This window comes from Comamonas sp. Tr-654 (assembly GCF_011752915.1).
Lineage (GTDB): Bacteria > Pseudomonadota > Gammaproteobacteria > Burkholderiales > Burkholderiaceae_C > Comamonas.
Genome location: NZ_VWWQ01000002.1, coordinates 453,598 through 684,283 on the forward strand (window position 1 = coordinate 453,598; position 230,686 = coordinate 684,283).

Genomic DNA, 230,686 nt, shown 5'->3' on the forward strand with positions numbered 1-230,686 from the left:
CCTGATCGGTGCGGCGCGCATGGCAGACATGATGTTCACGGGCCGTGTGTACAAGGCCGAAGAAGGCGAGCGTATCGGTCTGTCGCAATATCTGGTGCCTGAAGGACATGCGCTGGACAAGGCTGTGGAGCTGGCGCTGCGCATTGCCGAAAACGCTCCCATGACCAATTACGCGCTCATGCATGCGCTGCCCCGGATTGCCGAGCAGCCCGCCGATCAGGGGCTGATGACCGAAGCTCTGATGGCTGCCGTGGCACAGAGCGCGCCAGAAGCCAAGTTCCGTTTGCAGGAATTTCTGTCCGGTCGGGCCGCCAAGGTCAGCAAGGACTGAAGGCAAGCTCAAAAAACAACGCTGTGGAGACAAAGACAATGCAGGAGACAGACACAGCCATGCAGGCCCTGGGTCAGGTGGCAGAGGGGGGCAGGCCTCGCTACCGCGAACTGGAGTTCGGCGTGCGCAGCATCCGGGTCAGGGAAGAGGGCGACGGCACTTTCTACGTGCGCTCCGACCAGGAACTGGCAGGGCATGCAGCGCGCATGACGGACAGGTTGGTGCACTGGGCGCGGACCACGCCGCAGCAGACCTTCATCGCACAGCGGCAGCGATTGGCAGACGGCAGCACAGGAGACTGGCAACGCATCAGCTATGCCCAGACACTGGCCACGGCGCGTAGCATTGCGCAGTCCTTGCTGGACAGAAAGCTCTCGGCAGAGCGCCCTGTCATCATCCTCAGCGAAAACGACCTGGACCATGCCATGCTGGCCATGGGCTGCCTGTATGCGGGCGTGCCCTATTGCTCTGTGTCCACGGCCTACTCCCTGGTCAGCACTGATTACGCCAAGCTGCGCCATGTGGTCGATACGCTCACGCCCGGCCTGATCTTTGCTGCCGATGCGGCGCGCTATGGCAAGGCGGTACGCGCCGTGCTGCCCGAGGGCTGTGAGGTGGTGTACCGCAAGCCCGCCGTAGAGGCCCAGAGCTGCACCTTGTTTGCCGACCTGCTGGCGACCGAGCCCACAGCTGACGTGGATGCAGCCATGCAGGCCACCGGGCCCGACACCATCACCAAGTTCCTGTTCACCTCGGGATCGACCAAGCTGCCCAAGGCCGTGATCAACACCCACGGAATGTGGTGCGCCAACCAGCAGCAGATTGCCCAGACCATGCCCGATATGGTCGAAGGCCCGCCCGTGCTGGTGGACTGGCTGCCCTGGAACCACACTTTTGGCGGCAACAAGAATATCGGTCTCGCGCTCTACCACGGCGGCACGGTCTACATCGACGAAGGCAAGCCGACGGCGACGGGCATTGCCGAGACGCTGCGCAATCTGCGCGAGCTCTCTCCCACCGTTTACTTCAATGTACCCACGGGCTTTGAATGCATTGCCAGCGCCATGGAGAGCGATGCGCAGCTGCGCAGCAGCCTGCTCAAGCGCGTCAAGCTGTTCTTCTATGCCGGAGCCTCTCTGGCGCAGCCCGTCTGGGATAGCCTGCACCGCACGCAGGAGGCCGAGTGCGGCGAGCGCATCGTGATGGGAACGGGCCTGGGCATGACCGAGTCCTCGCCATCGGCCCTGTTCATCAACCGTCCCGACGTGCGCTCCGGAGACCTGGGCGTACCGGTGCCGGGTCTGGAGCTCAAGCTGGCGCCTGTGGACGGCAAGCTGGAGGTCCGCTATCGCGGGCCGAACGTCACGCCCGGCTACTGGCGTGCACCCGAAGCCACGGCAGAGGCGTTTGACGAGGACGGATTCTTCCGCACCGGCGACGCCGTGCAGTGGCGCGACCCGCAGGATAGAGACCAGGGTCTGCGCTTCGATGGCCGCATCGCCGAAGACTTCAAGCTGGCCACGGGCACATTCGTCAACGTGGGGCCGCTGCGCGCGAGGATCATTCACGCAGGCGCGCCCTATATCCAGGACGTGGTGCTGACCGGCCTGGATCGCAAGGAGGTCGGTGCCATCGTTTTCGGAACCCCGGCCTGTGCGGCCTTGAGCGGCCTGGAAGCGGGAGCGACGCTGGAGCAGATCATGCATAGCGAGCCGGTGCAGCAGCATCTGCAGACGGTTCTGAACCAGCTGGCGCAGACGGCCACCGGCAGCGCCACCCGCATTGCGCGTGCAGTGGCGGCAACCAAGCCGCCATCGCTGGATCTGGGCGAAGTCACGGACAAGGGCTCCATCAACCAGCGTGCCGTGCTCCAGCACCGTGCCGACGTGGTGAGCGGCCTGTATGACGAAACGCTGGCCCTGATCCTGAAGCCGAATCTCTGAGCCCATACCGGCTTGAGCCCGATAACAGAAAGCGCAAGCAGCTTTTGAAAGGATAGTGATATGCAAGTTCAGGATCAGATTGCCATCGTGACCGGGGGAGCCTCGGGCCTGGGTGAAGCCACGGCGCGTGCGCTGGCTGCCGCAGGGGCCAGGGTTGCCGTGCTGGATCGTCAGATCGACAAGGCCAAGACAGTGGCTGCCGAGATCGGCGGTCTGGCGCTGGAGTGCGATATCTGCGATGCGGCCAGCGTCACGGCTGCGCTGGATACGGTTCGCGAGCAATGGGGTGGCGATGCGCGCATTCTCATGAATGTGGCCGGCATCGGGACGGCCAAGCGCGTGATTGGCCGCGATGGCGAGCCCGCACCACTGGAAGACTTTGAGCGCGTGATTCGCGTCAACCTCATCGGCAGCTACAACATGACGCGGCTGTTTGCCGCACGCTGCGCCAAGCTGGCGGCGCTGGAGGATGGCGCGCGTGGCGTGATTCTCTATACCGCCTCGGTGGCGGCCTTTGACGGCCAGGTGGGGCAGCAGGCCTACAGCGCATCCAAGGGGGGACTGGTCGGCATGACGCTGCCCATGGCGCGTGATCTGGCCCAGCACGGCATTCGCGTCTGTACCGTGGCGCCAGGCCTGTTTGCCACGCCGTTGATGAAGGAGCTGCCCGAGCCCGTGCAGCAGTCGCTGGCGGCGTCCATTCCCTTTCCTTCGCGTCTGGGCAAGCCTTCGGAGTTTGCCGATCTGGCCGTGCATATCGTGCACAACGATCACCTCAATGGCGAGGTGATTCGCCTGGATGGTGCGCTGCGCATGGCTCCGCGGTAAGTGTTACCCCCTGAGGCACTTTGCGCCTTCCCCCAAGGGGGACGACACCATCGCTGCGGGGCTGCCCTTGCTCGATGTCTCTGGCTTGGAGAGTGCCAGAGCCAGCTCAGTGCCAAAGATTGAGACGTGTATTGATTCCACAGGACCGAAGAGTCCGTATTTCAAGCAGGAGACAAGTCATGCAAGGTCGTCGCAATTTCGTCAAAGGTCTGGGCGCTGGCGCAGCGCTGGCTGCATTCGGCGGCATCGCCAGCCGCAGCGCCTATGCCCAGGGCAGCGGCCCGCTGGAGCAGGTGCGCATTCTGTACGGTTTTCCCGCAGGCAGCGCTGGTGACTCGGTGGCCCGCCGTGTGGCCGAAAAAATGGGCGGCAGCAGCTACACCAGAAATATGGGCGTGGTGGAAAACAAGCCCGGTGCCGGTGGCCGCATCGCGCTGGAGAATCTGCGCAACTCCGTGAGCGATGGCTCGGTGATTGCGCTGTCCCAGGTCTCGGCTTTCTCCATCTACCCGCATATCTACAGCAAGCTGACCTATCAAGCCAAGGATTTCGAGCCGATCTCCATCGGAGCCATCATGCACCACGGTCTGGCGGTCGGCCCCGCCGTGCCGGCCGAGGTCAAGACGCTCAAGGATTTTCTGGCCTGGTGCAAGAACAATCCCGACAAGGCCAGCTTCGGCAGCCCCGGTGCCGGCAGTCAGCCGCATCTGCTGGGGGCTCTGCTCAGCCTGCGCTCGGGCGTCAAGCTTAGCCATGCGCCTTATCGTGGCATGGCTCCCGGCGTCTCGGACGTCGTGGGCGGCCAGATCGCAGCCATCATGGGCACTTGCGGCGACTATCTGAGCTATTACAAGGCCGGCAAGCTGCGCGTGCTGGCCACCAGCGGGCCGCAGCGCAATCCCTATCTGCCCAATGTACCCACGTTTGCCGAGCAGGGGTTTGCCGATCTGACGGCTGAAGAGTGGTTTGGCTTCTATGCCAATGCCAAGACGCCCGCCGATGTGCGTGCACGCGCCCATGCGGCCATCACGACAGCGCTCAAGAGCGATGCGCTCAAGGAAAGCCTGGGCGTGGTGGGCCTGATTGCCACCAGCTCCACGCCCGAGGAAATGGCCCGTTCGCAGCAGGCCGAGTTCGAGCGCTGGGGCCCCCTGGTCAAACAGATCGGTTTCACGGGGGACTCCTGATGGCCCCCAGTATCGAATAGCATTCGAGTCGAGATTTTTCAGACAGGCTCAAGCCTGCGCATAGTGATCGAACAATAGAGGAGACAAACATGCAAGATCGTCGCAATTTCGTCAAAGGCCTGGGCGCTGGCGCAGCGCTGGCCGCATTCGGGGGCATCGCCAGCCGCAGCGCCTATGCCCAGGGCAGCGGGCCACTGGAGCAGGTGCGCATTCTGTACGGCTTTCCCGCAGGCAGCGCCGGAGACTCAGTAGCGCGTCGCGTGGCCGAAAAAATTGGGGGCACCAGCTATTCCAAGAACATGGGCGTGGTGGAAAACAAGCCCGGTGCCGGTGGCCGCATCGCGCTGGAAAATCTGCGCAACTCCGTGGGCGATGGCTCGGTCATCGTGCTGTCCCAGGTCTCGGCCTTCTCCATCTACCCGCATATCTACAGCAAGCTGACCTATCAGGCCAAGGATTTCGAGCCGATTTCCATCGGTGCCATCATGCACCACGGTCTGGCGGTCGGCCCCGCCGTGCCGGCCGAGGTCAAGACGCTCAAGGACTTCCTGGCCTGGTGCAAGAACAACCCCGACAAGGCCAGCTTCGGCAGCCCCGGTGCGGGCACCCAGCCGCATCTGATCGGCTCCCTGCTCAGCCTGCGTTCGGGCATCAAGCTCAGCCATGTGCCCTATCGCGGCACAGCGCCTGCCGTGTCCGATCTGGCCGGTGGCCAGATTGCTGCCGTGATGGGCCCCAGCGGCGACTTCCTGAGTTACTACAAGGCCGGCAAGCTGCGCGTGCTGGCCACCAGCGGGCCGCAGCGCAATCCCTATCTGCCCAATGTGCCCACGTTTGCCGAGCAGGGGTTTGCCGATCTGACGGCTGAAGAGTGGTTTGGCTTCTATGCCAATGCCAAGACGCCCGCCGATGTGCGTGCACGCGCCCATACGGCCATCACGGCTGCGCTCAAGAGCGAGGCTCTCAAGGAAAGCGTGGGTGTGGTCGGTCTGATTGCCACCAGCTCCACGCCCGAGGAGATGGCTCGTTCGCAGCAGGCGGAGTTCGAGCGCTGGGGCCCCCTGGTCAAGCAGATCGGCTTTACGGCTGATACCTGATCACCCCCTGAGCCGCTTTGCGGCTTCCCCCTCTCTCGCTGCGCGGTAGGGGGACGATGCCCTTACTGCGGGGCGGCCCTTGCTTGGCATCCATGGCTTGAGCCGCGCTTCGGCATGAATGGGCAGCCTTTAGAGATTTTTATTTGCTGCTTGGCAGCCGGTTTTGTATGTCCTATTTGCCTGCCAGTCCCGATAACGCGTTTCTTCTTTTTGATGTGCTCAAGGCCGATGAGCAGTTGCAGCGCTTGCCGGCGCATGCCGCCACGGATCAGGCGCTGATGCATCAGGTACTGGAGGAGGCCGGCAAATGGGTGGGCGAGGTGGTGGCACCGCTGTCGCGCGAAGGTGATGAGGTCGGCGTGCAGTTTGCAGCGGGCAAGGTCACCACGCCGCCTGGATTTGCCCAGGCCTATCAGGACTTCTGGCAGGCGGGTTGGCCTGCGCTGGCCTGTGCCGAGGAGGACGGCGGCCAGGGGCTGCCCTGGGTGCTGGAAGGTGTGCTGTATGAATGGCTGAGCGCCGCCAACCATGGGTGGACCATGGCTCCGGGCTTGCTGCATGGCGCTTATGAGTGCCTCAAGCACCATGGCAGTGAGGCCTTGAAGAGTGCCTATCTGCCGAAGGTGGCCAGCGGCGAATGGCTGGCAACCATGTGCCTGACGGAGGCCCATGCGGGCAGCGATCTGGGACAGGTTCGCACCCAGGCTGTGTCGGCTGGCGCGTCGGAACTGGGCGAGCGCTTCGAGATCAGTGGCAGCAAGATTTTCATCTCTGGCGGTGAGCATGACCTGAGCGCGAACATCGTGCATCTGGTGCTGGCGCGCCTGCCCGGAGCTCCGTCAGGACCCAAGGGGCTGTCGCTGTTTCTTGTACCCAAGCTGCTGCCTGGCGGTGAGCGCAATGGCATGGTCTGCGAGCGCATCGAGGAGAAGATGGGCCTGCATGGCAGCCCCACCTGCGTGATGCGCTTTGAGGCAGCTCAGGGGTGGCTGATCGGTCAGCCCGGCGCGGGTCTGAACGCCATGTTCGTCATGATGAATGCCGCGCGTCTGCATGTGGCACTGCAGGGCATAGGCCTGCTGGACGCGGCATGGCAGAAGGCCTATGCCTATGCACTGGAGCGCCGCCAGATGCGTGCTCCAGGGGCGGTGCCTGCCTCGCGTGGCGCTGGCGATGCAGCAGATTTGATCATCGAGCACCCGGCCATTCGCCGTACGCTCGATCTGCAGCGTGCCTGGGTGGATGGCGGACGCGTGCTGGCCTACCAGACCGGTATTTATCTCGATGTGGCGAGACATGCCGAAAGTGCCCGTGAGCGCGAGCAGGCCCAGCAGTGGTGCAGCCTGATCACGCCCATACTCAAGTCCGCCTGTACCCAGCAGGCTTTCGAGGGAGCCAGCGCCTGTCTGCAGGTATTCGGCGGTCACGGCTACATCCGCGAGTGGGGCATAGAGCAGATCGTGCGCGATTCGCGCGTGGCCATGATCTACGAGGGCACCAACGAGATTCAGGCCATCGACCTGCTGGTGCGCAAGGTCTTGCCCGATGGCGGCCAGGCCATGGGGCAATGGCTGCTGGGCCTGCGCAAAAGCCTGGATGCAGGCCGGGCGCTGGATGCAGAGGTGCTGCGGTGCCTGGCCCAGCTGCGCTACTTCACCACGGTGCTAGCGCAGGCTTGCAAGGAAGATGACACCCTGGCCTGGCGCGTGGCTGATGACTATCTGCGCAGTGTGGCTGTGGTGTTGCTGGGCTGGGCCTGGGCACGTATCGCGACCACCGAGGGTAGCGACGGCGAGCGCTGGCAAGGTCCATGCAAGCAGGTGCAGCAGCGCATCCTGCCCGAGATGGACTGGCGTCTGGGTCTGATGAAGGCGCAGTGGGCGCAGGCTTCCGTCGTACACGGCAACCAGCTGTTCAGCCCTGCTCACTGACCAAAATGGCTGCAAGATGCAGGCAAGACCGGCACAATTGCAGTCTTTCATCGCGCTCCTGGATTGCTCTTTTGCCTTCGAAGTTGACATCCCCAATGCTCGCTCACAAGACCGCCGAACCAGACTCCAAGCCTGTGCGCCCTGCGCGTAGTTCTCGCTCCAGAGAAGCCGAGGCGGCCGGTTCGAGCCCGGAGAATGAGTCCAGCAGCGCTGGCGAGGTCTTTGCGGTCGATCAGGTCGATGCCAGCTTTCTGGAGTCGCTGCTGGGCTACAACGCCAGGCGTGCCTCGCTGTCGCTAGTGGGCGTCTTCATGCGCTGCATGGAGCGTTTTGACCTCAAGATCGTCGAGTTCTCGGTGCTGTCTCTGGTGGGCAGCAATCCGGGCATCACCTCGCGCCAGCTCTGCCAGCAACTGGCCGTGCTGCCGCCCAATATGGTGGGCATGATCGATGCGCTGGGCAAACGCGGTTTTCTGGAACGGCGTCCACATCCGCGTGACGGGCGCGCAACAGGGCTGTATCTGACCGCCGCAGGGGGCGAACTGGTGGACACCGCCGAGCCTGAACTCAAGAGCAGCGAGGCCCGCTCCATCGCGCATCTGAGTGCGACCGAGCAGGCGCAGCTCATGGAGTTGTTGCAAAAGCTGTACCGCTGATCCCGTGGCATGGCGCAGATCCTGCGCCCGGCGCGATAATGTGCGGCATCATGCAGATTCGCTTTACCAAGATGCAAGGCGCGGGCAACGACTTTGTCGTGCTCGACGAGACCCAGGCTCGTCTGGGCCTGAGTGCCGCCCAGTACCGCTACCTGGCCAACCGTCACTTTGGCGTAGGAGCCGACCAGATACTGACCGTGCGCCCGGCGCCCTCGGAGGGCGTGGACTTTGAATATGTCATCCACAACGCTGATGGGGGTGAGGTCGAGCAATGCGGTAACGGCGCGCGCTGCTTTGCGCGCTATGTGCATGACAAGGGCCTGACCGACAAGAGCGTGATCCGCGTGCAGACGCTCTCAGGCGTCATTGCTCCCGAAATCCATGGCAATGGCCGCGTCACGGTCGATATGGGTGCTCCTCAGCTGGACCCGGCCAAAGTGCCTTTCTTAACTGAAGGGCTGCAGGCCGAAACTCTGGGTTCGGCGCAAAAATGGCCGCTGACGCTTGATACGCCTGTGCAGCCAGCTACAGTCTGGATAGCGCCTGTCTCCATGGGCAACCCGCACGCGGTGCAACTGGTGGACGACGTGAATGCCGCTGCGGTAGAGGTCCACGGACCGTTGATTGAGAGCCATGCCCGTTTTCCTCAGCGCGTGAACGCGGGCTTCATGGAGATCGTCAACCGCGGCGAAGTCAATTTGCGTGTCTATGAACGCGGTGCCGGCGAGACCCTGGCCTGCGGCACAGGGGCCTGCGCCGCCGTGGTGGCAGGCATCGGCTGGGGTCTGCTGGACCAGCGCGTGGATGTGCATACCCGAGGCGGTCTGCTGACCATTGAATGGGCCGGCGCAGCGCAGGATCGCGTGCGCATGACAGGCCCCGCCGAATTTGTTTTTGAAGGCCAGATCGACATACCTGATACCTTATGAACAGCTTGACCGACACCGCCATGACTGAAGAGTCGATTGCCGACTATCTCCAGGAAAATCCCGACTTCTTCGAGCGCAACGCCGAAATGCTGACGAGCGTGCGCTTGATCAGCGGCCACGGCCCGCGTGCCGTCAGCCTGCAGGAGCGTCAGGCAGAGATGCTGCGCGAAAAGATCAAGGGTCTGGAGCATCGCATCATGGACATGGTGCGCCATGGCAGCGAAAACGCCTCCATCGCCAACAAGATTCATCAATGGACCCATGCCCTGGTCAAGGTGCAGGACCTGCGCGAGCTGCCCCATGCGCTCACTGCCAGTCTGCAGCACACCTTCGATGTGCCCCAGGTAGCGCTGCGTCTGTGGAATGTGGCGGGTGCGCACAGCGGCACCGTCTACACCATGGGAGTGAGCGATGATGCCAAGGCCTTTGCCTCGTCGCTGACGATGCCGTTCTGCGGTCCCAATATGGGCTTCGAGCCTGTGACCTGGCTGCCCAATCCGAATGCGGTGCAGTCGGTGGCGCTGCTGACTCTACATGATGGCGCCATGGACAGCACCTCCAATGCCTTCGGCATGCTGGTGCTGGGCTCGCCCGACCCGCTGCGCTTCGACGCCACCATGGGGCTGGAGTTTCTCTCGCGCATCTCCGAGCTGGCCAGTGCCTCGCTCTCGCGCATGCGTGCTCCGACGCTGACGCTGGCGCACGGCTGACGCAGCAAAAGGTTGCAGACATTGATGCCAGAGCGCGAGCAGCTCTCTTTTGAGGAGCAGTACGCGCAGCTGCCGGAAGTTGTCCACAGCTATCTGGAGCATGTGCGGGTGCAAAAGCGTCTGGCCGACCGCACGCATACGCTGTATGCGCTGGACCTGATCAAGCTGCAGAGCTTTGCGCAGGCGGCAGACCAGGAACTCTTGACGCTGCAGCCGGCGCATATCCGCCGCTTTGCTGCGCAAATGCACAGCGCCGGCCGCAGCGCACGCGGCATTGCTCTGATTCTTTCGGGCTGGCGCAGCTTTTTCCGCTGGGCGGCCCAGCGGGAGCTGGTGCCGTTCAATCCAGTTGAGGGAGTGCGTGGCCCCAAGGCTGCCAAGCCACTGCCCAAGGCGCTGGCCGTGGACGACGCCGTGCAACTGGCCAGCTTTCAGAACTCCGATGCCGACCCGTGGATAGAGGCGCGCGACGTTGCCATGACCGAGCTGCTCTACAGCAGCGGCCTGCGTGTGGCCGAGCTGGTGGGGCTGGATCTGCGGCCGGACCAACAAAGCCTGCAGCAAGGCAGAGGCTGGATCGACCTGGAGGCGGGTGATGCCCATGTGCAGGGCAAGGGCAGCAAGCGCCGCATCGTGCCCGTGGGGCGCATGGCGATCGAGGCCTTGCAGCGCTGGCTGGCGCTGCGCAGCAGCGCGCTGACCGGGGAGGCACAGTTCAAGGCGCAGGATGAGGCGGCCTTGTTCATCGGTCGCCGCGGCGAGCGGCTCGGCAGCCATTCGGTCTGGTCACGGCTCAAGCAGCGCGGCCAGCGGGCGGGGCTGGCCTCGGGCGTGCATCCGCATGTGCTGCGTCATTCCTTTGCCAGTCATATGCTGCAGTCCAGTGGCGATCTGCGTGCCGTGCAGGAGTTGCTCGGGCATGCCAGCATCGCCACAACCCAGATCTACACACGCCTGGATTTTCAGCACCTGGCCCAGGCCTATGAAAAAGCCCACCCGCGTGCCCAGCGCAGCAGCGCAGCCGAGAAGCCCGGAGGGCGACGCAAGCCCGAGGACAAGGAAGAGGACTGAGAATTCATTTTTGATAGCTTTAAGCGCTTACTGGGTAAGCGTTTGAGGTGTATTTTTAATGAAATATATGCAGCCCCTGCTGACCGTGCGCGCTTGAAAGCGCCGCTACACTCCCCAGCTGTTATCACCGGGGCGCGCATAGGGATGCGTCGCCCAGGTGTTTTTTGGACAGCCGCATGTGGCGGCTGGCCGCAGCAAGAGGTTTCAACGCATGGCTCTCATTCCAGTCACCATCCTCACGGGCTTTCTGGGCTCGGGCAAGACCACGCTGCTCAAGCGCGTGCTGCACGAATCCCACGGCATGAAGATCGCCGTGATCGAGAACGAATTCGGCGAGGAGAACATCGACACCGATATTCTCAGGACCGAGTCGAAAGAACAGATTCTGCAGATGAGCAACGGCTGCATCTGCTGCACCATCCGTGAAGATCTGCGCGAGGCCTTGCAGCTGCTGGCTGCCAAGCGCCGCAAGGGACAGGTCGACTTCGACCGCATCGTGATCGAGACCACCGGCCTGGCCGATCCCGGTCCTGTGGCCCAGACCTTCTTCATGGATGATGAGATCGCCGAGACCTATCTGATCGACTCCATCATCACTCTGGTCGATGCCAAGCATTCCAACCAGCAGCTCGACGACCGCCAGGAAGCGCGTCGCCAAGTGGGTTTTGCCGATCAGATGTTCCTGTCCAAGACCGATCTGGTGACGGAAGCGGAAAAAGAGGCTCTGATCCATCGCCTCAAGCACATGAACCCGCGCGCGCCCATTCGCGCCGTACATTTTGGCGATGTGCCCCTGAGCGAAGTGTTCGACCTGCGTGGCTTCAACCTGAACGCCAAGCTGGACATCGACCCCGACTTTCTCAAGGAAGACGATCACGAGCACGCTCATCACGACCACAGCGCCTGCGACCATGACCATGGCCAATGTGAGCACGATCACGACCATGGACACCAGCATGACGAGCATTGCGGGCACGACCACCATGACCACGAACATGGCGAGCACTGCAATCACCCGCACCACCATCACCACGACGATGATGTGAAGAGCTTCGTCTACCGCGCCGATCGCGCGTTCGACCCCGCCAAGCTGGAAGACTTCCTGGGAGCCATCGTCAATATCTACGGCCCCAAGATGCTGCGCTACAAGGGCGTGCTTGACATGAAGGGCACCAGCCGCAAGGTCATCTTCCAGGGCGTGCACCAGCTCATGGGCAGCGATCTGGGCCCGGAGTGGGAAGCCGACGAAAAGCGTGTAAGCAAAATGGTCTTCATCGGTATCGATCTGCCCCAGGACATCCTCCGCCAGGGACTGGACCAATGTCTGGTGTAAACCCTGAGTTTGCCTGCCGTTTTGGCGAAAGCTAACGGTTTGCTGACAATCACTGACGGCCTGCCAAGCAGGCCGTTTTTTTTGTCTGTTATTTCTCGCAAACTGCTCGAAACAGGCGCAGGCTTTGTTGCAAATTGTGGGGTATGTGCAACGGAGACGGGCAGGGGGGAGTTGCGTGGCTACAATGCCGCCCCTAAAGAGGGTGTTGGAGCAATCCGGCCCGGCAAGGGCTCTGTACTGTAAGGAGACAGGACGTGACCGCTGTGAAAAGTAAACCGCCCAAGGCCGCAGTCAAGACTGCGGCAGCGGCTGTGCACGCCCGCAGCGTCGAGACCTCTTTGGTGGACGCCGCGTTGGACAACCCGGTGCTGGCACCTGCAGCAACGGAAAACTCTTCCAAATCGTCCAGATCCAAGCGTTCTGCATCGCCTCCTGCGCGGCAGCCTGAAACAGATGTTCCGCCCGTGGCCGCTTCGGCAGCCAAGGCAGCGGCAACCATGAGAGATACGAAAGCAATGACCAACACAAAGCAAGCTGTGCCCAAGAAAGACCCCAAGCTGGCCAACGCCTGGAAGACCAAGTCGGTAGAGGAGCTGACCGATGCTGAAGTGCTGGCCATGTCCGATGACGATTACATGAACGATGCACAGCTGGCGTACTTCCGTCGCAAGCTGGTCGCGCTCAAGAACGACATGCATGTGAATGCCGGTGAAACCGCAGAAAACCTGCGTGAAGACACTGTGGTCGTACCCGATCCCGCCGATCGCGCGACCATTGAGGAAGAGCATGCTCTCGAGCTGCGCACCCGCGACCGCGAGCGCAAGCTGCTCAAGAAGATCGATCAGTCCATCGCTCGCATTGATGCCGGCGACTACGGCTACTGCGATGAAACTGGCGAGCCCATCGGCGTCGGTCGACTGCTGGCGCGTCCCACGGCTACACTGTCGCTGGAAGCCCAGCAGCGCCGTGAGCTCAAGCAGAAGATGTACGGCGATTGATCTGCGTCAGGTGTTGGTGGGGCAGCAGGCAGCAAACTAGAGGACCATGGTGAAAGAAGAAAACAAATCGGGAGGGCTGCTGTCCAAGGTGGCGCGTTTTGTGCGTCACCCGACCGTGAACTGGTCCGATTTGGAGAATCTCAACCAGGACAGCGAAGAAAGCCAGTACAGCAAGCAGGCGCTCAAGGAAATGCTGGAGCGCAAGCGCCAGAACGACTTTGTGCGCAAGCGCGAGTTTGAGCAGCTGCGCAAGCTGCGTCAGGCCCAGTTGTCCAAGGCGGCGCTGAGCGCCAGGGTACCCCTCGATACACCAACGCCAATGGCTGCGTCCTCTTTTTTGCATACCGCCCAAAGCTCCGTGCCCGGCGAGCGCGCGGAGACCATCAAGAAGATCGACGAGATCGAAGCGCAGATGGCCCAGCAATGGTGGCGCGGCAAGCAGGCTGCTGATGCCGCGACCATGCCGCTGCAGCTACCCGAGGCGGGGAACACCATGCCTTCGGTGTTCAAGACCCAGCCGCCTTCGATCAGCACCCTGCCTTTGCTGCAGGATGTGTTGCCCAGCGACCTCAAGCTGCCGCCGTCGAGCGGGCAGGGCCTTCCGGCGGGCATGCCTGGCCTGCGTGGCGAGACGGATTTTTCCCCGGGGTTTGCGACGACCGAGGTTTCAGCCCCGACCGATATCAATATGGTGCCGCCATCCTTTGCGCGCTTCGAGCATGACGCCGCGCTGGAGGATGCCGCGATTGTGTTTGCCAGTGGTGATAACGCTGCGGCAGAGGCCTGTCTCAAGGCCTTGATTGCCGAGCGCGCCCAGGATACGCCGGCGCAGCTGCAGGTCTGGCTGGCCTTGCTGGACATGTACCGTGCGGCCGGCATGCAGGCCCGGTTCGAAGACGCGGCCATGGACTTCGTGGCGCGCTTCGGTCGCTCCGCTCCGCAGTGGTTTGTGATGCCGCAGCAGGCGGGCCGCCTCAGCGAAACCCTGTCGGATACCGCAGCAGCGTCGACCGGCCTGCGCTGGCAGGCGCCGGTGCAGCTGGACGAATCCGGCTTCAAGGCCTTGCTGGCCAACAAGGCGCGCAGTGTCGGCGGTGCAGTCATGGACTGGAGCGCTCTGGAAGGCTTTGGCTCCGGCGTCCAGAAACCGTTGCTGGATGCGGCGCAGCGCTGGGCCGGCGAAAAAGGATCTCTGGTTTTTGCCGGTCACGAGAGATTGCTGGCGGTGCTCAGCAAGCACACCCCGTCTGGCGACCGCTCTGTCGATCAGGACTGGTGGTATTTGCGTCTGGCCATGCAGCGCCTGATGCATCTGCAGGACGAATTTGAGCTGACGGCGCTCGACTACTGTGTGACCTACGAGTTGTCGCCTCCCTCCTGGGAAGATCCGCTATGCACGTATGCGAACGAAGGGCAGGCGCAGAACCAGCGCGCCCAGGACAGCCGGCTTCTGGGGCCGGATACGCTTCAGCCCGGCATGCTGTGGAAAGAGCACAAGCCACGTTTTGCGCTGCAAGGCGTGATCGACGGCGACGCATTGCCCTGGCTGGCCGAAGTGCAGGAGAAGGCCAAGCTTGGCGAAGCCATCGCGATTGACTGTACGCGTCTGGTGCGCATGGATTTTGCGGCCGCCGGCTCGGTGCTGAACTGGTCGGCTCAGATGCAGGAGCTGGGTCATGTGCTGCAGTTCAGTCAGCTGCATCAGCTGCTGGCGGTGTTCTTCAATGTTGTGGGCATTCAGGAACACGCCCAGGTACTTCCAAGGCGGGATTAATCCCCTCGAGCCGCTTTGCAGCGTGCCCCGCAATTTCTTTTCCTGACGCTCTTGAGGTTGCCGCAGGCAGCCCCCATCTACAGCAGATGGAACAGTTTCACGGCACCACCATTTTGAGCGTGCGCCGCCAGACTCCCGAGGGCGTGCAAGTCGCCATCGGCGGTGATGGTCAGGTCACATTGGGCAATATCGTTATCAAGGGCACGGCGCGCAAGGTGCGCAAGCTCTATCACGGCAAGGTGCTGGCGGGTTTTGCGGGGGCCACCGCAGATGCCTTCACGCTGTTCGAGCGCTTCGAGGCCAAGCTGGAAAAACACCAGGGCAATCTGACCCGTGCCGCGATCGAGCTGACCAAGGAGTGGCGTACCGACCGTGTGCTGCGCAAGCTCGAAGCCATGCTGGCAGTGGCCGATGCAACGACCTCCCTCATCATCACCGGCAATGGCGACGTTCTGGAGCCCGAACAGGGCATCGTGGCCATCGGCTCCGGCGGCGCCTATGCGCATTCTGCCGCCAAGGCCTTGCTGAACAATACCGAGCTGTCGGCTGAGGATGTGGTTCGCAAATCCCTGGCGATTGCCGGCGAGCTGTGCATCTACACCAATATGAATCACACGATCGAGACGCTGTAAGCACCTCGACTATCCGAATTGATAGCTGCTGGCGCTTTATGGATGGGCGCTAGAGGCATATTTGATTGAGAATTCACATGTCTTCTGCCATGACTCCCCAGGAGATCGTCTCCGAGCTGGACAAGCACATCGTCGGCCAGCATGGTGCCAAGCGTGCGGTGTCGATTGCCTTGCGCAATCGCTGGCGCCGCCAGCAGGTGCCCGAGGGCCTGCGCCAGGAAATCACGCCCAAGAACATTCTGATGATCGGCCCCACGGGCGTGGGCAAGACGGAGATCGCACGCCGCCTGGCAAAGCTTGCCGATGCGCCCTTCATCAAGGTCGAGGCGACCAAGTTCACCGAAGTGGGCTATGTGGGCAAGGATGTGGACGCGATCATCCGCGATCTGGCCGAGGTTGCTGTCAAGCAGACGCGCGAGTCGGACATGAAGAAGATGCGTGCTCGCGCCGAAGATGCCGCCGAGGAGCGCATTCTCGATGTACTGATCCCCCAGGCCCGCACCGGCGAAGTACCGGCCGACAACACGGCGCGCCAGGTTTTCCGCAAGAAGCTGCGCGAAGGTCAGCTTGACGACAAGGAAATCGAGATCGACATCGCCGAGCAGATGCCTCAGGTGCAGATCATGGGCCCCCAGGGCATGGAGGAGATGGCCGAGCAGCTGCGCGGCATGTTCAGCCACATGGGCCAGGAAAAGCGCAAGACGCGCAAGCTCAAGATCGCCGAGGCCTTGAAGCTGCTGACCGATGAGGAAGCGGCCAAGATGGTCAACGAGGAAGACGTCAAGACCCGCGCCATCGCCAATGCCGAGCAAAACGGCATTGTCTTCATCGATGAAATCGACAAGGTGGCGACGCGCCAGGAAACCAGCGGCTCCGACGTCTCGCGCCAGGGCGTGCAGCGCGATCTGCTGCCCCTGGTCGAGGGCACCAGCGTCTCGACCAAGTACGGGGTGGTCAAGACCGATCACATTCTGTTCATCGCTTCGGGCGCTTTCCATCTGTCCAAGCCCAGCGACCTGATTCCCGAGCTGCAGGGGCGCTTTCCCATTCGCGTGGAACTGGAATCTCTGTCGGTTCAGGACTTCGAGGCGATTCTCATGCAGACTCACGCCTCCCTGGTCAAGCAATACCAGGCGCTGCTGGCGACCGAAGGCGTGACCCTGGAGTTCAAGCCCGAGGGCATCACGCGTCTGGCGACGATTGCCTTTGACGTCAACGAGAGTACCGAGAACATCGGTGCGCGGCGCCTGTCCACCGTGATGGAGCGTCTGCTTGACGAAGTCAGCTTCGATGCGGCCAAGCTTTCGGGTCAGACCGTGGTCATTGATGCCGCCTATGTCGATCAGCGCCTGCAGGTGCTGAGCAAGGATGAGGATCTGTCGCGCTTCATTCTTTGAGGAACGCAGCGCTTGAAACCAGCTGCCCGCCTGTGCGGGCAGTTTGCATTTGTAGGAGAAGGTCGAGACTTCGATCAGTTCTTTCCATTGAATTGAATGGTTGCAATTGACGTCACCTAATGAGAGTCCACTTGCATTGACTTTGCTAAGTGCTTGTAAAGGAAAGGTATTTTCGAAATAAGGCTTTTCTTTTTCTCTCTAAGTGCTTGATTTCATTGCAAATAATTGTTCCTTCGGGTTTGGAATCACCTGAAATTGCTGCTACAGTGCAAAAAAGTGCAATTAAGTGGTGAAAGCTGCCCTCGCGCCCCATTTTTGGGAGTGAGTGGCTCCAGATGACCGGAGTAACCAGCCGTGTTTCAAGGGGCGTCTTCGCTGAATCTCGATGGAAAGGGGCGGCTTTCAGTGCCGACCCGGCATCGTGACGCCCTTTTGTCCTTGGCTGAGGGGCAGGTCACTTTCACCAAGCATCCCGATGGCTGTCTGTTGCTTTTTCCGCGCCCCGAGTGGCTGCAGTTTCGCGAGCGTGTCGCGCAACTGCCCATTACGGCTCAGTGGTGGAAGCGGATTTTTCTGGGCAATGCCATGGATGCGGAGATGGATGCGACCGGTCGGCTGCTGATTTCGCCCGAGTTGCGTGAGGCCACAGGTCTGACCAAAGAGGTCTTGATGCTGGGCATGGGGGCGCATTTCGAGGTCTGGGACAAGGCCACTTACGAAATGCGCGAAGCGGAAGCGCGCCAGCAACCGATGCCGGCGGCTTTCCAGGATTTTGTTTTGTAGGAAGTGCTTGTGAATCAGCCGTTGCAACATATCACCGTCTTGCTGGACGAGGCCGTGGACGCCCTGCTGGGTGGTGCCGCTGAGCCGCCTGCCGGCCAGTGGGTCGATGCGACGTTCGGTCGGGGCGGTCATTCCCGGCTCATTTTGCGAAGGCTGGGGCCGGACGGGCGTCTGATTGCGTTCGACAAAGACCCGGACGCAATTGCTGAGGCGGCGCGCATCACCGATGCGCGTTTTTCGATTCGGCATGAAGGATTTCGTCATCTAAGCGAACTGCCAGAAGGCAGTGTGCAAGGGGTGTTGATGGACCTAGGCGTGAGCTCGCCCCAGATCGACAACCCGGACCGGGGCTTCAGCTTCCGCTTTGATGGCCCCCTCGACATGCGCATGGACACCACGCGTGGTCAAAGCGTTGCCGAGTGGCTTGAAGACGCAGAAGTGCAGCAGATTGCGGAGGTGATACGTGACTACGGCGAAGAACGGTTTGCTGGCCCCATTGCAAAGGCGATTGTTGCTAGGCGCGAGAGCCAGGGCCCATTACGCACCACTGCCGAGCTGGCCCAACTCGTGGCTGGCGCGGTCAAGACCCGCGAGGCTGGGCAGAACCCGGCAACACGGACCTTCCAGGCTCTTCGGATTTTCATCAATGCCGAACTTCAGGAGCTTGAGCAAGCGCTAGAGGCCAGTCTGCGCGTGCTGGCGCCAGGCGGCCGCCTGGCCGTGATCAGCTTCCACTCGCTGGAAGATCGCATCGTCAAGCAGTTCATTGCCAAGCATTCCAAGGAGGTCTACGACCGCCGCGCGCCGTTTGCTCCCCCTACACCGATGCGGCTGAAGGCGCTGGAGCGCATCAAGCCCAGTGCTGCCGAGGTGGATGCCAATCCGCGCTCGCGCTCTGCGGTGATGCGCGTCGCCGAGCGCACCGAGGTGCCTGCATGATGCATCGCCATGCCGTCACGAGCATGGCTGCGGGAGGGCTGCCATGCTGCGCATAAACCTGCTGCTGCTGCTGGCGGTCATGACCAGCGCCATTTTTCTGGTGCATACCCAGTATGAGTCGCGTCGCCTGTTCACCGAGCTGGACCGCGCCGAGGCAGAGGCGCGTCGTCTGGCGACCGACCAGCTGCGCCTGCAAGTGGAAAAGCGTGCTCAGGCCACGCCTCAGCGCATAGAGACCATGGCGCGCGAAAAGCTGCAGATGAAGCCCGCCTCGCCCGCGATCACCCAGTATGTGCAGGAATCTGCAGCGGGAGCGGCGCGATGACACGCAGCGTGCTCTACACCACCAGTCCACTGCTGGCCTCCAAGACGCCGCTGTGGCGCAGCAAGTTCATCGTGGCTGCGCTGGCGCTGGGTTTTGTGGGTCTGGGCGCGCGTGCAGCCTATGTGCAGGTGTTCGGCAACGACTTCTTCAAGCGCCAGGGTCTGGTGCGCTTTGCGCGTACGCTGGAGCTGCCGGCCAACCGTGGCCGTTTGCTGGACCGCAATGGCCTGATCCTTGCCTCAAGCGTGCCGGCGGCCAGCATCTGGGCCATTCCGGAAGACGTGGATCTGAAGGATCCCGACGTGCAGCAAAAGCTCAAGGAAGTGGCGCGTCTCATGGACATGCCGCTGCGCTCCCTGATGGAGAAGCTGGATGTCGAGGACAAGACCTTTGTCTGGGTCAAGCGTCAGCTGGACTGGGACGTGGGCCAGAAGATCGTGGCGCTCAATATCAAGGGCATCTACAACCGCAAGGAATACAAGCGCCAGTATCCCGAAGGCGAGTCGGCGGCGCATATCGTGGGCTTCACCAATGTGGAAGACCATGGTCAGGAAGGCATGGAGCTGGCCTTTGACAAGGAACTGGCGGGGCGGCCCGGTTCGCGTCGCGTGATCAAGGACCGCCTGGGCCGTGTGGTCGAAGGCGTGGGCGAGGAAGTGCCGCCCCAGGACGGTCAGGACATTCAGCTGTCCATCGACAGCAAGGTTCAGTACTACGCCTACCAGAAGCTCAAGCAGCAGGTGGAGTCGCAAAAGGCCAAGGCCGGCAGCGTGGTGGTGATGGATGCGCACACCGGCGAGCTGCTGGCCCTGGCGAACTATCCCAGCTATGACCCCGGTCACCGCAAGAACCTGACGGGCGAGCAGCTGCGCAATCGCGCGCTGACCGACACCTTCGAGCCTGGCTCGACCATGAAGCCCATCACCATTGCCACGGCACTGGAGCTCAAGCGCGTCAAGCCGTCCACCATCATCGATACCTCACCCGGCCGTTATACGGTGACGGGCTCCACCATCACCGACACGCACAACTACGGCGCGCTGACGGTGGAGGGCGTGATTCAGAAGTCCAGCAACGTGGGGGCAACCAAGGTCGCGCAAAGGCTGTCGCCCCAGGAGATGTGGGAGTACTTCAGCGCTCTGGGCTTTGGTCAGAAGCCGCAGATTCAGTTCCCGGGCGCAGTCTCGGGTCGTCTGCGTGCCTGGAAGACCTGGAAGCCCATCGAGCAGGCCACCATGTCCTATGGCTATGGCCTGTCGGCCTCGCTGTTCCAGATGGCGCGCTCCTACACCGTGTTCTCCAACGAGGGCAACGTCATTCCCTCGACGATTCTGAAAACGACCGAGCCACCCGTGGGCGTGCGCGTGATCTCCAAGGAAAACGCCGAGGCGGTGCTGCACATGCTGCGCATGGCTGCAGGCCCTGGCGGTACCGGCCAGAAGGCCCAGGCCGAGGGCTACACCATTGGCGGCAAATCGGGCACTGCCCGCAAGCAGGTGGGCAAGAGCTATGCCGCGGGCAAGTACCGCGCCTGGTTCACGGGCATCGCCCCCATCGACAAGCCGCGCATCATCGTGGCCGTGATGGTGGACGAGCCTACGGCCGGTTCCTACTACGGCGGCACCGTGGCCGGTCCCGTGTTTGCGGATGTGGTCCAGCAGACATTGCGTTTCATGGGCGTTCAGCCCGACAAGGAAGTCAAGCCTCAGATCGTGGCTGCACCCGCTGAGGAGCCTGTGCTATGAGCACCCCCATTCAACTTCTGAACAATGCAGCCGAGGCCGTCGCCTGGCTGCGCAGCCGCGTACAGGGTGAGCTGCAGACCGATAGCCGCAAGGTCAAGGCCGGCGATGCCTTTGTCGCCTGGCCCGGTGCTGCCACCGATGGTCGGGCCTATGTGGGCCAGGCCCTGGCCCAGGGCGCTGCTGCCGTGCTGGTGGAGGCCGATGGCCTGCAGGCCTTTGATCTGAGCGGCGACCGCATTGCCGCGCTCAAGGGGCTGAAAGCCGCGACCGGCCTGATTGCCGACCAATGGTTTGCGCATCCCAGTGGCGAGCTCGACGTGCTGGCCGTGACCGGTACCAATGGCAAGACCACCACCGCCTGGTGGCTGGCGCATGCGCTCTCGAAAGTGACGTTGAACAGGCGCACCGGTTGCGCGTTGGTCGGCACCCTGGGTGTGGGCGTGCCGCCTGCACTGGAGTCGACGGGCATGACCACGCCGGATCCGGTGCTGCTGCAGCGCGTGTTCCGCAGCTACGCCGACCAGGGTCTCGCAGCCTGCGCCATCGAGGCTTCGTCTATCGGCATCGTCGAGCACCGTCTGGACGGCAGCAAGATTCGCGTGGCGCTGTTCACCAATTTCACGCAGGACCACCTGGACTACCACGGCAGCATGGATGCCTACTGGCAGGCCAAGGCCCAGCTGTTCGACTGGCCCGGCCTGCCGGCGGCCGTGGTCAATATCGATGACGCACATGGCGCCAGACTCTGGGCCAGGCTGCAAGGTCGCGAAATGGATGTGTGGAGTGTCTCCATCCAGGGGCCGGCGCGCCTGCAGGCCAAGGACATCGGTCTGGGCGACGAGGGCCTGAGCTTTACCGTGCTGGAAGCCGGTCACAGCCTGCGCATGAATACGCGTCTGGTCGGTCAGTACAACGTCTCCAACCTGCTCGGGGTGCTGGCCGCGCTGCGTTGCCTGGGCCTGACGTTGGAAGAGGCTGTGGCTGCCTGCGCCCATCTGGAACCGGTGCCCGGTCGCATGGAGCAGATCGTCAAGCCCGGCCAGCCTCTGGTGGCCGTTGACTATGCCCATACGCCCGATGCGCTGGAGAAGGCCTTGCGCGCCCTGCAGCCTGCCGCCCGGCAGCGCCAGGGCAAGCTGTGGTGCGTGTTCGGCTGCGGCGGCGACAGGGACAACAGCAAGCGCCCGTTGATGGGACAGGCCGCCCAGGCAAGTGCCGACGGCGTTTTCGTCACCAGCGACAACCCGCGCAGTGAAGTGCCCGAAAGCATCATCGACCAGATTCTGGCCGGCATGCAGGCGGGCGAGACATTGCATGTTCAGGCCGACCGCGCGGCGGCCATTGCCCAAGCCATTGCCCATGCCGATGCGCGCGATGTGGTGCTGATTGCCGGCAAGGGACATGAGGACTATCAGGAGACGAAGGGCGTGCGCCATCCGTTCTCCGACATGGCTGAGGCGCACAAGGCGCTCGCAGCCCGCGAAGGAAAGATTCGGTCATGATGACCCTGGCAAAAGCGCTGGAGCTGATCCAGACGCATATTCCCCAAGCCCGCCTGGTCGGCAACGGCCAGCTAGAGCTGGCTCGCGTGCACACCGATACGCGCACGCTGCAGGACGGGGACTTGTTCGTGGCACTGAAGGGCGAGCGTTTTGACGCCCATGATTTTCTGTCCCAGGCGCAGGCCGCAGGCGCCGTGGCTGCCGTTGCCAGCCACGGACTGGAAGCCGCAGGCATGGCCGGCATCGAAGTGCCGGACACCCTGCTGGCGCTGGGTGCGCTGGCGCGGGCCTGGCGTGCGCAGTTCGATCTGCCGCTGATTGCCGTGACCGGCAGCAATGGCAAGACCACGGTCACGCAGATGATTGCCTCCATCCTGCGCGCGCACGTGGGCGGGCAAGGCGAGGCAGCGCTGGCCACGCGCGGCAATTTCAACAACTCCATCGGCATGCCGCTGAACCTGCTGCGCATGACGGGTGCGCATCGCATTGCGGTGCTGGAGATGGGCATGAACCACCCGGGCGAGATCGCCGAGCTGGCCGCCATCGGCCAGCCCACGGTGGCCCTGGTCAACAATGCCCAGCGCGAACACCAGGAGTTCATGGGTACGGTGGAAGCCGTGGCGCGTGAGAACGGCTCGGTGCTGGGCTTTCTGCCCCGTGACGGCGTGGCCATCTTCCCCGCTGGCGATACGTACACGCCGCTGTGGACGGAGCTGGCCGCCGGCCGCCCCTGCCTGATGTTTGGCGAGGCCGCGGCTGGCGCCCAGGTTTTTGCCAGCGATGTGGTCTGGGCCGACGGCGCCTGGAGCTTTGCACTGAACACGCCGCAAGGCGTGGCCGCCGTGCAGTTGCATATTGCCGGCCGCCACAACGTGCGCAACGCGTTGGCTGCGGCTGCCTGTGCCCATGCCGCCGGCGTGTCTCTGGCGGCTATTGCGCAGGGACTGTCCTGCTTCGAGCCCGTGACCGGTCGCTCGCGCGCGCTGGCCGTGCAGATCAATGGCCAAGGCGTCACGGTGGTTGACGATACCTATAACGCCAACCCCGACTCGGTTGCCGCCGCCATTGCGGTGCTCGCCGAGTTGCCTGCGCCGCAGTTGCTGGTGCTGGGCGATATGGGCGAGGTCGGCGACAACGGCCCGCAGTTCCATGCCGAAGCCGGTGCGCTGGCCAGGCAGTCCGGGATTGCCCAGGTCTTTGCTCTGGGCGAGCAAAGCGCGTTTGCGGCCTCTGCCTTTGGCAGTGGTGCTAGGCATTTTGAGAGCATGGCCGCCCTTCAGCAGGCGGTGTGCGCAGTTTTACCCAAGGTAGGTAGCGTTTTGGTCAAGGGTTCGCGGTTCATGAAGATGGAGCAAGTGGTGCAGAGCGTTGAAGCCTGCGCAGACAACAAGCAGGGCAACTGCGGGGAGGCCGCATGCTGCTGATGCTGGCTCAATGGTTGCAAGGGCTTTCGCCGGATTTCGGCTTTCTGCGCGTCTTTCAATACCTGACGCTGCGTGCCGTGCTGGCCGCCGTCACCGCCTTGCTGATCGGCCTGATCGTCGGCCCCAGGGCGATTCGCATGCTGACCGCACTCAAGATCGGTCAGCCCGTGCGCGGCTACGGCATGGAGACCCATCTGGTCAAAAGCGGCACGCCCACCATGGGCGGCGTGCTGATTCTGTTCTCGATTGCCGTATCCACCCTGCTGTGGTTTGACCTGTCCAACCGCTTTGTCTGGATCGTGCTGCTGGTCACGCTGGGCTTCGGTGCGATTGGCTGGGTGGACGACTGGCGCAAGGTCGTCAACAAAGACCCCGAGGGCATGCGCTCGGGCGAGAAGTATTTCTGGCAGTCGGTCATCGGCCTGCTGGCCGCTCTGTATCTGGTGTTCTGCATTTCCGAGAACAACAACGCCGAGGTTTTCGGCCTGTTCATCTCCTGGGTGCAGTCGGGCTTTTCCATGGACTTGCCCCCCAAGGCCGGCCTGATGGTGCCTTTCTTCAAGGAGGTCAGCTACCCGCTGGGCGTGCTGGGCTTCATCGTCATGACCTATCTGGTCATCGTGGGCGCCAGCAATGCCGTGAACCTGACCGACGGCCTCGATGGCCTGGCCATCATGCCCGTCATCATGGTCGGCACGGCCCTGGGCATCTTCGCCTATGTGACCGGCAATGCCACCTATGCGCGCTATCTGCTGTTTCCCAGCATCCCCGGCACGGGCGAGCTGATGGTGTTCTGCGGCGCCATGGCGGGCGCCGGTCTGGCTTTTCTCTGGTTCAATGCACATCCCGCCCAGGTCTTCATGGGCGACGTGGGCGCACTGGCGCTGGGCGCCGCTCTGGGCACGATTGCCGTGATCGTGCGCCAGGAAATCGTGCTGGCCGTGATGGGCGGCATCTTTGTGGCAGAAGCCATCTCGGTGATGCTGCAGGTGACTTACTTCAAGTACACCAAGAAGCGCTATGGCGAGGGCCGTCGTCTGCTGAAGATGGCGCCGCTGCACCACCACTTTGAAAAGAGCGGCTGGAAGGAGACCCAGGTCGTGATCCGCTTCTGGATCATCACCATGCTGCTGTGCCTGCTGGGCCTGTCCACCCTGAAGCTGAGGTAGTCGCCATGCAAGCCGAAGACCTCAAGCTCGACGATCAGGTTCTGCAGCCGGATACGGATGCGGGAGTGGATGCTATGCAAACACGAGCGTCTACCGCTGATCTGCAAGGCATTTCAGATGAAAATATGTCTGAAATGAATCAGGAGCAAGCGCAAGAAGCTCCTGAAATAGAAGCGCCTGCCATCATCGCCAAGACGCTGGATGCCGAGCTGGTGCCCGATATCTCCACCTTGACGGCTGCCAGGGATGCGGCCGCCTTTGTGGCACAGATCTTTGCCGATCCCAGCATCTCCGACGCAGCCGACGCCGAAGTGACTGCCGCCGAGCCGCAGCCCGAAGCCGAGCAGCAGGAGGCGGTGGAACTGCCGCCTGTCCCCATGCATTGGCCGCAAGGCGCGGCCCAGCATCTGCAGGGGCAGCGCGTGCTGATTCTGGGTCTGGGCATCTCGGGCATTGCCATGGCGCGCTGGTGCGTGCGTGCCGGTGCCGAGGTCACGGTGGCAGACACGCGCGAAGCCCCGCCTTATCTGTCTGCGCTGCAGACCGAGCTGCCCGGCGTGCGCTTTGTCGCCGGCGCATTCACGGCGGCCCTGGTCGATGGCCAGAGCCTGAGCTCCGTCTATCGTTCGCCCGGCCTGAGCCCGGCCAGCGTGGCGCCGGTCTTCAATGCCGCGCGCAGCATCGGCCTGCCCACGGGCGGCGAACTCGATCTGTTTGCCTTTGCCCTCAAGGGCCTGCGCGAAGCCCACGGCTATGCGCCTAAGGTGCTGGGCATTACCGGTACCAACGGCAAGACCACGGTCACCTCGCTGACCGGGCAACTGCTGGAGCATGGCGGATTGAGCGTGGGCGTGGCCGGAAATATCGGTCCCACGCTGCTCGACACCCTGTCAGGGCGCATCGATGCCGAGACTCTGCCCCAGGCCTGGGTGCTGGAGCTGTCCAGCTTCCAGCTCGATGACTGCCACGGCTTCGAGCCCACGGCGGCCACGGTGCTCAATATCACCCAGGACCATCTGGACTGGCATGGCGGCATGCAGGCTTATGCCGATGCCAAGGCCCATGTCTTTGGCGAGCAGGCTCTGATGGTCCTCAACCGCGAAGATCCCGTCGTCATGGCCATGCTGCCCGCGCCCGTGGCGGTGCCCGGCAAGCGCGGCAAGACTTTCCAGCGCGCCCATGTCACCTTTGGCGGCGACATGCCGCGCCGCCCCGGCGACTTCGGTCTGGAGGTGGTCAACGGAATGACCTGGCTGGTGCGCGCCCACGAGGCCGACGAAACCAGCAAGGGCAAGAACGTCGACGATCTGCACATCGTGCGCCTGATGCCCGCCGATGCGCTGCGCATCCGCGGCCGCCACAACGCCATCAATGCACTGTCGGCCCTGGCGCTGGCGACCGGGGCGGGATGCACGCTGGCACCGCTGCTCTACGGCCTGCGCGAATACCGGGGCGAGCCCCACCGCGTGCAGCCTGTGGGCCGGGTGGACGATGTCGAATACTTTGACGACAGCAAGGGCACGAATGTGGGCGCCACCGTGGCCGCCCTCATGGGCCTGGGGCCGGACCACCGCATCGTGGTGATTCTGGGCGGTCTGGGCAAGGGCCAGGACTTCACGCCGCTGGCTGCTCCCGTTTCGCGCTATGTGCGCGCGGCCGTGCTGATCGGTCAGGACGCGCCACAGATTCGCGAGGCCCTGGGCGACACCGGCGTGACCCTGGTCGATGCCGCCACCATGCAGGACGCCGTGCAGCAGGCCGCGCGTCTGGCCCATGCCAGCGATGCAGTGTTGCTCTCGCCGGCCTGCGCAAGCATGGATATGTTCAAGGACTACGCGGACCGCGCCCACCAGTTTGTGGAAGCGGTGCGCGAGCTGGCGCTTGAAGCCGGCCAGCAACTGGAGGACGGCGCATGACAGCCGCCTTCATGACCAGCCTCTCCGGCCGCATGCGCTCGTGGTTTCGCACGGTCGGGGACAAGCCCATCGACGTGCTGCCGGTGCGCGTGGGCGGGCCCGTGTACGACCGTCCGACCCGCACGCCAGCCAGCGTCCTGGGGCTGGACCAGGCTCTGATCTGGGTCGTCATCGCCTTGCTGTCCTGGAGTCTGGTCATGGTGTATTCGGCATCGATCGCGATGCCCGACAACCCGCGCTTCGGCAAGATCGAGCCCTATCACTTCCTGCTGCGCCACACCATGTCCATAGGCATGGCCTTTGTGGCCGCGCTGCTGGCCTTCCAGGTGCCCATGAATGTCTGGGAGAAGGTGGCACGCAAGCTATTCCTGATCTCCATCGTGCTGCTGGTGGCGGTGCTGATTCCGCATGTGGGCACGGTGGTCAACGGCGCGCGTCGCTGGCTGTCGCTGGGCATCATGAACTTCCAGCCTTCGGAGCTGGCCAAGTTCTCCATCCTGATCTATGCGGCCGACTACATGGTTCGCAAGATGGAGGTCAAGGAGCGCTTCTTCCGCGCCGTGCTGCCCATGGGTCTGGCCGTGGTCGTGGTGGGGGTGCTGCTGCTGGCCGAGCCCGACATGGGGGCCTTCATGGTGATCGTCGTGATCTCCATGGGCATTCTGTTCCTGGGCGGCGTGAATGCACGCATGTTCTTCATCATCGCGCTGCTGGTGGTGCTGGCCTTCGGCATGATCATCGCCACCTCGGAGTGGCGCCGCGAACGTATTTTTGCCTACCTCGATCCCTGGGATGAAAAGCATGCGCTGGGCAAGGGCTACCAGCTCTCGCATGCGCTGATCGCCATCGGGCGGGGCGAGATCTTTGGCGTGGGCCTGGGACGCAGCGTGGAAAAACTGCACTGGCTGCCCGAAGCGCATACCGACTTCCTGCTGGCCGTGATCGGCGAGGAGTTCGGTCTGGTCGGTCTGCTGCTGATTGCGGCAGTCTTCTTCTGGCTGACCCGCCGCATCATGCTGATCGGCCGTCAGGCCATCGCGCTGGACCGTGTCTTTGCGGGCCTGGTGGCGGAGGGCGTGGCGATCTGGATGGGCTTCCAGGCCTTTATCAACATGGGCGTGAATCTGGGCGCCCTGCCAACCAAAGGCCTGACTCTGCCGTTGATGAGTTTTGGCGGTTCGGCCATTTTGATGAATTTGATTGCGATAGCTGTGGTGCTCCGAGTCGATTACGAAAACAAGCTGCTGATGAAGGGAGGTCACGCATGACACTTCCCGTTCAGCAAAACAGGCAGCGCACCGCGCTGGTGATCGCCGGCGGAACCGGCGGCCATATCTTCCCCGGGCTGGCCGTGGCGCAGGAGCTGCGCGCACGCGGCTGGAATGTGCACTGGCTGGGCGCGCCGGGCTCCATGGAGTCGCGCATCGTGCCGCCGCAGGGCTTTGCACTGGAGACCATCGAGTTCGGCGGCGTGCGCGGCAAGGGCGTCAAGACATTGCTGCAGCTGCCCTTCAAGCTCGCCAAGGCCTTTGCACAGGCGCGCAGCGTCATCAGGCGCGTGCAGCCCGATGTGGTCATCGGCCTGGGCGGTTATCTCACCGTGCCCGGAGGCCTGATGGCCGCGCTGTCCGGCGTGCCCGTGGTGCTGCACGAGCAGAACTCCGTGGCCGGCATGGCCAACAAGGTCGTGGCCAAGGTGGCCAGGCGTGTGTTCACTGCTTTCCCCAAGGTGTTTGCCAAGGGCGAATGGGTAGGCAACCCGCTGCGTCAGGCGTTTCTGGAGCAGGCCGAGCCGGCCCAGCGCTTTGCCGGTCGCAGCGGCCCGCTCAAGCTGCTGGTCGTGGGCGGCAGCCTGGGAGCCAGGGCGCTCAATGAGATCGTGCCCCAGGCTCTGGCCCTGATGCCTGCCGATCAGCGCCCCGTGGTGCTGCACCAAAGCGGTACGGCCCAGATCGATGCGCTGCGTGCCAACTATCAGGCTGCCGGCGTGCAGGCCGAGCTGACTCCTTTCATCGACGACACGGCCAAGGCTTTTGCCGATGCCGATCTCGTCGTCTGCCGTGCCGGTGCCAGCACCGTGACCGAGATTGCCGCCGTAGGGGTTGCAGCCGTCTATGTGCCCTTCCCTGCGGCAGTGGATGACCACCAGACCAGCAATGCCCGCTTCCTGGTGGATGCCGGTGGCGGTTGGTTACAGCCTCAAAGTACTCTGAGCGCCCAAGGGTTGGCGGAAATGCTACAAAATATGCAGCGTGCGACGCTGTTGGAGCGCGCTGAACTCGCGAAGAAAATGCAAAAGACTGATGCCACCGAGAAGGTGGTCGCCGCTTGTGAGGAGTTGGCAGCATGAAACACGCCATTCATCACATTCACTTTGTCGGTATTGGCGGCGCCGGCATGAGCGGTATTGCAGAGGTTCTGCACAACCTGGGTTACGCCATTTCAGGCTCCGACCTGACTGACAGCGCCACGCTGCGCCGCCTGGCTGGCCTGGGCATCAAGACCTTTGTCGGTCATGCGGCCGAGAACGTCGCCGGCACCGATGCCGTGGTGACCTCCACGGCCGTGCAGGGCGACAACCCCGAGGTTCTGGCGGCCCGCGAGAAAAAGATTCCGGTGGTTCCCCGTGCCCTGATGCTGGCCGAGCTGATGCGCTTCAAGCAGGGCATCGCCATTGCCGGCGCGCATGGCAAGACCACCACCACCAGCCTGGTGACCAGCGTGCTGGCCGAGGCCGGCCTGGACCCCACTTTCGTGATCGGTGGCAAGCTCAACAGCGCCGGCGCGAATGCCAAGCTGGGTCACGGCGACTACATTGTGGTCGAGGCCGACGAGTCCGATGCTTCCTTCCTGAACCTGCTGCCCGTGATGGCCGTCGTCACCAATATCGACGCCGACCACATGGAAACCTACGGCCATGACTTTGGCCGTCTCAAACAGGCTTTTGTCGACTTTCTGCACCGCATGCCGTTTTACGGCCGTGCCATTCTCTGCGTCGACAGCCCTGCCGTGCGCGAGATATTGCCCAGGCTGGCCCGTCCGGTCACGACCTACGGCTTTGCCGAAGATGCCCAGGTGCGCGCCGTGAACGTGCGTGCCGAAGCCGGCCGTATGCGCTTTACCGTGCGTCGCCAGAACGGACAGAGCTACCCCGACCTCGAAGTCGTGCTGAGCCTGCCTGGCGAGCACAACGTGCTCAACGCCCTGTCTGCCGTGGCGGTCGCCATGGAGCTCGAAATTTCCGACGAAGCGCTGCTGCGTGCCCTGGAAGGCTTCAAGGGCGTGGGACGGCGCTTCCAGCGCTATGGCGAGCTGCCGGCTGCCGATGGCGGCATGTTCACCGTCATCGACGACTACGGTCACCACCCCGTGGAAATGGCCGCCACGCTGGCTGCAGCACGCGGCGCCTTCCCGGGCCAGCGGCTGGTGCTGGCGTTTCAGCCGCATCGCTACAGCCGCACACGGGACTGTTTCGAGGACTTCGTGAAAGTCATAGGCAGCGCCGATTCCGTGCTGCTGGCCGAGGTCTATGCCGCAGGCGAGGCTCCCATCGTGGCCGCCGACGGTCGCTCCCTGGCCCGCGCTTTGCGAGTGGCCGGCAAAGTTGAGCCTGTATTTGTGGAAAACATTGCCGATATGTCAGCATCCATCGCCGCCAATGCGCAAGCAGGTGATGTATTGCTGTGCATGGGAGCGGGATCGATTGGTGCCGTGCCCGGGAAACTGGTTGAAATGCTTCAGAAACAAGAGCCGGCTGCGCCCGCAGGGAGCGCGCAATGAGCATGTTTGGTACCAATATCGACGTGAAGGCACTGGGCAAGGTCGCAGTGCTCATGGGGGGGCGCTCGTCCGAGCGCGAGGTCTCGCTGATGTCCGGCACCGGCGTGCTGGCCGCGCTGCAGTCCAAGGGTGTCGATGCCCACAAGTTCGACCCCGCCGAGCAGGGTCTGGACCAGCTCAAGGTGCAAGGCTTTGACCGCTGCTTCATCGCGCTGCATGGCCGCTACGGCGAGGACGGCACGGTGCAGGGCGCTCTGGAGTTGCTGGACATCCCTTACACGGGTTCGGGCGTGATGGCTTCCAGCATCGCCATGGACAAGATCATGACCAAGCGCATCTGGCGCTTTGAAGGTCTGCCCACGCCGGACTGGCGCATGGTCGATTCGGCCGAAGCCACGCGCGCCGCATTGCAGGACCTGGGCGCTCCCATGATCGTCAAGCCTGCACGCGACGGCTCCAGCATCGGCCTGACCAAGGTGACGAACGCCGACGAATGCGCCAGGGCCTACGAGCTGGCGGCCCAGTACGACGCAGAAGTGCTGTGCGAGCAGTTCATTGCCGGCGATGAGACCACCTGCCCCGTGCTGGGCACGGGAGCGAAGGCCGCTGCGCTGCCGGTGATCCGCATCGTGGCGCCCGAAGGCAACTACGACTACCAGAACAAGTACTTCACCGATACGACGCAGTACCACTGCCCGAGCGGCCTGCCTGCTGCCGAGGAAGCCGAGATCCAGCGCATCGTGGAGAAAGCCTTCCGCACCCTGGGCTGCCGAGGCTGGGCGCGTGCCGACATCATGATCCGCGCCAGCGACCGCAAGCCTTTCTTGCTGGAGATCAACACCTCGCCTGGCATGACCGGGCATTCTCTGGTCCCCATGGCGGCGCGCGCCTCCGGCGTGAGCTACGAAAACCTGTGCCTTGGCATCCTTGCCATGAGCACGCTGGATGGAGAAGCGGAGCAGCCATGAACCGCAGCCAGCCCACAGCCGTCGTCCCGTTCGACGTCAAGCTCATGAACATCACTGCCACGGTGATGTTCATGGGGTGCTTGACGGCGTGCGTGATGGCCGTGGGATGGTGGTTGATGCGAACTCCGGCCTTCAATATCGGCCGCATCGTGGTGGAAGGCGAGCTGGTGCATAACAACGCCGTGACGCTGCGTGCCAATGTGGCACCGGTGCTCAAGGGCAACTTCTTCACGGTGGACCTGAAGGCGGCGCAGCACGCCTTCGAGCAGGTGCCCTGGGTACAAGAGGCGCAGGTGCGCCGCGAGTATCCGAACGGCTTGCGTGTGGCGCTCAAGGAGCATGTGGCCGAGGCCTTCTGGGGTCCCGAGACCGGCACCGGCCTGGTCAACAAGGCCGGCGAAGTGTTCGAAGCCAATCTGGGCGAGCTGGACCGAGAGGGGTTGCCGCGTCTGCAAGGCCCCGAGGGCTCGGCACCGCGTGTGTTGCGGATGTATCACGCACTGGCGCCGGCACTGAAGCCGCTCGATGTGGAACTGGACAGCCTGACCCTGGATGCGCGTGGCAGCTGGGAGCTCGTGCTGGACAACGATGCACTGCTGACACTGGGCGGCGGCACCACCGAAGACATATTGCAGCGTGTGCAGCGCTTCGTGCGCACGCTGCCTCAGATCACCTCTCAATACAAGCGCTCGGCTGCAGCAGTGGAGTCTGCAGACCTGCGTTACGAAGACGGCTATGCCTTGCGACTCAAGGGCGTGACCACTGGAACCTCCGCGCCGGCAGCTGCTGCCAGGGCCAGACGATGAGCGGGAGCAGGGGAACAGACATGCAAGGCGCACACAAAGACAAGACAGAACCTACCGGGGGCGGAAGCTGATATGGCAAGAGAATACAAGGATGTGATTGTTGGGCTGGATATCGGCACGGCCAAGGTCATGGCGGTGGTGGCCGAGGTCATGTCCAATGGCGAGCTGAAGCTGGCGGGCCTGGGCGTCGCCCCCAGCAACGGCTTGAAGCGCGGCGTGGTCGTGAACATCGATGCGACCGTGCAGAGCATCCAGCAGGCTCTCAAAGAGGCCGAGCTGATGGCCGACTGCAAGATTCAGCGCGTGTGCACCGGCATTACCGGCAGCCATATCCGCGGCCTGAATTCCAGCGGCATGGTGGCCATCAAGGACAAGGAGGTCTCGTCCACCGATATGGCCCGCGTGATGGAAACCGCCAAGGCCATCAATATCTCGTCCGACCAGCGCCTGCTGCTGGTCGAGGCGCAGGAGTTCGTCATCGACGGCCACGAGGTGCGCGAGCCCATCGGCATGAGCGGCATTCGCCTTGAAGCCAAGATCCATATCGTGACCGGCGCCCAGAGCGCGGCCGAGAACATCATCAAATGCGTGCGCCGCTGCGGCCTGGAAGTCGAGCAGTTGCTGCTCAACCCGCTGGCATCGGCCCAGGCCGTGCTGACCGACGACGAGCGCGAACTGGGCGTGGCCGTGGTGGATATCGGCGCGGGCGCGACCGATGTGGCCATCTTCACCGGCGGTGCGATTCGCCACACGGCCGTAATACCGATTGCCGGCGACCTGATCACCAGCGACATTGCCATGGCCTTGCGCACTCCCACCAAGGATGCCGAGGACATCAAGGTCGAGAGCGGCTATGCCAAGCAGCTGCTGGCCGACCCAGATGCCCAGGTCGAAGTGCCGGGCCTGGGCGACCGCAGCCCTCGCATGATCAGCAAGCAGGCCCTGGCCGGCGTGATCGAGCCCCGCGTGGAAGAGATCTTCTCGCTGGTGCAGCAGGTCATCCGCGAGTCGGGCTACGAAGAAGTGCTGTCCTCGGGCATCGTGCTCACGGGCGGCAGCGCCGTCATGCCTGGAATGATCGAGCTAGGCGAAGACATCTTCCTCAAGCCCGTGCGTCGCGGTCTTCCCAAATATTCCGGCGCGCTGGCCGACATGGTCGCCCAGCCCCGTGCCGCCACCGTGATGGGCCTGCTGGACGAAGCGCGTCTGGCACGTCTGCGTGGCTACAAGGTGGCCCAGAAGAGCGGTTCCATGAAGACCGCCTTCGGCCGGTTCAAAGACTTCATCGTGGGGAACTTCTGATATGAGCACCTATCGCATGTTCATCACCGGACCACCATCGATGGATTTTTCGCGGCATCGACGACGAAGACCGCGAAGACCTCAAGAGTTCGAAATTTCTTTTCCACAGCAGCGACAAACCACCACTAGAGAACAGGAGCACCACCATGCCTATCGACATGATTGAAACCGAAGAATTCAACCAAGGCACGCAGATCAAGGTGATCGGCGTCGGCGGTGGCGGCGGCAATGCCGTCGACCACATGATCGAACGCAGCGTCCAGGGCGTCGAATTCATTACGGCCAACACCGATGCTCAAGCTCTGTTGCGCAGCCGCGCTCACCGCACCATCCATCTGGGTGGCAGCGGCCTGGGTGCCGGCAGCAAGCCCGACAAGGGTCGCGACGCTGCGGAAGCTGCTGTGGAAGATATTCGCGCTGCCATCGAAGGCGCTCACATGCTCTTCATTACGGCGGGCATGGGTGGTGGTACGGGTACCGGTGCATCGCCTGTGATCGCACGAGTGGCCAAGGAAATGGGCATTCTGACGGTGGGTGTGGTGACCAAGCCTTTCGAGTGGGAAGGTGGCCGCCGCATGCAGAACGCTGACGCCGGCCTGGCCGAGCTGGAAGCGAATGTGGACTCGCTGATCGTTGTGCTCAATGAAAAGCTGCTCGATGTGCTGGGCGATGATATCTCCCAGGACGAGGCTTTTGCCCATGCCAACGACGTTCTGAAGAACGCCGTGGGCGGCATCGCCGAAATCATCAACGAGTACGGCCATGTGAACGTCGACTTCGAAGACGTGCGCACCGTGATGGGCGAGCCCGGCAAGGCCATGATGGGCACGGCCAAGGCCGCCGGTCCCGATCGTGCCCGTATCGCCGCCGAGCAGGCCGTGGCCTGCCCGCTGTTGGAGGGTATCGACCTGTCCGGCGCCAAGGGCGTGCTGGTGCTGGTGACCGCCGCCAAGGGCAGCCTGAAGCTGTCCGAGTCGCGTCTGGCCATGTCCACCATCAACGCTTATGCGTCTCCCGATGCCCACGTGATCTATGGCGCAGCCTACGATGACTCGCTGGGTGACGAGATCCGCGTGACGGTGGTGGCTACCGGCCTGTCGCGTCCCAATGTGCGTCGCCAGAACATCCAGGTGGTGCAAGGCGGCCTGCGTACCGGTACCGACAACGTGGCCGTGGGCCTGCCTCCCTTGGGTGGCATGGAATACGGCACGGCCAACACCAATGTGCCCAGCGTCTGGCGCACCAACCGCACCCAGGCTTCGGAGCGTGTGAGCGCTCTGGCATCTGGCGGCATGGACGATGTGGAGATCCCGGCGTTCCTGCGCAAGCAGGCTGATTAAGCTCCCCCTGAGCGGCTTTGCCGCTTCCCCCTCTCTGGCGCTTTGCGCCGGAGGGGGGCGACACTCTCGGTGCGGGGCGGCGGGGCCGCCCAGGCCCTTCCTCGGTGTCTCTGCCTTCGAGTGCGTCAGCATTTGAGAGGTCAGCCGCAAAGGCCTTTGGTTCGTTAAGGACTGAAGGCCCATCAGTTCGCTGTATCGCAGCGATTAAGACAACCCTGGGGCGGCGTAAGCTGGCTCGGGGTTGTCCCATTTAAAATACCAGCATGCTTCAGCAACGTACCATCAAGACCATTTCCCGTGCCGTAGGCGTGGGCCTGCACAGCGGCCAGCGTGTCGAGCTGACGCTGCGCCCGGCCCAGCCTGATACCGGCATCGTGTTCCGTCGCGTGGACTTGCCTGAGCCTGTGGATATCCCCATTTCCGCCGAGGCCGTGACCGATACGCGCATGGCCTCCACCATTGGCAGCGGCGGCGCCAAGGTGCATACGGTCGAGCACCTGATGTCGGCCATCGCCGGTCTGGGAATCGACAACCTCTATGTGGACATCACCGCCGAAGAAGTGCCGATTCTCGATGGTTCCTCGTCCTCGTTCGTTTTCCTGCTGCAAAGCGCCGGAATCGAGCTGCAGAAGGCGCCCAAGCGTTTTATCCGCATCAAGAGCCCGATCGAAGTGCGAGAAGGGGAGGGGCAGAACCTCAAGTGGGCGCGCTTTGATCCCTACCATGGCTTCAAGCTGCGTTTCGAGATCGACTTTGCTCACCCTGCCGTGGACTCCACGGGGCAGTGCGTGGAGTTCGACATGGGTCTGGACAACTACACACGCGATATCGCCCGCGCGCGCACCTTCGGCTTCACCAAGGATGTGGAAATGCTGCGCAACAACGGCCTGGCACTGGGCGGCGGGCTGGACAATGCCATCGTCATGGATGACTACAAGGTCCTGAACAGCGACGGCCTGCGTTATGACGACGAGTTTGCCAAGCACAAGATCCTCGATGCGATCGGCGATCTGTATCTGATCGGCAAGCCCATTCTCGGTGCCTACAGCGCCTTTCGTTCGGGTCATGGCCTCAACAACAAGCTGCTGCGTGCCATGATCGCTCAGCCCCAGACCTGGGAGATGGTGACCTTCGAGAGCGAGCGGCAGGCTCCCCAGGGCTTTGCCATCCCCGTACAGGCCTGGTGAGCGAGACCTCCATGCTGATCTTTCGCTGGTTGGCCGGCCTGCTGATTCTGGCTTCGGCGCTGAGCTTTGCCTTCTATCTTGGAACCGGCAAGGCCCAGTACAAGCGTCTGGGCTTTTTGCTGTTCAAGTGGACGGTGATCGCCGGTCTGGCCTTTTTTGCCGTGATGCTGGTGGGGCGCATTGTCTGAAAAGCTATTCATATTGATAGCTGTTTGCGCAAGCTGGACAAGCGTTTCATTGGTTTCTGCTTTGTAAACGTCCGGCAAAAAGTGGTAAATCGGCATTTGCTCACGTCAAGCGCTGCCGAAATGGGGCGAAGATGGAACGCCTGCGGTCGCCATGGCGTGCCGCACCGCTTGTTGACCGAAACGATTCGACAAAGGAGTATCCATGTCCCGTTTGACTACCCGCATTCTTTCCGCCTCGGTTGCCGCCTGTCTGGGTCTGGGCAGTCTGGCCGTACAGGCACAGCCCGGCCCGCCGCCCGGTCGTGGCAACGGCCATGGGCCGCAGGACATGCGCCATGACGGTCGTCATGATGATCGTGGCCGGAATGACCAGCGCTATGACAGACGTGCGGATCGCCACGACCACGGCCGCCGTGGCGGCGGTCCCGATCACAACTGGTACAAGGGCAGCCGCGTGCCGCCCCAATACCGCAGCCAGCACTATGTGGTGAACGACTGGCGCGGCCACCGTCTGTCGGCCCCGCCGCGCGGCTATCACTGGATTCAGAACGGCGGCGACTATCTGTTGGTGGCCATCGCCACCGGCGTGATCGCTTCCATGGTGCTGGGCAATTACTAAAGCTCATCACCCCGACTACAAAAAAAGCCGCGATATGTCGTGGCTTTTTTTATATCCAGGAAGTCCTGCAAGAAGTCCAAGTTGGCATAGGCCGGGAATTCAATAAACCCGTCCGCCCCGGTACATGGCATGTTGCTTGCGGCGCAGATCGGTGGACTTGGCCATCAGCCCCATGGCGGCAGCCGCATGGGCATGGGTAATGGCCAGTCCCAGTGCGTCGGCGGCATCGGTGCCGGGCAGGCCGGGCAGCTGCAGCAGGCGTTTGACCATTTCCTGAATCTGATTCTTGGCCGCGCGACCGTGGCCGGTCACGGCTTTTTTCATCTGCAGTGCGGTGTACTCGGAAACCGCGAGATTGGCGTTGACCAGGGCCGTCAGCGCCGCGCCGCGGGCCTGGCCCAGCAGCAGCGTGGACTGTGGGTTGACGTTGACGAAGACGATTTCCACGGCAGCCACCTCGGGCTGGTAGCGCGAGGCGACTTCGGAGATGCCGTCAAACAGCACCTTGAGGCGACCCGGCAGGTCGCCGAGTTCCATCTTGTTGGTTCGTATGGTGCCGCTGGCCACATAGGACAGGCGCTGGCCTTCCATATCGATGACGCCGAAACCCGTGGTCTGCAGACCGGGGTCGATTCCGAGAATTCGCATGGCTGTCGATTATCCACGTACAAAACCTTCTCGCTCCATGCGGGTGGCAGCAAGCAAGAGCTGCCTCCTCGGGGGAAGGCGCGGGGCCGCCCAGGCGAAGCGCCTCAGGGGGCTGTCACCATCGGTATATAGCGAGCTATCGTGCGGCTGCGCTGCGCCAGATAACGCGATTGCGGCATTTTCTCGAAGCGCTTGGGTGCCGGAAGCATGGCGGCCAGTCTGGCCGCCTCGGCCGCATTGAGCTGGGCCGCACTCTTGCGGAAGTAGTGTTGGGCGGCGGCCTCGGCGCCGAACACGCCCTGGCCCCATTCCACATTGTTGAGGTAGATCTCCAGAATGCGCTGCTTGCTCAGCATCAGCTCCAGCAGTTGCGCCAGCACCAGCTCTTGGCCCTTGCGCAGAAAATTGCGCTCGCCCGACAGCAGAAGGTTCTTGGCCAGTTGCTGGGTGATGGTGGAGCCGCCATAGATCTTGGCGGGCTTGCTGTGGCTTCCGGCTTTGTCTGCCTGCATGGCTCTGGCCTCGGCTTTGGCGTTGCGCTGCCAGGCCTTCTGCACAGCATCCCATTCCACGCCATGATGCTCCATGAAACCGGCGTCCTCGGAGGCAATCACCGCACGCTTGAGGTTGCCGGAGATCTGGCCGTAGTCCACCCATTGCTGGCGCCAGCGCAGGCCTTCGCTGCTGTGCGCAAGCTGCCAGGCTTCGGAGCGCTGATAGCTGGTGGACTCCGGATCCAGCCAGGCCATGACTGCGATGCGTGCCACAAAAAACAATTGCAGCAGCAAGGCCGAGCAGAGCATCAGCAGCAACAGTCGGCCCAGAGCTTTCATGATCTGCCCGCCTCAGTGGGCCGCTTCGGCCAGCAGCAGTGCACGCAGCTCGGCCAGCACCTGCGCCGACGGCGGGCGCGTGCCGCGCCAGAGCGCAAAGGACTCCGCCGCCTGCTCCACCAGCATACCCAGGCCATCACGCGCCAGCGCGCCATGGCTGCTGGCCCAGTCCAGAAAATTCTGGGCGGCAGGGCCGTACATCATGTCGTAGGCCAGAGTGCGAGCGTGCAGCACCGATGAGGGGGCTGGCACATCGGCACCTGCCAGGCTGCTGGCCGTGGCGTTGATGACGATATCGAAATTTTGGGTCAAATCGGTCTCAAGCACTTGTCTTTCAAGTGCTACCAGCTCTACTGTATGTAGTGCGGCAATGGTCGCGTGCTGCTCTATCAGCGCCACGGCCTTGGCCTGTGTGCGGTTGGTGACGACGATGCGGTGTGGCTGTTGCTCGATCAGCGAACCGAGTGCCCCGGCTGCTGCGCCACCCGCACCCAGCAGCAGCACATTGCGCCCGGTGATGGGCACGCCGGCATTGCGGGTGATGTCGGCCACGATACCCAGACCATCGGTGTTGTCGGCATGAATGCCGTTGGCGCCGAATACCAGGGTATTGGCGGCACCGGCCAGACGCACGCGCTCGCTGGCGCTGGTGGCCAGCTTGGCTGCCTGCAGCTTGAAGGGCACGGTCACATTGCAGCCCTTGCCGCCGCGCGCAGCAAAGTCGCGCACAAAGTCGGCAAAGCCATCCAGCGGCACCAGGGCGCGGTCGTAGCTGACGGGCTGGCCGGTCAGCTCGGCAAAGCGGGCATGAATCCAGGGGGAGCGGCTATGGGCAACGGGGTTGCCCATGACGCAGTAGGCATCAAGCGTATTTGTCATAAAAAGGCTGAAAGAAATCGCCAAACGCAGTTGGGATGCGTTGGGACAGTGGCCTGTGAAACCGGCCAAGCCTGAACCAAGGCAGCCGCGCAAGGGCCGTCCCGCCGCGCTGGCTGCGTTCCCCGCCCGCAAGCGAAGCGATGCGAGAGCAGGGGAAGACGCCGGAGACGGTATAAGGGGTCACCTTACGTCTGTTTCCAGTGTCTGCTCGCGTGTGAACCTGAAGCGCGAGACGACGGCGATCTGATCGGCCTTGGTACGCATGGCCGGGCCGAAGTGGCCGTAGGGGCCGGCGGCCCGGGCGATGGCCTCAGCACGGGTATCGAGCATGCGGTTGCCCGAGCCCTGCACGACCTCGGTGGAGAGTACGCGGCCGTCATGGTTCACGGTCAGGATCATGACCAGCTCGCCATACAGCTTCTTGCCCTTGTTTTCGGGAAAGTTTTCCGTGCCTTTGTCTTCCACCTTACGGCGCAGCGCGTCGTAGTAGACGGCGTACACGGCCTCCTTGGTGGCAGGGCTGATATAGCGCTTCTTGGGCCGCGCGTTTTCTTCGTTGATGCGCTTTTCAATCTCGGCCAGCAGCTTGATGAGTTGCAGGCGCTTTTCTTCCTGGGCTTCCAGGGCCTTGTTTTCGGCGCTCAGACGAGGATCGATGGGCGGCAGCGCGGCCACCTGCTGACGCAGCTGCGTCAGTAACTGGTGCTGCTGCTCCTGCATGGCATCTAGCTGGCGCTGCTTTTCCTCGAAGTCGTCACCAACCGTCGTCAGGGCCGAGTAGGGCATGGGGCTGGTGGCCCGGCCCTGGTCTGCGTCGCCTCCACCAGCCAGCGAGGTCTGGGCGATGGCCTGCGCCTTGTCCGGCACTTCGTTGGCGCGGGCGTTGACCAGGATCACCTCCAGCGGCGTGTCCTGAAACACGCGCTCGAAGCTTTCCGGATCCACGAACCGGATGGTCAGCAACACGGCATGGACGGCGATGGACACGCCCAGCGCCAGCTGCAGCGTACTCAGTCGTTGAAGAGAGGTGGGCAGTTTCACGGCGGCGTCAGGGCGATGAGGTGTGGAGATCAGGACTTTGGCTGGTCTGCAGCGGGATCGGCGTCGTTCATGTCCACCGCAATGGAGATGGGGCCGGCCACGGCGTCGTCATCGTCCTCGCCGCTGTCCTCGCCGTCGCTCCCGGCCTCGGCGCCTGCATCCAGGCGCTCGATCAGCGTGCCCGAGATGTCCAGCGAGATCTCGTCGATCTCGCCGAGCCTGACGCGCACATGGGCTCCGCGCGGCAGATTCTGCGCACCCAGAACGGGCAGCACCAGCGGCAGATTGTCTGCGCGCACCAGGAAGGAGCCGTTGGGGCCTTCCTTGAAGACGCTGGCCGTCAGCTCGGTAATGCCGTTCTGCTCCAGATACTTGAGCGTCCAGAAACGTTCCATGCCGGCCTGATAGCCGTTGTAGGCGCTGTAGGCGCCGTCAAAGCTGCTGATGATGCCGAACAGTTCGGCATCCTTGGGCTTGAACGGGGCGGCCAGGGCCGCCGTCTTGCCGTGACGGGCGCAGGCAATGATCTGCCACTGATTGACCAGATCCACATAGCGGCGCAGCGGGGAGGTGGCCCAGGAGTAGGCTTTCACGCCGATGCCGGCGTGCGGCAAGGCCTTGGTGCTCATGCGCACCTTGACGCCGGGAGCCAGGCTGGCCTGGCTGCGATAGATGCCGGGCACACCATGCTCGGCCAGCATCAGGCCCCAGGTGCTGTTGGCCACGATGGCGGCCTCGGCCACGATCAGGTCCAGCGGTGCGCCGCGCTTGCGCACGGTGATCTGCACCTGCTCGCTGCCGTTGGGCTCGGCACCGTCGTTGCCGACGAGGCGGAAGTTGTAGTCCGGGCGGTTGAAGTTCTCGGGCTTGCCGCGCACCACTTCGCGATTGGCCTTGAGGAATTTGGACCAGCGCTGCAAAAAGGTGAGCTCCTTGCGCTTGCCCAGCAAGGAGTCAGGCGTGTTTTCAACCTGGATAGAGGAGTCGGTCAGCCATTCCTCGGTGACGATGTGATCGAGCTTGTCGTAGCGGAAGTTGACTTCCACGGGCACGCGCTCGAGACGGGTTTCGCTGGAGACGGTCTCCAACGTCTCCTCGTTGATCTGCACATACAGCGAGACCGCAGGATTGGAGCGGCCCTCGTCCAGCGTGTAGATATGCACCACGTCGTCGGGCAGCATGGTGATCTTGTAGCCGGGCATGTAGACGGTGGACAGGCGGGCGCGGCCCAGCTTGTCCAGCTCGCCGCCGGGCGTGATGGCCAGACCGGGAGCGGCAATGTGGATGCCCACGGTGACGGTGCCCGTGCCCAGGCCTGTGACGGACAGCGCATCGTCGATTTCGGTGGTGGCCGAGTCGTCGATGGAGAAGGCCTGTACATTGGCCACGGGCAGATCGGCCGGCGGCTGGGGCGCCTGCACGGCGGGGAAGCCCGTGCCCTTGGGGAAGTTGTCGAACAGGAAGCGCTTCCAGTGGAACTGGTAGGACGAGTCGATGGCGCCGGCGCGGTGCAGCAGCTCCAGCGGGGCCAGCTTGGTAGCACGGCTGGCGTCGACCACTGCCTTGTATTCGGGAGCGTTCTTGTCGGGCTTGAACAGAATCTTGTAGAGCTGTTCGCGAATCGCCTGCGGGCACTCGCCGCGGCCCAATTCCTCGGCCCAGGCATCGATCTGCGCCTGGATCTGCTTTTTCTTCTCGATGGCGGCCAGGGCTTGCTGCAGGATTTCCGCAGGGGCCTTCTTGAAGCGGCCCTTGCCTGCACGACGGAAATAATGCGGTGCGTCGTACAGGCAGAACAGCGCACCGGCCTGCTGGCCCAGCGTCGCGGATTCGGAAAAATAATCACGCGCCAGGTCGGCAAAGCCGAACTCTTCCTCGGGCGCAAATTCCCAGGCCAGATCCAGATCAATCTCGGCGGCCTGGGCCTGGCCCTGAGCGATCAGCTCGGCAGGGGCCGGCTTCTCGAATTTGAGCAGGATATTGGCGGCCTTGACCTTGACCCGCTTGCCCGAGTCCAGTTCGACTTGGGCCGAGGATTCGGCTTCGGAGAGGATGCGCCCGGCCAGAAATTTGCCGGCTTCTTCAAACAGTGCGTGCATAACCGCGCATTTTCCCACGAGCCGAACATTCGGCGCTCAGAAGTGATTCAGTTCATGCCTGAGATCGGTCAATATCTATAGTCGGCGCCTGGTCAGGGCTGGCGATCTGCAGCGTGGCCGCTGCTGCCGGGAGGACGGCGCATGGCGTCCCGCAGGGGATCAGGCCAACGCCAGAAATTCGTCGATCCGGTCCAGGTACTCGGCAAAGTTGCTCAGGGCGTGGTCGCCGCCTTCCTGCACCAGTTGTAGAGCGTGCGGGTAGCGTTCGCTCATTTCGTTCCAGTCCAGCACCTCGTCGCCCTGGGCGATCAACACCATCTCGGGCGCTGCCGGCGTCATGGCGCGGGTGTCGAGCTGGCGCAGTTCCTCTATGTATTCGGGACGAAAGAAGAAGGTTTCCTCGGGGTCATGCCAGCTGGACTGCTCGCCGATGTATTTTTCCAGGTCGCGGGCCGGGTGCACGGCGGGATTGATCATCACGCTCTTGCAGCGTGCCAGCTGTGCCACCCAGCTGGCGTAGTAGCCGCCCAGCGACGATCCCATGACGGCCATGTTCTGGCGCGGCCAGTTGGCGATGCCCTCGACGATCACGGCTGCTGCTTCGCGCGGCGAGGGCGGCAGTTGCGGGCACCACCAGCGCACCTTGGAATGCCTGGCACCCACATAGTCCGCCATGATGCGTGCCTTGTTGGACTGGGGGGAGGAGCGAAAGCCGTGCAGGTACAGCAGATGGGTGGTTGTCATGGTGGCAATCTCCTCTTGTGAATGCGCTTTGGTCCCGGCCATTGTGGACTGTCTGCTTCAAGACTATCAGGGGGTGAAGGCCTATGACAGGGTGAATGGGGTCAGGCAGTGCTGAGCCGTCAGCAAAGCTCAACCCTGCAGACTGCACGGCAGCCGGCTCCCCCGATAATTGCGGCCCATGTCCGCCATCGAATTCGATAAGCCCTCGCTGCTGCAACGCATTGTTCCGCTGTTTCGCGGCTTTGACTTCCTGTTGCTTCTCTTCATCGCCATGCTGGCGGGCGCAGGGCTGCTGGCCATGTATTCGGCGGGTTTCGATCACGGCACGCGTTTTGTGGACCATGGACGCAATATGCTGATTGCAGCGGGGCTGCTGTTCGTGCTGGCCCAGATATCCCCCCAGCAATTGATGAAAGTGGCCGTGCCGCTCTACACCCTGGGCGTGGTGCTGTTGGTGGCGGTAGCCTTGTTCGGCATCACCAAGAAGGGGGCCACACGCTGGGTGAACGTGGGGGTGGTGATTCAGCCCTCGGAGCTTTTGAAGATCGCCACGCCCCTGATGCTGGCCTGGTGGTTCCAGCGCCGCGAGGGCAATCTGCGAGCCTCGGACTTTGTCATCGCCTTTGTGCTGCTGATGGTGCCCGTGGGCCTGATCATGAAGCAGCCCGACCTGGGCACCTCGCTGCTGGTGATGGCTGCCGGCCTGTCCGTGATCTTTTTTGCCGGCCTGCCCTGGAAGCTCATCGTGCCGCCCGTGCTGCTGGCCGTGGTCGGCATTTTCCTCATCGTCTGGTTCGAGCCCCAGCTCTGCGCCGATGGCGTGAGCTGGTATTTTCTGCATGACTATCAGCGCACACGCGTCTGCACCCTGCTGGATCCCACGCGCGATCCGCTGGGCAAGGGATTCCACATCATTCAGGGCATGATCGCCATCGGTTCGGGTGGCGTCTGGGGCAAGGGGTTCATGGCCGGCACGCAGACCCACCTGGAATTCATTCCCGAGCGCACCACCGACTTCATCTTTGCCGCCTATTCCGAAGAGTTCGGCCTGATAGGCAATCTGTTCATCATCGTCGGCTTCCTGCTGCTGGTCTGGCGCGGGCTGGCCATTTCCATGAACGCCAACTCGCTGTTCGGCCGGCTGATGGCGGCTGCCGTGGCCATGATCTTTTTCACCTATGCGTTCGTGAACATGGGCATGGTCAGCGGCATCCTGCCGGTGGTGGGCGTGCCACTGCCTTTCATCAGCTATGGCGGCACGGCCATGGTCACGCTAGGGCTCGCGCTGGGCGTTTTGATGTCGGTGTCGCGGGCACAGCGGCAACTGCCCGGCGGTGATGGGCATATTCCCCATGCGTGAAGACCCGTGATCGGGTAGATGTGCTCTTAAAAAAAGAGCTGCTATCTCATGCTCTGCAAGCTTTGAGTAATGGTTTTATGGGAAATTGCGCGGCGGAGCGGTGGGGTTAGATCGTTGAAAAATGTCAGTAGTTCCGTCCAAGGCCTTGCCTGGACTGTAAACAGCGTTTACAAACGGTTCTGGGGGTCAAAAGACCGATCAAGCGGGAGCGGCAAAGACCCAGGTGGGGTTCTGCCATGCAAAGCGGGCAGGGCGGAGCCCGGCAAGTGAGAAGCTAAGTGAATGGAGCGGAATGTTGTTCAGCCTGGTGGGGCAGCATTCCGCTCTTTTTTATGCGCAGCCCGAGACAAGTCAGGACTTGCAGCTATCTCTACAATGCTCTCATGATTTCCCGCGAACCCACCATCGAACGCTTGGCCACGGCCCGTCAGTTGCTGCTTGAGCCCTTCGGCCTGGACGAAACCCATCTTGCGCGTGCGCTTGCCGAAATTCGCTCGCACCAGGTGGACGACGCCGATCTCTATTTCCAGTACACCCGCGCCGAGGGCTGGAGTCTGGAAGAAGGCATCGTCAAGACCGGCTCCTTCTCCATCGATCAGGGCGTCGGTGTACGCGCGGTCAGCGGCGAGAAGACGGCGTTTGCCTATTCCGACGACATTTCCGAAGCCTCGCTGCTGGATGCTGCACGCACCGTGCGCTCCATCTCCAGCGCGACCCAGACGCGCCGCGTTAAGGCAGGGGCTCAGAAGATTGCGCAAAGCCGCTCCCTGTATCCTGAGCTGGACCCCATCAGCACACTGGACAGCACGGCCAAGGTCGAACTGCTGGGCAAGGTGGAAAAGCTGGCCCGCGCCAAGGACCCGCGCGTGGTGCAGGTCATGGCCGGCCTTGCCAGTGAATACGATGTGGTGCTGGTGGCCCGCGCGGACGGCACGCTGGCGGCCGACGTGCGCCCGCTGGTGCGCCTGTCGGTGACGGTGATCGCCGAGCAGAAGGGCCGCCGCGAGGTGGGCTCCTCCGGCGGTGGCGGTCGCTTCGGCCTGGCCTATTTCAGCGACGAACAGATTAGCCAGTATGTGGACGAGGCCGTGCACGCGGCCCTGGTCAACCTCGAATCGCGCCCCGCACCGGCAGGCGTGATGACGGTGGTGCTGGGCTCGGGCTGGCCCGGCGTGCTGTTCCACGAGGCTGTGGGCCACGGCCTGGAAGGCGACTTCAACCGTAAGGGCTCCAGCGCCTTCAGCGGTCGCATCGGTCAGCGCGTGGCCGCCAAGGGTGTGACCGTGCTGGATGACGGCACGATTGCCGATCGTCGCGGCTCCTTGAACGTGGACGACGAAGGCCATGTCAGTCAGAGCAATGTGCTGATCGAGGACGGCATTCTCAAGGGCTATATCCAGGACTCGATGAATGCGCGCCTGATGGGCGTCAAGCCCACGGGCAATGGCCGTCGCGAAAGCTACGCCCACATCCCCATGCCCCGCATGACCAATACCTATATGCTGGGTGGCGACAAGGATCCGCAGGAGATCATCGGCTCCATCAAGAAGGGCCTGTACGCCACCAACTTCGGCGGCGGTCAGGTGGACATCACCAGCGGCAAGTTCGTGTTCTCCGCCAGCGAAGCCTACTGGGTGGAAAACGGCAAGATCCAGTACCCCGTCAAGGGCGCGACCATCATCGGCAGCGGCCCGGAGTCGCTCAAGCACATCAGCATGATAGGCAACGATATGCGCCTGGACTCGGGCGTGGGCACCTGCGGCAAGGAAGGTCAGAGCGTGCCTGTGGGCGTCGGCCAGCCAACGCTGCGCATTGACGGCCTGACGGTCGGCGGCACCGCCTGATAGAGAGTTCATGGCGGGTCCGCCCGCCGCGAGCACCAAAAACCCCGCTCTGCATGGCAGACCGGGGTTTTGTCGTTTCCGGGTGAGGCAATCGTCTGTCCGCAGGGTCTTTCTAGAGTGTTTTGATGTCGGTGCGCGAATATTGTCGATTCGCTGAAAAATTGCATTTAATCTGGGTTTATTGAAATTAAAGTCAATAAAATTCTGAAAAAATATAGAAAACGCAAAAAAATTGCGTCAAAAAGATTATGAGTAATGCGCCATGTCAGAGGGAAAACCTATTTTTGACAGAGCTGCTGCGCCGGCTGCAGATGTTGCAATGCAAAAGAGCTGTGCTACATTGAAAGACATGCAAACGCAACGCGCCTATTTCTTTTACTTTTGGTTCTCGCCCCCGGCGGCTGAGAGGTAAACGCGCGCACCCTGCACACTCCTCCCAAAGAACCGCCGAAGCTGCAAAGCCCGGCGGTTTTTTTTCACCCCTACGTTTCAGCACCCCCGGTTTTCAACGATCAAACACCTCACGAAAGATTGCCATGACTGCTCTGAACACTTCCTCCACCGACTCCTGGTATCGCGCCGGCTCTCCCAAGACAGGCCAGACCGACGACGCACGTATCAAGGAAATCACAGTGTTACCTCCTCCAGAGCACCTCATTCGCTTCTTCCCCATTCGCGGCACCGCCGTGGAGACGCTGATCAGCGACACCCGCCGCAGCATCCACAACATCATGCGTGCGCAGGATGATCGTCTGCTGGTCATCGTCGGTCCTTGCTCGATTCATGATCCGGCCGCTGCTCTGGACTACGCCCGCCGCTTGGCCGTCGTGCGCGAGCAGTACAAGGACACGCTGGAGGTGGTGATGCGCGTCTACTTCGAGAAGCCCCGTACCACCGTGGGCTGGAAGGGGTTGATCAACGACCCCTACCTGGATCAGAGCTACCGCATCGACGAAGGCCTGCGCATCGCGCGCCAGCTGCTGATCGACATCAACCGCCTGGGTGTGCCTGCGGCCAGCGAGTTCCTGGACGTGATCTCGCCCCAGTACATCGGCGATCTGATCAGCTGGGGCGCCATCGGTGCCCGCACCACGGAAAGCCAGGTGCACCGCGAACTGGCCTCGGGCATCTCGGCACCGATCGGTTTCAAGAACGGCACCGACGGCAATATCCGCATTGCCACCGATGCGATTCAGTCGGCCAGCCGCGGTCACCACTTCCTGTCGGTGCACAAGAACGGCCAGGTCGCCATCGTGCACACGGGAGGCAACCAGGACTGCCACGTGATTCTGCGCGGCGGCAAGACCCCCAACTACGATGCCGAGCATGTGGCGGCCGCCTGCCGGGATCTGGAGGCGGCTGGCCTCACGCCTTCGCTGATGGTGGATTGCAGCCATGCCAACAGCAACAAGCAGCATGAGCGCCAGAAGGATGTGGCCCGCGATATCGCGGCGCAGATCGCCGGTGGCTCCAGCAGCGTGTTCGGCGTGATGATCGAAGGCCACCTGGTCGGCGGTGCGCAGAAGTTCACTCCCGGCAAGGACGAGGTCTGCGATCTGACTTATGGCCAGAGCATTACCGATGCCTGCCTGGGCTGGGACGACTCCCTGGCAACGCTGCAAGAGCTGTCGCAGGCCGTGAGCCAGCGCCGTGCGGCCGCGGCTGCATGCAAGCAGGAAGCCGAAGTACCGGCCTGATCGACAGAGCGGGCATGAACGACGCAGGCCACAGGGAGTGTTCCCTGTGGCCTGTTTGCTTTTTCAGATGGAGTGGAGCGGGTTGTTTGCCGGCTCAGTGTTTGGTGTCCGGTGCCGGCTCAGGCGTCATATCGCAGCCGTTGAGCGTGGCATCGATGCGATTGAGAAGGCGCAGCAGATGCTGCTTGTCAAAGTCGGTGCGCTGCTGCCACTCGTGATCGGCCAGCGGATAGACATGGCTTTGGTGGGGCAGGCTGCCCTTGGCATCGATCACGGCGCGCAGGCGTGGGATGAACACCCATTGCAGCCACTCGTGCAGCTTGAGCGTGTCGTACATGAAGGGTGTGGTGGATTCCAGTGCCTTGGGGTCCGGGGCAACGGCGGACCAGAGTTTCTGGACTTGAAGTTCGGCCTCCAGTTGCAGCAGATGCTCGCGTATTTCTTGGTGGATGTTTTCAGCGGTCATGGTGATGGTTCCTGATGGCATTGCCGACATTCGGCAAAGAGTTGCGCAGTATGTGAGTGCTCTGCTGGCATTTTCAAGACAGGGCACACCGTGTCGATAACTGGCTGGTTACGAGACCGTAATGGCACTTGAAAAACACAGTTTTGCCCTTATATTCATGCGAAGCATGTAGATGATGCTATGAAATTTAATGATTTTGCATGGCTTAGCAGCCTATGTTCCCGTAACCACTGTGATGCTTGATGCAAGCCCTTGAGGCCTGCATTGTTTGCCGCAGCTGTTTGCAAGCCGTCAGCTTGCAGCGTCTTCAGCACCGCGGTCACCATTAAGCTGTGGCCACGACAACGAATGGTGCAAGAGTCACCAGGTCAGAGGAGATTTATGCGTAGTGAAGTAATCGTGGTTTTGGATGGCGACCGTGAATACCGGGTCGATACCCAGTCGCTGTCCCCTGTGAGTTCGGACGAAGGCCGACGCTGGCTGGATCAGCAGTTTGTCTCGCTCGAATGCGAGCCTTTGCGGGCTACCGGCAAGGTGTTGCTGGCTGACAAGCTGGTGGTGGTGGCGCGTGAGGCGCGCAATCGTCCCGAGCTGTTTGACAACCAGGACTGGCGCAACAGCTATGCCCTGGCTGCCCAGGCCGTGCTGGCCAAGCCCTTGATCCGGGTGGATGTGCCGGCGATGTCGATTAGTTATTGATCCCCCCCTGAGCCGCTTTGCGGCTTCCCCCAGGGGGACGACGCCTTTGCTGCGGGGCGGCCCTTGCTTGGCGTCTCTGGCTTGCTCAGTGCCCGAACAATGAAAAATGCCCGCGTTGAGCGGGCATTTGCTTTTTGGGAGGGCTTATTTCAGCGCTTGCAGCAGCTTGGCGTGTATGCCGCCAAAGCCGCCGTTGCTCATGCAGACGATATGGTCGCCGGGGCGTGCGACAGCGGTGATCTGCGCTATCAGGGTCTCGATATCGCCGGCGACCTGGGCGCGCTGGCCGGGGCCCACGCCCATGGATTCGAGCGCTTCGGCGGCATCCCAGTCGAGGCCCGCAGTGTGGCAGAAGACCCGATCGGCGCTTTCCAGCGACCAGGGCAGCTGGCTTTTCATGGTGCCCAGCTTCATGGTGTTGCTGCGCGGCTCGAACACCGCCAGGATGCGGGCCTGCGTACCCAGCTTGAGGCGCAGGCCGTCCAGGGTGGTGCGGATGGCTGTGGGGTGGTGCGCGAAGTCGTCATAGACCTCGATGCCATTGACCGTACCGCGTAGCTCCATGCGGCGCTTGACGTTCTGAAAGCGTGACAGGGCTTCGCAGGCCACCTCGGCGCTGACGCCCAGATGGTCGGCGGCGGCGATGGCGGCCAGCGCGTTGAGCTGGTTGTGCACGCCGGTCAGGCTCCAGCGCAGTTGCGCCACTTTTTGGCCGCGATGCAGCACGGCAAAGTCGCCAGGATCGCCATCGGCACTGAAATCGCTGACAGTTGTGCCGAAGCTGCGCACTTCGCTCCAGCAGCCCTGGGTCAGCACTCGGCTCAGGCTTTCTTCCAGGCCATTGCTCACCACGCGGCCGGTCGACGGCACGGTGCGCACCAGATGGTGGAACTGGCGCTCGATGGCCGCCAGATCGTCGAAGATGTCGGCGTGATCGAATTCCAGGTTGTTAAGCACGGCCGTGCGAGGGCGGTAGTGCACGAACTTGCTGCGCTTGTCGAAGAAGGCGGTGTCGTATTCATCGGCCTCGATCACAAACACGGTCTGGTCGCCCACAGGGCCGGGGCCGGTGACTGGACGTCTGACCGCGCCGAGACGAGCGGAGACGCCGAAGTCCAGCGGCACGCCGCCGACCAGAAAACCGGGCTGCAGCCCGGCGCACTCCAGCACCCAGGTCAGTATGGAGGTGGTGGTCGTCTTGCCGTGGGTGCCGGCCACGGCCAGCACATGGCGACCGTGCAGCACATGCTCGGCCAGCCATTGCGGGCCGCTGGTATAGGCGGCGCCGGTGTCCAGAATTGCTTCCATCAGCGGGAACTTGGGCGAGCCGTCGGCCAGGCGCTTGCGACTGACCACGTTGCCGACCACATACATATCGGGCTTGAGTGCGATCTGGTCGGCGCCATAGCCCTCGATCAGCTCGATGCCCAGCTGGCGCAACTGATCGCTCATCGGCGGGTAAACGCCGGAATCGCAGCCCGTCACCTTGTGACCGGCTTCTCGTGCCAAGGCGGCCAGGCCCCCCATGAAGGTGCCGCAAATGCCCAGAATATGTATGTGCATGGCCGGGGATTCTACGTTTGCCTGCATGCCCTGTAGGCGAGCCATGGCCCGCCTGGGCGCTGACGGTAACCTTTCTTATCAAATTGATAGCTTGTTACGCATGATCTATATAGATTTAAATGTGTTTTTACTTTCAGTTCCATACAAAGCGGGCGCTAGCAGCTATCAAAACATTGGCCTGTACAGGTCAGGTCAAAGTGCGGTCATTCATCTGGGTCACAATGCGTGCATGACCTGCTGCGCTTGCTGCGGCGGGCGTGATGAAATGGCGCTATGAGTTTGGATAATGTGACTGCGGAAATTGCCCAGACGGCCGCCCGGATTGTGGTGGAAGAAGGTCTGGAATGGGGTCCGGCCAAGCAGCGGGCCGTGCGTCAGCTCGGCCTGCCCGGCCGCACGGCGCTACCCAATAACGACCAGCTTGAAGAGGCCGTGCGCGAATATATAGAGCTGTTCTGCGGCGAGACGCAGCCGCAGGAGCTTCAGGCGCTGCGCGAGCTGGCCCTGGTCTGGATGGACAGGCTGCAGGAGTTTCGCCCGCATCTGGCCGGTGCCGTCTGGCGCGGGACGGCCACGCGGCTGTCGGACATCTATCTGCAGCTGTTCTGCGACGATCCCAAGTCAGCCGAAATAGCGCTCATCAACAATCATGTGCAGTACGAGCCGAGCACGGTCACCGGCTTTCAGGGCAAGCCGGTCGAGGCACTTTCCGTTCACGCACTGTGCAAGCCGATCAATGAAACCGTGGGCGTGCACCTGCTGGTCTACGACCATGACGATATGCGCGGCGCCATGAAGCCCGACAGCCATGGCCGCAGCCCGCGTGGCGATGCCAAGGCCTTGCGCAAGCTGCTGCAGGAGAGCCGCGATGAGTGAAAACACCCCTGAGAACAAGTCGACCAATGGCTCGCGCCGTCTGTGGCTGACCGGCGCAGTGGCCGCTGTGGCGGCAGGGGGCGGCGCCGGTGTGGCCTGGTGGCGCAGCCAGCCGCAGGCCATGGGCCCTGGCGTCGAGGCACAGCTATGGAGTCAGACGTTTGAAACCCCCGATGGCAAGCCTTTTGCCATGGCTGGTTTACAGGGTCGTCCCCTGCTGGTGAACTTCTGGGCCACCTGGTGTCCGCCCTGTGTCAAGGAGCTGCCCATGCTCAGCGAGTTTGCGGCGCAGCAGGGCGCAAAAGGCATTCAGGTCGTGGGGTTGGCGGTCGACAAATCCGAAGCAGTGATGCGTTTTTTGCAGCGCCAACCCGTGCAATTTCCGGTAGCCATCGCCATGCAAGGGGGATTGGGGCTGACCCGAAGCCTCGGTAACTTGCAGGGTGGCCTGCCGTTCACGGTTTTTTTTGATGCCAAGGGGCAAGTGCGACAACGTAAAATAGGCGAGCTTTCCCGCGAAGATCTGACAGATTGGAGCAAATAGAGCGAACGAACATTGCTCTTGTCGTCAGAAAAGTGTAGGTAACTAAATTCCATGGCGACGTTAGTGAAAAATATCTGCCAATGCACGCAGAAGGCCGAATTTGAGGTAAATTCGCGCCCTGTTTAGAATTACGTCGCTGGAGCTCCCATGGATTTGCGAAAACTTAAGACCCTTATTGATCTGGTGTCCGAATCGAATGTGTCGGAACTGGAGATCACCGAAGCAGAGGGCAAGGTCCGTATCGTCAAGAGCGAAGGTGTGGTCCACCAATACGTCGCTGCCCCCGTGCAAGCTGCTCCCATGATGGCCGCCCCCGTGGCTGCCGCTCCCGCAGCCGCCACACCGGTGGCCGCTCCGGCCGTTGCAGAAGGTCATGTGGTCAAGTCGCCCATGGTCGGTACCTTCTACCGTGCCTCCAGCCCTGGCGCCAAGGCCTTTGTGGATGTGGGCAGCCAGGTCAAGGAAGGCGACACCATCTGCATCGTCGAAGCCATGAAGATCCTCAACGAAATCGAAGCCGACAAGACTGGCACCATCGTTCGCGTTCTGGGTGAAAACGGCCAGGCTGTGGAATACGGCCAGCCTCTGTTCGTGATCGAGTGATAGATCATGAGGCGTTGCATGCAGTTCGCATTGCAGCGCCGAGGTGCGCTAGCCACTGGCTGCGCGACTGAGTCATTGGCAGTGGTCTGTGCTGCGGCACAGGCACCAAGCTGCGAGGAACTTCATGTTTAAGAAAATTTTGGTTGCCAACCGGGGCGAGATCGCCCTGCGCATCCAGCGCGCTTGCCGTGAGCTGGGTATCAAGGCGGTGATGGTGTATTCCGAAGCCGACCGTGATGCCAAGTACGTCAAGCTGGCCGATGAGGCCGTGTGTATCGGTCCGGCTCCTTCCCCGCTGTCCTACCTCAACATGCCGGCCATCATTTCGGCTGCCGAGGTGACCGATGCGGAAGCCATCCACCCCGGCTACGGCTTCCTGTCCGAGAACGCCGACTTTGCCGAGCGCGTGGAAAAGAGCGGTTTCACCTTTATCGGCCCGACGCCCGAGAACATCCGCACCATGGGTGATAAGGTGTCGGCCAAGCAAGCCATGATCAAGGCTGGCGTGCCTTGCGTGCCCGGCTCGGACGGCGAGCTGCCCGACGATCCCGCACTCATCAAGCGCATTGCCAAGACCATCGGCTATCCCGTAATCATCAAGGCCTCGGGCGGCGGCGGCGGTCGCGGCATGCGCGTGGTGCACACCGAAGCTGCACTGATCAATGCCGTGCAGATGACCAAGGCCGAAGCCGGCGCTGCTTTCGGCAATCCTGCCGTCTACATGGAAAAGTACCTGCAGAACCCACGTCACGTGGAAATCCAGGTGCTGGCCGATACGCACAAGAACGCCGTGTATCTGGGCGAGCGCGACTGCTCCATGCAGCGTCGCCACCAGAAGGTGATCGAGGAAGCTCCGGCTCCCGGCATTCCCCGCCGTCTGATCGAGAAGATCGGCGAGCGCTGCGCCGCGGCCTGCAAGAAGATCGGCTATCGTGGTGCGGGTACCTTCGAGTTCCTGTACGAGAACGGCGAGTTCTACTTCATCGAGATGAACACTCGCGTGCAGGTGGAGCATCCCATCACCGAGCTGATCACGGGTATCGACATCGTGCGCACCCAGATCATGATCGCGGCCGGCGAGAAGATGCCTTTCACGCAGCGCCAGATCGAGTTCAAGGGCCACGCCATCGAGTGCCGTGTGAACGCGGAAGATCCGTACAAGTTCATCCCCTCGCCCGGTCGCATCTCCATGTGGCATGCTCCCGGCGGCCCTGGCGTGCGTGTGGACACCCATGTGTACAACAACTACTTCGTGCCGCCCAACTACGACTCCATGATCGGCAAGATCATCGCCTATGGCGACACCCGCGAGCAGGCCATGGCCCGCATGCGTACCGCCTTGCTGGAGACCGTGGTGGAAGGCATCAACACCAATATCCCGCTGCACCAGGATTTGATGGTCGACTCCAAGTTCATGGAAGGCGGCACCAACATCCACTACCTGGAAGAGTGGCTGACGCATCGCACGCCCAACAAGCGATGAGATCAGGAGCCTTGCAGCTCTGAGTTCCCATGCTGGCCTCTGGCAACGGAGGCCAGCATTTTCGTTTTTCAGGAAAGTACAACTTGCGCTCTCGTCTTAGGCTCCGGCCTAGCGTGAATGACGCAGTTGCTAGAAAGGATGGCCATGTTCGAGCTGAGCCTGCTGTGCCCCGAAGATCGGGTCGAAACCATTAGCGAAGCGCTGGATGCACTCGATGCATTGAGCGTGTCCGTCGAAGATGCCGATGCGCAGACCGAGGCCGAGCAGGCGCTGTTCGGCGAGCCCGGCATGCCCGCGCCCAAGGAAGGCTGGAACCGCAGCCGCGTGATCGCTCTCTATCCCAGCGAAGCTGCGGCTACCGAGGCGCGTGATCTGCTGCTGCCGCAGGATTTTTTCGAAGGCTGCAAGATTCTGGCCGTTAAGCCCGTGCCCGAGCAGGACTGGGTGCGCCTGACGCAGTCGCAGTTCGAGCCCGTGGACATCACGCCCGAGTTCTGGATCGTGCCTACCTGGCATGAGCTGCCCGAGCAGGCCAAGGTCAGCATCCGTCTGGATCCCGGTCTGGCTTTCGGTACCGGCACCCATCCCACCACCCGCATGTGTCTGCGCTGGATTGCGCGTCAGCCCCAGGCGACTCTGGGACGCACGCTGGACTACGGCTGCGGCTCGGGCATCCTGGCCATTGGTGCTGCCAAGTTCGGCGCGACCGATGTGGATGCGGTGGACATCGATCCTGCCGCCGTGGAGTCGACCAACTACAACAGCAGCGCCAATCATGTGGAGGTCAAGGCTGGTCTGCCCGATGCGGCCGACGGCGAATACCAGACCGTCCTGGCCAATATCCTGGCCACGCCGCTCAAGGTGCTGGCTCCGCTGCTGTGCGGCCGTGTGCAGGCCGGTGGCAATCTGGTGCTGGCCGGCATTCTGGAGCGTCAGGCCGACGAGCTGAAGGAGGCTTATGCGCCTTACCTCAAGCTCGAGGTGGCCGATAGCGAGGACGGCTGGATTCTCATGACCGCCCGGCGCGCGGCCTGATCGCGAGACAGACCCGTCGCCAGCAGGTGTGCGGGTGGTTGCTGCCTACAATGACATCTTGATGAGCCAAGTCACCCGTTGCCCTTCCTGTGGAACCCGCTTCAAAGTGGTTGCCGACCAGCTGCGTATCTCGCAGGGCTGGGTGCGCTGCGGGATGTGCCAAAGCGTCTTTGATGCCTCGCAGGATCTGCAGTCCGTGCCCGACGAGCTGCTGCAGCCGGAAGCTGCCGATGCGCCGCAGAAGCCGGCCGTGCAGGAGGTGCAGCCTACGGAAGCTGGCGAACAACCGGCGCCGGCTTGGCCTCAGCAGGATGTTGCGGATTCCGCGCTGGTCGCTTCCGCCTCTGAGGCCCCGCAGGAATCGGCTTCGGATTCGGTAGACGCGGCAGCGAGTGTTGCTCAGGCCGCAGAAGCCGCGCCGGCAGCGGAGTCTGCCGATGTGGTTTCCGAGCCAGAGCCGTCCGGGTCCATGCCCGGGATGGCGGATGGACAGTCCTCGTTTGTCGATCAGGCGCGTCCGCTGACTGAAGAGGATGCCGGGGCTGCTCAGCATGAGCCTCATCTAGAGGCGAGGGAGCCGGAAGACAAGCTGGAAGCCAGTGATATTCCCGCTCCTGCCGAGCCGGCGTTGGAGCCGGAGCTGCTGGTATCGCCGCCGCCAAGCGAGGCCCTGATGCCCAAGGCCGAGCATGGCCTCGAGGACAGAGCCCGGAGCGAGGCGCCGCTGCACGCCGATATCGGCGATGTACAACCTGCCAGGGACCGGGCGCAGGCCGTCACGGATGCGGATCAGGATGAGGTTGGTGCCTTTACTGGCAATGAGCCAGGCTTTGTGCGCCAGGCCCGTCGCCAGGCATTCTGGCACTCGGCAGGAATGCGCGTGGTGCTGGTGCTGGGTTCGCTGCTGGCTGTTGCCGGTGTCGTCGGGCAGCATGCCTGGCAGCAGCGCGATGTGCTGGCAGCGCAGTATCCGGCACTGGCTCCCGTGCTGGCCAAGGCCTGCAGTCTGGCAGGCTGCGAGCTGCAGGCCCGCCGCGCGATTGCCGATGTGGTGATCAGTGGCTCGGGCTTCAAGCAGCTTGCCGATGTCCGTCAGTACCAGTGGAGCCTGACCCTGGAGAATCGCTCCGATGTGCCGGTGGCCATGCCCATGGCCGAGTTGACCCTGACCGATGCACAGGACAGACCCTTGCTGCGCCGAGTCATCGACCTGAAGCCTCTGGGGGCCCCACAGCAGCTGCAAGCCCGCCAGGAGTGGAGCGTCAATGTGCCTGTGCAAGTGCAGGATCTTGGCGCTGCTGTGGCCGGTTACCGGGCGCTGGTTTTTTACCCCTGATACGGCTTGTGCCAATTCGGATCAGGCAGGGTGTGTCGTCAATAGAAATGCCCGTTGTACATCCTGGTTGGCGCAAGCCCCCCTTTATTCATTTTTGAAAGAGAACGCACCATGGCCGCTTTGATCTGTGGGTCGCTGGCATTCGACAACATCATGACCTTTGAAGGTCGTTTTGCCGACCAGATTCTTCCCGACCAGCTGCACATCCTCAATGTGTCGTTTCTGGTGCCCACGCTGCGCCGCGATTTTGGCGGTTGCGCCGGCAATATTGCCTATAGCCTGAGGCTGCTCGGTGGCGATGCTCACCCCATGGCCATGGTGGGCAGCGACGGCGCGGACTATGTGCAGCGTTTCAAGGACCTGGGCATCGAAACCCGCCATGTGGGTCAGCTGCAGAGCACGCACACCGCGCAGTGCATGATCATGACCGATCGTGACAACAACCAGATCACGGCCTTCCATCCCGGAGCCATGATGCAGGCGCACGAGAACCGGATCACGGCCGATATGGCCGCCGAGGTCAAGGTCGGCATCATCGCTCCCGATGGCCGCCAGGCCATGATCGACCACGCCGCCCAGTTCAAGGCTGCAGGTATTCCTTTCGTGTTCGATCCGGGTCAGGGCCTGCCCATGTTCAACGGCGATGAACTCAAGGCCTTTATCGAGCAGGCCGACTGGGTGGCAGTGAACGACTATGAAGGCAAGATGCTCAGCGAGCGCACGGGCCTGAGCTTTGATGAGATCTCGCGCAAGGTGCGCGGTCTGGTTGTGACCCTGGGTGCCGAAGGCTGCGAAGTCTGGCAGCAGGGTGAGAAGACCCTGGTGGCACCGGTGAAGCCTGCCGCTGTGGTCGACCCCACGGGTTGTGGCGATGCCTGGCGAGGTGCTTTCCTGTTTGGTCTGGAACGTGGCTGGGATCTGCTGCGCTGCGCCGAACTGGGCAACCGCTTGGGGGCGCTGAAGATTGCGCAACGCGGCCCGCAGAACTATCAGCTGGACTTCCAGCCCTGATGTGATGTCAGTGCCCTGGGGGTACTGATCGCGGTGCATGTAAAAAAGCCCGGCTCTCGCAAGAGAGCTTGGGCTTTTTTATGGCGTGCAGGTCAGCGAACCGATCAGGGCTTGTTACCTGTGGGGAAGGGCCAGGCGGCTTGAGGTGCCAGGCGGGTCTGCGCCACGGGTGCGGTGGTTTCGGTAACGGCGGCAGGTGCAGGTGTGGCAGCCTTCTTGGGGGCAGCCTTGGCACCATTTGCAGCCTTCTTGGAGGCAGCCTTGGCAGGAGCAGCGGCCTTGGCAGCAGTTGCAGCCTTCTTGGGGGCAGCAGCCTTGGCAACTACAGCTTTCTTGGGAGCGGCAGCCTTGGCAGGAGCAGCAGCCTTGGCAGTTGTTGCAGCCTTCTTGGGAGCAGCAGCCTTGGCAGTTGTTGCAGCCTTCTTGGGTGCAGCAGCCTTGGCAGTTGTTGCAGCCTTCTTGGGGGCAGCCTTCGCTGGAGCAGCAGCCTTGGCAGCAGTTACAGCCTTCTTGGGGGCAGCGGGCTTGGCAGCAGTTGCAGCCTTCTTGGGTGCAGCAGCCTTGGCAGTTGTTGCAGCCTTCTTGGGGGCAGCCTTCGCTGGAGCAGCGGCCTTGGCAGCAGTTGCAGCCTTCTTGGGGGCTGCCTTCGCTGGAGCAGCAGCCTTGGCAGTTGTTGCAGCCTTCTTGGGGGCGGCAGCCTTGGCAGCAGTTGCAGCCTTCTTGGAGGCAGCCTTCGCTGGAGCAGCGGCCTTGGCAGCAGTTGCAGCCTTCTTGGAGGCAGCCTTCGCTGGAGCAGCAGCCTTGGCAGTTGTTGCAGCCTTCTTGGGGGCAGCCTTCGCTGGTGCAGCAGCAGCCTTGGCAGTTGTTGCAGCCTTCTTGGGAGCAGCAGCCTTGCCAGGAGCAGCAGCCTTAGCGGTTGTTGCAGCCTTCTTGGTAGCAGCCTTTGCTGGAGCAGCAGCCTTGGCAGCAGTTGCAGCCTTCTTCGGTGCAGCCTTTGCAGGAGCAGCAGCCTTGGGGGCTGCAGTCTTGGTTGCAGCTGTTTTCTTCACAGCTTCAGCCTTGGGCGCGGCCGCCTTCTTGGCAGGTGTCTTTTTCTCGGTTGTGGCCTTGGCGGCCGTCTTCTTCGCAGTTGCCATCATTTTCTCCTTCGTTGATTTGCATAAGACGTCCGGCTCTTTGCAGTGCCGGACGATTCAAAGCGATGTGGAGTTACGCATCGCTAGGAACACAAATTTGCTTCACGCCAAAAATCTCAGTTTTTTGTAGCAATGAAGTGAAGCAAGTCATGACTCGCATTGTGCCTGCTTAGAAGCAATTAATCCCAAGAAAGTGCGCCTCCGGTCTGATACTCGATCACTCGTGTCTCAAAGAAGTTACGTTCTTTCTTCAAATCGATCATTTCGCTCATCCAGGGGAAGGGATTTTCTTCACCGGGGAACAGCTCTTCAAGACCGATCTGCGTGGCACGACGGTTGGCGATGTAGCGCAGATAGCCCTTGAACATGGATGCATTCATGCCGAGCACGCCGCGCGGCATGGTGTCTTCGGCGTAGCGATATTCGAGCTCCACGGCCTTCTGGAACAGCTCCGTGATTTCCTGCTTGAACTCGGCCGTCCACAGATGGGGGTTCTCGAGCTTGAGCTGGTTAATCAGATCGATGCCGAAGTTGCAGTGCATGGACTCGTCGCGCAGGATGTACTGGTACTGCTCGGCAGCGCCCGTCATCTTGTTCTGGCGGCCCAGAGCCAGGATCTGCGTGAAGCCCACGTAGAAGAACAAGCCTTCCATCAGGCAGGCAAAAACGATCAGCGACTTCAGCAAAGTCTGGTCGGTTTCGGGCGTGCCGGTGTGGAAGTTGGGGTCCATGATCGCTTCGATGAAGGGGATCAGGAACTCGTCCTTGTCGCGGATGGATTGGACTTCGTTGTAGGCGTTGAAGATTTCCGATTCATCCAGACCCAGCGATTCCACGATGTACTGGTAGGCATGGGTGTGGATGGCTTCCTCGAAAGCCTGGCGCAGCAGGAACTGGCGGCATTCGGGCGCCGTGATGTGGCGGTAGGTACCCAGCACGATGTTGTTGGCGGCCAGCGAGTCGGCCGTCACAAAGAAGCCCAGGTTGCGCTTGACGATGCGGCGCTCGTCTTCGGTCAGGCCGTTGGGGTCCTTCCACAGCGCGATGTCGCGCGTCATGTTCACTTCCTGCGGCATCCAGTGGTTGGCGCAGGTGGCCAGATACTTTTCCCAGGCCCACTTGTACTTGAAGGGAACCAGCTGGTTCACGTCGGTCTTGGCATTGATGATGCGCTTGTCTGCGGCATTCACGCGCTTGTGGGTGCTGGTGGACGCGCCGGCTTCTGCGTTGGTGGCGGAAGAGGCAAAGGTGTCGTCGTCAAAGCTCAGCATGAGTTATTCCTTCAAGGGAAAAAGCTGGGCGCAGTGCAATCGACATCCAGCTTTTCAAACATTTATTGATGGAGTTGCGCCACTCAAATACTGGCGCACTCCAAACCAAAGACACCGGGCAAGAGCCGTCTCGCAGCGAAGGTGTCGTCCCCCTCCCGATGCAATGCATCGAGAAAGGGGGAAGGCGCGGGGCCGCTTCGGCGCAGCGCCTCAGGGAGAGCTTATTGGCAAGCCTCGCAACCAGGATCGTCAATCGCGCAGAACTTGATGTCCGTGGCGGGTGCCTGTGCACGGGCAGCGGCGGCAGCCGCTTCCAGTGCGCTGACCGCAGGCTTGGCCGCAGGGGCTGCCGAGGCTGCAGGAGCGCCGGAGGACACGGCGTTCAGCACACGGCTTTGCACGGTGGACTTCTCGATATTGGTCGCGCTGGTGGTGCGCAGGTAGTAGGTGGTCTTCAGACCGCGCAGCCAAGCCAGCATGTAGGTGTCGTGCAGCTTCTTGCCCGATGCACCGGCCATGTAGATGTTCAGGCTCTGGGCCTGGTCGATCCACTTCTGGCGGCGCGAGGCGGCTTCCACCAGCCATTCGGGCGAGACTTCGAACGCGGTGGCGTAGAGGTTCTTGATCTCTTGCGGCACGCGGTCGATGGCGCGCAGCGAGCCGTCGAAATGCTTGAGATCCATGACCATCACGTCGTCCCACAGGCCCAGGCGCTTGAGGTCACGCACCAGGTACTGGTTGATGACTGTGAATTCGCCCGACAGATTGGACTTCACGGACAGGTTGCCGAACGAAGGCTCGATCGAGGCATCCACACCCACGATGTTGGAGATGGTGGCGGTGGGGGCGATGGCCACGCAGTTGGAGTTGCGCATGCCGTCCTGGGCGATCTTGGCGCGCAGGGCATCCCAGTCCAGCTTGGCGGAGCGGTCCACTTCCACATAGCCGCCGCGGGCCTTTTCCAGCAGCTTCAGGGTGTCGGGAGGCAGGATGCCCTGATCCCACAGCGAGCCCTTGAAGGTGGAGTAAGTGCCGCGTTCCTTGGACAGCTCGGTCGATGCCCAGTAAGCGTAGTAGCAGATCGCTTCCATGGCTTCGTCGGCGAACTCGACGGCGCCCTGGCTGGCGTAGGCGGTGCGCATTTCATACAGCGCATCCTGGAAACCCATCAGGCCCATGCCCACGGGGCGGTGGCGCAGATTGGAGTCCTTGGCCTTTTGCACGGCGTAGTAGTTGATGTCGATCACGTTGTCCAGCATGCGCATGGCCGTGTTCACGGTCTTGCGCAGCTTGTCGTGGTCGATCTTGCCGTCCTTGATGTGCTGGACCAGGTTCACCGAGCCCAGGTTGCAGACTGCGGTTTCGGTGTCGCTGGTGTTGAGCGTGATCTCGGTACAGAGGTTGGACGAGTGCACCACACCCACGTGCTGCTGGGGCGAGCGGATGTTGCAAGGGTCCTTGAAGGTGATCCAGGGATGGCCGGTCTCGAACAGCATCGAGAGCATCTTGCGCCACAGATCCACGGCAGGCACGCGCTTGAACAGCTTGAGCTCGCCGCTGTCGACCTTGGCTTCATAGGCGGTGTAGGCCTTCTCGAAGGCTTCGCCGTACAGATCGTGCAGATCGGGAGCGTCGGCAGGCGAGAACAGGGTCCACTGGCCTGCTTCCATCACGCGCTTCATGAACAGGTCGGGAATCCAGTTCGCCGTGTTCATGTCGTGGGTGCGGCGGCGGTCGTCGCCGGTGTTCTTGCGCAGCTCCAGGAATTCTTCGATGTCCAGGTGCCAGGATTCCAGATAGGTACAGACTGCGCCCTTGCGCTTGCCGCCCTGGTTCACTGCAACGGCCGTGTCGTTGACTACCTTGAGGAAGGGAACCACGCCTTGCGATTCGCCGTTGGTGCCCTTGATGCGCGAGCCCAGGGCACGCACACGGGTCCAGTCATTGCCCAGGCCGCCAGCAAACTTGGACAGCAGAGCGTTTTCCTTGATGGATTCGTAGATGCCGTCCAGGTCGTCGGGCACGGTGGTCAGGTAGCAGGACGACAGCTGCGAACGCAGCGTGCCGCTGTTGAACAGCGTGGGGGTGGACGACATGAAGTCGAAGGACGACAGCAGTTCGTAGAACTCGATGGCACGGGCGTTGCGGTCGGGCTCGTTCAGTGCCAGGCCCATGGCCACGCGCATGAAGAAGGACTGGGGCAGCTCGATGCGGGTCTTGCGCACGTGCAGGAAGTAGCGGTCGTACAGGGTCTGCAGACCCAGGTAGTCGAACTGCTCGTCGCGCTCGGCCTTCAGGGCCTTGGCCAGACGGGGCAGGTCGTAGTTCAGCAGCTCGGGGTTGAGCAGCTCGTTGTCCACGCCCTTTTGTACAAAGCCGGGGAAGTAGTCGGCATAGGCGGCCTGCATTTCTGCTGGCTGCACGTCGCGGCCCATGACTTCGCGCACGATGGTGTGCAGCAGCAGGCGGGCGGTGACATAGGTGTAGTCGGGGTCTTTTTCGATCAGCGTACGGGCGGCCAGGATGGACGCCTTGTAGACCTCGGCCAGAGGCACGCCGTCATACAGATTGCGCAGGGTTTCGGCCACGATGGGGGCGGACTGGATGTCGGCATTCAGATTGCCGCAGGAAGCGACGATCAGGGCTTCCAGGCGCTCCTGGTTCAGCGGCACGCGCTGGCCGTTGTCGGTCACATGCAGCACGGGCTTGGTGGCGGCAGCGGCAGCCACTTCGGCGACCTTCTTCTGCTCGGCACGTTCCTGGTTGCGGCGCTCGCGGTACAGCACATAGGCGCGGGCCACGTCCTGGTGACCGGCGCGCATCAGGCCCAGCTCGACCTGGTCCTGCACATCTTCGATATGGAAGGTGCCGCCATCGGGGCGCGAGCGCACCAGGGCGCGCACCACGCCGTCGGTGAGTTCGTTGACGGTGTCACGCACGCTGGCGGAAGCCGCGCCCTGCGCGCCGCGCACGGCCAGGAAAGCCTTGGTCAGGGCCACGGCAATCTTCTGGGGTGCGAAAGCCACCACATCGCCGCTGCGGCGGATGATCTGGTAGCTGTCATTGGGGGAGGAAGAATTGGCTGCACCGGTAGGTGCGGCAGAAGGCAGTGAGTTCAACGCTTCTTGCATAAGTTCCTCTGAGTCAGTATGTGGATAGGCAGACAAAGGCCTGCACTGCTGGCAGGCCATCAAAAACACGATTCGGCGCCTCGGTTTGCACATGGTTTGCACAGGGTGTGCACAACTTGTAAACACTAGATATGGGGTCTAAGGCGCTTCAAAACACTACCGGTAGTGTATCGCGCTTAAATCCGAGCGACCTGATGAAACTACTGAATCTGGCATTTCGAGCACCGCTTGACAGCCGCAAAAATGACTTCATCCCGCATGAATAAAGGCCTGTGGCGCGGTTGCGCGCGGCGGCAGATCGGGCCGGAAATATGTAAAAAATTTGCGTGTTTGATGCAGGCGACAGTTGTTGCGCGCGCGCCATTGACATGCCGCTTCCAGGCGCAGAAGCGATAGATGATGCGGGCCTACAAAAAGAGGAGCGCCTGATGCCTGTCAACAGGTAATTCCAGTGCTGAATCACCAGGAATTCAAGAGACAGCAAGCGGAAGGCGCTATGAAAAGATCAGGCCGGCGATTAAGCGCGCGGCGGAAATTCCCATGACCGGGTGCCGCCCGCGCTGCCCAGCTGCTGCTGCAGGCGCTGCCAGTCAAAGCCAGGCCCGGGGTCCTGCTTGCGTCCGGGCGCGATGTGCTCGTGGCCGGCGATGTAGTGCACCGGGTATTGCGCGGCGATGGCGCTGCAAAGCTGTTGCAGGGCCTGGTACTGGGGGGCTTCGAAGCTCAGGCCTTCCAGGCCTTCCAGCTCGATGCCTATGGAGTCGTCGTTGCAGCGATCGCGCCCGCGCCACTGGCTCACGCCGGCATGCCAGGCGCGGTCGTCGCAGCTGACGAACTGCCAGATCTCGCCCTGGCGCGTGACAAAGAAATGGGACGAGACTTCGAGGCCGCGAATGCCCTGGTAATAAGGATGGGCGTCCCAGTCGAGCTGATTGGTGAACAGTTGCTGCACCGCGCCCGTGCCGTACTGGCCCGGCGGCAGGCTGATGGAGTGGATGACGACAAGGTCGATCTGCGCCCCCTCGGGGCGCGGGCCGAAATTGGGCGAGGCCAGGTGGCGCGCCGCGCCATACCAGCCTGCCTGCCACAGCGGCTGCTGCGGCAGGTCCTGAGCGAGGGGGGCGGGATCAGACATTGTCGCTCTGGTGTTTGCAGCCCTCGGCCGGAAGGTCTATGCCCAGTCGGTCGATGCGATAGCGGATCTGGCGCAGGCTGATGCCCAGCCTGGCCGCCGTGGCCGTGCGGTTGAAGCCGTTGTCCTGCAGGGCGCGGACCAGGATGCTGCGCTCCTGTTCGTCGAGCCAGCCTTGCAGATCCTCGGGCAGCGTGGCCGGACTGCCGGCGTGCTGAGGCGCCGGTGCGCCGGTCTCCGATGCCTGAGTGCCTGAGTGCGGGGCTGGCGTCGCTGCCGAAGCACCGGCACCGGGGCCGGATTCGGGCAGGCGCAGCGGGCCTTCATCGCCCAGTGCAATGGCGCGGTGCAGCACGTTCTCCAGCTCGCGCACATTGCCTGGCAGCGGCAGTCCGGCGATCTGGCCGAGGCTGATTTCGTCCAGCTCCGGCGTGGGCAGGCCGGACTCGCGGGCCAGCTTTTGCAGCAAAGCCTGGCAGAGCTGGCCCAGGTCTTCGCGGCGCTCGCGCAGCGCGGGCAGCTCGATTTCGATGACGTTGAGCCGGTAGAACAGGTCCTGGCGGAAATTGCCGGACTGCACTTGCGCGCCCAGGTCGCGGTGGGTGGCGCTGAGGATGCGCACATCGACGGCTTCTTCCTGGGTGCTGCCCAGCGGGCGGATCTTGCGCTCCTGGATGGCGCGCAGCAGCTTGGCCTGCATGGCCAGGGGCAGATCGCCGATCTCGTCGAGAAACAGGGTGCCGCCCTGAGCGGCCTGAAAGTAGCCGGGCCTGTCCTGCGTGGCTCCGGTATAGGAGCCCTTGCGGGCGCCGAAGAATTCGGCTTCGAGCAGGTTTTCCGGGATGGCACCGCAGTTGACGGCGACCATGGGGCCGTCGGCCCGCTGGCTGCAGGCATGCAGGGCGCGCGCCACCAGCTCCTTGCCCGTGCCGGATTCACCGTGGATCAGCACGGGAGCCATGCCCTTGGCAACCTTGGCGATGCGCTGCTTGACGCGTTGCATGGCCTGAGAGTTGCCCACCAGCGCTTCCAGGGCGTCCGGCTGGTCTGCCGGCCCCGCGTCATGGGCCGGTGCGCTGCCGCCGGCCTGCGGATTGCCGGGCTTGGGCACCGCGCCCATGCCTTGTACGGCCGAGGCCACGACCTGGCGGAACTGGCGCAGGTCCACGGGCTTGGTCAGATAGTCGAAGGCACCGGCGCGCAAGGCTTCCACGGCGTTCTCGGCCGAGCCGTAGGCCGTCATGACGATGCAGCGCTCGCTGCGCGAGGGATCGCGCAGCTGCAGCAAGAGCTCCATGCCGATCCCGTCGGGCAGGCGCATATCGGTGATCACGACATCGAAATGGCGCTCCTGCAGCTGAGCCCTGCCTTCCTGGATCGAGCCTGCGGTTTCCACGCGGTAGCCTTCGCGCAGCAGCGTCAGCTCGTAGAGCGTGCGCAGATCGGGTTCATCGTCGACCACGAGAATGCTGGCTGCTGCGGAGGAGTGAGGCGAGGATGTCACTGGGCTTACACCATGATCGAGTCAAACAGGCCGTGGCTTGCGAGCGAGGCAGGGCCGCCGCGCAGAGTCACGATAAAGGCATTGCCGTCCACATCGCCTTGCGGCGTGCGCAGGCTCAGGCGCTGATAGCTGATGGAGGCATCGTAGCGCTGGCAGAGCTCGCGGCAGATATAGAGTCCAAGGCCGCTGGAGCGGCTCTGGGAGGAGAAGAAGGGCTCGAACAGATGGCGCTCGACGCTGGAATCCAGCGGCTCCCCGTCACTCCAGACCATGAACCAGCAGATGTCGTCCTGCGGCGCGAGACCCGGGGGCTGGCCGTTCAAAGGCCCATGGCCGCTGATCAGCTGCAGGCCCGTCTCATGGCCGGCGTTGCTGCGGTGGCGCTGGGCATTGTCCAGCAGGTTGATCAGTACGCGGCGCAGATGCTCTTCATCAAACAGGATATGGCGGGCCGTGGCATTGAGCCGCAGCAAGAGCTGGCGGGATGGCGTGGCCTGCATGCGCCATTCATGGCTGATCTGGGCCAGCAGATTGTCCAGCGGCAGCGACTGACCCTGGTGGGTTTCCGAGTCCTGTTGTACGCGCGCCAGATTGAGGATCTCTTCGGCAATGCGGGCCAGCCGGTCGGCATTCTGGCCCACGATGCGGCATAGCTGCTGGGGGCCGGGCTGGCTGCTCAGGTCTTCGGCCAGCAGCGCGTTGGCCTGGGTGATGGCGGCCAGTGGGTTGCGTATCTCATGCGCCACGGCCGCCGACATGCGGCCCATGGAGGCCAGCTTTTCGGTGCGCAGCTGCGCCTCCATCTCGCGCAGGTCGTGAAGAAACATGACGCAAAGCGAGTGGCTGGCCTGCGCCTGGGGGCCCTCGTCCAGGTAGGGGGCCGAAACCTCGGTGATGCGGGTGCGCACATGGATGCCCGTGGCGCCATGGCGCTCATGGGCCTGCAGATGGATGGTGGCGGACAGCGGACGGGCATGGGCGAAGCTGGCCTGTGTCGCATGCGCCAGCGGCTCCCACCAGCTGTGGGCCTGCAGGGAAAAAGGCTGGGGGTGATCCATGGCCAGGCCCAGCAGCTGCAGCGCGGCAGGATTGGCCTGCAGCACCTGCAGGCTGGAGTCGACCACCAGCACCCCGTCGGAGAAGTGGTTGATCACCAGGCTGTTGACCTGCTCCTGGGTCTGGGTGCGCAGGCGGTCGAACAAGGCCTGGGAGCGCTCGCGCCGGACACGCTTGGCCAGTTCGTGCGTGAGATAGGCCACGCAGAAATAGCCCGCACAGGAAAAAGCCGCCTGGTAATAGGATTGGGCACCGTCGTTGAGGCCGCCATGGTATTGCCAGAAGGTATGGGCCAGCGTCAGCAGCGTGATGCCGGCCGTGGCGCCAAAGGCCAGCATCAGCCCGCCCAGCGCCGAGGAGATCAGGACGGGAATGGCCAGCAGCGCCGTGTAGTTGAGCGAGCCGACCTGAAAGATCTGCAGCAGAAAGATCACCGCGATGTCGACACCGATCACGGGCAGCCATTGCAGGGCGGCGCGAGGTGCTGGCAAATGCCGTGCTGCAGCCAGACGCAGCACCACGGTGAGCGCCAGATAGGTGAAGCAGATCAGCCAGGCCAGGGGCGAGCTGATGTTCTGCAGCTGCAGATTCAGCGTCTGAAGCAGGATGAGGGCCAGCGCCAGCAGCACGCGGCCGCTGAGGAAGGCCTGCCACAGACGCACAAATGGGGCGTTTAGGCTGGCGTCTGCGCGCCGGCTGATGGCCGCATCCAGCGGAATGGCGGTGTGCTGCCAGGGTGAGGCGGAGTTCACCATGCGGTCAGTGGCGCTCAGTGTCTTGCTGGGCCAGGCGGCGATGTTCCGCGCTGCAGAAGCTCTGACCCGAGGCATCGCTTACGGCATCTGCCTGCGGCAGGTGCAGGCCGCAGTGTGCGCAGGCCACCATGGTCTGAGATTTCGGGAGATTGGCGGCCGTCCGGGTGGGCTCTGCCGCTTCGGCGCGGCGCTTGCTGCGCCAGATGCCGACAGCCACCACCACGACCAGAAGGACCAGCAAATACTTCATGCCGCGCGCTCCAGCAGGACTTCAATCACAAAGCGCGAGCCGACATAGGCCAGCAGCAGAAAGATGGCGCCGATATAGAGAACGCGCACGGCGCTCTGGCCGCGCCAGCCAAATCGCTTGCGCCCGAACAGCAGTACGGCAAAAGCCAGCCAGGACAGCAGCGAGAAAACGGATTTGTGATTCCACACCCAGGCCTTGCCGTAGAGCTGCTCGCCAAACAGCCAGCCTGCGGCCAGCGTGGCGGTCAGCAGCACAAAGCCGGCACCGACAAAGCGGAAGGTCAGCCGCTCCAGGGTCAGCAGAGGCAGTCCGCTGTCATGGTCGCCGCCCTGGCGCATCTGCCGCTCGGCATGGCTCATCAGCGCCCCGTGCACGACGGCTGCGGCAAACAGGCCGTAGGAAGCAATGCCCAGGGCCAGATGCAGCGGTAGCCAAGCCGAGGCGTTGACATGCAGTGGAGTGCCGGGAAACACCACGGCCAGAAGCACGGCCACACTTCCCAGTATGGACAGCGGCCAGCGTGAGCGCAGCTGCGGGTACAGCTGCTGCTCGACCACATAGACGGTCAGCACCAGCCAGGCGGTGATCGAGAGTGCGGGTGCGAAGCCGAAGCGCGGCTGCTCGCCCAGCAGGCCCCAGCCCAGCAGCAGGGCATGCAGGGCCCAGGCCAGGCGCAGGCAGCGGCGGGCGCCGGTTTCTTGCAGATGCCGGCTGGCAAGTGCAGGGATGGCATAGGCAATGGCTGCTGCCAGGGCCAGAATCCAGCCAATGGGGCCAGCTGCAGTGAGCGGTTGGGAAAGCATGCTTTCTATGATAGTGCCGCAGGCCTGCACTCATGCTTTGCAGGATGCTGCCATGCGTCAAATTTGCGTATAAAGCGCAGCCGAAGCCGCTTGCGACCCGGGTTTGAGCGCCTGCACAGCCGCCGAACCCCATTTCCAAGGGCTTTCGCCTGGCGGCCGGCAGCTGGGCTGGCGCAATCTCCCGCGATGCTAAAGGTCTTGCAGGGCGCTCCGGATCGCTCTCTTGCGGGCCAGTCCGCCTCTGGGCAGGGGCCGCACTGGCTTTGCGCGCCCGGGGCAGGCCACGGCAAGTCTGCAGGGCATCGTTCATGAAGGGCAGCGGGTAAAATGCGGGTTCATGCCGCTTCGGTCCGCCCGTCTGCGTCCCGCCAGGCTCGGCCCGCAAGCTGCCCGGAGATGCGTGCTGCGCTCGCTCACGACTCCCGTCCATCCATAACTTTCGAATGCTTTTTGCTTATGGCCTCCGCACTCACCGATAAACTCTCGCGCCTTGTCAAGGAGATGCGCGGCCAGGCCCGCATCACCGAATCCAACGTCCAGGACATGCTGCGCGAAGTGCGCATGGCCTTGCTGGAGGCCGACGTGGCTCTGCCCGTGGTGCGCGACTTCATCGCCCGCGTCAAGGAAAAGGCGCTGGGCCAGGAAGTCATCAGCTCGCTGCAGCCCGGCCAGGTGCTGGTGTCCATCGTCAACAAGGAGTTGGCGGCGACCATGGGCGAAGGCGTGGCCGACATCAACCTCAATGCCCAGCCGCCCGCTGTCATTCTGATGGCCGGCCTGCAGGGTGCGGGCAAGACCACCACCACGGCCAAGCTGGCCAAGCACCTGATCGAGAAGCGCAAGAAAAAGGTGCTCACGGTCTCGGGTGACGTGTATCGTCCAGCGGCCATCGAGCAGCTCAAGACCGTCACGGCCCAGGCCGGCGCCGAGTGGTTTCCTTCCACGCCCGACCAGAAGCCCCACGATATCGCCGTGGCTGCGATCGACTACGCCAAAAAGCATTTCTTCGATGTGCTGCTGGTGGATACGGCCGGCCGTCTGGCCATCGATGAGTTGCTGATGGCCGAAATCAAGGATTTGCACGCCACGCTCAAGCCCGTCGAAACCCTGTTCGTGGTCGATGCCATGCAGGGCCAGGATGCGGTCAATACGGCCAAGGCCTTCAAGGAAGCGCTGCCGCTGACCGGTATCGTGCTGACCAAGCTCGACGGTGATTCGCGCGGCGGTGCGGCGCTGTCGGTGCGCCAGATCACGGGCGCGCCTATCAAGTTCGCCGGTGTCTCGGAAAAGATCGACGGCCTGGAAGTCTTTGACGCCGACCGCCACGCACAGCGTGTGCTGGGCATGGGCGACATCGTGGCCCTGGTCGAGCAGGTCACCAAGGGCGTGGACATGGAAGCCGCGCAGAAGATGGCCGAGAAGCTCAAGAGCGGCGACGGCTTCGACCTCAACGACTTTCTGGCCCAGCTGCAGCAGATGAAGCAGATGGGCGGTCTCTCGACCCTGATGGACAAGCTGCCCGCCGAGCTGGCCGGCAAGGCCGGTCAGGTCGATATGGACAAGGCCGAGCGCGAGATCAAGCGCAAGGAAGGCATCATCTGCTCCATGACGCTCAAGGAGCGCAAAAAACCTGAAATCATCAAGGCCACGCGCAAGAAGCGCATTGCCGACGGCGCCGGCGTCCAGGTCCAGGAGGTCAACCGCCTGCTCAAGGAGTTCGAGCAGATGCAGACCATGATGAAAAAGTTCAAAGGCGGTGGCCTGATGAAGATGATGAAGAAGATGGGCGGCATGAAGGGTATGAAGGGAATGATGGGCGGCGGTATGCCCAAGCTGCCGTTCTGATATTTGATACTCCTGAGCGTGCTGCGCGGCTTCCCCTGGCCGGGCGCCCCCAAAGGGGACGACAGCCTCGCTGCGAAGCGGCGCGGCCGGCATAGGCGCTTGCTCGCTGTCCCTGAGTTGGGGTGTGCTTGGTTTGAGATCAGCGATCTATAAAAAGTGAGCTGCTTGCGCTTGTTGTTTATGGGTTTGGATGAAAAATGCATCTGAATCAAAGGCATGACAAGCGAGAGCAGCTCACTTTTTTGTAAAGAAGCGCGGTAATTGTGGGTAGAAGGTAGCTGTATGGGCGGCTTTCTGAGAACATGCCTTTCCATGAAGCTACAAGACAGGACTTTCGTGGAGGCGGGTCAGCGGCAAGCTCTGCCTCAATGTCTGGAGCGCCGCAGCGCGTTGATGCTGGCGGGCTCGCTGCTTGCGCTGCTGGCAGGCTGCTCCACCACCCGGGACAAACCACGGCCTGCCGCGCAAGGCGGCTCATCGGTGCGCCCTCTCAATGCGTTGAGCCTGGATGCCGAGCTGCGCGAGTCCCTGCTGGCGCGCACCATGCTGGTGGTCAACACGCCCTACACCTACGGCGGAAACTCGCCTGAAGGCGGCTTTGACTGTAGCGGACTGATCCAGTGGGCCGTTGGCGGCATCACGGAAACCCGTCTGCCCCGCACCACATCGCAATGGGCACAGGCCAGCAATCCGGTGGACGGGCGCGATCTGATGCGCGGCGACTTTGTGTTCTTCAACACCCTGGGCGGGCGCTATTCCCATATGGGCATTTTTGTCGGCAACGGGCAGTTTGTGCACGCGCCGTCCAGTGGCGGGACGGTGCAGCGGGTGCGCATGGACAATGTGTACTTCGCCAAGCGATTCACCGAAGCGCGCAGCATCTTTGCCTGAGCGGCGCGCGGCGGATGCGAAAAGGGACTGCCTGGCAGTCCCTTTTTTTGAGCGTTGTCTGCCTATGCCGCGGGCGCTGCAGCCCCATCGCTGCTCAGGGACAGATCCCAGCGCATCGCATGCCAGGGGTGCTGCTCCTGCGTCACCCATTGGGCCACCTCTTCGCTCGTGAAGGCCTTGCCCAGCACATCGCTGCGGCCCTGCGCCAGCCATTGGTTGCGGCCCTGGGCATAGGCCTGGCCGAAGGCCAGCCAGCTGTCGAAGCATTGCTGGGCGCGCTGGGCATTGAGCTGCAGGATGTCCCAGTGCAGGGCTTCGTCCACCCAGTCCAGCAGCCTGGCGCTGCGCACAAAAAAGGTCACGCGCGCGCAGGCAAACGCCATGGCGGCGCGCGCATCGTCGCTGCGCTGCAGGCGCTGCAGATCCAGCATGAACCAGCGCTGGCGCATGGCATCGGGCAACTGCTGGCGCACCTGTTCGTCGCTGAGGTCGGTGCGCAGGCCCAGGTGGTGCAGGATCATGGGGCGCAGCTGTTTGGCCAGCGCATCGTCGGCGCCATGCAGATCGCTGGCAAAGCCGCCCTGCATGGCGTGGTAGGCCATGGGGTGGGCTAGGGCCAGGGCCCAGTTGCGCTCCTGGCTGCCGGCCTGGTAGCTGATGAGGTCGCCGCGCTGCTTGGCCTCCTTGAGGCGCCTGAAGCCGCCGCGCAGCACCCATAAAATCAGGGCCACGACAAGCAGGAGAATCGTCCATGCGTTCATGAGCGAACTCCCTGGCGGCCGGGGCGCTTTCTGGCCATCAGCAAGGCCTGCTTCAGCGCGGCGGATTTGGGCATGCGTTCGATGACTTCGCTGTCCAGCGAGTCCTTGCGTGCCGCCACCATCCACTGCATCAGCGGCGACTGCAGATTGAGTCGAGGCAGCAGTGCGGGGTGCTGCTGCATCAGCCACAGCTGCTCGGCATCGGTCTGCAGCTCCTGCACCGAGCACCAGGGCGCCAGCCCCGGATGGGACTTCAGCACCTCGGGCGGGCGGCGCACAATTCCCATGGACAGCGCGTCCTCGGGCACCTCGTCATTGAGCGGCAGATAGTTGAGCAAGGTCACCACATCGGGCATATAGCGCGCAATCGGCGGCCGGTTCTGCTTGCCCTTGATCTGCTCGATCTGCAGCTTGCCGTCTTTTTGCACATAGGCGTTGACGGTGATGCGCGGCTGGGCCGTGCCCGTGCGGTAGCTGAACAGCCGCATGCGCCCCGACTCCAGGCCTTCGGCGTAATGCTCGCCATAGCCGCCGCTGAAGGACTTGCGGTTGGCGAACTGGCCCACGCAGTGGCCCATCATCTGGCTTTCATAGGCCATTTCCTGGCGCATTTGCGCACTTGTGGCGTCGAACTCCACGAACGTGCCATGCTGGCCGCGCAGCAACCCGTGCACGGCGCCCGAGCTGTGCTCGACCCGGCCACTGCTTTGCTTTTTCTCGAAGGCCAGATGCTCCAGCGTCCAGCGCGCGAGCGCCTGAGGGCAGTTCACGCGCTGCAGCTTGCCTTCGAGCGAAGTGCCCTTGCGGGTGGAGAGAAACTCCACCAGCCGCGTCTCCAGTGCCAGCAGGGCCGCGCTGTCGGGCTGTACCCACCAGAGATCGGGAAGCTCGAACCCGGCCTGTTTGCGCGCCAGCCGCTCCAGCGCCCAGGCCGGCGGCTCCTGGCGGCCCGTCAGCTCCTGCAGCTGCTGGATATCGGCAATGCGCCGAACGGCGGGCTCGTCAGCCTGCAGATTGCCCACCACATGGCGGTAGAAGTGATTGCCCAGCCAGGCAGCGACCTCGGCCGCGTCGCCGCGCTCGGCGCTGCGTTCCTTGATGCGCTGCTTGATGGCCGGCGCGTTGACCACATCGCGCGCCTTGTAGGCGCTGGCGGCAGCGGCTTTTTCGATGACCGGATTCACCAGAATTTCCACCATGACTTGCGACTTGTCGTGGTGCCAGCATCGCGCTCGGCCAGCTTGCGCTCGGCACGCTCGATGCCGGACTGCGACATGCGCCGCTCGTCTTCGTCATCGTCCTGGTCCAGATAGCTGTTGGCCTGCTTGTGCAGTGCCACGGACTCTTCCAGCAGCTCGGGATAGGCTTCCAGCGCACAGGCCAGGCGACGCAGCGGATAGCAGTCCTGCAGCGCAATGATTTCCTGCTGATGCGTGCGCAGACGCGGCAGCACCAGCTCGGGGCGTGTACTCGAGAAAAAGTCCAGCATGGACATCAAGGACGCCAGGTAGTTGCGGCGCACCTCGCGCTGCTCGTCCTCGTCGAGGTCGTGGAACCATTGGTCCAGACGCTCCATCCAGATGCTGATCTCGTCGTCGCGGTCGAGCTTGTAGAGCGACAGCGCGACGGTGGAGAAATAGCGCGTGGGCTCATGACGGCTGTAGCCATGCTCCTGGGCGAAATGCCACAGGCGCTCGGCCTCGACCACGGTCTGCGCGTCGTCGTCCTTGCCCACCGCGCACCACAGCAGGCCGTTGTGATGCTCGGCAAAAGGGCTGCTGCCCAGCCCCTTGTGGTGCAATTCTGCCGCCTCGTCGTAGCGATCCATGAAGCGGTACTTGATGGCCAGGTTGTTGCACAGCATGGAGTAGACATGCAGGTCGGCATCCTTGAAGCGGCCCTGACCGCTGGCCCAGAAGTGCTCGAAGCGGGCCAGGCCCTGCTCGTAATAGCGCACCACCAGAGGCTCGCGCACCTCCTGTGCCGGCACCTTCTTCTTGCCGCCCATCAGCGGTGCCAGATCGTCGGCATCGTCCAGGACCACGCCGGCGGCATAGCACCAGTGCGCGCCATGGGCGTCGGGGAAGGGACGGGCCAGCGCTTCTTCCAGCGGCAGCGCGGCAAAGCGCGCCGCCCAGAGCGTGGGCAGCTTGTCGCTGTCGGCCATCTCGGGATGCTGGCCAACGCCGATTTCCAGCAGCGGCAGGGCCTGTTCCATCTGGCGCTTGCGCGCCAGGCGCAGGCCGTCGAGCAAGGCCAGCACCGGATGGGCTGGCTGGGCCGCACGCACCATGTTCAGATAAAAATCCGCAGGGTGCAGCGGCATTTCCTCCTGCGCGAGCAGCTGGCGCATGTCCTCGTCGGTTTGGCCAATGGCCAGAACCAGGGCCCAGGTGATGGCATTGGCCGGGTCGTTGCTGAACTGCTTCTTGGCCAGCTCGAAGGCGGCCACGGCCGAGACGGGACGCGCGTGAAGCACGCTCTGAAGCGCCAGATCGGCGGCTTGCTTCAAGCGGCCGGTCTGCTCCAGCCAGCCCAGCCAGGAGGCGGTGAAGGGATCGCCCGGATCATCCGTCAGACCGAAGTGACCCTGAGGGGCCAGCTGCAGAGCCGCCTCCAGCTGACCAGCCTGCGCGCAGGCCTGCGCCTGCAGCCGCAGGATCTTGACCTGACGGTGTGTCTTGACGGCCTGCGAGGGCGGAGGATTTTCCAGGACGCCGAGCTGCTGCTCGCAGGCCATGAGCAAGGCCGGCAGGCTTTGCGGCGCCAGCGGCAGCACATGATCGGCCAGCGTCATCCAGCGGTCAAAGTCCACCTGCTGGTCGGGAGCGGCATCGCGCAGCAGGTTGATGGCGTTCTGCACCAGGCCGGCAGTCTCGCTGGCGTGGCCGCCTTTGTGGGCCATTTCCGCCTTGCGAACGCAGACGATGGCATCGAGGTAGGCCGCATCTTCGGCCAGATCGGGGTTGCGGCGCTCCTGGCCGCGTTGCAGCTCAAGCCCGGTGGCTGCTGCATCCCAGGCCTGCAGCTCCGAGGCCATCCAGTGCCAGCCATGCCAGTAGTTGTCGCTGTCCACGGCTTCGGGCAGCCGGGCAATGGCCTGCGCTGCCGGTCCCAGCAGGGCGCGCGCGGAGGGCTGGTCAAAGCCCATGCGGCTCTGGATGTCGCTGAGGTTCAGGCGCAGCATCGCTTCTGCCGGACTCAGCTCGTCGGCGCCCGAAAGGACGGCGGCGCGATGCTGCTGCAGCAAGGTGTTGGCCGCTTGGGGTTGGTCGAGGTACAGCCAGAAGTCGTGCACGCGCTCGAGCTCCTGCACGGTGGCCGGGGCAAAGTTCTGCTGCCCCATCAATTCCACCGCCGCCGCGATGCGGTCCTGACGGCTGATGGTGACGGGCTTGTCGTCGTTGTCGTCGTTCAGTAGCTCATGGGCTTGATCCAGCAGGGCGTAAATGGCTTCGCCCTGCAGTGCAGCAGTTTGATTCATGGTGTCCAGAGTTCAATCCGAGGCAGCTTGGCCCCAATAGCCCACCATCCTAGCTGCGGATTGCAGGGGCGTGTGCCATCCGGCAAGGCATGACTTTTTGTTACAAAAATTATAACCAGTCATGAAAAAAGCCTGCGCGGCATGGCCGGCAGGCTTTTGGTGGAAGAGGCCAGGGAATGTCGGGCCATCAATCCTTGAGCAGCACTTCGCCGCGCAAGGTGTAAGCCTTGGCTTCGGTAATCTTCACATCCACCATCTGGCCGATCAGGCGTGCATTGCCGGGGAAGTTGACCACGCGGTTGCAATAGGTGCGGCCCATCAGTTCGCTGCCGTCACGCTTGCTCACGCCCTCAATCAGCAGGCGTTGCACGGTGCCGACGCGCTCCTCGCTGATCTCCTTGATGTTGTTGTTGATCACGGCCTGCAGCTCCTGCAGGCGGCGCAGCTTGACCTCGTGCGGCGTGTCATCCTGCAGATTGGCCGCAGGCGTGCCGGGGCGGGGGCTGAAGATGAAGCTGAACGAGTTGTCGAAGCGCACATCGTGGATGAGCTTCATCATCTTCTGAAAGTCTTCCTCGGTCTCGCCGGGAAAGCCCACGATGAAGTCGCTGCTCATGGCCAGATCGGGACGGATGGCACGCAGCTTGCGGATGGTGCTCTTGTATTCCATGGCCGTGTAGCCGCGCTTCATGGCCATGAGAATCTTGTCGCTGCCATGCTGCACGGGCAGGTGCAGGTGGCTGACCAGTTGCGGAATCTTGGCGTAGGCCTCGATCAGGCGTGGCGTGAATTCATTGGGGTGGCTGGTGGTGTAGCGGATGCGCTCGATGCCGGGAATCTCGGCCACGTATTCCAGCAGCAGGGCGAAGTCGGCCATCTCGCTGGTGTCGCCCATCTTGCCCAGGTAGGCGTTGACGTTCTGGCCCAGCAGCGTGATTTCCTTCACGCCCTGCTCGGCCAGACCCGCGACCTCGACCAGCACGTCCTCGAACGGGCGGCTGACTTCCTCGCCGCGCGTATAGGGCACGACGCAGTAGCTGCAGTACTTGGAGCAGCCTTCCATGATGGAGACAAAGGCCGAAGCGCCTTCCACGCGTGCCGGCGGCAGGTGGTCGAACTTCTCGATTTCGGGAAAGGAGATATCGACCTGGGGCTTGGCCTTGGCTGCACGCTGATTGAGCAGCTCGGGCAGGCGGTGCAGGGTCTGGGGGCCGAAGACCACGTCCACGAACGGAGCGCGCTTGATGATCTCGGCGCCTTCCTGGCTGGCCACGCAGCCGCCCACGCCGATCAGCACGCCTTTTTCCTTGAGATGGCGGATACGGCCCAGATCGCTGAACACTTTTTCCTGGGCCTTCTCGCGCACCGAGCAGGTGTTGAACAGGATCAGATCGGCCTCGTCCACGTTCTGCGTGGGCTCGTAACCCTGGGCCGCGCCCAGCACATCGGCCATCTTGTCCGAGTCGTACTCGTTCATCTGGCAGCCAAAGGTTTTGATAAAGACTTTCTTGCTCATGGGGCGCTCTTGTCAGGTGGGCCTGCAGTGTCTGCAAGCACAAAGTGATAGCGGCTGGCGCCTGCCATCACTGGGTTTCAATGGATAAATGACTTGAGGTGCTTGCAGAAAAGGCGCAAGCAGCTCTTTAATCAATAGCGGTCGGCGCGGGCCGAACTCAGCTGCCGAAAACGCGCTGCAGCAGGGTGCGCGGCTGAATCGGCTTGTACTTCTCGATCTCGGCAGGGGTCAGAATCCAGGCCGTGTGCAGACCCTGGGTCTGTGGCTCGATCACATAGCCCACCAGCATCTTCTGGCCTGCATAGTTGCTGGCAAACACAATGCTGCGCTCGCGGCTGAACAGGCGAAAGCCCGGCGTGGTCCGAATCGCCGTGCCGTTGATGGCCACTTCGGGGAAGTTGGTCACCGTCAGCTCGCCGAACTGGGCTGTCGGCGGGAAGTTGCGCGTCTCGTCCGTGGGTAGGCCCTGGGCCAGGGCCGGCAGGCCGGCACTGGCGGCAGCGGCCAGCAGGGCGAAGCCCCAGAGGCGACGGCTGAAGCGGGTGGTGGTGCAGCGGTTCATGGTGTATATCCAGGGGCTGATCGTGGGGCGGTCAGAGCTGGAGTCATGGCCGCAATGCCGTGATTCTAGAGGCTGGCGCTTGGCAGCAGGGCTTGCTCAGGCTTTGCCGCCTGAGGCATAGAGCACGGCCCGGGGCGGGCGGCACAGGCCCCAGAAGCGCAGGCCGGTCAGCTCCGCCATGCGCACGCCCATGTCCGTGGGGGCTGAAATCGTGGCCAGCGCCGCGATGCCGACCTTGGCACATTTGCGCACCAGCTCATGGCTGCCGCGGCTTGACAGCAGTACAAAGCCGGGTTCGCCGAGGCGGCCCATGCGCGCCAGCCGGCCGACCAGCTTGTCCAGCGCATTGTGGCGGCCCACGTCTTCCAGCACGTCCGTGATGTCGCCCGCCAGTGTGGCCCAGCCAGCGGCATGGATGGCGCCAGCCTCGGCATTCAGGATCTGGTGTGGGGCCAGGGCGCCGATTGCCTTGAGCACGGTGGCGGCGTCGACCTGCTCAAGCCAGTCCTGGGGCGGCAGGGCGTCAAACGACAGATCCAGCGCCGCAAAGCTCTCCACTCCGCAGACGCCGCAGCCCGTGCGGCCCGTCATGCTGCGGCGCCTGTCCTTGAGCCGTGCAAAGCAGCGCGAGGCGATGTCGAGCTGCACTTCCATGCCGTCCATGCCTTCGGGCAGGCCGGCCGCAGCGGCAGATACGGCGCGGGCGTCTATGCCGTAGCAGTCTTCGACGCTGTCGATGACGCCTTCGGTCAGCGCAAAGCCCAGCGCAAAGTCTTCCACATCGGTGGGCGAGCCCATCATCACTGCATGCGAGATGCCGTTGAAGACCAGTGCGATCGGCACCTCGGCCGCCAGCACGCGCTCCTGCCGCTCCTGCTGCCCGGCGTTGAAGAAGTGCACGGCACGGGTGTGCAGCGGTGCGATCGGCTGGGCCGGGATGGGGCAGGAGGACTCGGTCATGGGCTGATGATAGTCAGCAGGAGCATTCCTTGCCGGCAAGGGGCGGAGGCGCTGCGCTCAGTCCAGCAGCGCCATGCCCTTGATCTGGGCAAACACCGGCATGCCGGGCCGCAGCTGCAAGGCTCGGGCCGAGTGCTGGGTGATTCTGGCCAGCAGCCGCGTGCCGCCCGCCTGCAGCGAGACCATGACCTGGCCCGGCCCGTCCTCGCGCAGGTCCAGCACCTGCACCGGCAGGATATTGAGAATGCTGCTGCCTTCGGGCCTGAGCAGGCTGAGGCTGACATCGCGTGCCTGCACGCGCAGCGGCACCGTGCTGCCGGGCTCGCGCGGGCGGGCCATGACGAGTTGCAGCCGGCCTCCGTCAAAGACCAGGGTGCTCAGATGATCGGCGGCGTCATGGTCATGCACCGTGGCATGCACCACGCTGGAGGCCACGTCGCCATGGGCCAGCGGCAGATCGAGGCTGGACAGCAGCTCGGTGACGGAGCCCTGCGCCAGCACCTTGCCCGCACCGAGCAGCACCATGTGCTGGGCCAGGCGTGCGACTTCGTCCATGGAGTGACTGACGTAGATGACGGGAATCTGCAGATGACGCTGCAGCTGCTCCAGATAGGGCAGGACTTCGGCCTTGCGCTGGGCGTCGAGCGCTGCCAGAGGCTCGTCCATCAGCAGCACTTCGGGACTGGTGGCCAGCGCTCTTGCAATCGCCACGCGCTGGCGCTCGCCGCCCGAGAGCGTGGCGGGCATACGCTCCATCAGATGGGCAATGCCCAGAAGTTCGACGGCTCTTTCCTTGGAGACCTTGCGGCGTTCCTGCGGCGTGCGCCTGAGTCCGTAATCGATATTGCGCTGCACCGAAAGATGCGGGAACAGGCTGGCCTCCTGGAACACATAGCCGAGCGCGCGCTGGTGTGTGGGTAGCCATTGCCGGCCGGCATCGTCCTGCCACACGGTCTGATTGACGGTGACGCGGCCTTGCGCCCGTTCCAGTCCGGCGAGGCTGCGCAGGCAGGTGGTCTTGCCGCAGCCCGAGGGGCCGAACAGTGCTGTCACCCCGTGGCCGGGAAGCTGCAGATCCACATCGAGTGCAAAGTCCGGCCGGGTCAGCTTGAGCTGGGCGGTGATGAAGTGGGCAGCGGTCATGCGCGGCGCTCCGCTTTGGGTTGCAGCCAGTTCAGGGCCAGCAGCACGATGAAGGAGAACACCACCATGCCGGCCGCCAGCAGATGGGCGTGGCCGTATTCCATGGCTTCCACATGGTCGTAGATCTGTACCGAGACCACACGCGTGACGCCGGGGATATTGCCGCCCAGCATCAGCACCACGCCGAACTCGCCCACGGTGTGGGCAAAGGTCAGCACGGCGGCGGTGATGAAACCGGGCCGCGCCAGCGGCAGGGCCACGGTCAGAAAGCGGTCCAACGGACTGGCGCCCAGGCTGGCCGCTGCCTCCATGGGGCGCGGGCCCAGGGCTTCGAACGCACGCTGCAGCGGTTGCACGGTGAACGGCATGGAGTAGATCAGCGAGCCCACCACCAGGCCGGCAAAGGTGAACGGCAGATTGCCCAGGCCCATGGCCTGCGTGAGCTTGCCGATGGGCCCGTTGGGGCCCATGGTGACCAGCAGATAGAACCCGATGACGGTGGGCGGCAGCACCAGCGGCAGCGCCACGACCGCACCAATCGGGCCGCGCCAGCGCGAACGGGTATGGGCCAGCCACCAGGCCAGCGGCGTGCACAGCAGCATGAGCAGCACGGTGGTCACGCCCGCAAGCTTGAGCGTGAGCCAGATGGCTGCGTAGTCTTCGGCATTCAGTTGCATGGAATCAAAAACAGGACTTGCGCAAATAAGGGGAGCACAGCGGACATTTCCATCGACCCAACGCCGTGTCCGACCCGAATTTGCGTAGTCGTAAAAAAGACCCCTGGAGCGCCCAGCTTAGCCGAGCAGCGCCAAGGGTAGAGCGGAACAGTTTGCGTTAAATCGGCTCTGGGTGGGTCAGCGTCAGAAGCTGTAGCCGTAGGAGCGGATGATGTCGTGCGCCTTGGGGCTGCGCAGGTACTTCATCAGAGCCGTGGCGGCCTCGTTGTCCTTGGCGCCGTTGAGCACGATGGCGTCCTGGCGAATGGGTTCATGCATGTTGCCGGGCACTTGCCATGCTGAACCTTCGCGGATCTTGCCGTTCTCCATGACCTGGGACAGGGCCACGAAACCCAGCTGCGCATTGCCGGTGGCAGCGAACTGATAGGTCTGGGCAATGTTCTCGCCCATCACTACCTTGGGCTGCACCTGTGCGCTCAGGCCGAGCTTGTTCAGCACTTCCATGGCCGCCGTGCCGTAGGGGGCCAGCTTGGGGTTGGCGATTGCGATGTGCTTGTAGTCGCCGGTCTTGAGCACTTCGCCCTTGTCGTCCACATAACCGGCCTTGGGGCTCCACAGCACCAGGGTGCCGATGGCATAGGTAAAGCGCGAATCGGCCACGCCCTTGCCTTCCTTGGCCAGCTTTTCGGGCGTGGTGTCGTCGGCGGCCAGCAGAATGCCGAACGGCGCGCCGTTGTTGATCTGGGCGTAGAACTTGCCGGTGGCGCCAAAAGACAGCTCGGCCTTGTGGCCGGTATCCTTTTCGAACTCGGTTGCAATCTTCTTCATGGGCGCGGTGAAGTTGGCCGCCACGGCGACCGCCACTTCGGCCGCCTGTGCCTGCGCAGACCACAGGCCCAGCACGGCCGAACTGGTCACGGTCGCGATCACGGCCGCAGAGCGAGCCAGCTGAAAGGAGAAACCGGTGGAGCGGGCAGTGATCTGAGTCATTGAGATTTCGCTATTCATTGATGGAATAGCGAGTGTAACGTGAATGAACAACTGAGGTCGAGCGAGGAAATTGGCTGTCAAGGCATGATGGCGGCCTATGTCTGACACAGAAAATCTCGAACAAGAACAACTGGATATGCCCGACGACGAGGCCAGCCAGGGTGGCGCGCTATCGTCCGATTCGGTCTCCCAGGCGCTGGGCTACGACATGGCCGATCGCCGCATCGCCATCCTGCGCGGCATTGCGCATAGTGGCTCGATATCCCAGGCCGCACGCGATGTGGGCGTGAGCTACAAGGCGGCATGGCAGGCCATCGACACCCTGACCAATCTGGCCGGCGTGCCGCTGGTCGAGCGTAGTGTGGGCGGTGCCGGGGGCGGCGGCGCACAGATCACGCCGGCGGGCGAGGAGTTGCTGCATGCTGCCGAGGCCATGATGCGCCTGCGCAGCGAATTGCTGCAGCGCATGCAGGCCGGCACGCCCGGTGGTGGGCAGCCCAATCTGGGCCTCATGACCAGCATGCGCAATCAGTGGCCTTGCAGCGTGCTCAAGGTCGAGTCCATCGGCGGGCAGATTCGTGTCTGGCTGCGTGCCGCAAGCGATGCGGGCTCGGACTGGACGATTGCAGCGCGCATCACGCCCGAAAGCTATGAGCTGCTGGGTCTGGCGCCCGGCGTGCAGGTGCTGGCGCTGTGCAAGGCCACGGCGGTCAAGGTCTGGCTCGGACAGGAGCGGCCTGCGGCGGCCTCGCAGCCCATCAATATCTGGCCGGCCGTGGTGCAGCGTGCGACCTATGGCGCAGCCACGGTGACCGAAGAAAGCCTGGCCAGCGACGAGGCCATCTGTCGCCTGGGCTGGGGCGCGCAGATCGTGGGCTTTGCACCTGCCATGAGCGGGCTGGTGGCCAATGACCATGTCTGGCTCGAAGTGGCCGAGTCCGCAGTGGTTGTGGCGGTGGCATCCCACTGAAGCACGGCCTGCGTCCCGTCGGGCCGGGTCTGGATTTCACCGATGGGCATGCCTCTTGTGCATGCAGGTCTGCGCAAGAGCAGTAAAAAAGGCCGCCGGTCCTTGCGGACGGGCGGCCAAAAGGGAGTGTTCGGGCAACCGGACTCCCGCATTGAGTCGAAATTCTCTAATCCACCTTCAAGCCGATTTCCTTGATCAGCGGAGCGAAGCGCGCGCGTTCCTTGGCGTGGTGGTCCACGAAATCCTGGCGGCTCATGCGAGGCTCGGGCGTCGAGCCCAGGCCTTGCAGCACCTCGATCACGTTCTTCTGCTCCAGAGCCTTGAGCACGGCGGCGCGCACGGCCTCCACCACGGGTGCCGGAGTGCCGGTGGGAGCGTAGATGCCGAACAGCGTGTCGGCATCAAAGCCGGGCAGACCGCTTTCAGCCAGCGTGGGGACCTTGGGGTACAGAGGAGAGCGCTGTGGGCTGCCGATCGCCAGCAACTTGAGCTTGCCGGCCTCCACCTGCTTGAGGCCGGGACCCGGATCGAACCAGTACTGCAACTGGCCGCTGAGCACATCGGTCAGGGCCGGGCCGGCACCCTTGTAGGGGATATGGCTGGCGTCGACCTTGGCCGCGCGCTTGAACATCTCGCCGGCCAGATGGGGCGAGCTGCCGGGGCCGGGCGAGCCATAGGAGAGCTTGCCGGGATTGGCCTGCAGGTGCTTGATGAAGTCCTGCACATTGCTCACGGGAAGGCTGGGGTTGGTTTCCAGAAACACATGAACGCGTGCCACGGCGGCCACGGGGATCAGGTCTTTTTCGGGATTGAAGGGCAGCTTGCTGTAGATCAGCGGATTGATGCTGATGCCGCCGCCACTGCTCAGCAGCAGCGTGTAGCCATCCTTGGCCGAGCGCACGGTCTCGCCGATGCCGATATTGCCGTTGGCCCCAGGCTTGTTGTCCACCACCACGGATTGGCCGAGCACTTGGCTCATGGTGGGCGAAATCGCGCGTCCCATCACATCGGCGGCACCGCCGGGGGCGAAGTTCACGATCAGGCGGATGGGGCGATCCGGCCATTTGTCGGAGGCCGATGCGGTGGTGGCAAAGGCGCCGCAGAGCAGGGCTGGAAGAGCAGCCAGGCCCAGACGACGCAGGCGATTGACGGCAGGCTTTGAGGCCATGGTTTTTTGTCTCCTGTTTGGATTCTGTTTGTGAGCGTTGCCATGCCCGCAGGAGCATGGCGAGAAAGCCGTCTTCGACCTCAGAGAAGGCAAGGCGCGAAGCGGCTCGGGAAAGCGGTCAGGCCACCTCGACTTCCACCACGATGGGGCGTGGATGGGCAATGGCCTGCTTGAGCACCTGCGCCAGTTCGACGGCGTTCTCGATATGCACGCCGTCGCAGCCATGACCCTTGGCCATGGCCACAAAGTCGATATCGGGCAGCTCCGTGCCTTCGACCTTTTCGCCGTCGCGGTAGCCAAACACCTTGGAGAAATCCTGCAGTGCCGCATAGCGGCGGTTCTTGAGGATCACAAAGGTGATGGGCAGGCGCAGATTGGCGGCACTCCACAGGGCCTGAATCGCATACATCGCCGAGCCGTCGCCGATGACGGCGATCACCTTTTTATCGGGCTTGGCCATGGCCACGCCGACTGCTGCGGGCATGCTGTGCCCCAGGCCGCCGCTGCACATGGTGAAGAAGGTCTCGCTGTGGAAGATGGGCAGATGGGTCTGAATCGTGGGGCGCGAACTGGGGGCTTCCTCCACGATGATGCTTTGCGGATCACGCACGCTGGCCAGAGTGTGCATGGCATAGGCCACCGACATGCGTTCGCCGGCTGCAGGGGCTGCGGGAGTGGGCGGTGCGGGCTTGCGCGCCGGGGCGGGGCGCTCGGCGATGCGGGGGCGCTCGAGCAGCTCCTGCACGCCCAGGCAGATATTGCCCACGGCTGCCGTGCCCACAGGGGCCCAGGCAGCAATGGCGGGATCGTCAATCAGCTGAAACAGCTCGGAGCCCACAGGGATGAAGGGGCCCGCGCCTTCGACGTGATACGTGAAGGCGGCTGCGCCCAGCGCAAAAATCTTGTCGTGGCTGCCCAGCAGCTCCACGATGCGCTCGCGCATGGCAGGCAGAAAGCCGGCGAACAGGGGGTGATCTTCGGGGAAGCTGCAGCGCCCGCTCATGGGGGCCACGAAAACGCGGGCCTGATGGCGCTCGGCCAGTGCCACGACCGCATCCCAGGCCTGGCCGCGATCCACGGCCGCACCGACCACAAAGGCCGGGGTGCGGGCCGCATCCAGCGCCTCGCCGATGGCGCTCAGCGTCTGCGGGTTGGGGCGGGTTTCGAAGCCGACATGGCGAAGCGTGATGGGTTCGCAGGGCTTGTCCCAGTCGTCCGCGGGAATCGAGACAAACACCGGGCCGCGCGGCTCCTGCATGGCGATGTAGTAGGCACGGGCCAGTGCCTGGGGCACGTCCTCGGCGCGGGCAGGCTCGCAACTCCATTTCACATAGGGCTTGGGCAGCTCGGCGGCATCGCGCGAGTGCAGAAACGGGTCGAACTGCAGCAGCGAGCGAGCCTGCTGGCCGGCCGTGATGATCATGGGCGTGCGGTTCTTGAAGGCCGTGAAGATATTGGCCATGGCGTGACCGACACCGGCGGCGGAGTGCAAATTCACAAAGCTGGCATTGCGTGTGGCCTGGGCATAGCCATCGGCCATGCCCACGACCACGGCCTCCTGCAGGCCCAGCTCATAGGAGAAATCCTCGGGGTAGTCGCGAAACAGCGGCAGCTCTGTCGAGCCGGGGTTGCCAAAGATGCGGGTCATGCCCAGCTCGCGCAGCATGGCGATGACGGCGTGGCGAACGGTGTAGCTATCGGACGGGGTGGCGACTTGAGACGTGACTTGCACAGTAGATTTCCTTGATCTGGCCGCTCTTCGTGGGGGTGGAGCGCTTCAGGCCTATCTTGCATGGCGGCATAATTTCCAGCAATTGAATAAAGCATCTAAGAGATATTCGTTTTATGGATATATCGGGCCTGGACCTCAATCTGCTGCGCGTTTTCGATGCGGTGTTTCGCCATGGCAGCGTCAGCCGTGCTTCGCAGGAGCTGGGCCTGTCCCAGCCCGCAGCCAGCCAGGCGGTGACGCGGCTGCGCCAACTGCTGGGCGACCCGCTGTTCGAGCGCATGCATGGGGGCGTGCGCCCCACGCCGCGTGCCGAGCGGCTGGCGCAGGCGGTGAGGACGGCGTTGGCAACCCTGGAGGTGGCTTTGGCGGAGGCTCACACCTTCGACCCCTTGCAGGCGAATCAGTGCTTTCGCATTCACCTCAGCGATATCGGCGAAGCGCGCTTCCTGCCGCCGCTGATGCAGGCCTTGCGCGGACGGGCACCCCATGTGCAGCTGGAAACCCTGCCCATGCCCATGGGCGAGATTGCCGATGCGCTGGATCGTGGCTCGCTGGATATCGCGATAGGCTTTCTGCCCGGTGTGACGGGCACGCAGCAGAAGGTGCTGCTGTCCGACCACTACGCGCTATTGCTGCGCCACGGGCATCCGGTGCTCAGGGGCCTGAAGTCCCAGAAGCTGGATGCCGAGCATTTGCGCGGTCTCGACTATGTGGCCGTGCGCTCGCACTCCGAGACACTGCGCATTCTGCGCAAGCTCGAGCTGCAGGATCAGGTGCGCCTGTCGGCGGCCCACTTCATGGCCGTGCCCTCCATCGTGCATCAGACGGATCTGGCCGTCATCATGCCTGCCGAGATTGCCGAAACCTTTGAGGCACAGGGCGGCTATGTGGTGCTGCAGGCCGATCTGCCCGAGAGTGCCTTCGATGTGTCGCTGCACTGGAGCTGGCGCTTTGCCCGTGAGCCCGCTAACCAGTGGCTGCGGGAGCTGGTCAGCGAAGTGTTCCGGCAGCGCAGATAGAGCGCCCGGCTCATCAAAAGCCCACGCGCTTGCGCTCGCGCCGGACATTCCGAGGGAGCAGCCTGTTGCCTGGGGATGGCGCATCGGTCATGAAAAAAGCGCCAGGCCTTTCAGGCTCTGGCGCTTTGCAGGATTGTGATGGCAGCGATTTTTACTGAAGTTCCTTGCCCTTGAGCTCCGGAATCAGAAACACCGTGGCCAGCATGTCCAGCACATAGATGGCTGCCAGCAGCGCAATCGCCACCTGGAAGGAGTAGGCCATGGCCAGCGCACCGATGACGACCGGGCCCAGGCCGCCGACGGCGCGGCCGATGTTGAACAGCACGTTCTGTGCCGTGGCGCGGGCTTCGGTGGGATAGGCTTCGCTGATGACGGCACCATAGCCGCCCATCATGCCGTTGACACACAGGCCCATGATGGCTCCCACCCACAGCATGGCCGTGGCATCGGTGAGCTGGGAATAGGCCAGCACTGAGATCACGGAGCCGACCTGGAAGATCAGGAAAGTGGGCTTGCGGCCGATGCGGTCGGCCAACTGGCCGAAGACCCAGATACCCAGCGACATGCCGATGATGGTGACGGCCGTCCACACCGACGACTTGGTCAGGCTGAAGCCCATCTGCTTGGACAGAAAGCTGGGCATCCAGATCATGATGCCGTAGTAGCCGAAGTTCTGTACCGAGGTCAGCACGATCACGCCCAGGCTGATCTTGCGTGTGGCCTTGTCCTTCATCAGCAGCTTCAGGCATTGCATGGCCGAGGGCTGCTCCTTCTTGCTGCGCGCCACGAACACTTCGGGCTCATGCAGCTTGTTGCGGATGACCCAGGCCACGACAGCGGGAATCACGCCGACCAGAAACATGCCGCGCCAGCCGATGGAAGGCAGCAGCAGCGGGGTCAGCATGGCTGCTCCCAGCACGCCCAGCTGCCAGCCCAGCGCCACATAGGACGAGACGCGTGCGCGATGACGTGCGGGCCAGGCTTCGGCGGCCAGGGCCATGCCGATGCCGAACTCTCCCCCCAGGCCGATGCCGGCAATGGTGCGGTAGATCAGCAGGTCCCAATAGCCTTGTGCAAAAGCGCACAGGCCGGTAAAGACGGCAAACAGCACAATCGTCCAGGTCAGCACCCGGATGCGGCCGTATTTGTCGCTGAGCATGCCGAAGACGATGCCGCCGAAGACGGCGCCGATCAAGGTCCAGGTCACGAGAGAGCCAGCCTGTCCGGGCGTGAGGTTCAGGTCCTTGGAGATGGCCGAGAGCATGAAGCCCAGAATCAGCAAGTCAAAGCCGTCCATGGCGTAGCCGACGGCTGAGCCCATGAGTGCTTTCCAGCTGTATCCGTTGACTTCTGTTGGAGCGGCGGGCGCGGCTATGCCTTCCACGGCGCCTGTGGTTTGTGTGGTCACGGGAGAGTCCTTGAGCGAAGACGGACTTTGGGTGCCTGCAGGCCGGCTTTTGCAGAAAAAAGCAGGCCCCCGCTGGGCGCAAGACCAGCGCGCGGGCACGCAGCGTGCGTGCGGCATCCTTGAGGTGCAACGGGCACGAAAAAGTCCTTGAAGGGGAGTTTGAGCGGCTGGAGCATGGCGGCGCGATCTGCGCTGATTTCTGCAGGACAGAAAGGGCAGTGCGGCGCCATGTCGCCTCTGTAAAAAGCGAAAAGCCCCAGCTGCGTGAGCAACTGGGGCTTAAATTTGGTGGTCGTAGCGGGACTCGAACCTGCGACATCAGCATTATGAATGCTGCGCTCTAACCAACTGAGCTATACGACCGACAGCCCGCAATTGTATAGGAAGAAATGGCCTCGGCAGCCAAGTCGGGAATTTTTGTGCGCAGACTGCAGCGAGCGTTGCTGCAAAGAAAAAACCGCAGTGCTTTTGCAAACACTGCGGTTTCCTGTCTGGTGGTCGTAGCGGGACTCGAACCTGCGACATCAGCATTATGAATGCTGCGCTCTAACCAACTGAGCTATACGACCGAAGACAGCGATTATATGCAAAAAATGGCTGCTTCAATCCATTTGCTGAAATTTCTTGCGAAAAATTTGGTGCTTACTGGTGGGTGAAGTTGGCAGGGCGCTTGTTCACGAAGGCGTCCATGCCTTCCTTCTGGTCCTGGGTGGCAAACAGGGCGTGGAACAGGCGGCGCTCGAACATCACGCCGTCGGACAGTCCGCTCTCGAAGGCGCGGTTCACGGACTCCTTGGCTGCCATCACGGCCAGCTGGGAGAAGCCGCTGATGATGATGGCTGCGCCCAGTGTCTCTTCCATGAGCTTGTCAAAAGGCACGACGCGGCTGACCAGGCCGGCACGCTCGGCTTCCGTGGCGTCCATCATGCGTGCCGTCAGCGCCATGTCCATGGCCTTGGCCTTGCCCACGGCACGCGGCAGGCGCTGCGTGCCGCCGGCACCGGGAATCACGCCCAGCTTGATCTCTGGCTGGCCGAACTTGGCATTGTCGGCGGCGATGATGAAGTCGCACATCATCGCCAGCTCGCAGCCGCCGCCCAGGGCAAAGCCGCTAACGGCGGCAATCACGGGCTTGCGGATGCTGCGAATGGTTTCCCAGTTGCGCGTGATGTAGTCGCCGCCATAGGCGTCGGCAAAGCTGTACTTGGCCATGGCACCGATGTCGGCACCGGCGGCAAAAGCACGTTCGCTGCCGGTGATGATCATGCAGCCAATGCTTTTGTTGGCATCGAACTTCCTGAGCGCGTCGCCCAGTTCGTCCATGAGCTGGTCGTTCAGGGCATTGAGCTGCTTGGGACGGTTCAGCGTGATGATGCCGACTTTTTCCGCTTCCACGCGGACTTCGATGGTTTCGTAGGCCAAGTTTGTCTCCTGCTAAAGAATGAATCGCTGCTGCCAAGAATAACCGCTGAGTCTGGCTGCCGGCTGTCGCGCAGCAGCGCCACCTTGGGGGCGGTTCAGGCCGCAATGCCCGTCAGCCAACGCTCTGCCGCGGCCTTGTCGCTGATTTCAAGCCCCAGGTTGCTGATGGGGCTGGCGCTATCTGCATCCTCGCTGGCGGCTTTGGCGAGCAGGCCGCCCAGGTTCAGCGTCAGCTGCAGAATCTGCTGGTCGCGTGCCACCCAGGCCGTGAGCTGATCGGCTCCGGCCGCGTACAGCAACACATCGTCGAGCTTGCTGATGCGCCAGCGCTGGCCATTGACGTCAACTGCCAGCCACTCGTCTGCGGCCATCATGCCGGCTTGCTCGGCCGCACCGCCGCGCAGCACGGTCTTGATCTGCACGCTATGGTTTTCCTGGACACGCAGACCCAGCTTCTGGGCCAGCTGTGCGGGCTCGGCCTTGCTCTTGATCCCATGCGTGGCCAACAGCTCGCGCAGCGGCAGATCCCCGGTGGAATGCACCCAGGTCTGCAGCTGTCCGGCAATGTCGGGGTTGCCCACTTCGTTGACCACGGCCAGCACATCGGCTTCGCTGATGGGGCCGCCTTCGCTCTTGCGCCACAGGCCGCGCATCACATCGTCCAGGCTGCTCGTGCCGTTGGCGCGCAGGGCCAGATCCAGGCACAGAGCGACCAGCGAGCCCTTGGTGTAGTAGCTGACCGTGTGATTGGCGGTGTTCTCGTCCTGGCGGTAGTACTTGACCCAGGCATCGAAGCTGGCCTCTGCCACGGACTGCAACAGGCGGCCCGGCGTCTGCAGCACCTGGTTGATGGTGCGCGTGACGAGCTTGAGGTACTGGCTGTTGTCCAGCAGTCCGGCACGGCGCAGGAACAGATCGTCGTAGTAGCTGGTAAAGCCTTCGAAGAACCACAGCAGCTCGGTGTAGTTCTCCTGCTCGTAGTCATAGCGGGCCAGTTCGGCCGGGCGCAGGCGCTTGACGTTCCAGGTGTGGAAGTACTCGTGGCTGATCAGGCCCAGCAAGGTGTTATAGCCTTCGCCAGCCTTGGCTTCGCCCTTGCGCGGCAGATCGCGGCGGCCGCATATCAGCGCCGTGCTGTTGCAGTGCTCGAGGCCGCCATAGTTGTCATCCACCACATTGAGCATGAAGACATAGCGGTCCATGGGCGGCTGGCTGCCGTCGGCATGCCAGAAGGCGATCTCGGCTTCGCAGATCTTTTTCGTATCGGCCAGCAGGCGCTCGCCATCAAAGCTGGGCGCTGCACCTGCGACTACAAATTCATGGGGCACTCCGCCGGCCTCGAAGCTGCCGCGCCAGAACCGGCCCATCTCGACAGGGCAGTCCACCAGTTCGTCGTAGTGGGAGGCCTGGTAGAGGCCGAAGCCGTTGGCGTCGACCTGTGCCGGCTTCAGGCCGGTGGCCACCTGCCAGGCCTCGGTGGCGGGGCTGCCAAGCAGCTCCAGTGCATGGGGGCGCTCTTCCTGGCCATGCACGCGCAGGCACAGGCTGGTGCCATTGAAGAAACCGCGGCGGCGATCCAGCCAGGCTGTGCGCACCGAGGTGTCATAGGCGCAAACTTGATAGCTGACAACGCATGCAAAATCAGCGTTGCAGGTAATTTCCCATTGATTTTTGCTGAGTTGTTGAACGGCCACGGTCTGTTCGTTCTGCACGGCTCTCAAGCCTTGCAGGTTCTTGGAGAACTCGCGCACCAGATAGCTGCCAGGAATCCACACCGGCAGCGACAGCAGCTGCTGTGCTGCAGGCCGGGCGATATGCAGCTGCACATCGAAAAGATGAGCATCCACCGAGTTGGCCTGCACGACGAAGCGGATGTCGGGACGAATGCCGGATGTGTTGAGAACAGAGGTCATGGCGGCTCCAGAAATGCGGGCCGGAGCATGCGAACCTAGCGCAGCGCGCCTGAAACTGCATCAGGTGCGCGCTGCTCCGGCAATGAGACAGAGATTACTTGGCGGCGGCCAGGTGCTTTTCGACCTCGGCTGCCGAGATGGCGCCGGGCACACGCACATTGTTGGAGAAGATCACGGTGGGGGTGCCCGTGATCTTGTACTTGCGACCGAAAGCCAGATTGCGCTGGATGGCAGCGGGGTCGCACTGGGCGGCAGCCGCATTCTTGCTGTTCAGCATCTGATCCTGCCAGGCCTTGGCCTGATCCTTGGCGCACCAGATATTGCGTGACTTCTCGGCCGAGTCCGGGCTCAGGATGGGGTAGAGGAAGAGATAGATGGTGACGTTGTCCACGCTCTGCAGATCTTTTTCGAAGCGCTTGCAGTAGCCGCAGTTCGGGTCCTCAAACACGGCCATCTTGCGCTCGCCCTTACCATGCACGATGGTGATGGCGTCCTTGATGGGCAACTGCTTGAAGTCCACGGCCGTGAGCTGGGTCATTCGGTCTTCGGTCAGGTTGCGGCGCGCCTTGGTGTCGATCAGCTCGCCCTGAATCAGATAGTTGCCCTTGGCATCGGTGTAGAAGATGTCCGTGCCCACGCGCACCTCGTACAGGCCGCTCATGGGGGTGGAGCGCACCTCGTCGATTTTCTCGAGCTGGGGAATGCGCTCGGTCAGCGTCTTCTTGAGGTTGGCGTCCTGGGCGTGCACGTTCAGGCCGAAGGTCAGGCTGGCGGTGGCCAGCAGGCAGGCAACAAGTTTCATGGATGGTGTCTTGGCTGCAGCAGGCTGCAGCGTGAAAGGATTGAGGTCGGCTGCCATCCACGGTACATGGATGGCAGATCTGTTGCTTGGAGTGCGGGCCGCGCCAAGGGTTCCCCGAGCGCGTTTCTCAGAGCAGGCCCATGGCCTGCCGGGCCATCCAGGACTTGAGCGGGCCGCTGCGCTCGAAACCCTTCATGCCCCAGTTGCGCAGCATCTGCACCGGCACTTCGGGGCGGGCAAACAGCTGCTGCAGCCCGTCCATGGCCAGACCCATGGGGGCCAGAGCCGCCTTGCGCTCGCGCTCATACTGGCGCAGCAGTTTCAGGTCTGAGGGGCTGCGCCAGTAGTCGCGCTCCTGAAGGATGCGCGCCAGCACCTGCACATCGCCCAGGCCGATGTTCAGGCCCTGGCCGGCCAGCGGATGTACGTTGTGGGCGGCGTCCCCTGCCAGCACCCAGCTTTGCTGGCTGTTCCTGTCCAGCGGTCCGCACCAGCGGTCGGCCACCGCCTGCTGCAGTGGCCAGGTGGCACGCTCTGCCACCAGCTCCAACTGGCCCAGCGCGTCCTGGCTGATGGACTGCAAGCGGGTGGTGAAACTCTCTTCATCGCTTTCCATCCAGTCGGGCACCAGCGAATGTTCCAGCGACCAGACCACGGCCACTTCGTGACCCTCGGCCCCGCCCAAAGGCAGAAAGGCCAGAATCCCTTCGGGAGTGAACCACTGGCGTGCAATGCCGCCATGGGGCAGCTCGCAGCGCAGGCGTGTGGCAATCGCGTGCTGGGAATAGGGCGTGACGGAGAACTCCACACCGAATTCGCTACGTGAGCTGCTGTGGCGGCCTTCGCAGACGGCGGTGAGGGCGGCTTCTACGGGTTCCGCGACGATCTCCACCTGCGGCTGATAGCGCACGGCCTCGGCCAGGCGCTGCTCCAGCGCAGGCACGTCGACGATCCAGGCCAGGGCCTGCACGTCCTGGGAGGCTGCATTGAACTGAACCTGGCCGTCGAGATCGCCAAACACCTGCATGCCGAGCACGGGCGTCGCATCCAGCTCGTCGGGCCAGCAGCGCAGCGACTGCAGCACGGCCCTGGAGCTGGCATTGAGCGCATAGGCACGCACATCCTTGTGCTGCTGGGATCGAGGCTGAGGTGGCACCACCAGCGCGACACGCAGACGCTCACGCGCCAGCAAAAGAGCCAAGGTCCGGCCCGCAATGCCGGCTCCACGAATACATACATCAAAGGTTTGCGCCATGTCCGGCATTGTAGGAGGCGCGGACAGGGCCTGCGCTCATAGAGGAAACCTCAGGCCCGTTGACCGCCCGTTGCGGGCAACTATGTTGTTGATAGCGGCCCGCGGATGTCAGGCAAGGGATTGGCGGCAAAATGATGAAGAATCCTTAATCGAAGGAGATGTGATGACCGACTCCAGCTATGACGTGCAGGGCAGGATTGCCGAGCTCTGGATCTACCCTGTCAAATCCTGTGCCGGCATTGCCCTGCCCAGGGCCAGGCTCTCGCGCCATGGCCTGCAATGGGACAGGCACTGGATGGTGGTGGATGCGAATGGAGTTTTTTTGACCCAGCGCAGTCATCCGCGCATGGCACTGATCCGGCCCGAGATTACGGATGCGTATTTGCTGCTGCATTTTCCGGGCATGGACAGCCTGCAGATTCCCTTGGAGCAGCAGGGCGGCCAATGCTGCGTGCGGGTCTGGAAGGACACGGTCGATGCCTGGGATCTCGGTGAATGGGCGCAGCCCGCGCGTAGCTGGCTGAGCCAGGTGCTGGCCGAGGATTGCCGCCTGGTGCGCTTCGATGCCTCCCGGCCGCGCCGGGCCAGCGAACGCTGGGTGGGCGATGGCGATGCCCCGGTGCACTTTGCCGACGGCTATCCCTTGCTGCTGCTCAGCCAGTCGGCCGTGGACGATCTCAACCAGCGACTCACGCAGGCCGGCGAAGCTGCCGTCGATGCGCGGCGCTTTCGTCCGAATATCGTGATTGCCGATATAGAGGCCCACGACGAAGACCGCGTGGAGCAGCTGGATCTGCAGGAAGTGCCCGGCCTGAGCCTGAAACCCTGCAAGCCCTGTACGCGCTGCCCGATTCCCGATGTGGACCCCGATACCGCCGTGCCCGGCACTGCCGTTGGAGATTCAATTTTCGGTTACCGCCAGGACCCGCGTGTGGATGGTGCTATTACTTTCGGCATGAATGCGATGGTGCTGGGCCTGTCCGATGCCGCCGGTGCAGGGGCTGAACTGGCAGTGGGCCAGCAACTGGCGGGCAACCTGCTCTTTGATTGAGAGGGGATGCAAGGCGTAGGTCTTTGTCTTTCAAGGACTTGGGGCATCCCTGTAATAGGGATGCCGCCGAAGCAGTGTCCAATAGGGGCATTCGCAGCAGCAAAAAGGGGAGGGCAGCATGGCTGAATTCAAATCTGGCGATTTCGTGGTTCTCACCGGCAGCAGCGCCTTTGCCGGAAAGATCGCCCGTCTGACGTCTCGTGCGCCTGGCGGTGACTTCCGTCTGCCCGACGGCCATGGCCATATAGGCTGCGAGGCCGGAGACTGGGTGCTGGAGTTTGCCCAGAAGGTGCTTGCCCTGATGCGCGGCTGCCAGACCCCCTGCATGACCAAGTATCTGTGCCGCTCGCAGTCCCAGTTCCGGCGACTGGAAGAGACCGCAGGGCTGGAACAGCTGTTTGGCCCCATGCGGACTTGCTCGCCGGCGGTGAGCGCGAGCTGAGTCGGCATTTTCTTTCTCAAGCCTGCCTTGCGGCGGGCTTTTTGCTTGGCAGCTGCAAGGGCGGTGCAATCTACCGCACAAGAGCAGAGATTGCCGGGTCATTACAATCATGGGCTTTCCGTGGCCAAACCGGGACGAAACTCTGCACGAACAGAGTTCCCAGGGGTCACGCTTCAGAAGAACCAGATTCGCGCCGATGCGGATCGGGCACTTCCGCCACATGGGTGTGGTGCTCGATAGTGCATTGATACATAAGGAATTTCCATGAGCCTCAAATGCGGCATCGTGGGCCTGCCCAACGTGGGCAAGTCCACTCTTTTCAACGCGCTGACCAAGGCCGGCATTGCCGCCGAGAACTATCCCTTCTGCACGATCGAGCCCAATACCGGCGTCGTGGAAGTGCCGGATCCGCGCCTGGATCAGCTTTCCGAGGTCGTCAAGCCCGAGCGCGTCGTTCCTGCCATCGTGGAGTTTGTGGACATCGCCGGTCTGGTGGCTGGCGCCTCCAAGGGCGAAGGTCTGGGCAACCAGTTCCTGGCCCACATCCGCGAGACCGACGCCATTGTCAACGTGGTGCGCTGCTTCGAAGATCCCAACGTGATCCACGTGGCAGGCAAGGTGGACCCGATTGCCGACATCGAAGTCATTCAGACCGAGCTGTGCCTGGCCGATCTGGCCACGGTGGAAAAGGCGCTGAGCCGCTACAGCAAGGCCGCCAAATCCGGCAACGACAAGGAAGCTGCCAAGCTGGTGGCACTGCTGACTCCTATCCTGGAGGCCCTGAACCAGGGCAAGCCCGCTCGCGTGGTGGAAGTCTCCAAGGAAGACGCGCCCCTGCTCAAGCCTTTCTGCCTGATCACTGCCAAGCCCGCCATGTTCGTGGGCAATGTCTCCGAAGATGGCTTTGAGAACAATCCTCTGCTGGATCGCCTCAAGGAATACGCCGAGGCCCAGGGCGCGCCCGTGGTGGCCATCTGTGCCAAGATCGAGGCCGAAATGGCCGAGATGGAAGACGAAGACCGCGATATGTTCCTGCAGGAGTTGGGTCTGGAGGAGCCGGGCCTGAACCGCCTGATCCGTGCCGGCTTCAAGCTGCTGGGTCTGCAGACTTATTTCACCGCCGGTGAAAAGGAAGTGCGTGCCTGGACCGTGCGCGTCGGTGCCACTGCTCCCCAGGCAGCGGGTGTGATCCATGGCGACTTCGAGCGCGGCTTCATCCGTGCTCAGACCATTGCCTTTGAAGACTACATCGCATTCAAGGGTGAGCAGGGCGCCAAGGATGCCGGCAAGATGCGCGCCGAAGGCAAGGAATACATCGTCAAGGACGGCGATGTGATGAACTTCCTGTTCAACGTCTAAGTCTGCTGCGCATTGCTGCGCTGAAAGCCCCGCCAGCCATGGCGGGGCTTTTTTTATGCAGGCTTTCGGCGGCAGGTGCCAGGACGCTGCTTCAGGGCCTCGGGAAATGGAGGTCCGGGTGTTCTTGGCGCTGGCGGGCCTTGCTGACGTCGCTCAGAGGAATATGCAGGGGGCGCCCGAGGCTTTCGTCATCCATCAGAGCCGGCAGCGAGGCATGGATCAGCAGAGCGCAGAAATCTTCGGTATACGCAAGTGACGCAAAGTAACGAATAATGAGCCCTCACGACTGCAAGCGTGCTCGAGGTCCCCAACATGATTCGTGCCAATGCCACCGCAAAGCGAACGATCACCGGCCAGTTGCTGGAGATCGCCATGGGCCAGTCCTTCTGTGCGGTGATGATTACCGATGCAAGCCTGGACGGCGAAGGGCCGCTGATCGAGTACTGCAATGCGGCCCTGTGCGAGATGACCGGATATGCGGAAGCGGAGCTGCTGGGCCGCTCGCCGCGCATGCTGCAAGGGCCTCTAACGGATCAGCAGGTCCTGCAGCGTCTGCATGACTGTCTGCAGCAAGGCCTGCCGTTTCAGGGCAGCGTGGTGAACTACCGCAAGGATGGTCAGAGCTATCACGTGGAATGGAATATCTCTCCGGTGCGTGACGAGCGGGGCGTGATCCGGCATTTTGTGGCTGTGCAGCGTGATATCTCGGAGCGTGTGCAGGCCGAGCAGGAGCGCGCGCTGCTGGCCAGGGCCTTGAATGCGGCCAATGACGGCATTCTGATCACGGACCGCCACTCCACCATCGTCTTCGTCAACCAGGCTTTTGAAGCCCTGACGGGCTATAGTGCGGCGGAACTGCTGGGCCAGCCCACCGAGATGCTGCGCTCGGGCCTGCACGAGCCCGAGTTCTATGCTCAGTTGCAGGAGGCCCTGAGTCTGGGGCACAACTTTCGCGCCACCTTCATCAACCGTCACAAGAGCGGTGGCGTGTATTACGCCGAGCAGAGCATTGCGGCCCTGCGCGATGAGTCGGGCCAGGTCAGCCACTATGTGGGGGCCTCCAAGGACATCAGCCGCATGGTCAAGCGAGAGATGGAGCTGCGCGAGCGCGCCAACCGAGACAAGCTGACCGGCTTGCTCAACCGTCATGCGGGCGAGGCCGAGCTCAAGCGCGCTCAGCTGCAGGCCCAGAACCAGCTGCGTCCCTATGGCGTGATCCTCGGCGACATCGATCTCTTCAAGCAGGTCAACGACCGCTTCGGCCATGTCGCCGGAGACCGCGTGCTGAAGATGGTGGCGCAGGTGCTTTCCGGCAAGGTCCGGCGCTACGACCATGCCGTGCGCTGGGGCGGCGAAGAGTTTCTGATCATCCTCTCGGATGCCAGCCTCGGCGTGGCCGTGAGCCTGGCCGAGCGCATTCGGGCTGCCGTGGAGGCCTGCTCCGATCCCGAAGTCGGGCGTTTCACCCTGTCCCTGGGGGTCGGGCTCTGGGAGCCCGGCGAGACCGAGGACGATCTGCTCCGGCGTGCCGATGCGGCGCTTTACCGGGCCAAGCACAGAGGCCGCAATCAGGTGGCCGTTGCCACGGGGTCGATGAACATGCCGCTGGTGCAGGTGCCCGAGGCTCTGGCACAGCGCGATGCCCTGGCCTTTTCAGGGCAGAGCTCGGACAAGCCCTGGACAGGGTCTGCCTCACCGTAGAATTTGCCTTTCCTCCCGTCCTTGTTTCCAAAGCTTTTGAGTGGTTTGAACAATTCAGAACTGCATTCCGTGCAGGCCGATCTGGTGGCAGTGCTGGTAGCCGTCACGGGCGGCCAGCCCCGTATCCTGACCACTGGGTCCGGGCGGGCCTTGCCTGCCGGGCCCTTTACCAGCAACCACCGCTCGCTGCAGGCCAGCCTGCGCGCCTGGGTGGAGAAGCAGACCCATCATCCGCTGGGCTTTGTGGAGCAGCTCTATACCTTTGCGGATCGCGAGCGCTCGCAGCAACTGGGCATGCATGTCATCTCCATCAGCTATCTGGCGCTGACGCAGGAGCTGGACGAGACCGGTGCCGCCCAGCCGGGCTGGCAGGACTGGTACCGCTACTTCCCCTGGGAGGACTGGCGCGAAGGCATGCCCGGTGTGATCGCCGAGCGCATTGCGCCAGCGCTGCATGCCTGGAGCGAACAAGCTTCGGACAGCGTGGCCAGAAGCGCCAGATGGCAAAGAGCGGCCATGACCTTTGGTCTCGATGAGCACGAGTGGAACGAGGAGCTGGTGCTGCAGCGCTACGAGCTGCTGTTCGAGGCCGCCGTGGTGCCCGAAGCCTGGGGAGAGGGGGAGGGCGATGCTGCCGCTTCGCTGCTGCCCGGTGCGGCCATGGGCAACGACCACCGCCGCATTCTTGCCACCGGCATGGCCCGCCTGCGCGCCAAGATCAAGTACCGGCCCGTGGTGTTCGAGCTGATGTCCGAGGAATTCTCGCTGCTGCAGCTGCAGCAGACCGTGGAGGCGCTGGCCGGGCGCGGTCTGCACAAGCAGAACTTCCGTCGTCTGATCGAGCAGCAGGCGCTGGTGGAGGAAACCGGCCAGGTGACGGCCGTGGGCGCGGGCCGCCCGGCCAAGCTGTTCCGCTTCCGGCGCAATGTGATGCTGGAGCGCGCCATCGCAGGCAACAAGTTGCCTCTGGCCAGAAGTCATTGACCGACTGATCCCTGCTCTGGATGAAAGACTGCTTTCACAGCGGCAGCGGCTTGACTTAAATAATGCTCAGATTTAGCATAAGTCGGCTTGCGCGAGCTGTGGCAGTGATCTGGACGCCTTCGCGCTTTTTATTGAACTATAAATACTCAAAATGAGCATTAATAAGATTGAGGCCCTGCCCATTCCCTCCCTGCCCGATGTGATGTTGGAGCCGCTGGTGCGCATGGCCTTGCTGGAAGACCTGGGGCGTGCCGGAGACTTGAGCACCGACACCATTGTTCCCGCCGACGCCGTGGATGAGCTGCGCCTGGTGGCCAGGCAGGAGGGCGTGCTGGCCGGGCTCGATCTGGCGCGTCTGGCCTTTGTGCTGATGGACGGCCGCCTGGAGTTTGACGTCCGCTGCGCAGACGGCACGCTGTTGAAGCCTGGCATGGAGATCGCCCGCATTCGCGGTAAAAGCCGGGCCATTCTCACGGCCGAACGTACGGCGCTCAATTACCTCTGTCATCTCAGCGGCGTGGCCACGGCCACGCATTCGATTGCCCAGGCCATCAAGCCTTTCGGCACGCGGGTGACTTGCACGCGCAAGACCATGCCGGGCCTGCGAGCCTTGCAGAAGTACGCCGTGCGCGTCGGAGGCGGAAGCAACCATCGCTTTGGCCTGGACGACGCCGTGCTCATCAAGGACAACCATGTTGCCCTGGCTGGCGATGTGGCCACGGCCGTGGGGCGCGCCCGCGCCGGTGTGGGCCATATGGTCAAGATCGAGCTGGAGGTCGATACGCTGGCGCAACTGGAGGTGGCGCTGCAGCTGGGCGTGGATGTGGTGCTGCTGGACAATATGAGCCTGGAGGATCTGCGCACGGCGGTGGCCATGTGCAAGGGCCGGGCCATTACCGAAGCCTCGGGCCGCATCACGCCTGAGACCGCAGCAGCCGTGGCCGCTACGGGCGTGGATCAGATCGCCGTGGGCTGGCTCACGCACAGTGCCAAGGTGCTTGATATTGGGCTGGATGCGTAAATGGATTACCCCCTGAGCGGCTTTGCCGCTTCCCCCAAGGGGGACGACGCCATAGCTGCGAGGCGGCTCTTGCTCGGCGTCTCTGGATTGGGTTGTGCCTTGCGTGGGCTTGGCCAGCAAGTGCGAGGCTGTGATGTCATTGACTTATAAGCGTCGAGGAGCGCTGGTGCTGGCGGCAGCCGTTCTGGCGACGGCCGCAGCGGGACTTTGGCATACCCGCGCGGGCACTGCAGCGGCTCGTTTTGAAAAGCCCATCACCATCGTCGTGACCTTTCCGCCAGGCGGAGGCACGGATTTGCTGGCACGCAAGTTGGGGGCTGAGCTACAGCAGCGCATAGGTCAGCCTGTGGTGGTGGAAAACCGGCCAGGTGCCAGCGGCAACATCGGCGCGCGTATTGTGGCGGAGGCCGCACCCGATGGTACGAGCCTGCTGATGGCTAATAGCTCTTTTGCCATCAACCCTGGCGTGTACCGAGAGTTGGGCTTTGATCCGCACAAAGACTTCAAGGCGGTGTTCAATGCGGGCACCATTGCTTCGGTATTGGTGGTTCCTGAGTCCAGCGGCATTCACAGCCTGGTGGATATGCTGGCACAGGCCTCACACGACAGACCGCAGGCCTTCGCTAGTTGCGGCAATGGTACGCCCCAGCATATGGCGGGCGAGATGCTGGCTCAGGTCACTGGCGCCAGCATGCAGCATGTGCCTTACAAGGGCTGCGGCCCGGCCATCACGGCAGTGGCTGCGGCCCAGGTTCCGCTGGGCCTGGTGACGGCCAGCAGTGCGACGCCATTGATTGATGCCGGACGTGTACGGGCGATTGCCGTCACGGCGTCGACTCGCGTGGCATCTCTGCCAGGTATTCCGACCCTGGCCGAGCAGGGTGTGACGGGCTTTGCCCTGGAGCAGTGGCATGGCTTGCTGGCTCCAGCAGCAACACCAGAGGCGGTTGTTGTCCGTTTGCATCGGGAGTTGACGCAGATCTTGGCCGAGCCGGCGATGCAGCAGTCTTTGCGCACGCAAGGCTACACCTTGGTTCGTCAAAGCTCGGAACAGTTCGGTCAGCTCATTGAGGCAGATATGGAACGCTATGCAGCCGTGACGGCGCAGCTTGGGCTCAAGGCAGACTGAGACGTACCGAGCGCTTGTTGCCCCTGGTGAAGAGTTCCGACAGGCTACCGGCAGCGATAGCCTGTTTTGTTTCAGGCCTGTGACGAACTGGCTATACCAAGGTATAGGCGAGGCCAACCAAAAAACAGTCCCATATTCCCAAGGAAGACTCGCTTTGTTGCAGGCCGGATTTGATAATTCGAGGCTAGGAGCAGGGCAGCAGACCCTGGCACTGCGACGGCTGCTTTGCCGTCCATCTTAAGGAGGGGTTCCCATTGGATTTGCGGTGCCGTGGCGCGCGGCCTTGCACGTGTCTTTGTGCTTGTCTGTTTCGCTGCACGCGTGCTCCTGTCACGAAGGAGTTGTGAGGACAGGGCAGCATCGGCCTCGGGCCGGGATCTGCCCTGACCATATTGATGCCACTGTTTGCTTCTTATGAAACCAGTTCTGAATTTTCATCGCCCCGTGGGGGCTGCATGTCTGCTGCTGTGCCTGGCTCTCAGCGCATGCAATGGGGACAAACAAGCCCCGGCCACCGATGCCGATAGCCAGACAGCTTTGCGTCGCGAAGGCAATCTGGTCGTGGTGCCAGCGCAATCACCGGTGCTGGCGCAACTGAAGCTGGCCGAAGTCACGCAGGAGCAGATGCAGACGCTGATCTCCGCCACCGCCAATATCGAGGCCGAACCCGAGAAGCTGGTCAAGATCACGCCGCCGGTTGCCGGTCGTCTGGTGCGCCTGCACCGCCAACTGGGGGACCCTGTCAAGGCTGGCGAAGCGTTGATCACCATGGATTCGTCCGATATCTCCAGCGCTCGTGCCGACAACGCCAAGGCGCAGTCCGCGCTCTTGCATGCGAAGCAAGAGTTCGATCGCCAGAAACTGCTGTTCGATGCGGAAATTGCAGCACGCAAGGACTATGAAGCAGCACAGCAGTCGCTGGCCGCGGCCAGTGCCGATGCGCGCGCCGCGACAGACCGGCTGTCCCAGCTGGGCGCCGATGTGCAAGCCAGCTCGCGCGGCAGCTATGTGGTCAAGTCTCCCATCAGCGGCCGGGTGGTGGAGATGGGGGGCTCGCAAGGCGGTTACTGGAATGATGTGAATGCTTCGGTGATGACCGTGGCCGACCTCAGCAAGGTCTGGCTCAGTGCCAACGTGCCCGAGCGCGATCTGGCCCATGTGGATGTGGGCCAGGAGGCGCATATTGCGCTGACAGCCTATCCCGATCTCAAGCTTGAAGGCCGTGTGCAGTATGTGGGCGAGATCGTCGATACCGCCACGCGCAGCGTCAAGGTGCGCGTGGCCGTGGACAACCGCGAGGGCCGGTTGCGCCCCGGCATGTTTGCGCGCGTGAGCTTTGACGGCCCGGGACGCGATGCCCTCATGGTGCCGGCCACGGCGCTGTTGCAGGGCAATGTGAGCACGCGGGTGTTTGTGGACAAGGGCCGCACGGACAAGGGGGCGCGCTTCGAGCCGCGTGACGTGCAGGTTGGCGTGCAGCAGGATGGCAAGGTCGAGATCCGTTCTGGCCTGGCGGCAGGCGAGCGCATCGTCGTCAACGGTGGAGTGCTGCTGCAATGATCGAGCGCATCGTCAATCTCAGCTTTGCCCGCCGCGGCGTGGTCTGGCTGATCTTCATTTTCGCGGCCCTGTATGGCGTTTTCAGCTGGAAGCAGCTGCCGTTGGAAGCCTACCCGGACATCGCCGACGTGACCTCGCAGATCGTGACCCAGGTGCCCGGCCTGGCGGCCGAGGAAATCGAGCAGCAGATCACGATTCCGCTGGAGCGTGCACTGCTGGCAACGCCGGCCATGCATGTGCTGCGCTCGCGCAGCCTGTTCGGCCTGTCGTTGATCACCGTGGTGTTCGAGGACGGGGTTGATGGCTACTGGGCACGCCAGCGCCTCAAGGAGCGTATGGATGAGGTCGATCTGCCCTATGGCGCGCGTGCTTCGCTGGACCCCTACAGCTCGCCCACGGGCGAGGTCTATCGATACACGCTGGAAAGCGCCACGCACAGCCTGCGCGAGCTGTCTGAGCTGCAGCAATGGGTGGTGATTCCGCGCCTCAAGAAAGCCCAGTCCGTGGTGGACGTGACCAATTTTGGCGGTCTGACCACGCAGTTCATGCTGGAGCTCGATCCCGCGCGCCTGCTGCAGTATGGTTTGACCCTGTCCCAGGTGATCGAGGCCATCAATGCCAACAATGCCAGCGGTGGCGGCAGCGTCATCGACCGTGGCGAGGTCTCCTATGTGGTGCGCGGCGTGGGTCTGCTGCGCTCGCTGGACGACATGGGCAATGTGGTGGTCAAGACCTCGGACAACGGCACGCCCATCCTGGTCAAGGATCTGGGGCGCCTGACCTACGGCAATGTGGAGCGCCGCGGCATTCTGGGCAAGGACGACAACTCCGACACGCTGGAAGGCATTGTGCTACTGCTCAAGGGGGCCAACCCCTCGCAGGCACTGGAAGGCATTCACGCCGCGGTAAAGGAGCTCAATGAAAAGCTGCTGCCTGCTGATGTCAAGGTCGTACCCTACCTGGATCGCACCACGCTGATTGAGCGCACCACGCATACCGTGGGCAAGACTTTGGCCGAGGGCATGATTGTGGTGACCCTGGTGCTGCTGCTGTTCCTGGGCAGTCCGCGTGCGGCATTGATCGTGGCGCTGACGATTCCCATGGCGTTGCTGCTGGCCTTTGTGTTCATGCATCACGCCAAGATTCCGGCCAACCTGTTGTCGCTGGGAGCCATTGACTTCGGCATTCTGGTCGACGGCTCGGTGGTGGTGGTCGAGAACATTCTGCGGCGGCGCGAGGCCGAGCAGAATCGGCATCTGACACCGCGTGACGCGATTTCCGCCACGCTGCAGGTCGCACGCCCCATCTTCTTCGGCATGTGCGTGATCGCCGCTGCCTATCTGCCGTTGTTCGGCTTCGAGCGCATCGAGTACAAGCTGTTCTCTCCCATGGCCAGCGCCGTGGGGGCGGCCCTGGTAGGTGCTTTGGCCGTGGCGTTGCTGCTCACGCCGGCTCTGGCCTGGTTGGCGTTCCGCAAACCGCGCAAGATCTTCCACAACCCCGTGCTGCATTGGCTGGGTGAGCGCTACGATCACTTCCTCGGCGTTGCCGTGGGGCAGATGCGCTGGCTGGTCGGAGCGGTAGCTGCGGCGTTGGTGGCGTTGGTGCTGCTGGCGGGAACCATAGGCCGTGACTTCCTGCCCTATCTGGACGAGGGCTCGATCTGGCTGCAGGTGCAGATGCCGCCCGGCATCACGTTGGACAAGGCGCGCGACATGGCCGACGAGCTGCGCCGCACCACGCTGGAGTTTCCTGAGGTGTCCTATATCGTGACCCAGACGGGTCGCAATGACGATGGCACGGACTACTGGACGCCCTCGCACATCGAGGCCAGCGTGGGTTTGCATCCCTATGGCGAATGGAAATCCGGCCTGACCAAGCAGCAGCTGATCGCCAAGATGGCCCAGCGTTTTGAGAAGCTGCCCGGCTATACCGTGGGCTTCATGCAGCCCATGATCGACGGCGTGCAGGACAAGCTCTCGGGTGCCCACAGCGATCTGACCGTCAAGGTCTATGGCCAGGACCTGGCCGAGGACCGGCGCGTGGCTGATGAAATGGTGGCCATTCTGTCCAAGGTTCCCGGCGCGGCCGATGTGGCAGTGGACATCGAGCCGCCGCTGCCCAATCTGCGCATCGATCTGGACCGTGCGGCCGCTGCACGCTACGGCATCAACGCGGCCGAAGTGGCCCAGCTGATCTCCACCGGCGTGGGCGGTGCTTCCATCGGCCAGCTCTATGTGGGCGAGCGTAGCTACGACATGACAGTGCGCTTTGCGCCCGGCACGCGCAACAGCCCTGAGTCCATAGGTGCGCTGCGCCTGGCCGCTGCCAATGGCGCTCAGGTGCCGCTGGCCGAAGTGGCACGCATCAGCACCACCGTGGGTCAGAGTGTCATCGTGCGTGAGGGCGGCGAGCGCCACATCCTGGTCAAGCTCAATGTGCGCGATCGCGACCTTGCGGGCTTTCTGAAGGATGCACACGACGCCATCGACGCCCAGCTCCAATACGACCACCAGAAGATCCACATCGAGTGGGGCGGTCAGTTCGAGAACCTGCAGCGCGCCGAGGCACGGTTGCTGGTCATTCTGCCGCTGACGCTGGGCATCATGCTGGTGCTGCTGTTCGGCGAGTTCGGCAATCTGCGCCAGCCGCTCTTGGTGCTGGGCGTGGTGCCGCTGGCCATGATCGGCGGCTTTGCGGGCCTGCATTTGCGCGGCATGACGCTCAATGTCTCCAGCGCCGTGGGCTTTATCGCGCTGTTCGGCGTGGCCGTGCTGTCAGGGGTGCTCATGGTCTCGCAGATCAACCGGCTGCGCCGTGAGGACGGACTGGATTTGCGTGCTGCGGTACATGAAGGAGCTTCGAGTCGCATGCGACCGGTGCTGATGACGGCTACGGTGGCGGCCTTCGGCCTCACGCCGGCCATGCTGGCCACGGGCCTGGGCAGTGATGTGCAGCGGCCCCTGGCCACCGTGGTGGTCTGCGGCCTGGTCAGTGCCACGCTGCTGACCTTGCTGCTGCTGCCCAACCTCTATTACGTGATCGAACTGCGTGCCCAGCGTGCGGCGGAGCGCAAGCGCAGGCGCGCCGCCGAGCGCGGCGAACTCGACGATGACAGCGAAGACCCGGTGACGAATGTTGCCGCTGCGGAGCGCATGGCTCCCTGAGCAGGTTGCCGATCAAACTGGACATAGCATGCAATTTCCCATTTCTTCCCTCAAGTGCTTGACCCTGCTGCTGGCAGCGCTGGGCCTGGGCGGTGCGGCGCTGGCGCAGACTGCCGCGCAGGCTCCGGCACTGTCAGCAGTAGCGGGGCTGAACTTTGCCGACTATCTGAGCGCTGTCGAGCAGAACAGCCTGGACCTGCAGTCCCAGCAACAGAACGTGGTGTCGGCCAGGGCTGGCATCGGTATCGCGGGCATACGTCCCGATCCGCAGCTGACGCTGGGCGCCTCGCGCGAGCAGGTCAGAGCCGGTACGCCGCGCCCACTGAACCGCAACTACGAAGTCAGCATGGAACTGGAGACCGGCGGCAAGCGCTCGGCCCGCGTCCGTGCCGCGCGCAGTCAGGTGAGACTGGCTGAAGCCGGTGTCGAGGGCTTTCGCACTCAGCTGTTTTCCGATGCGGCCCAGGACTTCACCCAGGCCTGCCGCGACCAGCAGGCGCTGCAGCGCAAGGAGCAGACACTCAAGGCACTGTCCGATGTGGTCAAGGCCAACGAGGTGCGACGCAAGGCCGGCGATATAGGCACGGTGGAGTGGCGGCAGTCGCGCGTGGAACGTGACCAGTTTCAGACTGATGTCACTCAGGCACGTGCCGATGCTCAGACTTCGCGTCTGGCACTGAGCGTTCCTCTGGGACGCAGGCTGTCCGAGGTTTTCAGCTCGGAAGACCTGCAATGCGATTTCCAGCCCTTTGCGAACAACAAGAACATCGAGGCTTTGGTGGTTCAGGCGCTTGATGCGCGCAGCGATGTGCGGGTGGCCCAGGCCACGCTGGACAATGCGCGCGACAACGCCGGCGTGGCTCAGGCCAACCGCTGGGTCAATCCCACGCTGGCCGTGGGCATGGCCACCATCCCGGCCACGGTTGCGGGCGTCGACAACCAGGGCAACCCCTATGACGCGGGCAACCGCTCGCGCATGCTGTCGGTATCGGTCAGCGTGCCGATTCCGTTCTCGCGCCTGAACCGTGGCGAGGTGCTGCAGGCCGAGGCTGTCGTGACTCAGGCCATGCTGGGCCTGCAGCAGTCGCAGCACAAGGCCGAGACCGATGTGCGCTCGGCCTATTTCCGCTTTGCTGCCGCCAGGGAGAACGTGGAGCGCTACCGCAGCAATGTGCTGACCGATGCGCAGCGCGTGCTGGAGAGCATTCGCCTGTCCTACCGCCATGGCGAAGCTTCGTTGCTGGAGCTGCTGTCGGCTCAGCGCTCGGCCGATGATGCCTATCTGGGCTATCTGCAGGCCGAAGCCGATCTGGCCAAGGCTACGGTCGATCTGCAACTGAGCATAGGTCAGCGGCCTGCGCTGTGACGGGTGAATCGGGCGGGCAGGGATGGCGGGCGCACGTCATGCGCTGTGCCATGAGTCACAATCGTCGAATCTTTCACGTTCTGGGCACGACCTTGCACGCCATGACCGCCGAACCGCAACGCTTTCTGCATCTGCGCCAGGCCTTGATCCTGCTTGCCATGGCTGCGGCCATGGCCGTCATTTTTGCGCTGGATACGCTGACCGAATACGCGGTGGCAGCAGCTGTTTTTCATACGGCCATCATTCTGGTAGCAGTGCGCTGGTTCAATCCTCGGCTGGTGATCGCCATCACGGGCTTGTGCATCGCACTGACCCTGGCCAGCTTTGCATTGACCCCGGCTGGTGCTTATCGCACGGGGCTTATCAATACCGGTATCAGCATTCTGGCCATCGTGATTACCGCCTATCTGGGCCTGAAGATGGTTGCGGCCCAGAATGCCGCGCATGCGGCACAGACCCAGCTGCTGCGCATCACCCAGGCCACGAGCCTGGGGCAGGTGACTGCCTCGATTGCGCATGAGGTCAACCAGCCGCTGGCAGCCATTGTCACCAGCGGCAATGCCTGCCAGCGCTGGCTGGCCCAGCAGCCGCCGAATCTTGAAAAGGCGGGCCAGGCGCTGGAGCGCATCCTCGGCGATGCCCAGCGGGCCAGCGATGTCATTGCACGCATCCGTTCCATGGCGCGTGGCGAGGCACCAAGCAAGCAGAAGTTCGATCTCAATGACGCCGTGCGCGAGATGGTGCACCTTTCGGGGGCCGATCTGAATCAGCGCTCCATTGCCATGGACTTGCAACTGGCCTCAGGGTTGGCGCCAGCATGGTGCGACCGCGTGCAGTTTCTGCAGGTACTGGGCAATCTGCTGCTCAATGCGATGGACGCCATGCAGGACACACCGGTCGTGCAGCGGCGCATCATGGTTGCCACGCAGTCCCTGGGACAGCAGCTGGAGCTGACGGTGACGGACGCCGGGGAAGGGCTGTCAATGTCTGCAAAAAGCCATCTCTTCGATGCCTTCTGGACTACCAAGCGCGAGGGTATGGGACTGGGACTGAACATCTGCCGCAATATGGCGGAAGCCAATGGCGGCCGTATCTGGGCCACCGATCGTGAGGACGACCGCAGCGGAGTTGTGTTCCATGTCACCATCGCCTCTTTCGTGGCTGCAGGGGATGCAGCAGGAGGGAAAAAGCTTGGCTGAGATGGAAACCGTATATGTGATCGATGACGATGCCTCGGTGCGTGTCGCCATCGAAGATTTGCTGCTGTCCGTGGGCTTGTCCGTATCGGCATTTGGTGCAACGCGGGACTTCCTCACGCATCTGGAGCTGAGCCCGCCTGAAGGGCCTGCCTGCCTGGTGCTGGACATTCGCATGCCAGGCCAAAGCGGCTTGGAGTTCAGGCGACAGATGCTGGAGCTGGGTTTGCGCTTTCCCACCATCTTCATTACCGGGCATGGCGATATTCCCATGAGTGTGGAAGCCATGAAGACCGGGGCCATAGAGTTTCTGCCCAAGCCGTTTCGCGATCAGGATTTGCTGGATGCCATACAGCAAGGCATTGCCCTTGATCGCCAGCGCCGTGCGCAGGATGGGCAGTTGCTGGAGCTGCGTTCGCGTTGGAATTCGCTGTCCAGCGGAGAGCAGTCCGTGTTGACTGGAGTGGTGCGAGGCCTGCTCAACAAGCAGATCGCAGGCGAGTTGGATGTCAGCGAAATCACGATCAAGGTCAGGCGCTCTCAAGCCATGCGCAAGATGGAGGCCGGCTCGGTCGCCGACTTGGTGCGCATGCTGGAGAAGCTGAGCATCCGCTGATTGTGGGCACCTAGTTGGCCCACAGGGCAGCTACCTCCTGGGTCGCAGGTGCCTGTACGGCGAACGTAAAACTTGTTCGTGCCGGTTTCCATGTGCCGATTGCGCATGAATTTTCTGGAGCGTGTGCGGGTTGCCAGTTCACAATGGCGGGCTCGCCAGGAGCTGTCAATGCGTCAGCAAAGAACATTCAATAACAAAAAATTTTTCGGCAAGCTTTGCACCGGCAGTTTGGTGTCCTTATGCATGACATGGGGGCTGACCGCTCATGCGCAGCAGAGTGCAGCGTCAGCTGGGGTCGGCAGTGAAGCTGCTGCTGCAGGGCCGGTAGCTGATTTGAGTGAGGAAACCATAGAGCCTGAGAAGTGGAATGCCAAGTTCCAGGCCACCTATGTCTGGCAGCGCAAACCGTCCTTTCTTGCCCCTTATACAGGAGAGAAAAGCCTGCGGCCGGAGCGTGAACGCAGCTACTCCTTCACGACCACTGCATCTTTCGGGTACCGACCATGGGCCGGGGCTGAGGTCTATCTTGATCTGGAAGGCGCGCAGGGCATTCCGCTGTCGGGACTGACTGGCCTGGGCGGTTTTACCAATGGGGAATTGGCTAAAACTTCGGGCGCAAGATTGAAGCTTTATCGCGCCCGAGCCTTCTTGCGCCAGACCTGGAGCCATGGCGGCGAGCAAGAGGCCGTGGAGTCAGAGGCAAGGCAGTTGGCAGGCATGGTGGACAAGCGTCGAACTGTGCTCACCGTGGGTAATCTGGCGGTCATCGATGTCTTTGACGACAACCGCTACAACCATGATCCGCGCACGCAGTTCATGAATTGGTCGCTGATGACTCAAGGCGCGTTTGACTATGCAGCCGATGCCAGGGGCTATAGCTGGGGTGCGGTGCTCGAATGGTTTCACGACGACTGGGAGGTGCGCTTCGGCCGCTTCATCCAGCCCAAGGAGCCCAACGGTCAGCCGCTGGACTATCGATTTTTCAAACACTATGGCGATCAGCTGGAAGTTGCCCACGCGCACACGCTGGCGGGCCAGCCGGGCAAGTTGCGGGCTTTGGTCTTCCGTAACCACGCTGTGATGACCCGCTATGACGATGCCCTGAACTTGGCGGCGCAGACAGGAGGAGTGCCTGATCTCAATGCCGCGCGCTACGGTGCCAGAAGCAAGCATGGCTTCGGCATCAACCTGGAGCAGGCATTGAGCGATGACGTGGGCCTGTTTGCTCGTGGCAGCTGGGCGGATGGCAAAACGGAAATCTATGCCTTCACGGAAATCGACCGCTCGCTTTCTGCAGGCCTGCTGATTCAGGGGCGCAAATGGGGAAGAGCGAACGACACGCTGGGTGTTGGCGTGGCGCGCAATTTCCTTTCTTCCACACACCGCCAGTATCTGGCAGAGGGCGGGACGGGGCCGTTTATTGGTGACGGGCGTCTGAACTATAAGCCTGAGAACATTCTGGAGATGTTCTACAGCGTGGGGATCAGCAAACAATCCAGCATCAGCTTTGACTGGCAGCATATCCGCAACCCTGCATACAACGCGGACCGTGGACCCGTCAACGCACTGGCTGTGCGTTTGCATACCGAGTTCTGATCTAGAAAAACCGCAGGATGATCTGGTGCAGGCCTGCGGTCATCAAGGTGTAGCGCAGGAATTTTCCAACTGCCATATAGGCGACGCAGGGCCAGAAAGGCAGACGCACCCAGCCGGCGACCGCACACAGTGGGTCGCCGACGACGGGCAGCCAGCTCAGCAGGCAGGCCTTGGCGCCGTACTTGCGTAGCCAGTAGCGGGCGATGCGGTTCCAGCGCGACTTGTGGTGCATGTTCTGGGGGGGCGGCTCTCCATGCCGACGCAGCTTTTTGGCCTTGTTCCAAGCCTGGTGGGCGGCCAGTCCCATCCACCAACTGATGGCCCCTCCCAACGTGTTGCCCGCAGTGGCGACCACAATGGCGGGCCAGAACAGATCGGGGTTGGCTGAGACCAGTGCGGCCACTACGGGTTCGGAGCCCAGCGGCAGCAGGGTGGCCGAGACCAGGGCCACGACAAACACGGTGCTCAGGCCCAGCTCGGGCAGGGCCAGCCATTGCAGCAACTGATGTATCCACGCTTCCATAGGGCGGCTAGTTTAGGCGGCTCATCCAATTCCCTGAATTTTGCCTCCTGTCATTCATCAGTCATGAGCCATAGTGGCAGGCTGCTGATGTATGGTTGCTTTTACAAATGCGTACACGGGTGTTGTCCGGTAACGCCAGATTAACGGGAGTAAGAATGGCTTTGGGCCCTCTGAAAAAAATGACGCGACCGAGTCAGGCAGCAGGCCTGATTGTTGCTTTGCTTTTGATAGCTGGTTGTACCAATGGAATCAAGACCATAGCGCCATCTGGTGCCAAACCTGCAACCGCAGTCACCGCCGATCTGGTGCCGCTGGCGACGCGGGCGCCGGGCGTGCGCCAGGATATGCGCTATGCCACGCGCCACAACTTCCTGGGCCGTCCCGTGGCCGGTTATGAGGCCGGGGAATGCTGGCTCAGCCGCGCGGCTGCCGAATCCCTGGCAGCCGTTCAAAGCGAGCTGGCAGGGCAGGGCCTGGCCCTGAAGGTCTATGACTGCTACCGCCCGCAGAAGGCCGTTGACGACTTTGTGCGCTGGGGCCGTGATCTGGCCGACCAGAAGAACAAGGACATGTATTACCCGCGCGTGCCCAAGAGCGAGCTGTTCAAGCGCGGCTATATTGCCGAGAAGTCGGGGCACAGCCGTGCCAGCACCGTGGACATGACGCTGCTGGTGGTGGATGCCAAACGTGCCAGCAAGTGGGTGCGGGGTCCGCTGGCCGACGGCATCGAGGTGGACATGGGCACGCCCTTCGATCTGTTTGACGAGCAGTCGCATACCGACAATGCCCAGCAGTCGCCCGATGTGCAGCACAACCGGCGCTGGCTGCGCAGCCTGATGCAGCGTAATGGCTGGAAGAATCTGCCTGAGGAATGGTGGCACTACACGCTGGTCGGAGAGCCCTATCCCGAGCAGTACTTCGACATGCCGGTGCGCAGCAACTGAGGCGCCGGCGCCGCAGCCCCCGATAGTGATTCGACCCGCAGGGTGATGCATGGCGTTTGGTTCTGCTGAAATTTTGGGCAGGTATAATCCGGCCCTCTTTTCCAGCGCCCGGTTTGCGCCAGACCCTGTCTGCCGCCGAAGCCAGCTTTTCCCATGCCCGCCCTGCACATTGGTCATATTCCATTGGCAAATCGTCTGTTTGTCGCTCCCATGGCGGGAGTGACGGACCGGCCGTTTCGTCAGCTGTGCAAGGCCCTGGGGGCCGGCTATGCGGTCAGCGAGATGGTGACCAGCCGCAAGGATCTGTGGAACAGTCTCAAGACCAGCCGCCGTGCCAACCATGAAGGCGAGCCCGGGCCGATTGCCGTGCAGATCGCCGGCACCGAAGCGCTCATGATGGCCGAAGCCGCCGTCTACAACATCGAGCGCGGCGCGCAGATCATCGACATCAACATGGGTTGCCCGGCCAAGAAGGTCTGCAACAAATGGGCGGGCTCCGCCCTGATGCAGAACGAGCCGCTGGCCGTGGAAATTGCCCAGGCCGTGGTGGAGGCCGCACGCCCCTACAACGTGCCCGTCACCCTGAAGATGCGCACGGGCTGGTGCGACGCGCACAAGAACGCTGTCTTGCTGGCGCGCCAGTTCGAGGATGTCGGCATCCAGATGCTGACGGTGCACGGGCGCACGCGCGAGCAGGGCTACAAGGGCTTTGCCGAGTACGACACGGTTGCGGCCGTCAAGCAGGCGGTCCGGGTGCCAGTGGTGGCCAACGGCGATATCAACAGCCCCGAAAAGGCCCGCGATGTGCTGGCCTACACGGGGGCGGACGCCATCATGGTCGGCCGCGCAGCGCAGGGCAGGCCGTGGATCTTCCGCGAGATTGCGCACTTTCTGGCTACCGGCGAGCATATGGCTGCGCCCCTGGTGGCCGAGCTGCGCCGCTTGCTGCTCGAGCATCTGCAAGATCATTACAGCCTGTACGGCGAGGGAGTCGGCGTGCGCAGCGCCCGCAAGCACATTGCGTGGTATCTGCGTGCTCTGCCGGGCGGGGAAGAGTTCAGAAAACACATCAACACCATTGAGGACTGTGCGGTGCAATGGCAGGCCGTGGCCGACTATCTGGATGCCCTGGGGCAGCAGATGGATCGTATCCCGGCGGCCACGGCCGCTGCTGAAGCAAGCAGCGAGCTGGATGAACCGGCAGAAATGACTGCATGAGCCATCAGAATTTAGAACAAGTCGTTCGCGATAGCCTGGAGGGCTATTTCCGCGATCTCGAGGGCGAAACACCGGCCAATGTCTACGACATGGTGATTCGTCTGGTTGAAAAACCGCTGCTGGAAGTGGTGATGGGCCAGGCCGACAACAACCAGTCGCGCGCCGCCGAATGGCTGGGCCTGAACCGCAACACCCTGCGCAAAAAGCTGGTCGATCACGAGTTGCTCTGAACGACGAGGCTACCGAATCCATAGCTGCAAGCGCTGATCCATCTGCACTTGCAGCTTGTTTTTATCCAAACTTTGAATTGACGCCCATGAAAGCTCTGATCTCCGTCTCTGACAAGACCGGTATCGTCGAATTTGCGCAGGCCCTGCACGCTCTTGGCGTGCAGCTGCTGTCCACCGGTGGCACTGCCAAGCTGCTGGCTGACAAGGGCCTGCCCGTGACCGAAGTCGCTGAAGTCACCCGATTCCCCGAAATGCTGGATGGCCGCGTCAAGACCCTGCATCCCATGGTGCACGGCGGTCTGCTGGCTCGCCGCGACCTGCCTGAGCACATGGCCGCGCTCAAGGAACACGGCATCGAGACCATCGACCTGCTGGTGGTCAATCTCTATCCCTTCGAAGCCACCGTGGCCAAGGCCGGCTGCACCCTGGCAGACGCCATCGAGAACATCGACATCGGCGGCCCCGCCATGGTGCGCTCTGCCGCCAAGAACTGGAAGGATGTGGGCGTGGTCACTGCTGCCGACCAGTACGAGGCCGTGCTGGGCGAGCTGAAGGCTGCCGGCAAGCTGTCCGACAAGTTGCGCTTTGCGCTGTCCGTTGCTGCATTCAACCGCATCAGCCAGTACGACGGAGCCATCAGCGACTACCTGTCCTCGGTCAAGTTCGAAGACGAAAAGCTCAGCGAAGAATACGTGCCCGCACGTGATCTGTTCCCCGGCCAGAGCAACAGCCAGTTCGTCAAGATCCAGGATCTGCGCTACGGTGAAAACAGCCACCAACAAGCCGCCTGGTACCGCGACCTGTACCCCGCTCCCGGTTCGCTGGCCACGGGCGTGCAGCTGCAGGGCAAGGAACTGAGCTACAACAATATCGCCGACGCCGATGCTGCCTGGGAATGCGTCAAGAGCTTTGACGCCCCCGCCTGCGTGATCGTCAAGCACGCCAACCCCTGCGGCGTGGCCGTGGGTGCGAACGCCTTCGAAGCCTATTCCAAGGCCTTCCAGACCGACCCCACCAGCGCGTTTGGCGGCATCATTGCCTTCAACCGCCCTGTGGACAAGGCTGCTGCCGAAGCCGTGTCCAAGCAGTTCGTCGAAGTGCTGATGGCCCCCGATTTCAGCGCCGAAGCCCTGGAAATCTTCAAGGCCAAGGTCAATGTGCGCCTGATGAAGATCGCTTTGCCTGCCGGCGGCGTGACCGACTGGGACAACGGCCGCAACGCCATCGAATCCAAACGCATCGGTTCCGGCCTGCTGCTGCAGACCTCCGACAACCATGAGCTCAAGCTGGCCGACCTGAAGGTCGTGACCGTCAAGCAGCCTACGCCCGAAGAGCTGAATGATCTGCTGTTCGCCTGGAATGTGGCCAAGTTCGTCAAGTCCAATGCCATCGTCTTCTGCAAGAACGGCATGACCATGGGCGTGGGTGCCGGCCAGATGTCGCGCCTGGATTCGGCCCGCATTGCTTCCATCAAGGCCGAAGCCGCCAAGCTGTCGCTGCAGAACACCGTCGTGGCGTCGGATGCCTTCTTCCCCTTCCGTGACGGTCTGGACGTGGTGGTCGATGCAGGCGCGACCTGCGTGGCCCAGCCCGGCGGCTCCATGCGCGATCAGGAAGTGATCGATGCGGCCAATGAGCGTGGCGTGGCCATGGTGTTCACCGGCGTGCGCCATTTCAGGCACTAATTGCTCCCCCTGGGGCGCTATCGCGCCTTCCCCCTCTCTGGCGCTTAGCGCCGGAGGGGGACGACACCCTCGGTGCGCGGCGGCGCTTCCTTGGTGTCTCTGGTTTTAGGGCGCGCCAGTTTTGTACTTTGTGCTCTGTGGTCGGCATTTGCTGGCCATTCTTTTTTGAATCTGGTGCTTGGTATGACAGATCCCATCGACGACGAAGAAAACTATCCGCCCAGACCGCGCTGGATTGGCTGGCTGATCGGGCTGGTCATGCTGGCGTCGGCCCTGGGTGTGGCCAATATCGGCTGGCGCATCATGCGGGTCAGCACGGCTGAGAAGGCGGCGGATGCGCTGGTGGCAGCCAAGCCCGAGCTGGCGGCGGCCCGAAAGCTGGTGGAGGGCGCAGACTGCATGCGCTGCCATGGTCTGGACCGCAAATTTGTGGGCCCTGGCTTTACGGAGATCGCACAGAAGTACGGCTCGCAAGCCGATGCCCAGAGCTATCTGGCAGACAAGATTCGCAGCGGCAGCGTGGGTGTCTGGGGCAATGTGATCATGCCGCGCCACCCGCAAATCAGCGAGGCCGATTCTCTGCAGATGGCCCGTTGGGTACTGTCGGCTCAGGCACCATCGGCTGCGGCTCAATAAGCCGGGTTTCCGAGATCCTGCGTGAATTCAAAGGCTGCCAGCGCTTTGTGCTGCCAGCCTTTTTTGCTTTGTAGCCTGCGCAGGGCGGCCGGCCTTGCTTTCATAATTCGCACATGAGAAAACCGCCCGCGCCCGCTCCTGCGCTGAGCCAAGCCGATCAAGCCCTGCACGGGCCTGTGCATGCCCCGGCGCGCCAGCGCGGCTTTGTCTTCTGGGCCATCTGGGTGAATATCGCCACCTACGCGATCTATCCTACGGCCAACTGGCTGGCCAGCCTGCGCGATCATCGCTATGACTTCATCACGCGCTGGGACGCGATGATTCCGCTGGTGCCGGAATTCATCTTTGTCTATTTCTCGTTTTTCCCGTTTCTGGCCCTGCCGTTCTGGCTGGTGGGCCAGCCCGATACGGCGGCGCTGGGCAAGCGCCAGGTGCTGGCCACGCTGATCTGCGGCCTGGTCTTTGTGCTGTTTCCGGCGAATCTGGCCTTCGACCGCGTGATCCCCGAGGTGGAGCCCTATCGCAGCATTTTCTCGACCATGTTCTTTGTGGACCAGCCGCACAATCTGCTGCCCTCGCTGCACATCGTCTACACGGCGCTGACCTGTCTGGCCATCTGCCAGGCGCAATGGCCGCACGGCCGCCGTGTGCTGTGCGTGCTCATGGTGCTGTGGAGTGTGGCCATCTGCGCCTCCACCATGCTGGTGCACCAGCACCATGTGCTGGATGTGGTCACGGCGTTGCTGTTGACAGCCGTTCTCTGTGTGCTGATTCGCCCGGCCGATGTGCCGCCGCAGCCGCCGCGCATCTGAATTTTCGGGGCTGGCCCGGTCCATTGCGAATCCTGCGTCAGTGATCGCTTGCATGCAGGACTGCGGCGCTGTGCATGCGCCCTGTGCAGGCTTCGTGAAGCACGCGGCTGGCTAGCCGGTTTTACGAAGGCTGTGTAGCCGGGTCCGCACAAAACATGCAAACAGACTGGTGATGCTGCAGGGAAGCTGCGCATTATTGGTGAAATCCCTAGGATGCGGTTTTGAACAAAAGGACCGGGCCGAAGACGCCGCACGACAAGTGCGGCCAAGAGCCTGGAGATATGCATGCAGTGGCTGAAAACCAAAACCATTGAACAGGCGCTGGCCGATTCGGACGAGCCGGGCCGTCAACTTCAACGCAGCCTGGGCGCGTTCGACCTGATGATTCTCGGCGTGGCCGTGGCCGTCGGTGCCGGCATTTTCTCGGTCGGCGCGCGCGCGGCGGGCAGCTTTGCCGGGCCGGCCGTGATCTTTTCCTTCATCCTGGCGGCTGCCACCTGCGCGCTGGCCACCATGTGCTATGCGGAGTTCGCCTCCAGCGTCCCGGTCACGGGCAGCGCCTATACCTACACCTATCTGACGCTGGGTGAGGGCGTGGCCTGGATCATCGGCTGGAATCTGCTGCTGGAGATGATTGCCGCCGGCGCGGTGATCGCCAAGTACTGGGGCATCTACCTGTCCACGGTGTTTGCCACGGCAGGCGTGGATATTCCCAGCACCCTGCATCTGGGAGCCATCAGCCTGGAGTGGGGGCCGTTCTTCATCGTGACGGTATTCACCGGGCTGCTGATCCTGGGCACGCAGGAGTCGGCCCGGGTCAACAATGTGTTCACCCTGATCAAGATCGCCATCACCCTGTTCGTGATCGTGGTGGGCTTCACCTATATGGACCTGAAGAACTTCACGCCCTTTGTGCCGCCGGCCCAGCCGCCCATGGCAGGGCATGGCGTGACCGCCGATGTCTGGGGCCAGCCCATGCTGGCTTGGCTGTTCGGCGCCCGCCCCAGTCAGTACGGCTGGCTGGGCGTGATCTCGGGCGCATCGCTGGTGTTCTTTGCCTTCATCGGCTTCGACGTGGTCGCCACCTCGGCCGAGGAAGTCAGGGATCCGCAGAAAACGCTGCCGCGCGGCATCTTCGGCGGCCTGGCGCTGGTGACCCTGCTCTACATCCTGGTCACGCTGGCGCTGACCGGCATGGTGCCCTATACCGAGCTGGCCAAGGCCGAGAATCCCTCGCTGGCCACGGCCTTCATCAGCGTGGGCGCCAACTGGGCCGCCCAGGTGATCGCCGTGGGCGTGCTGCTGGGTCTGACCACCGTGGTCATGGTGCTGCTCATGGGCTCGGCCCGGATCCTGATGGCGCTGTCGCGCGACGGCCTGCTGCCGCGCAGCTGGAGCGTGACCTCGGCCAGGCGCAAGACGCCGGTACGCCTGCAACTGATGGTGGGTGCCGTCGTCGCAGTCCTGGCGGGCTTCACCAAGGTAGAGTTGCTGGAGGAGATGATCAACATCGGCACGCTGTCGGCCTTTGTGCTGGTCAGCATCGGCGTGCTGCTGCTGCGCAAGAAGCGCCCCGACGCCGGCACCGGCTACCGCGTGCCCTGGGTGCCGGTGCTGCCTGTGCTCTCGGCCCTGCTGTGCTTTTATCTGATGCTGAATCTGACCACGCTGACCTGGCTGCGCTTTCTGGGCTGGATGGCGCTGGGTGCGGTGATCTATATGGCCTATGGCATGCGCCATTCACGCCTGGCCCAGGCGGATAAAAAGTGAGCTTATAGCGATTGATATTTATAGATTTCAATATGTTTTGTATCTGAAATCGTTTGATATCAATCGTGAGAAGCTATCAAAACAAAAGCCCTGCACGGAACGCCCTGCAGGGCTTTTGCATTGGTTAGAGTGCTGGGCATGAGTACCGAACCCACCCAGACCACGCCGACCCGCTCCCCCACCCAGCCCGCCGAAGACGGCCAGCAGCGCTGCCGCTGGTGTCTGGCCACGCCGGGCTACGTGCACTATCACGACCGCGAATGGGGATTCCCGGTGGACAGCGATCAGCGCCTGTTCGAGAAGCTCTGCCTGGAAGGCTTCCAGTCCGGCCTGAGCTGGCTGACCATTCTCAACAAGCGCGAGAACTTCCGGGCCGCCTTTGCAGGTTTCGATTTCCGGCGCGTCGCGCAGTTCGGCGAGGCCGATGTGCAGCGCCTTCTGCAGGACGCGGGCATTGTGCGCCACCGTGGCAAGATCGAGGCCGCGATCAACAACGCCCAGAGGGCCATCGAAATGGTCCAGGCCGAAGGCTCGCTGGCCGCGTTCTTCTGGCGCTATCAGCCGGCTGTGCCCTCGACGGGCACGACCATTCAGGCCCAGACGCCGGAGTCGCAAACCCTGTCCAAGGAGCTCAAGAAGCGCGGCTGGAAGTTTGTCGGGCCGACCACCATGTATGCGCTGATGCAGGCCATGGGCATGGTCAATGACCATGCGCCGGGCTGCATCACCAGAGCCGAAGTGGAGCGCGCCAGAGCCGCTTTCCAGCGGCCCTGAGGAAAGGTTGGTGCGCTGCCCGGGTGCGGCCACTGTCTGCCGCAAAAACAAAAAGCCCTGCAGACATGGGCTGCAGGGCCTGGCGGGCGTGCGGGGATTTACAGTGTCTTGAAGACTTCGCGTGCCGCTTCAATGGTGCGGTCGATGTCTTCGTCGCTGTGTGCCGCGCTGACAAAGCCTGCCTCGTACAGCGCCGGAGCAAAGTAATGGCCGCGCTCCAGCATGCCATGATAGAACTTGTTGAAGACCTTGCCGTCGGTCTTCATGACCTGGGCGTAGTGCGTGGGCAGCTCGGGCAGGAAATAGAAGCCGAACAGCCCGCCTTGCCAGTCCACGCTGAAGGGAATGCCAGCGGCATTGGCTTCGGCCTTCAGGCCTTGCATCAGGTGGCCGGTCTTGAGGTGCAGCTCAGCGTGGAAGCCGGGGCGGCTGATCAGCTCCAGCGTCTTCAGGCCGCAGGCCGTGGCAATCGGGTTGCCCGACAGCGTGCCGGCCTGGTAGACGGGGCCCAGTGGCGAGAGCTTTTCCATGATCTCGCGGCGTGCTCCGAAGGCCGCCATCGGCATGCCGCCGCCGATGACCTTGCCCATCACGGTGATGTCGGGCGCAAAGCCTTCGATCTCCTTGGCATACAGGCTTTGTGCGCTGCCCAGAGCCACACGGAAACCGGTCATGACTTCGTCATAGATCAGCAGCGCGCCATGTTCGCGGGTCAGCTCGGAGATGCGGCGGGTGAAGGCCACCGAGGCGCGCACAAAGTTCATATTGCCGGCAATCGGCTCCATGATGACGCAGGCGATGTCGCCGCCCATCTTGGCAAAGGCCTCTTCGAGCTGGGCGATGTCGTTGTACTCCAGCACGATGGTGTCCTTGGCCACATCGGCAGGCACACCGGCCGAGGACGAGGCGCCGAAGGTGGCCAGACCCGAGCCGGCCTTGACCAGCAGCGAATCCGCATGGCCGTGGTAGCAGCCGTTGAACTTGATGATCTTGTTGCGGCCGGTGTAGCCGCGCGCCAGGCGCAGCGCACTCATGCCGGCTTCGGTGCCGGAGCTGACCAGACGCACCATGTCCATGCTGGGCACGAGGGCGCGAATCTTCTCGGCCAGCACCACTTCGCGCTCGGTGGGGGCGCCGAAGCTGAAGCCTTCGAGGACTGCGGCCTGCACGGCCTCAACCACTTCGGGGTGGCCGTGGCCCAGGATCATGGGGCCCCAGCTGCCGATGTAGTCGGTGAACTGCTGATCGTTCTGGTCCCAGAAATAAGCGCCTTGTGCACGCTTCACGAAACGGGGAGTGCCGCCCACGGCGGCAAACGCGCGCACGGGCGAGTTCACGCCGCCGGGGATCACGCCCTTGGCGCGCTCGAACAGTGCAGTATTCAGATCAGTGTTTTGTGTCATGGGAAGGAATCACAAAGCCTTCAATCGGCTTGGAGTCGGGTTCGTCATCGGTGGAGTCTTCGGCCTGCTCGTCTTTAGACTCCTCGTCCTCGGTGGGCTGTGCCCAGAAAAGACGATCCGGCAGATAGTGGCCCATGCCGGGGCGAAAGCCTGCATCCAGGCTGTGGTCCAGGTATTCCAGCGCCTCCAGGGTCGCAGCGCCCAGGTCGTTGCCGGTGGCCAGCAGGGCCGTGATCGCTGCGGACAGCGTATCACCGGCGCCTGTGAACGTGGCATCAAACATCTCGTACTTGCTGTTGCCCAGTACGGACTGGGCCGTAGTCAGCACGTTGTCCACGAACTGGTCGGGCAGAGGGATGCCGGTGACCAGCACATAAGGCACTTCCAGTGCCTCGGCGGCCATGGCAATGTCGCGCGCCGTGGGCGCACGGCTGTTTTCCCAGTCCGGCAGCAGCCAGCGCCACAGCGTGTTGTGGTTTCCAACCAACACCGAGGTTTGAGGCAGGACAAGCTCCTTGAACGCGTCGAGGTACTGATCCTGCTTGTCGTCCTCCCACCAGGAGAGGTCCGGCATGTAGCTGATGATGGGAATGTCGGGGTAGTCCGATGAGATCGTGGCGATGGCCGCCAGATTGGCTGGGCTGCCCACGAAGCCGACCTTGATGGCGGTGACGGCAATGTCCTCCAGCACCGTGCGCGCCTGCTCGGTCACCGCGTCATCGTCGAGTGCAAAGTGCTCGTAGATGCGCGCCGTGTCTCTGGCGTAGGCACCGCAGGCCACCGGCAGCGCATGACCGCCGATGGAGGAGATGGTGGCGATGTCGGCCGAGAGTCCGCTGGCTCCGCTGGGGTCACTGCTGTTGAAGGAAAGCACGCAGACAGGAGCGGATTCTGTCGCTTCTTCCTGGCGGGTGCGGCGAGGGGGGGAGGAGGAGATGGGGTTCAATGCCATGGCGCACCCCAGTTTGCACCCGGGAATGCAAGGGTGGGAGCCGGGGTTGTGACTAGATACAATCGTTGCATTCTATGTGAAGCCCCTTTAAGCTGTGACTGACCCTAAAACCTGGATGTGTTTGACCTGTGGCTGGCTTTATGACGAAGCCCAAGGCTGCCCCGAACATGGAATTGCTCCGAACACCCGCTGGGAAGATGTGCCCATGAACTGGACATGCCCGGAATGCGGTGCGCGCAAGGAAGACTTTGAAATGGTGGAAATCTGAGTGCCAGAGACACTCGATTCCATGGACGACCGAATTGGGAGGGATTTCACCGTGACAGCACCTGCTGCGCCTTTGCGCGTTCTGGTCGTGGATGACAGCAATACCATCCGCCGCAGCGCTGAAATTTTCCTCAAGCAAGGTGGTTACGAGGTTCTCCTGGCCGATGACGGCTTCGATGCCTTGTCCAAGGTCAACGACTACCAGCCGCAACTCATCTTCTGCGACATTCTGATGCCCAAGCTCGACGGCTATCAGACCTGCGCCATCATCAAGCGCAATGCGCGTTTTGCCAATACGCCCGTCGTGATGCTGTCATCCAAGGACGGTGTATTCGACAAGGCCCGTGGCCGCATGGTGGGCTGTCAGGACTATCTGACCAAACCATTCACCAAAGATCAATTGCTGCAAGCCGTACAACAGTTCGCGCTGCAAGCTGCAGATGTGGGAGCTGCATGATGACAATTCAAAAAGTTCTGGTCGTTGACGATTCCAAGACGGAGCTGATGGCTCTGAGCGATATCCTGCAAAAGCAGGGCCTGCAGGTGCGCACTGCGGAAAACGGCGAGGAAGCCATGAAGCGTCTGGCCGAGGACAAGCCCGACCTGATCCTGATGGACGTGGTCATGCCCGGACAGAACGGCTTTCAGCTGACGCGCGCCATCTCGCGCGATCCCCTGTATGCCGATGTGCCCATCATCATGTGCACCAGCAAGAATCAGGAAACCGACCGGGTCTGGGGCATGCGTCAGGGCGCACGTGGCTATATCACCAAGCCCGTGGATGCAGCCGAGCTGCAAGCCAAGATCGCCGCTCTATAACGAGCTGCGCTGCTTATGGCGAACCGTGAAGCCCTCCGAGATCTTCAATCCCGTCTGGCCGGGCGCCTGCAGGCAGCACGCAGCGAAGGCGTCAGCGTGGCTGCCTGGCTGGCAGTGCAGGCTGGCGGACGGGACTATTTGCTGCCGCTGAACCAGGCGGGAGAGATCTTCCCCTGGACCGGCGTTCAGCCCGTCCCTTACACACAGGCCTGGTTTCTGGGCATCGCCAATCTGCGCGGTTCCCTGATGGGCGTTGTGGACCTGGCTCAGCTGCTCGGTCATGGCAACGCCCGCAATGAGCAGGAACTGATGGATTGCAGCCTCCTGGCCTTCAATCCAGCTCTGGAGGTCAATGCTGCCCTGCTGGCCGATCGTCTGCTGGGCTTGCGTGCCGCAGACGCGTTTTCCAGGTCCGAGCCCACGCCTGAGCATTCCCCGAGTTTCTTTGGAGCCGTCCATATCGATGCGAGCGGCCGCCGCTGGCAGGAGCTGAAATTGCAGCCCCTGTCTCAAACCGCCAAATTTTTGAGCATTCGTGCTTGAGGTTCCTGGATACAGCGCTATGTCCTTTGCACAGAAAATAAATCAGTTGTTCCGACGCAAGCCCATCGCGGCAGCCGCCAGTGGTGATAGCAGCATGATGGGAGACACGGTCGTACAGGATCTGTATGACGGCTCGCTCAACAGCGTGCAGGGGGCACCTTCCGTCTTTGGCGTCGAGGAGACGGCCCGTGCGGATGAGCTGGTGAGCCTGCCCATTCTCGGCACGGCCACGACCGCCAAGCACCAGCGCACCCTGTTCACCCTGCTGGGTGGCTCGGTGCTGGTGCTGGTGGTGCTGTCGGCCTGGATGCTGCGCGAAGCCAACAACTCCAACCAGCAGCTGGCGGCTACCGGTCAGGCGCTGATGCAGTCGCAGCGCCTGGCCAAGTCGGTCTCCATCGCCATGACGGGGGCCGCTCCCGCGTTTGCCGACGTCAAGGACAGCGCCGGCGTTCTGGCGCGCAATGTGCGAGCGCTGGCTGCCGGCGATTCCGACCTGGGCGTGAATGCTCTGGGCGGCGGCTTGCAGGACGAGCTCAGCTCCATCAGCACCCTGATGGAGCGCGCGGAAAAGAGTGCGGGGCTGATTCTCGGGCAGCAAAAGACGCTGACCCAGGTGGGCGACGCGCTGCGCACCATCAACCGTCAGTCCTCCGATCTGCTGGAAACCGCTGAAACCATTTCCTCGCTGAAGCTGCAGCAAGGCGCTGGCTCGGCCGAGATCTCTGCTGCCGGCCAGCTGGTGATGCTGACCCAGCGGATCGCCAAGTCTGCCAATGAATTCCAGACCCTGGAGGGCGTGAGCCCCGAGGCTGTGTTCCTGCTCGGCAAGGACTTGAACTCCTTCAAGGAAATCTCCGAAGGCCTGCTCAACGGCAGCGCCGAAATGCGGCTGTCGGCGGCACGCGATCCCCAGGTGCGTGAACAGCTCGAGACGCTGATCAAGCAGTACGACGATACGCGCACTCAGGCCAGCGCCATTCTGGGCAATCTGCAAGGTCTGGTGTCGGCCCGTGAAGCGCAGGGCAGCATCAACAACGACAGCGAACCGCTGCGTCAGCAGCTGGAGCAGCTGCAGACGGCTCTGCAGGGACTGGGTGGAGCCAGCATGCTGCAGCTGGCGCTGCTGGCCGTGGCCATTCTGGCCGCGGTTCTGAGTGGTATCGGCATCTCGCGCGTGCAGCTGCTGGACAGCCGTGCGCGTCAGCAGGAAGCCGAGCGCCATCAGGTCGATGCCCGTTTGCAGGAGCAGGAAGCCAAGCGCATCAACGACGCCAACCAGGCGGCGATTCTGCGTTTGATGAACGAGTTGCAATCGGTGGCCGAAGGCGACCTGACGCAGGAAGCCACCGTGACCGAGGACATTACCGGCGCGATCGCCGACTCGGTGAACTACACGGTGGAAGAGCTGCGCGCTCTGGTGGGTTCGGTGCAGAACACCGTGACCCGAGTGGCACAGACCACCGAGCAGGTGGACGTCACCTCGACCGAGCTGCTGGCAGCATCGAACGAGCAGCTGCATGAAATTCGCGAAACCGGCAAGTCGATTCTGGACATGGCCGGCCGTATCAACAACGTCTCTGCCCAGGCGCAGGAATCAGCCCAGGTGGCCCGGCAGTCGCTGCAGGCTGCGGATTCGGGTCTCAAGGCCGTGCAGAACGCCATCGGCGGCATGAACTCCATCCGCGATCAGATTCAGGACACTTCCAAGCGAATCAAGCGCCTTGGCGAATCGTCCCAGGAGATCGGTGAAATTACCGAACTGATTTCGGACATTACCGAGCAGACCAACGTGCTGGCGCTGAACGCCGCCATTCAGGCTGCGTCCGCCGGTGAAGCCGGTCGAGGCTTCTCGGTGGTGGCCGAAGAAGTGCAGCGTCTGGCGGAGCGCTCTGCTGACGCCACCCGACAGATTGCCGCGCTGGTGAAGGCGATTCAGACCGATACCCAGGATGCCGTGGCCGCCATGGAGCGTTCTACCCAGGGTGTGGTCGAAGGAGCCCGTCTGTCCGACTCTGCGGGTACCGCACTGTCTGAAATCGACAGCGTGTCGCGCCGACTGGCCGAGCTGATCGAGCAGATTTCCAACTCCACTTCGCGTGAAGCCAATATGGCCAACGGCGTGGCGGAAAACATTCAGCACATTTTTGCCGTGACCGAGCAAACCGGCGAGGGCACCCGCACCACTGCGCAGCAGGTGCGCGAGCTCTCCCATATGGCTGAAGAGCTGCGTCAGTCCGTTTCCCGATTCAAGATTGCCTGATTTGACTGGCTCTTTCTCTCATAAAAATGCACGACCCTTGAGGGTTAAGGAACTAGAGCATGTCAGTGGTTGACGACTCGCCAATACGTGCAGCCATGTCTGCAACTGCAGAGCAGGATCTGGGCCCGCTGGCCTGGGTGCTCGATGAAGTGCGCAAGTCGCTGGAGGCAGCGTCCAAGGCGGTGAACCGTTTCATGCGCGATGCGGATGCAGCCCGTTTGTCTGATCTTGAAGAGTTGGATACATCGGCGCTGCGCATTGCGCGCCAGCAGCTGCACCAGGCCTGCGGCGCCCTGGAGATGGTGGGCGTCACCGCTCCGGCGCAGGTGATGCGCAGCATGGAAGCAGCGGTCAACCGCTTCGTACAGCGCCCCGAATACTGCACGCAGGAAGCGGCGACCACGCTGGAGCGTACGCACTTTGCGCTGATGGAATTCCTGGAGGCCGTGCTGGCCGGTCAGCAGGTCTCAGCCGTAGCCTTGTTCCCCCAGTACCGCGAGACCCAGGTGCTGGCCGGCAACGACAAGGCACACCCGGCAGACCTGTGGCCCGCGGAGCGCCGTGCGCGCGAGCCCCGCTGGACCGGAACCATGCCCGAGCCGCTGGCCTATGGCCCGCATGCACGTGCCATGCTGGACGGCGTGGTGCTGCGTATGGTCAAGAGCGACGACCGGGAGGCGGCTGCGCAGATGTGCGAGCTCTGCCGGCGCTTTGCGGCCGCTCAGCCCGAAGATGTGGCGGCGCGCAGTTTCTGGAAGATTGCAGCGGCCTTCTTTGACGGCCAGGCACGCGGACTCATTACCGCCGACATCTACGTCAAGCGCATGGCTTCGCGCGTGCTCATGCAGTACGCCAGCATGGCCAAGGGCGACAGTCTGCCGCCCGCCCGCCTGCTGCAGGATCTGATGTTCTTCTGCGCGCAGGCCAAGCCCCGCGAGCAGGCCGGCGAAAGCCTGAAGGCCGTGCTTGAGGCCTATGCCATGGAGCACATGCCGGTGGTGGACTACCACGTGGCGCGCTATGGGCGTTTCGATCCCTCGGTGCTGGTGCAGGCGCGCAAGCGCATTGCGGCCGCCGCCGAAACCTGGTCAGCGGTCGCCGGCGGCGACCGCAGCAAGATCCGGTCCATGGCCGAGCAGTTCGGGCTGGTGTCCGAGTCGCTGGTCAAGTTGCAGCCTGTCAGTCACGGTCTGGCGCGCGCGCTGATTCGTGTCGCCGAGACGGTGGAGCGCATCGGCGAGCCGCCACCGGCCGAGCTGGCCATGGAGGTGGCGACCGCAGTGCTGTATCTGCAGGCCAGCTTCATGACCGCCGGGCATGACGACGAAATACAGGCCGCCCAGTCCAGCGTGCTGGTCCAGCGTCTGGATGCGGCGTTGCATGGCGCGCAGTCCGAGCCGCTGGAAATCTGGATGGAGGAGCTCTACCGTCAGGCCAGTGACCAGCAGACCATGGGATCGGTGGTTGGCGAGCTGCGCATCACCCTGGGCGAGGCAGAGAAGCAGCTGGATCTGTTCTTTCGCAACCCCTCCGATACCTCGGTGCTGGCTTCGGTGCCGGGCCAGATGGCGCAGATGCGCGGCGTGCTGTCGGTGCTGGGCTTCGAGCAGGCCGCGACCGCCATGCAGCGCATGCGTGACACCGTCGAGCATCTGATGCTCGGCGAGGTGGCGGTCGAGAATCAGCCCCAGATCTTCGAGAAGCTGGGCAGCAGTCTGGGTGCCATGGGCTTTCTCATCGACATGCTCAGCTACCAGCGCAATATGGCGCGCAAGCTGTTTGTCTATGACGAGGAAAAGGACGAGCTTCGCATCGTCATGGGTCACAGCCGCAGTCGCGGCCCCGAAGCCTTCCGTCCTACCGTGGATATTCCCATGGATGGCGTCTCGTCCGCGCAGCCTCCGGCTGCTGCGGCGGCGCTGACGCCAGCCCTGGCCCCGGCAGTCGAGCCCTCGGTCGCGGCCCCTCCGCCGCCTGACGAAGCGTGGCCGGTTTTTGGTACGGTGGCCCAGACACAGCCCTTGCAGGCCAAGCCCGGCGATTGCCCGGTTTTTGGTACTGTGGCGGAGACAAAGCCGTTGCAAGCCAGCGAGGGGTATTGGCAGGTTTCTGATGCCGAGGGGCAGGCACAGCCGTTGCATGCTAGGCACGGCGATGACGAAGATACCCCGCCATGGGCCGCAACCGAGCCAGGTGCCTTGCCTGACTTCGAGGCAGGGCCTGCACCTGTTGCTGCCGAGCCGGCGGTTGCAGGCTCCGATGCCCTGGCCGATGCCATGGCTCAGGTATTCGCGGACATGCAATCGGGCAGGCCGGCAGCGGATGACGCCGCCATCGCCTCCCAAGCAGGCCAGGCTCCGGCCATCCCGAGCAGCGCGGCAGTTGCTGCGACGCAGCCCCTGTCTGCTGCTGCCGAACTGAGCGCCGAAGAGCTGGATGGTGATGATGAGTTGCTGTCCATCTTCCTGGAGGAAGCCCGTGAAGTCGTGGATAACGGCTTGCAAGCCCTGCAGGCTCTGGCCGATGAGCCCGGCAACCTGAGCGAGCAGACCACACTGCGCCGCGCGTTTCACACGCTCAAGGGCAGCTCGCGCATGGTGGGGCTGGATGAGTTTGGCGAAGCCGGCTGGGCCATGGAGCAGATGCTTAATGCCTGGTTGGCAGAGCAGCGGCCCATGCCGCAGGCCATGCAGCAGTTGGCTCAGGATGCCCTGAAAGCCTTTGCCGCCTGGGCCCAGGATATCGAGAACCAGCAGGCGCAGAACTGGTCGGCAACGGCCTTCCGAGCGGCCGCCGACGCTATGCGTCTGGAGGGCGAGCGTGCCGACGTGGCCCTGGTTCCACGTCGCTCCGAGCGCGCGCAGCACATGGAGCCGGTATGGGATGTGCCCGAGGCGCAAGCCGCTGCAGCGCACGAGCCAGTGCCGGAGCTGCCCCCTGCGCTGGCCGCCGAGCTGGAATGGCCGCAGGAGTTCGAGGCTGTGGCTGCAGAGCCCGGCTCCGATGCCCGGATTGCCCAGAGCGAGCCCGCATTTGCCATGCCGGAACTGGACTTCTCCCTGGAGGAGCTGTCTTCCGTACCAGGGCAGGAGCCTGTTCCTGAACCTGAGGTGGCAACGGCAGACTTCGCCTTGCCGCAGCTGGATATTCCCGACGATCTGCTGCAGCAGTTGGCGGCACCGGAGCTGCTCGAAGCATCCGCGCTGCCCACACTGGAGTCGGAAGCCGAGCCTGCGCCAGAGCAGACCGAAGACACGGCTGCCGATGCTGTGGCGGAGGCTCAGTCCTTGCCAGAGCAAGGCAGCAGTGCGGACGAGCTGGAGGAGCTGGACTTCGCCGCCTTCGAAGCGGCCATGCGCGAAAGCGAACAGGCCGCCATTGCCGTGCAGACCGCTATGGAGGCGGATACGGCCACCGTGGAAACAGCGTCTGTTGAGATGGGCCCCACTGAGACGGCCTCCGCAGATGTGGCTTCCGTGGAGACGGCCGCCGAGGACGCGGTGGCCGAGTTGCCGTCCGCAGAGGCAGTGCTGGAGCTGGAGGCGATTGAGGCCTTGCTGGATGGCGTGCCCGAGCCAGTCATGGCCGAAGAGCCGGTTCGGGCAGCAGAGCCCGAAGTCCCTGTGACGGAGCCGCTGCCTGAGCAGACAGCCGAGCTGGATGACGGCTATCGCAATATTGACGGCCTGCGTATCAGCGCAGCGCTGTACAACGTCTATCTCAATGAAGCGGACGACTGGTCCGAGCGTCTGGGCGAGGTGTTGCAGCAGTGGCTGCAGGAGCCCGGCGAAGCCGTTCCCGACGATGCGATCGCGCTGGCGCATTCGCTGGCAGGCAGCTCCGGCACCGTGGGCTTCAAGGCCTTGTCGGAGCTGGCGCGTTTGCTCGAGCATGCACTGCTGCATCTGCAGCCTCAGGGCTACGCCAGCGCGCTGCAGATTCAGCAATGCCTGAGCGCGTCCGATGAGGTACGCCGTCTGCTGCATCAGTTTGCGGCGGGCTTTCTCAAGGACGCCTTGCCCGCCGTCGAAGAGGCACTGCGCGAAATTCTGGACACCCCCATCGATGCCAGCGCCCTGGGCGAGCCGGTCGATCTCGAGTCGGTCGATCTGGCCGGACTGGACGAGGCCGGGTGGCCCGAGGTGCAGGCGCTGCAGCAGCCCGCCGACCCCAAGGATTTGCCACTGGACTTTGCTGCCGAGCTGTCTGAGGAAGCGGCTTTGCCCCCGCTTTCCGATGCTTCTGATGTGGAGCCCGTCGAGGAAGCCGTGGATGCAGCGGCTGCCGACACCTTGCTGGATGTGCCGCCGCTTCCAGCGCAGCAGCCGCCATATTCGATGGTGCCTGCCGGAGGCAGCGTGGAGCATGAGGCCGAGCTGCAGCGCCGCATCGATGAAGCCATCGCGCTGGCGGTGCATGCCGGCGATGACGAAGACGACATCGATGTGCTCGATCAGGTCGATCCCGACCTGTTCCCCATCTTCGAAGAAGAAGCCATTGACCTGTTGCCCAAGCTCGGCGCTTCACTGCGCCGCTGGCATGGTCGCCCGGCGCTGGATGAAGCCCGCAACGAAGTCCTGCGTGCCCTGCACACCATCAAGGGCAGCGCCCGCCTGGCGGGTGCCATGCGCATGGGCGAAATGGCCCACCGCCTGGAATCGGCGGTGGAACGCATTGACCAGGAGCGTCCCGCTGCCGACGCGATAGAGCCGCTGCTGAGCAGTTTCGACGCTTTGCAGGCCAGCTTTGATGTGCTGCGCATGGCCGGCGAGCAGGAGCCCGAGCAGCCGTTGGCGCAGCTGGACGACCATCTGGCACAGGCAGCGCTGCATCTGGGTGCGGCAGAGACCGAGGCGACGCCGACTGCGACGGCTGCCGAGGCCGGCGAGAAGAGCGCCGCAGAGATCGTGCAGGCGATTCAGCTGCCGGCGCCGGTGGTGCCGCGCGCCGCCTCGCAGCAGACCGTGCGCGTGCGTGCACAGCTGCTGGACCGCCTGATTTCCCAGACCGGCGAAGTGTTGATTGCGCGCTCGCGTGTCGATGCGCGCCTGTCGCAGGCCCGCTCGGCGCTTCATGATCTGACGGGCAACCTGGAGCGTCTGCGCACGCAGCTGCGCGACATCGAGGTGCAGGCCGAAAGCCAGATGCAGTCGCGTCTGGCCCTGTCCAAGGACACGGCTGCCGGCTTTGATCCGCTGGAGTTCGACCGCTTCACGCGCGTGCAGGAGCTCACGCGCATGATGGCTGAGTCGGTCAACGACGTGGCCACGGTGCAGCGCAATCTGCAGCGGGATCTGGCGGCAGCCGAAGACGATCTGGTGGCCCAGGGCCGGCAGGCGCGCGATCTGCAGCGCGATCTGCTGCGCACGCGCATGGTGGAGTTCGACTCCTTTGCCGAGCGACTGTATGCCGTGGTGCGCCAGACCTCCAAGGAGATGGGCAAGCAGGTGCGCCTGAACATTCTGGGCGGCACCATCGAAATGGACCGCGGCATGCTGGAGCGCATGATGCCGGCCTTCGAGCATCTGCTGCGCAACTGCGTGGCCCACGGCATTGAATTGCCCGAGCAGCGCGAGGCGCTGGGCAAGCCGGCTGTCGGCACCATCGAGATCGTGCTGAGCCAGGAGCGCAACGACGTGGCGCTGTCGGTGGAAGATGACGGTGCCGGCCTGGACCTGGAGCGGATTCGCAGCAAGGCCATCAGCCTCAAGCTGTGGACTGAAGAGCGCCCCATGACGCTGGAAGATGCGGCGCGCCTGATCTTCGAGCCGGGCTTCACCACGGCCACCGAGGTGACGGGTGTTGCCGGTCGCGGCATCGGCATGGATGTGGTGCGCTCCGAGGTCAACGCCCTGGGCGGTCGTATCGAGACCCATACCGAACCCGGCAGGGGCAGCGCCTTCCGTCTGGTGCTGCCGCTGACCACGGCAGTGACCCAGGTGGTGATGCTGCGCATGGGTGCCGTGTCCATGGGCGTGCCCGCCAATCTGGTGGAAATCGTGCGCCGCGTGCCCGTCGATGTGCTGGAGGAAAGCTACCGCCGGCAGGAGTTCCAGGACGGCAGCGAAGTCATGTCTTTCTACTGGGCCGGTGCGCTGTGGCAGACCTCGCTGCGCAGCGAGGAAAACCTCGGCCGCACGCGCCCCGTGGTGATCGTGCGCAGTGCCTCGCAGCGCGTGGCGCTGCATGTGGACGAAGTGCTGGGCAACCAGGAAGTGGTGATCAAGAACCTGGGCCCGCAGCTGTCGCGCCTTCCGGGCCTGACCGGCATGTCCGTGCTGCCCTCGGGTGCTGTCGTGCAGATCTACAACCCGGTGGCGCTGGCCAACGTCCATGGCGAGCATGTGCGCGCCATGCTGGCCAGGGCCGAGCAGGCGGCAGCCGAGGGCGGCCAGCAGGCCGAGGCCGGCGGCTTCGATCTGCTGGGCGCCGATGCCGCGCAGACCACGGTGCCGCTGGTGCTGGTGGTGGATGACTCCATCACCGTGCGCCGCGTCACCCAGCGTCTGCTGCAGCGCGAAGGCTACCGCGTCACGCTGGCAGCCGACGGCCTGCAAGCCATGGAGCGTCTGCAGGACGAGCGCCCGACCCTGGTGCTGTCGGACATCGAAATGCCGCGCATGGACGGCTTCGATCTGCTGCGCAATATCCGCGCCGATCAGACGCTGGAAGGCCTGCCCGTGGTCATGATCACTTCACGCATTGCCCAGAAGCACCGTGAAATGGCCCGTGATCTGGGCGCCAACCACTATCTGGGCAAGCCCTATTCCGATGAGGAACTGTTGGGCCTGATCCGGCATTACGCGCTGCAGCGCAGCGGCCCTGCACCCGAGCGCAGCCCGCTTGGCGGGCCTGCCGAGGAGCCAGGAGTGGTGGTCGAATAAGCGTTGCTCCTGATAGGGAAGAGGCTTGCGCCAGTCAGTATTGCATTTCAGGTTGATATCAATCTGAAATGTAGGAGGGACATGCGCAGGCCGCTTCTTTTTTTTGAAAGGGCGCCGGCAGAGCACCTGACAGTCTCGTAAAAGCAGCATGCACTGTGCCTTTGGGCAGGACCGTCACAGGGCCTGAAGGCAGGAGGCAGATCAGGACTCCTTCTTGAGGATTCCGTAGCGCGCCAGGGTTTTCTCCCTCGCCGCCGCATGATCCACGACGGGCAAGGGATAGCCGCGGCCCAGTGTGATGCCTGCTTCAGCCATTTCCAGCGGCTTGGCCAGCCATGGAGCATGTCGCAGCTTGGCCGGCAAGGGCGTCAGCTCGGGGACGTAGCGCACGATGAACTTTCCGTCCGGATCGAACTTCTCGCTCTGGGTCACCGGGTTGAAGATGCGGAACCAGGGCTGGGCATCGCAGCCCGTGGAGGCCGCCCATTGCCAGCCGCCGTTATTGGCCGCCAGATCGAAGTCATTGAGCTTTTCGGCGAAATAGGCTTCGCCCCGGCGCCAGTCCAGACCCAGGTCCTTGACCAGAAAGCTGGCCGTGACCATGCGCAGCCGGTTGTGCATATAGCCGCTGGTATTGAGCTGGCGCATGGCGGCATCGACCAGCGGGTAGCCGGTGCGGCCCTCGCACCAGGCGGTAAAGAGGGCGTCGGCTTCGGCTCCCGTCTCCCATTCGATAGCGTCATAGGCTGGCTTGAAGCTGCGTTCCACGACATAGGGCTGGTGGGCTAGGATCTGGAAGTAGAAGTCGCGCCAGATCAGCTCACTGAGCCAGGTGGCCGCTCCTTCGCGCGCTGCGGCAGACCAGTCCTCGTTGTGTGCCGCCTCATGGGCGAGTCGAGCCAGCTCGCGTATCGACACGGTGCCGAAGCGCAGATGGACGCTGAGATAGCTGGGCCCCTTGAGGGCCGGAAAGTCGCGCGCCGCCTTGTACTGCGGCAGGCGCGGCAGAAAATCGGCCAGCAACTGGCGTGCACCGCTGACGCCGGTGGGTAGGCGCAGGCCGGCCAGCGTGTCCGGGGCAAAGCCCAGATCCGCAGCCGAGGGGAGCGGGCGGTGCTCGGTGTCCGGCAGGTCGGCCAGCTTGCTCGCCAGATTGCGCTCGCTGGGGTAGGCCGAGAGGTAGAACGGCGTGATTTTCCGCAGCCAGGCATTCTTGTAGGGTGTGAAGACCGAAAACGGCGACAGGCTCTGGGTCAGCACCTCGTCGCGCGCAAAAATGCGGTGGTCCTTGAAGCGCAGCAGCAACTGGCCCTGGGTCTTGAGGCTGCGCGCCACCTGGGCGTCGCGGGCAAGAGCCGCCGGCTCGTCGTCGTCGTTGCAGAAGACCGCACCCGCGCCCAGTTGCCGGGCCAGGGCCGGGATGATGTCCTGGGGCAGGCCGCGCCGCGTGATCAACCCTGCCTGCGGACGCCCCGTGGTCTCGCGCAGGGCCGCATCCAGCTCGGCCAGACTCTGGCAGATGAATTCCACGCGGCGGTCGGCGCGGGGCAGGGCGGCAAGAATGCTGTCGTCGAAGACAAAGACGCAATACAGCTTTTCACATTGCTGCAATGCGTGATAAAGGGCTGCGTTATCAGCCAGACGCAGGTCGCGCCGCAGCCAGATCAAGCCCACAGGGTAAGAAGGAGTCATGGATCGCCATTAAAATCTCTGCATGTCTGCAGAATCTGCGCCTATCAACTTGACGCACCACTTCCTGATTGCCATGCCCGGCCTGGAAGATGAGTCGTTTTCGCGCAGCGTTGTTTACCTGTGCGAGCATAGCGAGCGTGGCGCGCTCGGTCTGATTATCAACAAGCCCTCCAAGCTCAGCCTGCAAGGCCTGCTGCAAAAAGTGGATTTGGGTCTCAAACGCGATGATTTGCGCGACCAGCAGGTCTTTACCGGTGGCCCGGTACAGACCGATCGCGGCTTTGTGCTGCATGAGCCCATGGTCATCGAAGGCGCACCCGAGAACGAATCGGCCTATGCCTCGACCATGACCATTCCAGGCGGCCTGGAGATGACCACGTCCAAGGATGTGCTCGAAGCCCTGTCTGACGGTGCCGGCCCCAAACGCGTGCTGGTCACGCTGGGTTACTCCTCCTGGGATGAAGGCCAGCTCGAATCCGAAATCGGCGAAAACGCCTGGCTGACCGTGGAGGCCGACCCCGAGGTGATCTTCAGCACCCCGGTGGACGAGCGCTATGACCGCGCGCTGGGCCTGCTGGGTCTGCAGCGCTGGATGTTGTCCCCAGAGTCGGGTCGCGCATGAACGATATTTCCTCTTCCAACAAGGCCGCCGATGCGGCCTTTTCCTCGACTTTTTCCTCGGCCGAAAATGCGGCTGCCAAGCCTGCATCGGCGCCTGCACCCGCACCGCAAAAGCCCGAGGTGCCGGCCCATTTCCAGCAGTTCCTGGGCTTTGACTTTGGCATCAAGCGCACGGGCTGCGCCTCGGGCAACCGCGTGCTCGGCGGCGCCAACCCGCTGCCCACCATCAAGGCCGAAGGGGCGGATGCACGCCTGGCCGCGGTGGAGAAGCTGATCCGCGAGTGGCAGCCCAATGCCCTGGTGATAGGCGTGCCCTACCACCCCGATGGCGCGGCGCACGAGAACACCGCCCGGGCCCTGAAATTCGGCCGTCAGCTCAGAAGCCGCTTCAAGCTGCCGGTGTACGAGGTGGACGAACGCTACAGCACGACCGAAGCCCTGGCGGGTGGCGCACGCGACGCCGACGCGGCTTCGGCCTGCATCATTCTTGAACAGTTTTTGAGGAGTCTCCCATGAGTGAAACCATTGCCGGTCAGGGCAGCCTGATCCTGGACGCCGAAGCCCTGTATAGCGAGCTGCTGCGCGGCGTGCAGCGCATCATGGGGCCGAACACCCGTCTGGCGGGCATCACCTCGGGCGGTGCCTGGCTGGTCGAGCGTCTGCACAAGGATCTGAATCTCAAGGGCAAGCCCAGCGTGCTGTCTTCCTCGCTGCACCGCGACGATTTTGCCCAGCGCGGCATGGCTTCCAGCGCCCAGACACAGATCGCCTTCGATGTGAACGGCGCCGATGTGCTGGTGCTCGACGATGTGCTCTACACCGGCCGCACCGTGCGTGCCGTGCTCAACGAACTCTATGACTACGGCCGTCCCGCCAGCGTGCGACTGGCCGTCCTGGTGGACCGGGGAGGGCGCGAGCTGCCCATCCAGGCCGACTTTGCCGCAGCGCGCGTGGCGCTGCCGGCCGACCGTTCCCTGGCGCTGGCGCGCGACGAGGGCGGTGTTTTCCACTTCCGCATTCAAGAGGCCTGATCGTGCTGTACAAGCGCAACCCCCAACTCAACAAGAACGGCGAGCTGATCCACCTGCTCTCCACCGAAGGCCTGTCCAAGGACATCCTGACCCAGATTCTCGACACGGCCAGCAACTTCGTCAGCGTCAACGACCGTGAAGTCAAGAAGGTGCCGCTGCTGCGCGGCAAGAGCGTGTTCAATCTGTTCTTCGAGAACAGCACGCGCACCCGCACCACCTTCGAAATTGCGGCCAAGCGCCTGTCGGCCGACGTGTTCAACCTGGACATCGCGCGCAGCTCGGCCAGCAAGGGTGAGACCCTGCTGGACACGATCGACAACCTCTCGGCCATGGCGGCCGACATCTTTGTCGTGCGCCATAGCGAGTCGGGTGCTCCCTATCTGATCGCCAAGCATGTGGCTCCCCATGTGCATGTGGTCAATGCCGGTGACGGCCGCCATGCCCACCCCACCCAGGGGCTGCTGGACATGTACACCATCCGCCACTACAAGCAGGACTTCTCCAATCTGCGCGTGGCCATCGTGGGCGACGTGCTGCACTCGCGCGTGGCGCGCTCGGACATCCACGCCCTGACCACGCTCGGTGCTGCCGAGGTGCGCGTGGTCGGCCCGCGCACCCTGGTGCCCTCGGACATGGCCAGCATGGGCGTGCGCGTCTTCCACAATCTGGAGGAGGGCATCAAGGACTGCGACGTCATCATCATGCTGCGGCTGCAGAACGAGCGCATGAGCGGGGCGCTGCTGCCTTCGAGCCAGGAATACTTCAAGAGCTTCGGCCTGACCGAAAAGCGCCTGGAGCTGGCCAAGCCCGATGCCATCGTCATGCACCCCGGTCCCATCAACCGCGGCGTGGAGATCGACTCCGCCGTGGTGGACGGCCCGCAGGCCGTGATCCTGTCGCAGGTGACCTTCGGTATCGCCGTGCGCATGGCTGTCATGTCGATCGTCGCTGGTAACGAAGCCTGATGAAACATCAGGCCATCCCCCTGAGCGGCTGCGCCGCTTCCCCCTTCTCTCGCAGCGCTGCTGCGGGAAAGGGGACGACGCCCTCGCCGCGAGGCGGCTCTTGCTCGGCGTCTCATTCGACAGCTGGCCGGCACACAGGGCAGGGTGGCATTGGGTTCAATATGTTTTTTGTAGCTGCTAGCGCTTGTGTGACAAGGGCTGGAAGCCAATTTGGTGCCAAACCATGAAGATTTTGATTCGCAATGGCCGGGTGATGGACCCGGCACGAGGCTTCGACCAGCAGGCCGATATCGCCATCGATGGCAGCGTGATCGCCGGCATCGGCACGGTGCCCGATGGCTTTGTGGCCGAGCGTGAAATCGACGCCTCGGGTCAGTGGGTGCTGCCCGGTCTGGTGGACCTGGCCGTGCGCCTGCGCGAGCCCGGCCATGAGCATGAAGGCATGCTGCAGTCCGAGATGGCGGCTGCCGTGGCCGGTGGCGTGACCAGCCTGGTCTGCCCGCCCGATACCGAGCCTGTGCTCGACGAGCAGGGCCTGGTGGAAATGCTCAAGTTCCGTGCCGAGAAGCAGCACAAGTCGCGTTTGTTCCCCATGGGGGCGCTGACCGTAGGCCTCAAGGGCGAAACGCTGACCGAGATGGCCGAGCTGACCGAGTCCGGCTGCGTGGCCTTCGGTCAGGCCGATGTGCCGCTGTCCAGCATCACCACGCTGAGCCGTGCGCTGAGCTATGCCAACACCTTCGGCTATGCCGTGTGGCTGCGTCCCCAGGACAAGGATCTGGGCAAGGGCGTGGCCGCCAGTGGCGCGCTGGCCACCCGCATGGGTCTGGCCGGAGTGTCCGTGGCGGCAGAGACGATTGCGCTGCATACCATCTTCGAGCTGATCCGTGGCTCGCAGACCCGGATTCACCTGTGCCGCATCTCCAGCGCAGCAGGCGTGGAGCTGGTGCGCCGAGCCAAGGCCGAAGGCCTGAACGTGACCGCCGACGTGTCCATCAACTCGCTGCTGCTGACCGAGAACGATATCGGCTACTTCGACAGCAGCGCCCGTGTGGTGCCCGTGCTGCGCCAGCAGCGCGACCGCGATGCGCTGTCTGCCGCACTGGCGGACGGCACCATCGATGCGCTGGTGTCCGATCACTGCCCGGTGGATGAAGACGCCAAGGTGCTGCCTTTTGCCGAAGCCGAACCCGGTGCGACCGGCGTGGAGCTGCTGCTGTCCATCGCCGTGAAGTGGAGCCGCGACTACAAGGTGCCGCTGAACCGCGCACTGGCTGTCGTTACTTCGGCGCCCGTAGCCGTGCTGGGTAGTGCCCTGGGCGAGCAGCAGTCCCTGCTGGGCCAGCTCAAGGTGGGAGGAGTCGCTGATTTGTGCATCATCGACCCCGAGGCTGAGTGGACGGTCGATCCCAAGGCGCTGCAGAGCCAGGGCAAGAGCACACCCTTCAATGGCTACGAGCTGCCTGCGCGCGTGGTAACGACTATCGTTGACGGCGCTGTCGCTTATCAACGATAGGCTCCCCCTGAGCGGCTTTGCCGCTTCCCCCTCTCTCGATGCGTTGCTTCGGGAGGGGGACGACACCCTCGGTGCCTCTGACTTTGCATTGCGCCAGTTTTAGGCGCTTGCCGGTTTCAAGTTGGTGCAACTTGTGCGAGGCGAGTCGCTACACTCATCGGAAATCATGGCAAACGGCTTGCACAAAATCAGAACCGGCTTGCGCGCAGTCTGGCGCGGACTGCGTCTGCTGGCCCATGTGGCCAAGGGCGCCTGGATCGTGGCGTTTCGCTTTCCGCAGCTGCACTACCAGCAACAGCACGAGCATGTGCAGGCCTGGGCCGCAGCGCTGCTGCTGCGCGCCGGGGTGCAGTTGGAGGTCAGAGGCCTGCCGCCAGCCAAAGGGCCGGTGCTGATGGTCAGCAACCATATCTCCTGGCTCGATATTCCCCTGCTGCATGCGGCACGCCATTGCCGCTTTATCTCCAAGTCCGACGTCAAGGGCTGGCCCATCATCGGCACGCTGGCGACGGCAGCGGGCACGCTCTACATCCAGCGCAGCTCGCGCCGCGATGCAGTGCGTATGGTGGGTGCCATGGAAGAGGCCTTCAAACGCGGCGAAATCCTGGCCGTCTTTCCCGAGGGGACGACGGGCGACGGGCGCAGCCTGCTTTCGTTTCACTCCAATCTGCTCGAAGCCGCCGTGCAATGCGATGCGCCGGTGCAGCCCGTGGGGCTGCGCTTTGTCGACGGCAAAACCGGCGGCACCAGCTATGCCGCTACCTATGTGGGCGACGAGACCCTGCTGGGCTCCATCTGGCGCGTGCTTTGCTCGGACCAGCTGATTGCCGTGGTGCATTACGGCGAGGCTGAGACTGCCCAGGGACGTGACCGCCGCGCCTGGGCCAAGGACCTGCACACCGAAGTGGACAGGCTGCGCCAGAACTAGGTGCTCTGCCGGCGCTTTCCGCGGCCGGTCAAACCCGTGTAGGCTGCGCGCATGCACGCCAGAGTTTTGCGCTATCTCGATGAAGTGGTCCGCCGCGGCTCCATCCGCAAGGCGGCCGAGTATCTGCATGTGGCTCCCACGGCCGTGAACCGGCAGATCCTCGATCTGGAGGCCGAGCTGGGTGCGCCGCTGTTCGACCGCATCCACAATCGCTTGCGTCTGACGCCTCTGGGTGAGATGGTACTGACTCATGTGCGCAGCACCTTGCGCGAACATGCGGCGCTGCGCGAACGCATTGCCGACTTCAAGGGCATGAGACGCGGCGAGATCACTGTGGCGGCGACGTCCGGCCTGGCGGGCTCCTTGCTGCCATCGCTGGTGCATGACTTTCGCAGCAGCCATCCGGGGATGGTCGTGCGTGTCATCGACCTGCCCACCCAGGCCATCGTGTCTGCCGTGGAAGCCGGAGAGGTGGACCTGGGTCTTGCCTACGATCTGGCGCCGAGACCCGGTTTGCGCATGCTGGCAGCCAGCGAATGGCAGATCGGAGCCATCCTGCCGGTCGAGCACCCGCTGGCCCATCAGTCCTCGCTGCTGCTCAGCGAATGCGTGGGGCATCCGCTGATTCTGCCGGCACCGGCCCTGACCATACGCAGTCTGCTCAACGAAGCCTTTGCGCGCAGTGCCATCGAGGTGACGCCGGTGGCCGAGTCCACCTCCATGGCCTTGATACAGCGCCTGGTCATGCTGGGCGAAGGCATTGCCCTGCTCAACGCGCTGGATGTGCTGGAGGAGCTGGATCGCGGCTCGCTCAGTTTCGTGCCTCTGCGCGACGCACATCTGCAGCGCCAGACCCTGATGCTGTTCGTGCGCAAGGGCGCGGAGCTGAGTGCTGCTGCAGCACTCATGGCGGCAAGCATCGAATCCGCGCTGGCGCGGCTCTACGCCAGAAAACACTGATTCTTTGTCCACATTTTGTGGACATGGTTGGCGAAATTCAGCGCTATCGCGCACTTGGGTGGCTCTCTAGACTTGCGCTTCTTGTTTGGAGAGAAAAAACCATGACCCTGATAGCCCTGAATGCCGACGTATTGGTCACCATGGATGCGCAGCGCCGCGAGATCAAAGATGGCGCTCTGGTGGCGGACGGCCCGGCCCTGCTGTGGGTGGGCGCAACGGCCGAACTGCCGGCGCAGTATCGCCGCATGGCAGAAGAGGGCCTGGCGCGCGTGCTGGACATGCGCGGCAAGGTCGTGACACCGGGCCTGGTCAACACCCACCACCACATGTACCAGAGCCTGACGCGTGCCGTGCCGGCGGCCCAGGATGCCGAGCTGTTCTCGTGGCTGCAGAACCTCTACATGCTGTGGTCTCACCTGACGCCCGAGATGATCCATGTCTCCACCCAGACCGCCATGGCCGAGCTCATGCTGTCGGGCTGTACCACGACCAGCGACCATCTCTACCTGTTCCCCAATGGCTCGCGCCTGGACGACTCCATCGCGGCTGCTCAGCAGATGGGCATGCGCTTTCACGCCGCGCGCGGCTCAATGAGCCTGGGCCGCAGCAAAGGCGGCCTGCCGCCCGATGTGGTGGTGGAGGAGGAAGAGGCCATTTTGCGCGACAGCCTGCGCCTGATCCAGCAGTACCACGACGGCTCGCGCCACTCCATGCTGTGCGTGGTGCTGGCGCCTTGCTCGCCGTTCTCGGTGACCCGCGATCTGATGCGCGAATCGGCGGTGCTGGCGCGTGCGCATGGCGTCTCGCTGCACACCCATCTGGCCGAGAACGACAACGACGTGGCTTTCTCGCGCGAAAAATTCGGCCTTACTCCGGCGCAATACGCCGAGGACCTGGGCTGGGTAGGGCGCGACGTCTGGCATGCGCATTGCGTCAAGCTCGATCCCGAAGGAATTGCGCTGTTTGCGCGCACCGGCACCGGTGTGGCGCACTGCCCATGCTCCAACATGCGCCTGGCCTCTGGCATCGCGCCCATTCGCAGCATGCGCGATGCGGGCGTGCCCGTGGCCCTGGGTGTGGACGGCAGCGCATCGAACGACGGAGCCCACATGCTGGGCGAGGCGCGCCAGGCCATGCTGCTGCAGCGCGTGGGCTACGGCCCGGCGGCCATGAGTGCCCGCGAGGCGCTGGAAATTGCCACGCTGGGCGGTGCACGCGTGCTCAACCGCGACGACATCGGCGCGCTGGCCCCCGGCATGTCGGCCGACTTCGTGGCCTTCGACATGGAGGCTGTCGGCTATGCGGGCGCAGGCCATGACCCCGTGGCGGCGCTGGTGTTCTGCACACCGGCCAATGTATCCAGCAGCGTCATCAACGGCCGCGTGGTGGTCGAGGATGGATGTCTGCTGACCGCCGACCTGCCCGTGGTGCTGGGCCAGCACCGCAATCTTGCGCGCAGCCTGTTCGAGCGAGCAGCAGCAGGGCATTGAGACTTTTCGGTGACGGCCATCGTGGGTCCATTGCGATGGCTGGACATCGGTGTGAGAGAGATTCCAAGCCTTTGTGGCGCTGGAAGAAAAGTGGGCTCGGGACTGGTGTCAGGTGACTTGGAGTGCCAGAAGTTCTTTCTCGATGCCGGCCAAGCTATACGGCGCCGCGCATGGGCTGTATCGGCAACGGCATATGAGAACTCCCGGTTGCGTGCTTAGTCTTGTGGCCTTCGCGGGGAAGCCTATTCCCCGGCGATTGCATACCTAAAAAACAGGAGACAAGACCATGGAAAAACTGCTTTACGGGGTGGAAGACCGTCCGCCCAGCCTCATCACCACCACGCTGCTTTCGCTGCAGCATCTGCTCGCCGCGCTGGGCGGCATCATCGCCGTGCCGCTGGTGTTCGGCGGCGCGCTCAAGCTGCCGGCCGACCAGATCGTGGCCCTGGTCAATGCGGCTTTGCTGGGCTCGGGCGTCGTCACCATCATCCAGTGCCGCGGCGTGGGACCTGTCGGCATACGCCTGCCTTGCGTGATGGGTACGAGCTTTGCCTTTGTCGGCGCGGGCATCAGCGTGGGGCTGGAGCATGGCGTGCCGGGCATCCTGGGCTCCTCATTGGTGGGTTCGCTGGTGATGATCATCGGCAGCTTTTTCATGCCGGTGATCCGTCGATTCTTTCCGCATACCGTGACCAGCGTGGTTGTGACCATGATCGGGTTGTCGCTCACGCCCGTCGCCGTGGACTGGGCCGCAGGCGGCGTGGGCAGCGGCAGCTACGGCGCCGTGGGCAATCTGGCGATTGCCGGCTTTGTGCTGGCGCTGGTGATCGGCTTTGTGCAATGGGGCAAGGGCGTGATCTCGGCATCGGCCGTGGTGCTGGGCATTGCCTGCGGCTATCTGCTGTGCCTGGCCCTGGGCCTGATCGACTTCACCCAGGTGCGCGAGGCGCCGATCTTCGCGATTCCGCAGCCGCTGCATTTCGGCATGAGCTTTCCGGTGTCGGGCATCGTTGCCATGTCCATCGCCTTTCTCGTGACCATTGTCGAGACCACCGGAACATTCATGGCCCTGGGAGCGGCAACGCAGACGCCGATCCGCGGCAAGCGCCTGGCCAGCGGCATGTTGTGCGACGGCGTGGGATCGGCCTTTGCCGCCGTGATGTCGAGCCCGCCGGTTTCCACCTTTGCGCAGAACGTGGGCGTGGTTTCACTCACCGGCGTGGCCAGCCGCCATGTGGTGATGCTGACCGGCGTGATGCTGTTGCTGGCCGGCCTGTTCCCGGTGCTGGGCGCGCTGGTGGTGACGATTCCCCAGCCCGTGCTCGGCGGCGCGGGTCTGATGATGTTTGCCATGATCATCCTGGCGGGCGTCCGCATGCTCAGCAGCGCCGAGCAAACACGCCGCAGCGGTCTGATCATTGCGGTCTCGCTGGGCTGTGGTCTGGCCGTGACGGTGCGTCCCGATCTGCTCTCCAAGATGCCGGCCTTTGTGCGTGAGGTCTTTGGTTCGGGCATCACCGTGGGTGCGCTGGTGGCCGTGGGCCTGAATCTGCTGCTGCCTGGGCGCGAGTTCGATGCGCACGAGGAAGAGCTGGAACCGGCGACGGCTGCTGTGGCCGCCGCTTCCGCTGCTGCCTGAAGCCTCAATGCTGTCCGTTCACAGCGTCATCTTGCTGTCGATGATGACCTTGCGCCAGCGCGCAAGGTCTTTGACGATCAGATCGCCAAAGACCTTGGGTGTGCTGGGCATGGGCTGGGCACCTTCGCTTTGCAGGCGTTCCAGAATGGCCGGGCTTTTGAGCGAAGCATTGATCTGCTGATTGATCCTGGCGACCACATCGGCAGGCATGTTGGCCGGGCCGACCACGCCATACCATTGGTCGGCCTCGAAGCCGGGCAGGCCTGCTTCGGCCACGGTGGGCACATGGGACAGCGCAGGGATGCGCTGCGGTGACGACACGGCAATCGCCTTGATCTGGCCTGCGCGGATCTGCGCAAGCACGGCGGGAATGCCGGTGAACAGGGCCTGAACCTGACCTGCCACCAGATCATTGACGGCGGGCGCCGTGCCCTTGTAGGGCACATGCTGCATCTTCAGCCCTGCTTGCAGGCTCAGATAGGCCATGGTCATATGCGCGGCGCTGCCGTTGCCGCCCGAGCTGAAGTTCACCGCTCCGGGATTGGCCTTGGCGTAGCTGATGAACGATGCCAGATCATGGACCGGCAGCGAAGGATGCACGACCAGCACATTGGGCACACGCGCCACCCAGGCCAGGGGAGTAAAGCTCTTGATGGGGTCGTAAGGCAGTTTGGGGTAGAGCGTGGGGGTGACGGCCAGCGTGCCCACATGGCCCATGAGCAGGGTGTAGCCATCGGCACCGGCCTTTGCCACGCGGTCCGCGCCAATGCTGCCGCCCGCGCCGGCAACGTTTTCCGGCACCACGCTCTGGCCCCAGGCGAGGGTCAGCTCGTGACCGATGGCACGTCCGAGAATGTCGGCAGAGCCGCCTGGAGTGAACGGAATGACCAGGCGTATGGGCTTGGCGGGGTATTTGGCATCTTGCGCCAGGGCCGTGCCGGCCAGCCCGCCCAGGGCGGCTGCTGCAGCCCATTGGCTCCATTGGCGACGGGTCAGCGCCAGGGGCTCGCGCTCGGTGAAAGCGGTCATTGATGTCTCCTCTCGATGTTTTGCAGACAGTCTATGAGATGGCGCGCGGCCCGGCTCTGGCGCTGCCGGCATAGCTGCTATGCAGCGACTGCGGGCAAAGCCGGGCTCGCTACACTGCAGCCATGAATACAAGTACAGACACCCCCGTGAATCGTCCCGATATCACCATCTTCCACAACAACCGCTGCAGCAATTCGCGTGGCGCACTGGCATTGCTGCGCGAGCGTGGCATCGAGCCCAATATCGTGGATTACCTCGCCACGCCACTGACTGCGCCCGAGCTGGCCGAGCTGGTGGCGCACTTGGGCGTGCCTGTGCGTGACTTGCTGCGCAGCAAGGAGGCCCAGTTCAAGGAGCTGGGTCTGGACAACGCCGCTGTCGGCGATGTGCAGCTGATTCAGGCCGTGGCTGCGCATCCGGTGCTGCTCAATCGCCCCATCGTGGTCACGCCCAAGGGCGCCAAGCTGTGCCGTCCGCCGGAGCTGGTGCTGGAGCTGATCTGAGTGAGGCGAGTCTCGGGCGCAAGAGGCCTGAGGTCACGGGGCGGCAAGTGTGGGCGGATTCCGATTCAGGAGCCTTGCTGAAAGCCGCGAACGCCTAAGTCTCGCCTAAGTGTGGATGGTCAAACTTCCCTTCAATGACACCGATCCGGTGCTTTTCTTTGAAAGGATGACCATGAACACAATTCTGTCCACGCCTCGCCGACTGGTGATGGCCCTGGTGGCTGCTGGTGCGATTGGCGCATTGGGCGCCACCGGTGCCGGTCTGGTGGGAACCCGCAGCGCAGCCCAGGCCACCGAGTCTGCAGTGGTTGCGCAGCCCGCAGCGCTTAACCTGCCTGCGGTGAATGCTCCCAATTTTGCGGATATCACGGCGCGTAATGGCGCGGCCGTGGTCAATATCAGCGTGGTGGGTTCCTCTCGTGCCATGAGCGACGATGAAGGCGACCAGGCCAGCGAACGTCAGCAACAGGGCCCAGGCATCAGCCCTGACGATCCCTTCTTTGAATTCTTCCGCCAGTTCGGCATTCCGGGCATGCCCGGTGGTCAAGGCATGGGGCCGCGTGCGCAGCAGCCCGATACACCCATGCGCGGACAGGGCTCGGGCTTTATCGTGTCCAGCGATGGCGTGATTCTGACCAACGCCCATGTGGTGCGCGGAGCCAAGGAAGTGACGGTCAAGCTCAACGACCGTCGTGAGTTCCGGGCCAAGGTGTTGGGAGCCGATCCCAAGACCGATGTGGCGGTACTCAAGATTGAGGCCAGCGGCCTGCCAACGGTCAAGCTGGGCCAGACCAGCCAGTTGCGTGTGGGGGACTGGGTGCTGGCGATAGGCTCGCCCTTCGGTTTTGAAAACAGCGTGACGGCCGGTGTGGTGAGTGCCAAGGGGCGTTCTCTGCCTGATGACTCCTTTGTGCCTTTTCTACAGACGGACGTGGCCATCAACCCCGGCAACTCCGGTGGCCCGCTGTTCAATGCTCAGGGCGAGGTCGTGGGCATCAACAGCCAGATCTACACCCGCTCGGGGGGCTATCAGGGGGTGTCGTTTGCGATTCCCATCGAACTGGCTACCCGTGTGCAAGAGCAGATTCAGACAACCGGCAAGGCACAGCATGCCAAGCTGGGCGTGAGCGTGCAGGAGGTCAACCAGGCCTTTGCCGACTCCTTCAAGCTGGACAAGCCGGAAGGTGCATTGGTGGCCAGTGTCGAAAAGAACGGCCCCGCCGCCAAGGCCGGACTGGAGCCCGGCGATGTGGTGCGCAAGGTGGATGGCAAGCCTGTGGTCGGCTCCGGCGATCTGCCAGCCTTCATCGGTCAGTCCCTGCCCGGGCAGAAAGTGACGCTGGAAGTCTGGCGCAAGGGTGAATCCAAGACCCTGAGCGCGACCCTCGGAGATGCCAGTGACAAGGCGGTGAAGGTGGCCAAGTCCTCACCCGATGGTGACAAGGGCAAGCTGGGTCTGGCACTGCGCCCCCTGCAGCCCGAGGAGAAGCAGCAGATCGGCGTGGATTCCGGTCTGCTGGTGGCTCAGGCCAGCGGTCCGGCTGCAGCCGCAGGCATCAGCCAGGGCGATGTGCTGCTGTCCATCAACGGCGCCCCCGCCGGAAATATCGACGAGGTGCGGGCCGCAGTCGCCAAGGCGGACAAGACCGTGGCCGTGCTGATCTGGCGCGATGGCAACAAGATCTTTGTGCCGGTGCGACTGGGTTGACTGGCGCCTTGACTACGCAGAAAACCGCAACCGTTCCGGTTGCGGTTTTTCTTTATCTGATTCTATTGATTCAAAACAAAAAACATCTAAATAAATGATTTTTAAGAGGATTTCCCCATGTTGTTGTCATGTTTTCAGGAGTAACAAGTTGCTGGGGATGTAATGCCATAGACTGCCGGCCAAAACATTCATTCGCCTTTTTGGCGCCATGCGGTGGCGATTCGGTGTGACCGCAAACAAATCGTGACGGCCCTCGAAGCAGGCGCTGCGAAGGGGACATTCTTGGATCAGCAACACAGTCTGCAAGTGCAAGGCCTGGGCGCTTCATTCGGTCCACGAGTGGTTCTGGCCGAAGTGGATTTCACACTGCCGCAATCAGGCGTAACCGCTTTGCTGGGTCCTGCGGGCACGGGCAAGTCCACGCTGCTGCGCACGCTGGCTGGACTGAATGGGGGCAATCCGCGCTTTCGCAGCTGGGGGCTGGTGGTCTATGCCGATCAGCCATTGCACATGCCTTTGAGCGCCGATGGCGAGCAGGCCTTGCCTCGCCTGGTGCAGCAGCATGCCAGGCTGATGCGCGCCAACACCCTTGATGCGCTGATCGAGAAGGCGCGCCAGAGCGAGTCACGTGCGCCACTGCAATGGCGCCATTGGGTGAGCGAGCAACTGCAGCACTATGGCCTGGCCGAGCTGGCCCAGGTGCTGGACAAGCCCACCATGCTGTTGAGTGCGGTGCAGCAACGTGCCGTGGCCATTTTGCGCGAGGCCTGGGCCAGGCCGGCGGTTTTGATGATCGACGAGCCCACGGCCGAGTTGGAGGGCTATGAGGCATTTTTGCTGCTGGACGTGATCAAGCAGATCGGTCAGCACCGCAGTGTGCTGCTGGTCACGCACCAGCAGCAGCATGCCCAGGCTGCTGCGCAGCAGATGCTGTTGCTCGCTGGTGGGCGTATCCAGGAAACTGCGGCAATGGCGGAGTTCATCCAGCATCCGCTCAGTGCTGCCGGTCAGCAGTTTGTGCGCAGCGGCAGCTGCGCCGTCCCCATGCCAGGAACGCCTGTGCATGAGCTGGCCGACGACGTGCTGCCGCCGCCTCCCTTGTCTGCACCAGCCCTGGCCGCCATTGCTGAATTTGTCGACCCGCACATATCGTCTTCAGCCGCAAGCGAGGTCGTGGAACATGTGCTACCTACGCCAGAGCCTGTATCGGCGGCGCCTCGGCCGGTCGCGGCCGCAGCGCTTGCGGCATCTGAAACGACCGCTAGAGACCGTTATCAGCCTCGCCCCGTCAATGCGGCCGTGCTGATGGAAATGCAGCCATTGCAGGCTGCTGAAAATGCCGTGCCAGCCAGCCGTGGTCCGAACGGATTTTCCTGGCTGGTGCCAGGGCGGCTGGCAGGTACTCCCTGGCCGGGTGTGGTGCACGACATGGACGCCGATCTCAAGGCCTTGGGCCGCTGCGGCGTCACCATGCTGATCACGCTGACGGAGAGGGATTTTCCGCAGGAAGCGCTGGCCCGCAACGGGCTCAGGAACTTTCACCTGCCGGTCTATGACCACGAGCCGCCGACCGTGGCGCAGATGCAGATGCTGCTGGCGCGCATGTCTGCCGCCCTGCGTCGTGGCGAGGTGCTGGCCGTGCACTGCCTTGCCGGATTGGGGCGCACCGGCACCGTGCTGGCTGCCTGGCTGGTGCGCGAGGGCCTGACTGCCGAAGAGGCTTTGCGTCGCGTGCGATTGATTGACGCGCAGTACGTGCAGTCCGAGGCGCAGGAAGCGCTGCTATATGAATTCGAAGACGCATTGCTGCAAAAGATGGCGTGATGTTTTCAAGACCGCTATCGCATGTTCCCTGCCGGCTGGCAATGGGTGCATGACGCGAAGAATAAGCAATAGGAAAGAGAGAACCCAATGAGTTTGGATGCTGTGTTGACGCAGGCCGTGGCTTCGGTGCCTGAATGTCTGGCCGCCGGTTATGTGGATGCTGCCTCGGGCATGCTGCTATCGATCCGCACCGTGGATTCCCACCCGCGCGAAGTGATTGATCTGGTGGCGGCCGCCACGGCCGATCTGTTCAACGGCCCCAATGTCTCCATGATCGAGACCTTGTTCAAGCGTTCGCGTGGCATTAGCGATGACGGCCATCACTATTTTCAGGAAATCATCATCAATAGCGATAACCTGATTCATGTCTTTCTGCGCAGCAAGGCCGTGCCCGACTATGTGGCCGTCTTTGTCTGCCGCCGTACTGCCAATCTGGGCATGGCATTGACCAAGGCGCGCATGGCGATGCCGGGCATCGAAGCTGCGGTGTAACCGGCAGCCCTTCATGTGAGGTGTCGGCTTGCCCGCCTGGCGTGAGGCTGCATCGCTTGCCACCTTTCGTCTTGCCGGCATGCAGGCTGCTTGCGATGCACCCTTTGTTTCTGGTACTGGGCATTCCCGCTGTAGCGGCGCTATCCTTGCGCCATGCGTTTACTGCTCGTTGAAGATGACACCATGATCGGCCAGGCCGTGCAGGCACTGCTACGTGGCGAAGGCTATGTGGTGGACTGGGTTCAGGACGGAGCCCGGGCCGATACGGCCTTGCGCGGGCATCAGTACGATCTGGTTCTGCTCGATCTGGGGCTGCCGGAAATGGACGGACTGCAGGTGTTGCGCCAGTTGCGTGCGCGCAAGGACGCAACGCCCGTGCTGGTCGCCACAGCGCGTGATGGGGTGCGTGATCGCATTGCCGGGCTGGACGCAGGGGCCGATGACTATGTCATCAAACCCTATGACATGGATGAGCTGCTGGCCCGCATTCGTGCGCTGGCACGCCGCGCGGCCGGGCATCTGGAGGCTGTGTACGAGCATGGCGGCATCATGCTGAACCCCAATACCCGCGAAGCCAGTGTGAATGGTCAGCCGGTCACCCTGTCAGGCCGTGAATGGGCAGTGCTGCAGGCATTGCTGGCAAGGCCCGGGGCCACGCTGTCGCGCCAACAGCTCGAGGACAAGCTCTACGGCTGGGGCGATGAGGTCAGCAGCAATGCCGTGGAGGTCTATATCCACGGGCTGCGTAAAAAGCTCGGTGCCGCAGCGGTGCTCAATGTTCGTGGTCTTGGATATATGGTGCCCAGACCATGAGCAAAAACCAGGCATTGAAGCGGCTGAAACTGCCTGGTTCGCTGGGCGGACGTCTGCTGCTGTTCATCGGCATGGCGATTTTGCTGGTGGCTGTTCTGCAGGGGGTGTTTGCCTATCGCAATGCTCTGGAGCAGACCGATACCTTGTTCGACTACCAGATGCAGCAGACGGCGTTTGCGTTGCGAGCGGGTCTGCCAGTCGATGTCAAAGGCCGGGCGCAGGGGACGCGGCCCGAAGATGAGAACAACGAATTCATCGTGCAGGTCTGGACCAATGAGGGCCTGAGAATCTTCGAGTCGGCCCTGGGCGAGGCCTTGCCACAGATGGCAGTGCTGGGCTTTGCCGATGTGCCGGCGCGTGGCACCACCTATCGTGTGTTCTCGCTGCAGACACGCTCTCAGGTGATTCAGATTGCCCAGGACATGCGCGTGCGTCAACTTCTGGCGCGCGCTGCGGCTTGGCGCAGCCTGCTGCCTGTGGTCTTGCTGCTGCCGCTGCTGGCTTTGGCTGTGTGGTGGGTGATCCGCCGTTCGCTGACGCCGGTGCAGCGGGTGCGCAGGGAGTTGGCCCTGCGTCAGCCTCAGGATCTGGCGCCGGTTGCGGAGCATGATTTGCCTGATGAAATGCGCCCTCTGGTGCAGGAGTTCAACAGCTTGCTGCAGCGCGTGCGCGAGGCTTTTGAGACTCAGCAGAATTTCGTGGCGGACGCCGCACATGAGTTGCGCTCGCCGCTGGCCGCCTTGCAGCTGCAATTGCAGCTGCTGCGCAAGGCAACGGACAGCGCCGAGCGCGAAGCGGCGCAGGCTCGCCTCGCGGAAGGCATCGAGCGCGCCAGGCGACTGGTGGAGCAACTGCTGGCATTGGCCAGGCAGGAAGCCAAGCCGCAGACCGAAGGTGCGCCGCTGGCCGACTTGCGTTTGCTGGTTGAACAGGCTCTGGTGGATGCCGCGCCGGCTGCCCAGGCCAAAGGGCTGGACATGGGTTTGAGTGAGGAGCCGCAGCAGCAGTGCTCATTCAGCGTGCCTGCAGACGCGGAGGCGCTGGCAGTATTGCTGCGCAATCTGCTGGACAACGCGATCAAGTACGTGCCCGCAGGAGGCCGTGTCGATGTGGGCTGGCTGCAGGACGAACAAGGCCGGGCACTGGTGGTGGAGGATTCGGGTGCGGGCATCGCCGCGGCCGAGCGCCAGCGCGTTCTGCAGCGCTTTGTGCGTGGCCAGGGTGCTGGTGGTATGGCCGGCGGCAGTGGACTGGGGCTGGCAATTGTGCAGAGCATTGCGAAAAGCAGTGGGGCTGAGCTTGTGCTTGACGAGTCACCGCAACTGGGCGGCCTGCGTGTCCGGGTCCTGTGGCCTCAGGCCTAGTCTGACAATCGATTGCTTGAAAATACAGGCGTTGAAATCCGGCTTTCATTGCATGATTGGCGAATCGTCTGAGCCACATGCAAGCGATGATGTCGAGACCTCAGACCTTGTTTGAGCCGCCTCACTTGTCGTGTGTTCCTTCCCCCAAATTGCACCATGCCATCAATTATTCAGCGCCTTTCCCAGACCGTATCCAATTCTCAGAATCTGCCCAGCTTCACGCGGCCTCTGCTGGAAATCATGGTGGAAGTGACGGATCTGGAGTCGGCCTATCTCACCACGGTGGATGAGGCAAACGGTATTCAGAATGTCCTGTACTCGCTCAACACGGGAGGGATGACGATTCCCGAAGGACTGGAGGTGCCATGGAACGATACCTTGTGCAAGCGCTCGCTCGATGAGGGGCGCAGCTATACCGACAATGTGGCCGAGTGCTGGGGCGACTCGGATGCAGCGCGCCAATTGGGTATCCAGACCTATGTGAGCACGCCCGTGCGCTTTTCCGATGGTGCATTGTTCGGCACTTTGTGTGCCGCCAGCGATCACTCCGTCGCGCTGGCAGGTGAGGCCGAGGAATTGCTGCGCCTGTTTGCCAAGATCATTGCGGGTTTTGCCGAGCGCGAGCAACTGGTGCGCTCGCTGCAGCATGCCAACGAGGAGCTGGCCTCGCTGGCCATGCTGGATGCCCTGACCGGATTGCCCAATCGCCGCTGCGTGACCGAGGAACTCAACCGGATCATCGCCCATTGCAGACGCACCCGTGAATGGGTACTGGTGGGATTCGTGGATCTTGATCGCTTCAAGCAGATCAATGATCAGTTTGGCCATGAAGCCGGGGATGCATTGCTGCGTGCCATGGCTGAGCAATTGCGAGCCGGCCTGCGCAGCAGTGACATGCTGGCTCGCTTTGGCGGCGATGAATTCGTCATGGTCGGCACAGGGCCCTTGCTCGATGAAGACGGTGACAGTGTGATCAGGGAGATGCAGCTTAGGCTGAGCGAGGCCTCTGTTACCAGCTTGCAACTGGCCGACGGGCGCAAGATCGACTATGCCGGAGCCAGCGTGGGCATGGTCTGCTTGATGCCCGATGAAACCGATGTGGACGATGCTCTGCAGAAAGCTGATGCCGCCATGTACAAAGTGAAGGCTGCAAGGCAGAGGCTGCCCGAGGCGATCTGAGCCGAGAGACTCCCGCGGGAGTCTTTTTTATGGTATTAGGCCAGCCCATCGATCCTGCGCAAGAGGGCATGCGCACAGGCCTGCCGTCTCGGTAATAATTGTTGGCGGAGGTATCGTTTGTGAAAAATTCTCTCGCTGAAGGTCTGGATTTCGAGGATATGTTCAACCTCGCCCCGGTATCGCTCTGGATGGAGGATTACAGCGGCCTCAGACAGATTTTCGATCAGTGGCGAGCGCAGGGGGTTAGCGATCTGCTGAGCTTCCTCAGAGAGGATCCGGAGCGGCTCAAGCTGTGCAGTCAGTCCTACAAGGTGCTGCGGGTCAACCAGTACACGCTGGACCTGTTCAAGGCCGCAGACGAGCAAACCCTGAAGAGCCGGCTGAACGAAGTCTTTCGCGGCGACATGCTCGACAGCATCATGAACGAGCTGCTCGCACTTTGGGACGGGGTGCTGAGTTTCGAGACCCGTTCGGTCAACTATGCCCTGGATGGGCGGCGACTCGATGTGCAGGTGAGGGCACGCGTACTGCCGGGCTACGAGCAAAGCTGGAGCCGGGTGCTGGTCTCTCTGGAGGATGTGACGGCCGAAGTGCAGAGCACGACGCGGCTGCAGAGCAGCGAGCAGTACGCCAGGGACCTTTTCGAGTACTCCCCGGTGTCGCTGTGGGTCGAGGACTTCAGCGTGGTCAAGCGCCTGATGGACGATGTTCGGGCGCGCGGGATCACCGACTTCAGGACCTTTCTGAAGGTGCACCCGGAGTTCGTGACGCGCTGCATGCAGGAAATCCAGGTCCTTGATGTCAATCGACAGACGCTGCAAATGTTCGGTGCTGATAGCAAACATCAGCTGCTGCAGAACCTTTCCAGGGTTTTCAGGGGCGAAATGTACGACTCGTTTGCCGAGCAGCTGATAGACCTTTGGGAGGGCAAGCTGGTGCAGCAGAGGGAAGTGGTGAATTACGGCCTGGCCGGTGATGTACTCCATATTCACATGGAGTTCGCCATCATGAGCAGCCACGCGGAAAAATGGGGCTTGGTGCTGCTGTCGCTGGTGGATATCACGGCCCGCAAGAAGGCTGAGGCTTACCTTGAATATCTGGGCAAGCATGATGTACTGACCCAGTTGCGCAACCGTGCTTTTTATACCGAAGAACTGAACCGGCTGTCGCGCAAGGGCCCCTGGCCCTTGTCCATGATCGCCATAGATATGAATGGCCTCAAGGTCGTCAACGACGAACATGGCCATACGGCAGGCGATGCCATGCTGAGGCGTATGGGAGAGGTTCTGACCAAGGCAGTCGATGCGCCGGCCTGCGCAGCCCGCATCGGTGGCGATGAGTTTGTCGTGCTCCTGCCGGGAACCGATGAGCGCGGTGCCGTAGCATTGCAGGAGCGCATCCTGTCCTTGCTGGAGCTGAACAATCAGTTCTATCCGGGGCACAGTATTCAAGTCTCGATGGGTCATGCCTGCGGCCAGGAGGGAACCTCCATAGAGAGCATTGTTCAGGGGGCTGACAAGGCGATGTATGCTGAAAAAGCACGCCTGTATCGGGACCAGGAGCGCGACAGGCGTGTGAGCCCTGCCTGAAATTGGGTTTGGAGGGGGCCGGCTTGGTCCGGATCGCTCTGCAGGCGTTGGAGCTGGCATCGTCCGCACGTATGGCCCAATGACTGCCGTAGTCCTGCTTTGTAACGTCAGGAGAGAAATCTATGAGAGCCACTGGATCCGCCTTGTTCATCGCCATCGCTGTCAGTGCCTGCAGCTCTACGCCGCCTCAAGATGCAGAGCGTGAAGTGGCCTTCAACTGTACCAATGGAGAATCGATATCGGTGCGTTTTTCGCCGGCCAGCAGCACGGCGGTCCTGATACGTGGCGGTCAAAGCGTGGAGTTGTCGCAGCAACCCAGCGGTTCCGGATTTGTTTACAGCAACGGACCCAACACCATTCGAGGCAAAGGGCCGGACCTGACGGTGGAGATCGGCCGCATGGTGCCGATTCAATGCAAGGCCCGTTGATACCGAGCTGCCTGTCATCGCTCCATCCCCCTTCCAGGTGCTCGGTCGTGGGTACAGATCTGCGGCAGCACTGCCTCTGATGCGGCAGGCCGGGTGAGAGACCGGCCTCTTTCGCGAATCTGATCGCCTTATGCTGTCAGCTGCTTCTGCAACTCTTCGATAAAGCATTGCGTGCGCTCCGAAGGGGCGGAATGGCCTGGCAGCGCCAGCACCACTTCTACGGAGCATTCGGGGAGAAAGGGCCTGATGCAGAGGCTCGAGGCAAACGTTGCCGCCACATAGGGATTCACGACTCCCAAGCCCGTACCTTGCGCAGCCAGGCAGCAGATGGTGGAGGAGTAGGTGGTTTCGACGGTCGAGCCGGGACGTACGTCATGCTCGAGCATGGTTCGCTGAAGCTGCAGGTAGATGTTGTCGTCCGAATTCAAGGTCAGCAGCAGCTGGCCCTCCAGATCTTTGACATGCAGGTTGCTGCGCTGCGCCAGCGGATGGTCTGGATGCATGACGCACACTGCCCGGGTCTGGTGCAGTACGCTTGCGTTGAGTTCGGGCGAGCCAATGGCCATGGTGCTGACCACTAGGTCGAACTGGCCGTGCAGCAGCCCTTCCCGAAGGTGCATGGTGCCTAGCGTCTGCAGGCTGATGTGGGTGCCCGGGTAGTAGGGCAGAAAGTTGTGCAGCGCCGCAGGAACAATGGACAAGCCCAGTGCCGGAGTGCAGCCTATGCGCAAGGTTCCGGCACCGAATTGCCGCAGCCCCTGCAGGTCGCGCTCTATGCGGTCCAGACCGACGAAGTGCTGCTGCACGGTCGAGAACAGCTCTCTTGCCTCTGCGGTTGGGCGCAGCCGTCCTTTATGCATATCAAACAGCTTCAGGCCCGCGCCTGTCTGCATCTGAGCCAGCAGGCGGCTGATGGACGGCTGCGTGGTGTGCAGCAACTGGGCCGCAGCGGTCGTTGTGCCGGTTTGCATCACGGCACGAAAGGCTTCGATTTCCTTAAAACTCAAGGGGCGTGGCATGGCGCAGGCGGTTCGATGGTGAGATGCAAGGGTATACCAGCTGCGTATAGGTAGGTTTGAAAAATGAATTTTTCTGAGTAGTGCTGGCTTTCTACACTGACTTCCAACGAAACAATGCATGCGCTTTCAGGCATCGAGAGCGCAGAAATAAATCCAAGGAGTCATTAGATGTTTGGCATTAGCGCTCGTCGCTCTCTGTGTCTGGGTGTGCTGGCTGCCGCAACGCTGGCAGGCATCGGTTCTGCCCGGGCTGAAGGAAGCTCTGCATATCCCAATCCTGCTCGTCAGATTCGCATCATCGTGCCGTTCACTGCAGGTGGCAGCTCGGACGTGCAGGCCCGCATGCTCGCCGACAGGCTGGGTCGTCTCTGGAACCAGCCTGTGGTGGTGGAAAACAAGCCCGGGGCTGGCGGTCATCTGGGCGGGAAATATGTGTCCGACCAGCCTGCGGACGGCTACACGCTGATGGTGGGGTCCATAGGGCTGCATGCTGCCTACGCTGTCTACAAAAAACTGCCTTACGACCCCGCCAAGGAGCTGCGCGTTGTCACCGTGCTGGCAGAGATGCCTCATGTGGTGGTGGCAACCCCCAATCTGCCAGTCAGGAACCTGCAGGAGTTGACCGCGCTTGCCAAGCAGGAGCCAGGCAGCATCAATTTTGGATCTGCAGGCGTGGGCTCGTCAGTTCATATGATGGGGGAGCTATACAAGCTGCAGTCCGGTGCTCCTATTGTTCATGTTCCCTATCGTGGCAGTTCTGCCGCGCTCAACGATTTGCTGGGCGGCCAGATCCAGCTGATGTTCGAGAACCCTCCGACAGTGCTGGCGCACGTCAAGGGCGGCAAGCTCAAGGCGCTGGCGGTGACCGGCAATGAACGCCTGGCGGCATTGCCGGATGTTCCGACGGCCAGCGAGGCCGGAATGAAGGACTATGTGGCCACGTCATGGACCACGGTCGCCGTGTCTTCCAAGGTGCCTCAGGCCGTGGTGCAGAAGCTCAGCGAAGACATCCGCAAGGTGGTCAATACGCCCGAGTTCCGCAAAGGGCTGCAGGAGCAGGGGATGAGTGCCGTGGCCAATACCTTGCCAGAAGCGCAGAGCTTTGTGGCCAGGGAAAAGCAGCGCTGGGATCAGGTGATCGCTGCCGGAAAGATCACGGCGAACTGACCAGAGCCGGGTCTCTGTGCAGGCCTGGAACCGCTTTCGAGTCGCAGCCCGACGCTGCGACGCTACTGCTTGACATCCGATGACTACTTCCTTTGACTCTTCCTTTGTTCCCTGCCGCCGCGTGGGCAGCAGCAGCCTGCATCACTTCTTCGGCTACTACAACAAGTCCAACTGGGACAGAAGCAATAGCCTGCTCGCGGCGCAGCAAACACCCTGGATGGACATCTATCTGACCCCAGAGGCCAGGGCCACGATCGGCTATTTCGACACCCAGGACGGCGACCGCTTTCACGCCGTGGGCGAGACCGGCGCCTGGAACTTTCAGATGGGTAGCCAGCTGCAATGGCTGGACGGTACCTCGGGCCGCAAGCTGATCTATAACGATCGCACGGGCGATATGGGCGCTCCTTACCCCGGCTTTGGCGCCGTGGTGGTGGATGTGGATACGCAAGAGCGCCGCGTTCTGCCCATGCCCGTGTACGTGGTGGCACCCAGCAGTGCCTGGGCACTGTCGGTCAACTACCGGCGTCTTTACATCACGCACGAAACCATTGGCTACAGCGAGCCGGGCCAGCCGTTTGAGTTGCCTCTAGCGCCCGCCGAGGATGGCATCTGGGGTATGGAGCTGGCGACAGGCGATGCCCGGCTGCTGGTCAGCTATGCGCAACTCAAGGCATTCCATCCTGTGGCGTCGATGGACAAGGCCATCCACTGGGTGAGTCATATCGAGGTCAACCCGGCCTCCTCACGCATCCTTTTTCTGCATCGCTGGACAGAGCGCGTGAAGGACGAGACCTGCTTTCTGCACCGCCTGATCACCATGAATCCGGACGGCTCCGACATGCGCTTGCTGGAGTGCTCCGATCATCCGCTGCCGCAACTGGCCGACGACTTCGATCCCGATGCCGTAGGCACGTTTGACTATGAAAAGTCGGAGTACCAGATCTCTCACCCGCTGTGGCAGGACAACGAGCACATCATCGTCTGGGGGCCGCATGCCGGCGAGATCCACTACCACCTCTATCACGATGTAGACGAAGGCGAGGTGCAGGTGATCGGCCGCGATGTGCTGGTGGAAAACGGCCATATGACCTTCTCTCCGGTCAGCACCCGCTGGATGCTCAGTGATACCTATCCAGACGACAGCACGCACGAGCGCTTTCTGTTCCTGTTTGACATGCAGACCGGCCAGCGTCGCAATCTGGGCAGCTTCTATGCCACTCCGGAACTGAGCAAGGAAAACCGCTGTGACCTGCACCCACGCTGGAGTCGGGATGGCAAGCAGGTCTGCATTGACTCTGTGCACGAGGGGCAGCGCCAGATGTATGTGCTGGATGTCTCGTCGATTGTGGATGCAGCCTGAAGATTGAAAGCAGCTCTATCGGTGATGAGGTTTTGGCGATCCGAGCTGCACTGTGCCTCAAGGGAGTGAAAGCTTTGGTGCCTGGTGGCTTCGTCTGCATGAGAGGTCTGCGGCGAAGCAGCCCAGGGCATAGAGGGCTGATATGCTTTTTTGCTGGAACACAGCAAGTGCGGCTGTGTTCCATGTGCTGGCGCTGCTCTCGGGGGCTGCAGACTTTGTTCTCGGCGTGTGGCGTGTACGAGCGCCCGGGTGACTGGGCTAGAATTTCTGCATCGGGAAAGCAGCCTCCCGTCACGCAAGGGTAGACGGTGTCCCGTCCAAGAGCTGGATATTCCCTATGGAGCTTTTATGGACACCGCTTTGCCCAGGCCCACCGATCCGGTTGCGCCGGTCTCTCTTTCTCTTTCAGAAGCGCTGCGTTTCTGGTTGAAGCTGGGCTTCATCAGCTTTGGCGGAGACCCGCAGGTCAAATAGCACTCATGCATGAGGAGCTTGTAGACCGTCGCCGATGGATTTCCGAGAAGCGATTTCTCCACGCCCTGAACTACTGCATGCTGCTGCCGGGGCCCGAGGCTCAGCAGCTTGCCACCTACCTGGGGTGGTTGCTGCATCGGACATGGGCGGCATTCTGGCAGGGGTTCTCTTTGTCCTGCCATCGCTGTTCATCATCATGGCTCTGGCCTGGCTGTATATGGCCCACGGCGACATGCCAGTCATTGCTGGCATTTTCTATGGCATCAAGCCCGCTGTGACGGCGCTTGTGGCACAGGCCGCCTACCGGGTGGGCTCCAGATCGCTCAAGAGCAGCTGGCATTGGAGCATTGCGGCAGCTGCCTTTCTCGCCATATTCACACTCAATATTCCGTTTCCGCTCATCGTCATTGCGGCTGCAGCCATCGGCTTCATAGGGGGAAATTGCGTCCCGAGGTTTTTGGTGGCTTCAGCCATGAAAAAGGCAATGTGCATCAGTCACTCGGGGCTGCATTGATCGACGACGACACACCCACTCCGCCGCATGCACGATTTTCCTGGCGAGGATTCTGGAGAGTGTCTTTCATCTGCCTGACGCTGTGGGCCAGCGTGATGGGCGTGCTCGCCATTGCGTTTGGTCTGGAGTCTGCCTTGGTACAAATGGGGTGGTTCTTCACCAAGGCCGCGCTGATGACCTTTGGAGGCGCCTATGCGGTGCTGCCCTATGTTTACCAGGGTGCGGTGGAGAACTTCCATTGGCTGACTGCGACGCAGATGATCGATGGCCTGGCTTTGGGAGAGACCACTCCAGGCCCTCTCATCATGGTGGTGTCCTTTGTGGCCTTTGTAGGCGGCTGGACCAAAGCGATCTTCGGGGCGGATTCGCTGCTGCTGGCCGGAGTCGTCTCCGCAGTGATCGTGACCTTCTTCACTTTTCTGCCGTCGTTCATTTTCATTTTGCTGGGTGGCCCCTTCATTGAGTCCACCCATGGCAAGCTGAAGTTCAACGCACCTTTGGTCGGCATCACCGCTGCGGTTGTGGGCGTCATCCTGAATCTGGCAGTCTTCTTTGCCTACCACGTCATCTGGCCTCAAGGCTTTGCAGGGCACATGGAGTGGCCATCGATTGCCATCGGGCTGGTAGCAGGCATCGCCTTGATCCGCTTCAAGATCAACGTCATCTACGTCATTATTGCGGCCGGGATGATGGGGCTGCTTATGCAATTTTGGAGATAGGCCAAGGCCTTGCACAAGGGGGAAGCCATGGGCGTTCAGCGATCGCTACAGGCCGGGAGCTCTGGTTAAACTGGACCTCCCGTACCATCCACCAAGCTCCCGTCTCCTTGCCACGAGCCGCGCTGGTACTCATGCCGCTGAGGTCCTGGTGATGCCTTCCGTCAAATCCGTCATCCCGCTCGAATTGGCTCCGATCCTGTTCAAGAGCGCCAAAGCCTTCGAGGCCTGGCTGAAGAAGAACCATGCTGCTTCCGAAGGAATCTGGCTCAAGATCGCCAGGCGAGGTGCCAATGAGCCCAGTGTCACCTATCCCGAGGCGGTGGAGATTGCGCTGTGCTGGGGCTGGATCGATGGACAGAAGAAAAGCCTTGACGACCAGCACTATCTTCAGCGCTTCACGCCCAGGCGCGCGCGTAGCGTCTGGTCAAAGATCAATGTCGAGAAGGTGCAGGGACTCATTGAGGCGGGTCGCATGCAGCCAGCGGGTCAGGCCCAGATAGAGGCAGCCAAGGCTGACGGACGCTGGGAGCGGGCCTATGACGGTGCGCGAACCTCCACCGTACCCGAGGACCTGCAGGACGCGCTGGAGGCCGAGCCTTTGGCCAAGGCTTTTTTTGCCGGCCTTAACGCCTCCAATCGCTACGCGATACTGTGGCGTATCCAGACGGCCGCTAGGGCCGAGACACGTGCCAGGCGCATCGAGCAGTTGGTGGCGATGCTTGCTCGCGGCGAGACCATCCATATCTTCAAACCCCGTCCCAAGCCCTGATGGCGCAACACGCGTGCCCCCTTGTTTTGGGCATTGAGCTGCCCGTGCTCGGACGGCGGTGGCCAAGCCTCTGAGTCACGCGTCAAGGCTGCGGCAGAGCTGACAGGAATGTCATCGCGCTGTCCTGATTTTGATGGGCTCAGATCTCTAGCATCAACACATCTTCTCCTTAGCTTGAAGCAGGCCAAGGAGTTGTGTTCCCTAGACTTTTTCTGGAGCCAACCATGTCTCAACATCGCATTTCACTGTCCCTTGCACTGGCCGGCGTGGCCGCAGCCTTCACACTTGCGCTTCCTGGTATGGCCTCTGCTGCCGCCTATGAGCATCCGGCGAACAACGAGCAAGGCGTGACCGTTCATCCAGATCATTTCGTGAGCCAGAAGACCAGGGCTCAGGTCAAAGCCGAAACCGAAGCAGCGGTCAAGCAGGGAGGTCTGTCGTTTGGCGAAGGCAGTTTTCCGAGAGAGATTCCACACAGCGGGTCCAGCAAAACCCGCGAGCAAGTGATTCAGGAATTGCGTGAAGAATCTCCGTCCGAGCGAGAGGCGCGCCTGCAGTCCATTTCGGGCTAGGCAAACTTGGCGCCAGTGCCAGCAGCAAGTGCGAGTGTCTGGCACCAGCAAACTCACATTGACCGACAGAATGTGCCAGCGGAACGGATGTCTGCACATCGGCTACCTGCAATTGTTGGAGCGTCAGCAGCGCCTGGAAGCTTAAAAAGAGCGCGTGAAAGCGGCCCAGAGCGAGCAATTTGCGTGCGTGGATCCGCTGGTGAAAGTCGTCATTCAATGGGGCTTCAATTCCCCCGAGCACGAGCTGTGAGGTCGAGCATGGAACTGATTCAAAAAATCGACAAGCTGCGCGAGCAGATTGCGCAGATCAAGGAAGAAATCGACTGGCTGGTGCAGGCACCGCTGTCCCGCGAAGACCTCAAGGCCCGTGTGTCTGCGTGGTTCGATCGCATGTCGAGCGATGCCTCAGAGGTCAACAACAAGTTCCTGAGCCTGCGCAATCCGGGGGCATCTATCACCGAGGTGAACCCCTTGAGCGTGACGCAGGGGGTGAATTTGCTGGTAGGGCAAAGCAATGCTTCGGGGATGCTGAATATCTCGATCGCACCGCAGTTGCTCTGGCTGTTTGGCGACACCATCAAAAAGGTATTTCTGGCCAAGGTGGACGCCATGGACTATGTGCCCGGCCTGCCGCTGACCGAACGCACCACGCGCCGCGAACAGCTGACCGCGCAGCTGCGCACGCTGGAGGAAAGAGAAGAAGAGCTGATCTGTGAAGCCGAGTTGGCCCACCTGCCGATCTACCGCCGTGCCGACGCCGACCCCGCCGTGGTGCTGGCCTACGACCCGGACGGACACATGGGGGCACAAGGTGCACGGATGGTGAGCGTCAGCAGCAGCGCCCCCACATCGAACCCAGCCGCGCCCTAGAGCGAAAGCGCTTGCAGGAATGCGGTGACGGGCTTTACTCCTTCGCCCACGAATGGACCACCACGGGCCTGCAAGCGTGAATGGCTGACATGACAGAGCTGCGGCTGTCATTGCCTTTTGACAGAGGCTTCAGGGACTCCTTCGGGAGTCCCTTTTTTGTTGAGCCAATGGCTATAGAGATCGACTAAGTGCGCCGCCTATGCCCTGAAACTGCGACGATCACGAGTGAGTTTGAACTACCTTGGGTGAGAGGATTAACCATCCAATCCAGCAAGCAGCACCAGCGAGGGCATAGAGGGGTAGCGTAGCGAAGTATGCGATCGCTAGCAGAAGCGAGCCAATATTTTGAAACACTGATGCCGCCTCATGGAGGACTTGATTAAGAACCAGCTTGACTCGTCCTTCAGCTTCTGGAACTGCAAATTTGTGGCCGACAAATGCAATAAACGCGAACAGCACAAGGCAAGAAACAAACAGAAGAAGAACCATTTTCTTGTCTACAAACCGAGTGAGCGCAGATATTGCTGCACCATTCATCGGAGCATTGAATGAGAGATTCAACGTGATGTTTCGGTACGTCTGCACGGCCATGCAGAAGATGCACCACATGGCGAAATTGACCACTGCAGCCACCAGCTTGGGATGAAGGTTCTTGGCGTCCTTAGGTGTCGGCGATGCCTCAGCTGCTTGTGCTTTTTGGGATGACGGAGCACTTGAATTAGTCTTGGGATTCTTGCGATTCATTTTGTAACGAATGTGTAAGCCACCAGTCTAGCAATGCATGTTGCACTGCGGGTTTGGTGCCGCAAGAAGATCCGGAAGACCCAACGTCTTCCCGCTGGTGAAGCCGAGGGTCTTGGGTCGTAACGTTAGTCAGGAGTGACGCCGGTGTTATTTCTTTCCACCGCCCCCTGCTGGTGCATTGCTACGGCCACCGCCTGAAACATTGCCTGTGGTGCTTGGCCAGCCACCGGCGTTGCCCTGGCCGCGGCCGCCGCTGGAGCCAGAGCCGCCTCCTTTGCTGCCGCCACCTTGAGACCCGCCCCACCTTGTGAGCCGCCGCTGCGACCGCCACCACCGCTCATGCCACCTTTGCTCATCACTGTCTCCTGGCCGGTTTGAGTAGGCGACGCGTCACTATCCGGCTTTCGTAGCGCGTCGTAGAGAACGATGAACCTTATCAAGCTGCCTTGCTGTTGAAGTTGTTAAGTGAGGTGAATCTGTTCCCACGTTCCCACTGCGAATTTGGCTGTTCCCACAAGGCAGTGGGAATACTTTTATCTAATGAAATCATATGGTTGTAAGAGATTTTTGGGTTTGTTCCCGCGTTCCCACTAAAAAAGAGTCATACCCCGAAGGAAGTGCGGTTGCATGTGTGCTTGAGCTGCAATCTGTTCCCACGTTTCCACTGCGAATTTGGATGTTCCCATAGATCAATGGGAACGGTTTTTGTTAATAAAATCATTGGATTGCGTGTATTTTTCTGCGTGTTCCCACTGTTCCCACTAAAAAAGAGTCATACCCCGAAGCAAGTTGCATGTGTGCAGGCAGTTGCCGCACCTTTTCAACGAGTTCTGACCGAGCGGATGCAGTTTGAGCGGCGGCCCCGGAGGGGGCTGGGCAATGCCTTCTGTGCGCTGCAACGGGTAGTAGTGAGGCAGGCATGGCACCAGAGAAGACAGTGCTCGGGCAGCCTTCTGGTGCTGATACAGGCCTGCATGGCTGTGGTCGCGCCTGCAGGGCATGCCCAAACACATTTCTCTATGACGCGGATGCCCCGAGCCGCATGTGCCCGCTGTTCTACGACCCTCTATAGGGGGTTGTGTGGTGAGGCCGGCCACGGGTCCTTCCCGCATAGCTTGGAAGCGGGTAATTCGAGCCGCGTTGTCGGACTGTTCAGCGGGTTGCTAAGGGGGGTTAAGTGAAGATCTGAACTCTACGAATCAGCAGAGTAGTGCAGACGTAAGTTTTGAGATGGCAACCGCAGGGGGTTAAGTGAACCTGGCCTGTGGGGGTATCTGGCCCGGATCCTTGGGGGTACATCGGCAGGATCTGGGGGCACAAATGAAATGTGCCCCCAATTTTTGAAAGCATGCCCCCAAATGTGCCCCCACATATGCGTGGATGCCATTGGACTCTGATGGACTTCAGTGGAAAGAAAAAGGCCGTTTTCAGAGGAGAAATAAAAAAGTCCGGAAGCCTTTGGAAGCTACCGGACTAGAAAATGGTCCCCCCGACAGAAATCACACTCCGCCCGCTAACCCGCATGGATATTAGGTTTCGCACAAACGAGCCTAAGATGTACCCCCAAATGTACCCCCAGCCATGCGAGGATGCCCATGAAACTGACCGACGCCAAGCTGCGCAACCTGAGCGAGACCGGCAAATACTTCGACGGCGGTGGGCTGTTTCTCGACTACGCCAAGAGCGGCGGCAAGTACTGGCGGCTCAAGTACCGCAGCAATGGCAAAGAGAAGCTGCTGGCTCTGGGCGTCTATCCGGCTGTGGGCCTCAAGGATGCACGGGAACAAGCCGTGCAGGCCCGCATGCTCATTCAGTCCGGTATTGACCCGGCAGAGCAGCGCAAGGTGGGCAAGGCCAAGGCCGAGAAAGAGGCCGTCAACACCCTGCAGGCTGTGACCGCTGAATGGCTGGAGCACCAGGCCGCCCGGTGGGAGCCTGTCACGCTGCAGCGCATACAAGCCTCTCTGGAAAACGACATCCTGCACATCCTGGGCGCAAGGCCGCTGGCCAGCATCACGCCGCTGGAGGTCATGGCCGCCGTCAAGGTGATCGAGGCCCGTGGCGCGGGCGAGCAGGCGGGTCGGGTGCTGCAACGGGTCAAGGCCATCTTTCGCTGGGCCGTCATTCACGGAAGGCTGCAAAGCAACCCCATGGTGGATCTGGTGCCGTCCGAGATCCTGCGGCCCCGTGAAGTCAAACACCGTGCCGCCATCGACGACCGCGAGCTGCCCGAGTTCCTGGCCCGGCTCGATGCCTATGACGGCGAGCTGCACACCGTCAGTGCCCTGCGGTTGCTCATACTCACTGCCACGCGCCCTGGCGAGGCACGCTGTGCCCGCTGGGACGAGATCGACCTGGACGCTGCTGTGTGGACTATTCCTGCCGAGCGCATGAAGATGCGGCAGGAACACCGCGTGCCCCTGTCGCGGCAGGCCGTGGCCGTGCTGCAGCAGATGCGGCCTATCTCAGAGCGGCTGGAGCTGGTCTTTCCCAGCCCGTTCTACAGCACCAAGCCGCTGAGCGAGAACACCTTCAACTCGGCCATGGCCCGCATGGGCTACAAGTACCTGGCTACGGCTCACGGCTTTCGGGCCTTGTTCTCGACCGTGGCCAACGAGGCAGGCTGGCGCCCGGACGTGATCGAGCGGCAACTGGCCCACAAAGAGCGCAACCAGGTGCGGGCCGCCTACCACCGCAGCACCTATATGGCAGAGCGCACCCAGCTCATGCAATGGTGGGCCGACTACCTCGATGCCCGTAGAACGGGGCAGACGCTGGCCATGCCCCAGCAGGCGAGGGTCTAGGCCGAACTAGATAGGAGAGACAAGACCACCAGCCGCCCGCCGAGGCGGCTTTTTTGTGCCTGCTAACCAAGAAGTGTCACTTTGTTACAACGCAATTTGCTTTGGGACTATTTCTGCAAAAACCGTGGGAACGTGGGAACAAGCGAAGCAGAAATGCCGGAAATGCTTATGTAGTAATAGTTAGATGCTATCAAAATATGTGGGAACAGGATGGGAACAAGAAGGGAACATAGTGGGAACACTTAGATATTGAATAGATTTATTTTTATTGAAATAATTTAATATTATTTTTCGTTAAGAATAATCTCTTCAAAAACTAGGAGTAATTGATGTCAATCAAGATTTCTAATCTGCAAATCATAAACTACAAGTCATGCAAAGACATATCTCTTAGATTGGAGAAATATACTCCGCTAGTTGGCTACAATAATTCTGGTAAATCAAATATTATTGCAGCCATTCAGTGGCTTTTAAGAAGGTCCGCACTAGATGAGTCATATTTTGGAGATGTCAACTCTAAAATAGAAGTAATTGCTGAAGTGACAGGGGTAGATGAAGATGCACTCAGTATTCTTCCTGATAATCAAAAGGCTCAAATATCGCCTTTTGTTTTTGACGGAAAGCTGATAATAAAAAGAGTTCAGCTTACTCCTAATGATAGGTCGACTGATATTAAAATTCACGTCTACAATCCTGCCAATGATGAATGGAGAGTGAATCCTACTGGGATAGATGCCGCCATTGGGAAGCTACTACCAGAGCCAATTAGAATCGGCGCGATGGAAGATGCAGCAGAAGATGCAGCTAAGGCTAAAACAACCACGACAATTGGAAAGCTTTTAGCTGAGCTAATTAAACCTTTGCGCACTGCTCACGAGAAGGACATAAATCAGCATCTGGGGCAGATAGAGCAGCAAATTTCTCATAATGGAACAGCTAGATTGGCTGAGCTATCGGAGATGGATAGTTCTATTAATGGGAAAATAAATGATTTGTTTCCTGGGATAGGTATAAAGCTTCACTTTCCTGTTCCATCTATCGATGACTTGATTAAGGCTGGGACCTTAAAGGTGTACGAGGGCGATGATGTGTCCAGAGACTTCTCTTCCTACGGACATGGCACTCAGCGCTCGATACAAATGGCCTTGGTTCGGCATTTGGCTGAAGTGCGGCGTGAGCAGGGAGGCAGTGATGGGACAACATTATTATTGATTGACGAGCCTGAGCTGTATCTGCATCCGTTTGCTATTGAGCACATAAGAAGTGCGCTGAAAATTCTTTCTGATAATGGATATCAGATTGTGTTTTCAACGCACTCGGCTCAGATGATAAAGTCGGATGATGCTCAGAATACTATTCTGATCAGAAAGTCAGGTAAAGGAACTTACTCCAGAACACAACTTGGAACAGCTATTCAAGAGGCTGTCCCAAATTCAGTTCACCAGATGGAGTACCTATTCTCATTAAGTCACTCCAATCAGATACTTTTTGCAGATAAAGTTGTTCTGACTGAAGGGAAGACGGAGCAGAGATTACTGCCGTATATCTTTGAAAGCATTCAAACAAAGTCTCTTGGACAACATAAGACGGCATTGGTGCCGCAGGGCGGCGTGGGAAATACGGGAAAGTGTATGGAAATACTTTCAAGAATGGATTTACCATGCAAGGCTATTGTTGATTTAGACTATGCCTTCAATGATGCAATTTCCGCAGGATTCATTGAATCCACTGATGCCGATATCCAGGCTGTTATGAAAATATTCCAATCAATGGCGGCTAATAATGTCATAACACTTAATGTGCACACGGGCTTGCCAAAAAGTGGAAATGTTTCTGCATCAGATGCATTTGAAATGGTGGCGAAAGATCCTAATGCGGTCACTCATATTCACAATATTCATCAGAAACTTAAAGCAAAGGGGATTTGGGTGTGGACAGTCGGTGCAATAGAAACACCTTTAGGTTTGAAAGGAAAAACCGAGAAGTCTTGGGCTGAATTCAAGCAACGAGCCTCAACTGACGGGTTGGAGTCGGTATGCGCGGACTACGCGAGTATCTCGGCGATGACCGCTTGGATCGCAGCCTAGACCTCATTGAGGTGGTAGCCTGTTGGGCCTGTTGTAAGGCTGAAGTTTGAATCGTTAGTAGTCTCAAAAAACCTCCTTTACGGGAGGTTTTTTTATGGTCTCTTCATCAAAAAGCGTTGTTCACAACCCGCTTCACTGTGTGCTACATTCCACTTCGTCACGCCCGTAAAGCGTGACCGGGATTGGTCTCCCGGTACACTCCCACGACGAAAGCCGTGGTCTCTTTAGCTGAGTCTGCGGCTTTGTCGTCTGTGCCCCTTTATGGCGGCTCGGATGGGGAGGCTCGCGCCTCGCCGGTTCCCGCAGGGAGTGTCCGGTAGACCAACCCGTTCGAGCTGCCGCCCCGATTGGTCTCGGAGCGGTGGTTTTTGAACACCACACTCCCTGGAGGCCGTCATGGCTACCATCTCCCCCGCACACACCGCTGTGCAACCCAATGCATTCAGCAATGCGCCATCGCTGGATGCCAAGTCTTTTCAAGGCTTGACAGTAGAGCAATGCTTTTGCCCTGACTGGATCCGCAAAAACCGCTGGGGCTACCCCATCGCTACCAACGGCAAAGGCGGTAAGTCAGCCGGGCATCGCCTGGCGTATCGGCTGTTTGTCGGCCCAATTCCTAACGGCATCATGGTGCTGCACCGCTGCGGCAATCAAGCCTGCATCAACCCCCATCACCTCTATCTGGGCAACGCCCAGCAAAACGCGCTCGACCGTGATCTGCACGGCAACACTAGGGCGGCAGTACAGCTGCCGCAAACCAAGCTGAGCGACGAAGATGTGCGAGCCATTCGTGCCAGCAGCGAGAGCTGCACGGCCCTGGCCAAGCGCTACGGCATGAGCCGCTCGTACATGTGGTGCGTGCGTACCGGCGCAGCCCGCAACAAGCAAAAAACAGAGGGCTGAGGCATGACAGCCCTCAACACCTCTGCTGCCCGCAACGCAGTGGCAGCGCAGCCGCGCCCGTCTTTTGCGACGCTGCACACAACTCCCATCGACTCGACCTCGGATCCGCAGGCCCGGCTCTCGCACCGCGAAGCGCGGCAGCTCGTGTGCGAGATCCGCACATGGGCACGCCAGTTCAACGCGCCCGATGCAAAGGCGCTGGCCGCAGCCATGGATGACATGGAGCGCCTGCTGCTTTGGCTGTGGACGGAGATGGACGAAAGCCTGCTGCGTTTGACGCTGGCCGAGTCCGCATCGACCCCCGAAAAAGCCGCCGAACTGCGGGCCGTGTCCATGCAGTTTTTGGGCCGCTGGCTGGGCCGAAAAAGCACCGATCAGGGCTGAAAAAACGCTCTGGAACAGGCCGCAGGGGGCTTGTCCCCCTGAATGTCAGTGGGTCATGCGATATCAGAGAGTGATTTTTTCGATTTTTTCAGGTGAGCTTTTGGCGTAGTTGCTAGCACTCCGCAGAGTCGAAAAAAAGGTGCTTCAAGTTGCAACGTAAACATGTGTTTGCTATTGATTTGATTGCATTAAATCAATGCCTGATAAGAGATTGAGTGCAGTTACAAAATATGGCGACATGTTTTACATGGACTTGTCCGCGTATCTCTTGGACGATCGCCCGCGCTGACTTTCTTGGACTTCTTTGCACTTTGTTGGAGAGACAAAAACATGCATCACCGATCACAAGCAACGCGTGCCGTTTTGGCTGCCAGTGCCCATTACTGGCGCATGCACATCAATGCCCGCCAGTCACTGCCGAACCATGCGCCGCGCCGCTTCGCACGCATGGCTGCAGGCCCGTGCAAACAGGCTGCATCCACCGTGCCAGCCAGGTTGCACCAGGGCTGAGGTTTCCACTTTTCTACGGAGAGCAAGACATGAACGTGCATGACATCCACGCCGCGCCGTCCCGCCAAGAAGCCGACGCCTGCAAGAAGCGCCGCCGCTCCGTGCCGGTGGCGGTGTATGCCAAGGGCGGCTTGCAGCCGGGCGACCGACTGCTGCCGCTGGCCGAGGTGGAGCGCATGACTTCGGCCAAGAAGAGCTGGATTTACTACCGCATCGGGCAGGGGCTGTTTCCCCGTCCGATCCGCCTGTGTGCAGGCCGCCGCGTGGCCTGGAGCGAGCGGGCCATTCAAGCCTGGATCGAGGCCCAGTCTGCCGGTGAGGGCGGACTGAGCAATGTGCCTGAAAGCAATATCGAGGGAGAAAAGGTATGAGCCGATTACCCGATCAATGGACGCCCAGCCCCGCTGCCGAGAAAGCCATTCAGGCTGCGCAGTTGCAGGCGCAGAGGCTGCTGAAACTGGCCGCAGAGCATCTGCAGAGCAACAAGGTGCCGGAGGATGAAGTGCTTTATCAGCTGCGGATTCCTGCAGACCCCGGCAACCCGCATGCGGTGCTGCAATTGCAAATTGCTTGGCCCGGCTTGCTGCAGCTGGTGAATGCCCGCGTTGGCTTGCTGCAAAGCGCCAATCTGGCCGATGCGGACTGGGTGATGCGAGCTAGGCTGCCCCAACTGCGTGCCCGCTGCCCGGCTGATCGCGTGCTGCTCAAGGCGACCATGCGCCGCCCCCACACCCTGCCGGTGAAAGTGACCTTCGACGCTTCTGGCGTGTTGCGTGTGATGCATGCCCGCACGCACAAGCTGCTGGCGGTGTCTGCACAGGGCGCACCGTTCAAGCTGTCGCCCGATTTTCAGGCGCTGACCTTTCATGACCTGATGCCGAGGCTGCGATGACTGGAACGCCGATTTCTGTCGCCCTGTTGGGCGAGGCGCTGGGCTTTATCCCGGCAAGCCTGCCGCGTGACGAATGGGCACGCGTGGGCATGGCGATCAAAAGCGAGTTCCCGGACGATGCGGGCTGGGGACTGTTTCGAGACTGGAGCGCCAGCGATGCGGCTAGTTTCGACGAGGCTGCGGCGCTGAGCACATGGCGCAGCATCAAGGCCGGTGGCGGGGTGGGCGTGTCCACCTTGCTGTATCTGGCCAAGCAACACGGCTTCAAGCTGCCGCGGCGAAACAAGGGGCCGCATCTGCCGGGCAAGCCATTGCAGGGCAGGGCGGTGCAAAAGTCTGTCGCCGCCAAGGCCGCCGAAGAGGCGCAGCAAAGGGCCGCCCAGCAAGCCGTGGCACAGCAGGCCGTGCAGCAGTGGGAGGCCGCCAGCACCACGGGCAGCAGTGCCTATTTGCAGCGCAAGGGCGTGATGGGCTACGGCGTGCGATATGCCGCCGATGGTTGCTTGCTGGTGCCGCTGCGTGACGAAAAAGGCGAGCTGTGGAATGTGCAACGCATTGCCCCGGCCAAGCCAGCGAAGGGGCCGGACAAGCTGTTTTTGAAGGGCGGCAGAAAGTCGGGCCTGTGGCACATGCTGGGCAGTGCAGACGCTGCCGAAACCGTGCTGCTGGCCGAAGGCTATGCCACTGCCGCCAGCTTGCGGCAGGCCACGGGATTGCCAGTGGCCATGGCCTTTGATGCGGGCAATCTGCTGCATGTGGCCAAGGCCTTGCATGAGCTGATTCCCGACGCCTTGCTGGTGGTGTGCGGCGATGACGATGCCGACGCCGAGCAGAAGATGGGCCGCAATACCGGGCGTAGCAAGGCCAGTGCAGCCGCTGCGGCGGTGGGCGGTGCGGCGGTCTTCCCCACGGATCTGCCGGACGGCGGCAGCGACTTCAACGACATGTATCTGGCCCGCAGCCTGGAGGCCGTGAAGGCGTGCGTGATGGATGCGATCGAGCAGCACCGAACGAATGCCGCCCAGGCTGCAGAGTCACAGCAAGGGCATGAGTTGGGGGCTGATGCTGCGCCTGTGCAAACGGGTGACGATCCGTTCAGCGTGACGCAATACGGCGTGTGGTTTCATGGCCGCGACAAGGACGGCAACCCGGCCCGCCCGCTGTGGTTGTGCTCGCCCTTGGAGGTAGAGGCGCTGACGCGCAATCAGGAGGGCATGGGCTGGGGCTACCTGCTGAGTTTTGAAGACCCGCTGGGCGTGCCGCGCCAGTGGGCCATGCCTGCCCGCATGTTGAGCAGCGACGGCGGCGAGTACCGGGGCATGCTGCTGAACATGGGGCTGCGCATTGCCACGGCTCCCATGGCCAGAAACCGGCTGACCGAGTACATCCAGACCCGCAAGCCCGGTGCGTTTGCGAGTTGCACCGACCGCATAGGCTGGCACAAGCGGGCCTTTGTGCTGCCGCACGAAGCCATTGGCGACAAGGACGAACGCATTGTTTTTCAGTCGGATGCGGCGATGGAAAACACCTTCCGCATCAAGCGCGGTGTGGATGACTGGATCGAGCACGTTGGCCGCTACTGTGCGGGCAACAGCCGCATGGTGTTTGCGGTGTGCTGCGCGTTTGCCGGGCCGATGTTGCGGCCTGCGGGCATGGAGAGCGGCGGCTTTCACATTCGGGGCGGCAGCTCGTCGGGCAAGACCACGGCGGCGCGTGTGGCGGCCAGCGTGTATGGCGGCCCGGACTATATGCAGCGCTGGCGCACCACGGACAACGCACTGGAGGTGATTGCGGCCCAGCATTGCGACAGTTTGCTGATTCTGGACGAGCTGTCTCAGGTGGACGGCAAGGTGGCGGGCGACTGTGCCTACATGTTGGCCAACGAGCAAAGCAAGGCGCGGTCGACACGCACGGGCGCCGCACGCTCGCGGCTGTCGTGGCGGCTGTTGTTTCTGAGCACGGGCGAGCTGAGTTTGAGCGATCACATGGCCGAGGGCGGCAAGCGATCGAGAACCGGCCAGGACGTACGCATGGCCGATATTCCTGCCGAAGCAGGCAAGGGCTGGGGAGCTTTTGAGTATCTGCACGGCCAACCGGATCCGGCCTCTCTGGCCGCGTTGCTGACCCGTGAAGCCGAGCGGTGTCATGGTGCTGTCGGTCGTGCCTTTTTGCAGTGGGCCACGGCCAATGCCGAGACCTTGCCCAAGCGCTTGCGGGATGCCGTGAGCGTGCTCACCGCCGCTTGGATGCCGCAGGGCGCCAGCGGGCAGGTGGCCCGGGTGGCAGCCCGTTTTGCATTGGTTGCAGTGGCCGGTGCCATGGCGACCGAAGCGGGCCTGACTGGCTGGAACGAAGGCGAGAGCGAGGACGCTGTGAAGGCCTGTTTTGACGCATGGCTGGCAGGCCGCGGCGGATCCGGCAGCGGCGAAGTGACGGCCATGCTGCGGCAGGTACGGGCCTTCTTTGAAGCGCATGGCGAGGGCCGCTTTACGTGGTGGCATCGAGCCGCCGACGATCACAGCGTGAAGACGCTGCAGCGGGCTGGGTATCGGCGTCTGGTCGATGAAGAGGGCAAGCCTGTGAAGGCCGAGCCGAAGCTGAGCGGCCCACGCCTGAATGGCGACGATCAGCGGCTGTATGACGAGCTGGTGCCTGCGGTGGCCACGGAGGATATGCAGGTGGAGTTCTTTGTGTTGCCCGAGGTGTTCCGCAACGAGGTCTGCAATGGCTACGACTACACGGCGGTGTGCAGCGTGCTGCTGCAGCATGGCTGCTTGAAGCCAGGCAAGGGCCGCAGCTACGACGACAAGCAGCGCCTGCCCGGACTGGGGCAAGCACGGTGCTATCGCATCACGTCAGCGATCTATGAACTGGAGCTGTGAGTGATCGAGTGCAAGCGAACGAGGCAGGCCAGCCGCCTGCCGGAGAACCCCATTCGGCGCATGCGCATTGCAGCCCGTTTGCTGCGGGAGCAGCACGGCGAGTTGGCTGCATGGCTGGAGGCGGCGGTGCAGGAACACATCCAGCAGGGCACCGATATGGACAGGGCGCTGGGCTTTGCGGGCACTCTGGGCCGCACGCCCCGTTTCGATGTGCTGCGTGTGTGGCGCAACCGCCTGTTGTCGCGTGCATTGCTGCATCTGCATGGCGATATGCGAGCGCTGCACCGTGAGGTGCTGTTGTACCTGGAGCGGGTTCCCGAGTACCTCAAAGACCGGCAGCAGCCGGACATGAACTGGACTGCCGCACGCCGCTTGATACACCGTGCGCATCGTCAGGGGCTGGGCCTTCCCGCCACGCTCGACGGGCTGCGCAAGGCCTTGCGAAACATGGGCTGCAGCTGAGTTGAAAGCGTGAAATTGCCCCCTGAATACGCGGCCTGTGGCTGTTGATTCTCGGGCTGCACGACGAGCATTGCTCTTGTCACAACGGCACTTGAACGGAGAGCACATGCCAAGCTATGACAAGGCAAAGATGATGCGGCTGCTGGAGGCAAAGCGGGCCATCCATCTGACCTCGAATGATTTCTACCACCGCCTGCGGGAGCTGAGAGAGCACATCGGCGGCAAGCGCACCTTCATGCGCAGCAACGCCAACATGTACGAGAGCCGGGATCAGGTGGAGTCCATGCTTGAGTTGCCGCTGGACAAGGCCCGTGCTTTGACGCGAGAGCAGGTCGAGAAATTCCAGCGCCCCACATACACCGGCTCGGGCACCCAACACGACGAAGCACCAACGGGCATCAGCTACGGCCTGTGGGGCGAGTACCTGCAACTGCTGGAACGTCAGCAGCGCCTGGAAGCTGAAAAAGAGCGCGTGAAAGCGGCCCAGAGCGAGCAATTTGCATGCGTGGATCCGCTGGTGAAAGCCGTCATTCAATGGGGCTTCAATTCCCCCGAGCACGAGCTGTGAGGTTGAGCATGGAACTGATTCAAAAAATCGACAAGCTGCGCGAGCAGATCGCGCAGATCAAGGAAGAGATTGATTGGCTGGTGCAGGCTCCGCTGTCCCGCGAAGACCTCAAGGCCCGCGTGTCCGCGTGGTTCGATCGCATGTCGGGCGATGCCGCAGAGGTCAACAACAAGTTCCTGAGCCTGCGCAATCCGGGGGCATCTATCACCGAGGTGAACCCCTTGAGCGTGACGCAGGGAGTGAATTTGCCAGTGGGGCAAAGCAATGCTTCGGGGATGCTGAATATCTCGATTGCACCGCAGCTGATCTGGCTGTTTGGCGACACCATCAAAAAGGTATTTCTGGCCAAGGTGGATGCCATGGACTATGTGCCCGGCCTGCCATTGACCGAACGCACCACACGCCGCGAACAGTTGACCACGCAGCTGCGCACGCTGGAGGAAAAAGAAGAAGAGCTGATCTGTGAAGCCGAGCTGGCCCACCTGCCGATCTACCGTCGGGCCGACGCCGACCCTGCCGTGGTGCTGGCCTACGACCCGGACGGAGACATGGGGGCACAAGGCGCACGGCTGGTGAGCGTCAGCAGCAGCGCCCCCACATCGAACCCAGCCGCGCCCTAGAGCGAGAGCGCTTGCAGGTTTGTGGTGACGGGCTTTACTCCTTGGCCCACGAAATGACCGCCAAGGGCCTGCAAGCGTGAATGGCTGACATGACAGAGCTGCGGCTGTCATTGCCTTGTGACAGAGGCTTCAAGGACTCCTTCGGGAGTCCTTTTTTTGTTGGCTGGAACCAGAGGTGTGTGGTGCAGGTGAGCAACTTGTTCAGTTCCAAGACTAAAGGCTTTCAGTCTTTAGCCGCTATTCGAGTACAGTTTTCCGCACATCAAATGGAACGGTTAGGAATACAAGAAATGCTGACCCCTGCGAAGTATTGGAGAGTTGCTTGTGAACTTGATGCTAGCGATGAGCAACCACCTTCCGCATTTACATTGCCGGAGGCTCTAGCTAACAAGGCCGCGCCCCCTGCACGCGGTCATGGAATCACTATTGCAGCGTACGATGAAGCTGAACAAACTGGATTGCTGAGGTGGCTAGGTATTGTTGTTGGTGGTTCTGGTGTGCTTCGCAACATTGAATGGAAGCAGACTTCCGCTCAGATTTGGGTTGACAGCGGCTCAGGACGTGGCTTTTGGAAAGCTGGATCCTTCGGTTTCGCCTCAAAAAAAGTCGCGGACTATGGGTTGCATGAGCTCTGGCAGCAGCATTTTGAGGGCTTTGAGCTACGTGACAGTACGGTCATGACAAGCAAGCCTGTAAGGTCAATACGCTCGTATTCGAGCTTCATCTCCCAGGAGCGGCTTACGCCGATTGAGATCGTCGGCGAGGCGGCAGCGGGAGCTAAAGCCGGCGTGGTCTATGTTTTGAGATCTGCCTATGGATACAAGGTAGGTAGAACTCGTAACATCCCTGCCCGCATGAGAGCCTTTGGTGTTCACTTGCCTTTCATCTACACCATTCCATTGTGCGTTTGGTTTGACGATTGCCATGCTGCGGAAAGCCGTTATCACACAATGTTTTCGGATAAGCGCATAAATGGCGAGTGGTTTGACCTTTCCGAAAGTGACATCGACCTAATCAGACTTAGGGCATAGCGAAAGAGATAGCTCTTTTCGCTATGCTCGTTATGTATTAAACCTGCCGTGTGGGTCTTTGGGCGGGTTATAGAAATCCAGAGCTGTAGCTTTAGCTATTTCTTGCCGCCCCCGGCTGGTGCATTGCTACGGCCTCCGCCCGAAACATTTCCTGTGGTGCTTGGCCAGCCGCCGGCATTGCCCTGGCCTCGGCCGCCGCTGGAGCCCGAGCTGCCTCCTTTGCTGCCGCCACCCTGAGATCCGCCTCCGCCTTGTGAGCCGCCGCTGCGACCGCCACCACCGCTCATGCCACCTTTGCTCATCGCTGTCTCCTGGCCGGTTTGAGTAGGCGACGCGTCACTATCCGGCTTTCGTAGCGCGTCGTAGAGAACGATGAACCGTATCAAGCTGCCTTGCTGTCGAAGATGTTAAGCGAGGTGAATCTGTTCCCACGTTCCCACTGCGAATTTGGCTGTTCCCACTGCGAGTGGGAACACTTTTATTGAACGAATTCAAAGGCTTGCAAGCATTTTTCGCGTTTGTTCCCACGTTCCCACTCAAAAAGAGTCATACCCCGAAGGAAGTGCGGTTGCAGGCGGGCTTGAGCTGCAATCTGTTCCCACGTTCCCATTGCGAATTTGGCTGTTCCCACTGCGAGTGGGAACACTTTTATTGAATTAATTCAAAGGCTTGGAAGCGTTTTTCGCATTTGTTCCCGCGTTCCCACAAAAAAAGATTCATATCCCGAAGAAAGTTGCATGAGTGCATGCAGTTGCCGCACCTGTTCAGCGAGTTTTGACCGAGCGAATGTAGTTTTAGTGGCGGCCCCGGAGGGGGCTGGGCAAGGCCTTCTGTGCGCTGCAACGGGTGGCAGTGAGGCAGGCATGGCACCAGAGAAGACAGTGCTCGGGCCGCCTTCCGGAGCCGGTAAAGGCCTGCATGGCTGTGCTCACGGCCTGCAGGGCATGCCCAAAAAACATTTCTCTATGACGCGGATGCCCCGAGCCGCATGTGCCCGCTGTTCTACGACCCTCTATAGGGGGTTGTGTTGTACGACCGGCCACGGGTCCTTCCCGCATAGCTTGGAAGCGGGTAATTCGAGCCGCGTTGTCGGACTGTTCAGCGGGTTGCTAAGGGGGGTTAAGTGAAGATCTGAACTCTACGAATCAGCAGCGTTGTGCAGTCGTAAGTTTTGAGATGGCAACCGCAGGGGGTTAAGTGAACCTGGCCTCTGGGGGTATCTGGCCCGGATCCTTGGGGGTACATCGGCAGGATCTGGGGGTACATCCTGCAGAGCGCCTTGGGGGTACAAATGAAATGTACCCCCAAATTTCGCTGCAGTACCCCCAAAAGTACCCCCACATATGCGTGGATGCTATTGGACTCCGATGGACTCTCGTGGAAAGAAAAAGGCCGTTTTCAGAGGAGAAATAAAAAAGTCCGGAAGCCTTTGGAAGCTACCGGACTAGAAAATGGTCCCCCCGACAGGAATCGAACCTGTATCTGTCGCTTAGGAGGCGACCGTTCTATCCATTGAACTACGGGGAGGGACGCTGGATTCTACCTGCGTTACCAGCCTGCGGATTTCAACCGACGTATTTATGCCGGCTCTGTGCGGTTGACTTCGACGGAGACGTGGGTGAGTTCTTCGTGGACCGACAGCAACTGGCGAATGTAGTCGGGGGTGACGGTGGCAGCGCCCTCGACTGCGATGATGCAGGCATAGTGATTCTTGCCCACGCGCCAGACATGCAGGTCGGTGAGTTTGACGGGCTGCGGTCCTTGCTCGATGGCCTCACGTATCTCTTCCACGACGGGGGCATCCATTTCGGCATCGAGCAGCACGCGGCTGCTATCGCGCAGCAGACCGAAGGCCCAAGCCGCGACCATCACGGAGCCGACCAGGCCCATGACCGAATCCAGCCAGGCCAGGCCCAGCAGCATGCCGCCCAGCAGGGCTGCGATGGCCATGACCGATGTGGCCGCGTCTGCAATCACATGCAGATAGGCCGAGCGCAGGTTCAGGTCGCCATGCGCATGGTCGTGTCCATGGTGATGATCGTGGTGCGGCTCATGGCCGTGGTGATGGTGGTGTCCGCCCTTGAGCAGCCAGGCACAGACCAGGTTGACCAGCAGGCCAAGAGTTGCCACGCCTATGGCTTGCTGATAGTGAATGGCGGCAGGCGAGAGCAGGCGTTGTATGGATTCAAAAGCCATCAGGGCGGCAACCAGCAGCAGGCAGATGGCGCTGGTGTATCCCGCCAGGATTTCTATCTTCCAGGTGCCGAAGCTGAAGCGCCTGTCATTGGCCAGCTTGCGCGCTGCGGCATAGGCACTGACGGACAGGCCCAGTGCCAGAGCGTGTGAACTCATATGCCAGCCATCGGCCAGCAGGGCCATGGAGTTGAAGTAATAGCCGGCCGTGATTTCCAGCACCATCATGGCCAGCGTCAGCAGCATCGCCAGCTTGGCATTTTTTTCGCCCAGCGGATTGCCTTGATCAAAGCTGTGGGTGTGTTGTCGGGTAAGGGTTGAGGCAGTGTTCGAGGTCATGATTGGCTTGTTTTTATATACTCTACCCCAGTATATTTTCCATGCCGGCGTGAAGACTACAATTTCTGCCCATGTCGCATACCGTTTCGAATCAAAAGCCATTGCTCGCGCGCATCCGCCGCATCAAGGGGCAGACCCAGGCACTGGAGAGAGCTCTGGAAGAAGGGCAGGACTGTGCCGTGGTGCTGCAGCAATTGGCAGCCGTGCGCGGGGCCGTCAATGGCTTGATGCTGGAGCTGCTCGAAGGCCATGTGCGCGAGCATCTGGGTGCCGAAGCTGCAACGGCCGAGCAGCGTGAACAGGACCTGGAGCTGGTCGTGAAGGTGCTGCGTTCCTACGTCAAATAAGGCGTGGAAACAGGCCGCGGAGGGCCTGAATAGATGGATCAGGACTGCACCAGTGCCGCCAGATCATTGACGAATGGCTGCACGCCAGGATGGCCGTGCAGCCATTGCCTGCCCAGAAATTCTTCGATCGACTGCTGCTGCAGCCCGAGGCCGGGCTGGCGGGCCGATGCGGCCTGCAGCAGGTCATGAGCGCGGTTCATGACTTGCTCGCTGTCTGCGGCCGCAGGCTCGCCCAGCTCCTGCATCCATTCCTGCTGGATGCGAAGTATGAGCTTGCCAGCGGCTTGCTCCAGCGCAGTGCGGCTACGTGGCATTTCAGAACTGATAGCTGCTATCGCTTGCCAGCAAAGGGCTGAAGGTATATTTCATGCTTAATCCTTGCGAACGGTATAGACGATGTCCATGGCGCTGGTCATGCCGGTCTGAGCGCGCAAGGTGACGCTGCGAGACAGGTCGTAGAAGATGTAGATGATGCCCATGGCTCCCGACAGGCTTTGCTCGTAGGTCAGATAGAGCTTGTCCGAGACGCGCTTGCCCATGGTCAGCGCAGCGCCCGCTGCATCAGTGCCATCCCCGCCGCCCTTGAAGCCGACTTCATCGAGCCCCAGGCTGCCCGCAATCTTGCCGCTGGAGCTGTTGCCGCCAGCCAGCAAGGCCATGGCGGCCTGCTGAAGCAGGGCGCTGCTGGCCCCGCCGGAAGCAGGGTCACGGCCCATGACTACCCAGGAGAGCTTTTCCGCGTCGGGCAGGGCCGGGTCCGAGTACAGCAGCACGCGTGGCGCGCTGGCTGTGCCCAGCACCTGCACGCCGGCCTTGACGGCAATATTCGGACGCAGCGCCAGTATGTCCAGCGAGGGGTTGTTGTAGGGGCCATTGAAGCGTATCAGTCCGGTTTCCACATTCAGCGACTGTCCCCAGGCGCGGTAGCGGCCTTCCTCGGTACGGATTTCTCCGGTCACGCTGGGTGGGCCGCCGATGTAGCTGGCACCTCGTACCTCAAGCTGGCCCAGCAGTCGCGTGGTGATGCCAAAGCCTTGCAGCGCAAAGTCACGTCCCATGTCGAGCTTGACGAGAATGTCGGGCACCTTGCGCGGTGTGGCGCGGGCCTGCTCCTTGCGGGCCTGTTGTTCGCTACGCCGGCGCTCCTCTTCCTCGGCCTTGCGCGATGCTGCAGAGCGCACCACCACATCCTTGTCCAGCGATGGCGCGGATTCTTCGGGCAGGATGATGGAGGCTCTGTCGACCTTCAGGTCGCCACGCAGTGTGAACTGGCCTTGCTCAAGCCGGGCCTGCAGATCGCCGGAGACGCTGACCTGACGGTCGGCGCGCACCAGGACTTGCAGCTTGCTGGCCTTGGCCTGCAGATTCATGCTCAGGCCCGCTTCGGCCCCCGTACCCGGTGGTGTGAACTGGGCATAGCCCGAGCCGGTCAGCTGGCCGCCGTCTTCGGGAGCTCGGGTCAGATTGCCGCTATAGCCCAGAATGCGTGCCTGGCTGCCCTTGCCGCCCTTGAGGCGCAGTTCGGTGATGTCCAGCCTGGTGCCTTGCAGCTTGGCGCGCAGAATGCCGTCGCGCAGGTCCACACCATCGAGTAAAGACACGATGTTGAGCCCATCGGCCTTGATATCGCCCTGCCACTTGGGGTCCTGCAAGGTGCCGCTGATGCTGGCATCCGCCGCCAAGCTGCCCTGAATGCGCCAGCCCGGTGGCGCAAACAAGGACCACAGCCCCATATCGGGCATGTTGGCGTGCAGCTGACCGGACAGAGGCGCTATGGCGGGTAGCGTCCAGCCGTCTTGCTGGTAGCTGAGCTGGGTGCGCAGGTCGGCACTGAGCTTGCCCGCGCGCTCGCTGTCCCAAAGCAGTTTGGCGTTGACCTGGCTGCCCTGGGCCTGCACGTTGAGGCGCATGTCCTTGATGCGCGAGCGCATGCCTGCGCCGCCGATCTGGCGTGTGCGCGTGCCGCCGGCGCGTGTGGCCGTGGGGCCGGTAGTCTGGATGACGGTGGTGCTGGAGCCATCGTCCACCGCCAGCCGCAGATCGCCTGCGGCGCGCTCGACCGTGAGATCGGCCTTGAGATCCTTGCCCAGGGTGTCCAGGTTCCAGCGCGCGTTGAAGCTCAGGTCGCCGGAAATCCCGGCGGCTTCCAGTGGTGGATCGTCATCGCCCAGGCTGAAGGCATCGACCCAGGCCAGTGGAATTCCAAGTGCCTGCCCTGCGCTGCGCACACCCCATTGGCCGCTGCCGGCGCGGGTGACGGAGCTTGCTTCCCATGTCAGCTGGGCAGGAGGCAGTGGCTCGCTGCTGGTACGCCTGAGGCCCAGTTTGGGAGGCGTGATCTGCAGCTTGCCGGCGCTGAGTTGGTAGACGGTGCTGAGCACTGTGCTGCCGCTGGTGCGCTGTTGGATCTGGACGGGGGCACCGGGCTGAAGCTGCACGACCCAGGGGCCGGGCTTGTTCTTGTCGGGGGTGAGCTGGGCTTGCAGCTTTTCCAGGCTGGCCTGCCAGTCCAGCGGTGCCATGCCCTTGCCGCTGGCCAGGCCGGCTTGCAAAGCGGTGTCGAGCTGAATGCTCTTGCCGGCTTGCTGGGCCTGCGCGGTAAGGCCGATCTTGGCATTTTCGGGGCTGCCGTCAATGCTCAATGCCAGCGCAGGCAGGACGGCGCTCTGCTCGGCTGCGGCACCGGCGGGCAGATAGCGAATTTTTTCCGCGCGCAGCTTGGCCTGAATCTGCAAGCCACTGGCGGGAATGACCGCGCCTTGGGGGGGGCTCAGGCGCTTGAGCAGATTCTCCCAACCGCCCTTCAGTGCCAGTTGCAAATCTGCGCTGCCATCGAGCTGCGCACCGCCCAGCGGATCCTTGACGCCCGGCAGCTTGCTCAGCCATTGCGTGAGCGTGCGCATGGATCCGAGCTGCAGCTGGCTTTGGACAGCGCCGCTGGCGGGGCCCATCTGCCCTTCAATGCTCAGCTGCGCACCGGGAGCAGCGGCCTTGAGTCGAGCCTTGGCCTGCTGGGTTTCGGTATTGAACTCCACGGCTCTGGCATCGACGCTGGCCTGCAAGGCTTGCAGCTGCAGCTTTTCCAGCTGCAGCAGCGGGGCCTGCCACTGGCCGCTGGCAGCCAGGGTCTGAATGCGCAGCGCCCGGCTGTCGCGCTTGCCGCCTGCTGCCTGCAGGCTTGCGTCAAACACTATCTTGCTGGCTGCTGGATCGCTGCTGTCGACATCGGCCTGTACGGCCTTGGCACTGATCCGGCCCTGCAGGGGCGAGGCTTCCAGCGTGCTGTAGAGATCGGCCGGGTTGAGCTGTTCCACCGTGGCCAGGCCTTCGAACAACTGGGTGCTCGGAGTGAACTGACCGCCGAGTGCGATATGGCCCTTGCCAATCTGGATACGAGAGTCGTCCACCTGCCATTGCTGGCCATCGAAATCGATTCGGGCTGTCAGCTCGGCCACGGGCAGACGCTGCCTGTCCCAAGGGCCGGGCAGTGCGTTGCTGAAACGGGTGTTGAGCTTCCAGGGCTGAGCCTCCAGGTCTGCCGCTGTTGGCATGGTCTCGTCTGGGCCGGCCTGCAACTGGCCAGTCAACAGGGTGCGTGGCCCTTGAGGCCAGAAAGCCGAGACATCGAGATTCTGGAGCTGGGCCTTGGCGGCCAGTAGCGGCTGGCTGCGCCAGGGCATGATGCTGGCCTCCACATCGGCCTGCATGGGGCCCACCTCTGTCGTTGCTGCTTCTGACTTTGAACGAGATGGTCCTGCGCTCTTCTCCCGCTTCGGGGTGGTTGCTTGCGGGTCTTGAGTTCCCGGGCCAGGGGGCGATGCTTTGGCGCTGGCATTGGCCTTGATCGCCAGCCTGGCCGCTTCGGTGGCCAGCGTGCCTTCGGCCGTCACCCTGGCCTGCACGGCAATGGTGTTGAGGGCGTCATCGCTTTTGTCCAGCGGGTTGGGCACTTGCACATCGCCTGTTGCTTCGGCTCGCAAGGCCATGGGGGCCGCGCCCTGCAGCTTCAGCTGGGCCTGGTAGGCGCCCTGGGCAAAACGCAGGCTGCTGACCTTGAGTTCATGGTCTGTGCCCGTGTATTCATAGCGACCGCGGAGGTCCTGAACCACGGCTTCAGGCGGGCCTTGCCAGATGATCTGATCGATCCTGAAGGGCAGCTCTATCTTCAACGGCAGGGTCAGCGACTGCAGTGGCTCGCTGGCGGGTTTGTCGGGGTCGGGGGTGCTGGCAATGCGCAGCTCGGCGATATGGACTTCGCCCAGCTTGAGCGTACGGGAGAGCAGCAACGGCCTGAACTGCCAGCCAATCTGCGCTTCATTGACCTCGACCTGCATGGTCGGGCTTTGCCATTTCAGCCAGCCGATGCGGCCGCCGTTCTTGACGCTGCCAGTGACCTCCTTGGCCACCAGGGACTGGTCTGCGGGCAGCCAGCCCGCCACGCGCTGCAGTGTCTGGTTGAGCGAGTCGTCCCTGCCAATCCACCACAGCAGGCTGCCAAGTGCCAGCACCAGGGCGAGCAGGGCCGCCGCAATAGTCCAGCCCAGTGCGCGCAGCCAGCGGCGGCGTTTGGGGAGTGAGGAGGATGCCTTGGCGGTAGGGGGTGTGTCTTGTTCTGCCATGCTTAAAACGTGAAGCCCAGGCGCAGGTGCAGGCGCAGTTGTTGTTCCTGAGCGCCCCAGGCGAGATCTGCTTGAATCGGACCGACCGGGCTTTTCCAGCGTATGCCGGTGCCAAAGCCGACGCGGGTGTAGAGGCGGTTGATATCGTCGCCGACCGTACCTGCATCGATAAAGACGGCGTGCTCGAAGTCCTGGGTGTTGCCCTTGATGGTGATGGGCCGCTGCCACTCCACGCTGCCCATGGCCAGATAGCGGCCCGCAATCACGCGGCCGTTGTCGGTGCGTGCGCCAATCGATTGATAGCCATAGCCGCGCACCGTGTTGTCACCGCCTGTCAGAAACATGATGGTGGTGGGCAGATCCACATCTTTCTTGGCCATGACGGCGCCGACTCCGGCCTTGATCTGCAGACGGCTGTGGCGCCTGGTTTCCTCGTCACGCTCGCCCAGCGGTATCAGGCTCAGCCAACGGCCCGTGAGGCGCCCGAAAGGCGAGCGCTGCGGCGTCAGCGTGGTGCCTGCGCCAGCTTCCAGGGCCAGCCCGAAGCCCGAGGTAGGCAGCAGATTGTTGTCGAAATAGCGGGCCGTCCAGCCATAGTTGGCCAGCAGCGAGGAGGCACCGGGCGGAGCACCTGCACCCTGGGTCTTGGCATAGTCGTACTGCAGGTACATATTGCGCTCTATACGGTCTTCGGCCTTGGAGCGGCCAAAGCGCATCTGCGCACTGTTGGTATAGAAGTCGCCCGCAGGTGCGCGTTCGAGCTTGCCGCTGGCAAACCAGCGCCAGAGATCCTCGCCGGGAAGACCGACCAGTTGGGTGGAGATCAGCGGGTTCTTTCTGTCGAGTTGCAGCTTGCTGACGGAGCGCCAATTCAGACCGGGCACCTTGTTGTAGGTGTGATCGATGGACAGGCGCGGTCCGGTGTCCGTACTCAGGCCCACACCGAACACCCATTTCTGCAGCTTGGCTTCGCGTACTTTGGCAATCACGGGCGAGGTGATGGCTGCGCCCTGGCCCTTGCGCTGCTCGTCACGTTCAGCCTCGGTGGCGGCCTGTGGTGGGGAGTCGGCCAACGAAAGAAATACCGAGTCGTAATAGCCGCTGCTGACCAGACGCTGCTGCGCATCGAGCATGCTTTGCAGATCGTATTCCTGGCCCTCGGGCAGGCGCGCGATACGGGCCGTACGCACTGGGTCGTAGCGCTCGGCGCCATCAATCTGCAGCGGACCGAAGGTATAGGCAGGGCCGGGGGCATAGCTCACGCTGACCTGCGCCTTGTTGGTATCGGCATCCACGTCGGCCAGACTGGTATCTATGCGTGCCAGTGGGTAGCGGCGCTTTTGCAGCTCCTTGAGACCACCGCTCTTGGCGCTGCTCCAGGCCGATTGCGAGAATTGCTCGCCAGCCTGCAGCGGCCAGGTTTCCTCGATCTGCAGGCGCTGCGAGGTTCCCAGCTCATCGCTGGCATTGACGCCGGTAAAACGCACCTCGGATTTTTCAATGATGGTGGGCGGGCCTGGATCGACCTTGACCACCACTTTGCGCGGTGCCTCTTCCTCGGGGGTATCGGTCAGCTCGACGGTCACCGTGGGGCTGAAATAACCCAGCGTGCCTATCAGCTCGCGCACGTTGGCATCGGTCGCACCCAGCAGACGCGTCAGCTCGCGGCGCTGCAGGTCGGGCTGGTGGCGAAAGCGCTTGAGCTCAAGATGCTGCTCCAGCAGCGCACGGATCTGCTTGGGGGCATCGACTTCCAGCGTGAAGGCCGGCGGGCCGCTGGTATCGATGCCCATGGCTTCGGCTTCTTTGTCTTTGGGGGAAAGCAGGCTGCAGCCGCTGAGGAGCAAGGCGGCTCCCAAAAGCAAAGCCGGCCTCAAGGCCGGCTTTTTCAAGGGCAAGGTCTGGGGCATGGCCCTATTTTGACAGCATGCGCATGGCGTCTTCCAAGCCTTTGAGCGACAAAGGGTACATGCGGTCACCCATCAACTGCTGGATGATGCTGATGCTCTGGCGGTACTGCCATACGCCCTGGGGCTCCGGATTGATCCAGGCAAAGTGCGGGAAGGCATTCGTCAGGCGCTGCAGCCATTCGGCTCCGGGCTCCTCGTTCATGTACTCGACCGAGCCACCGGGCTGCAGGATCTCGTAGGGGCTCATGGTCGCGTCGCCGACAAAGATCAGCTTGTAGTCCTTGTTGTACTTGCGAATGATGTCCCAGGTCGGAAACTTCTCGGCAAATCGGCGGCGGTTGTTCTTCCACATGAAATCGTAGACACAGTTGTGGAAGTAATAGAACTCCAGATGCTTGAGTTCGCTCTTCACGGCCGAGAAAAGCTCCTCCACACGCTGGATATGCTCGTCCATGGTGCCACCCACGTCCATGAGCAGCAGCACTTTCACATTGTTGTGCCGCTCGGGAATCATCTTGATGTCGAGATAGCCCGCATTGGCTGCCGTGGAACGGATGGTGTCCGGCAGATCCAACTCCAGCTCGCTGCCCTGGCGCGCAAACTTGCGCAGACGGCGCAGCGCGACCTTGATGTTGCGCGTGCCCAGTTCCTGGGTGTCGTCATAGTCGCGGTAGGCGCGCTGCTCCCAGACCTTGACGGCACTCTTGTTGCGGCCCGGCCCGCCAATGCGGATGCCTGCCGGGTTGTAGCCGCCGTGGCCGAAGGGGCTGGTGCCGCCTGTCCCGATCCATTTGTTGCCGCCCTCGTGGCGCTCCTTCTGCTCCTCCAGGCGTTTCTTGAGCGTTTCCATCAGCTCGTCCCAGCCCATGGCTTCGATCTTGGCCTTGTCCTCGGGGCTGAGTTCGCGCTCCAGCAGCTTTTGCAACCAGTCCTGCGGAATTTCCTTGGTCAGGTCGGCCAGCATCTCCACGCCCTTGAAATAGGCGGAAAAAGCGCGGTCGTACTTGTCGTAGTGCTTCTCGTCCTTGACCAGAATGGTTCGGCCCAGGTGGTAGAAGTCGTCCAGGCTCCAGCGATCCTCGCTCTTGGGGCCGATCAGGCCTGCGTCCAGCGCTTCCAGCAGTGCCAGAAATTCCTTGACCGACACGGGAAGCTTGGCGGCACGCAGGGTGTAGAAAAAATCGATCAGCATGAAAAATGCCTCCAGCGCTTATGCAGCGGGTGCATGTTGCTCCAGAAGATAGAGCAGTTGTGCACGGGCTTCAGGCCATTCGCCACTGCGCATGCTGTACATCACGGTGTCGCGAATCGTGCCGTCGCGGCGCAGTGCATGGCCGCGGATCACGCCATCTTTCTTGGCACCCAGGCGCTCAATGGCGCGCTGGCTGGCGAAGTTGAAATTGTCCGTGCGCCAGCCCACCACATGGCAGCCCAGCGTACCGAAGGCATGGGCCAGCAGCAGCAGCTTGGCTGAGGTGTTCACATGGGTACGCTGCACGCTTTTGGCATACCAGGTGTAGCCAATCTCCACGCGCCGAATGGCAGGAACAATGTCGTGATAGCTGGTCGTTCCCAGCACCTTGCCGCTGGCATCGTCGAGAACGGCGAATGCAAAGCGGTGGCCTTGGTCACGGCCCAGCAGCGCGGTCTCGATATAGCTGCGCACCTCGCCAGGCTCGGGCACGGAAGTCACGCGAATCTTCCACAGCTCTCCATCGGCCGCGGCTGCGGCCAGACCTGCCTCATGGCTCAGGGCCAGCGGCTCCAGCCGCACGCCGCGGTCGCGCAGGGTCACGGTGTCTACAAAAGTCATGGCTTGCTCACTCAAAGTGGATTGCGCTTGCTGCGCCAGAATCGTGCCAACTTGAGACCGAGGCCGCCGCCCAGGCCCACCATGGCGATGGCGGCAATGCTGCCGGCGCCATAACCCTGGGCGAACAGATCCAGGCCCAGAACATGGGACAGGCCCCAGCCCAGCAGGGCGCCGCCCACAAAGCCGATGGCGTCGGAGCCGCCTTCCAGCAGCAGTTGTTGTGCGGTGCTCATGGGCTGTGTCTCCTCGGCTTTTGATGTCGGCTCAGCGATTGCGCTGGTTCATGAAGACCAGCTTTTCAAACAGGCTCATATCCTGCTCGTTCTTGAGCAAGGCGCCAACCAGGGGCGGCACGCTGACCTTGCCTTCCTCGGATTGCAGGGCCGATGCAGGGATCTCCTCGGCGACCAGCAGCTTGAGCCAGTCGATCAGCTCGCTGGTCGAAGGCTTTTTCTTGAGGCCGGGCAGATTGCGCACATCGTAGAAGACCTTCATCGCGGCGCTCAGCAGCTCGCCCTGCAGCTTGGGGAAATGCACGGCCACGATCTGGCGCATGGTGTCGGCATCGGGGAACTTGATGTAGTGGAAAAAGCAGCGGCGCAAGAAGGCGTCGGGCAGTTCCTTTTCGTTGTTCGAGGTGATGAAGACCAGGGGCCGGTGCTTGGCGCGGATCATCTCGTGGGTCTCGTAGCAATAGAACTCCATGCGATCGATTTCGCGCAGCAAGTCGTTGGGGAACTCAATGTCGGCCTTGTCGATTTCGTCGATCAGCAGGGCCACGGGACGCTCCGCCGTGAAAGCCTGCCAGAGCACGCCCTTGACGATGTAGTTGTGAATGTCCTTGACGCGCTCGTCGCCCAGTTGCGAATCGCGCAGGCGGCTCACGGCGTCGTATTCATACAGGCCTTGCTGGGCCTTGGTGGTGGACTTGATGTGCCACTGCAGCAGCGGCATGTCCAGCGCCTGAGCGACCTCCTCGGCCAGCATGGTTTTGCCCGTGCCGGGCTCGCCCTTGATGAGTAGAGGGCGCTGCAGGGTAGCGGCAGCGTTGACGGCCAGCATCAGATCTTGCGTGGCCACGTATTTGTCGGAACCTTGAAACTTCATGGGCGGTATCAGCGTAAGTATTGATAAGCGTGCGAAATTCTCACTGCCATAATCGTTTGCACTGCAGCAAGGCATTTGAGCACCCGTCTGAACTCTTGAAGGATTGTGCGCGCAAAATGATAAAAACTTGGACCACGGTATTGGCAGTAGTTGTCGCATCAGTGACCGGCGCGGCAAACGCCCAGGCTGTCAAGGGCGATGCAAAGGCTGGCGCAGGCAAGATTGCCATGTGCATAGGCTGTCATGGCATCACCGGTTATCAGGCCAGCTTCCCTGAGGTATACAAGGTACCCATGATCGGTGGTCAGAACGAGGCCTATATCGTCTCGGCCCTGAACGCCTACAAGAAAGGCGAACGCAAACACCCCACCATGCGCGGCATTGCCGACTCGCTGAGCGAGCAGGACATGGCCGATGTGGCTGCCTACTATGCGGGGCATGCCAAGGCCAAGGACGGCAAGCCCAAGGAAGCGAACCCAGCAGTCACGGCGCTGCTGCAAAAAGGTGCCTGCTTCTCCTGCCATGGCGAAGGCTTTTCCAAGCCCATCGATCCGTCCTATCCCAAGGTGGCAGGGCAGTATTCTGACTATGTGTTCCGGGCCTTGCAGGCCTACAGGACCGAGGGCAATCCCATCATCGGGCGCAGCAATGGCGTGATGGCTGGCATTGCCAAACAGTTCAAGAACGACGAGCTGCAGCAGCTGGCCCGATACATCGGCAGTCTGGACAGTGAGATGCAGGTGGTGGCGCAGCCACATTTCCGCTTTGGCCAGAAGTAGCTTCGGCTGCGTCAAAGAAAAAGCCCGTGAAGACGGGCTTTTTCTTTGACTCATGAAGTGTCGCTCGGCGGCGCATCGCCTCAGAGGCTGCTTTTGAAACTGCCGTCGGTAGTGGCCAGACGCTGCACTCCGGCGACATAGGCCTCGCCATCGGGCGGGCGTCCCGAGCGCTGGCTTTCCCAGAGCATCTGGCCCAGGCATTCCATGGCGGCGTGATGGGCGTCATGCAGGTCACGCTTTCTGGTCAGCAGTTCCACGGCCTGACGTATGCCGCGTGGCGAGTCCACGCTGCACTGCTCGCTGATGGACAGATGCATGGACAGGTGCAGAAACGGGTTGGTGCGCTCGGTCTCCGCGTCGTAGTTGCGCGCCACGGCGGCATCCACGTCGGAGAGCTCGTCGAAGTACTCGGGGTGCTCGTCTATCCACAGGCTGGCCAGCGTCTCGATGGCCTCCATGGGCGCGCCGCTGATCATCTTGGCGCGCACACCGCAAAAAAATCGCCGTACGTCGGCTTGACTGGGGTTGAACATGATGGCGCGCAGCGTATCACGGCTGCCGGGCGTCGGCCGGACTGTGGTCTTGCTCGCTGTCCAGGGGCGCATCGGGTGCATCGGCGCTGTCGGCCAGCAGGTCGGCACGCTCCTTGGCCATCTGCTCCACCAGTTGCTGGCGGCCCTGCTTGGCCACTGCAATCAGCTGGTTCTTGTCCTTGTAGTGCGGGTACATGCGCTCGGCCAGCGCCAGATTGTGCTCCCTGAAGCGTGCCGTGATGCGTTTGGCTTCGGCCGGACTCTGACCTAGCAGTTCCAACACCGACTGGGCCGAGATCAGGCTGGACTCGAAGACTTCGCGCTGGGCATGCTCGACCCCGAGATCGCGCAGGCGGAACCAGTGATCCAGGTCACGGGTACGGGCCACGATCTCGAGGTTGGGGAAATGCTTGCGCACCTGACTGGCTATCTTCAGGGACTGCTCGGTGGTGTCGACGGCAATCACCAGCACATGGGCCTGCGCCGCGCCTGCGATGCGCAGCAGGTCCATGCGTGTGGCATCGCCGTAGAACACCCGGTGGCCGTAGATCTGGGCGGCCTCCAGCATTTCCACGCTGTGGTCCAGGATGGTCGGGCGTATGCCCTGGGCCAGCAACACGCGGGCCACGATCTGGCCGTAGCGGCCGAAGCCGGCAATGATGATGGGTGAGTCTTGAGGCTCGGAGATCTCTTTGGCTTTGTCGGAGCCGCATTCCTCATCCTTGATGGTGGAAAAGCGGCGCAGCAGCAGTTTGTCCAGCAGCACCAGCAGCAGCGGGCCCAGCAGCATCGACAGAGCCACGGCCGCGACCAGCATGGAAGAGACACTGTGGCGGAACACCTTGTACTGCGCGGCTGTCTGGAACACCACAAAGGCGAATTCGCCGCCTTGCGCCAGCATCAGCGTGAACACCGGGCGCTCGCGCCAGGGGATCTGCATGAATCTGGCCAGACCGAAGATCATCACGGCCTTCAGCGCAATAAAGCCCGTCACCATGGCCGCCATGGTCCAGGGGGACTGGAGGATGACGCCAAAGTCGATGCTCATGCCCACGGCCATGAAAAACAGGCCCAGCAGCAGGCCTTTGAATGGCTCGATATTGGTTTCCAGCTCGCTGCGGTATTCGCTGTCGGCCAGCAGCACGCCGGCGAGGAAGGCGCCCAGCGCCATGGACAGGCCCACCTGCGTCATCAGCATGGCAATGCCCACGACCAGCAGCAGCGAGGTGGCGGTGAAAATCTCGGGGGTCTTGCTGCGCGCAATCCAACGGAGCAGCGGTTGCAGCAGCAATCGGCCGCCGATGATGACGGCGCCAATCGTGCCCACGGTCTTGAGAATGGCCAGCCAGACATGGCTGTCGCCGTGGCTGGCATGGGCGGCCTTGTAAGCGCCCAGAATCGGAATCAGCGCCAGGATGGGGATGGCCGCCACGTCCTGGAACAGTAGGATAGAGAAGGCCGCCTGTCCGCTGGGAGTGCGCATCAGATTGCGCTCGGCCATGATCTGCAGGCAGACGGCGGTGGACGACAATGCCAGGCCCATGCCCGCGATCAGGCTGACGCGCCAGGACAGTCCAAAGGCCCAGGCAGCCAGGAACAGAATGCCGGTGCAGACCACCATCTGGGCCATGCCCCAGCCAAAGATGGGGCGCCGCAGCTCCCAGAGGCGCTTGGGCTGCAGCTCAAGTCCGATCACGAACAGCATAAGCACCACGCCAAACTCGGCAAAGTGCAGGATGTCGTCCACATTGCGGACCAGGCCAAAGCCCCAGGGGCCCATGGCAATGCCGGCGCCCAGGTAGCCAATGATGGCTCCCAGGCCCAGGGCTCTGGCGATGGGGACGGCCAGGACCGCCGCCGTAAGATAAATGAAGCCGTAAGTCAGCCAGATGGGAGAGCCGTGTTCCATGGGAATGTTATGTGGTGTTAACCCTAGAAAGATTCCATTTTGGCACCCGCAGTCAAGCGTCAGATTTTTGACAGAAAGAAAAAAAGGGGGCGAATGTCTACCTGATGCTTATAGCGCCTGGTCAACCATGCGTCTGCAAGTTGACAGCGCAACTTTTAAGATAGGCGCTTTGTGACTGGCGCTTTAGATCGGCGTTTGGAGTGAGTATGGATCTGCACACTTGGTTTGCTTTTTTTGTGGCCTCCTGGATCATCGCGGTCTCGCCGGGGTCGGGGGCTGTGCTGTCCATGAGTCATGGCCTGTCGTATGGCGTGCGCAAGACCAGCGCCACCATCATGGGTCTGCAGCTCGGGCTGCTGCTCATCTTGTTGATAGCAGGTGCGGGCGTGGGCTCGCTGCTCATGGCGTCCGAGTGGGCCTTCAATGCCGTCAAGATCGTGGGCGCCGGCTATCTCATCTATCTGGGCATCAGCCAGTGGCGTTCGGGTGGCTCGCCGCTGGCAGCGCAAGAGGCTGCGCCCGAGGCCAGTCTCAGAAAGCGCGTGCTGACGGGCTTTCTGACCAATGCCACCAATCCCAAAGGCATCATCTTCATGGTCGCCGTGCTGCCCCAGTTCATGACCACCAGCCGTCCCCTGGCTCCGCAGTTGGCGATTCTGGCCGTGACCATGCTGGCCGTGGACACCACGGTGATGCACAGCTATGCAGCAGGTGCCAGCGCCTTGCGCGGCCTGATGCGCAGCGCACGCGCCATGCGTAATCAGAACCGCGTGTTCGGCGGCCTGCTGATGGCCGTGGGCACAGGCCTGTTCTTTGTTCAGCGCTCCAGTGAAGCCTGAGCTACTCAAAAAGAATAGCTTTCAACGCTTGAATGTATTGGGCTTCCGGCATATTTGATCAGATAATCTAGGGTAAGCCCCTTGTCCCGCGTCAGACATGACATAGGGCAGGGGGCTTCTACATTGGGGGCATGAAAACCTTTCGCTCCTACTCCGAAGTGCTGGCCTCGATTGGGCAGGAAGTCGCCGTCAGCGACTGGATCACCATCACCCAGGCCCAGATTCAAATGTTTGCCGACGCCACGGGCGATCAGCAGTGGATCCATACCGATCCCGAGCGCGCAGCCCAGGGGCCGTTCGGTGCGCCGATTGCCCATGGCTTTCTCACGCTGTCCCTGCTGCCCAAGTTCTTCGAAGGCACTTTCAAGATCGAAGGCGCCAAGATGGGGGTGAACTACGGGCTCAACCGTGTGCGCTTCATGGCTCCCGTACCTGTCAACAGCCGTTTGCGGGCTCGCATGACCTTGCAGGCGGCAGAACGCATCGAGCCCGAAGGCATTCAGATGACCTGGCTGGTGACGGTGGAGCGCGAAGGCAGCGAAAAGCCTGTATGCGTGGCCGAGTCGTTGGCGCGCAGCTTTGGTGCCGCGGCCTGATTCGCGGCGTGATTTTCAAACCATGAAAAAAGCCCCTTGGCTTGCGCCTTGGGGCTTTGTTATTGGGCCGCACCTTGCACAGCAGGGTGCTGCGCAGAGTCCGTTATTCGCCATAGTTGTCCAGCAAACCGGCCTTGCCTGCGGCAATGGTTTCCTGGCGCACTTGCTCACGGCTGAGGTTGCTGGATTGCTGTTGCTGGGACAGGGGCAGATAGGCGTCGCCAACGAGCTGCAGCTGGCCCTTGGCCATTGCGTCCTGCACCTGGGCATTGACCTGAGCACGGGTCAGGGTGGATTGACCTGCAACTTCGGGAGGGTAGTGATCGCCGGTGAAGTCAAAGCTTGCGGCCTGTGCAGCGGCGGCAGACATGGCCAGGGCGGCAACGATGGCAAAGCGGTTGGCGTATTTCATGATTCGTCCTTTGGTACGTCGGGCCTGCAGTCCTGGCGGATATCGTCGGTCGGCTGCAAGTCCATGAGTCGTACTTTAGGACGATCTAATCAGGAGAAAAACCCCCTGTTGCGCAACTTATTGTTCCGAAATTGGAGACAATAAGCGGGAACTTACAGCGCAGTCTTGGGCTCTGCAAGGGCAGCACCTGCGAAACCCTGCTGGCGCCAAGCTTCGAACACCGTCACGGCCACGGCATTGGACAGGTTCAGGCTGCGTTGAGAGGCCAGCATGGGCAGGCGCAGTCGCTGCTCGTTGGGGAACTGGGCGCGCACCTCGGGTGGCAGGCCCTTGCTTTCAGAGCCGAAGACCAGCCAGTCGCCGGCCTTGAATTCCATGGCATGGGCCGGACTGCTGCTGTGCGTGGTCATGGCAAACATGCGCTCGCGCCGGGGCTTGCAGCTGTCGATGAAGGCTTCCCAGCTGGCGTGGCGGGCCACATTGGCGTACTCGTGATAGTCCAGTCCGGCGCGGCGCATATGCCGGTCTTCCATGGAAAAACCCAGTGGCTCGATCAGATGCAGGCTGCAACCCGTGTTGGCGGCCAGACGGATGACATTGCCCGTGTTGGGGGGAATCTCGGGCGCCACAAGAACGATATGAAACATGGGGCGCTATTGTGCCGCTCGGCTTTTACCTGCGCTGCCGGCCCCGCAGTTCCAGACTGGCAGATATGGGTCAAGGCGTGCGCGCCAGCACGACGGCACTGACCGAGGCAGCACCCGCCGAAAGCAGGCAGCGGGCCAGTGCATCCAGCGTGGCGCCGGTCGTCATCACGTCGTCCAGCAGCAAAATCGCCTGCCCTTCGATGAGGGCCTTTCGGGCGGGGTCCAGGCTGAAGACATTGCGCAGCTGGCGCAGTCGCTGCTCACGGCTGGAGGCATGCTGGGGGAGCTCCAGATGTCTGCGCTGCACGACCCCGCGCAGCAAGGGCAAGCAGGTGTCGTACTGCTCGCCGAGTGCGCGAGCCAGCAGCAGGCCGTGGTCAAAGCCGCGCTCGCGCACGCGCTCATCGGAGGCTGGCATGGGCAGCAAGGCAGCGCAGGCTCGCAACTGCTCTCTGACTTCGGGGTGGCCGGCCATCAGCCTGCCTAGACTGCGTGCCAACCCCAGGTCGGCCTGGAATTTGTAGCGTGTGATGAGGTCCTGCCAGGGATAGGCATAGTCCAGCACGGAGGTACAGCGTTTGAGCCGGGGCGGTTGCTTGAGGCAGCTGCCGCAGAGGCTGACCAGGGAGGGCAGCGGCAGGGCGCAGCTATGGCAGCGGTGCTTTTGCCGAGCCCAGCGCGCCTGGCAGTCGTGGCAGATGCGTGGCCCAGGCCAGCGTCCGCAGACGGCGCACTGGCTGGGCAGGGCATCCAGCCAGCGCTGCTGCTGGCGCTGCAGGCGCGAAAGCCATGTCGCATGAAGGTCGGGCATGGAATCAATATACTCGCGCCGCATTGATCTTCTTTCCGGCAGCTGGTGAGCTGAACGCTTATTCGGCCATCTGCCCGCTCCTGTCTACCCATGTCCCACGCCCTGCCACCCACCATTGATTCCATCGCTGCAAACCATTGGCAAATGGCCGCTCCGGCCGAATCCCCCTGGTTGCACGAGGAGGTGGCCAGCCGCATGCAGCAGCGCCTGGACTGGATCGTGAAGCCGCCCGAGGCCTGGTGCCACTGGGAGCCGGTGCGAGGCGGCATGCAGGCACACCAGTTGCTGCGCGAGCGCTACCCGCAGGCCGAATGCACGATCCATGAACCCGTGGCCCGCCGCGAGGCCGTGGCGCAGGACAAGCTCGGCAGCCGCTGGTGGCAGCTATCGCGCTGGAAAGGGGCGGCTGTATACATGGCCGAGCCCGCGGACGGCAGCATGGACATGCTCTGGGCCAATATGCTGCTGCATACCGCAGTCGACCCGCAGACCCTGATCGAGCGCTGGCACAAGGCGCTCAAGGTCGATGGCTATGTCATGTTTTCCTGCCTCGGGCCGGATACCGTGCAGCAGCTGCACAGGCTCTACGCCGAACTCGGCTGGGGGCCGGCAGGTCATACGTTTACCGATATGCATGACTGGGGCGACATGCTGGTGCACTCCGGCTTTGCCGAACCCGTGATGGACATGGAGCGCATCACCCTGACCTTTGCCACGCCGCAGCGTCTGCTGCAGGAGCTGCGCGAACTGGGCCGCAATTTCCACCCTGGGCGTTTTGCCGGCCTGCGCGGCCGTGGCTGGAAGGCCGGGCTGCTGCAAAAAATCGAGGAGCGCTGGGCCGACAAGCAGCCCGATGGCCAGCTCTCGCTGACCTTCGAGATCGTCTATGGCCACGCCTACAAACCGCACCCCAAGCTGCGTCTGGAAGCCAATAGCGCCGTGTCGCTGGAAGACATGAAGGCCATGCTCAAGCAGCCGCGCAACACGGGTTTGCGATAGCACATCTGTCGTTTTCCGGTCATTGATTCGACACAAAGCTGCCTACAATTTCCCCTAGTCACTTCATGGATAGCAGCAATCCTTCGGGCTTCTCTCCTGCCTGAAGGAAAACAGACAGTGCGGCCCAAGCCGCCAGGGGAGATATCGGGTGTTTCGCTTTGCCAAGGGGACTGGCCAGCGGGTTCGACAGCGGCCGGTTTTCGCATTTCATCATCAGCTCAAGCCAGCCTCCTGCTGCGCTGACGCATCCCTGTGCCCGGCGGTGGCCGAAGTGCAGCAGCGTCCCATCTCCCCGTTTTCAGTTATGGCTGCCAGGCCAGTTTCAGCCATGTCCGGCGTTGGCCGTGAGATGCGCTTGCCAGTACGAGTTTCGAGTCCGGTCGGCCTTGCCTGCGCAAGGCCGATTGGCATGGGTTTCCGGTACATGCATTAGTGAATGCGCGCAGACAGTGCTATCAAATTCTGGGGCATGCTGCGTTGAAGTTCGCGAGGTAGTGTGAGTGTCACAGCCTTCTGGCCCGCAGCGGCGGAAGCGGTGTGAGCGAGTGGACAACTGAGGCTTTGAGGTAAGTGAAAACGATGAAAAACATTTCCACCAAGCTGGTTCCCTGGAGTTTGGCCTTGGCGGCGTGGGGCAGTTCCATGGCCTATGCGGCGCAGGATCTGCCGGGAGGTCCTGCCGTCAACCAACTCAATCTGCATCCGCCTGTGACACGCATTGCCGTGGAGCAGCACTGGCTGCACTGGATGATGCTCATCATCTGCACGGTGATCTTCATCGCGGTGTTCGGGGTGATGTTCTATTCCATCTGGAAGCACCGCAAATCCCAGGGAGCCAAGGCCGCGAACTTCCATGAATCGGTCAAGGTGGAAGTGGCCTGGACGGTGGCTCCCTTCATCATCGTGATTCTGATGGCGCTGCCTGCCACCAAGGTGCTGGTGGCTCAGAAAGACACGACCAACGCCGACCTCACGATCAAGGCCACCGGTTACCAGTGGAAATGGGGCTATGACTATCTGAGCGGCGAGGGCGAAGGCCTGGGCTTTGTGTCCACGCTGGATAACGCCCAGCGCCAGATGTCCAACAGCGGCGATGTGAGCAACGCGCCCAGCGACTATCTGCTGAGAGTCGACAACCCGCTGGTCGTGCCCGTGGGCAAGAAGGTGCGCATCATCACCACGGCTAACGATGTGATCCACTCCTTCATGGTGCCGGCCTTCGGCATCAAGCAGGACGCGATTCCCGGCTTTGTGCGCGACACCTGGTTCAAGGCCGAGAAGACCGGCGACTACTACGGTCAGTGTGCCGAGCTGTGTGGCAAGGAACATGCCTACATGCCCATCCATGTGAAGGTGCTGTCTGCCGAGGCTTACAGCGCCTGGGTGGCCGAGGAAAAGAAGAAGCTGGCCGCCAAGGCCGATGATCCGAACAAGGTCTGGGTGCTGGCCGATCTGGTGGCACGTGGCGAAAAAGTCTATGCCGCCAACTGCGCTGCCTGCCACCAGGCCAATGGCAAGGGAGCCGGTCCCATCAAGCCGCTGGACGGCAGTCCCGTAGTGCTGGGTCCCACGGCAGACATGATGCATGCCGTGCTCGAAGGCCGCGCCAACGGTGCCATGCCGGCCTGGAAGCAGCTGAGCGACACCGAGTTGGCAGCGGTGGTGACCTTTGCCAAGAACCACTGGAGCAACCAGACCGGCCAGCTGGTGCAGCCCGCCCAGTTTGTGGCTGCGCGCGGCGGCAAGTTTCCTGAAGGCGGAGGCAGTGCGGCACCCGCAGTTCCGGCTGCCGACTCAGCCGCTCCTGCGCAAGGTGCAGCCGCTGCCGCCAGCGACGCCGGCCCTTATCAGGTCTTTTTCGAGACCGGCAAGAGCGCTCTCGACGATCAGGCTCAGGCTGCGGTGAAGAAGGCGGCCGAGTACTGGAAGGTCCACAAGGACGGCAAGATTGCCCTGTCGGGCTTTGTGGACTCCACCGGCAACGCCGACAAGAACGCGGAGCTGGCCAAGGAGCGAGCCAAGGCCGTGGCCAAGCTGCTGGAGGACAGCGGTATTGCGGGAGACCGCATCGAGCTGCGCAAGCCCGAGACCATCACGGCTGCGGCAGGCGCGGACCAGCAGGCACGCCGTGTTGACATCACGGCCGCGAAGTAAGCCCCGGGTATAGAGACCGATTGGAGAAAAGAATATGAGCGCCGTAGTTCCTCCCGTCCACACCCATGAGGGCCATGGTCACGACCATGGGCACGACGACCATCACCACGCCATGCCCTCGGGCTGGCGCCGCTGGCTGTTTGCCACCAATCACAAGGACATCGGCACGATGTACCTGCTGTTCTCCTTCACCATGCTGATGGTGGGAGGCATCCTGGCCATGCTGATCCGTGCCGAGCTGTTCGAGCCCGGCCTGCAGATCGTCAACCCCGAGCTGTTCAACCAGCTGACCACCATGCATGGCCTCATCATGGTGTTCGGCGCCATCATGCCTGCCTTCGTGGGCTTCGCGAACTGGATGCTGCCGCTGCAGATCGGTGCTTCCGACATGGCGTTTGCGCGCATGAACAACTTCAGCTTCTGGCTGCTGATTCCCGCCGGCATCATGCTGGTGGGCTCGTTCTTCATGCCCGGCGGTGCGCCGGCGGCCGGCTGGACGCTGTATGCGCCGCTGACGCTGCAGATGGGTCCGTCCATGGACACCAGCATCTTTGCCATGCACATCATGGGCGCCAGCTCCATCATGGGCGCGATCAACATCATCGTCACCATCCTGAACATGCGCGCGCCCGGCATGACGCTGATGAAGATGCCGCTGTTTGCCTGGACCTGGCTGATCACTGCCTATCTGCTGATCGCCGTGATGCCGGTGCTGGCCGGCGCCATCACCATGACGCTGACCGACCGCCACTTCGGCACCAGCTTCTTCAACCCTGCGGGCGGCGGCGATCCGGTGATGTACCAGCACATCTTCTGGTTCTTCGGCCACCCCGAGGTCTACATCATGATCTTGCCGGCCTTCGGCATCGTCAGCCAGATCGTGCCTGCCTTCAGCCGCAAGAGACTGTTCGGCTACACCTCCATGGTCTATGCCGTGGCGGCGATTGCCATCCTGTCCTTCATCGTCTGGGCGCACCACATGTTCACCACCGGCATGCCGGTCACGGGTCAGCTGTTCTTCATGTACGCGACCATGCTGATCTCCGTGCCAACGGCCGTGAAGGTGTTCAACTGGACGGCCACCATGTGGCGCGGCTCCATGAGCTTTGAAACCCCGATGTTGTTCGCCGTGGGCTTCATCTTCGTGTTCACCATGGGCGGCTTCACGGGACTGATCCTGTCCATGGCGCCCATCGACATCCAGTTGCAGGACACCTATTACGTGGTGGCCCACTTCCACTATGTGCTGGTGGCCGGTTCGCTGTTCTCCATGTTCGCCGGCTATTACTACTGGTCGCCCAAGTGGACGGGCGTGATGTATTCCGAGACGCGCGGCCGCATCCACTTCTGGGGCTCGCTGATCTTTTTCAACATCACTTTCTTCCCCATGCACTTCCTGGGTCTGGCCGGCATGCCGCGTCGCTATGCCGACTACCCCATGCAGTTCGCCGACTTCAACATGATTGCCTCCCTGGGCGGCTTTGGCTTCGGTCTGATGCAGGTGTATTTCTTCCTGTTCGTCGTCTGGCCCGCGATGCGCGGACATGGAGAAAAGGCGCCGCAAAAGCCCTGGGAAGCGGCCGAAGGCCTGGAATGGGAAGTGCCTTCTCCGGCTCCGTTCCACACCTTCGAGACGCCTCCCAAGCTCGATGAAACCGCCACCAAGGTGATCGGTTGAGGAGGCGCGTATGACGACACAGGAGCAACGCAAGGCGAACCGGAGGCTGGGTCTGATCCTGGCCTCCACGGCCGCCGTGTTCTTTATCGGCTTTGTGGTGAAAATGGCCTGGCTGCATTGAGGCAGGCCGATGGCAACCGAGTGAAGGAGCTTGAGGTGAGCATAGCCAAGGAAAACGCGAAGATGGTGGGCAAGCTGGCGATCGTTGCCCTGGGCATGTTTGCGTTCGGCTATGTGCTCATTCCCATCTACAAGCATATCTGCGAGTTGACGGGCATCAACATCCTGTCGCTGTCCGAAAAGCAGGTACCCGGTGCCGGCGTGGCGGGCCGCGACGTGAAGCTTCCGCCCAACAGCCAGATCGACACCAGCCGCACCATCACCGTGGAGTTCGATGCCAATGCACGCGGGCCCTGGGACTTCAAGCCGGCCAAGCGTTCGGTGCAGGTCCACCCCGGCGAGCTGGCCACGGTGATGTATGAATTCCAGAACGTGCAGAACCGGCGCATGGCCGCTCAGGCCATCCCCAGCTATGCGCCGCGCCAGGCCACGGCCTTCTTCAACAAGATGGAGTGTTTCTGCTTTTCGCAGTACACGCTGGAGCCCGGCGAGAAGCGTGAATGGCCGGTGGCCTTTGTCATCGATCCGCGCATCTCCAAGGATGTGAAGACCATCACGCTGTCCTATACCTTCTTCGAGGTGGGCGGCAAGACCCCCGCAGCGCCCGAAGGCAGCACGGCTGCAGTCGTCACGCCCGGAGGCAGCTCATGACGCAGGACGCCAAGAAGACCGGCTTCTGGCGCAGCATTGTGGCCGTTGCCTGGGCCATGCTGGGCGTGCGCAAGGGCAAGGAGTACGAGAAGGATTTCGCCAGCATCACGCCGCTGCATGTGATTGCCGTGGGGCTGGTGGCGATTTTTGCCTTGGTATTAGCGTTGATATGGATCGTCAACCTGGTCGTTTAGCCTCTGGCTGAGGGCAGGTGTGGCGAATGCAGTGCCAGTGATAGTGGAGCGTCGGTCAAAACAACGATCAACAGAGTCAGGAGCCGAGTGATGAGTGCAATCCCGCAGGGCGCAACCCCTTACTACTATGTGCCAGCCGAATCCAGCCACCCCGTGATGGCGGCCATCGGCCTGTTCTTTGTGATTCTGGGTGCCGGCACCTGGATCAACGGCCACGAATGGGGAATGTATTCCCTGTTCTTCGGCCTGGTCTGGTGGCTGGCCGTGCTGTTTGTCTGGTTCCGCGATGCGGCGCGCGAGAGCGAGGCCGGGCTCAACAGCCGCAAGATCGACCTGTCCTACCGCTGGAGCATGAGCTGGTTCATCTTCTCGGAGGTGATGTTCTTCGGCGCCTTCTTCACCGCGCTGTGGTGGGCACGCGCGCACTCGGTGCCGGCACTGGGCAGTCTGGCCAACGAGCTGCTGTGGCCCAACTTCCAGGCCGTGTGGCCCAGTGTGGCTCCCGGAGCCACGGCGTCGCCCGCGAATATCGTCGAGCCGTTCAAGACCGTGGGGCCGTTCTGGCTGCCCACCATCAACACGGCGCTGCTGCTGACCTCGGGCGTGACGCTGACCATCGCCCACCATGCGCTGCAGGTCAACAACCGCGCGCGCTGCATCAGCTTCATGTGGATGACGGTGATTCTGGGCTTCGTCTTCCTCTGCGTGCAGGGCTACGAATACCACCATCTCTACAACGACTACAACCTCAAGCTCAACTCTGGCGTTTTCGGCTCCACCTTCTACATGCTGACGGGCTTTCACGGTTTCCACGTGCTGGTCGGCATGCTGATGCTGTTCTTCATCACCATCCGCCTGATGAAGGGCGACTTTACCGACAAGCACCATTTCGGCTTTGAAGGTGCGGCCTGGTACTGGCACTTTGTGGACGTGGTCTGGGTCTTCCTCTACATCCTGGTGTACTGGATGTAAGGCACTCAAAAATAGAAGCGCCTTGCGCAAGTCCAACGTTGATTTCAGTATCAAATAGCACTGAAATCAATGAATGGAAAGCGCAAGGCGCTTTTATTTTAGTAGTGCCAAAAGGCGCTGCGTGCAACCGGCTATTGCCCGGGCTGCCAGCCCGTGGGCTGTATCCAGCCCAGCTTGGCTGCCATCAGAACGCAGAGAAACAGTGCAACCGACAACGCCACACGCAGGGCCAGGGCGCGAAACATCTTGCGGCTGCGCTCGGCATCGTCGGCCTCCGAGCTTTCGCCGCCGTCGCCCCTGCGCATCATGAAGAACAGCGCACTGCCGAGGCTCGCCAGGATGGCGAGAAAAGCGAGAATGATCACGAATTTCATGAACGGATTATCTGGTGCGCATTTCCCGATTTCCAGACCTCTGGCGGTTTCTCCTGATCTCCCTGGCGGCCCTGGCCTGCGTGGCCGTCACTGCATCGCTGGGCTTTTGGCAACTGGGCCGGGCAGCGCAGAAGCAGGCTGTTTTCGATGCCATCGAGCGCCAGCAGGCGCTGCAGCCCTGGCACAACGCAGAGCTGGCCGCCGAGGTGGCTCTGGCAACCGAATCCACCAGCGAGGCACAGAAGGCGACGCTGCTGCATAGACCCGTGCAACTGCAGGGCCAGTGGCTGGCCGAGCAGATCCTTTTTCTGGACAACCGGCAGATGCAGGGCCGGGCCGGCTTCTATGTGCTCACACCGTTCAGGCTGAGTGCACCTCACGCGAACAGGGTTGTCGTCGTGCAGCGCGGCTGGGCGCCGCGCAACTTCATGGACCGCTCGGTCCTGCCGGAGGTGCAGACGCCTGCAGGCACGGTCAGCATCGAGGGCCGGCTGGAGGCGCCACCGTCCAGGCTGATGGAGCTGGAAACGGCCCATGGCGGGGCAGACCCTGATGAGCAAAAGTCGCGCATCCGACAGAATGCAGACATTGCCCTGTGGGCCCAGCAAGGCGGCTTGCCGCTGCTGGCCCTGAGCGTGGTGCAAAGCGGCAGCGCCAGCGAAGGCTTGCTGCGCGACTGGCCGCAGATCAATGCCGGTGTGCAAAAGCACTATGGCTATGCTTTTCAGTGGTTCGGACTCAGTGTCTTGGTGGTGTTGCTCTATGTCTGGTTTCAACTCGTCCGACGCTTTTACCCCCGCCGCCGCGCAGCGCAGCCCGAGGGATGAACCGCTGAGCTTTGCGGTCCACAGCCTGCCCGATCCCGCGCAGAGCCAGGCACGGCAGATGCAGGCGCGCAGCGGTCGCTGGAAGATGCTGGCCGTGCTGCTGGTCTGTGCAGCGCCGGTGCTGGCCTCCTACTTCACCTACTACGTGTTGCGTCCCTCGCAGCAGCGCAGCTATGGCGAGCTGATTGCCGAGCAGCCCGGCCTGCCTGATGTGCAGGCTCAGACGCTGGACGGGCGCAGCGTGAATCTGAGCAGCCTCAGGGGCCAGTGGCTGCTGATCAGCACCAGTGCAGGGGACTGTGGGCAGCGCTGCCAGGATCACCTCTATCTGCAGCGCCAGCTGCGCGAAACCCTGGGCCGTGAAAAAGACCGGCTGGACTGGGTCTGGCTCATCGATGACCAGCAGCCCGTGCCCGAGGCCATCCTGCCCGCTGCCGAGCAGGCGACAACGCTGCGCGTGCCGGCTGCGGTCATCGGCAACTGGCTCAAGCCCGAGGCCGGCCATGCGCTGGATGAGCATCTGTATGTGGTCGATCCGCAAGGCCACTGGATGATGCGCTTTCCTGCCGATATGGGCAAAGCCACGGCCGGCAAGGCCAAGCGCGATCTGGAGCGGCTGCTGCGCGCCTCTGCCTCCTGGGACGAGGCCGGGCGAGCCACGGCCGACACGGCGCAGAAATAGCTGTTGAAACCCGCGATAGCCGGCTTGCGCAAAGCACTATCAGCGATCTGAATCATGGTCAGCGAGGAGGGACGCATGCAGGCAGACATCTCGGAGTTGAAAGCGCTTGTTCCAGACGCCATGGCGGCTTCCTCGCGCTGGGCGCAGTACCACGCGCTGACCAAGCCCAAGGTGGTGCAGCTCATCGTCTTCTGCGCCTTCATCGGCATGGTGCTGGCTGTGCCTGGCGTTCCCGGCTGGCAGGACTGGGGCCGCATGCTGGCGGCCTGCGCAGGCATCTGGCTGGTGGCAGCGGCGGCAGCGGCGTTCAACTGCCTGGTCGAGCGCAGCATCGATGCGCGCATGAAGCGCACGGCCTGGCGCCCCACGGCGCGCGGCGAGCTCTCGCATTCCCAGGCCCTGCTGTTTTCGGCCTTGCTGTGCGCCGCAGGAGCGGCCATCTTGCTGCTGGCTGTGAATGCGCTCACGCTGTGGCTGACGCTGGCCACCTTTATCGGCTACGCCGTGATCTACACCCTGGTGCTCAAGCCTCTGACGCCGCAGAACATCGTCATCGGCGGGGCATCGGGCGCCATGCCCCCCGTGCTGGGCTGGGCGGCGATGACCGGACAGGTCGGCCATGAGGCCTTGCTGCTGTTTCTCATCATCTTCCTCTGGACGCCGCCGCATTTCTGGGCGCTGGCGCTGTACCGTGTGGAGGACTACCGCCGCGCCGGCCTGCCCATGCTGCCGGTCACGCATGGCAATGCCTTCACACGGCTGCAGGTGTTTCTCTACACCCTGGTGCTGTTTGCCGGCTGTCTGCTGCCTTTTGTGGTGGGCATGAGCGGCTATCTCTACCTTTTTGCCGCAGTGATTCTGGGGTTGGGCTTTTGCGGTTATGGTTGGGCACTGCTGCGCAACTATTCGGATGCGCTGGCACGCAAGACCTTCCGCTTTTCACTGATCCACCTGAGCCTGCTGTTTGCCGCGCTGCTGGCGGATCACTACCTAGCCTGATCGACCATGGATAAACGAGCTGCGCTGCGCGTACTCGGCGCTTTAGGCGCCGCAACACTGGCTGGTGCGGCCACATTGACATTGACTGGCTGCAAGGACGATAGCAAGCCCAAATTTCAGGGTGTGGATGTGACGGGCGCAGACTACGCCAAGGACATTCCGCTGACCGATGTCGACGGAAAAAAGCGTAGCCTCAAGGACTTCTCGGGCAAGGTGGTGGCCGTGTTCTTTGGCTACACCCAGTGCCCCGATGTCTGCCCCACCACGCTGCAGGAGCTGCTTGAGGTCAAGCAGGCGCTGGGCGCCGATGGCGACAAGCTGCAGGCCGTGTTTGTCTCGCTGGACCCCGAGCGCGACACCCCGGAGGTGCTCAAGGCCTATCTGGCCAACTTCGACGAGAGCTTTGTGGGGCTGAGCGGTACGGCCGACGAAATTGCAGCCGTGGCCAAGGACTTCAAGATCTTCTTCAAGAAGGTGCCAGGCAAGGTCGAAGGCACCTACACCCTGGACCATTCGGCCGGCACCTATCTTTTCGATCCCCAGGGCCGCTTGCGCGTTTATGAGCGCTATGGCGCGGGACCGCAGCTGCTGACCCAGGACGTCAAGGCTCTGCTGGGCTGAAGCAAAGCACCTATGGCCGCATGGGCCGCGGGTGTCGAAGTTTCTTGAAATCTGTTGTTACATGTTGGTGTTTGATATAGCGCAATGGGAGCCCTTGATGCCGCGCGCATAGTGGGCGCCTTCAAACACTTGGCAAGGCTCGATCCGGCTTCCGGAAGCCGGGCATGCAGGCCGTGGATGCGGCATGGGGAGTGGCTGCACGCAGGAACGCCAGAGTGGATGTCTGGAGCTTGCGTATGGCCGAGTGCCCTTTTTCCTCGATGCTCAAACCCGTGTCCGAACTGGCTCTGGCGGATTGCCAGCGCCGTCTGGGACTAGCCATGTCGGCCCGGCAGGAGGGGGTGAGCCTTTCCCTCATGTTGAGCCGGCGCGAGCGCCAGGCGCTGGACGCCGCGCCCGACGGCATTTTGCTGGTGGACCGTGACGGGAAGATGGTGACGGCCAACGCCGCCATGCTGGCCATTTCCGGCTATGAGCGCGACGAGCTCGAAGGCCGGATGCTGGACATGCTGCTGCCGCCCGAGTTTCAGGCAGGACATGGCCAGTATCTGAGCAGCTATTTTGCCCGGCCATCGCGCCGCCCCATGGGGCTGGGCGGTGTGCTGTGGCTGCAGCGCAAGCAGGGTAATGCCGTACCGGTGGACATTGCACTGGGCTATTTCGGGGATGACGACAAAGGCCTGGCCATTGCCTTTGTGCGCGATGTGACGGAGCTGCATCAGATGCAGCAGCGCCTGAAGTTCCAGGCCACCAAGGACACCTTGACCGGACTCAACAATCGCTGGCAGTTCGGTCAGGAACTGCAGGAGCAGCTCAAGCTGGCGCAGGCCGGCGGAGAGGCTCTGGCGCTGCTGCAGCTGGATCTCGACAATTTCAAGGCCATCAACGACGGCTACGGACATGCCGCCGGTGATCAACTGCTGAGAGAGGTCGCCAGGCGGCTGAAATCCCAGCTGCGCAGCGAAGGCACTCTGGCGCGCCTGGGGGGCGACGAATTCATGGTGCTGCTGGTGGGCGAGAACGCGACCCGAGCCCGGTTCTGGAGCGAGCAGATACTGGCGGCGCTCTCCATTCCTTTCAAGCACGACGGGCTGGCGCTGGATTTCGGGGCCAGCGTGGGCATTGCCCTCTATCCCGACAATGCGCAGACCGGCGACGACCTGATGCGTTTCGCCGATATGGCCATGTACAGCGCCAAGGCCCAGGGACGCGGCCACGCGGTGTTTTTCGAACCCGGCATGGGCAAGGAAATGGCCGAGCGTGTGCAACTGGCCGAGCGCTTGCGCATGGCGCTCAGCTATGGCGGCCTGCAGTTGCATTACCAGCCCCAGGTCAAGGTCGAGGGCGCCACCGTGGTGGCGGTGGAGGCCTTGCTGCGCTGGCATGATCCCTTGCTGGGCAATGTCAGTCCGGCACGCTTTATTCCTGTGGCCGAGGCTTCGGGCCAGATCGTGGCTTTGGGCAACTATGTGCTGGATGCCGCCTGCAAGCAGATCGCCTTGTGGCTCAAGGCCGGTACGCCGCTGCGGGTGGCAGTCAATCTCTCTGCCTATCAGCTGCGCCAGGTGAATCTGGTCGAGCAGGTCAGAAGCTGTCTGCAGCGCTATCAGGTGCCGCCGCAATGGCTGGAACTGGAGGTTACCGAGTCCCAGGCCATGATCAATCCCGATCAGGGGTGTGAAGTGCTGCAGGGGCTGGCGCGGCTGGGGGTGACGATTGCACTGGATGATTTCGGCACCGGCCATTCTTCACTGGCCTATCTGCAGTATCTGCCGCTGCAGCGCGTCAAGCTGGGGCGGGAGTTCCTGTTTCCCTCGCCCAGCCGTGACAGGTTGATGGGCGGCATTGTGCACATGGCCCATGCGCTGGACCTGGAGGTGGTGGCCGAAGGCGTCGAAGAGGCCGATCAGCTGCAGTTGCTGCGCGATATCGGCTGCGAGTTTTTCCAGGGTTGGCTGCATTCGCGCGCCATGCCTGCCGAGCAGGTGCGGGACTGGCTGGCAGCCTGACGCAAAGAGTGTGGCTACTGCTTCCAGTCAGGCTCGGGAAAATGCTCGTTGGATGCGGTGACGATCAGGTCCAGCACCGGCTTGCCCTCCTTGTCGAGGCGCACACCGGGACCCCAGCGTGCCTGCTGCCGCTGGCCCGAAAACCAGAACAGCTTGCGCTCCCAGCTGCCGGGTTTGGGCGGCTTGCGGTTGGCCTGAATCAGATGCTCCTGTATGCGTTGCAGCCCCGCTGTGAGACGCCATGGTGCCAGTTGCAGAAGCGCCTCTTGCAGCTCTTGCACCCAAGGCTCTGGTACGGGCGAGAAGCGCTGGATTGACTGGCCTGCAGCCAATCTTCGCACGCGTTCGTGCAGCTCGACGCCGTACAGTGCGCAGGCCTCGCTGATCCTGCCCTGCGCCATCAGCTGGCGTGCCTTGCGCTCCAGCGCGGAGTCCTTGGGGGCGTCTGCTGACGACCACAGCCAGCGGGCATCGCTCCATTGATGGCGGCAGTTGTAGAGAAATTCGGAGGACAGCAGCAATTGCCAGCCGGGCATTTTTGACTGCATCACCGATCGAACCAGCAGGCAGGGCTGGCGCTTGCGGCTGGCAGGGCCATAGGCCGCGAGCACGGCGGTGGTGCGCGCTGCAGGTCGCCCGCGATCATCGAGCGGCCAGGATTGAAGCAGGCGCATGAGGTCGACAGCGGATACATCGGCCTTGAGCCGTTCAAGCGCCTGCTGAGAATCCGCGAGCTGGTCCAGCAGGGCGAGGTTCAGGTCCTGGTCCATTGACGGGGCACGGGCTTCAGTCTCCGCGGGAGATGGCGTGCAGGCCGTGGGCTGGATGGTGACCTGTGCTGGCGCTGCATCAGGCGCTGTACGCCATTCATGCAGCAGCTGTGCAAAGCGCCCGGGGTTGCAGCTGACCTCATGGTGTATGACTTCACCGGCCGCATCGCGCAGCGTGATCCAGGCGTGAAGCCGATGCTCCGCGCCCAACTGCATGGCCTCCTCATACCTGGTGGCCGAGAAACCGCCGTTGCCACCGTGGTGCACAAAGAATTCGACATCCATGGAGCCGGCTGCTGCGCTGCTGCTGATGCGTGTTCTGGCAGCGTCCTTGTGTTCGGCCCGGCAATCCGGCAGCTGCAGCCATTGCTGCGAAATCTGGGCAATCAAGTCTTGCATGAAGAAGATGAAAGAGCGTCGAAACTGCGTCAGTCGTCAAAAAGACCGATGTAGCTCAGTCCGTTGTAGAGCTTGTCCGGATCGGCGATTGGCTCGGTGGGGTCGGCATAGACAAACATGGCGTTGGCCGTATGAATGCCCTGGGCCTCGCAGGCCTGCACGATGAGTGCGAGTGATACGTCGGAGTCCAGAGTGCTGTGGCGCACCAAGGCGGCGACAGGAACAGGCTCGGGAAGCCAGATCATCAGCAGCAGGTCCTCGTCGAACAGAAACTGTCTTCCCAGGTCCTGACAGAAGCCGCAGCCCGTGACATCTTCGCTGCTGCTTTCGATATCTTCGACTTCCAGCTCCCAGTAGCTGTCTGCACAGTCGAAATAGCGGCCAAACTCCGCCTCGCTCAGCGGCGTATTGCCGATCCAGAAATGCAATGCGGAAAAAGGCGCGGGCGGCGGTGTCGGACCTAGCTCCTCGACCCAGTCGAACAGGGTTCCGGGCTTGAGGCGGTGGCGCTTTTCCAGTTCCGGAAAGCCGCCGCCGGGTGTGCGGTTCAGCGCTTTGTCCACCAGAGCCTTGCGAAACGCCAGCGAATAGGTCTTGCCGGATTTGTTTTCAGACTTCATTGGGCGGGTCCGTAGTGCATGACCACCAGCTTGTTCAGGGACTCCGGGTAGTCCCAGAAGGCTTCTTCCAGCTCCTGCAACTGCTCATGTTCGGCATCCGTCAGCAGTGCCGGCAGATCGGAGTAGTCCACATCTTCGGCACTCTCCTCGAAGCGCTTGAGCACCGCAAACATGTCCTGCAGACACTGGTGCGTAAGGGGGGCGCCTATGGCCTGCAGAGCCTGCAGGGTGAGCTGATGGTTCGCGAGCCCCCAGTTGCCCAGAAATTGCAGAAAGCCGCCGTTGTTGATATCGGCTTCCATGCGCCATAGAGCCACCAGCTCATGCTGGACTGGGGATATCCGGGTGACGTCCCATTGGGCGGCGTGCAGCGCGCCCATAGCCTGGTTATAGAGGCTGTCCTGATCCAGGTCCCAGACGCTGACCATGCCCCCAGCAGAGGGCTGCCACAGTGCCGGCCAGTTCAGGCCGTGATCCTCATCGGTCAGCACCCATGCCAGGCGTTGCTCGGGTGTGGCTTTTTCGAGTCGGATATGCCGTTTGATGGGCTCGGCCAGTTCACGTCCATCGGCGAGCGCAAGCCAGATGGTCTGCTCGTCGATGCGAACGCCTGTGATGCGGTTGCTTTGTGGGTCCATGGTTCAGCTTTGTGCGGCAGTCTGATCCATCACCGTCTCGGCGGCCCGGTGCATCTTGGCCAGCTCGCGCGCGGGAATGGGGTGTTCGCCGTTGGCCATGCGTGTTAGCAGCGAGTGCAGCATCTCGGTGGAGAGGCCGTGCAGCACCAAACGGTAGGCGGCATACAGGGTGGACAGCGGCACCATGGGATGCTTGTTGTTGAGCAGCACCAGATGCTCGGGCGAGGCCAGGATCTTGGCGCAGTAGATGGCAACGGTTTCGTCGAGCTGCAGCGAGTTGCTGGCGCGCCAGAAGTCGTTGTCGGTCAGCAGCAACTGGTAGATGGGCGTGTACAGCTCGATGGCGCTTTGCAGATCGATGACGTTGAAGCGCCCGCGTGGCATGTCTTCGAGCTTGAGATCGGGCTCGCGGATCATAGAGAAGTCGGGCTCGGCCACGGGCACCAGTTCCTGCCCGTTCTCGCGTAGTGCCTTGTTCAGGCGGATCACGAAGTTGAAGAGGTTGAGGTCGTGCTTGAGAAACAGCTCGTCCTTCACATCGTCGATTTCCATGGGCATCAAGGGCGCGGTGCTGACCTTGGTCGGGGCATTGGCGGCGACGAAGGCCAGTACCTGGGAGCCCAGGTGAAAGTGGCGCATGATGAGCCAGTTGGCCTCTGGCGAGAGAAATTTCTTCATGCCGAAGGCCAGTAGCCTGTGCAGCAGCATTGAGTGCGACCAGCGCTTGGGTAGAAAGATCTTCAGTGCCTGAATGATGATCATGGATAGCCGCGCCAGCGGCCGCATGGCGGGCAGAAAGAACTGGCGCGAGCTGCTGCTGCAGTCGCGCAGCCAGGCGGCCTTGACGTCATCGGGCAGAGGCGTGCTCTGGTCGAGGTAGAGCGCCAGCCAGGGACTGGGGTCGCGCTCGTCCCAGACATGGTCGTTGAATTCGTTCTTCATGGCTCCTCGCGGTGCTTTCTGCTGTTTCTGGTTATCGCTCGGTCAGCACATGCTGAAACTGCATCAGGTACATGGCTGCGGTGTTGCGTGCGGTCTGCAGTATGGCCTGCTGGGCCGTGCCTTCGCTGTCCAGCTCCAGTGCCATCTGCACGGCCAGCAGCCAGCGCTCCAGATGGTTCTCGTCGTTGGCGCCGTGGTACTCGAGAAAGCGGAAGGCATCGGGCGGCAGCGGCAGGCTCTGGCGCAGCAGGGGCAGCAGGCTCGGAACGATACGCTGACCCGTGCCTTCGATGATGTAGATGGCGCCCAGCAGGCCGATCGGGTTGGGCGTGGCAGCCAGGCTGTGCAGATAAGCATTGAGTGCTTCGCCGCCGGGGTTGCGATGCAGACGGTTGATGTCGGTCTCGGTGCCGCCGGCTTTCAGATAGTCGCTGTGCAGAATCTTGAAGTCGTTCTGCTCCTCACCTGCATGCAGGTCGATCAGCGAGGCCAGCGTGGCGTAGTCTCCGGTCAGCGAGGCCGCGCCTTCTCGCATCCACAGACTGCCTTCGCGCACCTGGGGAATCCAGTGGCTCATCCAGCGCAGATAGTCGGTGATCTGCAATTGGCGCGTGCGCATGCGCTGGAGCAGGGGAGTGCGCCAGACATTGCTGCGGTAGTCCTGCCAGATGCTGGCCAGCTCGGTCAGCAAGGGAGCCAGCTGCGCTGGAGCGGTGGCCGGGTCATGCGGTGCGGAGATGCTCGAAACATCGGGAAGCGCGTCATTCGCTTGCGTCGCAGTCTGCACGGATTTTTGAGGGAAATTGGCCTCAATCGCTTTCTGCGTATGCGTATCCAGCTCTACTTCCCATAGCATATAGCCTGCGGTGAAGCGGCCCGACTCGGGGATGAAGCAGAGCACGGTGTCGCCGGCTTTCAGGCGCTCGCCCTGTTTTTGCAGAAACTCCGACATCATGATGAAGATGGAGGCGGCACCCGTGTTGCCGCGCCAAGCCAGGTTGCTCCACCAGCGCTCGCGTGGAATGTTGAGCTGGGCCTTGCCCAGCAGCTCGTCGACCACGGGGATGAAGCGCTCGGACGAGTAGTGGCAGAGAAAGTGGTCGATGCCGCGTTCGGGCACCCAGCCCTGGTGGGCCAGGGCTGCATATTCGTGAATGCAGACATCGAACAGATGCGGCAGCAAGCGAATGTCCTGGCGCAGTGCCAGAGCGCCTGCGGCCTCGGCATCGCTCCAGGCGGGGAAGTCCAGATGGCTTTTGCCGCGATCGGCCGTCATGCCCAGCTGCATGCACACGGGGTAGTCGCCGGCAAAGCTGCGCTGGTGCGTCCACTTGAGCTTGAGGCGCAGTCCGTTGGCCTGAGGCAGGGCCTTGGGGCCGCCCAGCAACACGGCGCCTGCGCCGTCGGAGAGCATCCAGCGCAGAAAGTGGGCGTCAAAGTCGGTGTCATAGCCCTGGGCCGCAAAGCGTGAACGCTTGAACAGACGCGAGGGCATTTCGCTGGCCACCGACAGGGCCAGCGCGTGGGCGCCGCTTTCCACGGCCATGGCTGCGGCCTGCATGGCGCCCACACTGGCGGCGCAGACGCCATGCACGGACAGCGTTTCCATGGGCGGGGCGGCCATCTCGCCCTGAATCATGCTGGCAAAGCCGGGCATCAGCGCATCGCCTCCCGAGGAGCCACTGGACAGAAAGCCGATGTCAGAGAGCTTTTTGCCAGCCAGGGCCAGGGTCTCCTCGATAGCGCCGGCGGCCATGCGGGCGTTGCTGAATACTGTCTGGCCCTCACCATCAATGGCGTAGTGACGAGTCTGGATGCCGTTCTCGGCCAGGATGCGGCGCTTGATCCGCTCGGAGATGCGGTTCAGCGGTGCGACAAACGCATCCATGCCAGCGTTGTCCACCGGGGCGCCAGGCAGAAACATGCCGGCAGATTGCAGATAGACCTTGGAATAGGCGACAGGCATAGATCCTCAACAGGTTTTTACTTCACAGCGTCGGGCGGCATCTGCGGCTCGGTTCTTGCCGCAGGCCAGACCAGACCCAATACAAACACGCGTCCCATATAGGGCAGCAGGCCACCTTCATTCAATGCAGGAGTGACCCGTTGGCGGTAAATGCGCTCATGCAGTCCGCTGAGTTCGGACCAGTGGGCATGCGGGCATTCATGGTGCGCGGTGTGCAGGCCAATATTAAAAAGCAGGGGGTTGACCAGGCCTTCAAAGTTGCGTGCGTAGTTCAGTTCGATACCCGGGGTATTGCGCTGTGCTCTGGTCGTCGGCCTTCCATCGGCGTGGGCATGCTGCAGATAGTTGGTGGCCAGCAGCCAGTGCAGGCCGTGCAGCTGCGGAACGATGATGAAAATCAGGGCCTTCTGCCAGTCCAGCCAGAGAAAAAAGCCCCAGCTGCCCAGCCAGAGCAGGTATTGCCCCATGCAGTAGCGAAACGTTCCGGGCCAGCGAAGACGTAGATTGTTCAGCCAGCGAAAGAACAGCGGATACAGCACGAAAGCCGCCTGCACCGGGTGAATCAGGTAGCCCCACAGATGATTGGTATCGCCGCCCCACTCAGGCCGGTAGGTGCGTGCCAGATCACGCGGTCCGTGGCGAAAGCGGTGGTGGTTGGCCACATGGGCGGGCCAGAACACAAAGGTCGGATGGCCTTGCAGCAGGGTCAGCCAGTAATCGGTGAGGCGGTTGGTCCAGCGCCCCCGCCACATGCGCGCATGGGTGTGGTTGTGGTGGATCACTCCCACACCCAGGGTCAGAAACAGCTCGATGCCGTAGAGAATGAAGCTGAAGCCCTGCGTCCATTGCCACCATACCAGCAGCGGCAGCAGCAGCATGTAGAAGACGGATTGCCAGTCGCGCCAATGACGCAGGGCGGGATAGCGGCGCCTGCTCATTCAGCGACGAGGGCTTTGGGGAACGCTGTCCGTGACCCGCGTTCGCATGATCTGGTCCATGAAGGCCAGTGCAAAGCCATAGTTGCCGGCAGGGCGTGCGTGATGCAGATGGTGACGGCGGCTGGCAGCCAGTGGGTGCGTGTCGGAGACCTTGGGGAAAAAATCGTAGTTGGAATGGCCGATCAGATTGAGGATCAGGCTCAGTACCGGTACCGAGGCCAGCGACCAGAAGTAGAAGTCATGCACCAGCATGGGCAGCAAGATGATGTTGCCCAGCATCAGCGCCTCGATGGGGTGGAAGCTGTAGGTGGACCAGGGCGTGGTCACCACGGAGCGATGATGGTCACCGTGATAGCGCACCAGGCGGCGCGTGTGCAGCAGGCGATGGTTGATCCAGAAGTGCACATCGTTCCAGATCAGCAGCGCAAAGATCTCCATAGCAATGCGTCCGGCGCTGGCCGTAGGTGAGAGCTGCGCCCAGCCCAGCTGCAGCAAGCCCCAGGGGACGATCATGCCTATGCCGAAGATCAGAATGGAATGAAAGGACTGGCGCCATTCGCGCTGCAATTGATCGGGCTTGAGCTGGCGCGTATCCAGTGGTCTGCCGATGCCCGCTCGGGTGAGAAATGCTGTCAGAGCGCCCATGAGCAGGCCGCCCAGCAGATAAATACCCCCGAAAAAAACCAGACCCAAAGCCATGACTTGCCAGGCATTGAGCTGTGTGAACCAGGTACCAGCGTCCATGAAGGCTCCAAAAGCGGTGGCGCTGTCCCAGAAACAATAATGCGCCCGACGGCATAGCGTAAACCCATGCCTGTCGGGCGCATGATAAAGGACGCCGCAGTAGCTTCAGCCGATACCCAAAGGTGCATCAGCATGCAGCATCAACGGGAGGGCGAGCAAAGGCCGCCTCCGCAGCAGCGCGGTCGGAAGCCGCGCAGCGGCTCAGAGAGACGTCACTGCGCCGTGATGCCCTGCTCGCGAATGATGGTGCCCAGCGCCTTCACATCCTGCTGGATGCGGTTGCTCAGGCCTTCGGGCGAACTGCCCACGGCTTGCCAGCCTTGCATGGACAGCTTCTGGCGCATTTCTGGCGTGCGCACGATGTCGCTGACGGCTGCCGCCAGCTTGTCCACATGGGCCTTGGGCATGGACTTGGGTGCTGCCACGGCGTTCCAGATCTCCAGGTCGAAGTTGTTGACGCCGAGTTCCTTGAGGCTGGGCAGGCCGGGAGCCAGCGGACTGCGTGCGGCAGAGGTCACGCCAATGCCATGCAGCTTGCCGGCCTGAATCTGCGCCATGGCCAGTGCCGGAGGCAGCATGGACAGCTTCAGGTCGCCGCCCTGAATGCCGTTGAACACCTGTGGGTAGCCGGTATAGGGCACATGCACGGCCTTGATGGCCGAGCGGCTCTTGAGCAATTCCATGCCCAGATGGCCCACGGTGCCGACGCCGGGAGAGCCATAGCTCCATTTGTCGCCCGCCTTGGCGGCCGCTTCCATGAAGGCCTTGCCTTGCGGGGCCGATGACGGCGCCACCAGTACCAGCGGCGCCACGCCGATCAGGCTCACGGGCTGCAGATCCTTGATGGGGTCGTAGCGCACAGCGGGGTTGAGCATCTTGGCAATGGTCATATTGCCGTTGATCATCACGCTGAAGGTGTAGCCGTCGGCCTTGGCCACATATTCACCGGCGATATTGCCGCCAGCGCCCACACGGTTTTCCACGATGATGGTCTGGCCCAGCTTTTTTTCCAGCGGCTCGGCCAGTGCGCGCGCGCTCAGATCGGGTGAGGAGCCGGCGGGAAAGCCCACGATCAGGTGCAGGGGCTTGTCGGGCCAGTTGTCAGCCGCCACGGCGGCCGGAGCCATGGCAGTCACCATCATGGCGACGCCTGCAGCAATCAGGCTGCGGCGGGACAGATTCTTCAGAATTTGCGAAGTGCGAATAGGCATGGCAGGTCTCTTTTGAATTTTTGATGGGTGATCGCTGTGCATGAGAACATGCATCGATTCCGAAAAATAAAAAACCCGGAAATTATCCGGGTTTGAGGTTCAGCATTTCAGCCTTTTAAGGCCCTGGTGCGCAAGTTGGCGTTTACGCAAACTCGGCCAGCGCTTTTTTCATCTTTTTCATGGCAGCTACTTCAATCTGGCGAATGCGCTCGGCGCTCACGCCATATTCGGCAGCCAGCTCATGCAGCGTCATGCCGCCGGAGCCGTCGTCATTGACCTTGAGCCAGCGTTCTTCAACGATGCGGCGGCTGCGGTCATCCAGGCCCTCCAGGGCCATGACCAGACCATCGGTCGCCAGATGATCGCGCTGGCGCGATTCGAGCATGGCGGTAGGCTCGTGGCTGGCATCGGCCAGGTAGCCGATGGGACCGAAAGCCTGCTCTCCGTCGTCGCTGGGAGAGGGATCCAGCAGCACATCACCGCCGGCCAGACGGGTTTCCATCTCGATGACTTCCTCGCGCTTGACGTTGAGCTTGGCAGCGACAGCGTCAATTTCGTTCGAGGTCAGGGTCTCGCGCAGGGCCAGCTCATCGTCGGCCATGGCGGCATCGGACTTCAGCTCATGCTTCATCGAGCGCAGATTGAAGAACAGCTTGCGCTGTGCCTTGGTCGTGGCGACCTTGACCATGCGCCAGTTCTTCAGAATGTATTCGTGGATTTCCGCCTTGATCCAGTGCATGGCGTAGCTGACCAGACGCACGCCCTGATCAGGGTCGAAGCGTTTCACAGCCTTCATCAGGCCCACATTGCCTTCCTGAATCAGGTCGCCATGAGGCAGGCCATAGCCCAGGTACTGGCGCGAGATTGAGACGACCAGACGCAGGTGAGACATCACCAGGCGCCCGGCGGCGTCCAGATCATTGTGTTCTTTGAGCTTGCGAGCGTAGTCCTGCTCTTCCTCAAGGGTGAGCATTGGCATACGATTGACCGCCGAGATATAGGCATCCAGGTTGCCCAGCGGAGGTACCAGCGCCCAGGGGTTCGCGGGCGCCAAGGCAGTAGCAATGGAGCCGGAGGCAGTTTTCATTGCAGGTTTCCTTTCTTCCATGATCTTCATATTAGCACTCCGTTAGAGAGAGTGCTAAAGACAAAGTTCCCACAGCTTTTGTTGGTTTTCTGATGGCGCAGGCAGCTTGTGTCGATTCGTGGAGGATTTTTTACATTCCATTCGACCCCCTGCCTTTTCCGGCATCCGTAGCAGTGCTCTAGCTGGAATGAGAGGCCAGGTTGTGCAGGCTCGCTCTGATTAATGTCTCTAATTTCCTAGCCGCCGAGCTTCGAGGTGCGTGGCGGCGCATCACTATGCCCAAAGGACGTTGAATTCCAGGGGCCGACAAAGGAATCTGCGCAAGGCGGTCGGCCTGTAGCAGGGATATGGCTGTTTCGGGGAGTGCGCTGATGCCCAGGCCCGCACTGACCAGGGCACCGATGGTTGCAATATGGTCAACTTCAAAGACAGGAGCAAAGTAAAGCCCTTTTGAGAGCAGATCCGCATCAATGTACTGACGCACGCTAGCAGAGCTGGGCATGGAGACATGCGGGTAGTCCAGAGTGCTCTCGATAGGGACGGGACCTGCCTGCTTGGATAGAGGATGGTCATCGGGACAGATCAGAAAGAACTGGTCCTCCATCAGTTGCTCATAGGCGAGGTCTTCCTGTTTGGGATCGGCTGCAGTGAGTGCAAAGTCGACCTTGCCATCACGAACGAGATCAAACGCTGGGCCCGACAATGTATCAAGCAAGGCAAGGCGCACCCCGGGGTGAATCCGCGTGAATTCGGCAAAGACCTTTGGCAGCAGCGAGGCAGCCAGAGAGGGAAGTGCGGCAACCGTCACCGAACCAGTTCTGAGCTGTACGGTGTCCGTCACGGCGCGCAAGGCACGTTGCGTATCGCGCAAGATCTCCTGGGCATGGGCGATAAAGACATGGCCCGCATCGGTCAGCTCGACGGCGCGAGTGGTGCGCTCAAACAGTCTGGCTCCGATCTGGGCTTCTACACGCGCAATCAGGGCCGACAGTGCGGACTGCGAGAGGTGAACCTGGAGGGCGGCTTGGCCAAAGCTCTTGGTCTGGCTCAGAGCGACCACCGCCCTCAGGTCTTTGGTTGATAGATTGGCTTCCACCACGGCAGTATAGGTAGCGGAGCGGCAGCTTTTTGCAGCTCCGCCATCCGCGCTTATTCAGCCTTGATGTCGCTGTCTTTGATCAATTTGGCCCACTTGGCGTACTCGGCGTTGATGATCTTGGTCGACTCTTCAGGCGTGTTGTAGGTGGCAATGGCTCCCTGGGCGAGCATGGAGTCCTTGACATCCTGCTTGGACAGAACCACTTTCAGCGCTGAATTGATCTTCTGAATGACTGCAACTGGCGTTCCTGCAGGAGCCGAGAGCGCAAACATGGAGCTGACCTGCATGTCTGGAAATCCGGCTTCCACCACCGTAGCAATGTCCGGAACCGAGGCGACGCGTTCTTTGGTCGTAGTGGCCAGGGCCCGGAGCTTGCCTGCCTTGATCTGGCTTTGTGCGGCAGGAACAGTGTCAATCATGGCATTGATCTGACCACCGAGCAGATCGGAAAGAGCGGGGCCGCTGCCTTTGTAGGGCACATGCACGACTTCCACCTGCGTCTGGCGCTTGAACATCTCGATCGAGAGATGCTGGGGCGAGCCATTGCCTGCGGAAGCGAAGGTGACGCTGCCAGGGCTGGCCTTGGCAAGGGCGACCAGTTCCCTGACGGATTTCGCCTGAACATTGGGATTGACTACAAATACTAGCGGAACGCTGCCAACCACCGAGATGTGCGCGAAGCTCTTGTGGATGTCAAAAGGAGTCACCGCAGGCGTCAGTGCTGCATTGATGGTGTGGCTTGTGAAAGCGCCCATCAGCAAGGTGTAGCCATCGGCAGGTGATTTGGCGACTTGACCCGCTCCCAGACTGCCGCCAGCTCCGGCACGGTTATCGACGACGAACTGCTGCCCGAGCTGGTCTGAAAGCTGCTTGGCGAGAACGCGGCCAATGACATCGGTCGCTCCGCCCGGCGCATAGGGAACCACCAGCCTCACGGGTTTGTTGGGGTAATCGGTCTGCGCACTGGCTGCACCCGATGCGCCGGCTGCAACGAGGGCGGTTGCAACCAGGTTAAAGAGCTTGCGGCAGCGCATGCCTGGGTTAACGGGTTCTGTGGGTTTCATGAAGTCTCCTTTAGGGTTTTCAGGGATGCGCTTTCTTGCTTGAGCGCTCGATTTTTCTTTTAATCAATAATATTATTAATAATCAGTGCATCAACAATGGTTAACCCTTCCATGACGAACAAGCCAGACCAGCAAGCCACGATTCATCCAGAAGCCGCTTCGAGCGGCATCTCCAAAGGACTCACCAACTACGGTGATCGCGGCTTCTCTCTTTTTTTGCGCAAGGCCTTCATCAAAGGAGCGGGCTATACCGACAAGGCGCTGGACAGGCCTGTGATCGGTATCACGAACACCGGCAGCTCCTACAACCCTTGTCACGGAAACATGCCGCAACTGATTGAGGCGGTGAAGCGCGGCATCCTGATGGCCGGTGGGCTGCCCATGGACTTCCCGACTATCTCCTTGCACGAGAGCTTTTCCCAGCCGACCAGCATGTATCTGCGCAACCTCATGTCCATGGACACAGAGGAGATGCTGCGAGCGCAGCCCATGGATGCGGTCGTATTGATCGGGGGCTGTGACAAAACGGTGCCGGCTCAGCTGATGGGCGCGGCTTCGGTCGGACTGCCGGCGGTTCAATTGGTGACCGGCTCCATGCTTACCGGATCGCATCGAAGCGAAAGAGTGGGAGCCTGCACCGATTGCCGACGCTACTGGGGAAAATTCCGTGCCGAAGAAATTGATGCGGAGGAAATTTCCGACGTCAACAATCAGCTCGTTGCCAGTGTGGGCACCTGCTCGGTGGCGGGCACTGCCAGCACGATGGCCTGCATCGCCGAGGCTCTGGGAATTGGCCTTCCAGGCAGCGCGACCCCTCCAGCGGTCACTGCCGACCGAATCCGGATTGCGGAACGATCCGGTGAGGTGGCCGTGCGCATGGCACGTGCAGGACTGAGCATTGACAAGATTCTCACGCCTGCAGCCTTCGAAAACGCCATGCGCGTGTTGCTGGCCATGGGGGGCTCCACCAATGCCATCGTGCATATGGCCGCGATCGCAGGTCGTTTGGGATACGAGCTGGATCTCAAGGCCTTGGATGTCATGAGCCGCAATACTCCGGTGTTGCTCGACCTCAAGCCATCTGGCGACCACTACATGGAGGACTTTCATGCCGCAGGCGGCATGCATACCCTGCTTCGAGAACTCAAGCCCCTGCTGCACCTCGATGCACTGACCGTGACGGGGCGCACCCTGGGCGAGGAGCTGGAGGCGGCAGGTCCCGTCTTCAAGCAGCATGTGGTGAAGACTCTGGATGCCCCCTTGTATCCACAGGGTGGCATTGCCGTGCTGCACGGCAATCTGGCTCCAGGAGGAGCCATCATCAAGCAGTCCGCAGCCAACCCCGAGTTGATGGAGCATGAGGGCCGTGCCGTTGTCTTCGAGAATGCGGAGGATTTGGCCGCGCGTATCGACTCGCCCGAGCTGGATGTCCGGGCCGAGGATGTGCTGGTGCTCAAGAACATCGGCCCCAAAGGAGCGGCGATGCCGGAAGCGGGTTACCTGCCCATTCCCAAGAAACTCGCAGCCCAAGGCGTGAAAGACATGGTGCGCGTCTCCGATGGCCGTATGAGTGGCACTGCTTTCGGCACCATCGTTTTGCATGTGACGCCCGAGGCGGCAATTGGCGGGCCTTTGGCCTGGGTGCAAACCGGAGACAGAATTCGTCTGTCGGTGCGCGAGCGCTGTATTGAATGGCTGGTCAGTGAGGAAGAGCTGGCTATGCGTCAGAATGCCAAGCCTGTTCAAGTTCCTGCGGCAGAGCGTGGTTACGCGCATCTGTTCAAGAAAACTGTTTTGCAGGCTGATCGTGGAGCAGACTTTGATTTCCTGACTGCGACGCAGCGCAAGGGTTCGATTCCAAGGAGTTAAGTTCATATGCCGACGGGCGCTTTTGCCAAGGAGCGCCGTCCATCCGAGGACGGTGCATCCGTGATTGCCGCGACATTGGAGGAAGACATCGTTCTGGGCCTCTTGGCTCCCAGAGTGCGTCTTGTTGAAGACGAGCTGATGGAAAGGTTCGCAGCCAAACGCCATGTGGTGCGAGACGCATTGGCTCGGCTCGAAAGCGCTGGTCTGCTTGAGCGCAGGCGCAATATTGGCTCCATGGTGAAGGCTTTCAGCAGAGATGAAGTCGTTCATCTCTACGAAATGAGAGAGCTGCTCGAGCTGGAGGCGATGCGCAGAATTGCGCTGCCTCTGGACCGTGATGCCCTGGAGCAGCTCAGGCGCATTCAGGCCGAGCACGATGCAGCGATCCAGCACCAGGAGCCGCGCGGCATTTTTCGGACCAACCAGGAGTTTCATCGGCTTTTGTTTGCTCAATGCGGCAATGTTTTCTTGTCGCAATCCATCGAAGACTTCGCCCGCCAAACGCATGCGATTCGATTTGGAACGCTGATGTCCAGAGAGCGTCAGTTGCAATCCCAACAGGAGCATCACGAGCTGCTGGCGGTACTGGCGCAGGGGGAGGGGTCGAGGGAGCGCCTGATCCGTCTGACGGCAGAGCATCTTGTGCCTCCAAGAGACCATTACCTGAAGACACAAGAGGTGCTGCGGCCTTGAAGTGCTGATCAGTTCAGGAACAGGCTTCGAATATCGTGAGCTGTGGCCAGCGGACGGCCCAGTGCTGCGGCCCCCTGGCAGACCTGGGCGACCAGGGCGGCATTGCTTGCCGCCGGCTCACCACTCTTCAGGAACAGGTTGTTCTCGAAGCCGACGCGTGCATGCCCTCCCAGGCTTGCTGCAGCTATCGCGCACGCATTTTCCTGAGGGCCGAAGGCGCACATCGCCCATGGATAGATATCGTCATGGACATTCAGGAACGGCAGCAGATCAATGGGCGAAGAGGTCTGACCGGCAGAGTAGCGGCCCAGTACAAAAAGTAGAAACCATTTGTTTTCCGGAATGATTCCACTTGCACGCAGGCGTTGCCAGGCCTGCACGTCCGCCACGTCATACAGGATGATCTGGGTCATCACATTGCTCTGCTTGAGCCATGTGAAGAAGGAGCGGATATCCGCTTCGGGAACTTCAGGCTTGAGTATCTCGCGCAAGCCGACAGAGATCGCTTCCGGCGCCGTTTCTCGTGCAACCCGCATCTGCTCGTGTGGCTGGTAGACCTGAGCCGCTTCAGTGGTGACCTGAATCACCAGTTCCTGGCTCACCGCTTTGCGCACTGCGGCAGTGGCTTCAAGATAGGCGTGGGCATCGAGCAAATGCTTGCCGTCAGGCTTGCGCACATGCATATGAATCATGGACGCACCGGAGTCCAGGCATTCCTTGGCGGTCTGTGCCAGATCGGCGGCAGTCAATGGAACCTCAGGGTGCTGCTCCCTGGTCTTGTAGGCTCCGTTGGGAGCAACGGTGATGATCAGCGGTGTATTCATCATGCGCTCTCTTCTTGCTCGGCGGCATCGCCCACGGCAGGCAGCTCGCTTTTGAGAAGTTCGAGACCTGCCAGCAGTGTTCTCTGGTAGCGCTGTTTCTCTTGGGCAATGCTCTCCGGAGTCCACTTGAAAAAACCTTCTCCGGATTTCATGCCGAACTTGCCTTCAGCCACTCTTTGCGACAGGCATGGGCTAGGCTCCTTGTTGGCCGCCAGAGACGGATACATCGTCGCTCCAGCGGCGCAGTGGACTTCAAGACCCGCATGGTCGCGCTGAAGCACGGGACCTGCTGCGAGAAAGCGGAATCCGAAGCCAAAGCGCACGGCTGCGTCCACATCCTCGGGCGATGCAATGCCCGCTTCAATCAGTGCAAAAGCCTCGCGAGCCAGTGCGTGCTGAAGGCGATTCGCCAAAAAGCCCGGCAAATCCTTCTTGACCAGCACCGGAACCATGCCGCACTGGCGCATGAAGGCATGAAGGTTCTCTGCGCATTCCATCCGAGACGCCTCGCCGCACACCACCTCAACAAGAGGCGTCAGGTGCGCAGGCATGAAGAAATGCAGACCCAGCATGCGTTCCTGTGTTTGCAGGCCTTGTGCAATTGCGGTGATGGGAAAGCTCGAGCTGTTGCTGGCCAGCAATGCATCCTTGCGGGCGCGCTGCTCGAGTTGCTCGAAAAGCGCTTGCTTGATGTCCAAACGCTCCGGGATGCATTCGATCACCAGGTCCACAGAGTCCCAGTCAAGATCGTCCAAGGACGATACGACTGACAGCCGAGCAAGGTGCTGAGCCGCGCCCAGCTGGATCAATCCCTCACGGACTCGCTCAGGGACTTTGGCGGCCCGGTCGGCGTCGGGTTCGATCACCGTCGTTCTGCAAGCTCCGCGGCAAAGAACGACCGCGACATCGGCTCCCATTGTTCCGCCGCCAATAACCACAGCGTGTGAACGCGAGGGGCGGAAAAAATGCCCAGGCGCGCTGAAAATCGTTTGCTTCAACGGGTGTCTCCAAGTTCCAAGAATCCTGGAGGTAGTCTGGATGCTGGCAATAAATTTGTTAAGCAAATTTATTGGGATGACTATCTTGTTTCATAAATAAATGAATGTGACCCTGCAGAGCGCAAATCAGCAATGGAGAGCGGGGCAGGACGCAGGCGCGGTGGCTTCGCGTCAACCTATCAAGAGCGCTGCCGGTAGATCCGGTTTGCCGGCCGGAATATGTTTGCCAGAACCTGCCTGCCCCGATCTTCGAGAGTTGCATCGCAGCGTTGGCCGCTCTGCGGAAAACGGATTGATTCAGTTGCCAAGGGATCATGAAGGCGTATATTTCATGTGTAATGAATGAGATTCATTCGCAATGATGGCTACAATCCACGCCTTCATCATGCCCAGCGATCCTCAAAGCACTTTCATTGCCCACCGCCGGGAATTGCTGGCCTGGCTCCACCACCGCGTGCACGACATGCATGTGGCTCAGGACATGCTGCAGGAGATCTTCCTGCGCTTCATCGAGGTCACGGCGGCAGCACCTGTGCAGGATGCCCGGGCCTATCTGTTCCAGATGGCGCGCAACATGCTTGTCGACATGGCGCGTCAGCAGGAGGCGCGCAAGACGGCAGCGGTTGCGCCAGAGGAGCTTGTGCACATTGAGGACACTGCTCCAGGACCGGATCAGTCACTGGCTGGCCGTCAGCGTCTGCTGCAATTGGCCGAGGCCCTGCAGGAGTTGCCGCCACTCACGCAAGACATCTTCATGCGCGTGCGGGTGCATGAACAAAGCTATCAGCAGGTGGCTGATGCGCTGGATATTTCCACCAGTTCGGTACAGAAGCATCTGGCGCGAGCCCTGGCCCATGCCATGGCGCGCTTGCCGCTCCACTGAAGTTCTGCAGTATTTCAGAGCGCCGGATATACACCCTGGATGAAAATTACTGGTTTGCCAATGCTTGAACGTCTTCCCATCATGCTCTCCCATCGTTTGTATTCAGACGGCAGCTTTTTGTGAATCCTCCATCTCAACCCACACCCCTGTCCGATGCCGATGACGACATCCGCCTGCAGGCAGCTGCCTGGCTGGTGCGCCGTGCGGACGAAGACTGGCTGCCGGAAGATGAACAGTCCTTGCAGCGTTGGCTGAATGCGGATGCTGCCAATCGGCAGGCTTATGCCCATGCCCAGCGCATCTGGGCCGAACTGGGAACGCTGGGACAGTCTGGGCTGCTGCCAGAGCAGGGCGCAGAAATGGTTTCGGAGACAAAACCTTTGTTGCAAGGAACCGTGCGGCGACGCATGTTGTGGAAAGGTGCAGGGGCAGCAGTATTTGCTGCAGGTGCTATGTGGATGGGGGCCGGCAGCCAGATCATGCTGGCCTTTGAGGCGGACTACCGCACCGGGGTGGGGGAGCGGCGCGAAGTGGCGCTGCCCGATGGCAGCCGCGTACATCTGGGTGGCGACAGCGCCGTGGCCGTGCGTTACGACACAAGGCATAGACAGGTGACTCTGCTGCGAGGCGAAGCCTTGTTTGACGCAAAGCCCGTGAATGCGTCCGGTGGGCCTGATGCGGAGCGTCGGCCCTTTGTGGTTGCTGCAGCCGACGGGCGCACCCGTGCGCTGGGCACCCGCTTTATCGTCGAGCGACTGGACGCAAGAACGCAGGTGACCGGTGTGTTCCACCAGGTGGAGGTGTCGCTGGACCATTTGCCGCAGGATGTGGTGGTGGTATCGCCGGGTCAACGCGTCAGCTACGACAGGCTGGGCATGACTGCCTTGCAGGTCCTGGGCGAGGATGCCGGCCAGTCCTGGCAGCGCGGGCTGCTGGTCTTCGAGCGCGCGATGCTCGCCGATGTGGTGGGGCGCCTCAACCGCTATCACACCAGCCGTATCGTGGTGCGAGACCACGCGCTGGCGCAGCGGCGCGTCAGCGGTGTCTTTCTGCAGTCCGATGCTCAGGGTGCCATGCAGGCCATAGCCCAGGAACTGGGCGCGCGCCTGCTGCAGCTGCCAGGGCTGGTGATGCTGCTCTGAGTAATTAAAAATAACTTTGATTCGTATTTACTGAATCTCGCGAGTCAACCGTCTCCTTTGAAGAGAGGCATCGCGGAGCGCACCCAGGAATCGGGTGTTGCGTCTGCCTTGCGGTCACAGAACTTCAGAGGACGTCATGAACCGATGGGCAACAGGAGCCGACAGTGCTCTGCCGCAGACATACAGTCGCCAAGTCAACGAGCTCGCCAAGGGAAGTCGCACAGCCATCGCCATAGCGATAGGCATGGCCTTGCTGGGGCAGGCCTGGGCTGCCGGGAATCCGGCCCGGCCTGCTGCAGCGGCACAGGCCAATGCCGCTCAGGAGCGTGTCGAGTTCGATCTGCCCAGAGGAGATCTAGGCCAGGCGTTGGTGGCTCTCGGTGCGGCGGCCGGACTGCGCCTGGTCTTCGATCCGCAGAAGCTGCAGGGCCTGTCCGCTCCTGCTGTGCGGGGCGCGATGACGCCGGGCGAGGCATTGACCCGGCTTTTGCACGGCAGCGGCTTCGCGCATGTATTCACGGGCAATGGAGTGGTGCGTCTGAAGCCCGTGTCCGGCCCCTCGGCAGAGGCCGCTTCAGCCGCAGAGACACAGGAGGATGAGCCGCCAAGCCGCGTCATGTCTACCGTGCTGGTCCTGGCCGATGCCGAGCGGGATGAAAAAGACCGGCAGTACCGCACCGCAGGTTCCAGCAATGTGCTCAAGCGCGAAGACATCGAACGGTTTCGCGGCACCTCGGTGGGAGATATCTTTCAGGGCACGCCCGGCGTGCTGATCGGCGAGAACCGCAACAGCGGCGGGCTGGATGTGAACATCCGCGGCATGCAGGGCCAGGGGCGCGTGCCTGTGCTGGTCGATGGCGCACGCCAGGAAACCACGGTCTACCGCGGCTATGCGGGCGTCGCTTCGCGTTCCTATATCGACCCCGATCTGATCGGTGGAATACAGATCGAAAAAGGCCCGGTCATGGGGGCGCAGGGAACCGGTGCGGTGGGGGGGCTGGTCAGCGCCCGCACCCTGAATGCCGATGACATCGTACGCCCGGGCCAGACCTTTGGCATTCGTCTGCGCGGCAGCCTGATCGGTAACAACAGCGGCTCGGTACCTGCGCCGGGGACTAAGGCAGGTTTCAATACCGGAGGCAGTTCCAGCAACGGAACGGGAGGCGTCTATCGCACCAACTGCGTGATTGCCAGCCTGTGTGAGGGGCCCTTCGACATCGCCAATGTGGTGCCGTCTTCGGAGAGCATGAACCGGCCCGGTCTGATGCAGCCCAAGAGCTGGGCGGGAAGCATTGCGCTGGCCAAGCGTTTCGAGAAGGCCGATATCGTCGCGGCCTACGCACGCCGCAGCCAGGGCAACTATTACGCGGGTACCAAGGGGCCGGTGCCCTCGCTGGATCTTTCGGAAACCTATAACCGCGGCTTCTATACCGAGGTCGTTCCCAAGGTGGTGGGGGCCACGCGTTTCCGCGGTGGCGAGCGCATTGTCAACACCAATCACGAGAACGAGTCGGTCCTGCTCAAGACGCGCCTGTACCTGCCCAACGATCAGGAGCTGGAAGTCGGCTATATGCGCTACACCAGTACCTATGGCGAGCTGATGCCGTCCCAGCTGCTGTGGCTGGGTCAGGTGGCCCAGACCTCCAACAGCAAGGTGACCGCAGACACCTATACCCTGCGTCACCGCTGGAACCCCGAGAACAATGACTGGCTGAACCTGACCAGCAATCTCTGGCACACCAACACGGACAGCCTGAATCAGAACTACTCGGAAGAGACCGTCAACGAGATGTTCGGCGCCGGCTCCGAAAACTACAAGCGCTGGGGCTTCGACGTCAGCAACAGCATGCGCTTTGCCAGCGCTGGCGGCATCAAGCTGGACTACGGACTTGCCGCGCAGCTGGAAAAGGTCAACGGCGTTGCCACCGGCAATATGCTTAGCTCCGGGGGACGTCTGGGGCGGCGCACCGAATGGAGCCTGTTCACCGATCTTCAGTGGAAGCCACTTCCCAGCCTGACCCTGGGGGCCGGGCTGCGCCATACCCGCTTCGAGTCGCGCGATGACAAGCCCATGCTGGTCAGCCCCGACAGCGCCTACTGCGTGGACAGCAAGGGCACGGGCAGCTGTGATCCGCTGATGATGAACAGCCGCAACAACGGCACATCGCCCATGTTCAGCGCCCTATGGGATGTCACGCCCAGCGTGCAGCTGTATGCACGCCATGCACGTGCCATGCGCATGCCCAGCCTGTTCGAGACCACGGCGGGCTACTCCGTCTCTCCCTCGCAGGACATTCACCTCAAGCCGGAGCGCACGCTCAACCGCGAGATCGGCATCAACTTCCTCAAGGACGGGGTCTGGCGCAGCAGCGACAAGCTGCGCGCCAAGTTGGCCTACTTCAGCAACACCACCAAGGACTATCTCACCCGTACCTTCCCCAACACCTGGGAAGAAGGCTCCGGCCGCCAGTTCTTCACCCTGCGCAATATCGAAAGCGTGAGCTTCGACGGTTTCGAGGTCTCGGGCTCCTACGACATGGGGCCGGTCTTCATGGAGGCCAGCGGCACGCGCTATACCTTCATCGAGACCTGCCACTTTGGCAGTTTCCGGCGCTACACCTGCACCGACTACGGCATCGCCAACAGCTATGTCAACAACATGATTCCGCCCAAATGGCACGCCAGTGCCCTGCTGGGAGCGCGTCTGCTCGAGCGCAAGCTCACCGTCGGAGTGCGCGGCACCTTCATGGGCAAGCGTAATCCGACACCGGAGTTCAACAACGAAACCGCCCAGGGCTTCAACCAGGTCGTGCCGTGGCACTCGTATGTGCTCTGGGATGTCTTTGCCAGCTACAAGTTCAGCGACCGCGTGAACGTGGACTTCAACGTGGACAACGTGACGGATCGCTATTACCTGGACGCCCTGAGCCTGGGCATGGTCCCGGCGCCCGGGCGCACGGCACGCCTGAGCGTGACCCTGCAGTTCTGAGCGCGCATGGCACGCCTGTCTGCGTGCCTGCCTTCGATTCTTTCGCAGCATCAGTCTGCTTTATTGCAAAGGAAATTTCAGCCATGAAATTCTTGTCTCGCCATGTCCTTTGGGGCCTTGGCCTTTCCATGTTCCTGGCCGCCTGTGGCGGCGGAGGAGGCGGAGGTGATGACGGCGGCGGCACGGGCAGCCTCAACCGCCCCACGGCCCGTATTACGGCATCCGCTGCCACGGCAAGCGCAGGCGACACCGTCACTTTCGACGGCTCTGCGAGCACGCCGGCCAATGGCAGCACACTGACCTATCAATGGAAAGTCACGGAGCGCCCCGCTGGCAGCACGGCTGCGCTGGCGACACCGACCGCCGCTAGCTCCAGCTTCACGCCAGACCTGCCCGGCAACTACAGCATCAGCCTCGGTGTGAGCGACGCCGTGACCTCGAGCAACGAGGTCAGCGTCAAGCTGGAAGTGCGTAACCCCAACCCGGTGGCCGTGACGCTGCCAGAGCTGGCGCAACTGGTCAACACCACGGTGCAGCTGGACGGCACGGCCAGCCAGCCGCCCGCAGGAGGAAGTGCCGCGGACTTGCGCTTCAACTGGACGCTGGTGGAGAAGCCGGATGGCAGCAAGGCCGAGCTGGACAACCCTCATCTGTCCCAGCCGCGCTTTTTGCCCGATGTGGTGGGCCTTTATCGCGCCACGCTGGTGGTCACGCATGGCAGCAAGAGCAGCCAGCCGGTGACGGTCAGGATCAACGCCAACCAGATGCACACGGCTCCGGTGGCCAAGGCCGGCTCCAATATCGACAATGCGGTGCGCGGTCAGCGCGTGCAGCTCGACGGCTCGGGCAGCACCCATGCGGAGGGCAGCAGCCTGCAATACCGCTGGTTCTTCGCGCCGGCCGGTCGGCCCTGGGGTTCTCAGGCCGTGATCGAGGGCAGCAATACGGCCAGGCCGACCCTGGTTCCGGACTTTGCCGGCACCTATCGCTTGACGCTGGTGGTGTACGACGGCACGACCACGGCTTTCAGCGGGATTCAGATCAAGGTCAAGAAGCCGGACGGCGCGCCCAACACCAAGCCGGTGGCCGTCATTTCCCGTCCTTTCGGCAAGTCTTTCGAAGCGGAACTGGGCACCTCCATCATCCCTACCGGGGCCTATTCGCAGGACAAGGACGAGGACACGCTGACGCGTGAATGGACGCTGGTGTCTGCGCCTGCCGGCTTTGATGCCGCCAGCAAATTCAACCCTACCTGGGGCAATTTCACGGGCACGCATTACGGCAACTACGTGGTGCAGCTGCGCGTGAATGATGGCAAGGAGTGGAGCGAGCCGGTGACGCAGAGCTTTACCGTGCTCAATGGTGCCAATCGTCCGCCGGTGGCCAAGGCCGCAGTCATGGGAGGTGCGAGCGCCATTGGCGTGGGCACCACGGTCACGTTGACGGGCGAGGCCAGCACCGACCCCGACAACAACCGCATGAGCTATGCCTGGACCCTGCTGGACAAGCCCGATGGCAGCGCGGCCAAGCTCAGCAATGCGGCAGCCATGAACCCCAGCTTCGTCGCCGACAAACCAGGTCCGTACTCCTTTTCGCTGGTCGTGACCGATGAGCATGGGACGCCCAGCTCTGATGGCGTGTCCACCCTGGACACGCAGCTCAGCGTGCTCGTCAAGACCAAGAACAACACGCCCATCGCGCGTCTTGCAGCGGATGTGCTCTACACCCAGGAGCAACCCCTGGTCATCGGAAAAACCGGCAGGGAGCTGCGCTTTGGCGATTCGCCGGATGCTGCGGAGATCTGGAACAGCTTCCTGTTCAATGGCAACGGCTACGACCCGGATGGCGACACGCTGACCTATCTGTGGACCCTGTCGCGTGAACCCGCAGGCAGCAAGCTCCAGGTGCCTGAAAACAACTATATGTGTGGCAACACCGGCAGCAACCAGTGGCCTGGCGCGACGGTCTCCACGTTTGCGAACTGGATTCAGAAGAGCCTGGCCCTGCGTCAATGGACCTGCCCTGACCGTATCGGCATTGCGCCCACGGTGGCAGGGGCTTACGAGCTACAGCTGGCAATTAGCGACGGCATGGCATTTGCCGGTCCGTTTGCCATGACACTGCACGCCGTGGAGCGGCAGAACTATCCCAGCCTGCTGCTTGAATACCTGGGTTCGTCCACAAGTTCGGGCACGCTGGGCGAACAATCGCATCCCAACCGCCTGCCACAGCAATTGTTCCCCTATGCGTCCGTGCAGAGCGCCTCGTTCCCCATCTGGCAGCATGAGCTGACAGGCGGTGTGCCGATGGCGGTGCAGCGCTATCGCCTGACGGCCTTCGGCGGCGACTACACCATCGCCGATCTGGCAGCGACTTCGGTGCAGAGTGGCTATGCACTGAGCTTCCAGGGCCTGAGCAACGCTCAGGTGATTCGCAAGGGCCAGACGGTGGAATTCAATCTGGTGATGCAGGTGCCGTCTCCAGTGCCTGTTGCGGCCGATCTGAACAAGGCCAGCGAAGGCATGCAATGGTCCTTCCGCATTGCCGAGAAGAGCGGCTGGACCTTCAGCCACAAACCCTTTATTTACCCCTATTGATGAAGGCGCAGGCGGGCACCGGATCTGGAGCAGGCGGTGCTCGCCTTTATGACGGAAAGCGAAATGTCCCATGGATACATCGACGATAGAAACCGAGGGGCTGAGCGCTTTGCTGCGCTCCGCATCCCAGGCCAGCCATGGCGCGCTGGATCAACGCATCATGGCTGCCCAACCATTTGCCAGCCGCGAAAGCTATGCGCAATTTCTGCGGGTGCAATATCGCTTTCACCGCGATGTGGCGGCACTGTTTGACAATCCGGAACTCAATCGACTGCTGCCTGGTCTGGCCGGGCGCCAGCGTTTGAGTGCGGTCACACGCGACCTGAGCGATCTGGGCCAGGCCCTGCCGCAGAATCTGAACGCACCGGTGTTCGCGCTGGGTACTGCCGTGGACCTTGCCACGGCCCTGGGCTGGCTGTACGTGGAGCAGGGCTCCAACCTGGGGGCTGCCTTTCTGCTCAAGGCCGCTGCGGCGCTGGAGCTGAACGCCGAATTCGGCGCGCGTCATCTGGCACCGCATGCGCAGGGACGAGCCCCGAGCTGGAAGGCCTTCAGCGCCCAGCTCGATGCCGTTCCGCTGGACCCCGCGGCCAGGGAGCGCGCGGCTGCAGCCGTGCGAGCTGCGTTTCTGACGGTACATGGCTATGTGCAAACGCATTGCGAGATTCATGTCTAGGCCGACCCGGCTGCCGTCCTGGACCGTGCTGCTGTCTCTGGTGCCGCTGGCGCTGCTGATCAGTGTGGCTGCAAGCCCGCCATTGCTGGCTCAGACTGCGCAGTGGCAGAGCCTTTACGACAAGGCCTTGCGCCAGCAGGACGAACAGGCATATGGGCCAGCCGAGCAGAGCGCGCGTCAGGCCCTGGCGCTGGCCGAGCAGCAGCGCCAGGGCCAGCGGCCCTATGTGGCCAGCAGTCT

The 230,686-nt window shown here is 62.1% G+C and carries 201 protein-coding genes, 3 tRNA genes and 2 pseudogenes (2 of these 206 running past the window's edge); 134 read left to right on the top strand and 72 right to left on the bottom strand.

Annotated features, from left to right (window positions below; all coding sequences use genetic code 11):
* The 33 genes from F3J24_RS07750 to F3J24_RS07910 all read left to right on the top strand — a co-directional run.
* A protein-coding gene (locus F3J24_RS07750; protein WP_167004356.1) for a crotonase/enoyl-CoA hydratase family protein crosses the window boundary here: on the top strand, positions 1-331 show its final stretch. The gene continues 452 nt to the left of window position 1, outside the view; only the last 331 of its 783 coding nucleotides appear in the window; its start codon lies beyond the left edge, outside the window; it ends in the stop codon at positions 329-331.
* Positions 332-369: 38 nt separating this feature from the next.
* On the top strand, positions 370-2,274 hold the full coding sequence (locus F3J24_RS07755) for a feruloyl-CoA synthase (protein ID WP_167004360.1): 1,905 nt from the start codon (positions 370-372) through the stop codon (positions 2,272-2,274).
* A 60-nt stretch (positions 2,275-2,334) separates the two neighbouring features.
* Positions 2,335-3,102, top strand: a complete 768-nt coding sequence (locus tag F3J24_RS07760; protein ID WP_167004362.1) for an SDR family NAD(P)-dependent oxidoreductase — start codon at positions 2,335-2,337, stop codon at positions 3,100-3,102.
* Positions 3,103-3,281: 179 nt separating this feature from the next.
* Positions 3,282-4,289: a Bug family tripartite tricarboxylate transporter substrate binding protein gene (locus tag F3J24_RS07765; protein ID WP_167004365.1), complete on the top strand. Its 1,008-nt coding sequence runs from the start codon at positions 3,282-3,284 to the stop codon at positions 4,287-4,289.
* A gap of 89 nt (positions 4,290-4,378) precedes the next feature.
* Positions 4,379-5,386, top strand: a complete 1,008-nt coding sequence (locus tag F3J24_RS07770) for a Bug family tripartite tricarboxylate transporter substrate binding protein (RefSeq protein WP_167004368.1) — start codon at positions 4,379-4,381, stop codon at positions 5,384-5,386.
* Between the two features lie 167 nt (positions 5,387-5,553).
* Entirely contained in the window at positions 5,554-7,317 is a 1,764-nt protein-coding gene (locus tag F3J24_RS07775; protein ID WP_167004371.1) for an acyl-CoA dehydrogenase family protein, read from the top strand.
* A gap of 95 nt (positions 7,318-7,412) precedes the next feature.
* A complete protein-coding gene (locus F3J24_RS07780) occupies positions 7,413-7,973 on the top strand; it encodes a MarR family winged helix-turn-helix transcriptional regulator (RefSeq protein WP_167004374.1) in 561 nt (186 codons plus the stop codon).
* A 50-nt stretch (positions 7,974-8,023) separates the two neighbouring features.
* Entirely contained in the window at positions 8,024-8,902 is an 879-nt protein-coding gene (gene dapF / locus F3J24_RS07785) for a diaminopimelate epimerase (protein ID WP_167004377.1), read from the top strand.
* A complete protein-coding gene (locus F3J24_RS07790; protein ID WP_167004380.1) occupies positions 8,899-9,612 on the top strand; it encodes a DUF484 family protein in 714 nt (237 codons plus the stop codon). Before dapF ends, F3J24_RS07790 begins: the two co-directional genes overlap by 4 nt.
* A 24-nt stretch (positions 9,613-9,636) precedes the next feature.
* Positions 9,637-10,683 carry a tyrosine recombinase XerC gene (locus F3J24_RS07795; protein ID WP_167004383.1) on the top strand — a complete coding sequence of 349 codons (1,047 nt, stop codon included), beginning with the start codon at positions 9,637-9,639 and terminating at the stop codon, positions 10,681-10,683.
* A gap of 211 nt (positions 10,684-10,894) precedes the next feature.
* Entirely contained in the window at positions 10,895-12,016 is a 1,122-nt protein-coding gene (locus F3J24_RS07800; RefSeq protein WP_167004386.1) for a GTP-binding protein, read from the top strand.
* 254 nt (positions 12,017-12,270) lie between these two features.
* Positions 12,271-13,014 (top strand): RNA polymerase-binding protein DksA, encoded by a 744-nt coding sequence (gene dksA / locus F3J24_RS07805; RefSeq protein WP_370527724.1) that lies wholly within the window; start codon positions 12,271-12,273, stop codon positions 13,012-13,014.
* Between the two features lie 46 nt (positions 13,015-13,060).
* A complete protein-coding gene (locus tag F3J24_RS07810; RefSeq protein WP_167004389.1) occupies positions 13,061-14,788 on the top strand; it encodes an STAS domain-containing protein in 1,728 nt (575 codons plus the stop codon).
* Between the two features lie 86 nt (positions 14,789-14,874).
* Positions 14,875-15,420: an ATP-dependent protease subunit HslV gene (gene hslV / locus F3J24_RS07815; protein ID WP_003051248.1), complete on the top strand. Its 546-nt coding sequence runs from the start codon at positions 14,875-14,877 to the stop codon at positions 15,418-15,420.
* A gap of 77 nt (positions 15,421-15,497) precedes the next feature.
* Entirely contained in the window at positions 15,498-16,817 is a 1,320-nt protein-coding gene (gene hslU, locus F3J24_RS07820; RefSeq protein WP_003051251.1) for an ATP-dependent protease ATPase subunit HslU, read from the top strand.
* A gap of 354 nt (positions 16,818-17,171) precedes the next feature.
* Positions 17,172-17,600, top strand: coding sequence for a division/cell wall cluster transcriptional repressor MraZ (mraZ, locus tag F3J24_RS07825; protein ID WP_003051254.1), 429 nt, complete (start codon positions 17,172-17,174; stop codon positions 17,598-17,600).
* Between the two features lie 9 nt (positions 17,601-17,609).
* Positions 17,610-18,539 carry a 16S rRNA (cytosine(1402)-N(4))-methyltransferase RsmH gene (gene rsmH, locus F3J24_RS07830; RefSeq protein WP_043006068.1) on the top strand — a complete coding sequence of 310 codons (930 nt, stop codon included), beginning with the start codon at positions 17,610-17,612 and terminating at the stop codon, positions 18,537-18,539.
* Between the two features lie 43 nt (positions 18,540-18,582).
* Positions 18,583-18,864: a cell division protein FtsL gene (gene ftsL, locus F3J24_RS07835; protein WP_043006067.1), complete on the top strand. Its 282-nt coding sequence runs from the start codon at positions 18,583-18,585 to the stop codon at positions 18,862-18,864.
* A complete protein-coding gene (locus F3J24_RS07840) occupies positions 18,861-20,609 on the top strand; it encodes a penicillin-binding protein 2 (RefSeq protein WP_043006065.1) in 1,749 nt (582 codons plus the stop codon). Before ftsL ends, F3J24_RS07840 begins: the two co-directional genes overlap by 4 nt.
* Positions 20,606-22,111 (top strand): UDP-N-acetylmuramoyl-L-alanyl-D-glutamate--2,6-diaminopimelate ligase, encoded by a 1,506-nt coding sequence (locus F3J24_RS07845; RefSeq protein ID WP_167004392.1) that lies wholly within the window; start codon positions 20,606-20,608, stop codon positions 22,109-22,111. The genes F3J24_RS07840 and F3J24_RS07845 overlap by 4 nt, the downstream gene beginning before the upstream one ends.
* Positions 22,108-23,535 (top strand): UDP-N-acetylmuramoyl-tripeptide--D-alanyl-D-alanine ligase, encoded by a 1,428-nt coding sequence (gene murF, locus F3J24_RS07850; protein ID WP_167004396.1) that lies wholly within the window; start codon positions 22,108-22,110, stop codon positions 23,533-23,535. Before F3J24_RS07845 ends, murF begins: the two co-directional genes overlap by 4 nt.
* A complete protein-coding gene (mraY, locus tag F3J24_RS07855) occupies positions 23,526-24,704 on the top strand; it encodes a phospho-N-acetylmuramoyl-pentapeptide-transferase (protein ID WP_043006060.1) in 1,179 nt (392 codons plus the stop codon). The genes murF and mraY overlap by 10 nt, the downstream gene beginning before the upstream one ends.
* 5 nt (positions 24,705-24,709) lie before the next feature.
* On the top strand, positions 24,710-26,620 hold the full coding sequence (murD, locus tag F3J24_RS07860) for a UDP-N-acetylmuramoyl-L-alanine--D-glutamate ligase (protein WP_167004398.1): 1,911 nt from the start codon (positions 24,710-24,712) through the stop codon (positions 26,618-26,620).
* The gene (ftsW, locus tag F3J24_RS07865; protein ID WP_003051279.1) at positions 26,617-27,888 is read left to right on the top strand and encodes a putative lipid II flippase FtsW; all 1,272 of its coding nucleotides are present in this window, start codon (positions 26,617-26,619) and stop codon (positions 27,886-27,888) included. Before murD ends, ftsW begins: the two co-directional genes overlap by 4 nt.
* The gene (murG, locus tag F3J24_RS07870) at positions 27,885-28,970 is read left to right on the top strand and encodes an undecaprenyldiphospho-muramoylpentapeptide beta-N-acetylglucosaminyltransferase (protein WP_167004400.1); all 1,086 of its coding nucleotides are present in this window, start codon (positions 27,885-27,887) and stop codon (positions 28,968-28,970) included. Before ftsW ends, murG begins: the two co-directional genes overlap by 4 nt.
* Positions 28,967-30,400: a UDP-N-acetylmuramate--L-alanine ligase gene (murC, locus tag F3J24_RS07875; RefSeq protein ID WP_167004402.1), complete on the top strand. Its 1,434-nt coding sequence runs from the start codon at positions 28,967-28,969 to the stop codon at positions 30,398-30,400. The genes murG and murC overlap by 4 nt, the downstream gene beginning before the upstream one ends.
* Positions 30,397-31,368: a D-alanine--D-alanine ligase gene (locus tag F3J24_RS07880; protein ID WP_167004404.1), complete on the top strand. Its 972-nt coding sequence runs from the start codon at positions 30,397-30,399 to the stop codon at positions 31,366-31,368. Before murC ends, F3J24_RS07880 begins: the two co-directional genes overlap by 4 nt.
* Positions 31,365-32,174, top strand: coding sequence for a cell division protein FtsQ/DivIB (locus F3J24_RS07885; RefSeq protein ID WP_003051290.1), 810 nt, complete (start codon positions 31,365-31,367; stop codon positions 32,172-32,174). Before F3J24_RS07880 ends, F3J24_RS07885 begins: the two co-directional genes overlap by 4 nt.
* A gap of 72 nt (positions 32,175-32,246) precedes the next feature.
* Positions 32,247-33,476, top strand: coding sequence for a cell division protein FtsA (gene ftsA / locus F3J24_RS07890; RefSeq protein ID WP_003051293.1), 1,230 nt, complete (start codon positions 32,247-32,249; stop codon positions 33,474-33,476).
* Positions 33,477-33,622: 146 nt separating this feature from the next.
* A complete protein-coding gene (ftsZ, locus tag F3J24_RS07895) occupies positions 33,623-34,816 on the top strand; it encodes a cell division protein FtsZ (protein WP_003051295.1) in 1,194 nt (397 codons plus the stop codon).
* Between the two features lie 263 nt (positions 34,817-35,079).
* Positions 35,080-36,003 carry a UDP-3-O-acyl-N-acetylglucosamine deacetylase gene (gene lpxC / locus F3J24_RS07900; RefSeq protein WP_167004406.1) on the top strand — a complete coding sequence of 308 codons (924 nt, stop codon included), beginning with the start codon at positions 35,080-35,082 and terminating at the stop codon, positions 36,001-36,003.
* A gap of 11 nt (positions 36,004-36,014) precedes the next feature.
* Entirely contained in the window at positions 36,015-36,191 is a 177-nt protein-coding gene (locus F3J24_RS07905) for a hypothetical protein (RefSeq protein ID WP_167004408.1), read from the top strand.
* A 202-nt stretch (positions 36,192-36,393) separates the two neighbouring features.
* The gene (locus F3J24_RS07910; protein ID WP_167004410.1) at positions 36,394-36,810 is read left to right on the top strand and encodes an RcnB family protein; all 417 of its coding nucleotides are present in this window, start codon (positions 36,394-36,396) and stop codon (positions 36,808-36,810) included.
* Positions 36,811-36,909: 99 nt separating this feature from the next.
* Here F3J24_RS07910 and ruvC read toward each other — a convergent pair whose 3' ends face one another.
* The 6 genes from ruvC to F3J24_RS07940 all read right to left on the bottom strand — a co-directional run bounded on the left by ruvC (position 36,910) and on the right by F3J24_RS07940 (position 43,054).
* Entirely contained in the window at positions 36,910-37,458 is a 549-nt protein-coding gene (gene ruvC, locus F3J24_RS07915; RefSeq protein ID WP_167004413.1) for a crossover junction endodeoxyribonuclease RuvC, read from the bottom strand.
* Positions 37,459-37,562: 104 nt separating this feature from the next.
* Complete coding sequence (gene mtgA, locus F3J24_RS07920) at positions 37,563-38,291, bottom strand: monofunctional biosynthetic peptidoglycan transglycosylase (protein WP_167004416.1); 729 nt, start codon at positions 38,289-38,291, stop codon at positions 37,563-37,565.
* Positions 38,292-38,303: 12 nt separating this feature from the next.
* On the bottom strand, positions 38,304-39,170 hold the full coding sequence (gene aroE, locus F3J24_RS07925; protein WP_167004419.1) for a shikimate dehydrogenase: 867 nt from the start codon (positions 39,168-39,170) through the stop codon (positions 38,304-38,306).
* A gap of 180 nt (positions 39,171-39,350) precedes the next feature.
* Positions 39,351-40,211, bottom strand: a complete 861-nt coding sequence (locus F3J24_RS07930) for an energy transducer TonB (protein ID WP_167004422.1) — start codon at positions 40,209-40,211, stop codon at positions 39,351-39,353.
* Between the two features lie 29 nt (positions 40,212-40,240).
* Positions 40,241-42,310: a ribonuclease catalytic domain-containing protein gene (locus tag F3J24_RS07935; protein ID WP_167004425.1), complete on the bottom strand. Its 2,070-nt coding sequence runs from the start codon at positions 42,308-42,310 to the stop codon at positions 40,241-40,243.
* A gap of 159 nt (positions 42,311-42,469) precedes the next feature.
* Positions 42,470-43,054, bottom strand: coding sequence for a YqiA/YcfP family alpha/beta fold hydrolase (locus F3J24_RS07940; protein ID WP_167004428.1), 585 nt, complete (start codon positions 43,052-43,054; stop codon positions 42,470-42,472).
* A gap of 178 nt (positions 43,055-43,232) precedes the next feature.
* Between F3J24_RS07940 and rodA the strand changes: the two genes are divergently transcribed.
* From rodA to F3J24_RS07955, 3 genes are all read left to right on the top strand, one after another.
* A complete protein-coding gene (rodA, locus tag F3J24_RS07945; RefSeq protein ID WP_003051327.1) occupies positions 43,233-44,414 on the top strand; it encodes a rod shape-determining protein RodA in 1,182 nt (393 codons plus the stop codon).
* 383 nt (positions 44,415-44,797) lie between these two features.
* Positions 44,798-46,258 carry a metalloprotease TldD gene (tldD, locus tag F3J24_RS07950; RefSeq protein WP_003051333.1) on the top strand — a complete coding sequence of 487 codons (1,461 nt, stop codon included), beginning with the start codon at positions 44,798-44,800 and terminating at the stop codon, positions 46,256-46,258.
* Between the two features lie 536 nt (positions 46,259-46,794).
* A complete protein-coding gene (locus F3J24_RS07955) occupies positions 46,795-47,955 on the top strand; it encodes a 3-deoxy-7-phosphoheptulonate synthase (RefSeq protein WP_167004431.1) in 1,161 nt (386 codons plus the stop codon).
* A gap of 94 nt (positions 47,956-48,049) precedes the next feature.
* On the opposite strand, the gene F3J24_RS07960 is transcribed toward F3J24_RS07955, so the two are convergent.
* On the bottom strand, positions 48,050-48,421 hold the full coding sequence (locus F3J24_RS07960) for a YqcC family protein (RefSeq protein ID WP_043006034.1): 372 nt from the start codon (positions 48,419-48,421) through the stop codon (positions 48,050-48,052).
* A gap of 381 nt (positions 48,422-48,802) precedes the next feature.
* On the opposite strand from F3J24_RS07960, the gene F3J24_RS07965 reads away from it, so the two are divergent.
* A complete protein-coding gene (locus tag F3J24_RS07965) occupies positions 48,803-49,120 on the top strand; it encodes a hypothetical protein (protein WP_167004434.1) in 318 nt (105 codons plus the stop codon).
* A 144-nt stretch (positions 49,121-49,264) separates the two neighbouring features.
* Here the strand turns inward: F3J24_RS07965 and mpl are convergent, their stop codons facing one another.
* Entirely contained in the window at positions 49,265-50,683 is a 1,419-nt protein-coding gene (mpl, locus tag F3J24_RS07970; protein WP_167004437.1) for a UDP-N-acetylmuramate:L-alanyl-gamma-D-glutamyl-meso-diaminopimelate ligase, read from the bottom strand.
* A gap of 273 nt (positions 50,684-50,956) precedes the next feature.
* On the opposite strand from mpl, the gene F3J24_RS07975 reads away from it, so the two are divergent.
* From F3J24_RS07975 to F3J24_RS08005, 7 genes are all read left to right on the top strand, one after another.
* The gene (locus tag F3J24_RS07975) at positions 50,957-51,559 is read left to right on the top strand and encodes a hypothetical protein (RefSeq protein ID WP_205244654.1); all 603 of its coding nucleotides are present in this window, start codon (positions 50,957-50,959) and stop codon (positions 51,557-51,559) included.
* On the top strand, positions 51,552-52,103 hold the full coding sequence (locus F3J24_RS07980; RefSeq protein WP_167004440.1) for a TlpA disulfide reductase family protein: 552 nt from the start codon (positions 51,552-51,554) through the stop codon (positions 52,101-52,103). The genes F3J24_RS07975 and F3J24_RS07980 overlap by 8 nt, the downstream gene beginning before the upstream one ends.
* A gap of 147 nt (positions 52,104-52,250) precedes the next feature.
* On the top strand, positions 52,251-52,706 hold the full coding sequence (gene accB, locus F3J24_RS07985) for an acetyl-CoA carboxylase biotin carboxyl carrier protein (protein WP_043006025.1): 456 nt from the start codon (positions 52,251-52,253) through the stop codon (positions 52,704-52,706).
* Positions 52,707-52,830: 124 nt separating this feature from the next.
* Positions 52,831-54,189 carry an acetyl-CoA carboxylase biotin carboxylase subunit gene (accC, locus tag F3J24_RS07990; protein WP_043006024.1) on the top strand — a complete coding sequence of 453 codons (1,359 nt, stop codon included), beginning with the start codon at positions 52,831-52,833 and terminating at the stop codon, positions 54,187-54,189.
* A gap of 144 nt (positions 54,190-54,333) precedes the next feature.
* Positions 54,334-55,224 carry a 50S ribosomal protein L11 methyltransferase gene (gene prmA, locus F3J24_RS07995; protein WP_167004443.1) on the top strand — a complete coding sequence of 297 codons (891 nt, stop codon included), beginning with the start codon at positions 54,334-54,336 and terminating at the stop codon, positions 55,222-55,224.
* A gap of 61 nt (positions 55,225-55,285) precedes the next feature.
* The gene (locus F3J24_RS08000; RefSeq protein WP_167004447.1) at positions 55,286-56,560 is read left to right on the top strand and encodes a zinc-ribbon and DUF3426 domain-containing protein; all 1,275 of its coding nucleotides are present in this window, start codon (positions 55,286-55,288) and stop codon (positions 56,558-56,560) included.
* Between the two features lie 111 nt (positions 56,561-56,671).
* Entirely contained in the window at positions 56,672-57,571 is a 900-nt protein-coding gene (locus F3J24_RS08005) for a carbohydrate kinase family protein (protein ID WP_167004451.1), read from the top strand.
* A 104-nt stretch (positions 57,572-57,675) separates the two neighbouring features.
* On the opposite strand, the gene F3J24_RS08010 is transcribed toward F3J24_RS08005, so the two are convergent.
* From F3J24_RS08010 to F3J24_RS08045, 8 genes are all read right to left on the bottom strand, one after another.
* Positions 57,676-58,707 carry a hypothetical protein gene (locus F3J24_RS08010; RefSeq protein ID WP_167004454.1) on the bottom strand — a complete coding sequence of 344 codons (1,032 nt, stop codon included), beginning with the start codon at positions 58,705-58,707 and terminating at the stop codon, positions 57,676-57,678.
* Between the two features lie 179 nt (positions 58,708-58,886).
* Positions 58,887-59,978, bottom strand: coding sequence for a ribonucleotide-diphosphate reductase subunit beta (locus tag F3J24_RS08015; RefSeq protein ID WP_167004457.1), 1,092 nt, complete (start codon positions 59,976-59,978; stop codon positions 58,887-58,889).
* A 221-nt stretch (positions 59,979-60,199) separates the two neighbouring features.
* On the bottom strand, positions 60,200-63,109 hold the full coding sequence (locus F3J24_RS08020) for a ribonucleoside-diphosphate reductase subunit alpha (RefSeq protein ID WP_167004460.1): 2,910 nt from the start codon (positions 63,107-63,109) through the stop codon (positions 60,200-60,202).
* 517 nt (positions 63,110-63,626) lie between these two features.
* Positions 63,627-64,244 carry a 1,6-anhydro-N-acetylmuramyl-L-alanine amidase AmpD gene (ampD, locus tag F3J24_RS08025; protein WP_167004463.1) on the bottom strand — a complete coding sequence of 206 codons (618 nt, stop codon included), beginning with the start codon at positions 64,242-64,244 and terminating at the stop codon, positions 63,627-63,629.
* Positions 64,237-65,703: a sigma-54-dependent transcriptional regulator gene (locus tag F3J24_RS08030; protein WP_370527727.1), complete on the bottom strand. Its 1,467-nt coding sequence runs from the start codon at positions 65,701-65,703 to the stop codon at positions 64,237-64,239. Before F3J24_RS08030 ends, ampD begins: the two co-directional genes overlap by 8 nt.
* A gap of 47 nt (positions 65,704-65,750) precedes the next feature.
* Positions 65,751-67,556, bottom strand: a complete 1,806-nt coding sequence (locus tag F3J24_RS08035) for a PAS domain-containing sensor histidine kinase (RefSeq protein WP_167004467.1) — start codon at positions 67,554-67,556, stop codon at positions 65,751-65,753.
* Between the two features lie 4 nt (positions 67,557-67,560).
* Complete coding sequence (locus F3J24_RS08040; protein ID WP_167004470.1) at positions 67,561-67,806, bottom strand: PP0621 family protein; 246 nt, start codon at positions 67,804-67,806, stop codon at positions 67,561-67,563.
* Positions 67,803-68,609 (bottom strand): inner membrane protein YpjD, encoded by an 807-nt coding sequence (locus F3J24_RS08045; RefSeq protein ID WP_050872476.1) that lies wholly within the window; start codon positions 68,607-68,609, stop codon positions 67,803-67,805. The genes F3J24_RS08040 and F3J24_RS08045 overlap by 4 nt, the downstream gene beginning before the upstream one ends.
* Positions 68,610-69,065: 456 nt before the next feature.
* On the opposite strand from F3J24_RS08045, the gene ffh reads away from it, so the two are divergent.
* Positions 69,066-70,454, top strand: coding sequence for a signal recognition particle protein (gene ffh, locus F3J24_RS08050; protein ID WP_003051390.1), 1,389 nt, complete (start codon positions 69,066-69,068; stop codon positions 70,452-70,454).
* Between the two features lie 312 nt (positions 70,455-70,766).
* Entirely contained in the window at positions 70,767-71,345 is a 579-nt protein-coding gene (locus F3J24_RS08055; protein ID WP_167004473.1) for a C40 family peptidase, read from the top strand.
* 62 nt (positions 71,346-71,407) lie between these two features.
* On the opposite strand, the gene F3J24_RS08060 is transcribed toward F3J24_RS08055, so the two are convergent.
* The 9 genes from F3J24_RS08060 to modA form a co-directional block, all read right to left on the bottom strand.
* Positions 71,408-72,106 (bottom strand): DUF1266 domain-containing protein, encoded by a 699-nt coding sequence (locus F3J24_RS08060; RefSeq protein WP_167004476.1) that lies wholly within the window; start codon positions 72,104-72,106, stop codon positions 71,408-71,410.
* Complete coding sequence (locus F3J24_RS08065) at positions 72,103-73,305, bottom strand: hypothetical protein (RefSeq protein WP_167004479.1); 1,203 nt, start codon at positions 73,303-73,305, stop codon at positions 72,103-72,105. Before F3J24_RS08065 ends, F3J24_RS08060 begins: the two co-directional genes overlap by 4 nt.
* Positions 73,287-75,590, bottom strand: coding sequence for a hypothetical protein (locus F3J24_RS08070; RefSeq protein WP_167004482.1), 2,304 nt, complete (start codon positions 75,588-75,590; stop codon positions 73,287-73,289). Before F3J24_RS08070 ends, F3J24_RS08065 begins: the two co-directional genes overlap by 19 nt.
* A 187-nt stretch (positions 75,591-75,777) precedes the next feature.
* Entirely contained in the window at positions 75,778-77,106 is a 1,329-nt protein-coding gene (gene miaB, locus F3J24_RS08075) for a tRNA (N6-isopentenyl adenosine(37)-C2)-methylthiotransferase MiaB (protein ID WP_167004485.1), read from the bottom strand.
* A gap of 157 nt (positions 77,107-77,263) precedes the next feature.
* Positions 77,264-77,668: a hypothetical protein gene (locus tag F3J24_RS08080; protein ID WP_167004488.1), complete on the bottom strand. Its 405-nt coding sequence runs from the start codon at positions 77,666-77,668 to the stop codon at positions 77,264-77,266.
* Between the two features lie 96 nt (positions 77,669-77,764).
* Entirely contained in the window at positions 77,765-78,628 is an 864-nt protein-coding gene (gene fdhD, locus F3J24_RS08085) for a formate dehydrogenase accessory sulfurtransferase FdhD (protein WP_167004491.1), read from the bottom strand.
* A 57-nt stretch (positions 78,629-78,685) separates the two neighbouring features.
* Positions 78,686-79,771: a molybdenum ABC transporter ATP-binding protein gene (gene modC, locus F3J24_RS08090; RefSeq protein WP_167004494.1), complete on the bottom strand. Its 1,086-nt coding sequence runs from the start codon at positions 79,769-79,771 to the stop codon at positions 78,686-78,688.
* Positions 79,768-80,448: a molybdate ABC transporter permease subunit gene (gene modB / locus F3J24_RS08095; RefSeq protein ID WP_003051416.1), complete on the bottom strand. Its 681-nt coding sequence runs from the start codon at positions 80,446-80,448 to the stop codon at positions 79,768-79,770. Before modB ends, modC begins: the two co-directional genes overlap by 4 nt.
* A gap of 183 nt (positions 80,449-80,631) precedes the next feature.
* Positions 80,632-81,438: a molybdate ABC transporter substrate-binding protein gene (modA, locus tag F3J24_RS08100; RefSeq protein WP_167004497.1), complete on the bottom strand. Its 807-nt coding sequence runs from the start codon at positions 81,436-81,438 to the stop codon at positions 80,632-80,634.
* A 97-nt stretch (positions 81,439-81,535) separates the two neighbouring features.
* On the opposite strand from modA, the gene F3J24_RS08105 reads away from it, so the two are divergent.
* On the top strand, positions 81,536-82,408 hold the full coding sequence (locus F3J24_RS08105; RefSeq protein WP_240154281.1) for a TOBE domain-containing protein: 873 nt from the start codon (positions 81,536-81,538) through the stop codon (positions 82,406-82,408).
* Positions 82,409-82,574: 166 nt separating this feature from the next.
* On the opposite strand, the gene F3J24_RS08110 is transcribed toward F3J24_RS08105, so the two are convergent.
* Positions 82,575-83,576, bottom strand: a complete 1,002-nt coding sequence (locus F3J24_RS08110; protein WP_167004500.1) for a tripartite tricarboxylate transporter substrate binding protein — start codon at positions 83,574-83,576, stop codon at positions 82,575-82,577.
* 118 nt (positions 83,577-83,694) lie between these two features.
* Complete coding sequence (gene mdlC / locus F3J24_RS08115; RefSeq protein ID WP_167004503.1) at positions 83,695-85,308, bottom strand: benzoylformate decarboxylase; 1,614 nt, start codon at positions 85,306-85,308, stop codon at positions 83,695-83,697.
* 113 nt (positions 85,309-85,421) lie between these two features.
* On the opposite strand from mdlC, the gene F3J24_RS08120 reads away from it, so the two are divergent.
* Entirely contained in the window at positions 85,422-86,327 is a 906-nt protein-coding gene (locus tag F3J24_RS08120; RefSeq protein ID WP_167004506.1) for a LysR family transcriptional regulator, read from the top strand.
* Between the two features lie 151 nt (positions 86,328-86,478).
* Here the strand turns inward: F3J24_RS08120 and F3J24_RS08125 are convergent, their stop codons facing one another.
* From F3J24_RS08125 to F3J24_RS08155, 7 genes are all read right to left on the bottom strand, one after another.
* Positions 86,479-87,648 carry an MFS transporter gene (locus F3J24_RS08125; protein ID WP_003051435.1) on the bottom strand — a complete coding sequence of 390 codons (1,170 nt, stop codon included), beginning with the start codon at positions 87,646-87,648 and terminating at the stop codon, positions 86,479-86,481.
* Between the two features lie 373 nt (positions 87,649-88,021).
* A tRNA-Met gene (locus F3J24_RS08130) sits at positions 88,022-88,098 on the bottom strand.
* A gap of 129 nt (positions 88,099-88,227) precedes the next feature.
* Positions 88,228-88,304: transfer RNA gene (locus tag F3J24_RS08135), tRNA-Met, on the bottom strand.
* Positions 88,305-88,377: 73 nt separating this feature from the next.
* Positions 88,378-89,157, bottom strand: coding sequence for an enoyl-CoA hydratase (locus tag F3J24_RS08140; protein ID WP_167004512.1), 780 nt, complete (start codon positions 89,155-89,157; stop codon positions 88,378-88,380).
* A 95-nt stretch (positions 89,158-89,252) separates the two neighbouring features.
* Positions 89,253-91,070 carry a M61 family metallopeptidase gene (locus tag F3J24_RS08145; protein WP_167004515.1) on the bottom strand — a complete coding sequence of 606 codons (1,818 nt, stop codon included), beginning with the start codon at positions 91,068-91,070 and terminating at the stop codon, positions 89,253-89,255.
* Between the two features lie 94 nt (positions 91,071-91,164).
* Positions 91,165-91,872, bottom strand: a complete 708-nt coding sequence (locus F3J24_RS08150; protein WP_167004518.1) for a DsbC family protein — start codon at positions 91,870-91,872, stop codon at positions 91,165-91,167.
* 127 nt (positions 91,873-91,999) lie between these two features.
* Positions 92,000-93,127, bottom strand: a complete 1,128-nt coding sequence (locus F3J24_RS08155; protein WP_205244655.1) for an FAD-dependent monooxygenase — start codon at positions 93,125-93,127, stop codon at positions 92,000-92,002.
* A 163-nt stretch (positions 93,128-93,290) separates the two neighbouring features.
* On the opposite strand from F3J24_RS08155, the gene F3J24_RS08160 reads away from it, so the two are divergent.
* The 13 genes from F3J24_RS08160 to F3J24_RS08220 all read left to right on the top strand — a co-directional run bounded on the left by F3J24_RS08160 (position 93,291) and on the right by F3J24_RS08220 (position 110,315).
* Positions 93,291-94,178, top strand: a complete 888-nt coding sequence (locus tag F3J24_RS08160; protein ID WP_167004525.1) for an MOSC domain-containing protein — start codon at positions 93,291-93,293, stop codon at positions 94,176-94,178.
* A gap of 118 nt (positions 94,179-94,296) precedes the next feature.
* The gene (locus F3J24_RS08165) at positions 94,297-94,620 is read left to right on the top strand and encodes a hypothetical protein (RefSeq protein WP_167004528.1); all 324 of its coding nucleotides are present in this window, start codon (positions 94,297-94,299) and stop codon (positions 94,618-94,620) included.
* Positions 94,621-94,884: 264 nt separating this feature from the next.
* The gene (ychF, locus tag F3J24_RS08170; protein WP_167004531.1) at positions 94,885-95,979 is read left to right on the top strand and encodes a redox-regulated ATPase YchF; all 1,095 of its coding nucleotides are present in this window, start codon (positions 94,885-94,887) and stop codon (positions 95,977-95,979) included.
* A gap of 312 nt (positions 95,980-96,291) precedes the next feature.
* The gene (locus F3J24_RS08175) at positions 96,292-97,680 is read left to right on the top strand and encodes a diguanylate cyclase (protein ID WP_167004534.1); all 1,389 of its coding nucleotides are present in this window, start codon (positions 96,292-96,294) and stop codon (positions 97,678-97,680) included.
* A gap of 45 nt (positions 97,681-97,725) precedes the next feature.
* Entirely contained in the window at positions 97,726-98,664 is a 939-nt protein-coding gene (locus F3J24_RS08180) for a hypothetical protein (RefSeq protein ID WP_167004537.1), read from the top strand.
* A gap of 151 nt (positions 98,665-98,815) precedes the next feature.
* The gene (gene nadC / locus F3J24_RS08185; RefSeq protein ID WP_167004540.1) at positions 98,816-99,685 is read left to right on the top strand and encodes a carboxylating nicotinate-nucleotide diphosphorylase; all 870 of its coding nucleotides are present in this window, start codon (positions 98,816-98,818) and stop codon (positions 99,683-99,685) included.
* Between the two features lie 133 nt (positions 99,686-99,818).
* Entirely contained in the window at positions 99,819-100,814 is a 996-nt protein-coding gene (locus F3J24_RS08190; protein WP_167004543.1) for a tripartite tricarboxylate transporter substrate binding protein, read from the top strand.
* A 414-nt stretch (positions 100,815-101,228) separates the two neighbouring features.
* Positions 101,229-102,374 carry an efflux RND transporter periplasmic adaptor subunit gene (locus F3J24_RS08195; RefSeq protein WP_167004546.1) on the top strand — a complete coding sequence of 382 codons (1,146 nt, stop codon included), beginning with the start codon at positions 101,229-101,231 and terminating at the stop codon, positions 102,372-102,374.
* Complete coding sequence (locus F3J24_RS08200; RefSeq protein ID WP_167004549.1) at positions 102,371-105,541, top strand: efflux RND transporter permease subunit; 3,171 nt, start codon at positions 102,371-102,373, stop codon at positions 105,539-105,541. The genes F3J24_RS08195 and F3J24_RS08200 overlap by 4 nt, the downstream gene beginning before the upstream one ends.
* Before the next feature lie 28 nt (positions 105,542-105,569).
* The gene (locus F3J24_RS08205) at positions 105,570-106,907 is read left to right on the top strand and encodes a TolC family protein (RefSeq protein ID WP_167004553.1); all 1,338 of its coding nucleotides are present in this window, start codon (positions 105,570-105,572) and stop codon (positions 106,905-106,907) included.
* A gap of 101 nt (positions 106,908-107,008) precedes the next feature.
* Positions 107,009-108,106: an ATP-binding protein gene (locus tag F3J24_RS08210; RefSeq protein WP_205244685.1), complete on the top strand. Its 1,098-nt coding sequence runs from the start codon at positions 107,009-107,011 to the stop codon at positions 108,104-108,106.
* A 1-nt stretch (position 108,107) separates the two neighbouring features.
* Positions 108,108-108,719 carry a response regulator transcription factor gene (locus F3J24_RS08215; RefSeq protein ID WP_240154302.1) on the top strand — a complete coding sequence of 204 codons (612 nt, stop codon included), beginning with the start codon at positions 108,108-108,110 and terminating at the stop codon, positions 108,717-108,719.
* Positions 108,720-108,824: 105 nt separating this feature from the next.
* Positions 108,825-110,315: a carbohydrate porin gene (locus tag F3J24_RS08220; protein ID WP_240154282.1), complete on the top strand. Its 1,491-nt coding sequence runs from the start codon at positions 108,825-108,827 to the stop codon at positions 110,313-110,315.
* Position 110,316: 1 nt separating this feature from the next.
* Here the strand turns inward: F3J24_RS08220 and F3J24_RS08225 are convergent, their stop codons facing one another.
* Positions 110,317-110,838 (bottom strand): YqaA family protein, encoded by a 522-nt coding sequence (locus F3J24_RS08225; RefSeq protein ID WP_205244656.1) that lies wholly within the window; start codon positions 110,836-110,838, stop codon positions 110,317-110,319.
* A gap of 179 nt (positions 110,839-111,017) precedes the next feature.
* Here F3J24_RS08225 and F3J24_RS08230 point away from each other — a divergent pair, with 179 nt between their 5' ends.
* The 8 genes from F3J24_RS08230 (at position 111,018) to F3J24_RS08265 (ending at position 118,907) form a co-directional block, all read left to right on the top strand.
* The gene (locus tag F3J24_RS08230; protein ID WP_240154283.1) at positions 111,018-111,782 is read left to right on the top strand and encodes a M15 family metallopeptidase; all 765 of its coding nucleotides are present in this window, start codon (positions 111,018-111,020) and stop codon (positions 111,780-111,782) included.
* 153 nt (positions 111,783-111,935) lie between these two features.
* Complete coding sequence (gene dusB, locus F3J24_RS08235) at positions 111,936-113,000, top strand: tRNA dihydrouridine synthase DusB (protein WP_167004559.1); 1,065 nt, start codon at positions 111,936-111,938, stop codon at positions 112,998-113,000.
* Positions 112,997-113,230: a Fis family transcriptional regulator gene (locus F3J24_RS08240; RefSeq protein ID WP_003051481.1), complete on the top strand. Its 234-nt coding sequence runs from the start codon at positions 112,997-112,999 to the stop codon at positions 113,228-113,230. Before dusB ends, F3J24_RS08240 begins: the two co-directional genes overlap by 4 nt.
* A gap of 86 nt (positions 113,231-113,316) precedes the next feature.
* Entirely contained in the window at positions 113,317-114,915 is a 1,599-nt protein-coding gene (purH, locus tag F3J24_RS08245) for a bifunctional phosphoribosylaminoimidazolecarboxamide formyltransferase/IMP cyclohydrolase (RefSeq protein WP_167004562.1), read from the top strand.
* Between the two features lie 183 nt (positions 114,916-115,098).
* Positions 115,099-115,551 (top strand): c-type cytochrome, encoded by a 453-nt coding sequence (locus F3J24_RS08250; protein WP_041744657.1) that lies wholly within the window; start codon positions 115,099-115,101, stop codon positions 115,549-115,551.
* Between the two features lie 113 nt (positions 115,552-115,664).
* Positions 115,665-116,363, top strand: a complete 699-nt coding sequence (locus F3J24_RS08255) for a phosphatase PAP2 family protein (RefSeq protein ID WP_167004565.1) — start codon at positions 115,665-115,667, stop codon at positions 116,361-116,363.
* 285 nt (positions 116,364-116,648) lie between these two features.
* Positions 116,649-118,133 (top strand): amino acid permease, encoded by a 1,485-nt coding sequence (locus F3J24_RS08260; RefSeq protein ID WP_167004568.1) that lies wholly within the window; start codon positions 116,649-116,651, stop codon positions 118,131-118,133.
* 138 nt (positions 118,134-118,271) lie between these two features.
* Positions 118,272-118,907, top strand: a complete 636-nt coding sequence (locus tag F3J24_RS08265) for a DNA-3-methyladenine glycosylase I (protein WP_167004571.1) — start codon at positions 118,272-118,274, stop codon at positions 118,905-118,907.
* Between the two features lie 98 nt (positions 118,908-119,005).
* Here F3J24_RS08265 and hemL read toward each other — a convergent pair whose 3' ends face one another.
* The gene (hemL, locus tag F3J24_RS08270) at positions 119,006-120,310 is read right to left on the bottom strand and encodes a glutamate-1-semialdehyde 2,1-aminomutase (RefSeq protein ID WP_167004574.1); all 1,305 of its coding nucleotides are present in this window, start codon (positions 120,308-120,310) and stop codon (positions 119,006-119,008) included.
* A complete protein-coding gene (locus tag F3J24_RS08275) occupies positions 120,294-121,262 on the bottom strand; it encodes a bifunctional hydroxymethylpyrimidine kinase/phosphomethylpyrimidine kinase (RefSeq protein WP_167004577.1) in 969 nt (322 codons plus the stop codon). The genes hemL and F3J24_RS08275 overlap by 17 nt, the downstream gene beginning before the upstream one ends.
* A gap of 115 nt (positions 121,263-121,377) precedes the next feature.
* Between F3J24_RS08275 and F3J24_RS08280 the strand changes: the two genes are divergently transcribed.
* Genes F3J24_RS08280 through F3J24_RS08305 form a run of 6 tightly spaced genes read left to right on the top strand, consistent with a single transcriptional unit; the run spans position 121,378 to position 132,038 of the window.
* Positions 121,378-121,530 (top strand): rubredoxin, encoded by a 153-nt coding sequence (locus tag F3J24_RS08280; protein WP_034399566.1) that lies wholly within the window; start codon positions 121,378-121,380, stop codon positions 121,528-121,530.
* Between the two features lie 21 nt (positions 121,531-121,551).
* Entirely contained in the window at positions 121,552-121,986 is a 435-nt protein-coding gene (locus tag F3J24_RS08285) for a PleD family two-component system response regulator (protein ID WP_167004580.1), read from the top strand.
* Positions 121,986-122,348 (top strand): PleD family two-component system response regulator, encoded by a 363-nt coding sequence (locus F3J24_RS08290; RefSeq protein ID WP_003051510.1) that lies wholly within the window; start codon positions 121,986-121,988, stop codon positions 122,346-122,348. The genes F3J24_RS08285 and F3J24_RS08290 overlap by 1 nt, the downstream gene beginning before the upstream one ends.
* A gap of 15 nt (positions 122,349-122,363) precedes the next feature.
* Positions 122,364-122,891 (top strand): chemotaxis protein CheW, encoded by a 528-nt coding sequence (locus F3J24_RS08295; protein WP_167004583.1) that lies wholly within the window; start codon positions 122,364-122,366, stop codon positions 122,889-122,891.
* A gap of 19 nt (positions 122,892-122,910) precedes the next feature.
* On the top strand, positions 122,911-125,154 hold the full coding sequence (locus F3J24_RS08300; RefSeq protein WP_167004586.1) for a methyl-accepting chemotaxis protein: 2,244 nt from the start codon (positions 122,911-122,913) through the stop codon (positions 125,152-125,154).
* Between the two features lie 59 nt (positions 125,155-125,213).
* Positions 125,214-132,038 (top strand): Hpt domain-containing protein, encoded by a 6,825-nt coding sequence (locus F3J24_RS08305; protein WP_167004588.1) that lies wholly within the window; start codon positions 125,214-125,216, stop codon positions 132,036-132,038.
* Positions 132,039-132,239: 201 nt separating this feature from the next.
* Here the strand turns inward: F3J24_RS08305 and F3J24_RS08310 are convergent, their stop codons facing one another.
* Positions 132,240-133,730, bottom strand: coding sequence for a deoxyribodipyrimidine photo-lyase (locus tag F3J24_RS08310; protein ID WP_167004591.1), 1,491 nt, complete (start codon positions 133,728-133,730; stop codon positions 132,240-132,242).
* A 22-nt stretch (positions 133,731-133,752) separates the two neighbouring features.
* Between F3J24_RS08310 and F3J24_RS08315 the strand changes: the two genes are divergently transcribed.
* From F3J24_RS08315 to F3J24_RS08355, 9 genes are all read left to right on the top strand, one after another.
* The gene (locus tag F3J24_RS08315; RefSeq protein ID WP_003051525.1) at positions 133,753-134,352 is read left to right on the top strand and encodes a YqgE/AlgH family protein; all 600 of its coding nucleotides are present in this window, start codon (positions 133,753-133,755) and stop codon (positions 134,350-134,352) included.
* Positions 134,349-134,867: a Holliday junction resolvase RuvX gene (ruvX, locus tag F3J24_RS08320; RefSeq protein ID WP_167004594.1), complete on the top strand. Its 519-nt coding sequence runs from the start codon at positions 134,349-134,351 to the stop codon at positions 134,865-134,867. Before F3J24_RS08315 ends, ruvX begins: the two co-directional genes overlap by 4 nt.
* On the top strand, positions 134,864-135,382 hold the full coding sequence (gene pyrR / locus F3J24_RS08325) for a bifunctional pyr operon transcriptional regulator/uracil phosphoribosyltransferase PyrR (protein ID WP_003075383.1): 519 nt from the start codon (positions 134,864-134,866) through the stop codon (positions 135,380-135,382). The genes ruvX and pyrR overlap by 4 nt, the downstream gene beginning before the upstream one ends.
* A gap of 2 nt (positions 135,383-135,384) precedes the next feature.
* A complete protein-coding gene (locus F3J24_RS08330; RefSeq protein WP_003051536.1) occupies positions 135,385-136,347 on the top strand; it encodes an aspartate carbamoyltransferase catalytic subunit in 963 nt (320 codons plus the stop codon).
* 223 nt (positions 136,348-136,570) lie between these two features.
* Positions 136,571-137,863, top strand: a complete 1,293-nt coding sequence (locus F3J24_RS08335; protein ID WP_167004597.1) for a dihydroorotase — start codon at positions 136,571-136,573, stop codon at positions 137,861-137,863.
* A gap of 166 nt (positions 137,864-138,029) precedes the next feature.
* Positions 138,030-138,791: a 1-acyl-sn-glycerol-3-phosphate acyltransferase gene (locus tag F3J24_RS08340; protein WP_167004601.1), complete on the top strand. Its 762-nt coding sequence runs from the start codon at positions 138,030-138,032 to the stop codon at positions 138,789-138,791.
* 51 nt (positions 138,792-138,842) lie between these two features.
* Positions 138,843-139,751 carry a LysR family transcriptional regulator gene (locus tag F3J24_RS08345; RefSeq protein WP_167004604.1) on the top strand — a complete coding sequence of 303 codons (909 nt, stop codon included), beginning with the start codon at positions 138,843-138,845 and terminating at the stop codon, positions 139,749-139,751.
* A gap of 101 nt (positions 139,752-139,852) precedes the next feature.
* A complete protein-coding gene (locus tag F3J24_RS08350) occupies positions 139,853-141,241 on the top strand; it encodes an 8-oxoguanine deaminase (protein ID WP_167004607.1) in 1,389 nt (462 codons plus the stop codon).
* A 286-nt stretch (positions 141,242-141,527) separates the two neighbouring features.
* Complete coding sequence (locus tag F3J24_RS08355) at positions 141,528-142,880, top strand: nucleobase:cation symporter-2 family protein (protein WP_167004609.1); 1,353 nt, start codon at positions 141,528-141,530, stop codon at positions 142,878-142,880.
* Positions 142,881-142,898: 18 nt separating this feature from the next.
* Here the strand turns inward: F3J24_RS08355 and F3J24_RS08360 are convergent, their stop codons facing one another.
* Complete coding sequence (locus F3J24_RS08360; protein WP_167004612.1) at positions 142,899-143,909, bottom strand: tripartite tricarboxylate transporter substrate binding protein; 1,011 nt, start codon at positions 143,907-143,909, stop codon at positions 142,899-142,901.
* A 122-nt stretch (positions 143,910-144,031) separates the two neighbouring features.
* On the opposite strand from F3J24_RS08360, the gene arsC reads away from it, so the two are divergent.
* The 9 genes from arsC to F3J24_RS08405 all read left to right on the top strand — a co-directional run bounded on the left by arsC (position 144,032) and on the right by F3J24_RS08405 (position 153,809).
* Positions 144,032-144,412: an arsenate reductase (glutaredoxin) gene (gene arsC, locus F3J24_RS08365; protein WP_167004615.1), complete on the top strand. Its 381-nt coding sequence runs from the start codon at positions 144,032-144,034 to the stop codon at positions 144,410-144,412.
* A 172-nt stretch (positions 144,413-144,584) separates the two neighbouring features.
* Complete coding sequence (locus tag F3J24_RS08370; RefSeq protein WP_167004620.1) at positions 144,585-146,120, top strand: Do family serine endopeptidase; 1,536 nt, start codon at positions 144,585-144,587, stop codon at positions 146,118-146,120.
* A 282-nt stretch (positions 146,121-146,402) separates the two neighbouring features.
* Positions 146,403-147,944 (top strand): ATP-binding cassette domain-containing protein, encoded by a 1,542-nt coding sequence (locus tag F3J24_RS08375; RefSeq protein WP_167004623.1) that lies wholly within the window; start codon positions 146,403-146,405, stop codon positions 147,942-147,944.
* A gap of 87 nt (positions 147,945-148,031) precedes the next feature.
* On the top strand, positions 148,032-148,436 hold the full coding sequence (locus F3J24_RS08380) for a hypothetical protein (protein ID WP_003051562.1): 405 nt from the start codon (positions 148,032-148,034) through the stop codon (positions 148,434-148,436).
* Positions 148,437-148,589: 153 nt separating this feature from the next.
* Positions 148,590-149,249, top strand: a complete 660-nt coding sequence (locus F3J24_RS08385; protein WP_003051565.1) for a response regulator transcription factor — start codon at positions 148,590-148,592, stop codon at positions 149,247-149,249.
* On the top strand, positions 149,246-150,613 hold the full coding sequence (locus F3J24_RS08390) for an ATP-binding protein (RefSeq protein ID WP_167004626.1): 1,368 nt from the start codon (positions 149,246-149,248) through the stop codon (positions 150,611-150,613). Before F3J24_RS08385 ends, F3J24_RS08390 begins: the two co-directional genes overlap by 4 nt.
* Positions 150,614-150,769: 156 nt before the next feature.
* Complete coding sequence (locus F3J24_RS08395) at positions 150,770-151,792, top strand: sensor domain-containing diguanylate cyclase (RefSeq protein ID WP_167004629.1); 1,023 nt, start codon at positions 150,770-150,772, stop codon at positions 151,790-151,792.
* A gap of 119 nt (positions 151,793-151,911) precedes the next feature.
* The gene (locus F3J24_RS08400; protein WP_167004632.1) at positions 151,912-153,381 is read left to right on the top strand and encodes a GGDEF domain-containing protein; all 1,470 of its coding nucleotides are present in this window, start codon (positions 151,912-151,914) and stop codon (positions 153,379-153,381) included.
* Between the two features lie 143 nt (positions 153,382-153,524).
* Positions 153,525-153,809, top strand: a complete 285-nt coding sequence (locus F3J24_RS08405; RefSeq protein ID WP_240154284.1) for an MliC family protein — start codon at positions 153,525-153,527, stop codon at positions 153,807-153,809.
* Between the two features lie 128 nt (positions 153,810-153,937).
* On the opposite strand, the gene F3J24_RS08410 is transcribed toward F3J24_RS08405, so the two are convergent.
* A complete protein-coding gene (locus tag F3J24_RS08410; RefSeq protein ID WP_167004638.1) occupies positions 153,938-154,828 on the bottom strand; it encodes a LysR substrate-binding domain-containing protein in 891 nt (296 codons plus the stop codon).
* 168 nt (positions 154,829-154,996) lie between these two features.
* Between F3J24_RS08410 and F3J24_RS08415 the strand changes: the two genes are divergently transcribed.
* The 6 genes and pseudogenes from F3J24_RS08415 (at position 154,997) to F3J24_RS08440 (ending at position 161,276) form a co-directional block, all read left to right on the top strand.
* Positions 154,997-155,995, top strand: a complete 999-nt coding sequence (locus F3J24_RS08415; protein WP_167004641.1) for a tripartite tricarboxylate transporter substrate binding protein — start codon at positions 154,997-154,999, stop codon at positions 155,993-155,995.
* 79 nt (positions 155,996-156,074) lie between these two features.
* On the top strand, positions 156,075-157,358 hold the full coding sequence (locus F3J24_RS08420; protein WP_167004644.1) for a hypothetical protein: 1,284 nt from the start codon (positions 156,075-156,077) through the stop codon (positions 157,356-157,358).
* A 348-nt stretch (positions 157,359-157,706) separates the two neighbouring features.
* Positions 157,707-159,065 (top strand): annotated as a pseudogene (chrA, locus tag F3J24_RS25140) (chromate efflux transporter).
* 151 nt (positions 159,066-159,216) lie between these two features.
* Positions 159,217-159,834: a YdeI family protein gene (locus F3J24_RS08430; protein WP_167004647.1), complete on the top strand. Its 618-nt coding sequence runs from the start codon at positions 159,217-159,219 to the stop codon at positions 159,832-159,834.
* A gap of 224 nt (positions 159,835-160,058) precedes the next feature.
* Positions 160,059-160,406, top strand: coding sequence for a DUF4148 domain-containing protein (locus tag F3J24_RS08435; RefSeq protein ID WP_167004650.1), 348 nt, complete (start codon positions 160,059-160,061; stop codon positions 160,404-160,406).
* Between the two features lie 258 nt (positions 160,407-160,664).
* Positions 160,665-161,276, top strand: coding sequence for a hypothetical protein (locus F3J24_RS08440; RefSeq protein ID WP_167004653.1), 612 nt, complete (start codon positions 160,665-160,667; stop codon positions 161,274-161,276).
* A gap of 219 nt (positions 161,277-161,495) precedes the next feature.
* Here F3J24_RS08440 and F3J24_RS08445 read toward each other — a convergent pair whose 3' ends face one another.
* Both F3J24_RS08445 and F3J24_RS08450 read right to left on the bottom strand, forming a co-directional pair.
* Entirely contained in the window at positions 161,496-162,020 is a 525-nt protein-coding gene (locus F3J24_RS08445) for a hypothetical protein (RefSeq protein ID WP_167004656.1), read from the bottom strand.
* A 125-nt stretch (positions 162,021-162,145) separates the two neighbouring features.
* Complete coding sequence (locus F3J24_RS08450; RefSeq protein ID WP_167004659.1) at positions 162,146-162,376, bottom strand: hypothetical protein; 231 nt, start codon at positions 162,374-162,376, stop codon at positions 162,146-162,148.
* Positions 162,377-163,615: 1,239 nt separating this feature from the next.
* On the opposite strand from F3J24_RS08450, the gene F3J24_RS08455 reads away from it, so the two are divergent.
* The 11 genes from F3J24_RS08455 (at position 163,616) to F3J24_RS08505 (ending at position 175,163) form a co-directional block, all read left to right on the top strand.
* Entirely contained in the window at positions 163,616-164,824 is a 1,209-nt protein-coding gene (locus F3J24_RS08455; protein ID WP_167004661.1) for an integrase arm-type DNA-binding domain-containing protein, read from the top strand.
* A gap of 329 nt (positions 164,825-165,153) precedes the next feature.
* Positions 165,154-166,911 carry an AAA family ATPase gene (locus F3J24_RS08460; protein WP_167004663.1) on the top strand — a complete coding sequence of 586 codons (1,758 nt, stop codon included), beginning with the start codon at positions 165,154-165,156 and terminating at the stop codon, positions 166,909-166,911.
* Between the two features lie 396 nt (positions 166,912-167,307).
* Positions 167,308-167,814, top strand: a complete 507-nt coding sequence (locus F3J24_RS08465; RefSeq protein ID WP_167004665.1) for an HNH endonuclease — start codon at positions 167,308-167,310, stop codon at positions 167,812-167,814.
* 3 nt (positions 167,815-167,817) lie between these two features.
* Complete coding sequence (locus F3J24_RS08470; protein WP_167004667.1) at positions 167,818-168,198, top strand: hypothetical protein; 381 nt, start codon at positions 167,818-167,820, stop codon at positions 168,196-168,198.
* A gap of 539 nt (positions 168,199-168,737) precedes the next feature.
* Positions 168,738-169,079 (top strand): AlpA family transcriptional regulator, encoded by a 342-nt coding sequence (locus F3J24_RS08475; RefSeq protein ID WP_167004670.1) that lies wholly within the window; start codon positions 168,738-168,740, stop codon positions 169,077-169,079.
* Positions 169,076-169,600 (top strand): hypothetical protein, encoded by a 525-nt coding sequence (locus F3J24_RS08480; RefSeq protein ID WP_167004673.1) that lies wholly within the window; start codon positions 169,076-169,078, stop codon positions 169,598-169,600. The genes F3J24_RS08475 and F3J24_RS08480 overlap by 4 nt, the downstream gene beginning before the upstream one ends.
* Positions 169,597-172,482, top strand: coding sequence for a DUF927 domain-containing protein (locus F3J24_RS08485; RefSeq protein ID WP_167004676.1), 2,886 nt, complete (start codon positions 169,597-169,599; stop codon positions 172,480-172,482). Before F3J24_RS08480 ends, F3J24_RS08485 begins: the two co-directional genes overlap by 4 nt.
* Before the next feature lie 60 nt (positions 172,483-172,542).
* Entirely contained in the window at positions 172,543-172,944 is a 402-nt protein-coding gene (locus F3J24_RS08490; protein WP_167004679.1) for a hypothetical protein, read from the top strand.
* Between the two features lie 106 nt (positions 172,945-173,050).
* Positions 173,051-173,512 carry a hypothetical protein gene (locus tag F3J24_RS08495; RefSeq protein WP_167004682.1) on the top strand — a complete coding sequence of 154 codons (462 nt, stop codon included), beginning with the start codon at positions 173,051-173,053 and terminating at the stop codon, positions 173,510-173,512.
* A gap of 8 nt (positions 173,513-173,520) precedes the next feature.
* Positions 173,521-174,132 carry a hypothetical protein gene (locus F3J24_RS08500; protein WP_167004685.1) on the top strand — a complete coding sequence of 204 codons (612 nt, stop codon included), beginning with the start codon at positions 173,521-173,523 and terminating at the stop codon, positions 174,130-174,132.
* Positions 174,133-174,329: 197 nt separating this feature from the next.
* A complete protein-coding gene (locus F3J24_RS08505; protein ID WP_205244657.1) occupies positions 174,330-175,163 on the top strand; it encodes a GIY-YIG nuclease family protein in 834 nt (277 codons plus the stop codon).
* Positions 175,164-175,258: 95 nt separating this feature from the next.
* Here F3J24_RS08505 and F3J24_RS08510 read toward each other — a convergent pair whose 3' ends face one another.
* The 3 genes from F3J24_RS08510 to dmeF form a co-directional block, all read right to left on the bottom strand.
* Positions 175,259-175,465: a hypothetical protein gene (locus F3J24_RS08510; RefSeq protein ID WP_167004691.1), complete on the bottom strand. Its 207-nt coding sequence runs from the start codon at positions 175,463-175,465 to the stop codon at positions 175,259-175,261.
* A gap of 1,150 nt (positions 175,466-176,615) precedes the next feature.
* A tRNA-Arg gene (locus F3J24_RS08515) sits at positions 176,616-176,690 on the bottom strand.
* A gap of 51 nt (positions 176,691-176,741) precedes the next feature.
* A complete protein-coding gene (gene dmeF / locus F3J24_RS08520; protein ID WP_167004694.1) occupies positions 176,742-177,695 on the bottom strand; it encodes a CDF family Co(II)/Ni(II) efflux transporter DmeF in 954 nt (317 codons plus the stop codon).
* Between the two features lie 71 nt (positions 177,696-177,766).
* On the opposite strand from dmeF, the gene F3J24_RS08525 reads away from it, so the two are divergent.
* Positions 177,767-178,042: a metal/formaldehyde-sensitive transcriptional repressor gene (locus F3J24_RS08525; protein ID WP_003075449.1), complete on the top strand. Its 276-nt coding sequence runs from the start codon at positions 177,767-177,769 to the stop codon at positions 178,040-178,042.
* A gap of 38 nt (positions 178,043-178,080) precedes the next feature.
* Here F3J24_RS08525 and F3J24_RS08530 read toward each other — a convergent pair whose 3' ends face one another.
* The 7 genes from F3J24_RS08530 to F3J24_RS08560 form a co-directional block, all read right to left on the bottom strand.
* Positions 178,081-178,356 carry a hypothetical protein gene (locus F3J24_RS08530; protein ID WP_167004698.1) on the bottom strand — a complete coding sequence of 92 codons (276 nt, stop codon included), beginning with the start codon at positions 178,354-178,356 and terminating at the stop codon, positions 178,081-178,083.
* Positions 178,357-178,413: 57 nt separating this feature from the next.
* Complete coding sequence (locus F3J24_RS08535; protein WP_167004701.1) at positions 178,414-182,661, bottom strand: translocation/assembly module TamB domain-containing protein; 4,248 nt, start codon at positions 182,659-182,661, stop codon at positions 178,414-178,416.
* A gap of 2 nt (positions 182,662-182,663) precedes the next feature.
* Positions 182,664-184,454, bottom strand: a complete 1,791-nt coding sequence (locus tag F3J24_RS08540; RefSeq protein WP_167004704.1) for an autotransporter assembly complex family protein — start codon at positions 184,452-184,454, stop codon at positions 182,664-182,666.
* 121 nt (positions 184,455-184,575) lie between these two features.
* Positions 184,576-185,763 (bottom strand): VWA domain-containing protein, encoded by a 1,188-nt coding sequence (locus tag F3J24_RS08545; protein WP_003051754.1) that lies wholly within the window; start codon positions 185,761-185,763, stop codon positions 184,576-184,578.
* Between the two features lie 18 nt (positions 185,764-185,781).
* Positions 185,782-186,384, bottom strand: a complete 603-nt coding sequence (locus tag F3J24_RS08550; protein ID WP_167004707.1) for a GNAT family N-acetyltransferase — start codon at positions 186,382-186,384, stop codon at positions 185,782-185,784.
* 11 nt (positions 186,385-186,395) lie between these two features.
* A complete protein-coding gene (locus F3J24_RS08555; protein ID WP_167004710.1) occupies positions 186,396-186,617 on the bottom strand; it encodes a hypothetical protein in 222 nt (73 codons plus the stop codon).
* A 31-nt stretch (positions 186,618-186,648) separates the two neighbouring features.
* Positions 186,649-187,491 (bottom strand): MoxR family ATPase, encoded by an 843-nt coding sequence (locus tag F3J24_RS08560; RefSeq protein ID WP_003051760.1) that lies wholly within the window; start codon positions 187,489-187,491, stop codon positions 186,649-186,651.
* A gap of 116 nt (positions 187,492-187,607) precedes the next feature.
* Here F3J24_RS08560 and F3J24_RS08565 point away from each other — a divergent pair, with 116 nt between their 5' ends.
* Entirely contained in the window at positions 187,608-188,270 is a 663-nt protein-coding gene (locus tag F3J24_RS08565; RefSeq protein ID WP_167004713.1) for a cytochrome c, read from the top strand.
* 80 nt (positions 188,271-188,350) lie between these two features.
* On the opposite strand, the gene F3J24_RS08570 is transcribed toward F3J24_RS08565, so the two are convergent.
* Both F3J24_RS08570 and kefC read right to left on the bottom strand, forming a co-directional pair.
* Positions 188,351-188,803, bottom strand: a complete 453-nt coding sequence (locus F3J24_RS08570) for a DUF1841 family protein (protein ID WP_043003359.1) — start codon at positions 188,801-188,803, stop codon at positions 188,351-188,353.
* 16 nt (positions 188,804-188,819) lie between these two features.
* Positions 188,820-190,712, bottom strand: a complete 1,893-nt coding sequence (kefC, locus tag F3J24_RS08575; protein ID WP_167004716.1) for a glutathione-regulated potassium-efflux system protein KefC — start codon at positions 190,710-190,712, stop codon at positions 188,820-188,822.
* A 206-nt stretch (positions 190,713-190,918) separates the two neighbouring features.
* On the opposite strand from kefC, the gene F3J24_RS08580 reads away from it, so the two are divergent.
* Together F3J24_RS08580 and F3J24_RS08585 are read left to right on the top strand one after the other, a co-directional pair.
* The gene (locus tag F3J24_RS08580; protein WP_003051771.1) at positions 190,919-191,551 is read left to right on the top strand and encodes a LysE family transporter; all 633 of its coding nucleotides are present in this window, start codon (positions 190,919-190,921) and stop codon (positions 191,549-191,551) included.
* A 131-nt stretch (positions 191,552-191,682) separates the two neighbouring features.
* Positions 191,683-192,147, top strand: coding sequence for a MaoC family dehydratase (locus F3J24_RS08585; RefSeq protein WP_167004720.1), 465 nt, complete (start codon positions 191,683-191,685; stop codon positions 192,145-192,147).
* Between the two features lie 103 nt (positions 192,148-192,250).
* Here the strand turns inward: F3J24_RS08585 and F3J24_RS08590 are convergent, their stop codons facing one another.
* The 3 genes from F3J24_RS08590 to F3J24_RS08600 all read right to left on the bottom strand — a co-directional run bounded on the left by F3J24_RS08590 (position 192,251) and on the right by F3J24_RS08600 (position 194,017).
* Positions 192,251-192,559 carry a DUF4148 domain-containing protein gene (locus F3J24_RS08590; RefSeq protein ID WP_003051774.1) on the bottom strand — a complete coding sequence of 103 codons (309 nt, stop codon included), beginning with the start codon at positions 192,557-192,559 and terminating at the stop codon, positions 192,251-192,253.
* Between the two features lie 152 nt (positions 192,560-192,711).
* Positions 192,712-193,206 (bottom strand): tRNA (uridine(34)/cytosine(34)/5-carboxymethylaminomethyluridine(34)-2'-O)-methyltransferase TrmL, encoded by a 495-nt coding sequence (gene trmL, locus F3J24_RS08595; RefSeq protein WP_167004722.1) that lies wholly within the window; start codon positions 193,204-193,206, stop codon positions 192,712-192,714.
* Positions 193,207-193,276: 70 nt separating this feature from the next.
* A complete protein-coding gene (locus tag F3J24_RS08600; protein WP_240154285.1) occupies positions 193,277-194,017 on the bottom strand; it encodes a ComF family protein in 741 nt (246 codons plus the stop codon).
* A gap of 90 nt (positions 194,018-194,107) precedes the next feature.
* Here F3J24_RS08600 and F3J24_RS08605 point away from each other — a divergent pair, with 90 nt between their 5' ends.
* From F3J24_RS08605 to F3J24_RS08630, 7 genes are all read left to right on the top strand, one after another.
* Positions 194,108-195,016 carry a methyltransferase domain-containing protein gene (locus tag F3J24_RS08605; protein WP_167004728.1) on the top strand — a complete coding sequence of 303 codons (909 nt, stop codon included), beginning with the start codon at positions 194,108-194,110 and terminating at the stop codon, positions 195,014-195,016.
* Between the two features lie 579 nt (positions 195,017-195,595).
* On the top strand, positions 195,596-197,170 hold the full coding sequence (gene coxB / locus F3J24_RS08610) for a cytochrome c oxidase subunit II (RefSeq protein ID WP_167004731.1): 1,575 nt from the start codon (positions 195,596-195,598) through the stop codon (positions 197,168-197,170).
* Between the two features lie 34 nt (positions 197,171-197,204).
* Positions 197,205-198,848, top strand: coding sequence for a cytochrome c oxidase subunit I (gene ctaD / locus F3J24_RS08615; protein WP_003051784.1), 1,644 nt, complete (start codon positions 197,205-197,207; stop codon positions 198,846-198,848).
* A gap of 10 nt (positions 198,849-198,858) precedes the next feature.
* Entirely contained in the window at positions 198,859-198,969 is a 111-nt protein-coding gene (locus F3J24_RS24925; RefSeq protein ID WP_003075487.1) for a cytochrome oxidase small assembly protein, read from the top strand.
* Between the two features lie 35 nt (positions 198,970-199,004).
* Positions 199,005-199,619 carry a cytochrome c oxidase assembly protein gene (locus F3J24_RS08620; RefSeq protein WP_003075489.1) on the top strand — a complete coding sequence of 205 codons (615 nt, stop codon included), beginning with the start codon at positions 199,005-199,007 and terminating at the stop codon, positions 199,617-199,619.
* Positions 199,616-199,813: a DUF2970 domain-containing protein gene (locus tag F3J24_RS08625; protein ID WP_003051791.1), complete on the top strand. Its 198-nt coding sequence runs from the start codon at positions 199,616-199,618 to the stop codon at positions 199,811-199,813. The genes F3J24_RS08620 and F3J24_RS08625 overlap by 4 nt, the downstream gene beginning before the upstream one ends.
* Positions 199,814-199,903: 90 nt before the next feature.
* Complete coding sequence (locus F3J24_RS08630; protein WP_003051795.1) at positions 199,904-200,785, top strand: cytochrome c oxidase subunit 3; 882 nt, start codon at positions 199,904-199,906, stop codon at positions 200,783-200,785.
* Between the two features lie 131 nt (positions 200,786-200,916).
* Here the strand turns inward: F3J24_RS08630 and F3J24_RS08635 are convergent, their stop codons facing one another.
* Entirely contained in the window at positions 200,917-201,159 is a 243-nt protein-coding gene (locus F3J24_RS08635; RefSeq protein ID WP_003051797.1) for a twin transmembrane helix small protein, read from the bottom strand.
* A gap of 14 nt (positions 201,160-201,173) precedes the next feature.
* Here F3J24_RS08635 and F3J24_RS08640 point away from each other — a divergent pair, with 14 nt between their 5' ends.
* From F3J24_RS08640 to F3J24_RS08660, 5 genes are all read left to right on the top strand, one after another.
* On the top strand, positions 201,174-201,986 hold the full coding sequence (locus tag F3J24_RS08640; RefSeq protein ID WP_167004734.1) for an SURF1 family protein: 813 nt from the start codon (positions 201,174-201,176) through the stop codon (positions 201,984-201,986).
* Positions 201,922-202,668, top strand: coding sequence for a hypothetical protein (locus tag F3J24_RS08645; RefSeq protein WP_167004737.1), 747 nt, complete (start codon positions 201,922-201,924; stop codon positions 202,666-202,668). The genes F3J24_RS08640 and F3J24_RS08645 overlap by 65 nt, the downstream gene beginning before the upstream one ends.
* A gap of 75 nt (positions 202,669-202,743) precedes the next feature.
* Positions 202,744-203,667 (top strand): heme o synthase, encoded by a 924-nt coding sequence (cyoE, locus tag F3J24_RS08650; protein WP_167004740.1) that lies wholly within the window; start codon positions 202,744-202,746, stop codon positions 203,665-203,667.
* A gap of 6 nt (positions 203,668-203,673) precedes the next feature.
* Positions 203,674-204,288: an SCO family protein gene (locus F3J24_RS08655; RefSeq protein WP_167004743.1), complete on the top strand. Its 615-nt coding sequence runs from the start codon at positions 203,674-203,676 to the stop codon at positions 204,286-204,288.
* A gap of 164 nt (positions 204,289-204,452) precedes the next feature.
* A complete protein-coding gene (locus F3J24_RS08660) occupies positions 204,453-206,297 on the top strand; it encodes a bifunctional diguanylate cyclase/phosphodiesterase (protein ID WP_240154286.1) in 1,845 nt (614 codons plus the stop codon).
* Positions 206,298-206,311: 14 nt separating this feature from the next.
* Here the strand turns inward: F3J24_RS08660 and F3J24_RS08665 are convergent, their stop codons facing one another.
* The 12 genes and pseudogenes from F3J24_RS08665 to F3J24_RS08715 all read right to left on the bottom strand — a co-directional run bounded on the left by F3J24_RS08665 (position 206,312) and on the right by F3J24_RS08715 (position 217,775).
* On the bottom strand, positions 206,312-207,466 hold the full coding sequence (locus tag F3J24_RS08665; RefSeq protein ID WP_167004746.1) for a DUF3597 domain-containing protein: 1,155 nt from the start codon (positions 207,464-207,466) through the stop codon (positions 206,312-206,314).
* A gap of 29 nt (positions 207,467-207,495) precedes the next feature.
* A complete protein-coding gene (locus F3J24_RS08670; RefSeq protein WP_167004749.1) occupies positions 207,496-208,086 on the bottom strand; it encodes an immunity 22 family protein in 591 nt (196 codons plus the stop codon).
* Positions 208,083-208,724 (bottom strand): DUF4375 domain-containing protein, encoded by a 642-nt coding sequence (locus F3J24_RS08675; RefSeq protein WP_167004752.1) that lies wholly within the window; start codon positions 208,722-208,724, stop codon positions 208,083-208,085. The genes F3J24_RS08670 and F3J24_RS08675 overlap by 4 nt, the downstream gene beginning before the upstream one ends.
* A 3-nt stretch (positions 208,725-208,727) precedes the next feature.
* The gene (locus tag F3J24_RS08680) at positions 208,728-209,666 is read right to left on the bottom strand and encodes a hypothetical protein (protein ID WP_167004756.1); all 939 of its coding nucleotides are present in this window, start codon (positions 209,664-209,666) and stop codon (positions 208,728-208,730) included.
* Between the two features lie 31 nt (positions 209,667-209,697).
* Positions 209,698-211,632 (bottom strand): iron-containing redox enzyme family protein, encoded by a 1,935-nt coding sequence (locus tag F3J24_RS08685; protein ID WP_167004760.1) that lies wholly within the window; start codon positions 211,630-211,632, stop codon positions 209,698-209,700.
* 17 nt (positions 211,633-211,649) lie between these two features.
* Entirely contained in the window at positions 211,650-212,570 is a 921-nt protein-coding gene (locus F3J24_RS08690; protein ID WP_167004763.1) for a fatty acid desaturase, read from the bottom strand.
* Positions 212,571-213,314, bottom strand: coding sequence for a sterol desaturase family protein (locus F3J24_RS08695; protein WP_167004766.1), 744 nt, complete (start codon positions 213,312-213,314; stop codon positions 212,571-212,573).
* 212 nt (positions 213,315-213,526) lie between these two features.
* Positions 213,527-214,525, bottom strand: coding sequence for a tripartite tricarboxylate transporter substrate binding protein (locus F3J24_RS08700; RefSeq protein WP_167004769.1), 999 nt, complete (start codon positions 214,523-214,525; stop codon positions 213,527-213,529).
* 142 nt (positions 214,526-214,667) lie between these two features.
* Positions 214,668-215,612, bottom strand: a complete 945-nt coding sequence (gene rpoH / locus F3J24_RS08705; protein WP_167004772.1) for an RNA polymerase sigma factor RpoH — start codon at positions 215,610-215,612, stop codon at positions 214,668-214,670.
* A gap of 178 nt (positions 215,613-215,790) precedes the next feature.
* The gene (locus F3J24_RS08710) at positions 215,791-216,483 is read right to left on the bottom strand and encodes a LysR substrate-binding domain-containing protein (protein WP_240154304.1); all 693 of its coding nucleotides are present in this window, start codon (positions 216,481-216,483) and stop codon (positions 215,791-215,793) included.
* A gap of 87 nt (positions 216,484-216,570) precedes the next feature.
* Positions 216,571-216,711: pseudogene (locus F3J24_RS25145) on the bottom strand (LysR family transcriptional regulator); the annotation flags it as partial.
* Between the two features lie 50 nt (positions 216,712-216,761).
* Positions 216,762-217,775 carry a tripartite tricarboxylate transporter substrate binding protein gene (locus F3J24_RS08715; RefSeq protein ID WP_167004778.1) on the bottom strand — a complete coding sequence of 338 codons (1,014 nt, stop codon included), beginning with the start codon at positions 217,773-217,775 and terminating at the stop codon, positions 216,762-216,764.
* A gap of 111 nt (positions 217,776-217,886) precedes the next feature.
* On the opposite strand from F3J24_RS08715, the gene F3J24_RS08720 reads away from it, so the two are divergent.
* Positions 217,887-219,644: an IlvD/Edd family dehydratase gene (locus F3J24_RS08720; RefSeq protein WP_167004781.1), complete on the top strand. Its 1,758-nt coding sequence runs from the start codon at positions 217,887-217,889 to the stop codon at positions 219,642-219,644.
* Positions 219,645-219,650: 6 nt separating this feature from the next.
* A complete protein-coding gene (locus F3J24_RS08725; protein ID WP_167004784.1) occupies positions 219,651-220,337 on the top strand; it encodes a GntR family transcriptional regulator in 687 nt (228 codons plus the stop codon).
* Positions 220,338-220,345: 8 nt separating this feature from the next.
* Here the strand turns inward: F3J24_RS08725 and F3J24_RS08730 are convergent, their stop codons facing one another.
* Together F3J24_RS08730 and F3J24_RS08735 are read right to left on the bottom strand one after the other, a co-directional pair.
* Positions 220,346-221,161: a 3-keto-5-aminohexanoate cleavage protein gene (locus F3J24_RS08730; protein WP_205244658.1), complete on the bottom strand. Its 816-nt coding sequence runs from the start codon at positions 221,159-221,161 to the stop codon at positions 220,346-220,348.
* The gene (locus F3J24_RS08735; RefSeq protein WP_240154305.1) at positions 221,161-222,078 is read right to left on the bottom strand and encodes a 3-hydroxyacyl-CoA dehydrogenase family protein; all 918 of its coding nucleotides are present in this window, start codon (positions 222,076-222,078) and stop codon (positions 221,161-221,163) included. The genes F3J24_RS08730 and F3J24_RS08735 overlap by 1 nt, the downstream gene beginning before the upstream one ends.
* A 442-nt stretch (positions 222,079-222,520) precedes the next feature.
* Here F3J24_RS08735 and F3J24_RS08740 point away from each other — a divergent pair, with 442 nt between their 5' ends.
* The 6 genes from F3J24_RS08740 to F3J24_RS08765 all read left to right on the top strand — a co-directional run.
* Positions 222,521-223,042 carry an RNA polymerase sigma factor gene (locus F3J24_RS08740; protein WP_167004790.1) on the top strand — a complete coding sequence of 174 codons (522 nt, stop codon included), beginning with the start codon at positions 222,521-222,523 and terminating at the stop codon, positions 223,040-223,042.
* 119 nt (positions 223,043-223,161) lie between these two features.
* Positions 223,162-224,184 carry a FecR domain-containing protein gene (locus F3J24_RS08745; protein WP_167004793.1) on the top strand — a complete coding sequence of 341 codons (1,023 nt, stop codon included), beginning with the start codon at positions 223,162-223,164 and terminating at the stop codon, positions 224,182-224,184.
* Between the two features lie 136 nt (positions 224,185-224,320).
* Positions 224,321-227,173: a TonB-dependent receptor gene (locus tag F3J24_RS08750; protein WP_240154287.1), complete on the top strand. Its 2,853-nt coding sequence runs from the start codon at positions 224,321-224,323 to the stop codon at positions 227,171-227,173.
* An 83-nt stretch (positions 227,174-227,256) separates the two neighbouring features.
* On the top strand, positions 227,257-229,770 hold the full coding sequence (locus F3J24_RS08755) for a PKD domain-containing protein (RefSeq protein ID WP_167004796.1): 2,514 nt from the start codon (positions 227,257-227,259) through the stop codon (positions 229,768-229,770).
* 70 nt (positions 229,771-229,840) lie between these two features.
* Positions 229,841-230,446, top strand: coding sequence for a biliverdin-producing heme oxygenase (locus tag F3J24_RS08760; protein ID WP_167004799.1), 606 nt, complete (start codon positions 229,841-229,843; stop codon positions 230,444-230,446).
* Positions 230,439-230,686, top strand: the 5' end (the start) of a protein-coding gene (locus F3J24_RS08765) for a tetratricopeptide repeat protein (RefSeq protein WP_167004802.1). The gene runs 1,111 nt beyond the window's last position; the window shows 248 of its 1,359 coding nt (coding positions 1-248); its start codon is at positions 230,439-230,441; the stop codon falls past the right edge of the window. Before F3J24_RS08760 ends, F3J24_RS08765 begins: the two co-directional genes overlap by 8 nt.

Bases quoted from the DNA above. Each gene is read 5' to 3' on its own strand.
- F3J24_RS08600 (WP_240154285.1), bottom strand. From the start codon at position 194,017: ATGCCCGACCTTCATGCGACATGGCTTTCGCGCCTGCAGCGCCAGCAG.
- dusB (WP_167004559.1), top strand. From the start codon at position 111,936: ATGCCCGCCCTGCACATTGGTCATATTCCATTGGCAAATCGTCTGTTT.
- F3J24_RS08605 (WP_167004728.1), top strand. From the start codon at position 194,108: ATGTCCCACGCCCTGCCACCCACCATTGATTCCATCGCTGCAAACCAT.
- cyoE (WP_167004740.1), top strand. From the start codon at position 202,744: ATGCAGGCAGACATCTCGGAGTTGAAAGCGCTTGTTCCAGACGCCATG.
- F3J24_RS08145 (WP_167004515.1), bottom strand. From the start codon at position 91,070: ATGACCTCTGTTCTCAACACATCCGGCATTCGTCCCGACATCCGCTTC.
- F3J24_RS08420 (WP_167004644.1), top strand. From the start codon at position 156,075: ATGACTACTTCCTTTGACTCTTCCTTTGTTCCCTGCCGCCGCGTGGGC.
- F3J24_RS08665 (WP_167004746.1), bottom strand. From the start codon at position 207,466: ATGCAAGACTTGATTGCCCAGATTTCGCAGCAATGGCTGCAGCTGCCG.
- F3J24_RS08755 (WP_167004796.1), top strand. From the start codon at position 227,257: ATGAAATTCTTGTCTCGCCATGTCCTTTGGGGCCTTGGCCTTTCCATG.
- prmA (WP_167004443.1), top strand. From the start codon at position 54,334: ATGTTCGAGCTGAGCCTGCTGTGCCCCGAAGATCGGGTCGAAACCATT.
- F3J24_RS08355 (WP_167004609.1), top strand. From the start codon at position 141,528: ATGGAAAAACTGCTTTACGGGGTGGAAGACCGTCCGCCCAGCCTCATC.
- F3J24_RS08535 (WP_167004701.1), bottom strand. From the start codon at position 182,661: ATGGCAGAACAAGACACACCCCCTACCGCCAAGGCATCCTCCTCACTC.
- F3J24_RS08055 (WP_167004473.1), top strand. From the start codon at position 70,767: ATGAAGCTACAAGACAGGACTTTCGTGGAGGCGGGTCAGCGGCAAGCT.
- F3J24_RS08310 (WP_167004591.1), bottom strand. From the start codon at position 133,730: ATGACTCCTTCTTACCCTGTGGGCTTGATCTGGCTGCGGCGCGACCTG.
- F3J24_RS08530 (WP_167004698.1), bottom strand. From the start codon at position 178,356: ATGCCACGTAGCCGCACTGCGCTGGAGCAAGCCGCTGGCAAGCTCATA.
- F3J24_RS08265 (WP_167004571.1), top strand. From the start codon at position 118,272: ATGAGTACCGAACCCACCCAGACCACGCCGACCCGCTCCCCCACCCAG.
- coxB (WP_167004731.1), top strand. From the start codon at position 195,596: ATGAAAAACATTTCCACCAAGCTGGTTCCCTGGAGTTTGGCCTTGGCG.
- F3J24_RS08255 (WP_167004565.1), top strand. From the start codon at position 115,665: ATGAGAAAACCGCCCGCGCCCGCTCCTGCGCTGAGCCAAGCCGATCAA.
- F3J24_RS08105 (WP_240154281.1), top strand. From the start codon at position 81,536: ATGTCTGACACAGAAAATCTCGAACAAGAACAACTGGATATGCCCGAC.
- F3J24_RS07765 (WP_167004365.1), top strand. From the start codon at position 3,282: ATGCAAGGTCGTCGCAATTTCGTCAAAGGTCTGGGCGCTGGCGCAGCG.
- F3J24_RS07975 (WP_205244654.1), top strand. From the start codon at position 50,957: ATGAGTTTGGATAATGTGACTGCGGAAATTGCCCAGACGGCCGCCCGG.
- modC (WP_167004494.1), bottom strand. From the start codon at position 79,771: ATGACCGCTGCCCACTTCATCACCGCCCAGCTCAAGCTGACCCGGCCG.
- F3J24_RS07790 (WP_167004380.1), top strand. From the start codon at position 8,899: ATGAACAGCTTGACCGACACCGCCATGACTGAAGAGTCGATTGCCGAC.
- F3J24_RS08695 (WP_167004766.1), bottom strand. From the start codon at position 213,314: ATGGACGCTGGTACCTGGTTCACACAGCTCAATGCCTGGCAAGTCATG.
- F3J24_RS08645 (WP_167004737.1), top strand. From the start codon at position 201,922: ATGTCTGGTTTCAACTCGTCCGACGCTTTTACCCCCGCCGCCGCGCAG.
- aroE (WP_167004419.1), bottom strand. From the start codon at position 39,170: ATGACAAATACGCTTGATGCCTACTGCGTCATGGGCAACCCCGTTGCC.
- F3J24_RS08690 (WP_167004763.1), bottom strand. From the start codon at position 212,570: ATGAGCAGGCGCCGCTATCCCGCCCTGCGTCATTGGCGCGACTGGCAA.
- F3J24_RS08475 (WP_167004670.1), top strand. From the start codon at position 168,738: ATGAACGTGCATGACATCCACGCCGCGCCGTCCCGCCAAGAAGCCGAC.
- F3J24_RS08740 (WP_167004790.1), top strand. From the start codon at position 222,521: ATGGCTACAATCCACGCCTTCATCATGCCCAGCGATCCTCAAAGCACT.
- F3J24_RS08440 (WP_167004653.1), top strand. From the start codon at position 160,665: ATGGAACTGATTCAAAAAATCGACAAGCTGCGCGAGCAGATTGCGCAG.
- F3J24_RS08065 (WP_167004479.1), bottom strand. From the start codon at position 73,305: ATGGTGGAAATTCTGGTGAATCCGGTCATCGAAAAAGCCGCTGCCGCC.
- ruvX (WP_167004594.1), top strand. From the start codon at position 134,349: ATGAACGATATTTCCTCTTCCAACAAGGCCGCCGATGCGGCCTTTTCC.
- F3J24_RS08660 (WP_240154286.1), top strand. From the start codon at position 204,453: ATGCAGGCCGTGGATGCGGCATGGGGAGTGGCTGCACGCAGGAACGCC.
- F3J24_RS08155 (WP_205244655.1), bottom strand. From the start codon at position 93,127: ATGGCGCAAACCTTTGATGTATGTATTCGTGGAGCCGGCATTGCGGGC.
- F3J24_RS08005 (WP_167004451.1), top strand. From the start codon at position 56,672: ATGGCCGCTTTGATCTGTGGGTCGCTGGCATTCGACAACATCATGACC.
- F3J24_RS08570 (WP_043003359.1), bottom strand. From the start codon at position 188,803: ATGTTCAACCCCAGTCAAGCCGACGTACGGCGATTTTTTTGCGGTGTG.
- F3J24_RS07910 (WP_167004410.1), top strand. From the start codon at position 36,394: ATGTCCCGTTTGACTACCCGCATTCTTTCCGCCTCGGTTGCCGCCTGT.
- F3J24_RS08125 (WP_003051435.1), bottom strand. From the start codon at position 87,648: ATGGGCTCAGCCGTCGGCTACGCCATGGACGGCTTTGACTTGCTGATT.
- F3J24_RS08250 (WP_041744657.1), top strand. From the start codon at position 115,099: ATGACAGATCCCATCGACGACGAAGAAAACTATCCGCCCAGACCGCGC.
- F3J24_RS08500 (WP_167004685.1), top strand. From the start codon at position 173,521: ATGGAACTGATTCAAAAAATCGACAAGCTGCGCGAGCAGATCGCGCAG.
- F3J24_RS08230 (WP_240154283.1), top strand. From the start codon at position 111,018: ATGACGCGACCGAGTCAGGCAGCAGGCCTGATTGTTGCTTTGCTTTTG.
- F3J24_RS08285 (WP_167004580.1), top strand. From the start codon at position 121,552: ATGGACGACCGAATTGGGAGGGATTTCACCGTGACAGCACCTGCTGCG.
- F3J24_RS08580 (WP_003051771.1), top strand. From the start codon at position 190,919: ATGGATCTGCACACTTGGTTTGCTTTTTTTGTGGCCTCCTGGATCATC.
- hslV (WP_003051248.1), top strand. From the start codon at position 14,875: ATGGAACAGTTTCACGGCACCACCATTTTGAGCGTGCGCCGCCAGACT.
- F3J24_RS08525 (WP_003075449.1), top strand. From the start codon at position 177,767: ATGTCGCATACCGTTTCGAATCAAAAGCCATTGCTCGCGCGCATCCGC.
- ftsA (WP_003051293.1), top strand. From the start codon at position 32,247: ATGGCAAGAGAATACAAGGATGTGATTGTTGGGCTGGATATCGGCACG.
- F3J24_RS08340 (WP_167004601.1), top strand. From the start codon at position 138,030: ATGGCAAACGGCTTGCACAAAATCAGAACCGGCTTGCGCGCAGTCTGG.
- F3J24_RS08715 (WP_167004778.1), bottom strand. From the start codon at position 217,775: ATGAAACCCACAGAACCCGTTAACCCAGGCATGCGCTGCCGCAAGCTC.
- F3J24_RS08460 (WP_167004663.1), top strand. From the start codon at position 165,154: ATGTCAATCAAGATTTCTAATCTGCAAATCATAAACTACAAGTCATGC.
- murF (WP_167004396.1), top strand. From the start codon at position 22,108: ATGATGACCCTGGCAAAAGCGCTGGAGCTGATCCAGACGCATATTCCC.
- nadC (WP_167004540.1), top strand. From the start codon at position 98,816: ATGAGCATTAATAAGATTGAGGCCCTGCCCATTCCCTCCCTGCCCGAT.
- F3J24_RS07800 (WP_167004386.1), top strand. From the start codon at position 10,895: ATGGCTCTCATTCCAGTCACCATCCTCACGGGCTTTCTGGGCTCGGGC.
- F3J24_RS07960 (WP_043006034.1), bottom strand. From the start codon at position 48,421: ATGACCGCTGAAAACATCCACCAAGAAATACGCGAGCATCTGCTGCAA.
- F3J24_RS08670 (WP_167004749.1), bottom strand. From the start codon at position 208,086: ATGAAGTCTGAAAACAAATCCGGCAAGACCTATTCGCTGGCGTTTCGC.
- dapF (WP_167004377.1), top strand. From the start codon at position 8,024: ATGCAGATTCGCTTTACCAAGATGCAAGGCGCGGGCAACGACTTTGTC.
- F3J24_RS08415 (WP_167004641.1), top strand. From the start codon at position 154,997: ATGTTTGGCATTAGCGCTCGTCGCTCTCTGTGTCTGGGTGTGCTGGCT.
- F3J24_RS08685 (WP_167004760.1), bottom strand. From the start codon at position 211,632: ATGCCTGTCGCCTATTCCAAGGTCTATCTGCAATCTGCCGGCATGTTT.
- F3J24_RS08560 (WP_003051760.1), bottom strand. From the start codon at position 187,491: ATGAAGTTTCAAGGTTCCGACAAATACGTGGCCACGCAAGATCTGATG.
- F3J24_RS08625 (WP_003051791.1), top strand. From the start codon at position 199,616: ATGACGCAGGACGCCAAGAAGACCGGCTTCTGGCGCAGCATTGTGGCC.
- F3J24_RS08720 (WP_167004781.1), top strand. From the start codon at position 217,887: ATGACGAACAAGCCAGACCAGCAAGCCACGATTCATCCAGAAGCCGCT.
- F3J24_RS07755 (WP_167004360.1), top strand. From the start codon at position 370: ATGCAGGAGACAGACACAGCCATGCAGGCCCTGGGTCAGGTGGCAGAG.
- accB (WP_043006025.1), top strand. From the start codon at position 52,251: ATGGATTTGCGAAAACTTAAGACCCTTATTGATCTGGTGTCCGAATCG.
- F3J24_RS08290 (WP_003051510.1), top strand. From the start codon at position 121,986: ATGACAATTCAAAAAGTTCTGGTCGTTGACGATTCCAAGACGGAGCTG.
- F3J24_RS08730 (WP_205244658.1), bottom strand. From the start codon at position 221,161: ATGAATACACCGCTGATCATCACCGTTGCTCCCAACGGAGCCTACAAG.
- F3J24_RS08735 (WP_240154305.1), bottom strand. From the start codon at position 222,078: ATGGGAGCCGATGTCGCGGTCGTTCTTTGCCGCGGAGCTTGCAGAACG.
- F3J24_RS07775 (WP_167004371.1), top strand. From the start codon at position 5,554: ATGTCCTATTTGCCTGCCAGTCCCGATAACGCGTTTCTTCTTTTTGAT.
- F3J24_RS08070 (WP_167004482.1), bottom strand. From the start codon at position 75,590: ATGAATCAAACTGCTGCACTGCAGGGCGAAGCCATTTACGCCCTGCTG.
- accC (WP_043006024.1), top strand. From the start codon at position 52,831: ATGTTTAAGAAAATTTTGGTTGCCAACCGGGGCGAGATCGCCCTGCGC.
- F3J24_RS08240 (WP_003051481.1), top strand. From the start codon at position 112,997: ATGAGCCATCAGAATTTAGAACAAGTCGTTCGCGATAGCCTGGAGGGC.
- F3J24_RS08040 (WP_167004470.1), bottom strand. From the start codon at position 67,806: ATGAAGTATTTGCTGGTCCTTCTGGTCGTGGTGGTGGCTGTCGGCATC.
- F3J24_RS08210 (WP_205244685.1), top strand. From the start codon at position 107,009: ATGACCGCCGAACCGCAACGCTTTCTGCATCTGCGCCAGGCCTTGATC.
- purH (WP_167004562.1), top strand. From the start codon at position 113,317: ATGAAAGCTCTGATCTCCGTCTCTGACAAGACCGGTATCGTCGAATTT.
- ftsW (WP_003051279.1), top strand. From the start codon at position 26,617: ATGACAGCCGCCTTCATGACCAGCCTCTCCGGCCGCATGCGCTCGTGG.
- F3J24_RS08205 (WP_167004553.1), top strand. From the start codon at position 105,570: ATGCAATTTCCCATTTCTTCCCTCAAGTGCTTGACCCTGCTGCTGGCA.
- F3J24_RS07905 (WP_167004408.1), top strand. From the start codon at position 36,015: ATGCTGATCTTTCGCTGGTTGGCCGGCCTGCTGATTCTGGCTTCGGCG.
- arsC (WP_167004615.1), top strand. From the start codon at position 144,032: ATGAATACAAGTACAGACACCCCCGTGAATCGTCCCGATATCACCATC.
- F3J24_RS08080 (WP_167004488.1), bottom strand. From the start codon at position 77,668: ATGAACCGCTGCACCACCACCCGCTTCAGCCGTCGCCTCTGGGGCTTC.
- mraY (WP_043006060.1), top strand. From the start codon at position 23,526: ATGCTGCTGATGCTGGCTCAATGGTTGCAAGGGCTTTCGCCGGATTTC.
- F3J24_RS08450 (WP_167004659.1), bottom strand. From the start codon at position 162,376: ATGAGCAAAGGTGGCATGAGCGGTGGTGGCGGTCGCAGCGGCGGCTCA.
- F3J24_RS08445 (WP_167004656.1), bottom strand. From the start codon at position 162,020: ATGAATCGCAAGAATCCCAAGACTAATTCAAGTGCTCCGTCATCCCAA.
- F3J24_RS08315 (WP_003051525.1), top strand. From the start codon at position 133,753: ATGTCTGCAGAATCTGCGCCTATCAACTTGACGCACCACTTCCTGATT.
- F3J24_RS08260 (WP_167004568.1), top strand. From the start codon at position 116,649: ATGCAGTGGCTGAAAACCAAAACCATTGAACAGGCGCTGGCCGATTCG.
- F3J24_RS08630 (WP_003051795.1), top strand. From the start codon at position 199,904: ATGAGTGCAATCCCGCAGGGCGCAACCCCTTACTACTATGTGCCAGCC.
- F3J24_RS08680 (WP_167004756.1), bottom strand. From the start codon at position 209,666: ATGAAGAACGAATTCAACGACCATGTCTGGGACGAGCGCGACCCCAGT.
- F3J24_RS07880 (WP_167004404.1), top strand. From the start codon at position 30,397: ATGAGCATGTTTGGTACCAATATCGACGTGAAGGCACTGGGCAAGGTC.
- F3J24_RS07980 (WP_167004440.1), top strand. From the start codon at position 51,552: ATGAGTGAAAACACCCCTGAGAACAAGTCGACCAATGGCTCGCGCCGT.
- F3J24_RS08300 (WP_167004586.1), top strand. From the start codon at position 122,911: ATGTCCTTTGCACAGAAAATAAATCAGTTGTTCCGACGCAAGCCCATC.
- F3J24_RS08370 (WP_167004620.1), top strand. From the start codon at position 144,585: ATGAACACAATTCTGTCCACGCCTCGCCGACTGGTGATGGCCCTGGTG.
- F3J24_RS07940 (WP_167004428.1), bottom strand. From the start codon at position 43,054: ATGACAACCACCCATCTGCTGTACCTGCACGGCTTTCGCTCCTCCCCC.
- F3J24_RS08305 (WP_167004588.1), top strand. From the start codon at position 125,214: ATGTCAGTGGTTGACGACTCGCCAATACGTGCAGCCATGTCTGCAACT.
- miaB (WP_167004485.1), bottom strand. From the start codon at position 77,106: ATGAGCAAGAAAGTCTTTATCAAAACCTTTGGCTGCCAGATGAACGAG.
- F3J24_RS08010 (WP_167004454.1), bottom strand. From the start codon at position 58,707: ATGGCAACTGCGAAGAAGACGGCCGCCAAGGCCACAACCGAGAAAAAG.
- F3J24_RS08585 (WP_167004720.1), top strand. From the start codon at position 191,683: ATGAAAACCTTTCGCTCCTACTCCGAAGTGCTGGCCTCGATTGGGCAG.
- modA (WP_167004497.1), bottom strand. From the start codon at position 81,438: ATGACTCAGATCACTGCCCGCTCCACCGGTTTCTCCTTTCAGCTGGCT.
- hslU (WP_003051251.1), top strand. From the start codon at position 15,498: ATGTCTTCTGCCATGACTCCCCAGGAGATCGTCTCCGAGCTGGACAAG.
- F3J24_RS08590 (WP_003051774.1), bottom strand. From the start codon at position 192,559: ATGAAATACGCCAACCGCTTTGCCATCGTTGCCGCCCTGGCCATGTCT.
- F3J24_RS08280 (WP_034399566.1), top strand. From the start codon at position 121,378: ATGTGTTTGACCTGTGGCTGGCTTTATGACGAAGCCCAAGGCTGCCCC.
- F3J24_RS08490 (WP_167004679.1), top strand. From the start codon at position 172,543: ATGCGCATTGCAGCCCGTTTGCTGCGGGAGCAGCACGGCGAGTTGGCT.
- F3J24_RS08395 (WP_167004629.1), top strand. From the start codon at position 150,770: ATGCCATCAATTATTCAGCGCCTTTCCCAGACCGTATCCAATTCTCAG.
- F3J24_RS08725 (WP_167004784.1), top strand. From the start codon at position 219,651: ATGCCGACGGGCGCTTTTGCCAAGGAGCGCCGTCCATCCGAGGACGGT.
- F3J24_RS08190 (WP_167004543.1), top strand. From the start codon at position 99,819: ATGTCATTGACTTATAAGCGTCGAGGAGCGCTGGTGCTGGCGGCAGCC.
- F3J24_RS08150 (WP_167004518.1), bottom strand. From the start codon at position 91,872: ATGAAACTTGTTGCCTGCCTGCTGGCCACCGCCAGCCTGACCTTCGGC.
- F3J24_RS08465 (WP_167004665.1), top strand. From the start codon at position 167,308: ATGGCTACCATCTCCCCCGCACACACCGCTGTGCAACCCAATGCATTC.
- F3J24_RS08195 (WP_167004546.1), top strand. From the start codon at position 101,229: ATGAAACCAGTTCTGAATTTTCATCGCCCCGTGGGGGCTGCATGTCTG.
- F3J24_RS08350 (WP_167004607.1), top strand. From the start codon at position 139,853: ATGACCCTGATAGCCCTGAATGCCGACGTATTGGTCACCATGGATGCG.
- F3J24_RS24925 (WP_003075487.1), top strand. From the start codon at position 198,859: ATGACGACACAGGAGCAACGCAAGGCGAACCGGAGGCTGGGTCTGATC.
- F3J24_RS08655 (WP_167004743.1), top strand. From the start codon at position 203,674: ATGGATAAACGAGCTGCGCTGCGCGTACTCGGCGCTTTAGGCGCCGCA.
- F3J24_RS08700 (WP_167004769.1), bottom strand. From the start codon at position 214,525: ATGCCTATTCGCACTTCGCAAATTCTGAAGAATCTGTCCCGCCGCAGC.
- ychF (WP_167004531.1), top strand. From the start codon at position 94,885: ATGAGCCTCAAATGCGGCATCGTGGGCCTGCCCAACGTGGGCAAGTCC.
- ftsL (WP_043006067.1), top strand. From the start codon at position 18,583: ATGCTGCGCATAAACCTGCTGCTGCTGCTGGCGGTCATGACCAGCGCC.
- dmeF (WP_167004694.1), bottom strand. From the start codon at position 177,695: ATGACCTCGAACACTGCCTCAACCCTTACCCGACAACACACCCACAGC.
- F3J24_RS07965 (WP_167004434.1), top strand. From the start codon at position 48,803: ATGCGTAGTGAAGTAATCGTGGTTTTGGATGGCGACCGTGAATACCGG.
- F3J24_RS08220 (WP_240154282.1), top strand. From the start codon at position 108,825: ATGAATTTTCTGGAGCGTGTGCGGGTTGCCAGTTCACAATGGCGGGCT.
- F3J24_RS08510 (WP_167004691.1), bottom strand. From the start codon at position 175,465: ATGAGCAAAGGTGGCATGAGCGGTGGTGGCGGTCGCAGCGGCGGCTCA.
- F3J24_RS08120 (WP_167004506.1), top strand. From the start codon at position 85,422: ATGGATATATCGGGCCTGGACCTCAATCTGCTGCGCGTTTTCGATGCG.
- F3J24_RS08175 (WP_167004534.1), top strand. From the start codon at position 96,292: ATGATTCGTGCCAATGCCACCGCAAAGCGAACGATCACCGGCCAGTTG.
- ampD (WP_167004463.1), bottom strand. From the start codon at position 64,244: ATGTCTGATCCCGCCCCCCTCGCTCAGGACCTGCCGCAGCAGCCGCTG.
- pyrR (WP_003075383.1), top strand. From the start codon at position 134,864: ATGAGTGAAACCATTGCCGGTCAGGGCAGCCTGATCCTGGACGCCGAA.
- F3J24_RS08060 (WP_167004476.1), bottom strand. From the start codon at position 72,106: ATGAACGCATGGACGATTCTCCTGCTTGTCGTGGCCCTGATTTTATGG.
- F3J24_RS08565 (WP_167004713.1), top strand. From the start codon at position 187,608: ATGATAAAAACTTGGACCACGGTATTGGCAGTAGTTGTCGCATCAGTG.
- F3J24_RS08435 (WP_167004650.1), top strand. From the start codon at position 160,059: ATGTCTCAACATCGCATTTCACTGTCCCTTGCACTGGCCGGCGTGGCC.
- kefC (WP_167004716.1), bottom strand. From the start codon at position 190,712: ATGGAACACGGCTCTCCCATCTGGCTGACTTACGGCTTCATTTATCTT.
- F3J24_RS08455 (WP_167004661.1), top strand. From the start codon at position 163,616: ATGAAACTGACCGACGCCAAGCTGCGCAACCTGAGCGAGACCGGCAAA.
- F3J24_RS08390 (WP_167004626.1), top strand. From the start codon at position 149,246: ATGAGCAAAAACCAGGCATTGAAGCGGCTGAAACTGCCTGGTTCGCTG.
- F3J24_RS08750 (WP_240154287.1), top strand. From the start codon at position 224,321: ATGAACCGATGGGCAACAGGAGCCGACAGTGCTCTGCCGCAGACATAC.
- F3J24_RS08110 (WP_167004500.1), bottom strand. From the start codon at position 83,576: ATGGCCTCAAAGCCTGCCGTCAATCGCCTGCGTCGTCTGGGCCTGGCT.
- tldD (WP_003051333.1), top strand. From the start codon at position 44,798: ATGATTTCCCGCGAACCCACCATCGAACGCTTGGCCACGGCCCGTCAG.
- F3J24_RS08225 (WP_205244656.1), bottom strand. From the start codon at position 110,838: ATGGAAGCGTGGATACATCAGTTGCTGCAATGGCTGGCCCTGCCCGAG.
- F3J24_RS08020 (WP_167004460.1), bottom strand. From the start codon at position 63,109: ATGCAAGAAGCGTTGAACTCACTGCCTTCTGCCGCACCTACCGGTGCA.
- F3J24_RS08200 (WP_167004549.1), top strand. From the start codon at position 102,371: ATGATCGAGCGCATCGTCAATCTCAGCTTTGCCCGCCGCGGCGTGGTC.
- F3J24_RS08470 (WP_167004667.1), top strand. From the start codon at position 167,818: ATGACAGCCCTCAACACCTCTGCTGCCCGCAACGCAGTGGCAGCGCAG.
- F3J24_RS08675 (WP_167004752.1), bottom strand. From the start codon at position 208,724: ATGGACCCACAAAGCAACCGCATCACAGGCGTTCGCATCGACGAGCAG.
- ruvC (WP_167004413.1), bottom strand. From the start codon at position 37,458: ATGCGAATTCTCGGAATCGACCCCGGTCTGCAGACCACGGGTTTCGGC.
- F3J24_RS08545 (WP_003051754.1), bottom strand. From the start codon at position 185,763: ATGCTGATCGATTTTTTCTACACCCTGCGTGCCGCCAAGCTTCCCGTG.
- ctaD (WP_003051784.1), top strand. From the start codon at position 197,205: ATGAGCGCCGTAGTTCCTCCCGTCCACACCCATGAGGGCCATGGTCAC.
- mtgA (WP_167004416.1), bottom strand. From the start codon at position 38,291: ATGAAAGCTCTGGGCCGACTGTTGCTGCTGATGCTCTGCTCGGCCTTG.
- lpxC (WP_167004406.1), top strand. From the start codon at position 35,080: ATGCTTCAGCAACGTACCATCAAGACCATTTCCCGTGCCGTAGGCGTG.
- F3J24_RS08760 (WP_167004799.1), top strand. From the start codon at position 229,841: ATGGATACATCGACGATAGAAACCGAGGGGCTGAGCGCTTTGCTGCGC.
- F3J24_RS08380 (WP_003051562.1), top strand. From the start codon at position 148,032: ATGAGTTTGGATGCTGTGTTGACGCAGGCCGTGGCTTCGGTGCCTGAA.
- F3J24_RS08275 (WP_167004577.1), bottom strand. From the start codon at position 121,262: ATGGCATTGAACCCCATCTCCTCCTCCCCCCCTCGCCGCACCCGCCAG.
- F3J24_RS08430 (WP_167004647.1), top strand. From the start codon at position 159,217: ATGCCTTCCGTCAAATCCGTCATCCCGCTCGAATTGGCTCCGATCCTG.
- F3J24_RS08035 (WP_167004467.1), bottom strand. From the start codon at position 67,556: ATGGTGAACTCCGCCTCACCCTGGCAGCACACCGCCATTCCGCTGGAT.
- F3J24_RS08345 (WP_167004604.1), top strand. From the start codon at position 138,843: ATGCACGCCAGAGTTTTGCGCTATCTCGATGAAGTGGTCCGCCGCGGC.
- F3J24_RS08000 (WP_167004447.1), top strand. From the start codon at position 55,286: ATGAGCCAAGTCACCCGTTGCCCTTCCTGTGGAACCCGCTTCAAAGTG.
- F3J24_RS08495 (WP_167004682.1), top strand. From the start codon at position 173,051: ATGCCAAGCTATGACAAGGCAAAGATGATGCGGCTGCTGGAGGCAAAG.
- F3J24_RS08295 (WP_167004583.1), top strand. From the start codon at position 122,364: ATGGCGAACCGTGAAGCCCTCCGAGATCTTCAATCCCGTCTGGCCGGG.
- F3J24_RS07760 (WP_167004362.1), top strand. From the start codon at position 2,335: ATGCAAGTTCAGGATCAGATTGCCATCGTGACCGGGGGAGCCTCGGGC.
- F3J24_RS08360 (WP_167004612.1), bottom strand. From the start codon at position 143,909: ATGACCGCTTTCACCGAGCGCGAGCCCCTGGCGCTGACCCGTCGCCAA.
- F3J24_RS07770 (WP_167004368.1), top strand. From the start codon at position 4,379: ATGCAAGATCGTCGCAATTTCGTCAAAGGCCTGGGCGCTGGCGCAGCG.
- modB (WP_003051416.1), bottom strand. From the start codon at position 80,448: ATGCAACTGAATGCCGAAGACTACGCAGCCATCTGGCTCACGCTCAAG.
- F3J24_RS08165 (WP_167004528.1), top strand. From the start codon at position 94,297: ATGGCTGAATTCAAATCTGGCGATTTCGTGGTTCTCACCGGCAGCAGC.
- F3J24_RS08385 (WP_003051565.1), top strand. From the start codon at position 148,590: ATGCGTTTACTGCTCGTTGAAGATGACACCATGATCGGCCAGGCCGTG.
- murG (WP_167004400.1), top strand. From the start codon at position 27,885: ATGACACTTCCCGTTCAGCAAAACAGGCAGCGCACCGCGCTGGTGATC.
- F3J24_RS07840 (WP_043006065.1), top strand. From the start codon at position 18,861: ATGACACGCAGCGTGCTCTACACCACCAGTCCACTGCTGGCCTCCAAG.
- F3J24_RS08540 (WP_167004704.1), bottom strand. From the start codon at position 184,454: ATGGGCATCGATACCAGCGGCCCGCCGGCCTTCACGCTGGAAGTCGAT.
- F3J24_RS07780 (WP_167004374.1), top strand. From the start codon at position 7,413: ATGCTCGCTCACAAGACCGCCGAACCAGACTCCAAGCCTGTGCGCCCT.
- trmL (WP_167004722.1), bottom strand. From the start codon at position 193,206: ATGTTTCATATCGTTCTTGTGGCGCCCGAGATTCCCCCCAACACGGGC.
- F3J24_RS08555 (WP_167004710.1), bottom strand. From the start codon at position 186,617: ATGAGCACCGCACAACAACTGCTGCTGGAAGGCGGCTCCGACGCCATC.
- fdhD (WP_167004491.1), bottom strand. From the start codon at position 78,628: ATGACCGAGTCCTCCTGCCCCATCCCGGCCCAGCCGATCGCACCGCTG.
- murC (WP_167004402.1), top strand. From the start codon at position 28,967: ATGAAACACGCCATTCATCACATTCACTTTGTCGGTATTGGCGGCGCC.
- mpl (WP_167004437.1), bottom strand. From the start codon at position 50,683: ATGCACATACATATTCTGGGCATTTGCGGCACCTTCATGGGGGGCCTG.
- F3J24_RS08215 (WP_240154302.1), top strand. From the start codon at position 108,108: ATGGAAACCGTATATGTGATCGATGACGATGCCTCGGTGCGTGTCGCC.
- F3J24_RS07810 (WP_167004389.1), top strand. From the start codon at position 13,061: ATGGTGAAAGAAGAAAACAAATCGGGAGGGCTGCTGTCCAAGGTGGCG.
- ffh (WP_003051390.1), top strand. From the start codon at position 69,066: ATGGCCTCCGCACTCACCGATAAACTCTCGCGCCTTGTCAAGGAGATG.
- hemL (WP_167004574.1), bottom strand. From the start codon at position 120,310: ATGACACAAAACACTGATCTGAATACTGCACTGTTCGAGCGCGCCAAG.
- F3J24_RS08335 (WP_167004597.1), top strand. From the start codon at position 136,571: ATGAAGATTTTGATTCGCAATGGCCGGGTGATGGACCCGGCACGAGGC.
- F3J24_RS08160 (WP_167004525.1), top strand. From the start codon at position 93,291: ATGACCGACTCCAGCTATGACGTGCAGGGCAGGATTGCCGAGCTCTGG.
- rodA (WP_003051327.1), top strand. From the start codon at position 43,233: ATGTCCGCCATCGAATTCGATAAGCCCTCGCTGCTGCAACGCATTGTT.
- murD (WP_167004398.1), top strand. From the start codon at position 24,710: ATGCAAGCCGAAGACCTCAAGCTCGACGATCAGGTTCTGCAGCCGGAT.
- F3J24_RS08635 (WP_003051797.1), bottom strand. From the start codon at position 201,159: ATGAAATTCGTGATCATTCTCGCTTTTCTCGCCATCCTGGCGAGCCTC.
- F3J24_RS08480 (WP_167004673.1), top strand. From the start codon at position 169,076: ATGAGCCGATTACCCGATCAATGGACGCCCAGCCCCGCTGCCGAGAAA.
- ftsZ (WP_003051295.1), top strand. From the start codon at position 33,623: ATGCCTATCGACATGATTGAAACCGAAGAATTCAACCAAGGCACGCAG.
- F3J24_RS08045 (WP_050872476.1), bottom strand. From the start codon at position 68,609: ATGCTTTCCCAACCGCTCACTGCAGCTGGCCCCATTGGCTGGATTCTG.
- F3J24_RS08485 (WP_167004676.1), top strand. From the start codon at position 169,597: ATGACTGGAACGCCGATTTCTGTCGCCCTGTTGGGCGAGGCGCTGGGC.
- F3J24_RS07795 (WP_167004383.1), top strand. From the start codon at position 9,637: ATGCCAGAGCGCGAGCAGCTCTCTTTTGAGGAGCAGTACGCGCAGCTG.
- F3J24_RS08015 (WP_167004457.1), bottom strand. From the start codon at position 59,978: ATGCTGAGCTTTGACGACGACACCTTTGCCTCTTCCGCCACCAACGCA.
- F3J24_RS07885 (WP_003051290.1), top strand. From the start codon at position 31,365: ATGAACCGCAGCCAGCCCACAGCCGTCGTCCCGTTCGACGTCAAGCTC.
- rpoH (WP_167004772.1), bottom strand. From the start codon at position 215,612: ATGAAAACTGCCTCCGGCTCCATTGCTACTGCCTTGGCGCCCGCGAAC.
- F3J24_RS07955 (WP_167004431.1), top strand. From the start codon at position 46,795: ATGACTGCTCTGAACACTTCCTCCACCGACTCCTGGTATCGCGCCGGC.
- F3J24_RS08550 (WP_167004707.1), bottom strand. From the start codon at position 186,384: ATGACTTTTGTAGACACCGTGACCCTGCGCGACCGCGGCGTGCGGCTG.
- F3J24_RS07935 (WP_167004425.1), bottom strand. From the start codon at position 42,310: ATGCACGCACTGTTTGAAGAAGCCGGCAAATTTCTGGCCGGGCGCATC.
- F3J24_RS07845 (WP_167004392.1), top strand. From the start codon at position 20,606: ATGAGCACCCCCATTCAACTTCTGAACAATGCAGCCGAGGCCGTCGCC.
- F3J24_RS08410 (WP_167004638.1), bottom strand. From the start codon at position 154,828: ATGCCACGCCCCTTGAGTTTTAAGGAAATCGAAGCCTTTCGTGCCGTG.